The organism is Gordonia sp. BP-119, assembly GCF_016924115.1.
Classification (GTDB): domain Bacteria; phylum Actinomycetota; class Actinomycetes; order Mycobacteriales; family Mycobacteriaceae; genus Gordonia; species Gordonia hongkongensis.
This window is the reverse complement of sequence record NZ_JAFFZF010000005.1, coordinates 1-172,683: the sequence shown is the minus strand read 5'-3', so window position 1 is coordinate 172,683 and position 172,683 is coordinate 1. Positions and strand designations below refer to the sequence as shown.

Annotated in this window: 163 protein-coding genes, 2 tRNA genes and 1 pseudogene; 59 read left to right on the top strand and 107 right to left on the bottom strand. The window is 68.6% G+C overall.

What is annotated here, in order from left to right:
- Positions 1-397 precede the first annotated feature (397 nt).
- Positions 398-598 (bottom strand): hypothetical protein, encoded by a 201-nt coding sequence (locus JW364_RS05445; protein ID WP_055475487.1) that lies wholly within the window; start codon positions 596-598, stop codon positions 398-400.
- A gap of 151 nt (positions 599-749) precedes the next feature.
- On the opposite strand from JW364_RS05445, the gene JW364_RS05440 reads away from it, so the two are divergent.
- Positions 750-2,750 carry a glycoside hydrolase family 15 protein gene (locus JW364_RS05440; RefSeq protein WP_055475526.1) on the top strand — a complete coding sequence of 667 codons (2,001 nt, stop codon included), beginning with the start codon at positions 750-752 and terminating at the stop codon, positions 2,748-2,750.
- Between the two features lie 21 nt (positions 2,751-2,771).
- Here JW364_RS05440 and JW364_RS05435 read toward each other — a convergent pair whose 3' ends face one another.
- Genes JW364_RS05435 through lepA form a run of 3 tightly spaced genes read right to left on the bottom strand, consistent with a single transcriptional unit; the run spans position 2,772 to position 7,633 of the window.
- Positions 2,772-3,683: a cation diffusion facilitator family transporter gene (locus JW364_RS05435; protein ID WP_055475488.1), complete on the bottom strand. Its 912-nt coding sequence runs from the start codon at positions 3,681-3,683 to the stop codon at positions 2,772-2,774.
- Between the two features lie 13 nt (positions 3,684-3,696).
- Entirely contained in the window at positions 3,697-5,745 is a 2,049-nt protein-coding gene (locus JW364_RS05430) for a M3 family metallopeptidase (protein ID WP_205333496.1), read from the bottom strand.
- 31 nt (positions 5,746-5,776) lie between these two features.
- Entirely contained in the window at positions 5,777-7,633 is a 1,857-nt protein-coding gene (gene lepA, locus JW364_RS05425; protein ID WP_078112904.1) for a translation elongation factor 4, read from the bottom strand.
- A 183-nt stretch (positions 7,634-7,816) separates the two neighbouring features.
- Here lepA and JW364_RS05420 point away from each other — a divergent pair, with 183 nt between their 5' ends.
- The gene (locus JW364_RS05420; RefSeq protein ID WP_205333495.1) at positions 7,817-8,497 is read left to right on the top strand and encodes an alpha/beta fold hydrolase; all 681 of its coding nucleotides are present in this window, start codon (positions 7,817-7,819) and stop codon (positions 8,495-8,497) included.
- 2 nt (positions 8,498-8,499) lie between these two features.
- Complete coding sequence (locus JW364_RS05415) at positions 8,500-8,925, top strand: type II toxin-antitoxin system PemK/MazF family toxin (protein ID WP_205333494.1); 426 nt, start codon at positions 8,500-8,502, stop codon at positions 8,923-8,925.
- A 16-nt stretch (positions 8,926-8,941) separates the two neighbouring features.
- Here the strand turns inward: JW364_RS05415 and JW364_RS05410 are convergent, their stop codons facing one another.
- From JW364_RS05410 to JW364_RS05395, 4 genes are all read right to left on the bottom strand, one after another.
- Positions 8,942-9,790: a transglutaminase family protein gene (locus tag JW364_RS05410; protein ID WP_058252095.1), complete on the bottom strand. Its 849-nt coding sequence runs from the start codon at positions 9,788-9,790 to the stop codon at positions 8,942-8,944.
- Positions 9,787-10,764 (bottom strand): alpha-E domain-containing protein, encoded by a 978-nt coding sequence (locus tag JW364_RS05405; protein ID WP_205333493.1) that lies wholly within the window; start codon positions 10,762-10,764, stop codon positions 9,787-9,789. Before JW364_RS05405 ends, JW364_RS05410 begins: the two co-directional genes overlap by 4 nt.
- On the bottom strand, positions 10,761-12,644 hold the full coding sequence (locus JW364_RS05400) for a circularly permuted type 2 ATP-grasp protein (RefSeq protein WP_205333492.1): 1,884 nt from the start codon (positions 12,642-12,644) through the stop codon (positions 10,761-10,763). The genes JW364_RS05405 and JW364_RS05400 overlap by 4 nt, the downstream gene beginning before the upstream one ends.
- Positions 12,645-12,736: 92 nt before the next feature.
- Positions 12,737-13,909 (bottom strand): hypothetical protein, encoded by a 1,173-nt coding sequence (locus JW364_RS05395; RefSeq protein WP_068970225.1) that lies wholly within the window; start codon positions 13,907-13,909, stop codon positions 12,737-12,739.
- 238 nt (positions 13,910-14,147) lie between these two features.
- Between JW364_RS05395 and rpsT the strand changes: the two genes are divergently transcribed.
- On the top strand, positions 14,148-14,408 hold the full coding sequence (gene rpsT / locus JW364_RS05390) for a 30S ribosomal protein S20 (RefSeq protein WP_004023072.1): 261 nt from the start codon (positions 14,148-14,150) through the stop codon (positions 14,406-14,408).
- Between the two features lie 206 nt (positions 14,409-14,614).
- Here the strand turns inward: rpsT and holA are convergent, their stop codons facing one another.
- From holA to JW364_RS05330, 12 genes are all read right to left on the bottom strand, one after another.
- Complete coding sequence (gene holA / locus JW364_RS05385) at positions 14,615-15,583, bottom strand: DNA polymerase III subunit delta (protein WP_068970238.1); 969 nt, start codon at positions 15,581-15,583, stop codon at positions 14,615-14,617.
- A gap of 87 nt (positions 15,584-15,670) precedes the next feature.
- Positions 15,671-17,068 carry a ComEC/Rec2 family competence protein gene (locus tag JW364_RS05380; protein WP_205333491.1) on the bottom strand — a complete coding sequence of 466 codons (1,398 nt, stop codon included), beginning with the start codon at positions 17,066-17,068 and terminating at the stop codon, positions 15,671-15,673.
- A gap of 3 nt (positions 17,069-17,071) precedes the next feature.
- A complete protein-coding gene (locus JW364_RS05375) occupies positions 17,072-18,073 on the bottom strand; it encodes a ComEA family DNA-binding protein (RefSeq protein ID WP_205333490.1) in 1,002 nt (333 codons plus the stop codon).
- A 116-nt stretch (positions 18,074-18,189) separates the two neighbouring features.
- Positions 18,190-19,050 carry a DegV family protein gene (locus JW364_RS05370; RefSeq protein ID WP_205333489.1) on the bottom strand — a complete coding sequence of 287 codons (861 nt, stop codon included), beginning with the start codon at positions 19,048-19,050 and terminating at the stop codon, positions 18,190-18,192.
- Positions 19,051-19,054: 4 nt separating this feature from the next.
- On the bottom strand, positions 19,055-19,879 hold the full coding sequence (gene octT, locus JW364_RS05365) for a diglucosylglycerate octanoyltransferase (RefSeq protein WP_205333488.1): 825 nt from the start codon (positions 19,877-19,879) through the stop codon (positions 19,055-19,057).
- Between the two features lie 13 nt (positions 19,880-19,892).
- A complete protein-coding gene (locus JW364_RS05360) occupies positions 19,893-20,606 on the bottom strand; it encodes a histidine phosphatase family protein (protein WP_205333487.1) in 714 nt (237 codons plus the stop codon).
- Positions 20,603-20,965, bottom strand: a complete 363-nt coding sequence (rsfS, locus tag JW364_RS05355) for a ribosome silencing factor (protein WP_004023080.1) — start codon at positions 20,963-20,965, stop codon at positions 20,603-20,605. Before rsfS ends, JW364_RS05360 begins: the two co-directional genes overlap by 4 nt.
- 10 nt (positions 20,966-20,975) lie before the next feature.
- Positions 20,976-21,755: a nicotinate-nucleotide adenylyltransferase gene (gene nadD / locus JW364_RS05350; protein WP_058252105.1), complete on the bottom strand. Its 780-nt coding sequence runs from the start codon at positions 21,753-21,755 to the stop codon at positions 20,976-20,978.
- Between the two features lie 48 nt (positions 21,756-21,803).
- A complete protein-coding gene (locus JW364_RS05345) occupies positions 21,804-23,198 on the bottom strand; it encodes a VWA domain-containing protein (RefSeq protein WP_065632726.1) in 1,395 nt (464 codons plus the stop codon).
- Positions 23,198-24,142 (bottom strand): MoxR family ATPase, encoded by a 945-nt coding sequence (locus tag JW364_RS05340; protein WP_171011550.1) that lies wholly within the window; start codon positions 24,140-24,142, stop codon positions 23,198-23,200. Before JW364_RS05340 ends, JW364_RS05345 begins: the two co-directional genes overlap by 1 nt.
- The gene (locus JW364_RS05335; RefSeq protein ID WP_137808986.1) at positions 24,142-25,437 is read right to left on the bottom strand and encodes a glutamate-5-semialdehyde dehydrogenase; all 1,296 of its coding nucleotides are present in this window, start codon (positions 25,435-25,437) and stop codon (positions 24,142-24,144) included. The genes JW364_RS05340 and JW364_RS05335 overlap by 1 nt, the downstream gene beginning before the upstream one ends.
- Before the next feature lie 105 nt (positions 25,438-25,542).
- On the bottom strand, positions 25,543-25,809 hold the full coding sequence (locus JW364_RS05330; protein WP_137808987.1) for a metal-sensitive transcriptional regulator: 267 nt from the start codon (positions 25,807-25,809) through the stop codon (positions 25,543-25,545).
- A gap of 193 nt (positions 25,810-26,002) precedes the next feature.
- Between JW364_RS05330 and JW364_RS05325 the strand changes: the two genes are divergently transcribed.
- Together JW364_RS05325 and JW364_RS05320 are read left to right on the top strand one after the other, a co-directional pair.
- Entirely contained in the window at positions 26,003-26,407 is a 405-nt protein-coding gene (locus JW364_RS05325) for a DUF302 domain-containing protein (protein ID WP_137808988.1), read from the top strand.
- A gap of 37 nt (positions 26,408-26,444) precedes the next feature.
- Entirely contained in the window at positions 26,445-27,050 is a 606-nt protein-coding gene (locus JW364_RS05320) for a DsbA family protein (protein ID WP_137808989.1), read from the top strand.
- 51 nt (positions 27,051-27,101) lie between these two features.
- Here JW364_RS05320 and JW364_RS05315 read toward each other — a convergent pair whose 3' ends face one another.
- The 3 genes from JW364_RS05315 to JW364_RS05305 all read right to left on the bottom strand — a co-directional run bounded on the left by JW364_RS05315 (position 27,102) and on the right by JW364_RS05305 (position 31,882).
- Complete coding sequence (locus JW364_RS05315; RefSeq protein ID WP_374100790.1) at positions 27,102-27,866, bottom strand: HNH endonuclease family protein; 765 nt, start codon at positions 27,864-27,866, stop codon at positions 27,102-27,104.
- A 123-nt stretch (positions 27,867-27,989) separates the two neighbouring features.
- Positions 27,990-30,236 carry an ATP-dependent DNA helicase RecG gene (gene recG / locus JW364_RS05310; RefSeq protein WP_205333486.1) on the bottom strand — a complete coding sequence of 749 codons (2,247 nt, stop codon included), beginning with the start codon at positions 30,234-30,236 and terminating at the stop codon, positions 27,990-27,992.
- Entirely contained in the window at positions 30,233-31,882 is a 1,650-nt protein-coding gene (locus JW364_RS05305) for a DAK2 domain-containing protein (RefSeq protein ID WP_065632722.1), read from the bottom strand. Before JW364_RS05305 ends, recG begins: the two co-directional genes overlap by 4 nt.
- 281 nt (positions 31,883-32,163) lie before the next feature.
- Here JW364_RS05305 and rpmB point away from each other — a divergent pair, with 281 nt between their 5' ends.
- Positions 32,164-32,355 carry a 50S ribosomal protein L28 gene (gene rpmB, locus JW364_RS05300; RefSeq protein ID WP_004023092.1) on the top strand — a complete coding sequence of 64 codons (192 nt, stop codon included), beginning with the start codon at positions 32,164-32,166 and terminating at the stop codon, positions 32,353-32,355.
- Between the two features lie 107 nt (positions 32,356-32,462).
- Positions 32,463-33,302, top strand: a complete 840-nt coding sequence (locus JW364_RS05295) for an enoyl-CoA hydratase/isomerase family protein (protein WP_205333485.1) — start codon at positions 32,463-32,465, stop codon at positions 33,300-33,302.
- 229 nt (positions 33,303-33,531) lie between these two features.
- On the opposite strand, the gene JW364_RS05290 is transcribed toward JW364_RS05295, so the two are convergent.
- The 3 genes from JW364_RS05290 to JW364_RS05280 are packed head-to-tail and all read right to left on the bottom strand — an operon-like array spanning position 33,532 to position 35,838.
- Entirely contained in the window at positions 33,532-34,215 is a 684-nt protein-coding gene (locus tag JW364_RS05290; RefSeq protein ID WP_065632720.1) for a uracil-DNA glycosylase, read from the bottom strand.
- A gap of 26 nt (positions 34,216-34,241) precedes the next feature.
- Complete coding sequence (locus JW364_RS05285; RefSeq protein ID WP_058252116.1) at positions 34,242-34,763, bottom strand: gamma carbonic anhydrase family protein; 522 nt, start codon at positions 34,761-34,763, stop codon at positions 34,242-34,244.
- Between the two features lie 31 nt (positions 34,764-34,794).
- Entirely contained in the window at positions 34,795-35,838 is a 1,044-nt protein-coding gene (locus JW364_RS05280; RefSeq protein WP_205333484.1) for a thiamine-phosphate kinase, read from the bottom strand.
- A 225-nt stretch (positions 35,839-36,063) separates the two neighbouring features.
- Here JW364_RS05280 and JW364_RS05275 point away from each other — a divergent pair, with 225 nt between their 5' ends.
- Both JW364_RS05275 and JW364_RS05270 read left to right on the top strand, forming a co-directional pair.
- The gene (locus JW364_RS05275) at positions 36,064-36,309 is read left to right on the top strand and encodes an Lrp/AsnC ligand binding domain-containing protein (RefSeq protein ID WP_058252118.1); all 246 of its coding nucleotides are present in this window, start codon (positions 36,064-36,066) and stop codon (positions 36,307-36,309) included.
- A gap of 84 nt (positions 36,310-36,393) precedes the next feature.
- A complete protein-coding gene (locus tag JW364_RS05270) occupies positions 36,394-36,987 on the top strand; it encodes a DUF3515 domain-containing protein (RefSeq protein WP_068970242.1) in 594 nt (197 codons plus the stop codon).
- Positions 36,988-37,001: 14 nt separating this feature from the next.
- Here the strand turns inward: JW364_RS05270 and JW364_RS05265 are convergent, their stop codons facing one another.
- Entirely contained in the window at positions 37,002-38,009 is a 1,008-nt protein-coding gene (locus tag JW364_RS05265; protein WP_058252120.1) for an NAD(P)H-dependent glycerol-3-phosphate dehydrogenase, read from the bottom strand.
- 144 nt (positions 38,010-38,153) lie between these two features.
- On the opposite strand from JW364_RS05265, the gene cofC reads away from it, so the two are divergent.
- The 3 genes from cofC (at position 38,154) to JW364_RS05250 (ending at position 42,141) form a co-directional block, all read left to right on the top strand.
- Positions 38,154-38,891, top strand: a complete 738-nt coding sequence (gene cofC, locus JW364_RS05260) for a 2-phospho-L-lactate guanylyltransferase (protein WP_240198668.1) — start codon at positions 38,154-38,156, stop codon at positions 38,889-38,891.
- Positions 38,892-38,965: 74 nt separating this feature from the next.
- Entirely contained in the window at positions 38,966-41,164 is a 2,199-nt protein-coding gene (locus tag JW364_RS05255; RefSeq protein ID WP_205333482.1) for an RNA degradosome polyphosphate kinase, read from the top strand.
- Positions 41,165-41,208: 44 nt separating this feature from the next.
- Positions 41,209-42,141 carry an NUDIX hydrolase gene (locus JW364_RS05250; RefSeq protein WP_065632716.1) on the top strand — a complete coding sequence of 311 codons (933 nt, stop codon included), beginning with the start codon at positions 41,209-41,211 and terminating at the stop codon, positions 42,139-42,141.
- Between the two features lie 102 nt (positions 42,142-42,243).
- On the opposite strand, the gene JW364_RS05245 is transcribed toward JW364_RS05250, so the two are convergent.
- The 3 genes from JW364_RS05245 to leuC all read right to left on the bottom strand — a co-directional run bounded on the left by JW364_RS05245 (position 42,244) and on the right by leuC (position 45,149).
- Entirely contained in the window at positions 42,244-42,867 is a 624-nt protein-coding gene (locus JW364_RS05245; RefSeq protein ID WP_137808993.1) for an HU family DNA-binding protein, read from the bottom strand.
- Between the two features lie 173 nt (positions 42,868-43,040).
- Entirely contained in the window at positions 43,041-43,634 is a 594-nt protein-coding gene (gene leuD / locus JW364_RS05240; protein WP_065632714.1) for a 3-isopropylmalate dehydratase small subunit, read from the bottom strand.
- A gap of 51 nt (positions 43,635-43,685) precedes the next feature.
- Complete coding sequence (gene leuC, locus JW364_RS05235; RefSeq protein ID WP_065632713.1) at positions 43,686-45,149, bottom strand: 3-isopropylmalate dehydratase large subunit; 1,464 nt, start codon at positions 45,147-45,149, stop codon at positions 43,686-43,688.
- A 107-nt stretch (positions 45,150-45,256) separates the two neighbouring features.
- On the opposite strand from leuC, the gene JW364_RS05230 reads away from it, so the two are divergent.
- Positions 45,257-45,991 carry an IclR family transcriptional regulator gene (locus JW364_RS05230; RefSeq protein WP_058252125.1) on the top strand — a complete coding sequence of 245 codons (735 nt, stop codon included), beginning with the start codon at positions 45,257-45,259 and terminating at the stop codon, positions 45,989-45,991.
- Positions 45,992-46,051: 60 nt separating this feature from the next.
- Positions 46,052-46,549: a PPOX class F420-dependent oxidoreductase gene (locus JW364_RS05225; protein ID WP_058252126.1), complete on the top strand. Its 498-nt coding sequence runs from the start codon at positions 46,052-46,054 to the stop codon at positions 46,547-46,549.
- 130 nt (positions 46,550-46,679) lie between these two features.
- Here the strand turns inward: JW364_RS05225 and JW364_RS05220 are convergent.
- The 5 genes from JW364_RS05220 to JW364_RS05200 form a co-directional block, all read right to left on the bottom strand.
- Positions 46,680-46,752, bottom strand: a tRNA-Glu gene (locus JW364_RS05220).
- Positions 46,753-46,806: 54 nt separating this feature from the next.
- Positions 46,807-46,878: transfer RNA gene (locus JW364_RS05215), tRNA-Gln, on the bottom strand.
- A gap of 86 nt (positions 46,879-46,964) precedes the next feature.
- A complete protein-coding gene (gltX, locus tag JW364_RS05210; RefSeq protein WP_068970241.1) occupies positions 46,965-48,443 on the bottom strand; it encodes a glutamate--tRNA ligase in 1,479 nt (492 codons plus the stop codon).
- 46 nt (positions 48,444-48,489) lie between these two features.
- The gene (locus tag JW364_RS05205; RefSeq protein ID WP_058252128.1) at positions 48,490-49,314 is read right to left on the bottom strand and encodes an alpha/beta fold hydrolase; all 825 of its coding nucleotides are present in this window, start codon (positions 49,312-49,314) and stop codon (positions 48,490-48,492) included.
- Entirely contained in the window at positions 49,311-50,081 is a 771-nt protein-coding gene (locus JW364_RS05200; protein WP_058252129.1) for a fumarylacetoacetate hydrolase family protein, read from the bottom strand. The genes JW364_RS05205 and JW364_RS05200 overlap by 4 nt, the downstream gene beginning before the upstream one ends.
- Before the next feature lie 151 nt (positions 50,082-50,232).
- Here JW364_RS05200 and JW364_RS05195 point away from each other — a divergent pair, with 151 nt between their 5' ends.
- Entirely contained in the window at positions 50,233-51,462 is a 1,230-nt protein-coding gene (locus JW364_RS05195; RefSeq protein WP_058252130.1) for an MFS transporter, read from the top strand.
- 74 nt (positions 51,463-51,536) lie between these two features.
- Here the strand turns inward: JW364_RS05195 and JW364_RS05190 are convergent, their stop codons facing one another.
- Both JW364_RS05190 and serA read right to left on the bottom strand, forming a co-directional pair.
- A complete protein-coding gene (locus JW364_RS05190) occupies positions 51,537-52,544 on the bottom strand; it encodes a 3-isopropylmalate dehydrogenase (RefSeq protein WP_058252131.1) in 1,008 nt (335 codons plus the stop codon).
- A complete protein-coding gene (gene serA, locus JW364_RS05185) occupies positions 52,541-54,136 on the bottom strand; it encodes a phosphoglycerate dehydrogenase (protein ID WP_058252194.1) in 1,596 nt (531 codons plus the stop codon). Before serA ends, JW364_RS05190 begins: the two co-directional genes overlap by 4 nt.
- Before the next feature lie 340 nt (positions 54,137-54,476).
- Here serA and JW364_RS05180 point away from each other — a divergent pair, with 340 nt between their 5' ends.
- A complete protein-coding gene (locus JW364_RS05180) occupies positions 54,477-55,142 on the top strand; it encodes a trypsin-like peptidase domain-containing protein (protein WP_058252132.1) in 666 nt (221 codons plus the stop codon).
- Between the two features lie 137 nt (positions 55,143-55,279).
- Here the strand turns inward: JW364_RS05180 and JW364_RS05175 are convergent, their stop codons facing one another.
- From JW364_RS05175 to JW364_RS05160, 4 genes are all read right to left on the bottom strand, one after another.
- On the bottom strand, positions 55,280-56,131 hold the full coding sequence (locus JW364_RS05175) for an alpha/beta fold hydrolase (protein ID WP_205333481.1): 852 nt from the start codon (positions 56,129-56,131) through the stop codon (positions 55,280-55,282).
- A gap of 171 nt (positions 56,132-56,302) precedes the next feature.
- Positions 56,303-57,316 (bottom strand): ketol-acid reductoisomerase, encoded by a 1,014-nt coding sequence (gene ilvC, locus JW364_RS05170; RefSeq protein ID WP_058252140.1) that lies wholly within the window; start codon positions 57,314-57,316, stop codon positions 56,303-56,305.
- Positions 57,317-57,435: 119 nt separating this feature from the next.
- Positions 57,436-57,939 (bottom strand): acetolactate synthase small subunit, encoded by a 504-nt coding sequence (gene ilvN / locus JW364_RS05165; RefSeq protein ID WP_058252141.1) that lies wholly within the window; start codon positions 57,937-57,939, stop codon positions 57,436-57,438.
- Positions 57,936-59,900: an acetolactate synthase large subunit gene (locus tag JW364_RS05160; RefSeq protein ID WP_165629829.1), complete on the bottom strand. Its 1,965-nt coding sequence runs from the start codon at positions 59,898-59,900 to the stop codon at positions 57,936-57,938. The genes ilvN and JW364_RS05160 overlap by 4 nt, the downstream gene beginning before the upstream one ends.
- 347 nt (positions 59,901-60,247) lie before the next feature.
- On the opposite strand from JW364_RS05160, the gene JW364_RS05155 reads away from it, so the two are divergent.
- From JW364_RS05155 to ilvD, 3 genes are all read left to right on the top strand, one after another.
- Positions 60,248-60,706 (top strand): PH domain-containing protein, encoded by a 459-nt coding sequence (locus JW364_RS05155; RefSeq protein WP_165629828.1) that lies wholly within the window; start codon positions 60,248-60,250, stop codon positions 60,704-60,706.
- A gap of 80 nt (positions 60,707-60,786) precedes the next feature.
- Complete coding sequence (gene mgtE / locus JW364_RS05150; RefSeq protein WP_165629827.1) at positions 60,787-62,133, top strand: magnesium transporter; 1,347 nt, start codon at positions 60,787-60,789, stop codon at positions 62,131-62,133.
- A gap of 268 nt (positions 62,134-62,401) precedes the next feature.
- Positions 62,402-64,246 carry a dihydroxy-acid dehydratase gene (gene ilvD, locus JW364_RS05145; protein ID WP_165629826.1) on the top strand — a complete coding sequence of 615 codons (1,845 nt, stop codon included), beginning with the start codon at positions 62,402-62,404 and terminating at the stop codon, positions 64,244-64,246.
- Between the two features lie 68 nt (positions 64,247-64,314).
- Here the strand turns inward: ilvD and JW364_RS05140 are convergent, their stop codons facing one another.
- Complete coding sequence (locus tag JW364_RS05140) at positions 64,315-65,529, bottom strand: DoxX family protein (protein WP_165629825.1); 1,215 nt, start codon at positions 65,527-65,529, stop codon at positions 64,315-64,317.
- Between the two features lie 108 nt (positions 65,530-65,637).
- On the opposite strand from JW364_RS05140, the gene JW364_RS05135 reads away from it, so the two are divergent.
- The gene (locus JW364_RS05135; RefSeq protein WP_240198664.1) at positions 65,638-66,831 is read left to right on the top strand and encodes a PQQ-dependent sugar dehydrogenase; all 1,194 of its coding nucleotides are present in this window, start codon (positions 65,638-65,640) and stop codon (positions 66,829-66,831) included.
- A 295-nt stretch (positions 66,832-67,126) separates the two neighbouring features.
- On the opposite strand, the gene gatB is transcribed toward JW364_RS05135, so the two are convergent.
- Positions 67,127-68,632 carry an Asp-tRNA(Asn)/Glu-tRNA(Gln) amidotransferase subunit GatB gene (gene gatB, locus JW364_RS05130; protein WP_078112932.1) on the bottom strand — a complete coding sequence of 502 codons (1,506 nt, stop codon included), beginning with the start codon at positions 68,630-68,632 and terminating at the stop codon, positions 67,127-67,129.
- Between the two features lie 131 nt (positions 68,633-68,763).
- Here gatB and JW364_RS05125 point away from each other — a divergent pair, with 131 nt between their 5' ends.
- Positions 68,764-68,997, top strand: coding sequence for a PspC domain-containing protein (locus JW364_RS05125; protein WP_058252197.1), 234 nt, complete (start codon positions 68,764-68,766; stop codon positions 68,995-68,997).
- A gap of 14 nt (positions 68,998-69,011) precedes the next feature.
- Here JW364_RS05125 and JW364_RS05120 read toward each other — a convergent pair whose 3' ends face one another.
- The 3 genes from JW364_RS05120 to JW364_RS05110 all read right to left on the bottom strand — a co-directional run bounded on the left by JW364_RS05120 (position 69,012) and on the right by JW364_RS05110 (position 72,088).
- Positions 69,012-70,046, bottom strand: a complete 1,035-nt coding sequence (locus tag JW364_RS05120; protein ID WP_058252148.1) for a 6-phosphofructokinase — start codon at positions 70,044-70,046, stop codon at positions 69,012-69,014.
- A gap of 89 nt (positions 70,047-70,135) precedes the next feature.
- The gene (locus JW364_RS05115) at positions 70,136-70,786 is read right to left on the bottom strand and encodes a response regulator transcription factor (RefSeq protein WP_165629824.1); all 651 of its coding nucleotides are present in this window, start codon (positions 70,784-70,786) and stop codon (positions 70,136-70,138) included.
- A gap of 9 nt (positions 70,787-70,795) precedes the next feature.
- A complete protein-coding gene (locus tag JW364_RS05110; RefSeq protein WP_205333480.1) occupies positions 70,796-72,088 on the bottom strand; it encodes a sensor histidine kinase in 1,293 nt (430 codons plus the stop codon).
- A 165-nt stretch (positions 72,089-72,253) separates the two neighbouring features.
- On the opposite strand from JW364_RS05110, the gene JW364_RS05105 reads away from it, so the two are divergent.
- Complete coding sequence (locus JW364_RS05105; RefSeq protein WP_240198662.1) at positions 72,254-72,955, top strand: hypothetical protein; 702 nt, start codon at positions 72,254-72,256, stop codon at positions 72,953-72,955.
- Positions 72,952-74,199, top strand: a complete 1,248-nt coding sequence (locus tag JW364_RS05100; protein ID WP_205333478.1) for an alpha/beta-hydrolase family protein — start codon at positions 72,952-72,954, stop codon at positions 74,197-74,199. Before JW364_RS05105 ends, JW364_RS05100 begins: the two co-directional genes overlap by 4 nt.
- Positions 74,200-74,245: 46 nt before the next feature.
- Here JW364_RS05100 and gatA read toward each other — a convergent pair whose 3' ends face one another.
- Positions 74,246-75,751 (bottom strand): Asp-tRNA(Asn)/Glu-tRNA(Gln) amidotransferase subunit GatA, encoded by a 1,506-nt coding sequence (gatA, locus tag JW364_RS05095; protein WP_205333477.1) that lies wholly within the window; start codon positions 75,749-75,751, stop codon positions 74,246-74,248.
- On the bottom strand, positions 75,748-76,059 hold the full coding sequence (gatC, locus tag JW364_RS05090) for an Asp-tRNA(Asn)/Glu-tRNA(Gln) amidotransferase subunit GatC (protein WP_065632687.1): 312 nt from the start codon (positions 76,057-76,059) through the stop codon (positions 75,748-75,750). Before gatC ends, gatA begins: the two co-directional genes overlap by 4 nt.
- Positions 76,060-76,239: 180 nt before the next feature.
- Here gatC and JW364_RS05085 point away from each other — a divergent pair, with 180 nt between their 5' ends.
- On the top strand, positions 76,240-76,908 hold the full coding sequence (locus JW364_RS05085) for an amino acid-binding protein (RefSeq protein WP_065632686.1): 669 nt from the start codon (positions 76,240-76,242) through the stop codon (positions 76,906-76,908).
- 34 nt (positions 76,909-76,942) lie between these two features.
- Positions 76,943-77,458, top strand: a complete 516-nt coding sequence (locus tag JW364_RS05080) for an O-acetyl-ADP-ribose deacetylase (protein ID WP_165629819.1) — start codon at positions 76,943-76,945, stop codon at positions 77,456-77,458.
- Positions 77,459-77,465: 7 nt separating this feature from the next.
- Here the strand turns inward: JW364_RS05080 and ligA are convergent, their stop codons facing one another.
- The 10 genes from ligA to JW364_RS05030 all read right to left on the bottom strand — a co-directional run bounded on the left by ligA (position 77,466) and on the right by JW364_RS05030 (position 87,909).
- Positions 77,466-79,556 carry an NAD-dependent DNA ligase LigA gene (gene ligA / locus JW364_RS05075; RefSeq protein ID WP_165629818.1) on the bottom strand — a complete coding sequence of 697 codons (2,091 nt, stop codon included), beginning with the start codon at positions 79,554-79,556 and terminating at the stop codon, positions 77,466-77,468.
- Positions 79,557-79,693: 137 nt separating this feature from the next.
- The gene (locus tag JW364_RS05070) at positions 79,694-80,080 is read right to left on the bottom strand and encodes an MmcQ/YjbR family DNA-binding protein (RefSeq protein ID WP_165629817.1); all 387 of its coding nucleotides are present in this window, start codon (positions 80,078-80,080) and stop codon (positions 79,694-79,696) included.
- 42 nt (positions 80,081-80,122) lie between these two features.
- Positions 80,123-81,139: a vitamin-B12 independent methionine synthase gene (locus JW364_RS05065; protein ID WP_165629816.1), complete on the bottom strand. Its 1,017-nt coding sequence runs from the start codon at positions 81,137-81,139 to the stop codon at positions 80,123-80,125.
- The gene (gene mnmA, locus JW364_RS05060) at positions 81,136-82,254 is read right to left on the bottom strand and encodes a tRNA 2-thiouridine(34) synthase MnmA (protein WP_058252159.1); all 1,119 of its coding nucleotides are present in this window, start codon (positions 82,252-82,254) and stop codon (positions 81,136-81,138) included. Before mnmA ends, JW364_RS05065 begins: the two co-directional genes overlap by 4 nt.
- The gene (locus JW364_RS05055) at positions 82,254-83,474 is read right to left on the bottom strand and encodes a cysteine desulfurase family protein (RefSeq protein WP_175401208.1); all 1,221 of its coding nucleotides are present in this window, start codon (positions 83,472-83,474) and stop codon (positions 82,254-82,256) included. Before JW364_RS05055 ends, mnmA begins: the two co-directional genes overlap by 1 nt.
- Positions 83,475-83,543: 69 nt before the next feature.
- Positions 83,544-84,023: a DUF4334 domain-containing protein gene (locus JW364_RS05050; RefSeq protein WP_159371154.1), complete on the bottom strand. Its 480-nt coding sequence runs from the start codon at positions 84,021-84,023 to the stop codon at positions 83,544-83,546.
- A gap of 62 nt (positions 84,024-84,085) precedes the next feature.
- Positions 84,086-85,030 (bottom strand): 1-acyl-sn-glycerol-3-phosphate acyltransferase, encoded by a 945-nt coding sequence (locus tag JW364_RS05045; RefSeq protein ID WP_165629815.1) that lies wholly within the window; start codon positions 85,028-85,030, stop codon positions 84,086-84,088.
- The gene (locus JW364_RS05040; protein ID WP_165630808.1) at positions 85,027-86,013 is read right to left on the bottom strand and encodes a GNAT family N-acetyltransferase; all 987 of its coding nucleotides are present in this window, start codon (positions 86,011-86,013) and stop codon (positions 85,027-85,029) included. Before JW364_RS05040 ends, JW364_RS05045 begins: the two co-directional genes overlap by 4 nt.
- 100 nt (positions 86,014-86,113) lie before the next feature.
- Positions 86,114-87,070 (bottom strand): electron transfer flavoprotein subunit alpha/FixB family protein, encoded by a 957-nt coding sequence (locus tag JW364_RS05035; RefSeq protein WP_068970697.1) that lies wholly within the window; start codon positions 87,068-87,070, stop codon positions 86,114-86,116.
- A 53-nt stretch (positions 87,071-87,123) separates the two neighbouring features.
- Positions 87,124-87,909, bottom strand: a complete 786-nt coding sequence (locus JW364_RS05030; RefSeq protein ID WP_004019278.1) for an electron transfer flavoprotein subunit beta/FixA family protein — start codon at positions 87,907-87,909, stop codon at positions 87,124-87,126.
- 186 nt (positions 87,910-88,095) lie between these two features.
- Here JW364_RS05030 and JW364_RS05025 point away from each other — a divergent pair, with 186 nt between their 5' ends.
- Genes JW364_RS05025 through JW364_RS05015 form a run of 3 tightly spaced genes read left to right on the top strand, consistent with a single transcriptional unit; the run spans position 88,096 to position 91,783 of the window.
- The gene (locus tag JW364_RS05025; protein ID WP_068970698.1) at positions 88,096-88,914 is read left to right on the top strand and encodes a bifunctional 2-polyprenyl-6-hydroxyphenol methylase/3-demethylubiquinol 3-O-methyltransferase UbiG; all 819 of its coding nucleotides are present in this window, start codon (positions 88,096-88,098) and stop codon (positions 88,912-88,914) included.
- A gap of 2 nt (positions 88,915-88,916) precedes the next feature.
- Entirely contained in the window at positions 88,917-90,479 is a 1,563-nt protein-coding gene (locus JW364_RS05020) for a glycoside hydrolase family 57 protein (protein WP_068970699.1), read from the top strand.
- Complete coding sequence (locus JW364_RS05015) at positions 90,476-91,783, top strand: glycosyltransferase family 4 protein (RefSeq protein ID WP_068970700.1); 1,308 nt, start codon at positions 90,476-90,478, stop codon at positions 91,781-91,783. Before JW364_RS05020 ends, JW364_RS05015 begins: the two co-directional genes overlap by 4 nt.
- A 39-nt stretch (positions 91,784-91,822) precedes the next feature.
- Here JW364_RS05015 and JW364_RS05010 read toward each other — a convergent pair whose 3' ends face one another.
- Positions 91,823-92,575 carry an acyltransferase gene (locus JW364_RS05010; protein WP_065632672.1) on the bottom strand — a complete coding sequence of 251 codons (753 nt, stop codon included), beginning with the start codon at positions 92,573-92,575 and terminating at the stop codon, positions 91,823-91,825.
- A 125-nt stretch (positions 92,576-92,700) separates the two neighbouring features.
- Here JW364_RS05010 and JW364_RS05005 point away from each other — a divergent pair, with 125 nt between their 5' ends.
- Positions 92,701-94,038, top strand: a complete 1,338-nt coding sequence (locus tag JW364_RS05005; protein WP_165629814.1) for a PQQ-binding-like beta-propeller repeat protein — start codon at positions 92,701-92,703, stop codon at positions 94,036-94,038.
- A 70-nt stretch (positions 94,039-94,108) separates the two neighbouring features.
- Here JW364_RS05005 and JW364_RS05000 read toward each other — a convergent pair whose 3' ends face one another.
- From JW364_RS05000 to JW364_RS04990, 3 genes are all read right to left on the bottom strand, one after another.
- Positions 94,109-95,308 (bottom strand): class I SAM-dependent methyltransferase, encoded by a 1,200-nt coding sequence (locus JW364_RS05000; RefSeq protein WP_205333476.1) that lies wholly within the window; start codon positions 95,306-95,308, stop codon positions 94,109-94,111.
- A 19-nt stretch (positions 95,309-95,327) separates the two neighbouring features.
- Positions 95,328-96,302, bottom strand: a complete 975-nt coding sequence (locus tag JW364_RS04995; protein WP_205333475.1) for a class I SAM-dependent methyltransferase — start codon at positions 96,300-96,302, stop codon at positions 95,328-95,330.
- 62 nt (positions 96,303-96,364) lie between these two features.
- Positions 96,365-97,153 carry an enoyl-CoA hydratase/isomerase family protein gene (locus tag JW364_RS04990; protein ID WP_058252172.1) on the bottom strand — a complete coding sequence of 263 codons (789 nt, stop codon included), beginning with the start codon at positions 97,151-97,153 and terminating at the stop codon, positions 96,365-96,367.
- A gap of 127 nt (positions 97,154-97,280) precedes the next feature.
- Here JW364_RS04990 and ligD point away from each other — a divergent pair, with 127 nt between their 5' ends.
- Positions 97,281-98,261 carry a non-homologous end-joining DNA ligase gene (ligD, locus tag JW364_RS04985; RefSeq protein ID WP_205333474.1) on the top strand — a complete coding sequence of 327 codons (981 nt, stop codon included), beginning with the start codon at positions 97,281-97,283 and terminating at the stop codon, positions 98,259-98,261.
- On the opposite strand, the gene JW364_RS04980 is transcribed toward ligD, so the two are convergent.
- Entirely contained in the window at positions 98,242-98,646 is a 405-nt protein-coding gene (locus JW364_RS04980) for a MarR family transcriptional regulator (protein WP_240198691.1), read from the bottom strand. The two genes, ligD and JW364_RS04980, sit on opposite strands and share 20 nt — an antisense overlap.
- 101 nt (positions 98,647-98,747) lie before the next feature.
- Between JW364_RS04980 and JW364_RS04975 the strand changes: the two genes are divergently transcribed.
- Positions 98,748-99,347, top strand: a complete 600-nt coding sequence (locus JW364_RS04975) for a maleylpyruvate isomerase family mycothiol-dependent enzyme (protein ID WP_068970705.1) — start codon at positions 98,748-98,750, stop codon at positions 99,345-99,347.
- Between the two features lie 12 nt (positions 99,348-99,359).
- Here JW364_RS04975 and JW364_RS04970 read toward each other — a convergent pair whose 3' ends face one another.
- Both JW364_RS04970 and JW364_RS04965 read right to left on the bottom strand, forming a co-directional pair.
- Entirely contained in the window at positions 99,360-100,187 is an 828-nt protein-coding gene (locus JW364_RS04970; protein ID WP_058252175.1) for an NUDIX domain-containing protein, read from the bottom strand.
- Positions 100,188-101,024, bottom strand: coding sequence for an ABC transporter ATP-binding protein (locus tag JW364_RS04965; RefSeq protein WP_058252176.1), 837 nt, complete (start codon positions 101,022-101,024; stop codon positions 100,188-100,190).
- A 99-nt stretch (positions 101,025-101,123) separates the two neighbouring features.
- Here JW364_RS04965 and JW364_RS04960 point away from each other — a divergent pair, with 99 nt between their 5' ends.
- Positions 101,124-102,125 (top strand): LLM class flavin-dependent oxidoreductase, encoded by a 1,002-nt coding sequence (locus JW364_RS04960; protein WP_058252200.1) that lies wholly within the window; start codon positions 101,124-101,126, stop codon positions 102,123-102,125.
- Positions 102,126-102,146: 21 nt separating this feature from the next.
- Here JW364_RS04960 and JW364_RS04955 read toward each other — a convergent pair whose 3' ends face one another.
- From JW364_RS04955 to ctaD, 4 genes are read right to left on the bottom strand one after another with little or no spacing between them, the layout of a single operon-like run.
- Entirely contained in the window at positions 102,147-102,596 is a 450-nt protein-coding gene (locus JW364_RS04955) for a cupin domain-containing protein (protein ID WP_205333472.1), read from the bottom strand.
- Positions 102,593-103,369 (bottom strand): peptidyl-tRNA hydrolase, encoded by a 777-nt coding sequence (locus JW364_RS04950; protein ID WP_205333471.1) that lies wholly within the window; start codon positions 103,367-103,369, stop codon positions 102,593-102,595. Before JW364_RS04950 ends, JW364_RS04955 begins: the two co-directional genes overlap by 4 nt.
- 14 nt (positions 103,370-103,383) lie before the next feature.
- The gene (serB, locus tag JW364_RS04945) at positions 103,384-104,625 is read right to left on the bottom strand and encodes a phosphoserine phosphatase SerB (protein ID WP_068970709.1); all 1,242 of its coding nucleotides are present in this window, start codon (positions 104,623-104,625) and stop codon (positions 103,384-103,386) included.
- Between the two features lie 4 nt (positions 104,626-104,629).
- The gene (gene ctaD, locus JW364_RS04940) at positions 104,630-106,414 is read right to left on the bottom strand and encodes a cytochrome c oxidase subunit I (RefSeq protein ID WP_065632663.1); all 1,785 of its coding nucleotides are present in this window, start codon (positions 106,412-106,414) and stop codon (positions 104,630-104,632) included.
- A 291-nt stretch (positions 106,415-106,705) separates the two neighbouring features.
- Here ctaD and JW364_RS04935 point away from each other — a divergent pair, with 291 nt between their 5' ends.
- Together JW364_RS04935 and JW364_RS04930 are read left to right on the top strand one after the other, a co-directional pair.
- Positions 106,706-107,755 (top strand): ABC transporter substrate-binding protein, encoded by a 1,050-nt coding sequence (locus JW364_RS04935; RefSeq protein ID WP_205333470.1) that lies wholly within the window; start codon positions 106,706-106,708, stop codon positions 107,753-107,755.
- A gap of 138 nt (positions 107,756-107,893) precedes the next feature.
- Positions 107,894-108,382 (top strand): carbonic anhydrase, encoded by a 489-nt coding sequence (locus JW364_RS04930; RefSeq protein WP_205333469.1) that lies wholly within the window; start codon positions 107,894-107,896, stop codon positions 108,380-108,382.
- A 19-nt stretch (positions 108,383-108,401) separates the two neighbouring features.
- On the opposite strand, the gene JW364_RS04925 is transcribed toward JW364_RS04930, so the two are convergent.
- Positions 108,402-108,563 carry a hypothetical protein gene (locus tag JW364_RS04925; RefSeq protein WP_165629809.1) on the bottom strand — a complete coding sequence of 54 codons (162 nt, stop codon included), beginning with the start codon at positions 108,561-108,563 and terminating at the stop codon, positions 108,402-108,404.
- A 139-nt stretch (positions 108,564-108,702) separates the two neighbouring features.
- On the opposite strand from JW364_RS04925, the gene JW364_RS04920 reads away from it, so the two are divergent.
- The gene (locus JW364_RS04920; RefSeq protein ID WP_205333468.1) at positions 108,703-111,705 is read left to right on the top strand and encodes a DEAD/DEAH box helicase; all 3,003 of its coding nucleotides are present in this window, start codon (positions 108,703-108,705) and stop codon (positions 111,703-111,705) included.
- The gene (locus JW364_RS04915; protein WP_205333467.1) at positions 111,702-112,511 is read left to right on the top strand and encodes a hypothetical protein; all 810 of its coding nucleotides are present in this window, start codon (positions 111,702-111,704) and stop codon (positions 112,509-112,511) included. The genes JW364_RS04920 and JW364_RS04915 overlap by 4 nt, the downstream gene beginning before the upstream one ends.
- Before the next feature lie 49 nt (positions 112,512-112,560).
- Here JW364_RS04915 and nrdF read toward each other — a convergent pair whose 3' ends face one another.
- From nrdF to JW364_RS04885, 6 genes are all read right to left on the bottom strand, one after another.
- The gene (gene nrdF, locus JW364_RS04910) at positions 112,561-113,565 is read right to left on the bottom strand and encodes a class 1b ribonucleoside-diphosphate reductase subunit beta (RefSeq protein ID WP_068970712.1); all 1,005 of its coding nucleotides are present in this window, start codon (positions 113,563-113,565) and stop codon (positions 112,561-112,563) included.
- 131 nt (positions 113,566-113,696) lie between these two features.
- On the bottom strand, positions 113,697-113,972 hold the full coding sequence (locus JW364_RS04905; RefSeq protein WP_078112943.1) for a DUF3892 domain-containing protein: 276 nt from the start codon (positions 113,970-113,972) through the stop codon (positions 113,697-113,699).
- 189 nt (positions 113,973-114,161) lie between these two features.
- Entirely contained in the window at positions 114,162-116,354 is a 2,193-nt protein-coding gene (nrdE, locus tag JW364_RS04900; RefSeq protein ID WP_068970713.1) for a class 1b ribonucleoside-diphosphate reductase subunit alpha, read from the bottom strand.
- A gap of 100 nt (positions 116,355-116,454) precedes the next feature.
- Positions 116,455-116,919, bottom strand: a complete 465-nt coding sequence (gene nrdI / locus JW364_RS04895) for a class Ib ribonucleoside-diphosphate reductase assembly flavoprotein NrdI (RefSeq protein WP_055475910.1) — start codon at positions 116,917-116,919, stop codon at positions 116,455-116,457.
- A gap of 190 nt (positions 116,920-117,109) precedes the next feature.
- A complete protein-coding gene (locus tag JW364_RS04890) occupies positions 117,110-117,343 on the bottom strand; it encodes a redoxin NrdH (protein ID WP_004019249.1) in 234 nt (77 codons plus the stop codon).
- 420 nt (positions 117,344-117,763) lie between these two features.
- Positions 117,764-118,321, bottom strand: a complete 558-nt coding sequence (locus JW364_RS04885) for an NAD(P)H-dependent oxidoreductase (protein WP_078112944.1) — start codon at positions 118,319-118,321, stop codon at positions 117,764-117,766.
- A gap of 118 nt (positions 118,322-118,439) precedes the next feature.
- Here JW364_RS04885 and JW364_RS04880 point away from each other — a divergent pair, with 118 nt between their 5' ends.
- A complete protein-coding gene (locus tag JW364_RS04880; RefSeq protein WP_065632656.1) occupies positions 118,440-119,066 on the top strand; it encodes a TetR/AcrR family transcriptional regulator in 627 nt (208 codons plus the stop codon).
- A gap of 109 nt (positions 119,067-119,175) precedes the next feature.
- A complete protein-coding gene (hpxO, locus tag JW364_RS04875; RefSeq protein WP_205333466.1) occupies positions 119,176-120,333 on the top strand; it encodes an FAD-dependent urate hydroxylase HpxO in 1,158 nt (385 codons plus the stop codon).
- A 23-nt stretch (positions 120,334-120,356) separates the two neighbouring features.
- Here the strand turns inward: hpxO and eccB are convergent, their stop codons facing one another.
- Positions 120,357-121,853, bottom strand: a complete 1,497-nt coding sequence (eccB, locus tag JW364_RS04870; protein ID WP_205333465.1) for a type VII secretion protein EccB — start codon at positions 121,851-121,853, stop codon at positions 120,357-120,359.
- Between the two features lie 224 nt (positions 121,854-122,077).
- Here eccB and eccE point away from each other — a divergent pair, with 224 nt between their 5' ends.
- Positions 122,078-123,793 carry a type VII secretion protein EccE gene (gene eccE, locus JW364_RS04865; protein ID WP_240198660.1) on the top strand — a complete coding sequence of 572 codons (1,716 nt, stop codon included), beginning with the start codon at positions 122,078-122,080 and terminating at the stop codon, positions 123,791-123,793.
- Between the two features lie 10 nt (positions 123,794-123,803).
- On the opposite strand, the gene manA is transcribed toward eccE, so the two are convergent.
- From manA to JW364_RS04850, 3 genes are all read right to left on the bottom strand, one after another.
- Positions 123,804-125,090: a mannose-6-phosphate isomerase, class I gene (gene manA, locus JW364_RS04860; RefSeq protein WP_055475904.1), complete on the bottom strand. Its 1,287-nt coding sequence runs from the start codon at positions 125,088-125,090 to the stop codon at positions 123,804-123,806.
- Positions 125,087-126,244 carry a hypothetical protein gene (locus JW364_RS04855; protein ID WP_058252542.1) on the bottom strand — a complete coding sequence of 386 codons (1,158 nt, stop codon included), beginning with the start codon at positions 126,242-126,244 and terminating at the stop codon, positions 125,087-125,089. Before JW364_RS04855 ends, manA begins: the two co-directional genes overlap by 4 nt.
- A gap of 89 nt (positions 126,245-126,333) precedes the next feature.
- Positions 126,334-126,843, bottom strand: coding sequence for a DUF3499 domain-containing protein (locus tag JW364_RS04850; protein ID WP_171011554.1), 510 nt, complete (start codon positions 126,841-126,843; stop codon positions 126,334-126,336).
- Between the two features lie 142 nt (positions 126,844-126,985).
- On the opposite strand from JW364_RS04850, the gene JW364_RS04845 reads away from it, so the two are divergent.
- A complete protein-coding gene (locus JW364_RS04845; RefSeq protein WP_058252540.1) occupies positions 126,986-127,507 on the top strand; it encodes a metallopeptidase family protein in 522 nt (173 codons plus the stop codon).
- Positions 127,508-127,571: 64 nt separating this feature from the next.
- Here JW364_RS04845 and JW364_RS04840 read toward each other — a convergent pair whose 3' ends face one another.
- The gene (locus JW364_RS04840; RefSeq protein ID WP_171011557.1) at positions 127,572-127,829 is read right to left on the bottom strand and encodes a WhiB family transcriptional regulator; all 258 of its coding nucleotides are present in this window, start codon (positions 127,827-127,829) and stop codon (positions 127,572-127,574) included.
- 689 nt (positions 127,830-128,518) lie between these two features.
- Here JW364_RS04840 and cofD point away from each other — a divergent pair.
- From cofD to JW364_RS04825, 3 genes are read left to right on the top strand one after another with little or no spacing between them, the layout of a single operon-like run.
- Entirely contained in the window at positions 128,519-129,556 is a 1,038-nt protein-coding gene (cofD, locus tag JW364_RS04835) for a 2-phospho-L-lactate transferase (protein ID WP_068972064.1), read from the top strand.
- On the top strand, positions 129,553-130,902 hold the full coding sequence (locus JW364_RS04830; protein WP_058252537.1) for a coenzyme F420-0:L-glutamate ligase: 1,350 nt from the start codon (positions 129,553-129,555) through the stop codon (positions 130,900-130,902). Before cofD ends, JW364_RS04830 begins: the two co-directional genes overlap by 4 nt.
- Positions 130,899-131,501 (top strand): NUDIX hydrolase, encoded by a 603-nt coding sequence (locus JW364_RS04825; RefSeq protein WP_068972063.1) that lies wholly within the window; start codon positions 130,899-130,901, stop codon positions 131,499-131,501. Before JW364_RS04830 ends, JW364_RS04825 begins: the two co-directional genes overlap by 4 nt.
- Positions 131,502-131,534: 33 nt before the next feature.
- On the opposite strand, the gene glgC is transcribed toward JW364_RS04825, so the two are convergent.
- Positions 131,535-132,749, bottom strand: coding sequence for a glucose-1-phosphate adenylyltransferase (glgC, locus tag JW364_RS04820; protein ID WP_165629808.1), 1,215 nt, complete (start codon positions 132,747-132,749; stop codon positions 131,535-131,537).
- A 129-nt stretch (positions 132,750-132,878) separates the two neighbouring features.
- Between glgC and glgA the strand changes: the two genes are divergently transcribed.
- On the top strand, positions 132,879-134,045 hold the full coding sequence (glgA, locus tag JW364_RS04815) for a glycogen synthase (RefSeq protein ID WP_197282777.1): 1,167 nt from the start codon (positions 132,879-132,881) through the stop codon (positions 134,043-134,045).
- Here glgA and JW364_RS04810 read toward each other — a convergent pair.
- The 10 genes from JW364_RS04810 to JW364_RS04765 all read right to left on the bottom strand — a co-directional run bounded on the left by JW364_RS04810 (position 134,024) and on the right by JW364_RS04765 (position 142,634).
- On the bottom strand, positions 134,024-134,995 hold the full coding sequence (locus JW364_RS04810) for a putative RNA methyltransferase (RefSeq protein WP_083229464.1): 972 nt from the start codon (positions 134,993-134,995) through the stop codon (positions 134,024-134,026). The genes glgA and JW364_RS04810 overlap by 22 nt on opposite strands.
- Before the next feature lie 2 nt (positions 134,996-134,997).
- On the bottom strand, positions 134,998-135,165 hold the full coding sequence (locus tag JW364_RS04805) for a DUF3117 domain-containing protein (protein ID WP_004019232.1): 168 nt from the start codon (positions 135,163-135,165) through the stop codon (positions 134,998-135,000).
- 105 nt (positions 135,166-135,270) lie between these two features.
- Positions 135,271-135,669 (bottom strand): DivIVA domain-containing protein, encoded by a 399-nt coding sequence (locus JW364_RS04800; protein ID WP_055475940.1) that lies wholly within the window; start codon positions 135,667-135,669, stop codon positions 135,271-135,273.
- 138 nt (positions 135,670-135,807) lie between these two features.
- Complete coding sequence (locus JW364_RS04795) at positions 135,808-136,836, bottom strand: glucosyl-3-phosphoglycerate synthase (protein WP_055475896.1); 1,029 nt, start codon at positions 136,834-136,836, stop codon at positions 135,808-135,810.
- The gene (gene folP, locus JW364_RS04790; protein ID WP_091344402.1) at positions 136,833-137,657 is read right to left on the bottom strand and encodes a dihydropteroate synthase; all 825 of its coding nucleotides are present in this window, start codon (positions 137,655-137,657) and stop codon (positions 136,833-136,835) included. Before folP ends, JW364_RS04795 begins: the two co-directional genes overlap by 4 nt.
- 71 nt (positions 137,658-137,728) lie before the next feature.
- Positions 137,729-139,534, bottom strand: coding sequence for a long-chain-acyl-CoA synthetase (locus tag JW364_RS04785; RefSeq protein ID WP_205334086.1), 1,806 nt, complete (start codon positions 139,532-139,534; stop codon positions 137,729-137,731).
- A 55-nt stretch (positions 139,535-139,589) separates the two neighbouring features.
- Positions 139,590-140,147, bottom strand: a complete 558-nt coding sequence (locus tag JW364_RS04780) for a TIGR00730 family Rossman fold protein (RefSeq protein WP_137809034.1) — start codon at positions 140,145-140,147, stop codon at positions 139,590-139,592.
- Between the two features lie 43 nt (positions 140,148-140,190).
- On the bottom strand, positions 140,191-140,970 hold the full coding sequence (locus JW364_RS04775) for a TIGR00730 family Rossman fold protein (RefSeq protein WP_058252572.1): 780 nt from the start codon (positions 140,968-140,970) through the stop codon (positions 140,191-140,193).
- Between the two features lie 46 nt (positions 140,971-141,016).
- Positions 141,017-142,114, bottom strand: a complete 1,098-nt coding sequence (dapE, locus tag JW364_RS04770) for a succinyl-diaminopimelate desuccinylase (protein ID WP_205334085.1) — start codon at positions 142,112-142,114, stop codon at positions 141,017-141,019.
- Positions 142,115-142,118: 4 nt separating this feature from the next.
- Positions 142,119-142,634 (bottom strand): DM13 domain-containing protein, encoded by a 516-nt coding sequence (locus tag JW364_RS04765; RefSeq protein ID WP_205334089.1) that lies wholly within the window; start codon positions 142,632-142,634, stop codon positions 142,119-142,121.
- A gap of 178 nt (positions 142,635-142,812) precedes the next feature.
- Between JW364_RS04765 and dapD the strand changes: the two genes are divergently transcribed.
- Both dapD and JW364_RS04755 read left to right on the top strand, forming a co-directional pair.
- On the top strand, positions 142,813-143,778 hold the full coding sequence (dapD, locus tag JW364_RS04760; protein ID WP_205334084.1) for a 2,3,4,5-tetrahydropyridine-2,6-dicarboxylate N-succinyltransferase: 966 nt from the start codon (positions 142,813-142,815) through the stop codon (positions 143,776-143,778).
- Between the two features lie 48 nt (positions 143,779-143,826).
- Positions 143,827-144,069: a DUF3072 domain-containing protein gene (locus tag JW364_RS04755; protein WP_058252529.1), complete on the top strand. Its 243-nt coding sequence runs from the start codon at positions 143,827-143,829 to the stop codon at positions 144,067-144,069.
- 12 nt (positions 144,070-144,081) lie between these two features.
- Here JW364_RS04755 and dapC read toward each other — a convergent pair whose 3' ends face one another.
- Positions 144,082-145,224: a succinyldiaminopimelate transaminase gene (dapC, locus tag JW364_RS04750; protein ID WP_068972058.1), complete on the bottom strand. Its 1,143-nt coding sequence runs from the start codon at positions 145,222-145,224 to the stop codon at positions 144,082-144,084.
- A gap of 10 nt (positions 145,225-145,234) precedes the next feature.
- Positions 145,235-145,564, bottom strand: a complete 330-nt coding sequence (gene fdxA / locus JW364_RS04745; protein WP_058252527.1) for a ferredoxin — start codon at positions 145,562-145,564, stop codon at positions 145,235-145,237.
- A 441-nt stretch (positions 145,565-146,005) separates the two neighbouring features.
- Between fdxA and JW364_RS04740 the strand changes: the two genes are divergently transcribed.
- Both JW364_RS04740 and JW364_RS04735 read left to right on the top strand, forming a co-directional pair.
- Positions 146,006-146,659, top strand: coding sequence for a cysteine dioxygenase family protein (locus JW364_RS04740; protein WP_068972065.1), 654 nt, complete (start codon positions 146,006-146,008; stop codon positions 146,657-146,659).
- Positions 146,656-147,030: a rhodanese-like domain-containing protein gene (locus tag JW364_RS04735; RefSeq protein ID WP_068972057.1), complete on the top strand. Its 375-nt coding sequence runs from the start codon at positions 146,656-146,658 to the stop codon at positions 147,028-147,030. Before JW364_RS04740 ends, JW364_RS04735 begins: the two co-directional genes overlap by 4 nt.
- A 246-nt stretch (positions 147,031-147,276) precedes the next feature.
- On the opposite strand, the gene cofG is transcribed toward JW364_RS04735, so the two are convergent.
- The 7 genes from cofG to typA form a co-directional block, all read right to left on the bottom strand.
- A complete protein-coding gene (gene cofG / locus JW364_RS04730) occupies positions 147,277-148,524 on the bottom strand; it encodes a 7,8-didemethyl-8-hydroxy-5-deazariboflavin synthase CofG (RefSeq protein ID WP_068970765.1) in 1,248 nt (415 codons plus the stop codon).
- Positions 148,521-150,023: an NAD(P)/FAD-dependent oxidoreductase gene (locus tag JW364_RS04725; protein WP_139115481.1), complete on the bottom strand. Its 1,503-nt coding sequence runs from the start codon at positions 150,021-150,023 to the stop codon at positions 148,521-148,523. The genes cofG and JW364_RS04725 overlap by 4 nt, the downstream gene beginning before the upstream one ends.
- A gap of 53 nt (positions 150,024-150,076) precedes the next feature.
- Positions 150,077-151,216 (bottom strand): FO synthase, encoded by a 1,140-nt coding sequence (locus tag JW364_RS04720; RefSeq protein ID WP_068970766.1) that lies wholly within the window; start codon positions 151,214-151,216, stop codon positions 150,077-150,079.
- 60 nt (positions 151,217-151,276) lie between these two features.
- Positions 151,277-151,675, bottom strand: coding sequence for a facilitated glucose transporter (locus JW364_RS04715; RefSeq protein WP_068970767.1), 399 nt, complete (start codon positions 151,673-151,675; stop codon positions 151,277-151,279).
- A 4-nt stretch (positions 151,676-151,679) separates the two neighbouring features.
- Positions 151,680-152,570, bottom strand: coding sequence for an N-acetyl-1-D-myo-inositol-2-amino-2-deoxy-alpha-D-glucopyranoside deacetylase (gene mshB / locus JW364_RS04710; protein ID WP_068970768.1), 891 nt, complete (start codon positions 152,568-152,570; stop codon positions 151,680-151,682).
- Positions 152,567-154,540: an ABC transporter family substrate-binding protein gene (locus tag JW364_RS04705; protein WP_068970772.1), complete on the bottom strand. Its 1,974-nt coding sequence runs from the start codon at positions 154,538-154,540 to the stop codon at positions 152,567-152,569. Before JW364_RS04705 ends, mshB begins: the two co-directional genes overlap by 4 nt.
- Positions 154,541-154,609: 69 nt before the next feature.
- Positions 154,610-156,520 carry a translational GTPase TypA gene (gene typA / locus JW364_RS04700; RefSeq protein WP_058252521.1) on the bottom strand — a complete coding sequence of 637 codons (1,911 nt, stop codon included), beginning with the start codon at positions 156,518-156,520 and terminating at the stop codon, positions 154,610-154,612.
- A gap of 209 nt (positions 156,521-156,729) precedes the next feature.
- Between typA and JW364_RS04695 the strand changes: the two genes are divergently transcribed.
- Entirely contained in the window at positions 156,730-156,906 is a 177-nt protein-coding gene (locus tag JW364_RS04695; protein ID WP_091344396.1) for a hypothetical protein, read from the top strand.
- Between the two features lie 7 nt (positions 156,907-156,913).
- Here the strand turns inward: JW364_RS04695 and JW364_RS04690 are convergent, their stop codons facing one another.
- From JW364_RS04690 to JW364_RS04675, 4 genes are all read right to left on the bottom strand, one after another.
- A complete protein-coding gene (locus JW364_RS04690; protein WP_068970773.1) occupies positions 156,914-157,762 on the bottom strand; it encodes a DMT family transporter in 849 nt (282 codons plus the stop codon).
- 70 nt (positions 157,763-157,832) lie between these two features.
- Positions 157,833-158,876: an ABC transporter ATP-binding protein gene (locus JW364_RS04685; RefSeq protein ID WP_068970769.1), complete on the bottom strand. Its 1,044-nt coding sequence runs from the start codon at positions 158,874-158,876 to the stop codon at positions 157,833-157,835.
- A complete protein-coding gene (locus JW364_RS04680) occupies positions 158,873-160,528 on the bottom strand; it encodes an iron ABC transporter permease (RefSeq protein ID WP_205334088.1) in 1,656 nt (551 codons plus the stop codon). The genes JW364_RS04685 and JW364_RS04680 overlap by 4 nt, the downstream gene beginning before the upstream one ends.
- 7 nt (positions 160,529-160,535) lie before the next feature.
- A complete protein-coding gene (locus JW364_RS04675; RefSeq protein ID WP_068970770.1) occupies positions 160,536-161,603 on the bottom strand; it encodes a thiamine ABC transporter substrate binding subunit in 1,068 nt (355 codons plus the stop codon).
- Between the two features lie 299 nt (positions 161,604-161,902).
- On the opposite strand from JW364_RS04675, the gene JW364_RS04670 reads away from it, so the two are divergent.
- From JW364_RS04670 to JW364_RS04650, 5 genes are all read left to right on the top strand, one after another.
- A complete protein-coding gene (locus JW364_RS04670) occupies positions 161,903-162,733 on the top strand; it encodes a hypothetical protein (protein ID WP_058252518.1) in 831 nt (276 codons plus the stop codon).
- 243 nt (positions 162,734-162,976) lie between these two features.
- Complete coding sequence (locus JW364_RS04665; protein ID WP_068971193.1) at positions 162,977-163,633, top strand: GAP family protein; 657 nt, start codon at positions 162,977-162,979, stop codon at positions 163,631-163,633.
- Positions 163,634-163,867: 234 nt separating this feature from the next.
- Positions 163,868-164,770 carry a hypothetical protein gene (locus tag JW364_RS04660; RefSeq protein ID WP_068971190.1) on the top strand — a complete coding sequence of 301 codons (903 nt, stop codon included), beginning with the start codon at positions 163,868-163,870 and terminating at the stop codon, positions 164,768-164,770.
- 52 nt (positions 164,771-164,822) lie between these two features.
- Positions 164,823-166,106, top strand: coding sequence for a lipase family protein (locus JW364_RS04655; protein WP_068971191.1), 1,284 nt, complete (start codon positions 164,823-164,825; stop codon positions 166,104-166,106).
- Positions 166,103-166,765, top strand: coding sequence for a lysoplasmalogenase family protein (locus tag JW364_RS04650; RefSeq protein WP_065632625.1), 663 nt, complete (start codon positions 166,103-166,105; stop codon positions 166,763-166,765). Before JW364_RS04655 ends, JW364_RS04650 begins: the two co-directional genes overlap by 4 nt.
- 1 nt (position 166,766) lies before the next feature.
- On the opposite strand, the gene JW364_RS04645 is transcribed toward JW364_RS04650, so the two are convergent.
- A complete protein-coding gene (locus JW364_RS04645) occupies positions 166,767-167,312 on the bottom strand; it encodes a hypothetical protein (protein WP_083207512.1) in 546 nt (181 codons plus the stop codon).
- A 49-nt stretch (positions 167,313-167,361) separates the two neighbouring features.
- Between JW364_RS04645 and JW364_RS04640 the strand changes: the two genes are divergently transcribed.
- Both JW364_RS04640 and JW364_RS04635 read left to right on the top strand, forming a co-directional pair.
- Positions 167,362-167,949 carry an HhH-GPD-type base excision DNA repair protein gene (locus JW364_RS04640; protein WP_065632624.1) on the top strand — a complete coding sequence of 196 codons (588 nt, stop codon included), beginning with the start codon at positions 167,362-167,364 and terminating at the stop codon, positions 167,947-167,949.
- Positions 167,950-168,018: 69 nt separating this feature from the next.
- Positions 168,019-168,972 carry a hypothetical protein gene (locus JW364_RS04635; RefSeq protein ID WP_068971192.1) on the top strand — a complete coding sequence of 318 codons (954 nt, stop codon included), beginning with the start codon at positions 168,019-168,021 and terminating at the stop codon, positions 168,970-168,972.
- Positions 168,973-168,999: 27 nt separating this feature from the next.
- Here JW364_RS04635 and JW364_RS04630 read toward each other — a convergent pair whose 3' ends face one another.
- Positions 169,000-170,817 carry an HNH endonuclease signature motif containing protein gene (locus JW364_RS04630; protein ID WP_137809048.1) on the bottom strand — a complete coding sequence of 606 codons (1,818 nt, stop codon included), beginning with the start codon at positions 170,815-170,817 and terminating at the stop codon, positions 169,000-169,002.
- Between the two features lie 435 nt (positions 170,818-171,252).
- On the opposite strand from JW364_RS04630, the gene JW364_RS04625 reads away from it, so the two are divergent.
- Positions 171,253-172,547, top strand: a protein-coding gene (locus JW364_RS04625) for an IS3 family transposase (RefSeq protein WP_137809049.1) whose coding sequence is annotated in 2 segments (ribosomal slippage) — positions 171,253-171,526 and positions 171,526-172,547 — 1,296 coding nt in all. Because the reading frame shifts where the segments join, the coding sequence is not laid out codon by codon here.
- A 3-nt stretch (positions 172,548-172,550) separates the two neighbouring features.
- Positions 172,551-172,683 (top strand): annotated as a pseudogene (locus tag JW364_RS04620) (DDE-type integrase/transposase/recombinase); the annotation flags it as partial.

Sequence of the window (172,683 nt, the reverse complement as noted above, 5' to 3'; positions counted from 1 at the left end):
TGACCTCACCGGGGCGGGTGGACAGGACAGTGAAGAGTCACGGCCTACCAGCCAGACAGGGTCCTAATCAGGTCACACCCGCCCCGGTCCTCACAGGTCACTTGGTGCAGGTGATCGACCGGAGTTCCGGGCCGACACATCTCGCCCATGACAGCACCGTCAGCCACGAAGTAAGTCAGACCCAAACCCGGTCAACCACCCACACCCATTCTCACTGCCACGAAGGGCGGGCGAGGCACGTCACCACCCCCTTCGTGGCTCGCTTCGCTCGCACCTCAGGGAGCATGAGAAACAAGCCGCGAAGCGGATGACGCTCAGCCCGTGACAAGCCAGGCGATGATGACCAGGACCAGCAGCGCCAGCAGCGCGAAGGTGACCGGCGAGCGCAGTATCTTCTTCACAATCCGGTCCCGTCGTCGTCAGCGAAGCGGCGTCGGTCGACCAGCGTGGCAGCGGCGTCGACCAGCAAACTGAGCACGTAGGCGATGAGGATCGCCACCGGGATCACGACGGCGACGGTCACCAGCAACTGGGGCACGAAGGACAGGCCCGTGAGCCACTCCTCCACGCTGTCCCACCAGTCGAAGAACGCCGACACCTCATCACCCCGTCATCTGTGCATCCGTTCCCGCGGGCAGCCGTATATCCGTCCGCGGCGTCTGCGTCGCTCCGAGTCCGTGATCACCGCCACTGTCTCCCTCACGGGAGCCGAGTGGCGTCGGCGAGAACCCGTCGCGATGATGGAACTCATGTCTGTCGCAGATGACTCCACCGTAACGTCCCTGCCGACCGTGCCGCCGCGGGCATCCGGGACCGCGGCCGACGTCTCCCCGGCGGCTCCTCCGGCTCCGTCGCACACGAGCGCCTTCCCGCCGATCGGCGACTACGCGTTCCTGTCCGACACCGAGACCAACTGTCTCATCGCGCGCAACGGCTCCGTCGAGTGGATGTGCATACCCCGGCCCGATTCACCGAGCGTCTTCGGCGCCATCCTCGACCGTAGTGCCGGCCACTTCCGACTGGCGCCCTACGGCGTGAACGTCCCGGTGGATCGGCGCTACCTGCCCGGCAGCCTGATGGTCGAGACCACCTGGCAGACCGACACCGGTTGGATCATCGTCCGTGACGCACTGGTCATGGGTCCGTGGCACGACAACGAACGTCGTTCGAAGACGCACCGCCGGACGCCCACCGACTGGGACGCCGAGCACATCCTGCTGCGCACCGTGCGCTGCGTGTCCGGCACCGTCGAACTGCACATGAGTTGCGAACCCGCCTTCGACTACCACCGCGGGACGACGAAGTGGGAGTACTCGGGCCCGGCCTACGGCGAGGCGATCGCGACCGCCAAGGACACCGATGCCGACACGCCCACCTTGAAACTCACCACGGACCTCCGGCTGGGTCTGGAGGGTCGCGAAGCGCGGGCACGTACCCGGCTCGTCGAAGGCGACAACCGCTTCGTCGCACTCAGCTGGTCCCGGCAGCCGGCGCCGCAGAACTTCGAGGAAGCCGCCCAGAAGATGTGGGCGACAAGCGAGTCGTGGCGGCAGTGGATCAACATCGGCAGCTTCCCCGATCATCCGTGGCGCTCACATCTGCAGCGTTCGGCCCTCACGCTGAAGGGACTCACCTACTCCCCGACCGGCGCGCTGCTCGCCGCCGCGACCACGTCGCTGCCGGAAACGCCTCAGGGCGAGCGCAACTGGGACTACCGCTATGCGTGGGTGCGGGACTCGACCTTCGCCCTGTGGGGTCTGTACACGCTCGGTCTCGACCGCGAGGCCGACGACTTCTTCTCCTTCATCGCCGATGTCTCGGGCATCACCAACGGGGAACGTCATCCGCTGCAGGTGATGTACGGCGTCGGCGGCGAACGCACCCTGGAAGAGGAAGAGCTGACCCATCTCTCGGGCTACGACGGCGCCCGGCCGGTCCGTATCGGCAACGGCGCGTACAACCAGGCACAGCACGACATCTGGGGCACGATGCTCGACTCGGTGTACCTCAACATCAAGTCGCACGAAGCGGTGCCGGAGACGTTGTGGCCCGTGCTGAAGGCCCAGGTCGAAGAAGCGATCAAGCACTGGAAGGATCCCGACCGCGGCATCTGGGAGGTGCGCGGGGAGCCGCAGCATTTCACGTCCTCGAAGGTCATGTGCTGGGTCGCCCTCGACCGCGGGTCACGCCTCGCGACGATGCACGGCGAGCAGGCCCACGCGCGCGAGTGGGCCGCGATCGCGGAGGAGATCAAGGCCGACGTCCTGGCGCACGGGGTCAACGAGCGCGGGGTGTTCACCCAGCGTTACGGCGACGACGCGCTCGATGCCTCGTTACTACTCGTCCCGCTGCTGCGATTCCTGCCGCCGGACGACCCCCGGGTGCGCGCAACGGTTCTCGCGATCGCCGACGAACTCACCGAGAACGAACTGGTGCTCCGCTACCGGGTCGAGGAGACCGACGACGGCCTCAGCGGCGAAGAGGGTACGTTCACCATCTGCTCGTTCTGGCTGGTGTCGGCCCTCGTCGAGATCGGCGAACTGCCACGGGCGAAGACGCTGTGTGAACGACTGCTGTCCTACTCGAGCCCGCTCAAGCTGTACGCCGAGGAGATCGACGCCAAGACCGGACAGCACCTCGGCAACTTCCCGCAGGCGTTCACCCACCTCGCCCTCATCAACGCGGTGATGCATGTGATCCGCGCCGAGGAAGCCGCCCACCAGGCCACCTTCCAGCCGGCGAATCACTGAGCGCGACGAGCCGAAACGCGCTCAGTCCAACCGCCAGTCCTCGTAGGCGCGTGGGTCGTTGATCGGTTCGACATGCAGGGTCACGGTGAGATCGTCGACCGCGGCGCGGAGTTCGTCCTCGATCGTCTCGGCCAGATCGTGCGCGCGCTGCACCGACCAGTCACCGGGGACGAGCATGTGCAACTGGACGAACCGTTCGTGGCCGGCCTCCCGCGTGCGGACGTCGTGGAAGTCGATCCGGTCGGCGCGGTGACGCGCGAGGACGGCGTCGATCGCGGCGCGCAGGTCGTCGGGCAGCGCCGAGTCCATCAGTCCCGCACCGGATCGCCAGACCAACCGTCCGCCCACGACGAGGATGTTGGCAGCCACCGCGATGGCGATCAGCGGGTCGAGCGGCAGCCAGCCGGTCACGGCGACCAGGAACACACCGACCACCACGCCGGCCGTCGTCCACACGTCGGTCATGAGATGCCGGCCGTCGGCTTCGAGGGTCAGCGACCGATGACGTCGACCGGCGCGGATGAGCACCCAGCCGACGACCGCGTTGACCACCGTCGCGCCCACCGAGATCGCCAGTCCCATGCCGACTTCGTCCAGTTCCTCCGGGTGGAGCAGGCGGTCGACGGCCGTCGCGACGATGACGACCGCCGCGACGACGATCATCACCCCCTCGAACACCGCCGAGAGGTATTCCGCCTTGGTGTGCCCGAAGTTGTGGCTCCGGTCCGGTGGCTTCGCCGCCACCCGCAGCGCGACGAACGCACCGATCGCCGCAACGAGGTTGACGGTGGACTCCAGCGCGTCGGAGAGCAGACCGACCGAGCCGGTGACCCGCCAGGCGATTAGTTTGAGACCGATCACGACGATCGCGGTCACGATGCTCAGCACCGCGAACGCCGACAGGTCCCGGCGCGGGGTGCGCGTCGTCGTCATGACCGGGACCCGATCAGGCCGCGAGCCCCCGGCGCCGCAGCAGCGGTTCGATACGCGGCCGGCGACCGATCAGGCCCTCATGTGCGACAAGCGGATCCACGCTGTCGCCGCGGGAGAGAGTGGCGTCGGCGAACCGGCGGCCGTTCTCGCGACGCAGCCCGCCCTCGGCAAGGAACCACTGCTCGGTCTCGGCGTCGAGTACCTCCGACCAGATGTAGCTGTAGTAGCCGGCGGAGTAGCCGCCACCGAAGATGTGGTTGAAGTACGAGCTCCGGTAGCGCGGCGGGATCAGTTCGGTGTGCAGGCCCGCGTCGGTGAGCGCCCGCGCCTCGAAGGCCTCGACATCGGCCACCGCCTCGGCCTCCGCCACCGACAACCGGTGCCAGGCCAGGTCCAGCGAGGATGCGGCGAGGTATTCGATGGTGCCGTGCGCGGACTCGGCTCCCGCCGACTCCCGCGCCGCATCGGCGAGCTCGGCCGGGATCGGCTCTCCGGTCTCGTGATGCCGGGCATAGTTCGCCAGCACGTCCGGGTGCAGCGCCCACATCTCGTTCACCTGCGACGGGAACTCGACGAAGTCCCGCGGTACCGACGTCCCGGATTGCGACGGGTAGTCGACCGACGACAGCAACCCGTGCAGGGCGTGCCCGAACTCGTGGAAGAGCGTGGTGAGCTGATCCATCGTGAGCAGACACGGTTGTCCGGCATCGGGTTTGGTCAGGTTCAGCACGTTCACGATGATCGGCTGGGTGTGCAGGACCGACGACTGGTCGACGATGTTGTTCATCCACGCCCCGCCGCGTTTCGACGGTCGGGCGAAGAAGTCGCCGAGGAAGAGCCCGATACCGACGCCCGCGTCGTCGCGTACCTCCCAGGCGCGCACATCCGGGTGGTACAGCGGGAGATCGGTGATCTCCCGAAAGCTGAGGCCGTACAGCTTGTTCGCGGCGAAGAAGACACCCCTGGTCAGCACCGCGTCCAGTTCGCAATAGTTCGCGAAGTCGTCGAGCGGCACCGCCGAGTGCGACCGCTTCTCCCGATCGAGCCAGAAGGTGAGATCGGCGGGGCCGATCGGCGCGTCACCCGCGAACTCGGTGAGCCGGGTGAGTTCGCGGCCACCGGCACGCATGGCCGAGGAGTTGAGCTCGCGCAGCATGTCGTCGACGGCCCCCGGGTCCGGCGCCGTCTGCTCGGCGATCACGTATTCGGCGTGGTCCCGGTAGCCGAGCATCTCTGCTCGGCGTGCCCGCAGGCGGACGATCTCGAGGACCAGTTCCCGGGTGTCGTGTTCGTTGCCTCGGGCGCACCGCCCCACCGACGCGTCGAACACCCGCCGGCGCACATCGGCATTCGTCACTTCGGTGAGCACCGACTGACTCGTCGGCAGTTCGAGCGTGAGGAGGTATCCGCTGTCGTGCCCGGCCTCGCCGGCGGCACGGCTGGCGGCGGCGATCTGTCCGGCCGACAGACCGTCCAGTTCGGCGGCATCGTCGACGAGCACCGCCGAGTCGTTGGTGTCGTCGAGGATCTTCTGGGAGAACGTCGTCGTGAGATAGGCCAGGCGGGAAGCGATCTCCCGCATCTCACCCTGTGCGTCGGGGTCGAGTCCGGCTCCGGCGCGGACCGATTCCCGGTACCGCTTGTCGAGCAGCCGGCGCTGGGCTTCGGTGAGATCGAGTTCGTCGGCGCGCGAGTGGAGGTCGGAGATCCGTTCGAAGAGAACCGGATTCATTGCGATCGTGTTCGAGTGATCGGTCAGGAGCGTCGACAGCTCCTGGGAGATCGCGTTGCGTCTGGGGTTCGTGTCGGGTCCGACGAGGTTGAAGAAGATCCCCGACGCGCAGGCCAGGTCGCGCCCCGACAACTCCAGGGCTTCGATCGTGTTGGTGAAGGTGGGCGCCGCGGGATCGGCCGCGATCGCCTGCACCTCGGCCACATGCGACGCCATGGCCTCGGTGAACGCCGGCAGGAAGTCGTCGTCGGAGATCGACGCGAAGTCGGGGAGGTCGTAGGGCAGGCCGCTTTGCGCCAGTACCGGATTGGCGCCCTGTGCTGCGGTCATCGTCTCCCGCTCCCGGTCTGCCCGTCGCCCATCACTTCCCCTTCGGCTTGTCACCCACCGCGTCGGTGGAGAGCGCGGCCACGAAGGCCTCCTGCGGGACCTCGACGCGGCCGATGGTCTTCATCCGCTTCTTGCCCTCTTTCTGCTTCTCGAGCAGTTTGCGCTTACGGCTGATGTCGCCGCCGTAGCACTTCGCGAGCACATCCTTGCGGATGGCTCGGATGTTCTCGCGCGCAATGATCTTCGAGCCGACGGCGGCCTGCACCGGAACCTCGAACTGCTGGCGCGGGATGAGCTCCTTGAGCTTGATCGCCATCCGGTTGCCGTAGGCATAGGCGGCGTCCTTGTGGACGATCGCACTGAACGCGTCGACGGCCTCGCCCTGGAGCAGGATGTCGACCTTCACCAGATCGGCTTCCTGCTCGCCCGCCTCCTCGTAGTCGAGGCTGGCATAGCCACGCGTCCGCGACTTCAAGGCGTCGAAGAAGTCGAAGATGATCTCGGCCATGGGCAGCGTGTACCGCAGTTCCACGCGCGTCTCCGACAGGTAGTCCATCCCGCCGAGCTCACCTCGACGCGACTGACACAGCTCCATGATCGCGCCGATGAACTCGCTCGGCGCGATCACGGTGGTCTTGACGATGGGTTCGTAGATGTGCCGGGTCTTGCCTTCCGGCCAGTCCGACGGGTTGGTCACCACATGCTCCGAACCGTCTTCCATGACCACCCGGTAGACGACGTTTGGGGCCGTCGAGATCAGGTCGAGGTTGAATTCGCGCTCGAGACGCTCGCGGGTGATCTCCATGTGCAGCAGACCGAGGAAGCCGCAGCGGAAGCCGAACCCAAGCGCGACCGAGGTCTCCGGCTCGAAGGTCAGTGCGGCGTCGTTGAGCTGCAACTTCTCGAGCGCCTCGCGCAACACCGGGTAGTCGGACCCGTCGAGCGGGTACAGCCCCGAATAGACCATCGGTCGCGGCTCGCGGTACCCCGTCAGCGCCTGCTCGGCACCCCGGCGGGCGGTGGTGACGGTGTCACCGACCTTCGACTGGCGAACGTCCTTCACACCCGTGATCAGGTAACCGACCTCGCCGACACCCAGCCCCGTGGTCGGCTTCGGTTCCGGGGACACGATGCCCACCTCCAGCAGTTCATGCGTGGTGCCGGTCGACATCATCAGGATCTTCTCCCGCGGCACGATCTTGCCGTCGACGACACGGACGTAGGTGACCACGCCGCGATAGGTGTCGTACACCGAGTCGAAGATCATCGCCCGCGCCGGGGCGTCGGAATCGCCCACCGGAGCCGGCACCTTCCGGATGACCTCGTCGAGCAGCTCGGTGACCCCGACGCCGGTCTTGCCCGACACACGCAGCACGTCTTCCGGCTCGCAACCCACGATGTGCGCGAGTTCGGCCGCGTAGCGCTCGGGGTCGGCCGCGGGCAGGTCGATCTTGTTGAGCACCGGGATGATGGTGAGGTCGTTCTCCATCGCCAGATACAGGTTGGCGAGGGTCTGGGCCTCGATGCCCTGCGCGGCGTCGACGAGCAGGACAGCTCCCTCGCACGCCTCCAGAGCGCGGGACACCTCGTAGGTGAAGTCGACGTGCCCGGGGGTGTCGATGAGGTGCAGGACGTAGTCCTCGTCGCCCTCCGCCGACTTCACCGTCCAGGGCAGACGGACGTTCTGCGCCTTGATGGTGATGCCGCGCTCGCGCTCGATGTCCATTCGATCGAGGTACTGCGCCCGCATCTGCCGCTCTTCGACGACGCCGGTGAGCTGCAGCATCCGGTCTGCCAGCGTCGACTTGCCGTGGTCGATGTGGGCGATGATGCAGAAGTTCCGGATACGTGCCGGATCGGTGAAGGTGGTGTCGGCGAAGGTGGGAATGGAACTACTCCTCGAACGAGAACTTCGGTAGAGAACGGGTACGGATACGGGTTGTCCTCCAGTTTCTCATGAGCACCCCGCGTGGCGCGTCCGGCCACGTCGCACCCTTCGAGACGGCCCTCCGCAGGCTCCGGGCCTCCTCAGGGATCGGAGAAGTCCGCGAGCACCTCCGAAGGCGCTACGGTGGCAGCCGTGTCCGCGTCCACCGTCACCACCATCGAGTCCGACGACGTCGCCGCCGAGGTACACCGGCCGGGGATCCCGGCACGTGCCACGCTCGTCCTCGCCCACGGCGCAGGCGGCAACCGCGACGCCGTGATCCTGCGCGCCCTGGCCGAGGAACTGTGCGACCGCGGGTTCGTCGTCGCCCGGATCGACCTGCCGTATCGACGGCGCCGACCCAAGGGCCCGCCCAGCCCGTCCGCCGCCGCCGCCGACCGGGACGGCATCCGTGCCGCATGCGCAACGTTGCGCGCCGAGTCCGACGGGCCGCTGATCGTCGGTGGGCACTCCTATGGCGGGCGACAGTCCTCGATGGCCGTCGCCGAGGACGGAACAGCTCTGGCCGACGGCCTGCTGCTGACGTCGTATCCGCTGCATCCGCCGGGCAAGCCCGACCGGCTGCGCACCGAACACCTGCCGTCGATCACCGTCCCGACCCTCGTGGTCCACGGGAGCACCGACCCGTTCGGCACCACCGACGAGATGACCCGCGCGATCGGCCTCATCGATGCGCCGACACACATCGTCGAACTCGAGAAGGTCGGACACGACCTCAACCCGAAGAGAAAACCCACCGCAGCCCTCACCGCGGACGCGGTCGAGGACTTCCTGCTACCCCACATCTCCGGAGAGGACTCCTGACGATGACCAGTCGCGACGCCCGGCCCGCACTTCGGCCGACAACCGATCTCGCCCGCACCATCAGCTATTCCCCCGACCTCGACGGCGACGCCGACCCCGGCGAGATCGTGTGGACCTGGGTCGCCTACGAGGACGACCCGAACCAGGGAAAGGACCGGCCGGTCCTGGTCGTGGGCCGGGACGCCCGCGCCGACCGATCCGACACCGTGCTCGGGCTCATGCTGTCGAGCAAGGACCACCGGGACGACGGCAACTGGCTCCCCGTCGGGTCGGGCGGATGGGATTCCCAGGGCCGGCCGAGCTTCGTGCGCCTCGACCGTGTACTCGTCGTCGACGACGACGGCATCCGCCGGGAAGGCGCGATCCTCGACCGCACGACGTTCGACGCCGTCGCGCAGGAACTCCGCGGGCACTACGGCTGGCGGTGACCCGGAGGACGAAACCCTAGGCGAGCCGGGTGATCTCGACGATGACGTCGAGGTCGGTCGCGCCGCCGCCGGTGTAGATACCCTTCAGCGGCGACACATCGGCGTAGTCACGACCAACGCCCACCGACACATGCTGCTCGGTGATCGGGGTGTCGTTGGTCGGGTCGTAGCCCCACCAGCCGCCCGTCCACGCCTCGATCCAGGCGTGACTCTGACCCTGCACCGTCTTGTCGATCTCGGCGTCGGGTTCGGGATGGAGATACCCCGACACGTACCGGGCGGGGATGCCCAGCCCGCGGAGCATCAGCAGGGTGAGGTGCGCGTAGTCCTGACACACGCCCTTGCGGTCGGTCCACGCGTCGACCGCGGTGGTGTGCACGCCCGTCGTGCCGGGGACGTACTCCATCTCGGTGTGGATGAAGCGACACACCGCCTCCACCGCCTCCTCGGGGGTGAGCCCCTTGGTCACCTTCTTCGCGGTCGACAACAGTGACCGGTTGCGGGCGACATACGGTGTGTAAGACAGCATCTCGTCATATCGGTCGATGACGTGATCGCTGTTCACGTCGTCCCACGAGACCTGATCCTCCTCGTCGGGGCGTTGTCCGGCCTCGGTTTCGACGACCGACAGCCCCGAGACCTCGAGTTCGTTGTGCGGCGCGTGCAGATCGAAGGCGGTGACCGCGGTACCCCAATAGTCGGTGTACCGGTAGGACCTCGTCGCCGGGACGGTCTCGACCCGGTTGACGATCACGTTCTGGCGGGCGTCGCTGCGCGGGGTGAGCCGGGCCTCGTTGTACGACGAGGTGACCGGACTGTGGTAGGCGAAGCCCGTGGAATGGACAACACGCAGACGCCAGCTCACAGCTCACTCTCCTCGATGACATGCCCGTCGCTGACGCGGGCGTCGGCCCACGAGACATAGGGCGACACATGGAAATACTGCTTCGTGACCGCCTCGTTGACCGCGCGGCAGGTGTCCTGCAGGTCGACGAGCCGGTCCTGCAGATCGTCGAGCAACTTCCCGGGCTCGAGGAACTCGAGCGAGCTGCGCGCGCGGCCCAGCAACAACTGCGCCTCGGCCTGGGCCCCGACCCGGCTCGGCCCACTCTCGAGCTGGCCCAGATTGCGCTCGGCGACGCTGAGGGCGTGGAAGATGGACCGCGGGAACAACCGGTCGAGAAGCATGAACTCGACGATGTTCTCCGCGTCCAGCACACCGCGGTAGGTCCGCAGGAAGGTGTCGTGCCCGCCGGCGGACACGAGGACGTTCACCCAGGCCGGCGACGTCGTCCGATCTCCGGCGCGGGACAGCAACATCCGGATGGTCATGTCGACCCGCTCCACCGACCGGCCCAGCAGCAGGTACCGGTAGCCGTCGTCGTGGCTGAGGGTGGCGTCCGCGAGGCCCGCGAACATCGCCGCCCGGTTCTTCACGTACGACAGGAACTCGTGGGGACCGAGGCGACGCGAGCGCCGTTCGGCGCCGTCGAGTCCGTTGTAGGTGGTGTTGAGGCATTCCCACAACTCGCTGGACGTGACTTCGCGTGCGCCCCGGGCGTTTTCCCGCGCCGCCCGGATCAGGTCGACGATCGACCCCACCGCGTCGGCGTCGTAGGCGACGCGTTCGGTCAGCGACCAGACATCGAGCTCGTCGTCGTCCTCCGGCGTGGTGAGCCCGAGCACCTGGATGATCAGGCGTGCCTGCCGGTCGACGTCGACCGTGGTGTCCTCGAGGATCTGGTGGATCGCGACATCGAGGATGCGCGCCATGTCGTCGGCGCGCTCGACGTATCTGCCGATCCAGTAGAGCGATTCGGCGTTCCGCGCCAGCATCATCGGACGTCACCGCCCTGCTGCTGTGTCATGTCGCCGGACGTGGCCGTCGGACTCGGTTGCGGCGTCATGCCATCCATCTGCTGCGTCCCACCCAACTGCTGCATCATGGAGCCCATCTGCTGCATCATCGAACCCTGCTGTTGCTGTTGAGTCTGCGTGTGCACCGGGTCGGGGGCGCTCTCCGCCGGCCGGGCGGCGGCGACACCGCTCGTCGTCACGACCTTCGCGCCCGACAACTCCCGGTCCCCCTCGGAGGCGCGCGAGGCCAGCACCCAGGTGTCCTTGGAACCGCCGCCCTGGCTCGAGTTGACGACGAGCGATCCCTCCGGCAGCGCCACCCGGGTCAGGCCACCGGGCAGGACCCACACGGACTCACCGTCGTTGACCGCGAACGGACGCAGGTCGACGTGGCGTGGTCGGATGTCGTCACCGATCTTCGTCGGTACCGTCGACAGCTGCACGACCGGCTGTGCGATCCACCCGCGCGGATCGTTGCGGACCTTGCGTGCCAGTGCGTCCAACTCGGCGCCGGTCGCGTCGGGGCCGAAGACGATGCCGTAACCACCCGATCCCTCAACGGGTTTCACGACGAGTTCGTCGATGCGGTCGAGCACCTCCTCGCACTCGTCGGGGAGCCAGCAGCGCAGGGTGTCGACGTTCTGGAGACTCGGCTTCTCGCCGAGGTAGTACTGGATGATCTCCGGCACGTAAGTGTAGATCAGCTTGTCGTCGCCGACGCCGTTGCCGACCGCACTGGAGATCACCACGTTGCCCGCGCGTGCGGCGTTCAGCAGCCCCGCCACGCCGAGCATCGAATCCGGCCGGAACTGCATGGGATCCAGGAAGTCGTCGTCGATGCGGCGATAGATGACGTCGACCCGCTGCTCCCCCTCGGTCGTGCGCATGTACACGACATTGTCGCGGCAGAACAGGTCACGACCCTCGACCAGCTCGACGCCCATCAGGCGTGCGAGGAGCGAGTGCTCGAAGTAGGCCGAGTTGGCCACGCCCGGGGTCAGCACGACGATGTTCGGGTCGGCCTCGTTGAACGCCGCCGACGCGCGCAGCGCGCGCAGGAGGTGGCTCGGATAGTCGGCGACCGCACGCACCTTGTGTTTGGAGAACAGGTCCGGGAAGACGCGGGCCATCGCGCGCCGGTTCTCGAGCACATAGGAGACGCCCGACGGCGACCGCAGATTGTCCTCGAGGACCCGGAAGTCGCCGTTCTCGTCGCGGATCAGATCGATACCCGCGACGTGGATGCGAACACCGTTGGGCGGCCGAATGTTTGCCGCCTGTCGATGGAAGTGCTCACAGGAGTGGACGAGTCGCTTGGGCAACACCCCGTCGCGCAGGATCTCCTGCTCGCCGTAGATGTCGTCGAGGAAGAGTTCCAGCGCCTGTACGCGCTGGGTGATACCCGCCTCGAGCTTGTTCCACTCCGCGGCCGAGATCACCCGTGGTACAACATCCAACGGGAAGGGGCGTTCCTTGCCGGACAGCGAGAACGTCACACCCTGGTCGAGATAGGCACGCCCGAGGGCCTCCACACGGGCCTCCACGAGGTCGGACTGATCCTCGTCAGCCATGGCCTTGTAGATACCGCGGTACGGTGTCCGCACCTCACCGGCGGCATCGAACATCTCGTCATATGCCTTGCCGTACGGGCCTTTTGCGTACCCGCCGAAATTGCCGGTGAAGTTCTCCCCGGTGGTCGCGTCGCCCGCGCCCTTCGCCGACCGGCTGCCGGAACCGGAACCCTTGGTCGAACCGGACTTGGCGGAGGCCGTCCGTCCCGACGAGGTGGACGACGCCGCTTTCGCGGCTGCGGACTTACGCGCCGCCTTCTTGGCTGGCGCACTTGTCGATGCGGGGGTCATAAACTGCCATGGTGCTACAGAATGCCGAAATCGGCAGGACGTCGACCGGCCGTGTCATCGACGAAGCCGCACCGCCGATCCGGGGCCACCGATCAGGATGATCGGCGCGCGGCGATCACCCGCCGCTTGACCCGGCGCACCACATTCGCCGCCCGCGTCCGCGCACGGGGTCCGACCTTGGGCAAGGGCGCCGCGAGCACCATCGCCGCGATCGTGTCGAGCGCGACGTCGAGCACCTCGCCGTCCGACGGCGGCGGTACGTCGCCTGCGTCGTGTTCGGGCGACACCACCAGATCGTCGAGGTCACCGACGACGTCGTAGCCGGCGTCGCGGACCGCCGCGACCATCCGCCGGGACTCCCCCGCCGCCCACTCCCGGCTCTTGTCCGAGAGTCCCTGCGGTGGGCCGGACGGTGCCTCGAACAGGATCTCCCCGATCACCTGCCCCTTGATGATCCGCTCGTATCGGCGCCACTCGATGACGTCCGGCTGCAGGCGGCGGTTGAGGCCGCGCAGGAACTCGGCCTGCGGCGCGGACAGCGAGCTGTTCAGGCTGGGGACCGGGATCCGCAGCGGGACCGGATCGATGTTCATCACGCGCAGGAACCGATCCCAGAGCGTGTCGCCCGGCGCTGCCCCGCGGGGCGGCACCGTGACGATGTGGACACGCTCGGGTCCGACGGCACGCGACCAGCGTTCCAGGATGCCGACGTAGTCCTGGAACTCCCAGAACGGCTCCTCGTCGACCTCGTCGGCCGGGGAATCGTCAGCGGGGGTGCTGACGATGACGGGACCGCCGGTCCGGCGCCCCTCGGAAGCGAAGGCCACCGAATCCACGAACTCGTCGAACGACGCCCGCCGCTGGTTCTTCACGTTCTCCTGCCACACGGACGGGAGCTGGCGGCCGAGGTCGCGGACGGTCGCGATCACGTGGACCTCGTCGGCGAAGGACAGGTCGGCCATCAGCCGTTCGATCTGGTCGACGGTCGCGGTGCTGTACAGCTCGTGCGACAGCAACGAGATCTGCGGCCAGGCCCGGATCTGACCGAGGAGCGTCGGCCATGTCCCGGCGAAGGCGGGATCGACCCAGTCGAGGTATCGCTCCGGCTGCAGGTGCACCGCGGCATGGAAGTGATCGGAGATCACGTTGCCCGGGTACAGCAGCCCGGAGGACTGCAAGGCCAGGTCGCGGTTTCGCCAGAGGCGATCCTGGAGGTGTGTGGTCCCGGTCTTGGGAAGGCCGATGTGTACGTAAACGACGGACATGATGGGTCCACCGTAGACATAAGTTCACGATGATTCTTATTGGCCGACGCGGCGGCCCGCCGTTCCCGACGCACGGATTTTGGCGGGCTGACCCCGGCTGGTAATGTTGTGCGCTGTTGCGGTGACGCCGTGAAGATGCTTCACGTGCCGACACCGCCCGGTGCGAGTTCAGCCCCAGGGCCGACCGTCCGACCCGAACAGACAGACATATCCACCAGCAACGACAGAGGTAACACGCGTGGCAAACATCAAGTCTCAGATCAAGCGCAATCGCACCAATGAAGCGAACCGCCAGCGCAACCAGTCGGTGAAGTCGGCCCTTCGTACCGCGATCCGCAGCTTCCGTGAGGCTGTCGAGTCCGGCGACAAGGCGAAGGCCGCCGAGCTCGGCCAGACCGCCAGCCGCAAGCTCGACAAGGCTGCCAGCAAGGGCGTCATCCACGCCAACCAGGCCGCCAACAAGAAGTCGGCCATCGCCCTCGCGGTCAACAAGCTCTGATCTGACGCCGACCCCGGTCGGCCCGACGGTTGATCCGTCGCCACATCTCCATACCTCGATCACCCCGGCAGCATCCACGCGGTTGCCGGGGTGATCGACGTTTCTGTCTGGCGCCCTACCGCTGGTTGAGCCGGCCCCGAGCGGAGCGAGGCGCCGAGTCGAAGCCACTCCCGTCCGACGGCCGACTCAAGACCGGCCGCGTGGCGTCAGCTCCGCCGACGCCCGTCCGGCCGGAGGTCGGCGACCGTGGCGACGGCGTGGGTCAGGCTGTAATCGGGGTCGGCGGCCTGCCCCTTCACATCCGCGTTGAGCGCCGCGACCACGCCGACCGCCCGCGCGATCGACTCCGCGTCCCACGCCTTGGCCTTCGCCTGCACGTTCTTGACCCGGTTGGGCGGCATGCCGAGTTCGCGGGCCGCATCGAAGTGGTTGATCGACCCCATGGGCCGGATGCGAGCGATGGCGTGGACGGCCTCGGCGAGGGCGTCGGCCAGCAGCACCCGCGGTACGCCGTGGTGCAGTGCCCAGGCCAGGGATTCCAGCGCGCCGGCACGGTCGCCCGTCACAGCCCGGTCGGCCACCTCGAATCCGGTCACCTCGGGGCGGCCCTGGTAGTACAGGCGCACGGTGTCGCGATCGACCTTGCCGCCGGTGTCGGCCACGAGTTGCGCGCACGCGGCGGCCAGCTCGCGCAGTTCCGATCCGACGCCCTCGACCACCTGCTCGACGACATCGGCGCCGACCTTCACGCCCAGCGAACGAAACTCGTTGCGCACGAACGTCATTCGCTCCGACGGCCACTTCGGGGCGGTCGTCTCGTGTTCGACGGCGCCGGCCTTCTTCAACGCGGGGACCATCGACTTCGCGCGGCCTCCGCCGTGATGGATCACCATCAGCGTGATGCCCTCGGGCAGCGACGACGCGGTCGCGGCGATGAGCGCGGCCGGCTCCTTGCCCGCGTCGGCAGCGGCCTCGACGACGACGATCCGCTCTTCGGCGAACAGCGACGGACTGAGCAGCTCTGCGAGTTCGTGTTCGCTCACGTCGCCGGCACGTACCCGGGTCACCGGCACCGGGGTACCCGCCGCTTTCGACGCGGCGTCGACCACGGCCGAGATCACCCGGCCGGTGAGGAAGTCGTCATCTCCGAGCAGCAGGTGCAGGCGATCGGTCACGGCGACAATGGTGCCAGACGGCGCCGACACGGTCGCAGCGCCCGACGCCGGCGGTCGGCCACGCGACACGACGGAGCGTCGCAGGCCTCATCCGAACGGGGACCACACCTCCACACTCGCCCAGCCCACGCCACCAAGGGTGCGCGCGCACACGACCATCCACCACAGTTCGGGGGCGAGGGCGCGCACCAGCAGTTCACCCACGAGCGCGCCGACGCCGTCGGGCGGCCCGATCGCGCCGATGAGTGCGGCGAGGGTGCCGACGACGCTGATCACCGCGACCACCGGGGCGACCAGGAGATTCGCGACGATCCCCACCACCGAGAACGTACCGGTCACCACGACCACGATCGGCGCCGTCACCACCTGCGCGGTGACCGCCATCGCAAACACCTCGGCGACACCCGGCGGACAACGCCACTCGCGCAACCGGTCACGGAGTCGTGGAGCCCACAGCACGATGGCGGCGGTGGCGGCCACCGACAAGGCGAACCCCGGTTGCAGCGCCAGCTCGGGCCACCACAGGAGTCCGCCGACGACCGCCGCACCGAGCGCCGGGAACGCCTGCGCCCGACGAGAGGCGAAGAGCGCCAACACACCCACCGCTCCCATCAACGCGGCACGCACGACACTAGGCGACGGCCGGACGAGCACCACGAATGCCAGGATCACCACCAGCCCGACGACCGCGGCCGCCCGCGGTGGCACACCCGCACTGCGAACCACGAGAAGCGCTGCCCCGCAGACGATCGCGAAATTGCTGCCGCTCACCGCGGTCAGATGGCTCAGGCCGGCGTCGCGGAAATCGTCCCGCAGGCCGTCGTCGAGGGAGCTCTCGTCGCCGAGCACGAGGCCGGGCAGGAGTCCGGCCGCGTCCTCGTCGAGCGCCCGCGCGGCCAACACCTGCAACCGTTCCCGGATCGCACCGGCCACCTGCTGGTGGGCGGGCGGCGAGCCGACGACCCGGGGCTGCTGCGCAGTCAGGGTCGCCACCAGCAGCGAGTGCTCGGGCGGCGGCCGCACCCGCGCGACCGTGAGCACCCGTTGCCCGGGCAACAGTCCCGACCACTCCCCGAGATCCCCCATCAGGTCGGCGGAAGCCGTCGGAACACGATGCGAACCAACCTGTTCCACGTCGACGCGCAGACGGACGCGTCCGGCCGACGAGGGCCCGACAACCACCGGGTCCCCACGCACGGTAAGTACGACCGTCGACTTCCCGGTCGACGCGGCCAGCGGGTGATCGGAGCGGACCTCCTGCCGGATCGCCAAGGAAGTCGCGCACACCGCGGCGAGTCCGGCCACGACGATGATTAAACCGACCGCGTCCCATCCGAACCGGCCGCCGGCACAGACCAGCGTGCCGACCGAGGCCACCGCGCCCGAACAGATCGCCAGCCCGAGCGTGTACCCGGGCGGCATCACCAGCCCGAACGCCGTCACCGACCACACCGCCACCGCCGGTACCAGCAGGCGGTAGTCCACCCGTCAGACCGTCACGAGATCGCGCAGTCTGGCCAGGCGTGCCGGACCGATCCCGTCGACCTCGGCGAGCTGGTCCACGGAGCTGAAGCGCCCGTTGCGATCCCTCCACGACAGGATGGCCTTCGCGGTCACCGGCCCCACCCCGGGCAACTCGTCGAGGTCGGCCTCGGTGGCGGTGTTGAGGTTCACGAGTCCGCCGGTGGCCGGCGGACCACCCGAACCGCCGGCGGGCGCCCCTGCATCTGCCGGGGGTGCACCCGCGGGTGCGGGCGGCGCGCCGGAAGCCCCGACGACGGCGCTGCGCAGCGACATCTCGCCCTGCCCGCCCGCGTAGCCGACGAGGATCTGATCGCCGTCCCGGAGGACCTGCGCGAGGTTCAGCGACAGCAGATCCGCGTTCTTGCGCGCACCTCCCGCCCGGTCGATCGCGTCGGCGACCCGCGCCCCGGGCGTGAGTTGCACCAGACCCGGCGTGTGCACCAAACCGACGACACTGACCACCATCTGCGCCGGGATCGATTCGGTCGGCACGGCCGGCGGCGTCGACGGGTCCGACATCGACGAGGTGCCGGCCACCGCACCGAAATCCACGACCGGCGCCGACCCCGACCCGCGGAACAGTCCGAAGGCCGCGACGGCACAGACGACGACACCGACCGCGATCAGCGCGAGAGCTGCCGGTGGCGCGACCGCGAAGCGCCGCCGAGGGATGGGATCGTCGTCGAAGTCATCGTCATCCTCGGCACCGTCGCCGCCGACACTGTCGCCGCCGTCGGCGTCCGACCGTCGCCGCTGGGTTCGCGCCGGCGTGTCAAGCCACGTCGGCATCCCGCCGATCCCCCACCCGGGATGCTCGGGTTCCTCGACGGGGCCGAGCCGGTCGTCGATGTCCGGCGCGAGCGGCGGCGACACGGGGTCGATGCCTGCCGTACCGTCCCGTCGGTCCGGCAGATCGGCCACCGGCGCCAGCCGGTCCAGCGGGTTCCGCCGTCCTGATGCGCTCATGACGCCACACGCTAGGTCGCACAGCCGCCGCTGCTCCGCACGCGAACCGCAGAACCCGCGATCTGTGGACGGTCAGCGCGAGCTGTGGATGGCGCCGAGCCCGGCGCGCCGGACCGCTAGGACTCGCCGAGACCCTCGATCGGTTCGAGGTGCGCGGCGATCACGACGCCCACCGCGCCGGGGCCGACGTGGGCGCCGAGGATGGGACCGAGATCAACGGTCAGCTCGGAGGTCACCACCCGCAGCTTGGCGTGGACGGCCGCGCGCAGTTCCTCGGCGACGTCCGGGCTCTGACAGTGCTGGATGCCGACCGTGACCGCGCGCCCGCCCGCGGAGTCGGCGGCGGCGTCGACCATCTTGTCCAGCGCCTTGGAGAACGTGCGATGACGTTCCTTCAGCGTCAGGGTCCCGTCGACCATGTGCAGGATCGGTTTGATGGACAGCGCCGATCCGAAGAGCTTGCCCGCGGCGCTGATCCGGCCACTGTTGCGCAGATTGTCGAGCTGCTGCACACACAACAGCGAGTCGACGGTCGCTGCCTGTCGGATGGCGGACTCGTACACGCGGTCCCGGTCGGCTCCCCCGGCGGCGGCCTGGGCGGCCGCGACGGCGGTGAAACCGACTGCGAGACCGACAGATCGGGAATCGACGACCCGAACCTGCCCGGAGAACTTCTCCGCAGCCATCCGCGCCGAACTCCAGGTCCCCGACAACCGGCGCGACATGTGGACGGCGACGACGCCGGCACCCTGACTCGCCTCGAGCGCGGACTCGAAATGTTCGGAGAGATCGTTGGGGTTGGCGCCGGAGGTGGTCACGCCCGGCGTCGTCACGATGTCGGCCGGGATGTCGTCGACACCTTCGCGGTAGTCCTCGTCGCCGACGGCGAGGTGCAATGGGACCTGCCGTATCCCGTAGTGCTCGGTCACCGACCGCGGCAGTCGGGACGAGGAGTCTGTGACGACGACGACAGGCACGCGTCTACGTTAACGGGTTCACGCGCCGGGCCTCCACGGGCGTCGGGGTCGGGCCCCCGGCGTCGCGGTTCGCGCGCCGCCGGACGGCGTCGACGACCGGGGCGACAACGTCGGCGATGCCCCGATGGCACGAGAAACCCCAGTGGATTCCGTCGGGATTCATCTCGGCGGTGTCGTCGTCGAAGGCGTCCCGGGTGACCGGGTAGAAGTCGACACTCGGTAGGCCGTGGCTCGACGCCCATCGCGACATCGCCGCGGTCGTCGGGATCCGCCCGGCATGGACGTTGCCGTAATACGGGCTGCGGTGGGTGGGCGGCAGGCACACGACGATCGGGAGGTCCGGACGCAACTGGGCGAGCGCCGCGCGGATCTTCTCCAGGTACTCGATCGTGACGTGCGGCGGCAGCGCGAGCGGCCATCCGAGGTGCGACCCCCGCGGTTGTATCCACGCATAGGCCGCGCGTATTCGCTGCCGCAACCCGTTCGGCCTGATGTAGCGGATCTGCTCCCGGAAAGCCGTCGGAAGCGGCGAGGGCAGAGTGTCCATCCCTCCGAATGCGAGCACGACGACGTCGGCGCGGGGCACGGTGGCCCAGATGTTCGGGTCCTGGGTGAGGGCCCACCAGACGTCCCGGCTCGTCCACCCGATCCGGCCGAACAGCCGCACCTCCGAACGCGTCGCAGCGCCCACGAGCATCGGCCAGATCCGAGGGTCATCCGCGGGCAGACCGCCCTGCGGACCGTAGTACGCGAGCGAGTCGGACAACACCAGCACACATCGCTCCCGCGCATCGGCAGCGGATGGACCGGGTCCGGCGGCCTCGGTCATCGGCGGACGTCGCTCACTGCACCGCCGGGTCGGAGTCCTCGGCGGACGCGTTCCACACGTCCAGGCGCCACCGCGGCAGTTCGCCGGGCATGCCGTGCCCCGACAGCTGCACCCAACTCGTGTTCGCGAGCCCCCCGAAGACGGGCCAGTTCTCGACCGGCAGCCCGAGCAGCGCCGCGGTCATCGCCGCGATCACTCCCCCGTGGGCCACCAGCACCACCGGCGCCTCCGGGTTGTCGCCGACGCCCCACTCCGGCAACAGCTCGATCAACTCGTCGACCAGGGGGGTGGAGCGGCGGGCAACGTCGACGCGGCTCTCCCCACCCGGCGGCGTCCAGGTCGCGTCATCGCGCCAGACGGCGCGCGCGCCCGGCATCGCGGCATCGACGTCTAGGTGCGTCAGACCCTGCCACTCACCGAGGTGTGTCTCCCGTAGGCGTACGTCGGTGGTCACCGGCAGACCGGTTCGTTGTGCGAGCGCCTCGGCGGTGTCGCGGGCCCGCCGCAGATCCGACGATAAGATGACCACCGGTTGCCGCTTGGCGAGCTCGACCGCCGCCGAACCAGCTTGCCGGACACCGAGTTCGGACAAGTCGGTGTCGATCTGGCCTTGCATCCGACTCGCCGCGTTGTACTCGGTCTGCCCGTGCCGCAACAGGATCAGGCGCCGCACCACCGGGGTGAGACGTTCGACGGCGGTGTCGTGTGAGTCGGGACCGCCACTCACGACAGCCCGTCCACCTCGACCACCGGGCAGTCCTTCCACAGACTCTCCAGCGCGTAGAAGCGTCGTTCGTCGGTGTGCTGGATGTGCACCACGATGTCGGCGTAATCGAGCAGTGCCCAACGACCTTCGCGCGTGCCCTCGCGCCGCAGCGGCTTGTGGCCGGCCTCCCGCAGCTTCTCCTCGACCTCGTCGACGATCGAGTTCACCTGACGCTCGTTGTCGGCGGAGGCGATCACGAAGGCGTCGGTGATCACCAACTGCTCCGACACGTCGATCACCGTCACCTCATGGGCGAGCTTCTCGGCCGCGGCCAGGGCGGCCACCTTGGCCATCTCCAGCGCTTCAGCTGACGCAGTCACACTTGTCCTCTCATTCGGTCACGGCCTGTTCGCCCAGGGCGCGGCCCGACCCGTCGGTATCGCCCTGCAACTCCCCGGGAGGAATTTCCTCGGGCGGGAGCCGCTCGGGGCGGTTGGCCCCCGGAAGCGCCGGGGCGGAGACACCGGGCGACGACGCCCGGGGCGCACGATACAGCTTCCGCTTGGCGATGTACTGCACGACGCCGTCGGGCACCAGGTACCAGACGGGCCGACCCTGCAACGCGCGCGTCCGGCACTCGGTGGACGAGATCGCCAGCGCCGGGATCTCCAGCAGATGCAGGGTGTCGGCGGGCATGGCCTCGAGATGGTGGGCCAGGTGCGTGGCGTCGAGCTCGTACCCCGGGCGGCTCACGCCGACGAATCGGGCGAGGCCGAACAGCTCCTCCCAGTCCTGCCACGACAGGATGGATTCCAGCGCGTCGGCACCGGTGATGAAGTACAGCTGGGCTTCCGGAAGCAGCGCTCGCAGGTCGCGGAGCGTGTCCACGGTGTAGGTGTCGCCGTCGCGGTCGATGTCGACACGACTGACGCTGAACTGCGGATTCGACGCGGTCGCGATGACCGTCATGAGGTAGCGGTCCTCCGGCGGGCTCACCGTCGTCGCCTCGCCGATCTTCTGCCAGGGACGGCCGGTCGGGACGAAGATCACCTCGTCCAGCGAGAACCGGTGGGCGACCTCGCTGGCCGCGACGAGGTGCCCGTTGTGGATCGGGTCGAACGTGCCGCCCATCACGCCGATACGGCGCGCACGCGGGCGGTCGGGTGACATGGACGGTCAGTCTACGCGTCGAGCACTGATGCGAATCGGCAGCGCTGGTCAGATCGGCAGGAGGTCGGCGATGACCGTGCCCAGTTGTGTGGCGTTCCGGCATTCGAACATGTCGATCACGTCCGCGTAATCGGTCGCGACCGAGTCACCCGTGCCCCAGTGCTGCTTGGCCTCCGGGTTGAGCCAGTAGGCGTGCCGGGCCCGTTCCACCAGTTCGGCCAGCGCGTCGGCGTGCGGATCGTGATAGTTGTTCCGCCCGTCCCCCAGGATCAGCAACGCACCCCGGTGGGTCAGCGTATCGCCGTAGTCGGCGACGAACCCGGCCAGCATGTTGCCGTAGTCCGAGTGACCGTCGCGGGTGGAGATCCGCGCGGTGGAGATCATGTGGTGCATCGCCGCACCGAAATCCTCTTCGCCGTGGTCGAAGTAATCGGTCACCTCGTCGACGGTGTCGACGAAGGCGAACACCCGCACCTTCGAGAACTGTTGCCGCAGTGCATACACCAAGCGCAACGTGAACTGACTGAACCCGGCCACCGACCCCGAGACGTCGCAGATGATGATGAGTTCGGGCCGCCCCGGTCGGGGCTTGCGGTGACTGAGTTCGATGGGCACCCCACCCGTGGACATCGAGGCGCGCAGCGTCTTCCGGACGTCGACCGCGCCGCGGTGAGCGCGCCGTCGCCTCGTCTCGAGCTTCGCGGCCAGCAATCTTGCCAGCGGCTCGATGGTCTTGCGGATCTCCACCTGTTCTTTGGCACCCGCCGACAGGAAGTTGACGTTCTCGGGTAGCGGGGGCACCGCGTAGGCGCCGACCTTCTCGCGGCCATTGCGGTCGGCCATGCGCCGCTGGGTCTCTCGCTCGATCGCCGCACGCAGATCATTGGCCTTCTGGCGCGCCGCCTGCCGGTAGAGCGGTTCCGTACCGGCCCGCCCGCCGTCCCCGTCGCCATCACCGGCCATGGCCGCCGCGATCTTCGCGATCAGTGTCTGCGGACTCACCGCGGTGATGGCCTGATAGGCCGAGAACGCCTCGCCCCGAGTCGATCCGTAACGCCCCAACTCGTCGACGATCATCGCGATGGCCTGGTCGAGCCGGCCGTCGTTCGCCGACGCGTCGTCGGCGAGCATCTCCGCCAGCGCGTCCCGGACCGCCTCGACATCGAGCTCGCCGTCGGGGGTGCGCGGAAGATCCTCGGTCACGGTGCGCATTCCGGCGCCGACCGGGAACCACAGGTCGAAGACCCGGTCGAACACACCGCGATGGGCGTGATCGACGAGCAGTGTCGTCGCGAGCCCCTCGCGTAGACGGGGGCGTTCGAGGAGGTCGAGGACCTCCATGGCACTCGCCGCATCGATCAGCGCCGACGGCCCGACCACGATCCCGCGACGACGCAACTCGTCGACGAAATCGGTGAGGTGCGCGACGAGCGGAGCCGTCATCAGCCCAGCTTGAGTTCTTTGAGAGCCGTCTTGAGGTCCGGCCGGTGCTTCAGCACGACACCGAGGGTCCGTGCGATGAGTCCGTCGTCGAATCCGCCACCGCTCTTGGCCGTGGCCTTCTCCCCGGCTCCCAGCGCCAACAGGGTGTTCGCCCAGTCGATCGTCTCGGCCACCGACGGCTTCTTGCGGATGTCGAGTGTGCGTAGGACACCGACGATCCGCACCAGCTCGGCGCTGAGCGAATCCGACAGGTTCGGCACCCGCGACGCGAGGATCTCCTTCTCGCGCTCGGCATCCGGGAAGTCGATGTAGAGGTACAGACAACGACGCTTGAGTGCCTCGGACAGCTCGCGGGTCGCGTTCGATGTCAGCAAGACGATCGGACGACGCTGAGCGGCAACGGTTCCCATCTCCGGGATGGTGATCGCGAAATCGCTGAGCACTTCCAGCAGCAGCCCCTCCATGTCGACGTCGGCCTTGTCGACCTCGTCGATGAGGAGCACGGTGGCACCCTCGCGCGAGATCGCCTTGAGCAGCGGCCGCGGCAGGAGGAACTCGTCGGAGAAGATGTCGGCCTTGGCCTCATCCCACACGCGGTCCCCCGTCGCCTGGATGTGCAGGATCTGCTTGGCGTGATTCCACTCGTACAGCGCGCGGGCCTCGTCGATGCCCTCGTAGCACTGCAGGCGGATGAGTTCGGCATCCGTGGCCGCCGCGATGGACCGGGCGAGTTCGGTCTTGCCGACACCCGCCGGCCCCTCGACCAGCAACGGCTTGCCGAGACGGTCGGCCAGGAAGGTCGAGGTCGCGGTCGCGTCGTCGGCGAGGTAACCCGTCGCGCGAAGGCGACCGACGACGTCGTCGACACCCTCGAACGACGGCACGACGGCCGGGCCCGAGCCGGTGTATCCCGCGGTCCCCGCGTCCGGGGTCGTCGCGCTCATCAGGCGGGCCGCACGTGGCCGTTGCCCCAGACCACCCATTTGGTCGAGGTCAGTTCCGGCAGACCCATCGGGCCGCGGGCATGGAGCTTCTGGGTGGAGATGCCGATCTCGGCGCCGAAGCCGAACTGCTCGCCGTCGGTGAAGGCGGTCGATGCGTTGACCATGACGGCGGCGGCATCCACGCGCCGGGTGAACTCGTCGGCGGCCGCCAGGTCGGTGGTGATGATCGCCTCGGTGTGGCCGGTTCCGTAGGTGTCGATGTGGGCGACCGCGGCGTCGAGCCCGTCGACCACCTTCATCGCGATGTCCATCGACAGGTATTCCATGGACCAGTCGTCCTCGGTGGCCGGCTCCATACCCGGCTCGTCGCCGTGGATGACCACGCCCTGGGTCTGCAGCACCGAGGTGATCCGCGGCAGCGCGTCGGCCGCGACGGCCTTGTCGATGAGCACGGTCTCCGCGGTGTTGCAGACACTCGGCCGGCGGGTCTTGGAGTTGAGGATGACACGCGCCGCGACATCGAGGTCGGCGAGTGCGTGGACGTAGACGTGGCAGTTGCCGACGCCGGTCTCGATCGTCGGGACCGTCGCATTCGACACCACGGCCTCGATGAGGCCCGCGCCGCCACGGGGGATGACCACGTCCACGAGTCCGCGCGCCCGGATGAGCGCGGTCACGCTGGACCGATCGTCGCTGGGCAGCAGCGACACCGCATCCGCGCTGACCCCCTTGGCCGACAGGGTCTCCCGCAGCACGCGCACGAGTTCGGCGTTCGACGACGCGGCCGACGACGAGCCACGCAGCAGCACCGCGTTCCCGGACTTGAAGGAGATCCCGAACGCATCGACGGTGACGTTGGGGCGCGCTTCGTACACGATGCCCACGACCCCCAGGGGCACGCGCAGCTGACGCAGCTGCAGCCCGTTGGGGAGGGTCTTCCCCGCAACCACCTCACCGATCGGGTCGGGGAGCACGGCGACCTGCCGCAGACCGTTGGCGATACCGGCCACGCGCGAGGCGTCGAGCCGCAGCCGGTCGAGCAGGCTCACCTCGATGTCGGCCGCCTCGGCACGTGCGATGTCCTCCGCGTTCGCGGCGAGGATGGTGTCGGTGGCCGCCTCGATGGCGTCGGCCGCGGCGAGCAGGACCTCGTTCTTGCCCGCGGTCGTCAGACCGCTCAGCGAGCGGGACGCCGACTTGGCGGCACGGGCAAGCCCGAGAACGACCTTCTCCGTGTCGGACTTCTCGGTGTCGGACTTCTCGGTGTCGGACTGCTCTGCGGTGGGTGCGCTCATCAACATCCTCGACTTCGGTGGTTCCGGGCGCGACCGCCCGGAAGGTGCCGTTCTCAGAGTAACGCCGCAGGTTCGGAGTCCCCAACGAGATCCACGGTCGGCGCCTCAGGCGAGTGTGAGGAAGAGTTTCTCCAGCTCTGCCTCGGTCAACGGCGGTTGCTCACCGTCAACGGTCTCGATGCACTGCCGCATTCCCGAGGCCACGATCTTGAAGCCGGCGCGGTCGAGCGCGCGGGACACCGCGGCGAGCTGGGTGACGACGTCCTTGCAGTCGCGCCCCGCCTCGATCATCGCGATCACACCGGCGAGTTGCCCCTGAGCTCGGCGTAACCGGTTGAGGACCGCGGCCGTCGTCTCGTCGTCACCGGTCATCACTTCTCCTCCAGTTCGCGGGTGGCGGCACCACGTACGGGCGACCCGAGCGGGTCGGCCGTGGTTTGGCCGGCCACGTAGATCGGTACCCGACATCGGTGTCGGCGACCACGATACCCCCCGGGGTATGGTGGTCCCCGGGTGCAATACCCCAGGGGGTATCTACCGTGCCATCGAACAGAAAGGAATCGCGATGTCTCTCGCTCTGGCCACCACGCTGCCGGTCCCGTTCGCGGAGGCCGTCGAACGAACCCGCACCGCACTCGCCGACCAGGGATTCGGCGTTCTCACCGAGATCGACGTCCAGGCGACGCTCAAGACGAAACTCGACGAGGACATGGAGCCGTACTTGATACTCGGCGCGTGCAATCCGCCGCTGGCGCATCGGGCGCTCGGCGTCCAGCGGCAGATCGGGTTGCTGTTGCCGTGCAACGTCGTCGTCCGCTCCGACCCGGGGAACCCCGACCACACGCTCGTCGAGGCGATGAACCCCGATCTCATGGTCCAGGTCTCGGGCGAACCGGACCTCGAACCGGTCGCACGTGATGCCGCGGTGAAGTTGCGCGCCGCGATCGATTCCCTGACCGCACAGTCCTGAACCCCTTGCACATTCGTCCGAGACCAACGGAGTTCTCATGACCCACTTCGATTTCCACTTCGACCCCGTGTGCCCCTTCGCGTGGGCGGCCTCGCGGTGGCTCATCGACCAGGCGCAGGCACACGATGCCTCCGTCGACTGGCACGTGATGAGTCTGGCCATCCTGAACGAGGACCAGGAGCCGGATTCCGACGAGCAGCGGCAGCAACTCGACACCTCGCGGAGGCTCGGACGTGTGTTGATGGCGGCCGTCGACGAGTCCGGGACCGACTCCCTCGAACCGCTCTACTCGGCGATCGGCCGACGGCTGCACCACGCGGGCGACGAGATGACTCCCGCGACGGTGTCGGAAATCCTCGTCGACACCGGCCTCCCCGCCGGCCTGGCCGAGGCCATGGACGACGAATCGTTCGACGACGCCCTGCGCGCGTCGCATCAACGCGGCCAGGATGCTCTGGGCGAGGCCGGCGGCAGCCCCATCACCGGGATCGACAGCAACCATTTCTTCGGTCCCGTCCTCTCCGACATCCCGACCGGGGACGACGCGGAGGCGCTCTTCTCCGCACTCGTGACCCTCGCCGGCACCGAGGCCTTCGCGCAAATCAAGCGTCCCGCCGACGGTCCGCCGTCCTTCTCGCCGTGATCCCCGGGGCCCGGCCGGAGTCCGCTCCACCCTGTCATCGGCGCCGCGGCGTCACTCACACCGCAGCGCCTCCGACAGGACGCGTCGGGAGGGTTCGTCGATCGCCAATCCGTATGTAGCCGTGACGATCACGAACTGAATCGCGTACTGGCACCAGAATCCACGGGCCGGTGGCATCCAGCGCGCGGGTTCGGAGTCGCTCTTGTCCTGGTTCGAACGCCCGTCGACGGCAACGAGATTGGCGGGGTCGTTCGCGAAGTCCAACCGCCGGTCGGGCGGCCACGCCCACGCTCCCATGTCCCAGGCATACGACAGCGGGACGATGTGGTCGATCTGCACCGCCGACGCGCTCCGATCGCGCCGGAAGACGACGAAGTCGCCGGTGTACGGGCTCCGCAGTTCGCCCGCCAGTACGGCACGCGGACAACTCGACGTCGGGCCGGCTCGGATGTCGTGGAGATCCCGAGCCAGCACGTCGTTACGGGTGTCGCACCCGTTGCCGCCTCCGGGAACGGACCCGGCGTCCGACCAGGCGCTGCCGAACGCGGCCCGGTCGTAATCCTGTCGGTCGGTACGCCCCGCACTGATCGGGATCGAGGCGAGCGACGACGCCGCCTGCCCCGCCATCGCCCGAATCTTCGGGTCGGTGTCGGGACCGGCCCGAAAGGCGTCGACCCCGACGGCGACCACCACCGCCGTGACGACGGCGGCGACGAGCACCGCCCACTGCCGTGGCGACCAGGACGGCGAGTCCCGCGGCGTCCAGCGCATCCATCGGATTCGCATGCGGAGTCGTCGCAGCGTCGGCGAACGCATCACCATGCATTCTCAGACGCACACGGCGACCTTCTGGTTCCGTGTGTCGATCGGCCCGGCACCGGTGTCGCAGAACGTGGCGCCTGGCGCACGACACACGACAACTGGCGCTCGGGGCGTCGGTCAGGACTTGTCGAGGTACGCGATCTTGTTCGGCACGAGGATTCCGTCGACGAGGTCGGCGAGCGGCCGGTGTTCGAGCAGCGTGATGTCCTCGCTCACCACGTCTTCCGCGAGTTCGCGGGCGTCCTCGATGACCTCGACGTCCTCGAGCAGGGACAGGAACCGCAACGACGTGTTGACGCCCGACTGTAGGGACCCGAGCAGATCACCCTCCCGGCGTTGCTCGAGATCGACTCGCGCGAGCTCGAATCCGTCGTTCGAACCGGCCACGGCGCGGAGGCGGTCCATCGACGGCGAGCCGTCCCGGGCATTCGTCATCAGCAGGCACAGGCCCGCATGCCGCCCGCGTCCCACACGACCGCGCAACTGATGCAGCTGGCTCACGCCGAACCGATCGGCGTCGACGATGACCATCGTGGTCGCATTGGGCACGTCGACACCCACCTCGATGACGGTGGTGGACACCAGCACGTCCACCTCGCCCCGACCGAAGGCATCCATGACGGCGTTCTTCTCGTCGGCGGGTAGGCGGCCGTGCAGGAGCTCCACGCGTCGGTGCGCGAACGGGCCGGCGACGAGGGCCTCGTACTGCTCGAGGACCGAGGTCGTCCGCGGGCCCTTCTCCTCGTTGTCGTCGGGCTCGGGTTCGGGCCCGTCGCCGATACGCGAGCACACGACATAGACCTGACGGCCGGCGTCGATCTCCTCGTTTGCGCGCGACCACACCCGTTCGACCCATGAGGATTTCCCGGTGGGCACCACCGACGTGGTGATCGGCTGCCGACCGCGCGGCAGCTCCCGGAGGACCGAGGTCTCGAGGTCACCGAAGGCGGTCATGGCGACGGTCCGCGGGATCGGCGTCGCGGTCATCACGAGGAAATGCGGTATCCGTCCGTCGCGGCCCTTGCCGCGCAACACATCTCGCTGCTCCACGCCGAAGCGGTGCTGTTCGTCGATCACGACGAGTCCGAGGTCGAAGAACTCGACCTTGTCCTCGAGGAGCGCGTGGGTCCCGATCACGATCCCGGCCTGGCCCGTCACCACGTCGAGGAGCGTCTCGCGCCGGCCCTTGGTCTTCATCGAACCCGTCAGCAGCGCGAGGCGCGTCGCGCCGTCGGCCGCGGTCAGTTCGCCCGCCTCGGCGAGGTCGCCCAGCATCGTCTTCATCGTCCGGTAGTGCTGTGCGGCAAGCACTTCCGTCGGGGCCAGGATGGCGCACTGGTACCCGTTGTCGACGACCCGCAGCATTGCCAGCAACGACACGAGTGTCTTCCCGGACCCGACCTCGCCCTGCAACAGCCGCGACATCGGCTGCGCGCGGGCCAGATCCTCGGCGAGCTCCTCCCCCACCTCGACCTGACCGGCGGTCAGGGTGAACGGGAGTCGGTCACGCAACTTGTCCTCGAGACCGCCGGGCACGCGTGGACACGGTGGCGCCGACTCGCTCCGCCCCGCCAACCGGCGCTGCGCCAGCACGGTCTGGATGGCCAGCGCCTCATCGAACTTCAGCCGATGGGCGGCGACCTTCACGTCGTCCTCGGCATCGGGCAGGTGGATCTTGCGGATCGCCTCGTCGGTGCTGACGAGACCCCGCGCGCGGCGTTCGGCTTCGGTGAGTGCGTCGGGAATCGGCGCGCTCTCACTCAGGACCCGGCGGACCGCGCCGAGGATGTCCCAGGTCTGAATGTTCTTGTTGGCCGGGTACATCGGCAGGATGTCGCGGTCGAACATGGTGACCAGGGGGTGATCGCCGCGCTCTCCGGTGATCTGCTCCTCGATCGCGTACATCTCGGTCAGCATCTTGGAACCGACGACGTCCTCGATCTCCGGATCGCCGTCGGGAAGGATCATCCATTCCGGATGCGACAACTGGATCTGGTCGCGGAAGTACTTGACCGCGCCGGCCATCATCACCCGTGCACCGGGTCGGAACAGCCCCTTGAGGCGGTGGGCGTTGAAGAAGCTGGCCTCGTAGACGTCGTTGTCGTCGGTGACCTTCACCTTGAGGAACGACCCTTTGCGGCTCCTCATCTTGATGAGATCGGACTTGGTGATCCGTCCGACGATCGTCAGCCACTCACCCGGTTCGGGCCGCTCCTGGTCGACCACGTGGCCGCGTCGGATGTACCGGCGGGGCGTGTACCGCAACAGCTCCCCGACCGTGTGCACGCCGACGGTGGCGAGCTGTTCGGCGGGCTTGGTCCCCAGGACGTCGGACAGCGAATCCGACAGTGCCAGTTCGGTCACTCCACACCCACCTGGACGAGATCGGTGCGCTGTCCGGTGCGGTACACCGCCAATTCGATGCCGGGGTAGCTGCGCCGCATCTGCTCCGCGACGGCCTCGAGGGCGGCCTCGTCGACCTCGACCCCGGCGAGCACCGTGACGAGCTCGCCTCCGGTGGAGAGCATGAGGTCGACGAGGGCGGTGCACGCCGACGTCTGATCCGGCGCCACGACGAGCACGTCGTCGCCGATCAGCCCCAGCACGTCACCGACCTCGCTCATCCCCGCCAGCGTCATCATCCTCGTGGTCGCCGACTGCAGCGATCCCCAGCGTGCCCCGGCGGCGGCCTCGGCCATCGCGTAGGCGTCGACGTCGGGGACCTCGCTCGGATCGTGCACGGCGAGAGCGGCGAGGCACTGGGTCATCGACGACGTCGGCAGCATCAGGACCGAGCGCTGGGTGGACCGCACCTCGGTGGCGACCGTGACGAGATCCTGCGATGTCAATGCGCCGTTGGCCATGACGACGACGTGCGCGCTGTCGGTGTCGCGGATCGCGCGGCCCAGCTCGTGGGCGGAGAGTCCGTCGTCGGCGCGCAGCACGACCGCACCGGCCTCGCCGAACAGTTCGGCCGCGCCGTCACCGGACACGACGACCACCACCGCCCGTTTGTGCCGGGGCGGCGGCTCAGCCGAATCCGCCTGTGCCCGAATGGCATCGAGAGCGAAGCAAGTGATCCGGACATCCGAGAGCTGCCCGAGGCCCGCGCCGGCCTCGACCGCCGCACCCGGGTGGCAGGTGTGGACGTGTACCGAGAAGCGTTCGCCCTCACCGCTGGAACTGTCGCCGACGATCACCACCGCGTCGCCGAGTTCGTCCAGACGTTCGCGCAGTTCGGCGATCTGCTCGCCGGCCGCACCGTCGAGGAGGTACATGACCTCGAAGTCCTGGTCGCTCCCGTCGAGGCAGCTGTCGTCCGGTCCGTGACCCAGCGTGGTGCTGTCGGTGAGGATGCCCCGGTAACGCCGGCGGCGGTGCGAGACGCCGGTGATGACCTTGACCATGGCGTCCACGATCGCGAGGAAGCCACGCCCGCCCGCGTCCACCACGCCCGCGTTCGCGAGCACCGACAGCTGTTCCGGGGTGCGTTCGAGCGCTTCGGCACAGTCGTCGGCGACGGCGCGCACCTGGTCGGCCGGGGACTCGTGCTCGTGCGCCGCGGCCGATTCGGCGGCGACCCGCACCAGCGTGAGGACCGTACCCTCGCGCGGTTCGCTCACCGCACGGGTCGCCGCGAGCGAACCGAGACGCAGACCCAGCGTCGAGAACTCGGCGAAGGTCAGGGCGTCGGTGTCGCCCAGGATCTCCGCACCGTCCGCGAGTCCGACCAGCACCTGCGAGAGGATGATCCCCGAGTTGCCCCGCGCCTGCGCCACCGCGCCGTCGGCCATCGCGCGGGCGACCTCGGGCAGCGACGCGTCGGGCGGCGTCTTCTCGACCGCCTCGGCCGCGGCCCGCATCGTGAAGAGCATGTTGCTCCCGGTGTCCGAATCGGGGATCGGGAACACGTTGAGGTCGTTGATCTCGCCGCGCAGCGACTCGAGCTGTTCGACCGAGACTCGGGCCCAATCGCGCAGCAACTGCGGGTTGACGGTGCGGGCGATCACACGGTGGCTCTTTCTCGCAGACGCGGCGCGCGACGTACTGTGCTCTCGCGCGCAACGTGACCGGCTGGTGAGGTTGTGGGCAAGGTTACTCGGGGTGTCCGACCGTGCGGCGCGCCCGAGCGGGACCGGGTGGCGGATCGGCTCGGATTTGGTCACGCCACCACGACCTGGTTATCCTTGCAGGGTTGCCTTTCGCCTCGAGCGCGCACACCCACCGGTGGTGCCGATCGATCCGAGCGGCTGAACACCAGACCATGATCATCTACCAAGGGAGTTCGACGATGGCTGCCGTCTGCGATATTTGCGGCAAGGGCCCGGGCTTCGGCAAGTCGGTGTCTCACTCGCACCGCCGTACCAACCGCCGCTGGAACCCGAACATCCAGTCCGTTCGCGTGGAGGTCGCCCCCGGCAACCGCAAGCGCAAGAACGTCTGCACCTCCTGCCTGAAGGCCGGCAAGACCGCAGCTGTCTGACCTCCTCGCCCGTCCGCGGGTGGGAGTTCGAGAGCACGAGACCCGATGCCATGAGCGCAAGCTCCCCGGCATCGGGTCTTTGGCGTGTGCGCGATAGGGTTTCGCGCATGGCCTCATCGAACCCCACCGCCCCCGCTGCCGTAGACGACACCGACGCTCTGGTGCACGAGCGCAACGGCGTCCTCACCCTCGCGGTCTCGACGGCGGGCGCGGGCAACTCGCTCGACGACGCCGCCCTCGCCGCGGGAACCCAGGCACTGCGCGAGGTCGCGCGTGGACAGCGTGACGTGGGGGCGGTCCTGCTCGTCGGGCTGGGCAAGAACTTCTGCGCCGGCGGCAACGTCCGCGCCTTCGCCGGTGCGGACGACCGCCCGACCTACCTGCGCGAGATCGCCGACAACTTCCATCAGCTCGTCGGCGCCCTGTACGAGGCGAACCGCCCCGTCGTCGTCGCCGCGAAGGGCTGGGCCGCCGGCGCGGGCATGTCGCTGGTGTTGCACGCCGACGTCGCCGTCGGTGGTCCGTCGACCCGGCTGCGGCCCGCCTACCGCGGTATCGGTCTCACTCCCGACGGGGGTCTCACCTGGACCCTCCCCCGCGCCGTCGGCGCTGCCCGGGCACGCCAGATCATCCTGACCGACCGCGTCATCAGCGCCGACGAGGCCCAGCAGTGGGGGCTGCTGTCGGAGATCGTCGCCGACGACGAGGTCGAGTCCGCCGCGCGCACGGCCGCCGAGGCCATCGCGTCGGGTCCCCGCGACGCCGACGCGATGACCAAGCATCTGTTGGCCGTCTCCGCCGACACCACGTTGGTCGAGCACCTCGCCCTCGAAGCCCGCTCCATCTCCGAACGGTCCGGACTGCCCGAGGGCATCGAGGGAGTTGACGCCTTCGTCGGCAAGCGCGCGCCGGACTTCACCCGGGGCCGTGCCACCACCGCCCCCTGATCCGAAAGAACTACATAACCATTGCTCCCTGAGGTGCGAGGAGCGCCAGCGACGAGCCACGAAGGGCCTGGTGAGACAGGTTGCGGAGCCCTTCGTGGCTCGCTTCGCTCGCACCTCAGGGAGCAGAGATGTGGACGCTCAAACAGTGTTCTTTCGTAGTCCACGACGGCCGCCAGGCCGCAGGTACTGAGGTGCGAGGAGCGCGTCGAGGTCGACGAGCCTCGAAGGGTCACGGCAGACGCCACTCCACCGGTTCGGCCCCGAGGTCCATCAGTTCCTCGTTGGCCCGGCTGAAGGGTCGGGACCCGAAGAACCCGCGCGAGGCCGACAACGGTGATGGATGCGCCGACACGATGGTCGGGACGTCGGGCAGCCACTTCTCCAGTCCCGCGGCGTCCCGGCCCCACAGGATCGCGACGAGCGGCTCGTCGCGGGCGGCAAGCGCCTTGATCGCGCACTCGGTCACCTCTTCCCAGCCCTTCCCCCGGTGAGAGGCCGGCTCGCCGGGGGCCACCGTGAGCACGCGGTTCAACAGAAGCACACCGTTGTCCGCCCAGGGCGTGAGATCCCCGGTGGTCGGCATGGGGTAGCCGAGATCGGCGCAGTATTCGGTGTAGATGTTCGTCAGGGAACGCGGGATCGGGCGCACGTCGGGCGCCACCGAGAAGCTCAGTCCGACGGCGTGTCCCGGCGTCGGATATGGATCCTGCCCGACGATCAGCACGCGCACGTCGTCGAGGGGGCGCGTGAAGGCCCGCAGGACATGTTGTCCCGCAGGCAGATAGCGCCGCCCCTCGGCGATCTCGGTGCGCAGGAACCGGCCCATCTCGGTGATGAGCGGCTCGACCGGGGCGAGCGCCTGCGCCCAGCCCGGGTCGATCAGTTCGGCAAGGGGTTTGGGTGGTGCGGTCACTCGATTGCCTCCGTCGTGGGCGGTCGCTAGTCCAGTCGTTTCAGGGCGGTGCGATAGTGCTGCGCGTTCTGGAAGTACATCTCGCAGTTGAGTTCGGTGTGCCCCTCCGGTACCTCGTAGCCGTCGCGGAGCCGGGCCGGTACACCGAGCGCCATCCGTCGCGAGGGAACGTCGAACTTGAACGGGACCACCGCGCCGGCTCCGACGATCGCGCCGTCGCCGACCGTGGACCCGTTCAGGACCACCGATCCCGAGGCGATGAGGCAGTCGTTTCCGATCGTCGCGCCCTCTATGTGCGCGTTGTGTCCGACGACGCACCGTTCGCCGATCACGGTCGGGTCGAGAACCGTGCAGTGGATGACGGTGCCGTCCTGGATGTTGCTGCGGGCGCCGACGGTGATGGTCCCGTAGTCGCCGCGGAGTACCGCGCCCGGCCACACCGAGACACCGTCGCCCAGGGTGACCGCGCCGATCACCACCGCGTCCGGGTGCACGTAGGTGTCCTGTCCCAGGACCGGTTCTCGGTCGTCGAGTGCGTAGATCGCCATGAGGCGACTCTAATGGTGCGCCCCGGGGACCTCAGTCACCAGTCGGGTCGGCGAAGGACTGCCACCCGTGCAGTTCGAGACCGTCGGGCCCACCGACCCGGCGGTCGTCGACCCAGACCTCGGGCGCCGACGAGGACTTCTCCCCCACCGAGCCGATGACGGTCCACCCTGGCGGCACCACCGCGGGCCCGCCGAACGCCGCGAGCAGGTGATGGTCCTCGCCGCCGGCCAGTACCCAGCGGTCGACGTCCGCCCCGAGTTCGCTTGCCGCGGCAGCCAGATCCGGGCGCCGCGGTACGGCGTCGCCATGCACGGTCATGGCGACCTGCGCAGCCCTCGACATCGTGAGCAGTTCCTCGACCAGACCGTCGGAGATGTCGGTCATGGCGTGCGCACCTGCCGCCGCGGCGACCGGCCCCTGGGTGAGGTCGGGGTTCGGAACTCGGTGCAGTGCAACCAGTTCCGACCAATCGCTGACCACCGGACGCGGATCGGACAGCACCGCGAGTCCCGCGGCGCTGGCCCCCAGCGGACCGCTCACCGCGAGGACGTCACCAGGCCGGGCACCGCCCAGCGAGACGGGGGGCCGACCCTCGAGCGCGCCGACCGCGGTGATACTCACCACCACCTGACCGGCCGCGACGAGGTCGCCGCCCAGCACCCGGGCCCCCTGTCCGTGTGCCGCGCGGACCACGCCGTCGTTGAGGTCGAGGACGACGCCGACCGGCGTGTCCGACGGACACGCGATGGACACGACGAGACCCGTTGTGCGGCCGCCCATCGCGGCGACGTCGGCGGCACTCTGCACCACCGCGCGGGCGCCGACCTGCTCCGGCGTCGACCAGTCGAATCGGAAGTGGCGCCCCTCGACGACGGTGTCGGTACTGATCACCGCCGATCCCCCGATGTCGAGAACGGCTGCGTCGTCACCGGATCCGATCACGATGTCGTCGGCGGGCTCACCGGAGGTCGCGGACGCGGTCAACGCGGCGATCACGGCACGCTCACCGATGGCCCCGACCGTGTCGGTCCGGTCGATCGCGCGGTCCTGCCGACCTGTCTCGTCGAAGGTCACTCGTCGGGGCCTTTCCTCTTCCGGTCGCGCGCGCACGGGGTTGTCGGTGACAATGTGTGCCACAGTGTATGGGGCCGCCGGGCGAGAGCGATCCGCAACAGTCCGGCCGCCCGCGGCAGTCGTGCACTGCCCGGCGACCGCGCATGCGCCGAGCCGCCGGTACGACAGCCCGTGTCGACGATGTGCCCCATACGATGTGGCCCGGGTACGACACAGACGGAGAGGATGTCCGTGGTTCAGGCATACATACTGATCCAGACCGAGGTCGGCAGGGCCGCCCTCGCAGCTGCGACCATCGCCGAGATCGCCGGGGTCGCCTCGTCGGAAGAGGTCAGTGGGCCGTACGACGTGATCGTCCGGGTCGACGCGTCCGATGCCACCCACCTGACCGAGAACGTGGTTCCGCAGATCCAGAAGGTGGACGGGATCACCCGCACCCTGACCTGCCCGGTGGTCCCCACGACGCGCTGAGGGGCGTCGGCCGGCCGCCGACGACGGGTGATCGTGACGGGTCCCCGTGCGCGGGTTCGGCAGACCGACTCCTACTGTTGTGGGGTGACGTCAGCAGGTTCGGATGACACCCAGCAGGATCCCGTCGACGGCGAATCCGCCGAGGACTCCGCGCGGTATGGCGGCGGCGGACGTCTCAGCCCCGCACTCGTCGCGACCCTGGTAGCCATTCCGGTGATGGTGCTCGCCGGCTTCATCGTGTTCGCCGCGATGCGCCCCGATCCGGTGACCCCGATCGAGTCCTACGACTCCGTCGGCCCGGTCGCCGCGGAGTGCACCCGCTTGCTCACCGAAGCACCGGACACCTTCGAGGGTTTCGGTACCAAAGAGGTCTCCGGCGACCGCGCGACGTGGCCGTCGACCGGCCCGGGCGACGACATGACACTTCGGTGCGGGGTGACCCGACCTGCCGAGCTGTCTCCCACCAGCAATCTCCAGGAGATCCACGCCGCCGGCCAGGCCGGGGTCCAGTGGTTCATCACGGACACGGTCGACGGCTCGGGCCAGGCCTATGTGTGCGTCGACCACCGGCCCTATGTCGCGATGTGGATTCCGACGAACGCCGGCAACGGACCCATCACCGACATCTCGGGACTGATCGACCGCACCCTCGAACGGGGACCGCTCGACTTCGGCTGATCGGCGGCGGGCGCTCAGTCCCGGTAGATCTCCGGCTTGGTGCTGCGGCCCAGCAGCGAATTGACCGCGTCGGCCACCGACATGCCGTCGTGACAGACCTGGTGGACCGCGTCGGTGAGCGGCATCGGCACCTGGTGTCGCTCGGCCAGTGCACGCACCGACGAGCACGACTTGACGCCCTCGGCGACCTGCCCGTTGGTGGCCTCCTGAGCCTGCGCCATGGTGGCACCCTCCCCCAGCCGCGCGCCGAACGTGCGGTTGCGCGACAACGGCGACGAACACGTCGCGACGAGATCCCCGATCCCGGCGAGACCCGCCAGCGTCTCGATCTGCGCGCCCACCGCGACGCCCAACCGGATCGTCTCGGCGAGCCCACGAGTGATGATCGTCGCCAGGGTGTTCTGACCGAACCCGATGCCGCTGGCCATCCCGCAGGCCAGCGCGATGACGTTCTTCGCAGAGCCGCCGATCTCACATCCGACGACGTCGGTGTTGGTGTACGGCCGGAAGTATCGCGTACTGAACGCGCTCTGCAGCGTCACCGCCCGCGCCTCGTCGGCACAGGCGATCACGGTCGCCGCCGGTTGACCCTCCGCGATCTCGCGTGCCAGGTTCGGCCCGGTCAGCACCGCGATCCGGTCGTCGGCGACACCGGTCACCTCGGCGATGACCTCACTCATCCGCAGCAGGGTGTTGGATTCGATGCCCTTGGCGAGCGACACCAACGACGCATCCGACCCGATGTAGGGCGTCCACTGCGTCAGGTTGGGGCGCAACGACTGCGACGGGACACCGCAGACGACGACGTCGGCGCCGAGCAGGGCATCGACCGCCGAACTCGTCGCGGTGAGCGCGGCGGGCAGCGCGATGCCGGGTAGATAGTCGGCGTTGACGTGCTCGGTGTTGATCGCCTCGGCGAGTTCGGGTCGCCGCGCCCAGATCACGGTGTCGGTACCGGCATCGACCAGCACCTTCGCCACCGAGGTTCCCCAGGAACCCGCACCCATCACCGCTGCGCGCACCGCAACCTCCCACCGGGCAAGCCCAATTCCGTATTCCCACCGCCGGCGCCGGCCGGACGGCCGACCCTGCTCACCCTAGTGCCTGCCGGGTATGGCCGACCCGGAATGTCACCGACCAGAGGTCGGTGCATCATGATGGTCGGCATGGAACACAGCACCGTCGGCGCGGGCGCCGACTCGACGGTCGTCGACGCGGGGGGCAACGAGCCCGTCGCGACGTCGGTCGCGGCCGTGCTGGCGGTCAAGAATCTGCACCGCGCGAAGTCACGACTGGCGGCGACGCTGTCCACCGCATTCGAGGGTGACGACCCCGTCGCCCGGGGTTCCCTCGTCCTGGCGATGTTCCTCGACACCGTCGACGCCTTGCGCAGCGCCGGGATCTCTCGGCTCGTCGTCGTCAGCCCCGACGACGAGGTGCTCGCCGCGGCGCGGCGCTCGGGCATGCGCGGCCTGAGCGAGTCGCCGCACCGGGCACCCGCGGACGCCGGTCTCAACTCCGCGTTCGTCGAGGGTGCGCGCTGGGCGCGCGAGGCGTGGCCCGAGTCGACGGGCCTGATGTACGTGCAGGCCGATCTGCCGGCGGCGACGAGCACGTCCGTCGCCGCCGTGTTGCGCGCCGCCGGTGAACACCGCTCGAGCTTCGTCACCGACCGGGACGGATCCGGGACGGTGCTGCTGCACGGCACCGGTACCGGCGTCCCCGCTCCCCGTTTCGGTCCCGGTTCGGCGGCCGCCCACCGGGCCGCCGGCGCCGTCGAACTCGACCCGGCCGGCCGGGAGTGGGCCGACCTGCGCACCGACGTCGACACCGCGGCGGACCTGGGCGTCGCCCGCGAGCTCGGCCTCGGACCGCACACCGTCGCTGCGCTGCGTCATCTCTGACCCCGACCCGCAATCGACAAGCGTCCGACCGGCGGGCGTGTACGCCGGGGACGGCGATGGGTCATCATTGGGGGGTGAGCCCCGCCGACGATGACGTATCGCAGACCGCCACGGTCACCACGACACCGATCCCGCATGCCCCGCCGGCCGCCACCCTGGTGCCCGACGAATCCGCCGACCTGCCCGAGGACCGTTACCTCAACCGGGAATTGAGCTGGCTGGACTTCAACTCCCGGGTGCTCGCGCTCGCCGAGGACATCTCCCTGCCGCTCCTCGATCGTGCGAAGTTCCTCGCCATCTTCGCCTCGAACCTCGACGAGTTCTTCATGGTGCGGGTGGCCGGACTCAAGCGGCGCGACGAGACCGGCCTGTCGGTCCGGTCCGCCGACGGCCTGTCGCCGCGAGAACAACTCATGCGCATCGCCGGACGCGCGCAGACCGTCGCCGACCGGCACGCGCGCGTCTTCCTCGATTCGGTCCGACCGGCGTTGGCCGACAACGACATCTACGTGGTGTCCTGGTCGCAGCTCACCGCCGAGCAGCAGGCGCGGATGACCGATTATTTCCAGGACGAGGTATTTCCGGTCCTGACGCCCCTGGCGGTCGACCCCGCTCATCCGTTCCCGTACATCAGCGGGTTGTCGCTGAACCTCGCGGTCACGGTCCGCGACGTCAACGAGAGCGGCGAGCACTTCGCGCGGGTCAAGGTACCGGACAACGTGAACCGCTTCATCCGCGTCGACCGGCTGTCGCCCGCTCGGGCGTCCGACGACGACAAGGCCGCCAGGAGCGCGGTGTTCCTACCGTTGGAGAGTCTGATCGCGGCCAACCTCGGGACGTTGTTCCCGGGTATGGAAATCGTTGAGCACCACGTCTTCCGGATCACCCGCAACGCCGACTTCGAGGTCGAAGAGGACCGCGACGAGGACCTCCTCCAGGCGCTCGAGCGAGAACTCGCGCGCCGTCGGTTCGGCTCGCCGGTGCGGCTCGAGGTCGCCGACGACATGAGCGAGCACATGCTCGAGTTGTTGCTGCGCGAGCTCGAGGTGGACCCCGCCGACGTCATCCAGGTGCCCGGACTCCTCGATCTGTCATCACTTTTCGAGATCTACGCGCTCGACCGCCCGCATCTCAAGGACCGTCCGTTCGTCCCCGCCACCCACCCCGCGTTCGGCGAGCGAGAGACACCCAAGAGCGTGTTCTCTACTCTTCGCGACGGTGACGTACTCGTCCACCATCCGTACGACTCGTTCTCGACGAGCGTGCAGCGGTTCATCGAGCAGGCCGCGGCCGACCCGCAGGTCCTGGCCATCAAGCAGACGCTGTACCGCACCTCCGGCGACTCCCCGATCGTCAACGCGCTCATCGACGCCGCCGAGGCCGGGAAGCAGGTCGTCGCGCTGGTGGAGATCAAGGCCCGCTTCGACGAGCAGGCGAACATCAAGTGGGCCCGCAAACTGGAACAGGCCGGCGTCCACGTCGTCTACGGCCTCGTCGGTTTGAAGACCCACTGCAAGACCTGCCTGGTGGTGCGTCGCGAGGGCTCGACGATCAAGCGGTACTGCCACATCGGGACCGGCAACTACAACCCGAAGACCGCGCGGCTCTACGAGGACGTGGGCCTGCTGACCGCCGCCCCCGACATCGGCGCCGACCTGACCGACCTGTTCAACACCTTGACCGGCTACTCCCGCAAGCAGGAGTACCGCAACATCCTCGTTGCGCCGCACGGCATCCGGGCGGGCATCATCAAACGGATCCATCGCGAGATCGAGCTGTTCCGCGACGGCGACACGCGCGCGAGAATCCAGCTCAAGGCGAATGCACTGGTCGACGAGCAGGTGATCGATGCGCTGTACCGGGCCTCGCAGAGCGGGGTACCCGTCGACGTCGTCGTCCGTGGCATCAGCGCGCTGCGGCCCGGGGTCGAGGGTTACAGCGACAACATCCACGTGCGGTCGATCCTGGGGCAGTTCCTCGAGCACTCCCGAATCCTGTATTTCGGTGCGCAGAACGAGTACTGGTTCGGCAGCGCGGACATGATGCACCGCAATCTCGATCGGCGCGTGGAGGTCATGGTGAACGTCCGTGACGAGCGTCTGGCCGGTGAACTCGGTGACATCTTCGCCTCCGCCCTCGATCCGCGGACCCGCTGCTGGGTCCTGCAGTCCGACGGGAGCTGGGTGGCCTCACCCGCCGAGGGCGAAGAGGTGCGCGACCATCAGCGACAGATGATGCGGCGCAATCGTCGTCGGCCGGAGACCAGTTCGTGACCGGCACCGACGCGTAACCTTCGACCTCTACGATCACCATCGACATGGCGAAGAAGACGAATGAGGTATGGGCCGCCGGCGGTGTGGTCTGGCGACCGGTTGTCCCCGGTCCGACCGGGAACGATGCCGCCGAGATCGACGATGTCGAGATCGCGGTCGTCCACCGCCCCAAGTACGACGACTGGACGCTGCCCAAGGGAAAGGCCGAGCCGGGCGAGACTCTCATCGACACGGCGGTGCGCGAGATCGCCGAGGAGACGGGCCAACACGTCGTCCTCGGCCGGCACCTGGACGACGTCCACTACGACCTCGGCAGTACCCGCAAGCATGTGCGCTACTGGTCGGCGCGAGCGTCCGACGGAGAGTTCGTCGCCGGGCACGAGGTCGACGAGCTGCGGTGGCTCTCCGTCGACGAGGCCCGGGAGATGTTGAGCTATCCGCTCGATCGCACGATCCTCGAGGAGTTCGTGCGGCTACCCGCGGACCTGCACACGTTCCTGTTGGTACGGCACGCCAAGGCCGGTCGGCGCTCGACCTACAAGGGCGACGACCGGTTGCGGCCCCTCGACAAACTCGGCCGGGCGCAAGCCGCCGCCCTCGCCCCATTGCTGATCGCGTTCGGGGCGAGCCGGGTGCACTCGGCCGATCGCGTCCGCTGTGAGCAGACCCTGGAACCGCTACGCGACCGGCTGGGGGTCGAGTTGCACAGCGAGCCGGATCTGTCGGAGGAGACGTATCGGACCAATCCGGCAGCGGCGCAACGCCGGATCCTCGAACTCGCCGCCGACACGACGTCGACCCTGGCGGTCTGCAGTCAGGGCAAGGTGATCCCGCCCCTCATGGACTGGTGGTCCGAGCGCGACTCGATCCCGCTTCCCAAGGCCTCCAACCGCAAGGGCAGTGTGTGGGTTCTGTCCCTGTTCGACGGCCGGCTGGTGGCGGCCGATCACATCGCCGGGCCGCTCCCGACAGCCTGAGTCCCGCGCCCCCTCAGGTTGACCCCGAACACGATTCAGCCCCCGGCGGGGGAAGTACGCCGGGGGCTGAATTGTGGTCGTCGACCGCGGTTGTCCCGCAGGTCAGCGACGGGTGGTCTTCTTCGCCGCGGTCTTCTTCGCGGCAGCCTTCTTGGCCGGAGCCTTCTTCGCCGCGGTGGCCTTCTTGGCCGGCGCCGCCTTCTTGGCCGGAGCCTTCTTCGCCGCGGTGGTCTTCTTGGCCGCCGTGGTCTTCGCCGGAGCCTTCTTCGCCGCGGTGGTCTTCTTGGCCGCCGTGGTCTTCGCCGGAGCCTTCTTGGCCGCCGTGGTCTTCTTGGCGGCGGCGGTCGTCTTCTTGGCGGCGGTCTTCTTCGCCGGCGCAGCCTTCTTGGCTGCCGTGGTGGTGGCTCCGCTTCCGCGCTTCACAGCCGGACCGGTCGCGGACAGCTTCTGCTTGCCCGCCACAACGGCTTTGAACTGAGCGCCCGGACGGAACGCCGGCACCGAGGTCGCGCGGACCTTGACGGTCTCGCCGGTGCGCGGGTTACGGGCGACGCGCGGTGCGCGCTTCCGCTTCTCGAATACGCCGAAGCCGGTGATCGTCACGCTCTCGCCCTTGTTGACCGCGCGCACGATCGTGTCGACGACGAGCTCGACGGCTTCAGTCGCAGTCTTGCGATCCGCGTCGAGCTTCTTGGTCAGCTCATCAATGAGCTCCGCCTTGTTCATGAGTACCTCCGCAAGCTGATCTGACCGAGTTTCGGCCAGCTACCAACACACGGTAAACGTCGGATGTGAAAACGTCCATCTTCCACGCCAATTAGGACGCCGTGTTGCGAAATGGCATGGCAGCTCACGATGGTGCCGCCGCGGCGAGATGACCCCGCCGCGGCGGTGCGAAATCAGTCCGCGAGGGTGCGCGGCTTGAATGCCGGACGCGCCGACTCGTACTCGGAAATCGCCTCTACCTGGCGCAACGTGAGTCCGATGTCATCGAGACCCTCCATCAGGCGCCACCGCGTGTAGTCATCAATTGCCAACGGCACCACGAGGTCTCCGGCGGTGACCGTCTTATCGACAAGACTCACCGTCACTTCGAGGCCCGGAGTCTCCTCGAGGCGCTTCCACAGCAGTTCGACGTCGGACTGCTCGACCTGCGCGGCCACCAGACCCGCCTTGCCCGAGTTGCCGCGGAAGATGTCGGCGAAACGCGACGAGATCACCACGCGGAAGCCGAAATCGGACAGCGCCCAGACCGCGTGCTCACGCGACGACCCGGTGCCGAAGTCGGGACCGGCAACCAGGACCGACCCGCGGCTCCAGGGCTCGTTGTTGAGGATGAAATCGGGATCGGTCCGCCAACCGGCGAACAGACCGTCCTCAAAGCCGGTGCGCGTCACCCGCTTCAGATAGACGGCCGGGATGATCTGGTCGGTGTCGACGTTGCTGCGACGCAGCGGGACACCGATTCCGGTGTGTTCGGTGAACGGTTCCATGAGAAAGCCCCTGTTCGAATGATGTGGCAGGAATGTGGGTCGGACCGTGACTCAACCGAGATCGGCGGGCGCCGGCTGCGAGTCCAGATCGGCGGGCGCGGACAAGGTGCCGCGCAGCGCGGTGGCCGCTGCCACTCCCGGAGACACGAGGTGCGTTCGGCCACCCTTGCCCTGGCGCCCTTCGAAATTGCGGTTGGAGGTCGACGCACACCGCTCCCCCGGGGCGAGCTGGTCCGGGTTCATGCCCAGGCACATCGAGCACCCGGCCTGCCGCCACTCGGCGCCGGCCGCGAGGAAGATCTCTCCGAGTCCCTCGTCCTCGGCCTGTGCACGCACCCGCATCGAACCGGGCACGATGAGCATCCGCATCCCGTCCGCGACCTTGCGCCCCTTGAGGATGCCGGCGACCTCGCGCAGGTCCTCGATCCGGCCGTTCGTGCAGGAGCCGACGAAGACCGTGTCGACCTTGATGTCGCGCAGCGGCGTTCCGGGCTCGAGGCCCATGTACTCGAGCGCCTTGGCCGCGGCACTCGCCTTGACCTCGTCGCCGTACTCCGCCGGGTCGGGTACCGCCGCGCCGAGCGGGGCACCCTGTCCCGGATTGGTCCCCCACGTGACGAACGGGGTCAGCGAGGCGGCGTCGATGTGCACCTCGGCGTCGAAGGTGGCGCCGGGATCGGTGCGCAGACTGTCCCAATAGTCAACGGCAGCATCCCAATCGGCACCCGAGGGGGCATGCGGGCGGCCCTTGAGGAACTCGTAGGTGACCTCGTCGGGTGCGATCATCCCCGCCCGGGCGCCTGCCTCGATCGACATGTTGCACACCGTCATCCGCGCTTCCATGGAGAGCTTGCGGATCGCCTCCCCGCGGTACTCCAGCACGTAACCCTGCCCGCCGCCGGTGCCGATCTTCGCGATGATCGCGAGGATCAGGTCCTTGCTCGTCACGCCGGGCGGGAGCTCGCCGTCGACGTTGATCGCCATCGTCTTGAACGGGCGCAGCGAGAGGGTCTGCGTCGCCAGGACGTGCTCGACCTCACTGGTACCGATACCCATCGCGATCGCTCCGAAGGCACCGTGTGTGGAGGTGTGGCTGTCACCGCACACGACGGTCATGCCGGGTTGGGTCAGGCCCAGCTGCGGCCCGACCACGTGGACGATGCCCTGCTCGGCGTCACCCATGGGGTGAAGGCGGACGCCGAATTCCTCGCAGTTGCTGCGCAGCGTGTCGACCTGGGTCCGCGACACGGGATCGGCGATGGGCTTGTCGATGTCCACCGTCGGGACGTTGTGGTCCTCGGTCGCGATGGTCAGATCCGGTCGGCGGACCGGACGACCGGCGAGGCGCAGGCCCTCGAAGGCCTGGGGACTGGTGACCTCGTGGACGAGGTGGAGGTCGATGTAGATCAAGTCGGGATTGGTGTTGCCGGACGCATCGACGTCACCGGGGACGACGACATGGTCGCGCCACACCTTCTCGGCGAGAGTCAGCGGCTGGGCTGGGCTGTTGCTCATGGCTTCACTCGTTATCTGCTCGGGTTCTTCGGACTCTGCACGCGGTGTTGACGTTCTGGCTGTGTTTCGAACGTGCATCTCACTATTTGGACAGCTAGTATCGTCCTATGGGAAAGGATACCGCATCCGCGGTCAGCAGCGGAATCGGAGTGCTCGACAAGTCCGTGGCGGTGCTGCACGCGATCGCCGAGGCGCCGTGCAATCTCTCCGAGCTCTGCGAGCGCACCGGTCTGCCCCGGGCGACGGCACATCGACTCGCCGTCGGACTCGAGACGCACCGCTTTCTGACCAGGGATGTCACCGGCCGCTGGCAGCCCGGCCCCGTCCTCGGCGAACTCGCCTCCTCGGCACACGATCCCGTCACCGAGTCCGCTCTCATGGTCCTCCCCCGGCTCCGCGACATCACCGGCGAATCGGTTCAGGTCTATCGCCGCGAAGGGGCCGAACGCGTCTGCGTCGCCGCGATGGAACCACCGACCGGCCTGCGTGACACCGTGCCGGTGGGCACCCGCTTCCCCATGAGCGCAGGGTCCGCGGCGAAAGTCCTCCTCGCCTGGGCCGACCCTGCCACCCAGCGCGCGCTCGTGCCGGACAGCGTCTTCAGCGAGCGCGCACTGCACGAGATCCGCCGGCGCGGGTGGGCCCAGAGTGCCGGTGAACGCGCCGCCGGAGTCGCGAGTGTGTCGGCTCCCGTGCGCGACGGCAACGGTGACGTGGTCGCCGCGATCTCGGTGTCCGGGCCGATCGACCGGATGGGCCGACGACCCGGTGCACGCTGGGCCGCCGATCTGCTCGCCGCCGCCGACGCCATCCACAAACGCCTCCAGGCCGCACGTCCCTGACCCAGAGCCGTTGCACCCGGAGCGGTTCCGATGGACCCGCCGGTGGGCTAGCGTCGGGGAATGGGAGTCAACCAACGCAATCAGATCGTCATGTCCGAGGCCGAGATCGCGGAGTTCGTGGCGCGCAGCCGGACCGCGACCCTCGCCACCACCGGAGCGGACGGGAGCATCCACCTCGTGGCGATGTGGTACGGGATCATCGACGGCGAAATCTGGTTCGAGACCAAATCCAAGTCGCAGAAGGCGGTCAACATCCGTCGCAACAACCGGTGCTCGGTGATGATCGAGGACGGTGACACCTACGACACGCTGCGCGGCGTCACCTTCGAGGGCACTGCCGAGATCCTCGACGACCCGGACTCGTGCCTGAAGGTCGGCATCAGCGTCTGGGAACGCTACACAGCGCCCTACACCGAAGAATCGCGACCATTCGTCGAGCAGATGATGAACAAGCGCGTCGCCGTCCGGATCCGTCCGTCCCGCACCCGTTCCTGGGACCACCGCAAGCTCGGCATCCCCGAGATGCCGGCCTCGGGCACCACCGCCGAATTCCTCTGACCGCAGTCCCGGCGCGACACCTTCCGACCCTCGTCCGTGTTTCGGTGTGATCATCGCAACACGGACGAGATGGTCTGTCGCGCAATGAAAAACACCCTCCCCCTGCATCGCAGAGGAAGGGTGTTTCTCGTAGCCCCGACGGGATTCGAACCCGCGCTACCGCCTTGAGAGGGCGGCGTCCTAGGCCGCTAGACGACGGGGCCATGGGAACTTCCGGCGATCAAGACCTTAGCACGGTCTCGATCTCTTTCTGTCCGCTGGGGTACCAGGACTCGAACCTAGAATGGCGGTACCAGAAACCGCTGTGTTGCCAATTACACCATACCCCATTGGCTTGGTTCTCCTTGCGGAAAACTGCCGAGAAAGAGAGTATCAAAGGGTTACCGTAAGTCCACAAACGTGCAGCTCAGCGGCACTATTTGGCTGCGATCTCCCGTGCCGAGGCCAGCCGCGCGAGCGTCTTGTCGCGACCCAGGATCTCCATCGATTCGAAGAGCGGCGGACTGACCTGGGAGCCGGTCACCGCCACGCGTACGGGACCGAACGCCTTGCGCGGTTTGAGCCCCAGATCGTCCACCAGCGCAGCATTCAGTGCGTCCTGCAGTGCGGCGGTGGTGAAGGAGTCCAGCGACTCGACCGCGGCGATGGTGGCGTCCAGGACCGGCACCGCGTCGGCGCCCAGGTTCTTGCTCGCCGCCTTCTCGTCGATCGTGAACTCGTCGTCGGAGACGTAGGCGAAGGAGATGAGGTCCCACGCGTCGCCGAGGACCTGGATACGCGTCTGCACGAGTTCGGCCAGAGCCGCGAAGGTCTCGTCGTCGGCGCTCTCGGGGAGCTTGCCCTGCGCGACGAGATACGACCGCAGCCGCGCCGTGAAGTCGGCGACCTCGAGCATCCGGATGTGCTCGGCGTTGATGGCGTCGGCCTTCTTCTGATCGAACCGTGCGGGGTTCGAGTTGACCTGTCGCACATCGAAAGCCGCGATCATCTCGGCCAGGCTGAAGACGTCGACATCACTCTTGTAACCCCAGCCGAGCAGCGCGAGGTAGTTGAGCAGACCCTCGGGGATGAAACCGCGGTCGCGATGGTGGAAGAGGTTCGACTGGGGGTCGCGCTTGGAGAGCTTCTTGTTGCCCTCACCCATCACGAAGGGCAGGTGCCCGAAGGCCGGCACGGCGTCGGCGACGCCGATTCGGATCAGCGCGTCGTACAGCGCGAGCTGCCGCGGAGTCGACGACAGGAGATCCTCGCCGCGCAGCACATGGGTGATCTTCATCATCGCGTCGTCGACCGGGTTGACCAGCGTGTAGAGCGGATCGCCGGTCGCACGGGTCAGCGCGAAGTCGGGAACGGTACCCGCCTTGATCGTCGTCGTGCCGCGCACGAGGTCGTCCCAGGTGAGGTCGGTGTCCGGCATCCGCAGGCGGACAACGGGTTTACGTCCTTCGGCGAGGTAGGCCGCACGTTGCTCGGGCGTCAGGTCACGATCGAAGTTGTCGTACCCGAGCTTCGGGTCGCGTCCGGCGGCGCGGTGCCGGGCCTCCACCTCTTCCGGGGTCGAGAACGCCTCGTAGGCCTCGCCGGCCTCGAGAAGGCGGGCGACGACGTCGGCATGGAGTTCCCGCCGCTCGGACTGCCGGTAGGGACCGTAGGGTCCGCCCACCTCCGGCCCCTCGTCCCAGTCGAGACCGAGCCAGCGCAAGGCGTCGAGGATGGCCTCGTAGGATTCTTCGCTGTCTCGCGACGAGTCGGTGTCCTCGATGCGGAAGACGAAGGTGCCACCGTCGTGCCGGGCCTGCGCGAAATTGAACAGCGCGGTCCGCACGAGTCCCACGTGGGGAGTGCCGGTCGGGGATGGACAGAATCGGACGCGAACGGCCTCACTACTGGTCATGAGGCTCAGCGTATCGAAGCCGACCGCCGCCCCCGCACGCCCGCCGTCAGGCCCGGTGGCGCTCGCAGAACTCCACCAGGACCCGGTTCACCTCGGCCGGCTGTTCGAGATAACCGAAATGACCGGCCCGCTCGATCTCGACGTACCCCGCGCCTGGAATGGCCTCGGCGACTTCGCGCGCCAGCTTCGCCGGCAGGGTCCGGTCGTCGGCGAATCCGACGACCAGCGCGGGCCGGGTGATGCCGCGGTACGCCGCGAGACGGTTGGACTCCTTGTTGTGGAGTTCGAGCTGTGCGCGGACGCCCGGGGTGATCGTCTGCGGGGAGAACCCGATGATGTCGAGCCAGTCTCGCGCGGTGCGGTCGTCGTCGAGCGTGTGCGGCGACAGGTTGAGATGCGCGGTGATGGCGGCCTCGTACTCCGGTGGCAGCTTGATCTTGTTGTCGTAGAGGGCCCGCTCACCGGCCGAGATCGCTTCCTGCAGTGGGGTGTTGCGGCCGTACGTCGCAACCATCACCGCCGCCTTGACCACGTCGGGGCGGGCCAGCGCCAGCTCCTGGGTGATCCGGGCACCCAACGAGGTGCCGATCACGATCGCCGGACCGCGGCCGAGGTGCTCGATCAGAGCCGCGGTGTCGGCGACCATGTCGTCGAGCGTGAAACCCTCGGCGCACTCCGACGACGGTGCGACTCCGCGGTTGTCGAACGTCACGACGGTGAAGCCGGCTTTCACCAGCGCGGGTTCCTGATGCGCCTTCCAGACGCGGCCGGGACTTCCGGTTCCCATGACCATGACCACGAGCGGGCCCGACCCGGCGAGGCTGTAGGAGATGTCGATCCCGTTGACACGGGCCGTGCTGGGAGCTGTCACTTGTCCACCACCGGGTTGGAGAGCGTACCGATACCGTCGACGGTCACCGAGATACGTTGACCGGCGACCATGGGCCCGACCCCTTCCGGGGTGCCCGTGAGGATCACGTCGCCGGGCAGCAGGGTCATCACGCGCGAGATCCACTCGACGATCTCACCGACGTCGTGGAGCATCAGCGATGTCCGGGTCCGCTGCTTGACCTCGCCGTCGAGCTCCGTCACGAGTTCGACGTCCGACGGATCGAGCGAGGTGTCGATCCACGGGCCGAGCGGACAGAAGGTGTCGTACCCCTTGCCGCGGGTCCACTGACCGTCGGCCTGCTGGTGGTCGCGGGCGGTCACGTCGTTGGCGACCGTGTATCCGAGGATCACGTCCTTGGCCTGCGCGGCCTTCACGTCCTTGCACGGGCGTCCGATGACGGCCGCGAGCTCCCCCTCGTAGTCGACCCGTTGCGACGACGGCGGACGCACGATGGGCACCTCGGGGCCGATGATCGAAGTGTTGGGCTTGAGGAAGATCACCGGGTCGGCCGGCGCCTCGCCGCCCATCTCCGCCGCGTGTGCGGCGTAGTTCTTGCCGATGCAGATCACCTTGCTGGCGAGGATCGGCGCCAACACCCGGACATCCGCCAGCTTCCACGACCGGCCGGTGAACGTCGGCGTACCGAAGGGATGTTCGGCGATCTCCTTGACGACGGCGTCGTCTCCGTCGCCCTCGACGGACACGAAGGCCACGCCGTCAGGACTCGCAATTCGACCTAAGCGCATGTCCAGACCCTATCGCACCGCCGATCCCACCCGTTGGGAGACGAATTGGCGGACGTCGGTGCCGGTTTTACAATGTGGTCACACTGTTTCATATATTGAGATATCCAACCCCGGTTCACCGGGTCCGTACAGACAGCGAGGTGAGTAGACCATGACCGATGTCGACGACATCACCACTGCCCGAAGGTGGATCATCCTCGGGTGCTCGCTGCTCGCCGCGCTCACCACGACTTGTGTGGTCAGCGGAGTCGCCTACCTGATCCCCACGCTGCACACCGACGCCGGACTCACCCTCACCCAGGCCTCGGCGCTTGCCGCGATCCCGACGGTCGGACTGATGGCGGCGACGATCCCGTGGGGAATCCTGTTGGACCGCTACGGCGAACGACGGATCCTGTTGCTGTCGCTGTCGATCTCGCTCGCCGGCGCGACCGGGGCGGCCGTCGCCGCGTCAGCCGATGCGTCCTATGCCGTCGTGGGTGCCGCGCTCTTCGTGGGTGGTCTCGGCTCGGGTGCGGCGAACGGGGCCAGCGGCCGCATCGTCGTCGGCTGGTTTCCCGCACACCAGCGTGGGACTGCGATGGGCATCCGGCAGATGGCACAACCGCTGGGGATCGGCGTCTGCGCTCTCACCATGCCGGTTGTCGCGGCAAGTTCGGGACCCGCTGCGGCACTGGCGATCCCAGCCGTGGTGACTGCTGCAGGACTCGTCGCGGTGGTCGTCGGCATCACCGATCCGCCGCGTCGGCCGGCTCCCGCGTCGACGGTCGGCAACCCTCCCCCGCGCACGAATCCCTACCGCGACAACTCTTTCCTCGCACGCATCCACATCGTCAGCATGCTGCTGGTCATCCCCCAGTCCATGCTGTGGACCTTCGTACCGACCTGGCTGATCGTCGCGCACGGGTGGTCACCGGCCGGCGCCGGAACCCTGATCACCGTGACCCAGATCATCGGTGCACTGGGCCGGATCGTCGCCGGACGGTGGTCGGACGCCTGGATGTCGCGGATGCGACCGGTCCGCGTGATCGCGGTGGCCGGTGTCGCCGCCATGTCCGCGCTCGCGATCGCCGACTGGTTCGACAGCCCACTCGCGCCCGCACTCATGGCGGTGGCGAGCGTCATCTCGGTGGCCGACAACGGCTTGGCGTTCACCGCCATCGCCGAGTACGTCGGACCGGAATGGAGCGGCCGCGGACTCGCCGTACAGAACACCGGACAGTATCTGGTGACCGCGGCGACCACACCGCTTCTCGGAGCACTCATCGCGACCGTCGGTTTCCCGATCGCCTTCGCCGCGACCGCCCTGGCACCGCTCGTCTCGACGCCCCTGGTCCCGCGCGACCGGATGCGAGAACCCGATGAGCTGGTCGACGCCTGAACCCACCACCAACGGACGAACCCGCCACCGAATTGGTGGCGGGTTCGTCCCTTGCTGGTGAATATGCCTGCGAACTACAGCCGTTCGCGGATACGCGCACCGATCTCTGAGGTGCTGAACGTACCGCTGCGCTCGGCGAGGTCGTCGGCGACGGCCTTCTCGATCCGGGCCGCGGCGTCGTCGTCGCCGAGATGCTGGAGCAGGAGCGCGACCGACAGGATCGCGGCCGTCGGATCGGCCTTGCCCTGCCCGGCGATGTCGGGTGCCGAGCCGTGCACCGGCTCGAACATCGACGGGTTCACGCCGGTGGCGTCGATGTTGCCCGACGCAGCCAGCCCGATACCACCGCTCACCGCGGCGGCGATGTCGGTGATGATGTCGCCGAACAGGTTGTCGGTGACGATCACGTCGAAGCGGCCGGGGTCGGTGACCAGGTAGATGGTCGCCGCGTCCACGTGGCAGTAGTCGGTGGTGACGTCGGGGAACTCGGCACCCACCTCCTCGACCGCGCGACTCCACATCGACCCGGCGAAGGTCAACACGTTGGTCTTGTGGACCAGCGTCAGCTTCTTGCGACGCTGCTGGGCACGCTGAAATGCGTTGCGCACGACGCGTTCCACACCGAATCGGGTGTTGACGCTGACCTCGGTGGCGACCTCGTTCGGGGTTCCGACACGGATGGCGCCACCGTTGCCGGTGTAGGGCCCCTCGGTCCCCTCCCGCACGACCACGAAGTCGATGTCGGGGTCGCCCGCGAGGGGCGAGGAGACACCGGGGAAGCGGCGCGACGGCCGCAGGTTGACGTGGTGGTCGAGTGCGAATCGCATCGTCAGGAGCAGACCGCGCTCCAGCACGCCCGAAGGCACGGACGGATCGCCGATGGCGCCCAACAGGATCGCGTCGTGACGACGAAGCGACTCGAGGTCGTCCTCGGTGAGCAGCTCGCCGTTGCGGTGGTAGCGGCGTGCGCCGAGGTCGAACTCGGTGGTGCTGACCGACGGTACGACCGAGTCGAGGACGCCCAGCGCCTCGCCGATGACCTCGGGACCGATGCCGTCGCCGGCGATGACTGCGAGTTTCATGCGAGGTCGACCTGTTCGATGAGGGTTGCGCTGACCGCGTCACCGATCGCGGCGACGACCTCGTCGTCGAGGACGCTGCTGACGCGCAGCATCATGGTCGCGCCGCCACCCTCGGCGTCCTGCGACAAACCGGCCGCCAGGATGTCGATGCCGGCGTTCCCGAGCAGCGTTCCGATCTTGCCGAGGGAACCCGGCTGGTCGGCGTAGCTGACGATGAGGTTGTGCCCTTCGGCACGCAGGTCGAAGTTGCGGCCGTTGATGTTGACGATCTTCTCCACCAGGCGCGGACCCGACAGGGTGCCCGAGACATTGTGGGTCGAGCCGTCGGCGAACACGGCCTTCACGTCGACCACGCTGCGGTGGTTGGGACTCTCCGGCGCGGTGGTGACCTCGCTGGTCACGCCGCGTCCCTCGGCGACCGCGGGGGCGTTGACGAAGGTGACCGGCTCGTCGAGCACTGCGGAGAACAGGCCGCGCAGCGCGGACAGGCCGAGCACGTCGACGTTGTTCGCGGCGAGTTCACCCCGTACGTCGACGACGATGGAGGTCGGCGGCTCCTTGCTGATGGCCCCGACGAGCACGCCCGCCTTGCGAGCGACCTCGAGCCACGGTGCGACCTCTTCGTCGACGGCGCCCCCGGTGATGTTGACGGCGTCGGGGACGAAGTGACCGGCCAGCGCCAGCCGGACGCTCTTGGCGACGTCGGTGCCCGCGCGATCCTGCGCCTCGCTGGTCGATGCGCCGAGGTGGGGCGTCACGACGACCTGCGGCAGCTCGAAGAGCGGCGAGTCGGTGCAGGGCTCGGTGGCGAAGACGTCCAGGCCGGCCGCGCGGACCTGACCGGAGTTGATCGCGTCGGCCAGTGCCTGCTCGTCGATGAGACCACCGCGGGCGGCGTTGACGATGACGACGCCCTTCTTGGTCCGGGCGAGCTGCTCGGCGCCGATGAGGCCCAGGGTCTCCGGGGTCTTCGGCAGGTGGACGGTGATGAAGTCGGCGCGCTCGAGGAGTTCGTCGAGGCTGACGAGCTCGATCCCGAGCTGGGCCGCACGAGCCGGCGACACGTAGGGGTCGTAGGCGATGATGTGGGTTTCGAAAGCGGCCAGCCGCGCGGCCACCAGCTGGCCGATGCGGCCGAGTCCGACGACACCGACCGTCTTGTCGAAGATCTCGACGCCGTTGAACGACGAACGCTTCCAGGTCTTCTCGCGCAAGGTGGCGTCCGCGGCCGGGATCTGGCGCGACGCGGCCATCAGCAGCGCGACGGCGTGTTCGGCCGCGGTGTGGATGTTCGAGGTCGGGGCGTTGACGACCATGACGCCGCGCTCGGTCGCGGCAGGCACGTCGACGTTGTCCAGACCGACACCCGCCCGGGCGATGATCTTCAGCTTCTTGCCCGCGTCGAGGACCTCGGCGTCCACGGTCGTCGCGGAGCGGACCAGGATGGCGTCGGCGTCGACGACCGCCTCGAGCAGCTTGGGACGATCCGGGCCGTCGACCCATCGCACCTCGACACCGTCACCGAGTGCTTCCACGGTGGACGGCGCCAGCTTGTCGGCGATGAGTACAACCGGGCGGCCAGCAGAGCTCACAGTCATTTCTCCAGGTTCGGGGAGTGCGGTTTCACGAACGTCGGTATGGAGTGTCGGTGACGACTCCGTACGACAGCTTAAAGGTGTGGTAGGTGCCGTCGAGCATGCGGTCTACCCCGAAACGAGAGCCCTGTCCCCCGGCACGAGTAGAGTGTGACGCGCATTACGGCAAACTCGCGCGGCGCATCACAGAACTGTTGCAAACCGACCGCGGCTCGATCCCACGCCGCCGTGCGCGCGTGGGGCGCCCGGTACGGTGTGCTTGCCGCCCATCGCGAAGTTCCCGACGGGCGGCAATGCCCGTGATCGAGAACTGGTTGACCCGAGAAGTGGAGTGCGGATGACGAAGAAGCTGACAGTACTGTTGGCGGTTTTGGCTGCGACGGTGCTGGCCGGCTGGGGAGGGGGCGTCGCGGTCGCCGCACCGGCGAAGATCTTCATGGGAGGCGGGTCCGGGATCCTGGTGCTCAAGGGCGGCAACTCGGCCGCGGCCTGCACCCTGACCACCATCGGCCGCTCGAAGACCAACAAGCTCATCGGCGTCACCGCGGGACACTGTGGCACTCCCGGCCAGAAGGTCTACTCCGAGACGTTCCAGGACCGCGGCCAGGCAGGCACCATCACCTACACTGCGCCGGATCTCGACATGGCGATCATCGAACTCGACGCCTCGCGAGTCGTGCCGCTGCGCACGGTCCGCGGCGTGACGATCCGCTCGGTCGACCAGGCGCCGCTCGCCTTCCCGACCATCGCCTGCAAAGAAGGCCGGACCACCGGCAACACCTGCGGCATCGCCTGGTTCTCCGACGGCGACGTGCACGTCAGCCAGATGTGCGTCATCGAAGGTGACTCCGGTAGCCCCGTGGTCGTCGGCGACCGGCTGGTGGGCATGGTGAACGCCTACTACTTCCTCGGTTGCCTCGGCCCCGAGACCGGCACCAACATCCAGCCGATCCTGAAGCGGATCGCTTCGCTCGACGCGTACAAGGGATTCCGGGTCGCCTGACGACTCTGGGTCCCACCCCCACCGACGCCCCGGATGGTTTCCCTCCGGGGCGTCGTCGTGTGCGGGGTGACGTGCGCAGTGAGGCGCCGGGACGACTGCTCGGGCCGAGCACGACCCGGGTGGTCAGCCGGCTTCGGTCACCGGGTGACCCCGAGCCAGTCCTCGATCGCCCGGGTGACCGCTGCCGTCGCTTCCAGAGGTGCGAGATGTCCGACACCGTCGAGGATCACGGGGTCGCGGCGGTCGGGCAGGAGGTCTCGTAGCTGCGTGGCCTGCTCGACGGGAATCCACGGATCGTCGGCGCCCCAGCCGATTCGCGTCGGGCACCGGACCTCCGACAGGCGTTCCGCGACAGGTCTCGTGTGCTCCGGCCGCAAGGCCGCGATCTGACGATAGAACCCGGCTTTGCCGGCCCCGCCGAGCCACGGACGGGTCAGCGCGTCGAGGTCAAAGTCCGTCAGGCGATGCCGCGCGGCACCGGCGATGTACTCGCGCACCAACGCCGCGTGCAAGGGGTCGGGAAGTTGCTCGAAGACCTCGGTGTTGTCGGCGACCAGTCGGAAGAAGGGCGACCCCCACGGATCGAGAGTCACGATGTCCCAGAGGAACAACGACGCGTACTCGCGACCGTGGAGCAGATGCGCGCCCAGTGCCACCGCGCCCCCGATGTCATGTGCGATCACGTGCGGCCGCGTCAGACCCCACTGTGACTGCAGCACAGCGAATCTCGACATCTGGGTCGCCAGATCCACCGGTGCGTCCGTGACCATCGACTGCCCGTATCCAGGCATGTCCCACAGGAAGACCCGGCGACCGAGGCCGATCTGTTGCGCCACGCCGGCCCACACGTACGCCGACCACGGGGTCCCGTGGCACATCACCACATCGATGTCGGTGTGCCCCGCCGGCTCGAGAACATATGTCGCAACACGCTCCCCGTCGACGTCGACATAGACCGGCGGCGGCAGAACGATCCCTTGGCTGTCCACCAGGTCGACACTAAACCCGTCGAGCCGAACCCACCCTTTTTCGGTATTTCCTCACCCCGCGACCCCGGTGGGTTTACCGAAAAGGGGTGGGTGTGCGGCGACGCAAGCGGGTCCGCACCACATCGGTGCGGACCCGCTGTCGGCGCTGCGTTCAGCGCAAACCGCTGCGACTCAGGCGGTCTCGGTGATCGGACGATCAACCCAGCTCATCAGGTCGCGCAGCTTCTTGCCGGTGACCTCGATCGGGTGCTCGGCGTTCTCCTTGCGCAGGCCCTCGAGCTCCTTGTTGCCGCCCTCGACGTTGGCGACGAGGCGCTTGACGAAGGTGCCGTCCTGGATGTCGGTGAGGATGCCGCGCATGCGCTCCTTGGTGTCGGCGTCGATGACCCGCGGGCCCGACACGTAACCGCCGAACTCGGCGGTGTCCGAGACCGAGTAGTTCATGCGCGCGATGCCGCCCTCGTACATGAGGTCGACGATCAGCTTGAGCTCGTGCAGCACCTCGAAGTAGGCCATCTCGGGGGCGTAACCCGCCTCGACCATCACCTCGAAGCCGGTCTTGACCAATTCCTCGGTGCCGCCGCACAGCACCGCCTGCTCGCCGAAGAGGTCGGTCTCGGTCTCTTCCTTGAACGTGGTCTTGATGATTCCGGCACGACCACCGCCGATGGCGCTGGCGTAGCTCAGCGCAAGCGCCTGGCCCTCGCCCTTGGGGTCCTGGTGGACGGCGATGAGCGCGGGAACGCCCTTGCCGTCGACGAACTGGCGGCGCACGAGGTGGCCGGGGCCCTTCGGGGCCACCATCGCGACGGTCACGTTCTCCGGCGCCTTGATGAGGCCGAAGTGGATGTTGAGACCGTGGCCGAAGAACAGCGCGTTGCCGTCCTGCAGGTTCGGCTCGATGTCCTCGGTGAAGATCTTCGCCTGCGAGGTGTCGGGCGCCAGCACCATGATGACGTCGGCCCAGGCGGCGGCCTCGGATGCGGTGAGCACCTTGAGGCCCTGCTCCTCGGCCTTGGCCTTCGACTTGGAGCCCTCACGCAGACCGATCACGACGTCGACGCCGGAATCGCGCAGCGACAGCGAATGCGCATGGCCCTGGCTGCCGTAGCCGATCACCGCGACCTTGCGACCCTGGATGATCGACAGATCCGCGTCGTCGTCGTAGAACAGTTCGATGGCCACTATGTTTCCCTTCGATATGTGGTGTCCCTGGCGGATTCTGAAGAATCCGTCGGGATTCGTAATTCCCTTGTCGCTCCTCGCCGATGCTCAGATGAGCGCGACGACAGCGGGATTCTCTGTCAGCGGTTGGCCGACATGCTCTTCGGTCCCCGACCGAGGGTCACCGCGCCCGATTGCGCGATCTCCCGGATTCCATACGGATCGAGCATCCGCAGAAGTGCTTCGAGTTTTTCCGACGTGCCGGTGGCCTCGATCGTCAGCGACTCGGGCGAGACGTCGATCACCTTGGCGCGGAACAGGTTCACCACCTCGATGACCTCGGTGCGCACCGTCGAATCCGACCGCACCTTGACCATCATCAGCTCGCGCGAGACCGAGCTCGCCGGGTCCTGCTCGACGATCTTGATCACGTTGATCAACTTGTTGAGCTGCTTGGTGACCTGCTCGAGGGGGAAGTCCTCCACCGAGACCATGATGGTCATCCGCGAGATGCCCTTGAGCTCGGTGGGGCCCACGGCGAGTGACTCGATGTTGAATCCGCGCCTCGAGAACAGCGCCGAGATCCGCGCGAGGACGCCGGGTCGGTCTTCGACCAGGACACTGAGGGTATGGGTGGTGCTCACTGCTCGTCCTTCTGGTTTGCGCGATCGGCCGGCGCGTTGTCGACCGTTTGATGGCCATCCATCGCCTGGTGGATCTCCACCGGACCCGACGCCGACTCGTCGTCGTCGAACAGCGGCCGGATGTCGCGGGCGGCCATGATCTCGTCGTTGCCGGTGCCGGCGGCGACCATCGGCCACACCTGGGCGTCCTTGCCGACGATGAAGTCGATGACCACCGGGCGGTCGTTGATCTCCCGCGCCTTCGCGATCACCTCGTCGACGTCCTCCTCGCGCTCGACGCGGAAGGCCACGCAGCCCAGCGCCTCCGAGAGCTTGACGAAGTCCGGGATCATCCGCGAGTGCGTCGACAGATCGGTGTTCGAGTAACGCTCGTCGTAGAACAGCGTCTGCCACTGACGGACCATGCCCAGGTTGCCGTTGTTGATCAGCGCCACCTTGATCGGGATGCCCTCGATCGCGCAGGTGGCTAGTTCCTGGTTGGTCATCTGAAAACAGCCGTCACCGTCGATCGCCCAGACCTCGGCGTCGGGGTCGGCGGCCTTGGCGCCCATGGCGGCGGGCACCGCGTAGCCCATCGTGCCCAGACCACCGGAGTTGAGCCAGGTGCGCGGCTTCTCGTAGGAGATGAACTGTGCGGCCCACATCTGGTGCTGGCCGACACCTGCGCAGTACACCGCGTCCGGACCGGCGGCCTTGCCGAGGGCCTGGATGACGAACTCCGGCGACATCGAGCCGTCGGTCTGACGGTCGTAGCTCAGCGGATAGGTCCGACGCAGTTTGTCGAGGTAGGACCACCACTGCGAGATGTCGGGAGTCGAGCCGCTGGTCGCCCGCTCCTCGCGCAGCGCCTCGGTGAGCTCGGCGATGACCGCCTTGCAGTCACCGACGATCGGCACGTCGACGGGCCGGTTCTTGCCGATCTCGGCGGGGTCGATGTCGGCATGGATGACCTTGGCGTTCGGCGCGAACGATGACAACTGTCCGGTGACCCGGTCGTCGAAGCGTGCTCCGAGGGTGATCAGCAGGTCGCTGCGCTGCAGGCCCGCGACCGCCGCCACCGTGCCGTGCATGCCGGGCATGCCCAGGTGCAGCTGGTGGCTGTCGGGGAACGCGCCGCGTGCCATCAGCGTGGTGACCACCGGGATGCCGGTCAGCTCGGCCAGTTCCAGCAGCTCGGCCGACGCGTTCGCCTTGATGACACCGCCGCCGACGTAGAGCACCGGCGACTTCGCGGCGTTGATCATGCGCGCCGCCTCGCGAACCTGCTTGCCGTGCGGCTTGGTCACCGGGCGGTAACCGGGCAGGTCGATCTGCGGCGGCCAGGAGAACGTGGTCTGCGCCTGCAAGATGTCTTTGGGGATGTCGACCAGGACCGCGCCGGGACGACCGCTCTCGGCGATGTGGAACGCCTCGGCGATGGTCTTCGGGATGTCGATCGCCCGGCTGACCAGGAAGTTGTGCTTGGTGACGGGCATCGTGATACCCGAGATGTCGGCTTCCTGGAACGCATCGGTGCCGATGAGCGCGCGACCGACCTGGCCGGTGATCGCGACGACCGGCACCGAGTCCATCTGGGCGTCGGCCAGCGGGGTCACCAGGTTGGTGGCACCGGGACCGGAGGTGGCCATCATGACGCCGGCGCGTCCGGCGACCTGGGCGTACCCGGTCGCGGCGTGACCTGCGCCCTGCTCGTGACGGACGAGGACGTGGCGGACCTTCTGCGAGTCCAGCAGTGGGTCGTAGACCGGCAGCACCGCGCCACCCGGAATGCCGAAGACGACCTCGACACCGAGCTCCTCGAGGGAACGAACCACAGACTGGGCGCCGCTGACACGCTCGGGAGCAACGGTGTGCTGGGTTACCGCACGGAGGTTGCCCGCCGCCGGAGACTGCTGCCGCAGTCCTGCGTTGCGCGTCGGCTCGTTGCGGCCGGCGTCGGTGCGTGCTGTTGGTGCGCTCACTGCACGATCCTCATCTTGGTTGTGGAATCCGATATCCGTGATGGAAGTACCTGGCATGAAAAAACCCCCGACAGCTTCCGCTGTTCGAGGGTGGCGCGTCGATGCCGGTTTGGGGTCTGCGAGGTGACCGGTCAGGCGAAGACGCGCCAGCCGATTACTACGAGGATCCCGTTCTGCATCACGCGTTCACGGTAGGACTGTGTTCGGTTCCGAGTCAAACTCCGGACCACGCCGTCTCACCATCTGGGAAAACACTGGTCGAGTCGGTTGTCTGCGCACCTCGATTTCGGTCCGGCGCGACGAACCCGTCGGCGAGGGACCTCGGGGCCGGTTGGCACAATGGAACGGTGCCGACTGATTCCACCGACCCCGTAGACCCGAAGACCAGCGCGACCCCTGCCGACGACGACGTCGCATTCGACTATCCGGTGACGTTCCGTATCAACCGGACCGCGTACTTCACGGTCCCGATGGCCGCTCTGGTGGTCGTGCTCCTGGTCGGCGCCTCCCCGTGGTTTGCCTTCGCCCTGATCGTCCCGGTCCTGGTCTGGCTGTGGATTCGCCGGTTGCGGACCGTGGTCACCGAGAACGGACTCACCTCGGTGCGGATGTTCTCGACCACCGAGATCGCCTGGTCCGACATCGCCGGACTGCAGTTCCCGAAGTGGAGTTCGGTGCGTGCGGTCCTCACAGATGGCAGTCGAGTTCGTCTGCCGGCCATCGGTTTCCGCGATCTTCCCGCGTTGTCGCTCGTCAGTGGTGGCCGCATTCCGGACCCCTTCGAGGCGGCCCGCTCTGCCGAGTAGTCACGGTCTCCTCGTTTCTGGCACGGATCCGACTCCGCTCGGTCTCAGAGGCCTCCACCTGCCGGCAATAGAGTGCGGCCGTGGAGCACACCCGAACATTCGACGCCGGTGAACTCGACGAACTGATCTCGGCAGGTCGCCTCGCAGACGTCGGGACGACGCTGTCCGCGATGCCCGCGGGCGACATCGCCGCCCTGCTCGACCGGCTCCCCCACAAGTCCCGTGGCGTCGCGTTCCGTCTGCTGGCCAAGGACCTCGCGGTGGAGGTGTTCGACGATCTGTCGGCCGGCTCGCAGCGCCGCCTCATCGACGATCTGGGCACCGCGGACGTGGCCGCCGCCTTCGACCACCTCGACCCCGACGATCGCGCCGAGTTGCTGGACGAGTTGCCCGCGGGAGTCGCCAAGTCGCTGATCCAGCAGCTCACCCCGGCCGAACGCGACATGACCGCGGTGGTTCTCGGCTACCCGCGCGGTTCGGTGGGGCGTCGGATGAGTCCCGAGTTCGTCCACGCCCGAGAGGACGAACCGGCCGGCGACGCGTTGGCCCGCGTGCGAGAACGCGGACACGCCGCGGAGACGATCTACACGGTGCCCGTCCTCGACGGCGCTCGCTCGCTGTGCGGTGTGGTCAGCCTGCGCGACCTCCTCCTGGCCGACCCGGCCCAACCCGTCCACGACCTGATGAACAAGCCGATGTTCGCTCATGCCGAGGATGACGCCGAGGCCACCGCGCAGAGGTGTGTGGACCGGGGAATCCTCGCCATGCCCGTCGTCGACAGCGACAGCCGCCTGGTCGGCGTCCTGACCATCGACGATGCCGTCGACGTCGTCGAGCAGGCCCGGGACACCGACGAGGCCCGTGCGGGCGCGCGTGAACCCCTCCGCGACCCGTACCTGTTCTCGTCCATCCTGTCGATCACGCGCGCCCGGATCGTGTGGCTGTTCGTGCTCGCGGTGTCGGCGATCCTCACCGTCAACGTGCTGGAGATCTTCGAGGGCACCCTCGAGCAGCGGGTCGCGCTGGCACTGTTCATCCCGCTGCTCACCGGGATCGGCGGGAACACCGGTTCGCAGGCGGCGACGACCGTGACCCGCGCACTCGCCACCGACGAGGTCGCCCCGCGCGACGTCGCCCGCGTCGCCGCCAAGGAGGTCCGCGTCGGACTGACCATGGGCGCGCTACTCGGACTCGCCGGGTTCACCGTCGCCGCACTCGTCTACGGCCTCGAGATCGGTGTGGTGATCGGCCTGACGATCCTGTCGGTGTGCACCCTGGCCGCGACCGTGGGCGGCGTGATGCCGCTGATCGCGAAGTCGATCCGCGTCGACCCCGCGGTGTTCTCCACGCCGTTCATCTCGACGTTCTGCGACGCCACCGGCCTTCTCCTCTACTTCTCGATCGCCAAGACGGTGCTGGGGATCTGACCCCGACCGAGGACTGCACCGGCGCGGCCCGGCCCGCACGCCCGAATGGTTTTGTTACCCATCGTCGCAGCGGAGTAGCCTGCTTCTCGGTGCTCCCTCACGCCCACCCTCAGCGAGGCGGCGCCCGTCAACACAGTTCGCCCGGGCCACAGCCCGTGGGAACACACCCGGGGTCGCGGTGTTGAGCCGAAGAGTCCGGCGCCGGTCCGTCACCGCACGTCCGATCGCGCCGGGCCCGCCTGAGCCACACGATCGATTCGAGGAACCCATGCCTGCTCTGAGGTCACGTACCACCACCGTCGGCCGCGAAGCCGCCGGCGCCCGCTCCCTGTGGCGCGCCACCGGGATGACCGACGACGACTTCGGCAAGCCGATCGTGGCCATCGCCAACTCCTACACCCAGTTCGTGCCGGGGCATGTGCATCTGAAGGACGTCGGCGACATCGTGGCCGAGGCCGTGCGGGCCGCCGGTGGCGTGCCGCGGGAGTTCCACACCATCGCCGTCGACGACGGCATCGCGATGGGTCACGGCGGCATGCTCTACTCGCTGCCCAGTCGCGAGATCATCGCCGACTCGGTCGAATACATGGTCAACGCCCACACCGCGGACGCGCTGGTGTGTATCTCCAACTGCGACAAGATCACTCCCGGGATGCTCAACGCCGCGATGCGCCTGAACATCCCGACGGTGTTCGTCTCCGGCGGGCCGATGGAAGCCGGCAAGGCAGTCGTCGTCGGCGATGTCGCACATCCGTCGTCGGACCTGATCACCACGATCTCGGCGTCGGCGAACAGTGCTGTCGACGACGCCGGACTCGACGAGGTCGAGCGGTCGGCGTGCCCCACGTGCGGTTCGTGCTCGGGCATGTTCACGGCCAACTCGATGAACTGTCTGACCGAGGCGCTGGGACTCGCGCTGCCCGGCAACGGCTCGACGCTGGCCACCCACGAGGCCCGCCGCGCCCTGTTCGCGCGCGCGGGCACGGTCGTCGTCGATGCGGCGACACGTTGGTATCGCGACGACGACGCATCGGTGCTGCCGCGGAACATCGCCACGCCGACCGCGTTTCGCAACGCAATGGCCCTCGACGTCGCGATGGGCGGTTCGACCAACACCGTGCTGCACATCCTCGCCGCCGCGCAGGAGGGGGAGGTCGTCGATTTCGACCTCGGGGTCATCGACGAGATCAGCCGCAACGTGCCGTGTCTGTCGAAGGTCTCGCCGAATTCGGACTACCACATGGAGGACGTCCACCGGGCCGGCGGAATCCCGGCGATCCTCGGGGAACTGCGCCGCGCGGGCCTGCTCGACGACACCGCGTCGACCGTGCACACCCCGACCATGGCCCAGGCGCTCGACGACTGGGACATCCGCGGCGGCAAGGCGATCGCCGAGGCCGTCGAACTCTTCCACGCCGCACCGGGCGGCGTCCGCACCACCACTCCGTTCTCGACGTCGAACCGGTGGAGTTCGCTCGACACCGATGCCTCGGGCGGTTGCATCCGCGACCTCGAGCACGCCTACACCGTCGAGGGCGGTCTGTGCGTGCTGCGCGGCAACCTCGCCCCCGACGGCGCTGTCCTGAAGACGGCGGGCATCGACGAGGACCTGTGGCACTTCGAGGGTCCGGCCCGTGTCGTCGAGAGCCAGGAAGACGCCGTCCAGGTCATCCTCTCCAAGACCATCCAGGCCGGCGAGGTCCTCGTCGTGCGGTACGAGGGTCCCGCGGGCGGCCCCGGCATGCAGGAGATGCTGCATCCGACAGCCTTCATGAAGGGCACCGGGATGGGCAAGAAGTGCGCGCTCATCACCGACGGCCGGTTCTCCGGCGGATCGTCGGGCCTGTCGGTCGGTCACATGTCCCCCGAAGCCGCGTCGGGTGGTGCCATCGGACTCGTCGAGGACGGCGACCCGATCGTCATCGACGTCAAGACCCGCCGCCTCGAGGTCCTGGTCGACGACGAGGTGCTCGCCGAGCGGCGCGCCAAGATGGAGGCCTCCGAACGGCCATGGCAGCCGAAGGATCGTCAGCGCACGGTGACCACCGCACTGCGCGCGTACGCCAAGCTCGCGACGTCTGCCGACCGCGGCGCGGTGCGTCAGGTCGACTGACTACTCAGCACAGAGTGCGGGGACGTATCGGATTCCGATACGTCCCCGCGTTCTGTGTCGGTGCCGACTCAGATGAGCGGGTTGCTCCCGTTGGCCAGGACCCAGACGGCGACAGCTGCCGCCACGCCGACGATGAGCCAGAGGAACGAGCCGACGAACGGCCGTCGCGCCCAACCCCGTGGATAGTCGAGTGAGTACAGACCCGGGCCGGTCAGGATGACGACCGCCGCGGCCACCGCGAGGAAGAGCTCGAACTCGACCCCGCCGGCGGCGGCGAAGAACGAGAAGCCATCGGCCATCGACATCTTGTAGGCCGCGGCGACGAGCATGGTGCCGAGGATCGCCGACGCCCCGATCGGGGTCAGCAGCCCGAGGATCACCATCAGTCCACCGATCGTCTCCGACAGCGCACCGACGATGGCGAGGATCTGGGCGTAGTCGGCGGTGAAGCCGGCGTCGACGAGCATGGACTCGAAGCCGCTCAACCGCGGACCGTTCCACAACCCGAAGAGCTTCTGCAGGCCGTGCGCACCGACCAGGCCGCCGAGCGCAACACGCAACAGCAGCAAACCCAGGTCGATGGTGCCGCGCCGCGATTTCGCGAGCGCGTCCTCGAGGTCGTCGTCGGCCCCGGCACCGCGCCGATCATCGGTGTCGTCGTCGGTTCGGCGCCGCCCGAACCGACGACGACCGCGCGGCTCGTCGTCAAGTACTTCGGTGTCGGACGCGGCGTCGTGCGCTCGGGCGCGGGAGATCAGATCGTCGTCGTCATCGACGAAGTCGTAGCGCGCGGTGCCGACCGGCGGCAGGGCGGGCTCCGGGGTGGTGACCGCGTCGTCGGCGGTCTGCACGCGCGCGGGGCCGGGCTGTTTGGCGAACTGTACGGTCTCGAAGTCGTCATCGGCCGGTACACCCGTTCCGGCGCCGGGCCCCGCGGTCGTCGCGGCCGGTCGCGTCGGCGCCGGACCGGACCGAGGAGCCGCGGCCGGACCAGCGGCGACCGAACGGGTCTCGACGTCGCCGGGATCGAGGTCGTCGAGATCGTCCACCCGGGAGTAGGGGGCCGGCGACCGCCGGGCGTGCCGGTTGTAGAAGTCGTCGCGGTCGGTCACCGCGGGTGGCGTCGGCGGGCCGGCGTCGGGACGCGAACTGCCCGCCCCGGGTCCCGTGCCGGGTGCGCCGGTCGCGCCGCCCGGGACCGGGATCTGTCCGGTCGGTTCGTCGTAGGGGCTCGTCGCCGGTGTGTCGCGCTCGCTGGTGCCCGACGTGTCGCGTTCGCTCACACGCCCGACTCTAGAGGCTCGCGGACTGCGGTCACCGGACCCCGACGGGGTGAGTCGGGGCACCACGCTCGGGGCACCGTCACCCGGAGCACCATTACTGTGGACGCCATGTGGAAGGGGCGCCCGACGGGCACGCGCGACGATGCCCGGACGAGTTCAGCCGCGACGGCGGACCGCCGGGTGTGGGCCCGGTGGCGAGTGCTGGTGACGGTGCTGACGGCGGTCGTGGTGCTGGTCGGCGGCTGCGCGGACTTCAGCGCCCAGGACAATCAACGCGAGGCGGGTGCGTTCAGCCCGAACAACCGGCCGAGCGGCCAGCCCAAGCCGACGCCACCGCCGGAGACCCCGCGCGAGACGCAACCGCCACCGACCGGCCCGTGCGTCGACCCCGACCCCGCGGTGATCGCGACGTGCCTCGCGTCCACCGGCGGTGTGATGCCCGGCGACGAGCAGGGCGAGGTCACCGTCGTCGCCGAACGCACGACCGGCAAGATCATCACGACCAAACGCTACGGTCCTGCCCGGACCCTGGGAGAGACGCCGGTCGATGCGTCCGGTGACGGCGGTCTGATCGATTTCGCCTACTCCCCCACCTATTCTCAGGACCGGTTGATCTACGCCTACATCACGACCCCGTCGGACAACCGCATCGTCCGCCTGGCACCGGGAGACGTGCCCAAGCCGATCCTGACCGGCATCCCCAAGGGCGCCACCGGGAACATGGGCGCGATGTACTTCCGGTCCCCGACCGAACTCGTCGTCGCCACCGGCAATGCCGGGAATCCCGCGGCCGCGGACGATCCGTCGTCCCTCGCGGGCAAGGTACTGCTGGTGACCTCGTTCACCTCTGGCGACGGCCCGCGGCCGGCGATCCTCGCATCCGGCTTCGGGTCGTCGGTGGCGTTGTGTCCCAACGCTTCCACCGGGACGGTCTACGTCGCCGACCAGACGGCCACCGAGGATCGCGTGCAGGTGCTCGAAGAAGGCGGACCCAAGGTGCTGTGGACGTGGCCGGACCGGCCGCAGATCGCGGGTTGCGGGGTCGCCGGGGGCAGCATCTTCGTCTCGACGACACGCACCCAGCGCATCGAGGCCATCAACGAGCCCACTCGCGAGGAGCCGACGATCACCGCTCCGGCCGTCGTGCTCGACCGGCGGTACGGTGCCCTCGGCCGGATGGCCGCGCTCCCCAACGGGCTGCTGCAGGTGGCGACCGTCAACAAGGAGGTGGGTTCAGCGAAGCCCACCGACGATCGCGTGTTCCGCTTCCTGCCCTCCGGCGGTGGCAACGACCGGACGTGACCGGGACGCGCCCTTCAAGGCTCGTCGACCTCGACGCGCTCCTTCGTCGCTTGCTCGGCCCGGCGGCGTGCGCTCCCCGCACCTCAGTAACTGCGGCCGGGCGGCCGTCGTGGATCGTGAAAGAACACTCTTGAGCGTCCACATCTCTGCTCCCTGAGGTGCGAGTTAAGCGAGCCACGAAGGGCTCCGCAACCTGTCTCACCAGGCCCTTCGTGGCTCGTCGCTGGCGCTCCTCGCACCTCAGGGAGCAATGGTTATGTCGTCTTTCGGATCAGGGAGCAGAGGGGCTGCGCCCTCAGGAACAGGCCGCGATGACGAGTTCTTTGACGCGGGCCGGGTCTGCTTGTCCGCGAGTCGCTTTCATGACGTCTCCGACGATCTTGCCGGCGGCCTGGACCTTCCCGCCGCGGATCTTGTCGGCGATGTCGGGGTTGGCGGCGAGCGCGTCGTCGACCGCCTTCTGGAGCGCGGAATCGTCCCGAACCACCTCGAGGCCGCGGTCGGCAACGATCTGAGCGGGCTCACCCTCACCGTCGAGGACGGCGGTCGCGACCTGCTGCGCCAGCTTGGTCGTGAGTCTGCCCTCGTCGACCAGCCCGATGATCTCGGCGACCTGCGCCGGCGTGATGGACAGGTCGGCGAGTTCGACTCCGCGAGAATTGGCCTGCTGCGCAAGGAAGGACACCCACCAGCCGCGCGCCGCCTCGGGTGCTGCCCCGGCGTCGACGGTGGCGATGATGAGATCGACCGCGCCGACGTTGACGAGGTCACGCATGACCTCGTCGGAGACTCCCCAGTCCTCCTGGATGCGGGCGCGACGTAGCCACGGCAGCTCGGGCAGGTTCGCCCGCAACTCCTCGATCCACGCCGAATCCGGCTGCACCGGAGGCAGATCCGGCTCCGGGAAGTAGCGGTAGTCCTCGGCGGTCTCCTTGCGGCGCCCGGCCGACGTGGTGCCGTCGGTCTCGTGGAAGTGCCGCGTCTCCTGGACGATCTCGCCGCCGGCCTCCAGGATGGCGGCCTGACGGCGCATCTCGTAGCGAACCGCCACCTCGACGCTCTTGAGCGAGTTGACGTTCTTGGTCTCGGTGCGCGTACCGAATTCGGTGGCGTCCTTCGTCTTCAGCGACAGGTTCACATCGCAGCGCATCGACCCCTGGTCCATACGCACGTCCGACACGTCCAGCGACTTGAGCAGGTCGCGCAGCGCCGACACGTAGGCCCGGGCGACCTCGGGCGCGCGTTCCCCCGCGCCCTCGATGGGCCGCGTCACGATCTCGACGAGCGGCACGCCCGCGCGGTTGTAGTCGAGCAGCGAATGACTCGCGCCGTGGATTCGACCCGTCGAGCCGCCGATGTGCAGCGACTTGCCGGTGTCCTCCTCCATGTGGGCGCGCTCGATCTCGACCCGCCAGGTGGTGCCGTCGCCGAGCACGACGTCGAGGAAACCGTCGTAGGCGATCGGCTCGTCGTACTGCGAGATCTGGTAGTTCTTCGGCTGATCCGGGTAGAAGTAGTTCTTCCGCGCGAAGACGCTCGACGGCCGGATGGAGCAGTTCAGCGCGAGGCCGATGCGGATCGCGGACTCGATGGCCTTGGCGTTGGCGACCGGGAGCGAACCCGGCAGTCCGATACACACCGGGCACACCTGGGTGTTCGGGTCGGCGCCGAACTCGGTGGGGCACCCGCAGAACATCTTGGTCGCGGTGCCCAGCTCGACGTGCACCTCGAGACCCATCACCGGATCGAATGCGGCAAGCACCTCGTCGTAGTCCAACAGGTCGACGGCTGCGGAAGTCATAGCGGCCAGTTTATGCGGCGATATCCCAGGGGCACGTTCAGGGTGATCACCGATGCCGGGAGCCGGACCCGCTCGTAGCGTGGATGTCACCGGCGAACGACGCCGGACCACAATCCACACAGGAGGACGAGATGACCACCCCGCAACCCGCCTACAGCGGCCCCCGCCTGATGCGTTCGCGCAGCAACTCGTGGCTGGGCGGTGTCTGCGGTGGTATCGCGCAACGTTGGGGCTGGGATCCGACGCTCATCCGCGTGCTGTTCATCCTGTCGATGCTGCTGCCCGGACCCCAGGTCCTGATCTACCTGGCGCTCTGGATCATCATCCCGCGCGAGCCGGCCGCGACGGTCACCCCGGTGGCCTGACGGCCCGGAGTCGCTCAGCCGAAGATGACCCGAATCTCCTTGTACTGATCCAACGGCACCGTCTTCAGTTCACCGAGTGCCTCGTCGAAGGTGATCCGGGCGATGTCGGTGCCGTGAAGCGCGACCATCTGCCCCCAGCCCTTCTCGGCGACGAGGTCGGCGGTCGCCATCCCCATGCGGGTCGCGAGCACCCGGTCGTAGGCCGACGGCACGCCGCCGCGCTGGATGTGGCCGAGGATGGTGGCCCGGGTCTCGATCCCGGTCCGCTCCTCGATGAGCGGGGCGAGCACCTCGGCCACACCACCGAGTCGGGGGCGGTTGAAACCGTCGAGGCCTTTGGTGGAGTACGCCTCCTTCATCTCCGGGAGCTTGAACCCCTCGGCGACGACGACCATCGGCGAACGCCCGCGCGACTTGACGCTGGTGACCCAGGCACAGATCTGGTCGAGACTCTCGGGGTTCTCCGGGATCAGGATGACGTGGGCGCCGCCGGCGATCCCGGAGTGCAGGGCGATCCAGCCGGCATGGCGACCCATGACCTCGAGGACCATGCACCGTTTGTGCGAGTTGCCGGTGGTGCGGAGGCGGTCGATGGCCTCGGTCGCGATCTCCACCGCGGTGTTGAACCCGAAGGTGTAGTCGGTGGCGGCGATGTCGTTGTCGATGGTCTTGGGAACCCCGACGATGTTGATGCCGTCGTCGAACAACCGCTTCGACGCCGCCGCCGTGCCCTCGCCGCCGATCGCGATCACGCCGTCGATCTCGAGGTTCTTCAACACCTTCTTGATGTTCTCGGGACCGCCGTCGGGTTCGGAGTAGGGACCGAACCGGCTCGTGCCGAGAATGGTGCCGCCCTGGTTCGACAGGCCGCGGACCGTCGACCGGTTCAATTCGACGATGTCGCCGTAGACCAGTCCGGCCCAGCCGTCCCGGAAGCCGACGAACTCGTGGCCGTACACGGTCTCACCCTTGAGCACTGCGCCGCGGATGACCGCGTTCAGTCCGGGGCAGTCTCCCCCGGACGTCAGAATGCCGAACCTCTTGGCCACTGGTGAGACCACCCTCCCTGTCGTCATCGGTCAACCTGCCCGAGCAACCCCAATCTAGTGCCCCGGCGAGCCCGGCGCTGGTCGCGAAATCACTTGATGCCGTTCTCGTAGGCGAACACGACGGCCTGAGCTCGATCCCGGAGCCGGAGCTTGTTCAGGAGACTGCTCACATGGGTCTTCACCGTCTGCTCGGTCACGAACAGGTCCGCGCCGATCTCGGCGTTGGACTTGCCGTCGGACACCAGTTCGAGCACCTCGCGCTCCCGCGGGGTGAGCGTGTCGAGCTTCTGATCCCGCGCCGGCCGCCGGCGCCTGGCGGTGACCTCGGTGATCAGCCGCCGTGTGATCGACGGTGCCAGCAACGCCTCACCCGCGGCCACGACGCGGACCGCTCGCACCAGCTCATCGGCGGGCGCATCCTTCAGCAAGAATCCCGATGCCCCTATGCGCAGCGCCTCGTACACGTAGTCGTCGATGTCGAAGGTCGTCAGCATCAACACGCGCGTGGGCGGTTCGGCAGACGACGCGAGGATCTGCTCCGCGGCCCACAGTCCGTCCTTGCGCGGCATCCGCACATCCATCAGCACGACGTCGGGACGCACCCGACGACACACCTCGACGGCCTCGACCCCGTCGGCGGCATCGCCGAGGACCGAGAGGTCGGGTTGCGCGGCGAGCAGCGCCGAAAAGCCCTGACGCACCATGGCCTGGTCATCTGCGATGACTACGGTGATCGGCACGCCGTCACGCTACCGTCGTCGCGACGACGGCTCACCGGAACCCGTGGCGGTCACGATCGGCTCGGGCACGACGACGTCCCGGCGCGGCGTCGCCGGGATGCGAGCCCGCACCGAAAATCCGCCGGTCGGGGTCGGCGCGGCGACCAGCGAACCACCCACCGCCTGAGCGCGATCGATCATCCCGGGGATACCCACCCCGCTCCCGCCGATCTGCAGCGGTTCAGCGGTCGCGGCCGTGTTGACCACGGCGACGTCGACGAGATCATCGTCCCCGCGCCTCACCTCGACGTCCACGCGCCCGCCGGGGGCGTGCCGGGTGGCATTGGCCAGCGACTCCTGCACGATCCGATAGATCACCAGGGCGGCCGATTCACCGACCTCGTCGGCGTCGATGGCCAGGTTCAGCACGACCTCGGCACCCGCGCGGCGTGTCTCGGTGACCAGCGAATCGAGTTCGGCCAGGCCGGGATTGGGTGCCGCCGAAGCATCCGCACCCTCGACGCGCAGGACCCCGAGCAACTGTCGGACCTCGTCGAGGGACGTACGTGCCGCCTCGGCGATGGCGTCGAATTCCGCTGCGGCAGAAGGGCTCACATCCGGCAGGCGATATCTGGCGGTCTGTGACATCACCACCACCATCGACATCCGGTGAGCGACCACATCGTGCAGGTCCCGGGCGATGCGCGCCCGCTCCTGGAGTACGGCCGCCTCGGCTTCGGCGGCCTCGGTCTGCTCGGTGCGCACCGCCAACTGCCGGCGCGAAGCCATCAGTCCGCGCAGCAACGCGACCACGACCGCGAGCACCGAGATCCCGAAGACCCACCCGACGCGCGCGGTCGGTTGCACGGCGAAGGCGATGACGATCGACGTCGAGACCCAGACCACCGGAATCCATCGCAGCGGGCACTTGAGGAAAGCCATGAACGTGAGGACCAGCAGTTCGATCAGGTGGGTGACCTGGATCGTCAGCTCCCACCCGCCCCGGGTCGGGACGATGATGCCGATGAGTTGGGCGGAGACCACCGAGATCGCCCACCCCAGCAACGGGGCCGACCACGCGAGGGCGATCGGCAGGGCCGCGAAGGCAGCGACCACGGGTAGCACGAACACCGGCATCGAGTGGGTGATCGGGAGCGTCGGCCACGCAACCGAGTACATGACCAGCGCCACGAACAGGAAGAACCAGTTGAGGCGCGACGAGAAGTAGTGCCGCACCGCGGGGTCCTGGGCAACCGGTGCGGTCGACGCCCATTCCAGTGAGGACGCCCCCACCGCGCGGAGCTTCTTGCGGTATCCGAACATGCCCTCACCCTAGGCTCGCCGACCGCTCGAAGACCTCATACTTCCGAGGGAGACGACCCGCTACCGTCGTAGCGTTTCGGCGCCGACGAACCGGCCTGGGGACGACCGCGGCCGGTCCCGCGGAGCGATGTGCCGGCCGAATCCGGACTCATAGCGTCGATGCTCATGACCGGATCAGAGAACATCCGAAAGCTTCCGTCGGACAACGTCTTACACCAGCACCGCGATCTCTCCGCAACCACTCGCCGACGACGGTCGCGGTGGTGGGCGGCGATGCTCACCCTGGCCGTACTCGTCACCGGCCAGTGGGCCTCGACCGCACACGCCGTCGCAGGCCCGCTCCTCGCAGCACCGAGCCCGGCGGTGGCGGCGCCGGCGGCCGATGCGACCAATCCCTACGCGGCCGTGGTCGTCGCCCTCGTGGGACCGCACCCGGCCACCGCACTGGCGTCCCTTCCGCCGTCCTTCGTCGTGGCGCAGGGGTACTCCCCGCGGATCGTCGACGGATACCCGATCGACCCGGATGGGGACTGCTCGTCGCCGGTTCCGTTGCCACCGCACTTCACCCCGCTGTGCCGCACCCACGATCTCGGCTACGACCTGTTGCGGGCGGCGCAGCGAAACGGCAAACCGCTCGGCGCCTGGGCCCGGATCGCGCTGGACCGCATGCTGATCGACCGGATGTACGCCTCCTGCCGGACAGCTGCCTGCACGACTGCCACGCATGGCGCTCGGATCGGGTTGGCGTGGAACACGTGGCGGCAGTACGGCGGTCCCCCGGCCCGGGGCGAGTCGTTGTCGGCCTTGGTCCGCACGACCGTCGAGCGCGCCCTGGTCGATCCCGACGAGCGCGAGGTGCGGCGATGACGAAGTACCGAGACGCCCGTTGGCTGCGTGACGGCCCGTTCCGATCGTGGCCGCATCCCGCGATCAGTGTCGCGGTGACCCTCGGTTACCTCATGGCGGTCTATCCGGGCACGCTGCCCCGGGACGCGACGACGACCGCGATCGTGACAGCGGCATTCGGCGCCCTGGGTGCGATCATCGGGATGATCGTCGCCCGGCGCAGCCGGCGACAGCCGGACGACCAGGCACGGCGCGTCGTGTTCTGCTCTTGCCTGGTGATCCTCGGATGCGCGGTCGGCGTGGCGGTCTGGTGGCAGAACCTCATCCGTGCGGCGGTCGACGTCGCCCCCGTCGGGCTCGGGTGGGGCGCGGCGGCCACGATCCCGCCGGCCGTCATCGTCCTGGCGATCGTCGCCGTCCCGCGCAGCTGCGCTCTGCTCGCGGCCGGCGCAGTCGCCCTCACGGCGGGACTGCTGGCACCCGCCGACGCCGGCGCCGACGAACAGCCGGTGCCGGCGTCGTCGACGACGGTGGCGACGCATTCGGACGTCCTGGCCCGCGGGGAGCTGAGCACCGATGGATTCGACCGCGCCGCTGCACAACTCGTGCGGACGTGGGCGCGTTCGGGCGGACTGTCGACGCGGGCGGTTGTCGTTGCCGTGCCGACCGGATCGGGATGGGTCGACCCGGCAGCGGTCGACGGTTTCGAGAGCCGGTTCGCCGGCGACGTCCGGGTTCTCGCACTCCCCTACGACGACGTGCCGTCGTGGCAGGCCTTCGTGTCCGACCGCTCCCGATCGGCGGACTCCGCGATCGCGGTGGTGTCGGCACTGGCGGCCGTCCTCGACGGTGTTCCCGACCGCGAACGTCCGCGGGTGATCCTCTACGGGCAGAGTCTCGGTGCCGTGGGCGCCGACGCCGCCCGGGTATGGCTGGAGAACGAGCGCCCCGCTCTGCTCGACGAGACCGTGCTGGTCGCGCCGCCGGCGGGCACCGTCGCTCCGGATTCCCGCACCTCGCGAACGGTTCTCGCCAATTCCAGCGACCCCGTCGTGCGCTGGTCACCCGCCGGACTGTGGAGGCCGCACCGCGCGACCGAGGACACCCACATCCGCGGTCCGCGGGTCCCGTCGGCGCCGTGGCTACCCGTGGTCAGTTTCGTACAGACAAGCATCGACCTTCTCGGCGCACTCGACGGTGCGGCCGGGGTCGGCCACCGGTACGGGTCCGAACAGTCCGGACCGCCGCAGCCGATGCGGAATTGACAGCCCCGCGACGGCGTGCACCGAGGACGGCACGCCGCCCCGGTCGTCAGACGATCGGCCCCCGAGCCGCTTCGTACGACGCTCCCACGCGGTACAGCCGGTCGTCGGCCAGGGCGGGCGCCATGATCTGCAGCCCGACGGGCATGCCGTCGTCGACCGACAGCCCCGACGGCACCGACATCGACCCGATGCCGGCGAGGTTCACCGGCAGCGTGCACAGGTCGAACAGGTACATCGCGAGCGGGTCGTCGACCTTCTCCCCGATCGGGAACGCGGTGGTCGGCGTGGTCGGCGAGATGAGCACGTCGACCTTCTCGAAGGCGGTGGCGAAGTCACGCGCGATCAGGGTGCGCACCTTCTGCGCCTGACCGTAGTAGGCGTCGTAGTAGCCCGAGGACAACGCGTAGGTCCCGATCATGATGCGGCGCTTGACCTCTGGACCGAATCCCTGCTCCCGGGACAGAGCCATGACCTCATCGGCCGAATGCGAGCCGTCGTCGCCGACCCGCAGTCCGTAGCGCATCGCGTCGAACCGCGCGAGGTTCGACGACACCTCCGACGGGAGGATGAGGTAATAGGCGCCCAGCGCGTAGGTGAAGTGCGGGCAGCTGACCTCGACCACCTCGGCGCCGCGCTCCTCGAGGAGCTTGACGGCCTGGTGGAAGGAGTCGAGCACGCCGGACTGGTAACCCTCGCCCTGCAGTTCGGTGACGACACCGATCCGGACGCCGGCGAGATCCCGCTCGGCCCCTTCGCGGGCCGCCGAGACGACGTCGGGCACCGGCACATCGATCGAGGTCGAGTCCCGCGGGTCGTGCCCGGCGATGATCTCGTGCAGCATCGCGGTGTCGAGGACGGTACGGCCACACGGGCCGCCCTGGTCGAGCGACGAGGCGCACGCCACGAGCCCGTAGCGCGAGACCGTGCCGTACGTGGGCTTGACGCCGACCGTCGCGGTGACCGCGGCCGGCTGCCGGATCGAGCCCCCGGTGTCGGTACCGATCGCCAGCGGGGCCTGGTACGAGGCCAGCGCGGCGGCGCTGCCACCCCCCGAACCACCCGGGATCTTGCTGGGATCCCACGGGTTCCGGGTGAGCTGGTAGGCGGAGTTCTCGGTCGAGCTGCCCATCGCGAACTCGTCCATGTTGGTCTTGCCCAGGATCGGGATGCCCGCGGCGCGCAGGCGTGCGGTGACCGTGGCGTCGTAGGGCGGAACCCAACCCTCGAGAATCTTGGAGCCGCACGTGGTGGGTGCGTCGGTGGTGGTGAAGACGTCCTTGAGGGCGATCGGTACACCCGCGAGGGCCGACGGGGCGTCCCCGGCGGCGATCGCGTCGTCGGCGGCCTTCGCGGCGACCAGCGCTTCGGCGCTACTGACGTGGAGGAACGCGCCGAGTTGGTCGTCGATCTCGGCGATGCGGTCGAGGTGGGCCTGGGTGACCTCCACCGAGCTGACCTCGCGGGCACCGATCCGGGTGGCGAGTTCGGCGGCGGACAATCCGGTCAGATCGCCGTCGGGACGCGGCGCGGCGGCGCTGGAATCGGGACTCACTGCTCTTCTCCCAGGATCTGCGGAACCGCGAAACGGTCCTGCTCGACGGCCGGTGCACCGGACAGCGCGGCGTCGGTCGTCAGCCCCGGGACGACGACATCGGGGCGCAGCACATTCGCCAGTTCGGCCGGGTGGGCCGTGCCGGGCACGTCGTCGGCGGCCACTTCCGACACCGACGCGACGTGGGTCAGGATCGAGTCCAGCTGCTCGGCGTAGACATCGAGTTCGTCCTCGCTCAACGCCAGGCGCGACAGACGCGCCAGATGCGCGACTTCGTTGCGCGATATGGACTTCGGTTCGCCAGCCACCGCAGCGTCCTTCCTTCCATCACTCTTCGTTCGGGTCTCGCCGTCCCCCGCCGTGTCGTCGACCGATGTCGTGTCGGCGTCTGGGCGACGTCTCCAGACTATGGGAACCCGCGACGACCGCTTCCCCCAGCCACCGGTTGGCAGCCGTGCACTGCGCGCCGCCGGCGCGTGGGTGCGAGAATGTCGCACGTGTCCTACCTGTTGCGGGTCTATCTCGAAGACCGGCCGGGCAGCCTCGGCGTGCTCGCCGTGCAGCTCGGCTCGGTCGGCGCAGACATCCTGTCCCTCGAGGTCGTCGAGCGCGGCAACGGTTACGCCGTGGACGACCTCGTCGTCGAGGTGGCGCCCGGGGCGCTGCCCGACAGCCTGATCACCGCGGCCGAGAAGGTCAACGGCGTCCGTGTCGACTCGATCCGCCCCTACTCGGGCGTGCTGGACACCCATCGTGAACTCGAGTTGGTCGATCAGGTGGCCACTGCCGGACGTGACCGGTTGCAGATCCTGGTGGACAACGCGCCCCGCGTCCTGCGCGTCTCCTGGGCGATGGTGGTCACACCCGCCAGCGGCGGCGTGCTGCAGCTCTTCGGCTCGTCCGGCGCCCCGGAGACCCCGCTGACCAGGGCGGATTGGCTACCGCTCGAGAGAGCCGTCGAGCTGGACGCCGACGGCGACTGGGTGCCCGGCGCCTGGCAGGACATGGACACCCGTCTCGCGGCGGCTCCCCTGGGCTCGGAGTCGAAGGCGATCCTGCTCGGACGCATCGGCGGACCGGACTTCCGGCCGTCGGAGGTCGCCCGACTCGGTTATCTCGCCGGGATCGTCAGTACCGTGCTGCGCGCCGAGAGTTAGCCACAGCCGGTCGATCCGGAGGCATCATGGTCTGATGACGTCCATCACGTTGATACAGGGCGACATCACGACACAGTCGGTCGACGCGATCGTGAATGCCGCGAACTCCACACTGCTGGGCGGCGGCGGTGTCGACGGCGCGATCCACCGGCGGGGCGGCCCGGCGATCCTCGCCGAGTGCAAGGAGCTGCGGGCGGGCACCTACGAACGTGGACTACCCGTCGGCGAGGCCGTGGCCACCACCGCGGGAGACCTCGACGCACGTTGGGTCATCCACACGGTCGGACCGGTGCACTCCTACGACGAGGACCGTTCATCCCTGCTCGTCTCCTGCTACCGCGAGTCCCTGCGCCTCGCAACCGAACTCGGTGCCACCACCATCGCCTTCCCGGCGATCTCGACCGGCGTGTACGGCTGGCCGATGGACGACGGCGCCCGCAAGGCGGTCGACACGGTGCGTGCCACGCTGCCGGAGACCTCGATCGAGGAGGTCCGTTTCGTCCTTTTCGACCAGCGTGCCTTCCGCGCGTTCGAGTCCGCTCTGGGCTGATCGACGGTCACTCGGGGCTGCCGGTCTCCAGCAACTTCTTGAACGCGTCCTCGTCGAGCACCGGCACGCCGAGCTGTTCGGCCTTGTCGGCCTTGGTGCCCGGCGAATCCCCCACCACCACGTAGTCGGTCTTCTTCGACACCGAACCCGACGCCTTGCCGCCGCGTTGCAGGATCGCCTCCTTGGCCCCGTCACGGGAGAAGTCCACCAGCGAACCCGTCACGACGATCGTCTTGCCCTCGAGGGTCCGCGGGATCGACTCGTCGCGCTCGTCTTCCATGGAAACGCCTGCGGCGCGCCACTTCTCGACGATGTCTCGATGCCAGTCGACGGTGAACCAGTCGTGGATCGACTGGGCGAGGGTCATTCCCAACCCCTCTACGCCGGCGAGCTGGTCGATGTCGGCGGCCTCGATGGCCTCGAGGGAACCGAATTCGGTGGCGAGGGCGCGGGCGGCGGTGGGCCCGACATGGCGGATCGACAGCCCGACCAGCACGCGCCACAGCGCCACGTCCTTGGCTTTGTCGAGGTTCGCCAGCAACCGCTTGCCGTTGGCCGAGAGCGCCCCCGCCTTGGTGGTGAACAGATCCGTGCGGATCAGGTCCTCGGCCGTCAGCGAGAAGAGGTCACCCTCGTTGGTGAGCACCCCCGCCGACAGCAGGGCCGACGCGGCCTCGTAGCCGAGCGCCTCGATGTCGAAGGAACCCCGACCGGCCAGGTGGAAGAGCCGCTCGCGCAACTGGGCCGGACAACTCTCCTGGTTCGGACAGCGGAGGTCGGCGTCGCTCTCCTTTTCGGGACGCAGCGGCGTCTCGCAGGCCGGGCACAGTTCGGGCATCTCGAACTCCACCTCGGTGCCGTCGCGGAGATCGACGACGGGCCCGAGGACCTCGGGGATCACGTCCCCCGCCTTGCGGATGGTGACGGTGTCGCCGATCAGCACACCCTTGCGCTTGACCTCCGAACCGTTGTGCAGGGTCGCGCGCGAGACCGTGGACCCGGCGACGAGCACGGGATCGAGGACCGCGAAGGGAGTGACGCGGCCGGTCCGCCCGACGTTGACCTGGATGTCGGAGAGCTTGGTGGTGGCCTCCTCGGGCGGGTACTTGTAGGCGATCGCCCACCGCGGCGCCCGCGAGGTGGAACCGAGGCGGCGCTGCACCGTGACGTCGTCGACCTTGACCACGATGCCGTCGATCTCGTGCTCGACGTCGTGACGGTGCTCGCCCCAGTAGGCGATCTTGTCGATGATCTCGTCGGCGCCGGACACCTTGGTGGTGTGGGTCGACACCGGCAGACCCCAGGCCCCGAGCGCCAGGTAGGCGTCGTGCAACGACTCCGGTCGCCAACCCTCGGTGTGCCCGATCCCGTGACAGATCATCCGCAGCTTGCGACGGGCCGTGACCTGCGGATTCTTCTGCCGCAGCGAGCCGGCGGCCGAGTTGCGCGGGTTCGCGAACGGCGGCTTGCCCTCCGCCACGAGCGAGGCGTTGAGCGCCTCGAAGTCCTCCACCCGGAAGAAGACCTCGCCACGCACCTCGAGGACCTCGGGAATCGGGTACTCCGGGGACTCGGTCAGGCGCATCGGGATGTCGTCGATGGTGCGCGCGTTCAGTGAGACGTCCTCACCGGTGCGTCCGTCGCCACGGGTGACACCTCGCTCGAGAACCCCGTTCCGGTAGACCAGCGCCAGGGCCACGCCGTCGATCTTGAGCTCGCAGAGGAAGTCGGCCCGGGCGCCGGCGTCGGCGACCACGCGGTCGACCCAGGCGCGCATCTCGTCGTGGTCGAAGACGTTGTCCAGCGACATCATTCGCTCGAGGTGGTCCACTGCGGAGAACGCCGTGGAGAAGCCACCCCCGACGAGCTTGGTGGGTGAGTCGGCGGTCGCGAGTTCGGGATGCGCGTCCTCGAGCGCCTGCAGGCGTCGGAGAAGCTGATCGAACTCGCCGTCGGTGATGACCGGCGCGTCCTTCACGTAGTAGCGGAACTGGTGCTCGCGGATCTCCTCGGCGAGCGCGGTCCACTCCTCACGCAGGTCCGCCTCCGGCCCCGACTGCTCGGTGACCGGCTGGCCCGACTCCGTTGTATCTGCCACGTTCCGAGGGTATCGGAGTGGTGGGACAGACCCAGCTCGTCAACCGATGCCTCATTCGCGCGGTACTGCTTCCCTCCCGCTGATCGGATCCGATCAGCGGGAGGGAGACGGGACCGCGGGAGTTTCCGCGCCGACCATCACAACGGACCGAGCTTCGCCACCGACCGTTTGGGTGCGATCTGGCGGTAACTCGTGTCGAGGAGTTCGGCGACCTCGTCCCAGTCGGTCCCGTCGTCGAGGATCAGCCCCACCCAGCCGGCCGGCCCGAGGTAGGCGGGCAGGAAGAACCGCGGATCGTCCAGCAGCGCGGGCCGCTCGGAGTCGTCGGCGAGGACCAGGATCGACTGATCGTGACGCACCTTGCTGCCCTTGACGCCACCGCCGTAGTTGCCGAACATCTTGCCGCAGCGAAAGGTCGGACGACCGTGCGCGACGACCTCGGTCGCGTCGGGCAGCGCGAGCGCGATCTCCCGTATGCGGCCCAGATAGGGATCCGCGTCGTCGAACATGATCGGGTGCGGCATACCGACGAGAATAGGTCCGCGACGCCGGGCCCGCAGGGGTTTTCAGAGCGCGGAGGGATCGCTGCCGAGCAGCTGACCGGCCTCCGCGGTGATCGCCAAGGCCGTCTTGGCCCACTTCGTCGACGCCCCGGCCAGACCACAGGTCGGCGTCACGATCACGTTGTCCGACAACACTTTGCGGTCCAGCCCGATGCGGTCGGTCAGCGCGGCGAGTTCGGTCGCCACGTGTTCGGCGGCCAGCGGACGATCGGGCGCTGTCGACGTCACACGGCCCGCGAGGAGGACGCCGCCGCGGTCGACGAGCATCCCGATGCCGTCGAGATCGGTCGCGGACGGTGTGGTGATGTCGATCGAATATGCAACCCCGGGAAGATGTTCGAGGAGGTCCCACCGCGGTGTGCCGCAATCGTGCAAGACCACCGGGACGCCGACGTGGTCGACGAGTTCGGTGAGTGCGCGAGCCACCTCGACCGCCGGTATCGCCCGGATGGGGTCGAAGCGGGTCAGCGGCTTCACCGTGCCGTCGATGACCTGGCCGACCATCGGCTCGTCGAGCTGGACCACCACGCGCGCACCGAGCCGGCGTTCCACCTCGGCGACGTGCTCGCGCACACCCTCCGCCGTCGACTCGACGATGTCGCGGACGGCTCCGTGGTCTTTCAGGACTCGTTGCCCGTTCGTCAGCTCGACAGATGCCGAGGTGGTGAACGGACCGGCCACCTGCACCTTGAAGGTGCGGCCGGTACCGATGAAACCCGCTGTCTCCCAGAGTTCCTCGACGACGTCGAGGTCCTCGGCAAGCAGGTCCGCGGCGCGTCGGGCCAGGCGGGAGTGGCGTTGCGCCAGCCGGTAACCCCATGTCGCGGTGTCCATCGGCAGGTCGACGAGGATCGCCGCCATCCGGCCGATCAGATCCGCACCGATACCTCGCGCGGGCAGTTCGACGAGGTGGGCGAGATCGAGTTCCCCGTTCACCACCGCGGCGGCCGCACGTGCGTCGGTGCCGGGCATCGACCCCACGCCGGTGCCCACTCCGGTGGGCAGTGCCGCTCCGGTCACCGAGACGCGACGACAGTCGGCTGCGACGAGGTGGTGGCGATGCGTCCGCACCCGACGACCTGGTCGCCGCGTCGGGCATCGGGCAGGTACAGCACCGCGGCCTGACCGCGGGCGACGCCGGTGAGCGGCTCCTGCAGCGCTATGTCGATACCGGGTTCACCGTCGATCGTGGTGGCGGTCGCGCGCACCGGCGCGAGCCCGCCGTGGGCTCGGACCTGCACCATCGCGTCGAAGGGTTCGTCCGGAGTGACGCCGGAGGTCCACACCGCGCGCGTCGCGGTGATGCCCCAGACCTGCAGGTCGGCAGCCGTCCCGACCGTCACCGTCCCCGAATCCGGGTCGATCTCGGTGACATAGCGGGGCTTGCCATCGGCGGCCGGCGCCTCGACCCCCAGGCCCTTGCGCTGCCCGATGGTGAAACCGTGGACCCCGTCGTGCTCGGCGAGGCGCTCGCCCGACGTCGCGTCCACGATCGCGCCCGGCCGGACGCCGATGCGGGCGCCGAGGAACGCGCGGGTATCGCCGCTCGGGATGAAGCAGATGTCGTGGGAGTCCGGCTTGTCCGCGACGGCCAGGCCGCGCCGGGCCGCCTCGGCCCGGATCTCGGACTTCGGGGTGTCACCGATCGGGAACATCGCCCGCGACAGCTGATCACGCGTCAGCACGGCCAGCACATACGACTGGTCCTTGTCGGCGTCGACCGCTCGTCGTAACTCGCCGTCGGTCAGTTGCGCGTAGTGACCGGTGGCCAGCGCGTCGAAGCCGAGCGCCATCGCCTTGTCGGCGAGGGCCGCGAACTTGATCTTCTCGTTGCACGTCAGACACGGGTTCGGGGTGCGTCCGGCCGCGTAGGCCTCGACGAACTCGTCGATCACATCGTCCTTGAACCGGTCGGCGAAATCCCACACGTAGAACGGGATTCCGAGGACATCGGCGGCGCGGCGGGCGTCGGAGGCGTCCTCGCGCGAGCAGCATCCGCGCGAACCGGTGCGCAGCGCACCCGGAGCCGTCGACAACGCCAGATGAACTCCGACCACCTCGTGACCGGCCTCGACCGCCCGGGCCGCGGCAACCGCCGAGTCGACGCCGCCGCTCATCGCTGCCAATACGCGCATCAGGAGATCCTTCCGCCGGGGACCGAGACCAGTCCGGCCGCCCGCGCCCGGTCGACGACCTCGTCGATGACCGCGGCGACCGCGTCGATGTCGGCCTCGGTGGTGGTGTGGCCGAGGGAGAACCGCAGCGACGACCGCGCGTCGGCCATGTCCAGACCCATCGCCAGGAGGACATGGCTGGCCTGGGCGACCCCGGCGGTGCAGGCCGATCCGGTGGAACACTCGACGCCCTTGGCGTCGAGAAGCATGAGCAGCGAGTCACCCTCACAACCGGCGAACGACACGTGCACGTTCCCCGGGAGGCGACGATCGCCGTCGGCACCGTTCCGCACCGTTCCGTCGACGCCGAGGAGAATGTCGGTCAGCCGGGTCTGCAGGGCGCGGACGTGCGCGGTGTTCTCGTCGAGGTGCTCGACGCACCACGACAGTGCGGCGGCCATGCCGGCCGCACCGGCGACGTCCTGGGTTCCCGAGCGCACGTCGCGTTCGTGGCCGCCGCCGTGCAGCAGCGGCACACACCCGACATCGCGACCCAGCAGCAGGGCGCCGACACCCTGCGGCCCGCCGAACTTGTGGGCGGTCAGGCTGAGCGCCGAGAGGCCGCTCGCGGCGAAGTCGACCGGCAGATGGCCGACGGCCTGGATCGCGTCGGAATGCACCGGGACGCCGAATTCGGACCCGACCGCGGCGAGCTCGGCGATCGGTTGGATCGTGCCGACCTCGTTGTTGGCCCACATCAGCGAGATGAGAGCGGTCTCGGCGGCGTGCTCCTCGAGCTCCGCGCGCAGGTCGGCGGGCGAGACGACACCGTCGGCGTCGACCGGGAGCAGGACGAGCTCGGCTCCGGCCTGCTCGGCCAGCCACTGCGCGGGGTCGAGGACGGCGTGATGTTCGATCGCCGAGGTGATGATCCGGCGACGGCGAGGATCGGCGTTCCGCTGTGCCCAGTAGATCCCCTTGACCGCCAGGTTGTCGGCCTCGGTGCCGCCGCCGGTGAAGACGACCTCGGAGGGCCGGGCACCGACCGCCGCGGCGATGGCCTCGCGCGCCTCCTCGAGCCGACGACGTGCGGTGCGACCGGATCCGTGCAGCGACGAGGCGTTACCCGGCTGCGCGAAGACGGCCGTCATCGCCTCGACGGCTTCGGGCAGCATCTGCGTCGAAGCGGCGTGGTCGAGGTAGACAGGCGCCTTCACGGGCGGTCGGCTTGGCACGGGCATCGCTAGCAAGGATAAACGCGCGTAGGTCGCCGACAAATTCCGCGATCGGACGCGGAACGACAGCCCGCCTCAGACCCGCTCGAGGTAGAAGTACAAGTGACGGCCGTCGATGACTCCGCCTTTGCCGTTCATGATCCCCATCACCGTGGTGTCGTCGACGCGCTTGAAGTGGTCGATGACCGGCTGACCGTCGTAGACCATCGATGCGGTGATCTCGCCGCGGAACTCGATCGCCCACAGGCTGGCCTCGCCCTTGCCGAGTGTGGTGTTGGAGTAGAGGTTGCCGTTCTCGTCGCGGCACACCAGCGGTTGGACGTCGCTGCGTGAGGTGAATGTCTTACCGAACCAGTTGGCCTTGGCGAGCGCACCGTTGATGGCGTGCCCGGTGGTGAACTCGCCGCCCTTCCATGCGCCGAGCATCTCCTCGGGCCGTAGCGGCGACAGTCCCGCCCACACGGTGTCGAGGTCGGCGTCGTCAACTCGGCCGTCGACGTCCCGGAGTTCGAAGAACTTGGCGCGCGCGGCTTCTCGGGTCTGAGTGGACGTCATCGTCGGCCTCCTGGGGGTACGCGGTTGATCGTCCGCAGAGCTGCGGACGGCTACCGGAAAACCTATATCAGAGAACGGGTGATGTCACTTTCCGCGGCCGGGAACCGCCCCGCCACGACGCGCTCACACCGACGCGCCAGCTCGCGACGATCTGCGCCGGGTTCCTCGGGCGGGTGGATGACCATCGTGACGACGAGACCACGCGCCCGCAGGACCCGCCGCAGCGTGTCGGCGGGGGTGTCGGCGCCGATGAAACTCGGTGCCGTCGCGGTGGTCCCGTCGCTGCCGACGAAACGCAACCTCACCGGCACGACCGGCACGTCCGCATCGATCGCGGCCTGGAAGAACGCGGGTCGGAATGCACCGGCCGAGCGGCCGCAGTACGTGGTGCCCTCGGGGAACACGATCACCGACGAGTCGCGGTGCAGCCGCCCGGCCACGTCGCCGACCGTCCCCGGCAGACCGCGGAGTGTGCCGCGGTCGACGGCGATGACGCCGAACCGGCGCGCGAGGGACGACACCACCGGCATCCCGACGACATCGGATTTGGCCACCACGTCAGCAGGGCTGATCAGCGCGAGCGCCAAGACATCGAGGAACGAGATGTGGTTGGCGACCACGAGTCCGGCGCGGGTCGGGCCACAGCGCCGGTCCTCGACGCGGACGGCGATGCCCAGGGCCGCCAGCAGTGCACCCGACGCGGATCGACGCAGGGGACGCGGCGGACGACGACGCAGCCGCGCCACCGCCCCGGTGGTCAGCGCCGCCCAGACGATCCACACCACGACCACGACGAGTCGGCACAGACGCCACGCGACGATCGTCGCGCCGAAGACCGCGTCGAACCGCCCGGCCCGCGGTGCACCGATGCAACCGTCGCCACAGGTGCTGATCGGGAACCACGGGTGCGCGAGCGCGCCGGCCGGGCGGGCAGGCGGACACGCGGCGTGTTCGCGTCGGGGACGCTCGGAGCGAGGTCCGACCGGACCGACCAGCAGGGCGGTCATCGTGCCGCGCCACCGGGCTCCGGCGTGGCATCCGCGCGGGCCGAACCCAGCCGTCGGGCACTCGATCGCAGCCGGTCGAGGTATCGCTTGTTGGCCCCTTCGCGGTCGAGCAGGGTCAGGAAGTCCGCGACGTCGAAGACGTCGTCGACCGCCGGCTCGCCACAGATGCGGGCGCCGAGGCGGAGGTATCCACGCATCAGCGCCGGCATCGCGACAGTGTCGGACGGCACGATGTCGTCGAGCAGGCGTCCGCCGATGCGCGCCGGTGCCAGCGGGTGGGCACGTCGCTCGGGGTCCCGGTGGTCGTCCCGCAGACGATCGCGCAGGGCGCGCAGCGACGACCCCGGCAGCCATTCACCCGGCGTGTGCAGGGGCACCGACACACAGCCCATCAGGTATCGCAGGTCGGCGTCGTCCATGTACTGCAGCAGCGCCGCCCACATCAGCGCGGTGACCGACCCGTCGCGGTACTCGGAGTGGACACACGCCCGACCCAATTCGACGGTGGCGGAGACGATGTCGTTCATCTCGCGGAGGTCGAACTCGGTGGCCGAGTACCAGCCGCCGGCGGCGATCGCCCGCGCCGGGGAGAGCAGGCGCGCACACCCGACGACCCCGTCGTCGGCGTGGCGGACGATGAGGTGCTCGCAGAAGGCGTCGAACCGGTCGGCGTCCCGTCCGGTGACCGCGTCACCGATGCAGTTGGAGAAGCCGGGTTCGTCGGCGAAGACGCGATACCGCAGTTCCTGGGCGGCGACGATGTCGGCGGGATCGTCGGACACGAGGACCCGGATGGGCCCCGCGGTGAGCAGGGTCGTCGGCACGGCCCGCGAGAACCGAGCGCGCGCGACATGGCTGGTGCGGACTGGCGACTGCATGGCGTTCATGACTCGAATGAAAACGAGACCGGGCATCGGCGGGACCACCGCAGCGTGTCGTGTCGGTGCGGGTTCGATGAACTCGGGCCGCCACCGGATGAACAGGCCTCGCCACGGCCACCTGCGGGTGAACGACCCCCGAACGCACGGTGACCCCCGACGGGGAGTCGGGGGTCACCGGGTTCTGCAGTTGATCAGTTCATGATCACTTGCGCTTCTTGACCTCTTCGGTCAGCTGCGGCGCAACGTTGAACAGGTCGCCGACAACGCCGTAGTCGGCGATCTCGAAGATCGGGGCCTCTTCGTCCTTGTTGACGGCCACGATCGTCTTCGAGGTCTGCATGCCGGCGCGGTGCTGGATGGCGCCCGAGATGCCCAGGGCGACGTACAGCTGCGGCGACACGGTCTTACCGGTCTGACCGACCTGGAACTGACCGGGGTAGTAACCGGAGTCGACGGCCGCGCGCGACGCGCCCACGGCGGCACCGAGCACGTCGGCGAGTTCTTCGACGACGGAGAACTTCTCGGCGCTGCCGACACCGCGACCACCCGAGACGACGATCGACGCCTCGGTCAGTTCGGGACGATCGCCGCCGACGTTCGGCTCGACCTTGGTGATCTTGACCGCGCCCTCTTCCTGAGCCGGGACCTCGACGTCGACACGCTCGCCGGCGCCGGCCTGCGGCGCGGCCTCGACGCCACCGGGGCGGATCGAGAAGACCGGGACCTCGCCCTTGGCCTGGGCGTCGACGGTGTAGGCGCCACCGAAGATGGAGTGGATGCCCACGCCGCCTTCCTTGACGTCGACGATGTCGGCGAGGACGCCAGAGCCGAGGCGCACGGCCAAGCGGCCGGCGATCTCCTTGCCGTCGGCGGTGGCCGCGACGAGGATGCCGGCCGGCGAGGCGGTCTCGGCGATCGAGGCCAGCACGTCGACCTGCGGGGTGATGAGGTAGCTACCCGCATCGTCGGACTCGGCGACGTAGATCTTCTCCGCGCCGGCCTCCTTGAGTCCGTCGAGGATGCCGTCGGCCGAGCCGGGCTTGCCGACGACGACCGCCGACGGGGTGCCGAGTGCGCGGGCGGCGGTGATGAGCTCGCTGGTGACCTTCTTCAGGGCGCCTTCGGCGTCCTGTTCCACGAGAACGAGTACTTCTGCCATGGTGGTTTTCTCCTGAATGTCTGGGGGTTCGCCGGTGGTCTGCGTGGAGAAGGTCAGATGATCTTCTGGCCGACCAGGTACTCGGCGACCTTGGTGCCGCCGTCGCCTTCGTCGGTGACGCGCTCGCCCGCGGTCTTCGGCGGCTTCGGGGTGTTCGCCGTCACGACCGAGCCGGCGTTCTCCAGGCCCACATCGCTTGCCTCGACGTCGATCTCGGCGAGGGTCAGGACGGTGACCTCCTTCTTCTTGGCGGCCATGATGCCCTTGAAGGAGGGGAAGCGCGGTTCGTTGATCTTCTCGTTCACGCTGACGATGGCCGGCAGGCTGGCCTCGACGTGGAAGATGCCGTCGTCGGTCTCCCGCTCGCCCTTGAGGGTCTCGCCCTCCAGGGTCAGCTTGCGCAGGTGGGTCAGGTGCGGGAGCTCGAGGTACTCGGCGATCATGGCCGGGATGGCGCCGACGCGACCGTCGGTGGCCTCGTTGCCGGCGATGACCAGCTCGACACCCTCGACCGTGCCGAGCGCCCGGGCCAGCACATAGGCGGTCTGGACCGCGTCCGAGCCGTGCATGAGGTCGTCCTTGATGTGGATCGCCTTGTCGGCGCCCATGGACAGGGCCTTGCGGATGGCGTCGGTGGCGCGCTCGGGACCCGCCGTCAGGATGGTGACCTCACCGCCGTCGGCCTCCTTGATCTTCAGCGCTTCCTCGACGGCGCGCTCGTTGATCTCGTCCAGGACGGCGTCGGCGGCCTCACGGTCCAGGGTGTAGTCGTCGTCGGACAACTTGCGCTCGGACCATGTGTCGGGAACCTGCTTGATCAGTACGACAATGTTTGTCATGGGTCTACGTCGACCTCCTGCATCGGGTTCGGCAACTTACCGGCGGGTAAGGCCATGGGTCCCCACCACTTTAGCGTCTCCTATGTTTCCACTAAACATCGACTACCTCACACAATGCACGCTACCGTTCGCTCGCTCGCTACGACGGCCCCGGCGGTCCCCGGGGCATGCCCTACTCTCTGTCAGATGACTGACGCAGACCTCGGATCGTCGCGCGGGACGGCAACCACTGGTCTCGAGGCGCTCGACACCGACCAGCAATTGGCGCTGACCGGCGAGCGGACGGTCCCGGGGATTCCCGCCGAGAACTACTGGTTCCGGCGCCACGAGATCGCCTACCGCCACATCGCCGACCGGTGCGCGGGCCACGACGTCCTCGAAGCCGGCTCCGGCGAGGGGTACGGCGCCGCGATGATCGCCGACGCCGGGGCGTCGTCGGTGGTCTGCGTCGATTACGACGCCGCCGCGGTCGAACACACCCGACGCCGCTATCCCCAGCTCGTCGTCCACCAGGGCAACCTCGTCGACCTCCCCCTCGCCGACGCCTCGGTCGACATCGTGGTCAACTTCCAAGTCATCGAACACCTCTGGGATCAGCCGCGATTCGTCGCCGAATGCCACCGCGTGCTGCGTCCGGGCGGGGTCCTGCTCATGTCGACGCCCAACCGCATCACCTTCTCCCCCGGTCGCGACACACCGCTCAACCCGTTCCACACCCGTGAGCTCGACGCGGCCGAACTCACCGAACTGCTTCTCGACGGCGGCTTCGTGATCGACGCGATGTGGGGAGTCGTCCACGGACCGCGCCTTCGCGCCCTGGACACCAAATGGGGCGGTTCGCTCATCGACGCCCAGATCGAGCGTGCGCTCGCCGGCGAGCCCTGGCCGGACGAGCTGGCCGCGGATGTCGCCGGCGTGGTCGCCGCGGACTTCGATGTCGTCGATTCCGGCGTGTACGACATCGACGACTCGCTCGACCTGTTCGCCGTCGCGTTGCGGGGCTGAGGGTGACCACCCGCACCGAACCCGTCCCGGGCCAGTTCACGCTGGTCCTGCACTCGCATCTGCCGTGGCTGGCCAATCACGGACGTTGGCCGGTCGGCGAGGAGTGGCTGTATCAGTCGTGGGCCGCGTCGTACCTGCCGCTGTTCGACATGCTCGAGCGGCTGGCCGCCGACGGTTTCAGCGACCAGCTCTCCCTCGGGATCACGCCGGTGCTGGCCGCGCAGCTCGACGATCCGCACTGTGCGTCGTCGATGTACGAGTGGCTCGCCGACTGGCAGCTCCGGGCCACGCAAGCGGCGATGTCCCGCGACGCCGACCGAGCCGCGGCGGGCCGCCGTGAGTACCTCGACGCCCAACGCGCGCTGGACACCTTTGCGTCCCGATGGCGTCACGGCGCGTCGCCACTGATCCGCGGACTGGCATCGAGCGGCGTCGTCGAGATCCTGGGCGGCCCCCTGGCCCACCCGTTCGCACCGCTGCTCGACCCGCGACTGCGCCGATTCTCGCTGACCGAGGGGCTCGCGGACGCCCATGCGCGGTGGGGTGTCGACCCGACCGGGATCTGGGCACCCGAGTGCGCCTTCGCGCCGGGGATGGAAACGGAGTACGACCGAGCGGGCGTGCGCCACTTCATGGTCGACGGGCCCGCCTTGCACGGCGACACCGCGCTGGGACGCCCCGTCGGCGACAGCGTCGTCGTCGCCTACGGACGTGACCTGACGGTGAGCTATCGCGTCTGGTCGCCGAAGTCGGGCTATCCGGGTCATGGCGCCTATCGGGATTTCCACACCTATGACCATGAGACCGGGCTCAAGCGGTTCCGGGTCACCGGCCGGACCGTGTCCGGGCAGGACAAGAAGCCCTACGACCCGGCTCGCGTCGACGCGGTTGTCGACCGGCACGTCGAGGACTTCGTCGCGCATGTGCGGCAGCGTCTGGTCGACGAGTCCGCGCGGATCGGCCGGCCCGCGCTGGTGGTCGCCGCGTTCGACACCGAATTGTTCGGGCACTGGTGGCATGAGGGCCCGGTCTGGCTGGAACGGGTGCTGCGACGTCTGCCCGAGGTCGGGGTCACCGTCGGGACACTCGCGGGCGCAACGCAGGCCGGGCTCGTCGGCGCGCCCATCGACCTCCCTAGGTCGTCGTGGGGGTCGGGTAAGGACTGGCGGGTGTGGAACGGCCCGGCCGTGCAGCACCTGGTCGACCTGAACGCCGAGGTCACCGAGACGGCGCTCGACGCGGTCGCCAAGCTGCGGCAACGAGTGAATGCACGCAGCCGGGTCGCCGATCAGATCGTGCGCGAGGCGCTGCTGACCGTGTCCTCGGACTGGCCGTTCATGGTGTCGAAGGACACCGCGGCGCAGTACGCTGTGTCGCGAGCTCACACGCATGCGCATGCCACCCGCGAAATCAGCGACGCGGCGATGCGGGGCCGCGACGACGCAGCCGAGACGCTCGCCGCCGCCTGGGCGCGTGCCGACAATCTCTTTCCCGCACTCGATGCGCGCCGGCTGCACACGGCTCTGACCGCCGACCGGGTCGGTGTCGAGGGGGGAATCCGATGAAGGTGTTGTTCGTGTCGTGGGAGTACCCGCCGGTGGTGGTGGGCGGACTCGGCCGGCATGTCCATCACCTCGCCACCGAGATGGCCGCCGCCGGGCACGACGTGGTCGTGCTGACCCGGCGTCCGTCGGGGACCGATGCGGTGAGTCATCCGACGACGGACACCGTCGTCGAGGGTGTTCGGGTTCTGGCCGTCGCCGAGGACCCGCCGGAGTTCGAGTTCGGGCAGGACATGATGGCCTGGACGCTGGCGATGGGGCATGCCTTCGTGCGGGCGGGACTTCGGATTCTGCACGGCGCCGGAAGCGGAGCGAGCGGGCCGGATCCGCACGGCGCCGGGAGCGGAGCGATCGGGTCGCGATGGGTACCGGAGGTCGTGCACGCGCATGATTGGCTGGTCGCCCACCCGGCCATCGCGCTGGCCGAGTTCTTCGATGTGCCATTGGTTTCCACGATCCACGCGACGGAGGCCGGGCGGCACAGCGGCTGGGTGAGCGGCCGGACGAACCGGCAGGTGCATTCGGTCGAGTGGTGGCTGGTGTCCGAATCCGATGCTCTCATCACGTGTTCGGCGTCGATGCGCGACGAGGTGAACCGACTGTTCGGCTACGACGCCACCGACATCACGGTGATCCACAACGGCATCGACATCCGTACGTGGCCGTTCGCCGAACGTGCTCGGACGAGCGGTCCGGCCGAGCTGCTGTTCGCGGGTCGGCTCGAATACGAGAAGGGCGTGCAGGATCTGCTCGCGGCTCTCCCCCGGATCCGGCGCAGCCATCCGGGTACGACGCTGACGATCGCCGGTGACGGCACCCAGCGAGACTGGCTGATGGAGCAGGCGCGCAAGCATCGGGTCGGCAAGGCGGTGCGGTTCGTCGGCCCGGTCGACCACACCGAGCTGGTGACGCTGATGCACCGCTGCGACGCCATCGTGCTACCGAGTCGCTACGAGCCGTTCGGGATCGTGGCGCTGGAGGCGGCGGCGACCGGCGTGCCCTTGATCGTGACCACGGCCGGGGGTCTGGGTGAGGCGGTTCGCGAGCCGGACACCGGGCTGACGTTCGAGCCCGCGGATGTCGCCGGTCTGGCCGCGGCGGTCCGGGCCACGCTGTCCGATCCGGGCGCGGCCGCGCAGCGGGCACTGCGGGCCCGGGCGCGGCTCACCGCGGAGTTCTCCTGGGCCGAGGTCGCCGAGCGCACCGCGAGCGTGCACCTCGCCGCGAAGCGTCGGGTCCGGCACGCGATCGGACGGCCCGACATCCCGGAACGTCCGCTGCCAGAACGGGACTCGGGCCAGCCATAGCCCCCTGCTCCCTGAGGAGCCCGGAGCCTGCGGAGGGCGTCACGAAGGGTCCCGCTCGGCCGCGGCCTTCTTCCGTTCGATGTCGGCGAGGGCGCGTTCGAGTTCGGCGCGTTCGGCGGCGTTCGAGGCCCAGTCGTCCATCCGGTTCTTGACCACCCGGGCGGGGGCGCCGACCGCGATGGCGTAGTCGGGGATGACGCCCTTGACCACCGCGTGCGAGCCCAGCACGCATCCTCGCCCGACGATGGTGTTGCGCAGCACCGACACCTTGGCCGCGACCCACGTGTCCGGCCCGATGCGCACCGGGCCCTTCACGATGCCCTGGTCTTTGATCGGCAGCGTGATGTCGTCCATCTTGTGGTCGAAGTCGCAGATGTAACACCAGTCGGCGATGAGGGTGGAACCGCCGATCTCGAGGTCGAGGTAGGAGTTCACCACGTTGTTGCAGCCGAAGACGGTCTTGTCGCCGATGCGGAGGCTGCCCTCGTGGCAGCGGATGGAGTTGCCGTCGCCGATGTGGACCCAGCGACCGATCTCCATGCGCGCGAGTTCCGGCGTCGCGTGGATCTCGACGTTGCGCCCGAGGAACACCATGCCCCGCAGCACGATGTGCGGATTGGCGAGGCGGAACCGCGCCAGGCGGTAGTAGCGCACGAGGTACCACGGTGTGTACGCCCGGTTGCGTCTGATCCAGCGCAGCGAGTCCAGCGTGAGAAAACGCGCCTGGTCGGGGTCGCGGCGTCGGCCTGCGCGCCGGCGGGACCGGTACGACGCATTCCACATGGTGGTCATGACCAGAAACCCTAATCGACGCGATTTTCGCGCACGATAGGCTCACTGCTGGCGCGGAGTGCCGTTCGATGGCATGCCCGGCGCCTGGACCCGACGCTGAACAGGGCACGACGACGAGGAGCAGGATGGCTTTGGCACGACCGCAGGTGTCTCGACGCCGCCGATCCGCGCTGACCCGCCTGCTCGTCGCGCTGACGGCCGTGTGCTCGATGGCGCTCGCCGCCTGCTCGGACGGCCACATCGACGTCCGCTCCGTGCCGAGCGTCGGCTGGCCCAGCTACGGGGGCGTCCCGGGCAACGCCAACTTCGCGTATGCCGATGTGCCGGAGGACCTCACGCTGAGCTGGACACGGCCGACCGGCGGCCCGGTCACCGCGCCGGTGACGATCTCCGGCAAGGGGAACGTGGGCGTGACGTCGAATGCGGCGCAGGGATGCAACGTGCTCGTGCTCGACAGCCGCTCCGGACGCAAGAACTTCTGCAAGGACATGCGGGCCGGTGTCGAGATCAACGCGATGCTCGTCGATCAGTACGACCAGCCCTATCTCGGCGAGGAGACGACCTTCCTCGCCTTCAATGCCGGCGGCGCCATCCGCTGGCGGGCCGGCGTGATCGGGGTACCGCTGTCGGCGAAGTTCGCGGCCCCGAACGAGGTGCTGGTCGCCACCACACAGGGTCAGATCCTGCTGATCGACACCCAGCGCAACGAACTCCTCGCGCCTGAGGTGAGACTGCGCGACGACGCCGACCCCGCGCAACCGCTCCGCGGCTTCGGCGATTGCGTGAGCAACGGGCCGCAGTGCGCGATCCCCGCCCCCGCTGCCGTCGACACCGAACGAGAACGCTTCTTCCTCAACTTCTTTCCCCAGGGCGCAGCGACGTCGCAGATCCGCGCGATGAAGTACGGCGCCGTTGCCGGGAACCGCGAAGTCCGGACTGCGTGGCAGGCCGACGTCCCCAGCGGCGTCATCGGGACCCCGACGCTCTCGGCCGACGGCGCGACCGTCTATGCGTTCTCGCGCGACGGCAAGATCGTCGCCCTGAACGCCGAGGACGGATCGACGCGGTGGACCTACGACATCGGCGGCCACGGATTCGCGACGATGACCGTCTCCCCGGACGGTCTGATCATCCCGACCGGTTCGCTCGGCGCCCCGCTGACCCTGCTGCGTGATCGGGGCGATGGTGCCGAACAGGTCTGGCAGCGCACCGATCTGGCGACGGTGAGCCTGTCCGCCTTGACCCAGCAGCAGACCGCGTGGACGGTCGCCCGCGATCCCGGCAAGGACTCCCTGTCCCTGGTCGAGGTGTCCACGACCGACGGCGCGACGAAACGGATTCTGCCGCTGCCGAATTCGCGCGGTTTCGCGACCGGCGTCTCGGTGTCCTACTCCGGACAGATCGCGACCGCGACCAATCTCGGCGAGGTGTACTTCTTCGACAGCAAGGCCGATCTCGAGTAGGTGTTCGTAGAGTGCGGGATTCGTACCGGAAACCGATACCGATCCCGCACTCTGCGTGATCGGGTTCGTTTCAGAACCGGACGCCCGGCTCACAGATGAACGCGGCACCCTTCCGCCCGATCCGGGTCAGCACCACCGACAACGGCCGGGAGCCCCTGAGCTTGAGCTTCTTCCGCAATCGGTCGGGGTCGACGTCGAGTCCGCGGACGAGGATCTCGAGGGGGCCGCAGTCGAGCGCCGCGAGCGCCTTCCGGAGCGCCTTCTCGGTCACGCCCGTCTGCTCGATCACCCGGAATCCGCGGGCGCCGTCGGGGACGGAATCACCCGTGAGATAGGCGATCTGCGGATCGAGTTGCCAGAGCCCGGACCGGTGGGCGTAGTGCTTGACCAGCCCGGCGCGCACGATCGCCCCGTCCGGGTCGACGATCCACTCGCCCGCCTCACCGGCCGGCACGTCGTCGTCTTCGCGGTCGGTGACCTCGACCTCGGCGATGGTTCCGTCGGCGCGGGTGCGGAGCACGGTGGCCCGCCGGCCGGGCTCCACACCCGGGCCCGTCCACAGGCACGCCTCGCGCACGCCGCCGTCGAGTGAGGTGACCTGGACCTCGCCGTCGAAGCCATAGCGGTTTCGCAGCATCTGATGGTCCAGTCCGGGAGCGCATTTCACGATGAGCGTGCGACCGGGATAGGTCGTCAGCAGCTCGAAGAGCGGTGGGGTCAGCTGATCGAGCCGGAAGATGCGGCCCGCATCCGATCGCCGCGCGGGATCGGCGAGGAGCACGTCTGCGGTCGAGGTCGGGGTGAGCGCGTCCGCGACCAGCAGCGTCGCCTCCGGCACGTTGGAACGCGCCATCGCGAGCCGGACCCGGTCGATGTCGCTGCCGATGACACCCGAGATACCGTTGGCGCGCACCAGCTCCCGTAGCTCCGCCCCGATCGAACAGGTCAGGTCGTGCACCACCGATTCCGGAAACCGCGCCGCGATTTCGGCCGCACGGTGCGCGGCGACCACCGACGCGGTCGCCTGCTGCAGGGCGTCGTCGGTGAGCAGGAGCGCCTCGGCATCGCGCAGCTTCGAGCGGGCGCGCCTACGACACTGCACCGTCTCGATCAGCGCGGCGTCGTGGGGCGCGTATCGGCTGCGTACCTCGGTGATGTCGGCCAGCATCGTCGACGGGGTGAGCTCGAGGCCGGACACCGTGTCGAGCGCCTTCTCGCCGTGCCGCGACCGCAGGAACGCGACGTCGTCGAGATCGAAGGAGTAGCCCATGGCCTGACGGCGGAACCGCCTACTGCGGCTTCGTCCCCGTCACCACGACGTTGTAGAAGAACTTCGGCGGCACGACCTTCCGCAGCACGTTCTCGTCGAGCCAGCTGAGGCGCTTCCATCCGCCGAAGGCGAATCGTGCCCAGCCCCAGCCGAGCTTCTCCGGCGGCACAGCGGCCTCGAAGGTGCGGACCGGCCAGCCGAGCATCGCGGCGGCCAGTTCCTCGGTGGCGGTGGCCACCTTCTGCGCGCCGGCGGCGCGGGCGATGCCGGCGAGCTCGTCGGGATCGAAGGTGTGGATGTCGACCACGGCCTCGAGCGCGGCCGCACGCGAGGACTCGTCGAGTTCCTCCTGCGGGCGCCGCCACCCCTGCAGCGGACCGAACTTCGTGACATTGGTCGTGGCGAACCACGTCGCCCGACTCATCCAGCGCGCGTAGAAGTCACCGATCGTCGACGGCTCACCCGCGAAGATGAAGCGTCCGCCCGGCTTGAGTACCCGCAACACCTCGCGCAGCGCCTGCTCGACATCGGGAATGTGGTGCAGCACAGCATGTCCGACGACGAGGTCGAAGGTGTCGTCGTCGTACGGGATCTTCTCCGCGTCGGCGACCCGGCCGTCGACATCGAGACCGAGGTTCTCCGCGTTGCGCAGGGCGACCTTGACCATGCCCGGCGAGAGGTCGGTCACCGACCCCTTCGACGCGACACCCGACTGCATCAGGTTCAGCAGGAAGAAGCCGGTGCCACAACCGAGTTCCATCGCGCGGCCGTACGGCAGGGGCTCGTCGGTGGCCACGGCGTCGAAACGGCCACGCGCGTAGTCGATGCAGCGTTCGTCGAAGCTGATCGACCACTTCTCGTCGTAGGTCTCGGCCTCCCAGTCGTGGTAGAGCACCTGGGCGAGTTTGGTGTCGGTGAGGGCAGCCTTGACCTGTTCCTCGGTGGCGTGCGGATTGGGAGCGGGATCGGTGCCCGGTGTGGCGTCGGTGGTCATGATCGCTTCCTGTGTGCGTGGTGATGGGGTGCTGTGGTCGAGGGGTACGCGGCGACGACGGCTCAGCGGCCGACGAATTCCGCCTTCCCGGGGCCGTTCTCGAGGAACGAAGTCAGACCGATGGCGCGGTCCTCGGTCGCGAACAGCGGGGCGAATAGCTGCTCCTCGATCTTGAGCCCGGTGTCGAGGTCGACGCCGAGGCCCTGGTCGACGGCCTTCTTGATCGCGGCGAGCGCCACCGAGGCGGCGCCGTCGAACTGTCCGGCCCAGGCGAGCGCAGCGTTGTAGACCTCGTCCGGCGCGACGACCTCGTCGACGAGTCCGATCGCCAGCGCCTCCGCGGCGTCGACGAAGCGGCCGGTGAACATCAGGTCCTTGGCCTTCGACGGCCCGATGAGGCGTGCCAGCCGCTGCGTGCCGCCGCCGCCGGGGATGAGACCGAGCAGGACCTCGGGCAGCCCGAGCTTCGCGTTGTCGCCCGCGATCCGTCGGTCGGCACCCAACGCGACTTCGAGGCCACCGCCGAGCGCGTACCCGGTGATGGCCGCGACGGTCGGCTTCGGGATGGCGGCGATCGCGCCGAGATCGCTCTGCAGGCGACCCGCCACCCGGCTCATCTCGGCGTAGCCGACGTCCCGCATCTCCTTGACGTCCGCGCCGGCCGCCAGGATCTTCGGGCCGCCGTAGACGACGACGGCCTTGATGTCGGCGCGCACCGTGGCCTCCTCGGCCGCGGCGGCCAGTTCGGCCTGCACCTGCCGGCTCAACGCGTTCATCGGCGGCCGGTGCAGCAGGATGGTGCCGACCCCCGGATGAGCGTCGGAGCACTCGAGGGTCACGAACTCAGGCATGGTCGAAGGCTACCGGTAGGTAAGTCCGGTCGGTGCCCCAGCCCGACGACCCAGGCCGACGACCCGGCACGCACGACGCGGCCGGGAGTCCGCCGCCCACCGGCATCGGAGCCATACAGTGGCGGTCATGGCGAAAACGTCGGGTTCCGCAGGTGATCCCATCGAGCTCGAGGTCGGCGACCGCACCGTCCGGCTGTCGAGTCCCGACCGCGTCTACTTTCCCGAGCGCGGTGAGACCAAGCGCGATCTCGCCGAGTACTACCTGTCCGTCGGCGACGGGATCGTCCGTGCGCTGCGCGACCGTCCGTGCATGCTGCACCGGTTCCCCAAGGGCGTCAGCGGCAACAAGGTCCACCAGAAGCGCGTCCCCGCCGGCGCGCCGGACTGGCTGGAGACCACCGAGATCTACTTCCCGCGGTACGGCCGCACCGCCGACGAACTGTGTGTCACCGAATTGGCGTCGGTGATCTGGGCGGTGCAGATGTCGACCGTCGAGTTCCACCCCTGGAACTCACGGCGCGACGACCCCGAGTCGCCCGACGAGTGGCGTATCGACCTCGACCCGATGCCCGACTGCACATTCCCCCGGATCCGGCGGGTGGCGCACGTCGTCGAAGAGGTTCTCGACGAACTGGGTATGCGCGGGTTCCCCAAGACCTCGGGCGGTCGCGGGCTGCACATCTACGTCCGCATCGCGCCGGAGTGGGGCTTCCCGCAGGTCCGGCGTGCGGCGCTCGCCTTCGCTCGGGAGGTCGAACGTCGGGCGTCCGACGACGTGACGACGACCTGGTGGCGCAAGGACCGCGACCCGGCGGCGGTCTTCGTCGACTACAACCAGAACACCCGCGACCACACCATGGCGTCGGCCTACTCGGTGCGTGGCAACGAGCGGGCCACCGTGTCGACGCCGATCACGTGGGCCGAGATCGACGACATCGAACCCGACGATTTCACCATCGCCACCGTGCCGGCCCGGTTCGCCGAACTCGGCGACCTGCACGCGGAGATCGACGACGTCGCGCACCGACTCGACACCCTCATCGACTGGGCCGACCGCGACGACATCGGCACCGACGAGGACGCCGAGATCATCGATATGGATCGGTGACGTCGCGTAACGATCGCAATGCCTTTTCCAGGGCGGCGAACTGGGCGTCGCCGAGATGCTCGCGCCACTCTTGCTGCTGCGCCGCGACCTCCCGCGCGGCGACCTCGCACAGGTGAACGCCCCGCTCACTCAGCGTCACCAGCCGGGCGCGACGGTCGGACGGGTCCGGCACCCGGGTCAGGTAGCCCGCCGCCTCGAGCTGGTCGACGATGCCACCCGCGGTCTGCTTGGTGACACCCGCCTGCTCGGCGAGATCGGTCAGCCGCATGGGTTCGGGGGCCAGCCGCTGTAGCACCCGGGACTGCGCCGGAGTGATGTCGTCGGCCCCTTCCTCGGCGATCCGCGCCAACACCCGGCGCTCGGTCGCGCGGTGGGCGATGAACATCAGGACGGCGATCTGCGGGTCGGACACGACGTTGACTTTAGTACGAAAACCTGACTAATATCAGTCAGGGAACCTGACTATCTGTGCGGCGGGAGCGACCGATGGACACCGACCTCATCTGGCAGCGCATCGACGAGCAACGACTCGAACTCGCCGCGCTGATCGAGACCCTCACGCCCGAGCAACTCGCCACCCCGTCGCTGTGCGACGCGTGGACGGTGCGCGACGTCGCGGTCCACCTCACCCACTCCCACACCTCGCCGGCACGAGCGATGATCGCCGCGTGCCGGTACGGATTCCGGTTCAACACGATGATCCGCGAACTCGCGCTGCGCGACGACACCACGGCGGGCGAGGCCGCGTCGAAGTTGCGCGCCATGGTCGGTTCGCGTCGGCATCCGATCGGGACGACTCCCATGGCGCCGCTGCTGGATTCGCTCCTCCACGGGCAGGACATCGCGGTACCGCTCGGACTCGACCGGCCGATGCCGACCGACGCCGCGACGGCGTGCGCCGACTACCTGTGGTCGACGGGTTTCCCGTTCCACGCACGTCGCCGAAACGAGGGACGACGCTACGTGGCCACCGACTGCGACTTCGCGGCCGGGACGGGTGAGGTCGTCGAGGCGCCGATCCGCGACATCGTCATGCTGTTCGGCGGACGGACGAACGCCGCCGGGGCACTGGCGCCCTCAACCTGACAGCGCGTCCGGTCAGAGCGTGATCTCGGGCGGCTGCTGGTCGCCGAGGGTCCGGAAGTACTCGTCGGAGCCGGGGAAACCGAGGCCGGCCAACCCGGCGCCGGGTGTCACGTTCGGCAGGATCGGTTCGATGACACGCTCGGCGTCGAGCAGTTCGTCGATGGTCGAGAACTGCGAGACGTAGTTGAGCTGCGACCATGTGGGCGGCATGAGGAAGTGCTGGCCCGCGGCCCAGGAATCGATCGCGACCCGGGCGTTCACCCACCGGGCGACCTCGGCTTCGGTGGTCTCGGCGTCGGCGTGCTGTCCGTCGGGCATCGCCGCCAGGAAGAACCGGGTGTCGTAGCGCCGCTTCTCGTTCACCGGGGTGATCCAATGCGCGAGCGGACGCAACAGATCGGCACGCAGCGTCAGTCCGCGCGCGGTGAGGAACTGCGCGAACGACAACGACTTCTCGACGAGGCGTTGCCGATCCTCGGCCAGTCCCTCCGGGTCGGCGAATGCGCCGTCGGCATCGGTCGCGAGCAGGACGCCGCACTCTTCGAACGTCTCGCGGACGGCCGCGCACACCAGGGCCTGGGCGATCTCGGCGTCGCTGCCGAATTGCCCGGCCCACCAGGTGGCCTCGGGACCCGTCCACGCCAGGTCGGCGTCGGCGTCCCGCTTGTCGACGCCGCCACCCGGGAACACCGTCATTCCCCCCGCGAAGGCCATCTGCTTGACGCGGCGTTGCAAGAAGACCTCGATGCCGTCCGCGGCGTCGCGGACGAGCACGACGGTTGCCGCATCCCGCAACGGTGCGGACACGATGTCCGGGCCCTGTTCCTGTGTCGACGTCATTCAGTTACCTCCTGCTGCTCGACGGTGGCCACCCGCGCGGCGCCGGCGCCGCGCGAAGTACCGGCCGTCGACCTTGTCCAGAACGATCTGCTGGCGGAAGGCGGCGGTGAGGTTCTCACTCGTGAGTACCTCCTCGAGCAGCCCCTGGGCCACCACGCCACCCTCGGACAGGATCATCGCATGTGTGAAACCTTCGGGGATCTCCTCGACGTGGTGGGTGATCAGCACGATGGCCGGGGCGTCGGGGTCGGCGGCCAGACGCGCGAGACGATCGACGAGTTCTTCGCGGCCACCCAGGTCGAGCCCGGCGGCCGGTTCGTCGAGCAAGAGCAGTTCGGGGTCGGTCATCAGCGCGCGCGAGATCACGACACGCTTGCGCTCGCCCTCGGACAGCGTGCCGAAGCGACGGTCCGCGAGGTGCTCGGCGCCCATCGATTCCAGCGATTCGACGGCCTGCGCACGGTCCATGGCGTCGTAGCTCTCGCGCCACCGCCCCAGGACCGCATATCCCGCCGAGATGACGACGTCGCTGACGATCTCCTCCGGCGGCACTCGATCGACCAGCGACGGGCTCGAGACCCCGATCCGGGTCGACAGCTCGCGGATCTCGACCCGGCCGAGCTTCTCGTTGAGCACGAAGGCGGTGCCCGACGTCGGGTGGATCTCCGCCCCGGCCAGTCGGATCAGTGTCGTCTTGCCCGCGCCGTTGGGTCCGATGATCACCCAGCGTTCGTCCAGTTCCACCTGCCACGACAGCGGGCCGACGAGAGTCTTGCCGCCTCGAACGACGGCGACGTCGCGAAAATCGATCAAGAGGTCGGGATCGGATTCGGTCACTCCCCCATCCTGCACCACGAGGGAATGGTCGACCCGTTCGACTCACGGCAGACCGGACGGCGGGAATAGTCCGGGGCGTCGGCCGCATTGAACATCGTCGTGACCCCTTCGAACCTCCCCTTGTCGATCCTGGATCTCGCGCAGATCGGTCGTGACGAGACTGCCGCGCAAAGCCTGTCCGCCAGTGTCGATCTCGCACAGAACGCGGAGAAGTGGGGCTACCGCCGGATCTGGTACGCCGAGCACCACAACATGTCGGCCATCGCGTCGTCGGCGCCGGCGGTGCTCATCGCACACATCGCCGCGCACACCTCGACCATCCGTCTCGGCGCCGGCGGCGTGATGCTGCCGAATCATTCCCCGCTGACCATCGCCGAGCAGTTCGGCACCCTCGCCGAACTCCATCCCGGGCGCATCGACCTCGGGCTCGGGCGCGCGCCCGGCAGCGATCAGCAGACCTTCGCGGCCCTGCGCCGCACCCACGCCTCCGCGGAGCGGTTCCCGCACGACGTCCTGGAGCTGCAGGCCTTCCTCGGCGACGAGTCGCGTGTCGAAGGCGTTCGCGCGACCCCGGGCGCGGGCACCCACGTGCCGCTCTACATCCTCGGCTCGTCGCTGTTCGGCGCGCAGCTCGCCGCGGCCCTCGGACTTCCGTACGCCTTCGCCTCCCACTTCGCGCCGCAGGCGCTCACCGAGGCCGTGGCGTTGTACCGCCGCGAGTTCCGGCCGTCGGAGGTCCTCGCCGAGCCCTACGTCATCGCGGGTGTCGGAGCGATCGCCGACGAGGACGCCGACCGTGCGCAGGCGCAGCTGCAGATCGCGAAACGTCAACGCGTGTCGCTGCTCTACGGCCGCGGCCGGACCTTCACCGACGAGGAAGCCGACGCCATCCTCTCGATGCCGCAGGGACGCCAGATCGACGAGATGCTGACGTACTCGGGTGTCGGGACGCCGGGCGAGGTGCGCGACTACCTCTCGTGGTTCGCCGGGCACGCCGACGCCGACGAGCTGATCGTCGCGTCGCTGGCGCCCGATCGTGACGTGTGGCTGGGCACCTTCGGCCACCTCGCGCCGGTGAACTCACCGGTCGCCGCCGGCTGACCGAGATCCGAGGGCAGACCGTCAGGCCAGCCGGAAGTCCTCGAAGTCGAACCCGGGCACGACGATGCAGCTGACGAGTGACGGCTCGTCCCCGGCGGGCCGGGCACGCTGCCACACGCCCGGCGGCACGAGCGCTTGCGGGTGCTCACCGGATTCGATGTCGGGCCCGACCAGAATCGTGGTGGGGTCACCGGGGACATCGGCGTCCCCGCCGAGATCGAGTTCGACCGGCGCTCCTCGATGGTGCAGCCACAGTTCGGCGCCGCGTACCGTGTGCCACGCCGACTCGTCGCCCGGCATGAGGACGAAGTAGATCGCCGTGCCGGCGGCACGGTCGCCGGTATAGCCGTCGACAAGCGACGCCGACGGCACGACGACGTCGCTCCGCCACGTCTCCCGGAACCAGCCGCCTTCCGGATGGGGTTGCAGATCAAGAGCTTTCACCCATTCCGGCGGTACCGCAGCGCTCACGTGTCCTCCTGGGCCCGGATGACCTCGGCGATGACGGTCACCGAACCGGGCGCGATCTCGGTGAACCCGGCGTCTCGAACGGCCACCGCCCTCCCGGCGGCATCGGCGGAGAGCAGTTCTCGCCACCGCCCGGGCGTGGCCTGACGGACCGCGAGCGGGCAGTCGTCCCGACGCCACTCGATCGCGTCGTCCGCGGCGAGGAGCTTGGCCGCCAGCATCGACGCGTGACCGACCTGCGCGGCCAGTTTGCCGACAGTCATCGGCAGGTCGGGATTGGTCCACAGCACGACGCCCGAGACCGGCGGCTGATCGGGCAGCTCTCCCTCGACCTCGGTCCCACCGATCTGCAGCTTCGCCACACGCCGGTCGAGGTCACCGACGCGGCCGGGCACGAACGCCCGCGCCGACGCCCCGCCCTCGGTCGCGGTCACACCCCAGACCTCCTGCGCGGCAGCCCATTGCGCGCCACGCGCGCGCCGGGCGATCTTCCGGATCCGTGCGTCGCACCAGGCGTCCATCGCCGCCGCCCACGGACCGTCGCCCGCACTTCGTTCGTCGAGGCACAATAACGCCACCGCTCGCGCCGCCGCGGTCAGCAGTTCGGTGCGGTCGGGCGGATCGTTCTTCTCGATGCGGAGCACCATCGCCATCGCCAGGACGTCGGCGGGGTCCGACGGGTCGTCGCCGCCTCCGACGTAGGCGACCAGCCGCCGATGAGCGGCCGCGATCGCTTCCGGATCGACCTGCGAAGAGCCCGTGCGCTCAGATTCCATGGAGCGGTGCGAGGTCAGCCCAGGGGTACCCGGCGATAGACGCCGTCGGCGGCGTCGGCCGCCTCGATCTCGTCGCGGGAGACGCCCAGGATGAACAGGACCCCGTCGAGAAACGGGTGATTCAGCGTGGCGTCGGCGACCTCGCGTAGTGCAGGCTTCGCGTTGAAGGCGATTCCCAGCCCGGCGACGCTGAGCATGTCGATGTCGTTGGCGCCGTCGCCCACCGCGATCGTCTGCTCCATCGGCACCCCGACCTGATCGGCGAACGACCGCAGCGCGTGCGCCTTGCCCATCCGGTCGACGACCTCGCCGACGACCCGGCCGGTCAGCTTCCCGTCGACGATCTCCAGGGTGTTGGCCCGGACGAAGTCGAGTTCGAGTTCGTGCGCGAGTCCGTCGATGACCTGACGGAAACCGCCGGACACGAGACCGCAGTGGAATCCGAGACGGTGCAGCGTACGGATCGTCGTCCGGGCACCGGGGGTCAGTTCGAGTGACTTGGCGACATCGTCGAGAACACTCGCGTCGAGTCCGGCCAGGGCCTTGACGCGTTCGTGAAGGGACTGCGCGAAATCGAGTTCACCTCGCATCGCCGCCTCGGTCACCGCGGCGACCTCGGCTTCGCGGCCGGCGTGCGCGGCGAGCATCTCGATCACCTCGCCCTGGATGAGGGTCGAGTCGACGTCGAAGACGATCAGGCGCTTGGCGCGCCGAGCGAGTCCGCCGCGCTCCACGGCGATATCGACCGAATGCTTCGCAGCAACCTCGGCGAGGCCTTTGCGGAGGGCGGCGTCGGCGGCGACACCACCCCGGCCGGCAACGCTGACCATGAGTTCGAGGCCGGTGAGCGGGTAGTCGGCGATTCCGCGGATCGAGTCGATGTTGCCGCCCTGGCTCGCCAGTTTCGCCGCGACGGCGCTGAACGCGGTGGCGGTGACCGGGCTGCCGAGGATCACGACGGCATGCGAGGACGGCGAGCGGCTACCGGGATCGACCCCGATCTCCACCCGGACGTCGAAACCGATGGACGCCATCGCCTGTTCGACGACTTCCTGCAGCGCCTCGGGGTCGCCGGTGGAGGACACCAGCACGCCGAGGGTCAGCTGCCCGCGGATGACCACCTGCTCGACGTCGAGCAGTGCAACGGCCTGACCGGCCAGGGCACCCATGAGAACAGAGGTGACACCTGGCCGGTCGGGACCGGTGACAGTGACCAGGACGGTCGTACCGGAACTGGCTGTCGAGTCCTTGCTCACCGGGTCAGCGCGGGTCGGGATCCGGGGATCCCTCGTGCGTTCCCACGGTGAACGGCTCGCGACGAGCCTCTTCCATCTGACGGTCCTTGCCCGCGGCGTGGCCCGGTCCGACGTGCGCCTCGGCACGCATGCGGTCGATCATGTGCGGGTAGTGCAGCTCGAACGCCGGGCGCTCCGACCGGATGCGGGGCAGCTCGGTGAAGTTGTGGCGCGGCGGCGGGCAGGAGGTGGCCCACTCGAGCGAGTTGCCGAAGCCCCACGGATCGTCGACGGTCACGACCTCGCCGTAGCGGTAGCTGCGGAAGACGTTCCACAGGAACGGCAGGGTCGACAGGCCGAGGATGAACGCGCCCACGGTCGAGATCATGTTCAGCGTCGTGAAGCCGTCCGACGGGAGGTAGTCGGCGTAGCGACGCGGCATGCCTTCGTTGCCCAGCCAGTGCTGCACCAGGAAGGTCATGTGGAAGCCGATGAACGTCAGCCAGAAGTGGATCTTGCCGAGTCGCTCGTCGAGCATGCGTCCGGTCATCTTCGGGAACCAGAAGTAGATGCCGGCGTAGGTGGCGAACACGATGGTGCCGAAGAGCACGTAGTGGAAGTGCGCGACGACGAAGTAGCTGTCGGACAGGTGGAAGTCCAGCGGCGGGCTCGCGAGCAGCACACCGGTCAGACCACCGAAGAGGAACGTCACGATGAAGCCGACCGAGAACAGCATCGGGGATTCGAACGTGATGTGACCGCGCCACATCGTTCCGATCCAGTTGAAGAACTTCACGCCGGTGGGCACCGCGATCAGGAACGTCATGAAGGCGAAGAACGGCAGCAGCACGGCGCCGGTGACGTACATGTGGTGGGCCCACACCGCGGCCGACAGGGCGGCGATGGCGAGCGTGGCGTAGATCAGACCGGAGTAGCCGAAGATCGGCTTCCGCGAGAAGACCGGGAAGACCTCGGACACGATGCCGAAGAACGGCAGGGCGATGACGTACACCTCGGGATGCCCGAAGAACCAGAACAGGTGCTGCCACAGGATGACTCCGCCGTTGGCCGGGTCGTAGATGTGGGCACCGAACTGGCGGTCGACCTCGAGACCCATCAGCGCCGCGGTCAGCAGCGGGAAGATGAGGAGGATCAGCACGCTGGTCACCAGGATGTTCCAGGTGAAGATCGGCATGCGGAACATCGTCATGCCGGGTGCGCGGAGACAGATCACGGTGGTGACCATGTTGACGCCACCGAGGATGGTGCCGAGACCCGAGACGGCCAGACCCATGATCCACAGGTCGGCGCCGATGCCGGGGCTGTGCACGGCGTCGGTCAGCGGCGTGTACGCGGTCCACCCGAAGTCGGCGGCGCCACCGGGCGTGATGAAGCCGGCGACGGCGATGGTCGAACCGAAGACGAACAGCCAGAAGCCGAGTGCGTTGAGTCGCGGGAAGGCGACGTCGGGCGAACCGATCTGCAGCGGCAACACGAAGTTGGCGAAGCCGATCACGATCGGCGTCGCGTACATCAGCAGCATCACGGTGCCGTGCATCGTGAAGAGCTGGTTGAACTGCTCGGTGGACAGGAACTGCATGCCCGGCATCGCGAGCTCGCCACGCATCAGCAGGGCCATGAGGCCGCCGATGAGGAAGAACGCGAAGCAGGCGGTGATGTACATCATGCCGATCAACTTGTGATCGGTCGTCGTCAGCAGCTTGTAGATGAACGAACCCTTGGGCTGATAGCGCTCCGGGAACGGACGCACTGGAGCCACTTGCGTGGTGGGTTGGTCTACCGCGGTCACAGATCCTCCTCTTGCCCGAACCCGACGCCGAACCCCTTCGGCCGTCGGTCGGCACATGAACAAACCGAGCGCTGGTTACTGATCCTAAACCCTCACCGGTGCCCGGGCCGAGCGGGTCCTACGATCTGTCGTATTCGATGTCGGAGCCACCGGATCGGCAGTGCTCATCGGCGGTTTCTTCGACGACGCGCCAGGCTCTCGGAGCACCCTTCCGATCGCCGGCGTCCGGCGTCCGGGAGTGCGCATCCGAGCCTACGCCGGGCGCCTCGGGACCGGTGCTAGGTTGGGCGGGTGCAACGGAGGGTCACGGTCGCGAACGAGGCCGCCAGAAGTGTCGGCGCCGCCACCGGCGAGACCCGACGCTCACTCGTCCGACGCGTGGGCCTGGCGACCACGATCGGGTTGACAGTGGTCGCGCTGGCCTCCTGTTCGGGCGAGGAACCGCTGACGACTCCGGACGGCTCCCCCATCTCCACCGTGACGACACGGGTGGCGGAGGTGAACATCGTCTCGGCCGACCGTGATTACGCGAAGACCTGCCTCGCACCCTCCGCGCCGGATCCGGGTGAGGCCGACGTCGACCGCATCGTCGTGACCGACCCCGCCGTCCTCGACGCGCTGTGCGCCCTCGGGCTCGGCCCCGAGGTCGTCGCGGTGGCTGCCGAACCCGGTTCCGTGCCCGGGTATCTCGGTCCCCAACTGACCTCGGTCCCGGCCATCGGACCGACGCCCGACGCCGCGGCGGTCGCCGACGCCGACGCCGGACTCGTCCTCACCACCGCCGACACCGCGGACTCCGCCCGCGCGTTCCCCGGTGTCCGCACCGTCACCATCCCGGCCGACGGCACCTGGCAACAGCAGTTCCAGGCCGTCGCCGACGCCGTGAACCGCGGCGGGTCGGGTCGGACGCGTCTCGCCGAGTACACGACCGAGGCGACCAAGACCGGCCGGCGGATGGACGCCTCGCACACCCAGGTGTCGCTGGTGCGCTTCGGCGACGACTCCGAGACCATCGCCGGGATGAACACCTTCGCCGGCCAGGTGCTCGGGGACATCGGCGTCCAGCGGCCCGGGCCGCAGCGCGTGCCCGACTCCTTCGCCCTCACCGACGAGAACTTCCGCGACGCCGACGCCGACCTCATCTATGTGAGCTTCGAAGGCGAGGAAGGCCTCACCCACGGGGAAGAGGTCCTGCTCAGCGACGAATGGCTCAGCCTGGGCGCACCCGTGTGGAAACGTGTGCTCGCCGTCGACGACGACGTCTGGTACGAGTCCTCGGGACTCGCCGCCGCCTGGCTGGTCCTCAACGACGTCAAGGGCTCACTCGACGGCAACTCCTGACGGTCTCCGATCGGCAGGTGTCGCACATCGTTGCCCCAGGCGCAACGAAGCGCTACATCTGCGTGGCCGTTTCGACCACTTCCGATCACCCACGTCCAAACCCTCGCCGGGGCGACGTCGACACATCAGGATCGGCGCATGAGTGTCACCGACGAATACCTCGCGAACAACGCCGAATACGCCAAGACCTTCACCGGGCCGTTGCCCCTGCCGCCGGCCAAGCACGTCGCGGTGGTGGCCTGTATGGACGCCCGGCTCGACGTCTACCGCATCCTCGGATTGAACGAGGGCGAGGCCCACGTGATCCGCAACGCCGGCGGGGTGGTGACCGACGACGAGATCCGCTCCCTGGCCATCAGTCAGCAACTGCTCGGCACCACCGAGATCATCCTCATCCACCACACCGACTGCGGCATGCTGACGTTCACCGACGACGACTTCAAGCGCCAGATCCAGGACGAGATCGGGCAGAAGCCCGCGTGGTCGGCGGAGGCGTTCGCCGATCTCGACGAGGACGTCCGCCAATCGATCACCCGGATCCAGAACAGCCCGTTCGTCACCAAGACCACGTCGTTGCGCGGGTTCGTCTTCGACGTCGCGACCGGACTCCTGCGCGAGGTGTCCTGACCCGGGTTACCCGACCCTCCTACGAGTCGCCGCCCTCGGAGCGCTGGACCGCTTCGGGGGCGTTCTCGCGCGTGGCCATCCCGCCCTCGCGTCCGTGGTCCTGCGGGCCGGGCGGATCCTTCTCCACTTCCTTCTCGGGAGCGTCTGTCCCGGACGTCTTGTGGTTGTCGGACTGTCCCATCGATACCTCCGTGCTCGTGCCGGCTGCGACGATCGTCGATACCCGGGGAGTCGGGCGGACAAACCACCTCGCTGCCCGGCCGGCCGCGCGACGCCCGGGCGGTGTCGGAGGCCACGGCTAAACTGGCCGACGATCCTCGATGCCACATGATTCGCCGTCCAGCGGTCAGACTCCCCCGGACTCTGCCCCGAAGCCTCATCTCGCCGAGCCCCTGCACGCCCTCTGGCGGCCGGGCGTCGGCATGGCGGTGTGGATCGACGGCGATGTGTCCGATCTCCCGCCACCCCTACGCGACCTCCTCGACGGTCGACGATTCCGCAGCGAGATCCCCGTCGTCGACGCCGGCGATCGACGGCAGTTCGTGCGCGCCGCGACTCTCGGTCTGACGTCGGCGGTCACTTTGCTCGACGCATCGCGGTCGGTCCCGGTGGCGGGTGACGTCCGGTGGTACCGGTACCTGCTCGACGGCGTGCGGTCGTTCGTGCGGTCCGGCACCGTGGCGCCGTCGGTTCTGCAGGTGGCCGGCGAGTGGATGGTGCGCTGGGTCGTCGTCGCGACGCCGACGTGGCGCAGCTGGCATGCCGTCGTCGTGGGAAGCGCGCCGGATGCGCTGCTGCACAACGGGTCCGCACCCGCCCTGGACGACTTCCTCGCCGAACTCGTCGACCACGAATGCCGTTCTGCCATCGCTCGTTCCGCCGTCCGCCTCGGTGAACCACGGCCCGCGTCACCCGTCGTGCGGGCACTGCTCCCCGACGCCGATCCCCGCCCGCCCAGCTCACCGGAACGTCTCGCCGCCGCCGCGGGTGGCTGGTCGCGGTGGAACGCCGGCGCTCCGCGCGACGATCGTTCGCTCATCTTCCGGCTGCACGAACCCGAGTACGACGACCTCGCCGACGCTCAGTGGGCCGACGCATGGGACGACGACACCGTCGACCCGCCGAGCCGCGCCGAGGTGGCCGAGACCTCGCGGTGGCGACTGCAGGTCTGTCGTCGGAGCATCGACGGACAGGTCGAACCCGTCGCGCCGCACCGCCTCGACGCCCACGAACTCGACGAACTGACGACCGAGTTGGCCACGGCAGTCCGTGAATTTCCCGAACTGGGCCGCGCCGACCCCGATCGGGGCTCCCTCGACTTCCTGCTGCCGACCGCGATCACGGAAGAACTATTCGCCACGGGCGCGGCGGCGCTCGGCGCCGTCGGCATCCCGGTTCTGCTGCCGAGGACGATCGCCGAGGTCCGTCCGAGTCTGACCCTGCGCGCGCTCGCGCCGCCCGGCGGCGGGGCACCGGCGGCGATGGTCGGCCTTCGGGAGATCCGGGAGTTCGAGTGGCGTCTCGCCCTCGGCGACACCCCAGATGCGATCACGCTCACCGATGCCGACCTCGACGAATTGTCCGGCCAGAAAGGCGATCTGGTCCGCGTGCGCGGAGTGTGGATGCGCGCCGAGGGCGCCGCGCTGACCCGGGCAGCCACGTTCGTCGCCACCCAGCGCGCACTGGCCGCGGTCGAACCGCCGAGCGACTTCGGCGAGCTGTTCAACCTCGTCACCGGCGAGTCGGACCGTCTACCTGTACCTGTGTCACGAGTCGAAGGCCTCTCCTGGCTCGACGACGTCGCCGACACCGGCGTCCTTCGACCCGAATCCGTCGCGCCACCGACGGGGTTGACCGCCACCCTGCGTCCCTACCAGCAGCGCGGCCTGGACTGGCTCGCCCATCTGTCGACCCTCGGCGTGGGCGGCGTGCTGGCCGACGACATGGGCCTGGGCAAGACCCTGCAGGTCATCGCACTCGAATGCCACGAGCGTAGCGGTCCGTCCGCGACGCCTGCCGATGATCCTCGAAAGCCGACGCTCGTCGTCTGCCCGATGTCCCTGGTGGGCAACTGGGCGCGGGAATTCGCCCGGTTCGCGCCCGCGCTCCGCGTGGCGATCCACCACGGGCCCTCTCGCGAGTCAGGGGCGGCGTTCGCGGGCATCCGCGAGTCCGTCGACATCGTGGTCACCACCTTCGCGATCGCGGCGCGCGACCACGAGTTGCTGTCCTCGCAACCCTGGCATCGGATCGTGGTCGACGAGGCCCAGCACCTCAAGAACGTGAACACCATTGCGGCCAAGGCGGTTCGGACGGTCCCCGCCGGCCATCGCCTCGCTCTCACCGGCACCCCGGTCGAGAACCGCCTGGAGGATCTCCGCGCCGTCATCGACCTGGTCAACCCTGGACTACTCGGCTCCGCGTCGGTCTTCCGTGCACGCTACGCCGAACCGATCGAACGGGATCGTGACCCGGCCGCCCTCCGACGGTTGTCCGCGATCACCCGGCCGTTCATCCTGCGCCGCGAGAAGACCGATCCGGCGATCGCCGCCGACCTCCCGGAGAAGGCGGACTTCGCCGTCCGGGCCAACCTCACCGTCGAGCAGGCGGCGCTGTACCGCGCGGTGATCGACGAACTGATGACGGCACTGCGCGACAAGCAGCAGCGCACACTACGACGCCGCAACGTACTGGCCGCACTGACCCGCCTCAAGCAGGTGTGCAATCACCCCGCGCACTATCTCGCCGACGGCACCGACCTCGTCCGCGACGGCGAACACCGCTCAGGCAAGGTCGAGCTGCTGGCCGACATCGTCTCCACCGTCGCCGAGGAGGGCGACCGCGCATTGGTCTTCACCCAGTTCGCCGCCTTCGGTGACATGCTGTCGTCGTGGTTGTCCGCGGAGTTCGGCAGTGAGATCCCGCTTCTGCACGGCGGTCTGGGTCGCACCGAGCGCGACCGCCTCGTCGCCGACTTCCAGTCCGACGACGGGCCGCCGGTCCTGCTGGCGACGCTGAAGGCCGGCGGCACCGGGCTCAACCTGACCGCGGCCAACAACGTCATCCATGTCGATCGGTGGTGGAACCCGGCTGTCGAGGACCAGGCCACCGACCGCGCCTACCGGATCGGCCAGGACCAGAAGGTGTCGGTGCATCGGTTCGTCTGTGTCGGCACCATCGAGGAGCGCATTGACGACATGATCGCCAAGAAACGTGAGCTGTCCCGGCTGACGGTCGCGGCCGGCGAGAACTGGGTGTCCGACCTCGCCGACGACGAACTCTTCGAACTCATCCGGCTGCGCGACGAGGCGGTCAGCGAATGACGGTGCGCAAGAAGGGCACGCAACGACGCGGTGAGCGTGGCACGATTGCGGTCCGCGGCTATGGCCTCACCTCATGGTCACGCGCCTTCGTCGATGTCGTCGAGGGACGCGGCGCCGACGGCGAATCGGTCGCCGATAGCCGTCGTATCACCAAGGCGCGCAGGTATTTCCGCGATCGGCATCTGCGCGGCCTGCGGATCGACGCCGGCCGGGTAACCGCCTCGGTGGAGGGCACCCAGCTCGAGCCGTTCGACGTCATCCTGACCACCCGCACCGTCGACACACCGACACTTGCGAACCTTCTCCGCGAGCGCAACGCTGTCGATGAACTCATGCTGCTCACCCGCGGCGAACAGCCGCCGGCGCTGGGTGAGCTGCTGGTGCCCACGGAGTCCGCCGACGTCATGACCGACTGCACGTGCCCCGACGAGGCGCCGCGGTGCATCCATGCTCTCGTCACCTGTTACGAGGTGGCCGCCGAGATCGACCGCACCCCGTTGACCCTGCTGACCGTGATGGGCACCGACCTGCGAGCGCTGCTGGCCGAGATCGACTCTCGCCCACCGGATTCACGGACCTCCGACGACGGCGGGTCAGCAACCTCACTGCAGGTCGACGACTACTACGGCACCGCCTCGACGTTGCCTCCGCTGCCGTCGCCGTCGCGGATGAACCCGCTGACCGCGCTCGACGGCGGCGAACTACGGGCGGCGTTGCGCGCCACCGGCGTCGCGCCCGCCGACATCGCCGAGGCGATCGACGAGCTCGGCGATCTCTACGACCGCCTCACCGCCGGCGATTCGTAGCGCCAATGCGCATATAGCACGCGTCGACGCTACGAAATCCTCGGTGGGACTAGAAGTCCCAGTCCTCGTCCTCGGTGTTGACGGCCTTGCCGATGACATAGGAACTGCCCGACCCGGAGAAGAAGTCGTGGTTCTCGTCGGCGTTGGGCGACAGCGCCGACAGGATCGCCGGGTTCACGTCGGTCTCGTCGCGCGGGAACATCGCCTCGTAGCCCAGGTTCATCAGGGCCTTGTTCGCGTTGTAGCGCAGGAACTTCTTGACGTCCTCGCTCAGCCCGACCTCGTCGTACAGAGCCTCGGTGTAGTCACTCTCGTTGTCGTAGAGCTCGAACAGCAACTCGAAGGTGTAGTCCTTGAGCTCCTGACGACGCTCCGGGGTCTCGACCTCGAGTCCGCGCTGATACTTGTAGCCGATGTAGTACCCGTGCACCGCCTCGTCGCGGATGATCAGGCGGATCAGGTCGGCGGTGTTGGTGAGCTTCGCGCGGCTCGACCAGTACATCGGCAGGTAGAAGCCGGAATAGAACAGGAACGACTCGAGCAGCGTCGAGGCGACCTTGCGCTTCAGCGGGTCGTCGCCACGGTAGTAGTCCATGACGATCTGCGCCTTGCGCTGCAGCTGCTCGTTCTCCTCCGACCAGCGGAACGCCTCGTCGATCTCCTTGGTGGAGCACAGAGTGGAGAAGATCGAGCTGTAGCTCTTGGCGTGCACGGACTCCATGAAGGCGATGTTGGTGAGCACCGCCTCCTCGTGCGGGGTGGTGGCGTCCGGGATCAGCGACACCGCACCGACCGTGCCCTGGATGGTGTCGAGCAGGGTGAGACCGGTGAACACCCGCATGGTGAGCTGCTTCTCGTATTCGGTGAGCGTGCCCCACGACGGGATGTCGTTGGACACCGGCACCTTCTCGGGCAGCCAGAAGTTGCCGGTGAGGCGGTCCCACACCTCGGCATCCTTCTCGTCGGGCACGCGGTTCCAGTTGATCGCCGAGACCCGGCTGACCAGCTTGATGGGCGCTCCGTCGGCGGGGCTGTGGCGTTCGGTGGAGGTCATTGGTCCTCACAAACCGCTAAGTACATTGGTGCAACACACATCTCACACATTCCTTTCGTCCTCTGGAGCAGTGGACACCAAGACACTAGCCCGGTGCGGGTGGACGCTATGTCCACCCGCACCGAGCCTGACTAACGTCGCGGCAGGGACAACAGGTTGTTGGTCCATACCCCGTCGGCATATGTCCGCAGATACTTGGACCCACTTGAGGGTTTCACGACACCGACATTCACTCGATGCCCGTCTTCCTCAACGTATGCCTTGCCGTCATTCTCGATCCAGTCCACGAGCGTTGCCTTGGAGCTGGAGCCCGACTCCCCGGTACTGGGATTCGTCCACCACAAATGAGTGATGTGCTGGTGCTCATACCCACCGGCGAGCCGAACTGCTGTCAATCGAATAGCCATGATCTGTACTTCCTCGTCTTGTAATTCACACCGCGAATGGTTTCGCGGTCGTACTCCGAGGCCGTACACTCGATGCTGCAACGCGGTTGAGTGTATCGGCCGTCCGAGGGTGGGTGAGTTGGTAGCTCACCCACCCTCAATCTTTACGTCATGCCTCCTCCTGCGGTGAGTGGTTCGCGGATGCGCAGGTCACAACATGCAGCTGACGCAATTTTCCACCTCGGTCCCCTCGAGCGCGATCTGGCGCAGGCGGATGTAGTAGAGCGTCTTGATGCCCTTGCGCCATGCGTAGATCTGCGCCTTGTTGACGTCGCGCGTGGTGGCGGTGTCCTTGAAGAAGAGAGTCAGGCTGAGGCCCTGGTCGACATGCTGCGTGGCCGCGGCATAAGTGTCGATGATCTTCTCGTACCCGATCTCGTACGCGTCCTGGTAGTACTCCAGGTTGTCGTTCGTCATGTACGGCGCCGGGTAGTAGACGCGGCCGATCTTGCCTTCCTTGCGGATCTCGATCTTGGCGGCGACCGGGTGGATCGAACTGGTCGAGTGGTTGATGTAGCTGATCGAGCCGGTCGGCGGGACGGCCTGCAGGTTCTGGTTGTAGATGCCGTCACGCTGGACGGCGGCCTTCAGCTCACGCCAGTCGTCCTGGGTCGGGATGGCGATCCCGGCCTGCCCGAACAGGTCTCGCACCTTCTGGGTCGCCGGCTCCCACACCTTCTCGGTGTACTTGTCGAAGAACTCACCGCTCGCGTACTTCGACTTCTCGAAGCCGGTGAACGCCCGGCCGCGCTCGGCGGCGATCCGGTTCGACGCGCGCAGCGCGTGATAGAGCACCGTGTAGAAGTAGATGTTCGTGAAGTCGATGCCTTCTTCGCTGCCGTAGAAGACCCGCTCACGCGCCAGGTATCCGTGCAGGTTCATCTGCCCCAGGCCGATGGCGTGAGACTGGTTGTTGCCGTGCTCGATCGAGGGCACCGACGTGATCGTGGTCTGGTCGCTCACCGCGGTGAGGCCGCGGATCGCGGTCTCGATGGTCTGGCCGATGTCGGGCGAATCCATCGTCTTGGCGATGTTCAGCGAACCCAGGTTGCACGAGATGTCCTTGCCCACTTCGGCATAGGACAGGTCGTCGTTGAAGGTCGACGGCGTCGACACCTGCAGGATCTCCGAGCACAGGTTGGAATGCGTGATCTTGCCGTCGATCGGGTTGGCCCGGTTCACCGTGTCCTCGAACATGATGTACGGGTATCCCGACTCGAACTGCAGCTCGGCGAGGGTCTGGAAGAACTCGCGCGCCTTGATCTTGGTCTTGCGGATGCGGCGGTCCTCGACCATCTCGTGGTACTTGTCCGTCACGTTGACGTCCGCGAACGGTACGCCGTAGACACGTTCGACGTCGTACGGACTGAACAGGTACATGTCGTCGTTGGCCTTGGCCAGCTCGAACGTGATGTCCGGGATGACCACACCGAGTGACAGGGTCTTGATACGGATCTTCTCGTCCGCGTTCTCGCGCTTGGTGTCGAGGAAGCGGTAGATGTCGGGGTGGTGCGCGTGCAGGTACACCGCGCCCGCGCCCTGCCGGGCACCGAGCTGGTTGGCGTAGGAGAAGGAGTCCTCGAGCAGCTTCATGATGGGGATGACACCCGAACTCTGGTTCTCGATCTTCTTGATCGGCGCACCGTGCTCGCGGATATTGCTGAGCAGCAAGGCAACTCCGCCGCCGCGCTTGGAGAGCTGCAAGGCCGAGTTGATCGACCGGCCGATCGACTCCATGTTGTCCTCGATACGCAGCAGGAAGCACGAGACGGGTTCGCCGCGCTGCTTCTTGCCGGAATTGAGGAAGGTCGGCGTCGCCGGCTGGAACCGGCCGTCGATGATCTCGTCGGTGAGGTTGCGCGCGAGGACCGTGTCGCCGTCGGCCAGGGTCAGCGCCACCATGCACACGCGATCCTCGAAACGCTCCAGGTACCGCTTGCCGTCGAAGGTCTTGAGCGTGTAGCTCGTGTAGTACTTGAACGCCCCGAGGAAGGTCGGGAAACGGAACTTCTTGCTGTAGGCGTGCCCGAAGAGGCTCTTGACGAACTCGCGGTCGTACTTCGCGAGAACCTCGGGCTCGTAGTAGTTCTCTTCGACGAGGTAGTCGAGCTTCTCGTCGAGATCGTGGAAGAAGACCGTGTTCTGGTTGACGTGCTGCAGGAAGTACTGGTTCGCGGCTTCGCGATCCTTGTCGAACTGGATCTTGCCGTCGGCGTCGTACAGGTTGAGCATCGCATTGAGAGCGTGGTAGTCGAGCTCGCCCGGGTCGTGTCCCGAGGGCCCGGGGTGCACACCCGACTTGCTGGCTGAAGTGGTGTCCGAGACGGCGGCGGTGGGCGACACGACAGATGACTCCTGCGGGTAGTGGTGGCTGTTACCGAGGGCCGGTGCGGCCAGAGTATGGGAGGGGTACGACAAAGCCTGATCGAGCGGAATTCGCAGGTCAGGCGGGCGAGGCGCTGAGCGACACGCTCGCCGCGAACGCCGGACTCTGGGCGAATTCGGCGAGTCCCGCGCGGACGCGGTCGACATCGTCGGAGGTGCCCATCAATTCGAACCGGTAGAGGTAGGGGACGTGGCACTTCCGTGCGATGACATCGCCGGCGTAACAGAACTCCTCGCCGAAGTTCGTGTTACCCGCCGCGATCACCCCCCTGATCGATGACCGATTGTGTTCGTCGTTGAGGAAGCGGATGACCTGCTTGGGAACGTAGCCGCCGGGTTGCCCCGTCGCCTTGCCCCCGCCGTAGGTCGGGCAGACCAGGACATACGGCTCATCGACACGGAAAACACCGGTCCGATCGAGGACCGGGATGCGCACAGCGCGCATGTCCAGTTTCTCGACGAACCGGTGGGTGTTCTCCGAAACCGAGGAGAAGTACACGATCAACGGCGATTCTGCCGCCATGTCTCCTCCAGCCTGGACGTTCTCGTCGATCTCGCCGGCCGTGTCCGGCCCGGCACTGTCGGTGTCAACGCCGTGAGCGGCGTGACCATTTCCTCGATGACCCCGCGGTGCGGCGTGATCCGGCTTCCCCGTCGGATCGCCTCCGAACCGTCGGTCGGGCGGGCGATGTCACCGTCATGGTGACGACAGATCAGGCAGCGGCGGTGGCGAGTGCCTTGATGCGGTCGGGACGGAAGCCCGACCAGTGCGCGTCGCCGGCGACCACGACGGGTGCCTGCAGGTAGCCGAGCGCCATCACGTAGTCACGCGCCTCGGCATCTTCGCTGATGTCGACGATCTCGTAGGACAGACCCTGCTTGTCGAGGGCCTTGTAGGTGGCATTGCACTGGACGCAGGCCGGCTTCGTGTAGACGGTGATAGACATTCGGAGGTACTCCTCGGGTCGTAGGAATCGCCAGTGACGTGCGGTTTCCCAGCGTGAAGATGGTGACCTGGATCACCATCGTGGTGGCTTTCTCCGAGGAGTCGAACTGCTTCTCGTCGTCTGCCTGACTGGTAGCTCAAACACTACACCTAGTGGCTGACATTTCTGGTCACCACAAGGGCTTGTGAATAACATTGATGGAAGACATGCAGGTCGGAGCGGTGCACGATCACAAATCCCCCGCGTGTCCTCCGCGTGTCCGGCGTGTCGTTCACAGGCTGTCCCGAGGCGGTCCACAACATGTCCACCGACCATCCACATCCGGTCTCGGTTGCCCACCGGCCCGACGCCGGCACCCCCGGACACGACGACGCCGCGCCGGGCAAGGGCCGGGCGCGGCGTCGCTACGTCGGTGAGGGGTCAGGCGCTGACAGCGACCTCGTCGACGAGCCGGGTTACGGACGCGACGACCTTCTCGACGACCTCCGGAGAATCCAGGCCGGCCTCGGGCAGTGCCGCGAGCTGCAGACCGAGGTCGGCCTCCGCGATCGCGCGACCGCCGGCGATGCCGACCGACTTACGGGTGTCCTCACGGGTCCACGCGCCGCCGTACTGGCCGAGGGCCGCGCTCAGCACCGCGACGGGCTTGCCCGTGAGCGCGCCGGTGCCGTAGGGCCGCGACAACCAGTCGATGGCGTTCTTGAGTGCGGCGGGGATGGTGCCGTTGTACTCGGGGGTTGCGATCAGCACGCCGTCGGCGGCGCCGACGACCTGGCGCAGGTTCGCCACGGCTGGGTCGAGCTGCTCCTCGATGTCGATGTCCTCGCTGTAGAACGGCAGCGAGCCGAGATTGTCGACGACCGTGATGGAGACTCCCGACGGCGCATTGTCCGCGGCCAGGTGGGCGAGCTGACGGTTGACCGAGGCCGTACGCAAGCTTCCGACCAGCGCGACCAGTTCGACGACTCGTTCCGACATGTGATTCCTCTCGATGGCACAGGGGTCCGTGGAAGTCCACGCGACCTTGTCTACGACATGCTCTAACCGGACCAGGGTCCGATTCATTCCGCATCTGGTCAAGAGTTACGCTCATCACGTGCCAAACGGGCCCGACCACTCCCCACTCCACATCTCTCTCAATTCTTCGGGGACCGAACGTGCCGACGCCGCACGTAACCGGCGTCTGCTGCTGGCTGCCGCCAAGAACCTCATCGATCACCACGGTGCGGCCGCGGTGACGATGGAGGCGGTTGCCCGCGAAGCGGGTGTGGGCAAGGGCACAGTGTTCCGTCGCTTCGGCAGCCGGACCGGGCTCATGCTCGCTCTCCTCGACCACAGCGAGTCCGAGATCCAGCAGGCGTATCTGTCCGGTCCGGAGCCGCTGGGTCCCGGCGCTCCCCCGCTCGACCGACTCCTCGCCTACGGTCGCGCTCGCCTCAAGCTCACCGCCGACCACCTCGACATCCTGCTGGAGGCCGGCGCCGGCGCCGAGGACTTCATGAGTCACCCGGTGGCCCGAACGTCCACCCAGCATGTGCAGATCCTGTTGCGCCAGTTGGGTTTCGACGGCGCGCTGGATTTCCTGGCCCTCACTGTCCAGGCGCCGCTCTCGGCGAGTTCGGTCCGCTACCTGTTGGTGGACGTCGGGCTCGACCTCGAGACGATCACCCATCAGTGGCAGGACATGGTCACCGCGCTCGTCACCGGACACGACCGGTCCTGACCCGTCGGGTCCATCCCGGTCACGACGTCCTCGCGGCGGCGGTCAGGCGGCGAGGTGTCCGGCGTACTCGCCGCGCGCCGCGGCTCGCGGACACCTAGCCTGGGTTCCTGTGAAAGCTGTGATCATCGGCGCCGGTATGGGCGGGACCTCGGCGGGCATCGCGTTGCGACAGCTCGGGCACGAGGTCGAGATATACGAGCAGGTCACCGAGAACCGCCCCGTCGGCGCGGCGATCTCGGTGTGGTCCAACGGGGTCAAGTGCCTGAACCACCTCGGCCTCGAAGCCGAGACCGCCGCGCTGGGCGGCATCGTCGATTCGATGAGCTACATCGACGCATTCACCGGAGAGACGATGTGCCGCTTCAGCATGGCACCGCTCATCGACGAGGTCGGGCAACGTCCGTACCCGATCGCACGCGCCGAACTACAGCTCATGCTCATGAACGCCTTCGGCCACGACGAGATCCGGTTCGGCAAGAAGATGGTCGCCGTCCACGACGGTCCGGACGGCGCCACTGTCGAATTCGCCGACGGCACCACTGCCCAGGGTGATGTCGTCATCGCCGCCGACGGTGCGAGATCGCTTGCCCGCGACCAGGTGCTCGGTCACGCGGTCGAGCGTCGTTACGCGGGGTACGTGAACTTCAACGGACTCGTCCCGATCGACGAGGAGATCGGACCGGCCACCGAATGGACCACCTACGTGGGCGATTCGCGTCGGGTGTCGGTGATGCCGGTGGCGGAAAGCCGATTCTACTTCTTCTTCGACGTGACCATGCCCGAAGGGGTTCCGTTCGAACGTGGAACCGCACGCGAGGTGCTCGCCGAGGAGTTCGCCGGATGGGCGCCCGGCGTCCAGAAGCTCATCGAGACACTGGATCCCGCGACCACCAACCGCGTCGAGATCCTCGACATCGATCCGTTCCACACCTGGGTCCGGGGACGTGTCGCACTACTCGGCGACGCCGCACACAACACGACCCCCGACATCGGGCAGGGTGGTTGTTCGGCGATGGAAGATGCGATCGCCCTGCAGTTCGCCTTCCGTGATCACCCCGACGACCTGCACGCGGCCCTCGCGACCTATGAGGCGTCACGCACCGAACGGGCCGCCGACCTCGTGCTCCGCGCACGCAAGCGCTGCGACGTCACGCACGGCAAGGACCCGGAGGCGACCGCGGCCTGGTACGAGGAACTGCGATCCGAGGACGGCACCAACGTCATCCGGGGGATCGTCGGCAACATCGTCGGCGGCCCGCTCACGTAGGGCCGCGGCGGGAGCGCCGTCGATCATCCGCCGGTCGAGGGTCCTTCGGTGTGCTCCGCGCCGGCGTCGAGTCGTGCGGTCTCCAGGCCGTCGTGCGCGACGAGGGCGTTCTCACGCGAGAGGGTCGGCCCGGGCGCCAGCAGCGACACCACCGACCACGGCGCGCGGGACGGTGAATCCCCGAGCCCGAGGATGCCGCCGGTCTCGAAGTCCGGTACGCCGAACCGCACACCCGAATCGTTGACGTAGAACAGCGATTCGGTACGCGAGCTGTCCGCCTCGTTGCCGGTCACCTGCAGATACTCACCCGAGCCCGGCGGCATGTAGACCGCGTCGAGGTTCGGTCCGGCACCATCGGACGACGTCAGCCGGACCGGCACCGCATCCGACGCGAGCGGCAGTTCGCGCCCCGCGAGCAACGTCGTCTGTGCGCGGGGCTCCCCCGTCCCGCGGGTCCAGGTGCGGCACAGCGTCGGATCGCCGCTCACGTCCAGCAGCGTCGGCGCGACTTCGGGAAAGTCCGAGACGGGTTCCGACTCCAGGGTTCTCAGCGCGGCGAGCTGCCCCGGGGCGACGGTCGTCACCGGAGCTGCGTCGGAGTCGGCCAGCCGCATGAGTTCGGCGGTCGGGGCGCTGATCTCCTGCACTCCGTCGCGCAGGACCAGGTGATAGGACGTCGTGTCGTCGACACCGACCGACTTGACGACACTGCCGACGCTCGCGCCGTCGACTGCCCCGGGCTGGCCGGCGCCCGAGATCGCCGGCACGGCAAGCGGATCGACCAGTGGGAAGGTGTTGAGCAGGCCGGTGGACATCTGCCGGGGCGTGGCCCCCTCGAGGCCGAGGGCCCGCATGACGGGCGCGCTCTCGGTGTCGACAGCGGCACGGACCGGACTCCAGACACCGTCCCGGAACAGCTGATACACCAGGAAGGTCTCGTCGCCGCCGTCGACGAGCACGGCGTCGGCGGGGCGCGCCGTCCCGATCGCGTCACCCAGACGCGGCGTCTCGGCGATGACGGTCTGCTCGATCGACTCGGCCGGCGCCTCCGACACGGTCGACGAATCGCAGACCGTCCAGGTGGAGGAGTCCGGGTGCGCCGACTTCGGCAGTGCCGCCGGCGCACCCGGGATGCCCAACAGGGGTCCGCGCGGGTACGGCTTGAGCTTGTTGTCCCCGACCGAGGTCGGCGACTCCGAGCTGCCCGTCACCAGCCGTGCCGAGGCCAGGTTGAGGACGGGATGCAGGGTGTCCTCGATCAGGACGTAGGTGCTGCCGCTGTTCTTGCTGACGATGATCGTGGCGTCGCCGACGGACCCCTGCGGCCGGATCAGGCCCCAGATTCCACACCCGCCGAGGACCAGCAGACCGAGGACGGTCCCGACCACGAGCGCCTGCAACTGTGAACGCATGGGATCGTGCAACATCCGGACGTCGCGTCGTACCAGCGCGTGCTCGAGCCTCTTGATCAGGAAACGGTAGCCGTTGACCTGGGCTTTGGTCGTCAGCTGACGTGCCACGGCTCCCCCTGTCCGCACCCGGGCCGCGGCGTCGGACCTTCTCCGGCGGCGAGCGGGTTGTGATCTCCTGCGGCATACCCCCTGCCGCGCGGTAGTAGCCTAACCGACAAACATGCCCCTGCCGTGTGGGGCTCCACCGCTTGTGCACACTCTCGGTGGACGGCACACGCCAGTCGGCAGCGGTGATCGAGGGGGTCGCAACCGTGGAGCGGAACAGGCGTGGGATGGCACTGCCCACACTCGTCGTGATCGAGGCGGTGCTGGCACTCGGACTCGTCGTCTGGGTGGTGTCCGGCAGCGTCTGGGGTGCAACCGCACTCGGCGTGGCCGCGGTCGTCTCCGCAGGTCTGGTGCGGGTCGGCGGCCGGCCGTCGGTGTTCGGCCGAATCGTGGCGAATCTGTCGTTCTCCTGGTCGCGGATGCGCCGCGACCACGCCGATCTCGCCCCGGCCCCGTTCGACATCCCGCTGCCCGCCCCCAGCACCCACGCCACCGCACGGCGGACATCGGCTCCGACGACCATCGGCGCGAGGTGGGTCGGCGACACCCTGGTCACCGTCGTCCGGGTGGACCCGGGCAGCCCGGCCGTCACCTACCTGACCCCGGGCCACAGCGAACTCGGCGACGAATCGGGCCAGGTGGTGCCCCTCGGCGTCCTGGCCGAGTGCATCAGTCCCTACGACATCCGGCTCAGCTCCATCGAGGTCATCAGTCACGGTGTGCGCGTGTGGGGTTCGGGCATCGCTCCGGACACCTACGACCGCACCCTGGGCCCGCTGTCGGCGACGGCCCAACGGTCGGTGCTGGTCGTCCTCCGGCTCAATCCCCTCGACTGCGCCGACGCCGTCGCCCGCCGCGGGGGCGGCGCGACCGGTGCACTGCGCACCGCGACGGTGACCACCCGCCGCGTCGCCAAGAGGCTCGCCGAACACGGCTTGTCGACGACCATCCTGTCGGCGGCACAGATCACCGCCATCACGGCGCAGCTCATCGAGGGCGCAAGCCTCGACTCGCTCGCCGAGGAACGCGACTCGGTCGGCGTCGCCGGTCTGCGGATGCGCAGCGCCGCCGTCGAACCGGCCGCCCTGACCGACGTGCTGCGCGGCATCTGGGTCAACTCCGCGGTCTCGACGACCGTCACCGTGAAGTTGTGCCCACGAGTCACCGAGGGCAGGCGTCGCGGCGATCGCACGACGGTCGAGGTGTCCGGGATCGTCCGCGTCAACGAGTTCCCCGCCGCGAGGCGCGCACTCGGTGGATGGCCCGCGGGTCTGATCCCCCTCGACGGCCGCCAGTTCGACGCTCTCGCAGCGAGTCTCCCCATCTCGACGCCGACCCGGCTCGACCGGGCCGTACCCGCACTCACGGGTTCGGAGGCGGAGGCGTTCCTCGCCTCGGCGCGTATCCCGGCAGGCGGTTGCGGCCAGCTCATCGGCGCCGATCACGCCGGCCGCGCGGTCGCCACCCGGCTCGTCGGACCCGGTATCTCCACGGTCTCGGTCGCCGCGGGCATTCACGTCGTGGCCCAGATCGCTCTCCGCGCAGTCGCGGTCGGTGCCGCGGTGCGCGTGCACACCGACCGCCCGCACCGGTGGACCCCGGTGGTCACCGCCGTGGGCGATCCGAGCGCGCTGTCACTCTCGGGCGACCGCACCCCGGCGCGCCCCGGCCCCGGCCTGGTCATCGTCGACGGTGTGGCGCCACCTTCCCCACAACCCGACACCACGCGGATGATCGTCGTCGCACCGGGCCTCGGCGAACCCGCCGACGGCGCCACCGTCGCGCTGCGTCAGAATCCGCGTACGCCACAGGACATCGCACTCGACACCGGCGGGCGGCCGATCCTGGTCACCATGGTCGCGACCCCCGACGAATGGAACCTGATCGGCGGCTACCCCGAACCCGCGGGCACCGCTGCGGCTACTCCGGTCCGGCGCTGACGGACTGACATCATTCGGACGCGGACGCCACCGATGAGGTCGGGTCGGGTTGCGCCGAGACCGCGGCCGGCACCAGCGCGCGGTAGAAGACCGCACGAGCCGACGCCGCGCGGACGATGACGTCCGGGTCGTCGTCGGTGATCCACACCGCCCGTCCGGCCGTCACGGTGAGCGGGTTCCCACCCGCCGGTCGGACCTCCACCGCGCCGCTGAGCACGGCGAGGATCTGCGGGCCCGGCATGTCGAAGCAGATCGACGAGGCGTGGTGGAGGCCCGTCCCGTCGAGTTCGACACGCGACAGCCGGAATTCGGGAGCGGGGGTGAGGTACACGCGCTCGGCGCCGACGGTCCGGATCTGCGGGGTCAGGTCCGAGACATCGACCGGGGTGAAGTCGAGGACGCGCAACAACTCGGGAACGTCGATGTGTTTGGGCGTCAGTCCGCCCCGCAGCACGTTGTCGGAGTTCGCCATGATCTCCACGCCCGTACCGCGGAGGTAGGCGTGCAGGTTGCCCGCGGACAGATAGAGCCCCTGCCCGGGTTCAAGGTGAATGTTGTTGAGCAGCAACGATGCCAGGACACCGGGATCGTTCGGGTAGGCCTCCCCGAGTTCACACACCGTCCGCAGTTCGGCGACGAACTCCGTCTCACCCGCGCTCAGCACGGTGACCGCGCCGGCGAGTACCGCCGGGACCAGCTGACGGAGCAGCGACTCGGGCAGCGTCAGCCACGTCGTGAAGAGCGCCCGCAGCCCCTCCGAGTCCGGCTGCCCCGCGAGCATCCCCAGATAGGGGTCGAGCTCACTGACCTGCAGTGCGCGGAGCAACCGAATGGTGTCCTCCGGTCGACGGAAGCCGGCCAGGGCGTCGAACTGGGTCGTCGCGACGATCAGTTCGGGCTTGTGCCATGGATCGCGGTAGTTGCGGTCGCGGGCTTCGAGCGCGACACCGCGGGCGTTCTCGCGTTCGAATCCTGCCCGGGCCTGTTCGGCGGACGGATGTGCCTGCAGGGACAGCGGTTCCTCGGCGGCGAGCACCTTCAGGAGGAACGGCAGACGCTCGCCGAAGGCCGCCGTGCTTGCCGCGCCGAGCGTACCGATCGGATCCGCGTCGATCACGTCGACGAGATCCTGCTCGATCCCGGCGACATCGACGCACCGAGCCGACCCCGCGGGATGGGACCCGAACCACAGCTCCGCCTCCGGGTGCGCCGACGGCACGGACCTACCCTGCATGGACGCGATCGCGGTCCGCGACCCCCAGGCGTATGGCCGCACCACTCCGTCGATGATCCTCATTGCAACGCGTTCCCAACCAGGCGGAGGTACACCGCCGCCATCTCGACCCGTAGTGCCACGATCAGGAAATCCAGTACATCCCCCGGGCCGTCGGCCACCGGATCCTCACCCGGCGCCGGACGCCGGTCCTCCCACTCGCGGCCGTCCGCGCCCCCGGCGGCCGAAGTCTCTTGCGCACGATCGATTCCGACGAGGAGATCGACCTCGCCGAGACCGGTGATCCGCTGACGCGTGAACCATTCCCGCCGCCCCGTCGAGACGACCTGGACACGCGGCGCGGGAGCTGCCGGCGGTCCGTCGAAGTCGGGGTCGTAGAAGATCGAGTCCGCACTCGGTGCGACATCCGAGCGCGACCCGAGCAACTGCACCATTCGCGAGACGTCCGTGAGTTCGGCTGCGGCGCTGACGATCCCGGAGAGTCCGACGAGCCCGGCGACGGCATGCCGGGCGATGGCCGCGCCGGCCGGGCTGTCCGCCGTCCAGACGGTGGGGCGGCCCCGGACGCGCAGCGCCAGCGATTTGGCGCGATTGTGGAAGGCGTCGCGGGCCGGGTGTCCGGTCGAGGCCTCGTCGTCGAGTGCGTCGGCGAGGTCGTCGAGTGCGGGCACGCTCCCGGTGAACCGGACCTGGGTCAGCGCACCGAACACCGCGAGCAGCGCGGCGGCGAACCCCACGAAGCGGAAGCGGGGTTCGATGTCGAACCGCGGCGCAAGGTTGATCCCGTTGCCGCCCAGCGCATCTCGAAGAGGCCCGGCCACGGGGGCGACCACCACGACCTCGGCCCGCCGGCGTAACGCCCGCGCGGCGGCGTCGGCGAGCGCCATGTCCCCGGCATCGTCGCCGGCGACGATCACGACGTCGAGCGGGCCGATCCACCCGGGCAACACCGGACCACTGACCACCGGGACGTCCACCCGGGCCCCGAGCGTGGCCACCGCGAAGTCGGTCGCCCGATGGGAGACGCCGCTGGAACCGTGGACCACGATGACGCTACGGGGACGCAGGTCCGCGAGCGGGGCGAGCACGCCTTCGCGCACCGCTTCGGCGACGGCGCGCACCTGTGCGCCGGCGAGCGCGACCGCTCTCAGCAAACCGTCGACATCGGCCGAGATCAGCTCCTCGGCGTCGTCGAGGTCGGGGGAACCGGTTCGCATGTCACCAGGGTAGCCAGGTCGCGGAGTCGGCGCGCACGTACTCGGCACAGTGTCTGTGTGGTCCACGCCCCCCGCGCGGTGGTGACCGGTCAGTCGACCGGGTCCGGCAGTACCCGCAGGTGTCCGCGGCGCCCCGGGCGCGGCCGGGTCTGGTGTCGCGGGGCCCCGGCCGGCTGCGACGGTGCATCGACCGGGCCGGCGCGGTGCCGACCCGTCCGACGGTCGTCCACGGCATCGCGATGGGCCTCGACGAACGCGGTGTCCTCGAAGGCGTCGAGGGCGTCGATCGGACTGCGGTCGACGTACCGCGGGCGTCCACCGCCGGCGACGGCTCCGGCTTCCCGAACCGCCTCGGCGAGCGCGGTCAGCTCTTGATCCTCGGCCGGCGGCGCGGAGAATCCCCGCTCGCTGCGCAGCATCTCCCAGCCGCGCGGGACGGTGATCCGGCGGGCGTGATCGTCGCACAGGTCCCACGAGTGCGGCTCCTGCGACGTCGCGAGCGGACCGATCACCGCGGTCGACTCGGCGTAGACGAAGGTCAGGGTAGCCACCGCGGATCGGGCGCAGCCGGGTCGGCAGCACAGTCGGGGAAGCTTCACGTGACGAGATTAGCCCTCGTCGCTCGCAACCGCGTCGGCGACACGCTCACCGGGCGGGCGGCCGGCGAAGACCCGGACCGCCGGAGCAGACACGCAGTGACCGGAGGAGACACGGACTCGTCCGACCTCCTACACTCTCGCCATGCGTATCGACCCGAAGCCGACTCCACGTGGCTCCTCCGGCCTGCCGGAGGCGCGCCGCGGTCGTCGGCGGACGGGTCGTCACCGCGATCGTCGCGGACGGGGACTGCGCTCGCCGTTGCTGCCACAGGGCGTGCCCGCCCACAACAGCCGGTCCGATGAATTCGACGCGGTCGCCCTGGAGGCGTTCGCCGAGATCGACGCGCAGTGGCATGACCAGATCGCCGGACTCGACATCGCCGTCGACGAGATCCCCCGGCTCCTGCCACGTGACCCCGAGACGGTCGAGTGGCCCGACGAGGTGACCGCCGACGGTGCGGTGCCGCTCGCACGGCTGATCCCGGCCGGGATGGATGTGAACGGCGCACCGACGCGGGCGCAGATCATCCTGTTCCGCCGGCCACTGGAGTCCCGGGCCAAGAAGGGCACCGAGTTGCTGGATCTGATCCACGAGGTACTCGTGCAACAGGTGGCGACGCATCTGGGCGTCGACGAAGACACGATCGACCGCGGACCAGAGTGATCCGCGGTCGATGATCGGTGGGGACGACTCCGTCGCGAGCCGTCCGGTCAGATGGTGACGCCGGTCAGATGATGCCGCGCTTGAGACGCCGGCGCTCACGCTCCGACAGGCCGCCCCAGATGCCGAAGCGTTCGTCGTTGTGCAGGGCGTACTCGAGGCATTCGGACTTGACCTCGCAGCCCTGGCAGATCCGCTTGGCCTCACGCGTCGATCCGCCCTTTTCCGGGAAGAACGCCTCGGGGTCGGTCTGCGCACACAGGGCACGGTCCTGCCACTGCTCTTCGACGGCGTCGAAGAGATCGTCGAAGTCGTTGGGCACCAACGAAAGATGACGACGACCCGGCTCGGCCTCGTCGGCGACGGGCCCGTGCGGCGACCCGAAGTCGGTCCCGATACCGATGGCCGACGCGGCGGCGGTGCCGCCGATCATCGAATCATCAACGGGGCCAAGGGTGTTGAATTCGGCGGTGAATTGCGGGCGGTTCTGTGGTTCAAGCGGATTGCCGATCGGGTTTTCCAAAGCCATCGTCGGCGCCTCCTAGCTCGGGATGTTGGTAGTTTCTGCGTCCTCTGCGAACACGGCCTGTGTGCCGCACCCACCACTGTTGCCACACCACTTGTACTACGGATGTGGAAACACCCACATCAGACGTACACAGCGCCCGAGCGACGGCCCGCGAAGTGCCGGAACCGACCCTCACCCGAGTTCGAACATACGATCGAATCCGTTGAAGTCCAGCGGTTTTCGATCCGAAGGTTCTCGATCTCAAACTCGGAATGACACTGATGTGATTACACACGCCCAAGGCGGTCCGGGTCAAGTTGAAGTCAAAGATTCTCTGTTTACCACCAGGATCCGACAACCCTGTGACTCGACACGACATTGACCTCAACCCGACGTGAATGTCACACCGAACCCGGCACGGGTCGAAACCATCCGCACCGCACCGACAGCGCCTGACCGCCGACTCGCACCGCGCACTACAGTGGCGGTGTGAAGGAGTACCTGCTGTGAAGGTGACCGTACTCGTCGGGGGCGTCGGAGGGGCACGATTCCTCCTCGGTCTGCGCGAATTGTTCGGCCCGACGGCGTTCCCGGCCCCCCAGGACGACGCGTCCGGCGCCCCGGCGACCGAGCACGAGATCACCGCCATCGTGAACGTGGGCGACGACGCCTGGATGCACGGCGTCCGCATCTGCCCCGACCTCGACACCTGTATGTACACACTCGGGGGCGGGATCGATCCCGAACGCGGGTGGGGTCGGCGCGACGAATCCTGGCGCGCGAAAGAGGAACTCGCCGCCTACGGGGCCGACCCGGATTGGTTCGGCCTCGGCGATCGCGATCTCGCGACCCACCTCATCCGGACCCAGATGCTCGACGCCGGGTACCGGCTGTCCGACGTCACGGCCGCCCTGTGCCGGCGCTGGGTCCCCGGGGTGCGGCTCCTGCCCGTCACCGACGATCGTCACGAAACCCACGTCGTGGTCGCCAAACCCGACGGCGAGGACGGCGAACGGGTCGCGATCCACTTCCAGGAATGGTGGGTACGCCATCGCGCGCAGATCCCCACCTTCGGCTTCGCGCAGGTCGGTTCGGACGACACGGCGCCGGCACCCGGCGTCCTCGACGCGATCGCCGACGCCGATGTCATCCTCCTCGCGCCGTCGAACCCGGTCGTGAGCATCGGCGCCATCGTCAGTGTTCCCGGGATGCGCAGCGCGCTGCGCCAGACCAGGGCCCCGGTGGTCGGGATCTCACCGGTCATCGACAACCGTCCCCTGCGCGGCATGGCCGACGAATGCCTGTCCGTGATCGAGGTCGAGTCCTCGGCACAGGGGATCGCCGGACACTACGGCGCCCGCAGCGGCAACGGGATTCTCGACGGTTGGCTCATCGCCGACGGCGACCACGCCGCTGTCGACGGCATCGCCGTCGGTACCGCACCGCTGCTCATGACCGACCCCGCGGCCACCGCGCAGATGGTGCGTGCGGCCTGCGCGCTCGTCGACGTACCGCTGCCCGAGACCAACAAGGGCGTGCAGTGACCGCTCGCCCCGACCACCGCGCACCGGGACATCTCGAGATCCGGCCGGTGACCGGCCTGCCCGAGTTCACCGCCGACTCCGACGTCGCGGGCGAGATCCTCGGCGCCGCACCCTGGCTCGAGTCCGGCGACGTGCTGGTGGTCACCAGCAAGATCATCTCCAAGGCCGAAGGGCGGATGGTCGATGCGCCCAGCGATCCCGAGGAGCGGGACGCACTGCGTCGTCGCCTCGTCGACGCCGAATCGGTGCGCGTCCTGGCCCGTAAGAACCGAACCCTGATCACCGAGAACCGTCTCGGCCTGGTGCAGGCCGCGGCCGGGATCGACGGCTCGAATGTGCGCAGCGATCAGCTGGCACTCCTGCCGGAGAACCCCGACCGCAGTGCGGCGTCACTGCGGCGTGCCATCGCCGACGCCGCCGGCCTCGACGTCGCGGTGATCATCACCGACACGATGGGTCGGGCCTGGCGGACCGGACAGACCGACGTTGCCATCGGCGCGGCCGGCATCGCCGTGACCCACCCATACGAGGGCGGCGTCGACGACTACGGGAATCCGTTGATCGTCACCGAGATAGCGGTGGCCGACGAACTCGCCGCCGCGGCAGACCTCGTCAAGGGCAAGCTCGCCGCCGTCCCCGTCGCCGTCGTCCGCGGGTTCGCTCCGGCCGACGACGGCACCACCGCCGCCGACCTCATCCGTCCCTACGACGAGGACCTGTTCCGCCTCGGGACCGAAGAGGCGATCGCACAGGGCCGCCGAGAGGCCATCCGCACCCGGCGTTCGGTGCGCACCTTCGCCGACCGGCCCGTCGACCCGGCGGAGCTGCGCGACGCCCTCGCCGAGGCGCTCACCGCCCCGGCACCCCACCACACACATCCGGTCCGCTTCGTGTGGATGCGTTCCGCCTCGCGACGCCGCGAACTGCTCGACGCGATGACGCGCGACTGGCGCACCGACCTCGAATCGGACTCGAAGACAGCCGAATCCATCGAGAAGCGACTTCGACGCGGGCAGATCCTCTACGACGCCCCGGAACTGGTGATCCCGTTCCTCGTACCCGAGGGCGCCCACGACTACCCCGATGATCGTCGCAACGCCGCCGAGCACACGATGTTCACCGTGGCCGCGGGCGGGGCGGTCGCCACCCTGCTCACCGCGCTGGCGGTCCGCGACATCGGCAGCTGCTGGGTCGGGTCGACCATCTTCGCCGCGCCGACGGTGCGCCGCGTCCTCGATCTGGATTCGAGTTGGGAACCGCTGGGGGCCGTCGCCATCGGACATCCGCTCGAACCGGCCGGGTTGCGCGACCCCGCCCCCACCGCGGAGTGGGTCGTCGAACTGTGACCGCCGAGTCGCTGCACGCCTCCGCCGTCGAGGCCCTGACACGGTGGGAGACACCCGATCCCGCCCAGGACTCCCTGCGTCACGCATATCTCGCGTTCCTCGCCGCGTCCCCGGACGGGTGTCTTCGGGCCTGCGCACCAGGACATCTGACGGGTTCGGCGATCGTCTTCGACGCGACGCGCCGACACGTTCTGCTGACCCTGCACCCCCGCGTCGGGAAGTGGATACAGCTCGGCGGTCACTGCGAACCCTCCGACGATTCCCTCGCCGGCGCGGCGCTGCGCGAGGCGCGAGAAGAGTCGGGCATGCCCGAACTCGTGCTCGACACCGCCGACCCCACGCTCGCCGGTGACGGGATGGTCCACCTCCACACCCACCCGATCACCTGCTCCTTGGGAGTCCCCACCCGCCACCTCGACGTCCGCTACCGGGTGGTCGCCGCCCCGACGCCCGACGGCGAACTCCCCCGCGTCGTATGCAGTGACGAGTCCGTGGACCTCCGCTGGTGGCCGGTCGACGCGCTTCCGGACGACGCCGGAGACGACATCGCGACGCTCATCGACGCGGCCTTGCGGGACGGCGGCTCCCCCGCTCCCTGAGGTGCGAGCGAAGCGAGCCACGAAGGGCCGTCGTCAGACCCGGATGTTCTTCCCTACCGTCACGACACCACCGGCGCTGACGGAGAACCGCTCGCGGTCGGCGCTCACGTCGACACCGAGTTGCTCGCCGTCGCCCACCACGACGTTCTTGTCGAGGATCGCCTTGCGGACGACGGCACCCTTACCGACGCGGACGCCGGGCATCAGCACGCTGCCCTCGACCACCGCGCCGTCTTCGACGATGACGTTCGAGGACAGCACCGAGTTGCGGACCGTGCCCCCGGAGATGATGCAGCCGGATCCCACGACCGAGTCCTCGGCGACCCCGGACTGGACGAACTTGGCGGGCGGCAGGTTGTGGGTCTCGCCGCGGATGGGCCAGCGGCCGTTGTAGAGGTTGAAGATCGGGTGGACCGACACCAGGTCCATGTGCGCCTCGTAGAACGCATCCAGTGTTCCGACGTCGCGCCAGTAACCGGTGTCGCGTTCGGTGGCACCGGGTACCTGGTTGTCCTTGAAGTCGTAGACGAAGGCGGTGTTCCGGCGCACGAAGGCCGGGATGATGTCACCGCCCATGTCGTGGTCGGAGTCCGAGTCGGCGGCGTCGGCGCGCAGCGCGTCGACCAGCGCCTCGGTGGTGAACACGTAGTTGCCCATCGACGCGAACGTCACGTCGGGATCGTCCGGCGTGCCGGGCGGATCGGCCGGCTTCTCCAGGAAGCGGGTGATCTTCCCGCTCTCGTCGGAGTCGATGCAGCCGAAGGCCACCGCCTCCGCTCGGGGCACGCGGATCCCGGCCACCGTGACGTCGGCGCCGGATTCGATGTGCGCGGCCACCATCTGCGACGGATCCATCCGGTACACGTGATCGGCTCCGAAGACGACGATGTACTCGGGTCGTTCGTCGGTGATGAGGTTCATCGACTGGAAGATCGCATCGGCACTGCCGGTGTACCAGCGTGGTCCGAGTCGCTGCTGGGCCGGCACCGGGGTGATGTACTCGCCGTGGAATCCCGACGTCCACCAGGTCTGCGAGATGTGCCGGTCCAGCGAATGCGACTTGTACTGTGTCAGCACGCAAATGCGCTCGTAACCGGCATTGACCAGGTTGGACAGCACGAAGTCGATGAGTCGGTAGGCACCGCCGAAGGGCACCGCAGGTTTGGCGCGGTCCATCGTCAGCGGGTACAGACGCTTGCCTTCGCCGCCTGCGAGGACGATGCCGAGGACGTGCGGCTCAGATCTCACTCCCCCAACTTAACCGCGATCGAAGCCGTCGGCCAGATGACCGGGCGGTCAGTATGCGTGGCGTCGGCCGCGACCGGGGTTTGGCAGCACCGATGGCGATCTGCGCGCGTTGGCACTAGCGTCGAGATCATGCGGGTGGCGATGATGACACGGGAATATCCACCTGAGGTCTACGGTGGCGCCGGGGTCCACGTCACCGAATTGGTCCGGTATCTGCGCGATCTCATCACCGTCGACGTGCACTGCATGGGCGCCGAGCGGGAGACTGCCTCGGTGTACACCCCCGACCCGGGGTTGGCCGGGGCGAATGCGGCGATCACGACGCTGTCGGCCGATCTGCGGATGGTGGTGGGTGCGTCCGGTGCCGATGTCGTGCACTCCCACACCTGGTACACCGGCCTTGCCGGGCACCTGGCGGGACAGCTCTACGACGTGCCGCACGTGCTGACCGCCCACTCGCTCGAACCGTCGCGCCCGTGGAAGGCCGAGCAACTCGGCGGCGGGTACCGGGTGTCGAGCTGGGTGGAACGCAACGCGGTGGAGTACGCCGACGCGGTGATCGCGGTGAGCTCGGGGATGCGCACCGAGATCTGTGACACCTACCCGCGTCTGGACCCTGAGCGTGTCCATGTGGTGCGCAACGGGATCGACACATCTCAATGGTTCCCGGTCGACGATCCGTTCGGACCCGACTCGACGCCGACCGCACTCGGGCTCGACCCGGATCGCCCGATCGCGGCGTTCGTCGGCCGGATCACCCGGCAGAAGGGCGTCGCACATCTGGTGGCCGCGGCGCACCGGTTCGATCCGGACATCCAGCTCGTCCTCTGTGCTGGTGCCCCCGACACGCCGGAGATCGGCGCCGAGATCGAGAGCGCGGTGGGCGAACTCTCCGCCTCGCGTCCCGGCGTCCACTGGGTGCGCGAGATGCTCCCACTCCCCCGCATCCGCGAGATCCTGACCGCGGCAACGGTCTTCGTGTGCCCATCGGTGTACGAACCGCTGGGCATCGTCAACCTCGAGGCGATGGCCTGCGGTACCGCGGTGGTGGCCTCGGCGGTCGGCGGCATTCCCGAGGTGGTGCGCGACAACGTCACCGGCCGCCTCGTGCGGTACGACCCCGTCGATCCGGCGACCTTCGAACACGATCTCGCCGACACGGTGAACGCGGTGGCCTCGGATGCGGCGGCGGCGTCGGCGATGGGGGTGGCCGGCCGCGAACGCGCCGAAGCCGAGTTCTCCTGGGCGTCGATCGCCGAACAGACGCTGGGTGTCTACGAGTCCGTACGGCGTTGAGCGGGTGAGCGTCCGCGGACGGGCCGACACGTGGTCACCACGACCGACACCGTGACCGGCACCCGACCGTCCCCGGCGAAGGCCGCGGCCCGCGAGCGGATGTCGGCCTCGTCGGAGTGAAATGCCGACGGGCCCATGGCGACCAGATCCCCCACGGTCTGCGCGTCGACGTCTGCGGAGTACCGGACAGGTGACTCGTCGACCAATTCGAAGCCCGCGTCGAGCGAGGCACGGAGGCGCTCGGATTTGGCCTCGTCGACACGCAGCATCGCCATCGGCTCGATGAGTTCGCCGAGGTGGTCGGGCCCCGGACTCACGATGATCAGTGCGCCATCAGGGGCCAGTACGCGGGCGAACTCGCTCGCGTTGCGCGGCGCGAACACCGAGAGCACCACCGCGACAGCGTCATCGACGACGGGCAGGCCGCGCCAGACGTCGGCGACGACGGCAGCGAGGGGTCGGGGTCCCCGCGCCATGGCCCGCGCGCAGTACTTCGAGAGGTCCAGGCCGATTCCGGCGGCCGAGGACCGTCCGTCACCGCCGGGCACCCCACTCGCCTCGACCGCGGTGCGAAGATAGTGTCCGCCACCGGCCCCCGCGTCGAGGATCACCGGCCGGTCGTGTCCACCCGTGACCTCGGCCGCGCGGCCGGCGACGAAATCGACCACGGGGAGCAGGAAACCGGAGTCGTGCACGCGGGCTCGGGCGGCCACCATGGCTGCGGTGTCGGCGCGCAGCGCGCCGGACCGGCCGTCGAGCAGTGAGACATAGCCCTGACGGGCGAGGTCGAAAGAATGCGCCTGCGGACAGCGCAGCGACGCGCCGTCGGCCGACAGGCGCCCGGTACACACCGGGCAGCGCAGGATCTCGAGTACCGAAGTGAGGCCATGCGCCCGGTGCGGGGTCGGTGGGTCCGCCCGGGCCTCATGGGAACTACCCTCGTGGGGCATGTTCAGCCGGTTACCCCGCGGAGTTCCTCGCCCAGCGCGGCTGCTTCGTCGGCGGTCAGCTCGACGACCAGTCGACCTCCACCTTCGATCGGAATCCGGACAACGATTCCACGCCCTTCTTTGGCCGCTTCGAGGGGGCCGTCCCCAGTACGTGGCTTCATTGCCGCCATTCTCAAGCTCCCTTCAAGGTCCCTGCTCCGAACATGATACGTGCCCGGGTCGCACACGATTGTCAGTGCGCGACACGCGCGCCGCGCGGTCTCGACGTACAGCCCCTACTGGGGGGTGCTCGGCGGGCCGGACCGCCCGGCGTCCACGCCGCCGTTCCCGGTGATACCAGCGGCGGGATCGTCCGGAGCCGCGCCCGCTTCCGCCCCGGGCACCGACTCCCGTTCGCGCAGACGCGTGATCACCGACCGCAGGTCGTCGACCTCACGCGCGAGACGTGCCAGCGCCCAGTCGACTTCGGCCTGCTTGTAACCACGCGGGGTCTGGGCGAAGCGCAACGCACGCACGTCGTCACCGGTGATGCCCACCGACGGCAACCGGGTGAGCGTGGTGTCGGGCTCGACCGGCGGCAGATCTTCTCCGCGTCCGAACACGAACCAGACGACAGCGAACACGATCGCGACGACGAGTCCCATGATCAGCAGGTACAGCAGCAGCGTCTGCATGCGTTCCATCCTGGCAGAAGCGCCCGGACGACGGCCCGGCACAGCACCGACCCGGCGACGGCCACCCGCGTCAGGGCGGGCGGCGTCGCCGGGTCGGGGCCGGGTTCATCAGGTCCGGCCCATCAGGTCCGGAGCCGCCTAGGAGGCCATCTCCTCGGCCTTGGGGGTCAGGGCGCGCACGGTGTTCATCGGCGGACGATCCTCGAGATAGACCTCGGTGGTGTGCGGCGTGAAGGAGCCGTCGGGTTCGGCGGTGAACTGGGTGAGCCCGACGCCCGAGTCCTCGATGCCGCAGCGGCGCATCAGGGTTCCGACGATCTGGCGGCTCATGACCCCCAATTCCACCAGCGGGCGGTTGCGATGGGTTCGGACCCCGAGGTTGACCTGACCGATCCCGGCCAGGCCGTACCGGTCATAGGTGTCGATGAGAAGGCCGATCTCGACCCCGTAGCCCGGCGCGAACGGCACCGACGAGAGCAACTCGCGGGTGCCGGCGTACTCGCCGCCGAGTGGCTGGAGGACCGCGGTGAGATCCGGCTTCTGGGATGCCAGGAGGGGGCGTGCCACGAGCTCGGTCACGCGTCCGCCACCGTTCGCGTCGTGCGTACCGCCCGTGCGCAGCGGGCGCCGGTAGTAGCCCTTCACGAGCTGGATCTCGGGGTTCAGCAGGAGCGGACCGAGCATCTTGGGCACGAACATCGGGTCCGGGTCGATGAGGTCGGAATCGACGAATGCGATGATGTCGCCGGTCGCCACGGCGACCGAACGCCACAGCACCTCACCCTTGCCCTTGACCGGGTCCAGCTCGGGTACCGCCTCCTCGCGGGAGATCACCTGCGCGCCGGCGGCGAGCGCGCGCTCGGCGGTGGCATCGGTGGACCCGGAGTCCAGCACGATGATCTCGTCGACCAGGGTGCCGTACAGCGGCATGATCGTGGCGATGACGTCGGCGACGGTCTCTTCCTCGTTCAGCGCGGGCAGCACCACCGAGATGGTCCGGCCGTTCTTCGCGTCGACGAGGTCGTCGATCGTCCAGTCCGGCTGCTCCCAGGTGTGGGTTGCCGACCAGCGCTGCTCGGTCCCCGGGGTCTGGGCGACCGTCGGCCACATGGCGGCCTTGTCCCGGCTGACGGTGCTGGGCTTACGTCGCTTCTGCTGCTTGGTCATGCGAGTCCCCTGACTGTTCGGGCGGGTGGTTTCGCTCCCGCGATGGCAGCGACCATGTCGACCACGCGACGAGTGGCAGCGACTTCGTGGACGCGGAAGATCCGGGCGCCTTGGGCGGCGGCCAGACTTGTCGCGGCCAGAGTCCCTTCCAATCGGTGCGCTAGGTCTGTACCCAGAGTCTCCCCTACGAAATCCTTGTTGCTCAGCGCCATCAGGACCGGCCAGCCTGTGTTAACAAGATCTTTCACACCGCGTAACAGAGCCAGCCCGTGGTGAGTGTTCTTGCCGAAATCGTGCGTCGGATCGATAACGATCGAGTCTCGACGGACCCCGGCAGCGAGCGCCCGGTCGGCCGCGGAGGTCACCTCCCGGATCACGTCGGCCACGACCGCGTCGACCGAGTCCCCGTATGCGACGCGGTGCGGCCGGGTCCGCACCCGCGCGCCACCCGTGTGCGAGCAGACGATCCCGGCCCCGCGTTCGGCGGCGACGTCGACGACGTCGGGGTCGAATCCCGCCCAGGTGTCGTTGATGAGATCCGCGCCGGCGGCGCAGGCCTGGTCGGCGACCTCGCTGCGCCAGGTGTCGACGCTGATCAGCACGTCCGGATGCCGGTCGCGGATCCAGGCGATCATGCCGACGACCCGGGCGGCCTCGGTCGCGGCGTCGACCTCGCGTCCGGGTCCGGCCTTGACCCCACCGACGTCGATGATGTCGGCACCCTCGGCGACGACCCGGTCGACGTGCGCCTGGGCGGCGGCGTCGTCGAAGCTCGCACCTCGGTCGTAGAACGAATCAGGGGTGCGGTTGACGATCGCCATCACCAACGCGCGGTCGGTCGGCACCCGCCGCCCGCACAGCGTGTCCGATGCCGACGTTTCCGGGTCGGAACTCACCCCTTGGGCACCTTGGCGGCGGCGACGTCGTCGGGGTAGTCGTCGTAGAACTCGGTGTAGCCCTTCTCCTTGCCGAGCAACACGTAGAGCCGTTCGGCCTCGGCGTCGGTGTACCCCTCCTTGCGCAGCTCGACCTTGCGGTTCTTGAAGGTCGAGGTCTGCTCGAAATCGTCGACGATCCGAACGAACAGCGGCACCGCGTACGACGGCAGCGCGTCGTAGAGATGGCGGGCGAACGCGCCCGGGTCGAGGTCGGCGCCCTCGCGCAGCTTGATCGCGATCATCCCGGCGCGACCGTCGGTGCCGGGGACCTCGACGCCGTACGCCACCGACTGGGCGACGGCCTGATAGGAGTCGACCGCCCCCTCGACCTGGGTGGTGGCGACGTTCTCGCCCTTCCAGCGGAAGGTGTCGCCGAGCCGGTCGACGAAGGCGATGTGCGCGAACCCCTGATCGCGGACGAGGTCACCGGAGTTGAAGTAGGAGTCACCGTCCTTGAAGGCGTCGCGGATGATCTTCTTCTCGGTCTCCTCGGAGTCGGTGTAGCCGTCGACGGGCACCCGGTCACTGATCTGGGCGAGCAGCAGGCCGGTACCGCCCCGGCCGACCTTCACGAGCCGGCCGTCGTCGCCGCGCTTGGGGTTACCCTCCTCGTCGTATTCCACGATCTTGTACGGGAGCGGGCAGAAGCCGGCGGTCTTGTCGACGCTGAACGCGTTGACGAATGCGAGGTTGAGTTCGCTGGCCCCGTAGAACTCGACGACGCGGTCGACCCCGAAACGCTCGCGGAACTCGTCCCAGATGTCCGGGCGCATACCGTTGCCGACCACGGTGTGCACGGAATGTTGGCGATCCGTGGGCTTCTCGGGCTGGGCGAGGAGGTAGCGGCACAGCTCGCCGATGTAGCAGAAGGCCGTCGCACGGTTGAGAATCACGTCGTCCCAGAACTTCGACGCCGAGAACGAGCGTCCGATGGCGATGCACGCACCCGAGGCGAGGACCGAGGACAGTGACACCGACAGCGCGTTGTTGTGGTAGAGCGGCAGCGGGACGTACATGGTGTCGCTGTGGCGCAACCGCACCGCGAGACCGCCGATGCCGGACAGGCTCGCCAGCCACCGGTTGTGGCTCATCACGCTGGCCTTCGGCATCCCCGTGGTGCCGGAGGTGAAGATGTAGAACGCCTTGGTCGATGCGGGCAGCTGCTCGGTGACCTCGGGATCGGCTTCCGAGAGTCCCTCGGCCGCGGCGTCGAACGCGGCGAAATCGTAGACGTGTTCGGGCAGGACCGATTCCGGGATCGACTCGAAGGCCTCCGCGCACTCGGGATCGTGGATGAGGACCTTGGCCTCGAGGAGGCCGACGCTGTGCTCGAGCACCTCACCGCGCTGGTTGTAGTTCAGCATCCCGGCGATCGCGCCGAGTTTGACGGTGGCGAGCATCAGCAGCAGGTCGGTCGTGCAGTTCTTGGAGAGCAGCGCCACCACGTCGCCCTTGCCGACGCCGTCTGCGGAAAGTGCTGCGGCGTAACGGTTCACGCGGCGGTTGGCCTCGCCGTAGGTGGTCGTGCGGCCCTCGAACCGGACGAACGGCCGGTCGGGGTGCTCGGCCGCGTGCTTCTGGAAGACCGAACCGATGGTCCGCTTGGCCTCCGGTGGGCGTCGGATGAGCCCCGGCGCGTGCTTGATCATCCCGGTCGCATGTGGCGCCATCTTCACCACGCCGCGAAGGATGTCGGGGATACCGACGGTCTTCTTCACACTCTGCTGCCGACTGTCCTGCTGCTCGACCCCTTGGGACATCTGCCCTCCGCTCTCCCGCTGGCGTTTCGAGTGCCCCGCGCACTCAGGCGCTACCTTACCGGCCGGTAGCAAGGCCTTCCCGTGCCGTCGCCAACTCCACCGCGTCGGCGACCGACCGCGTGACGAGCAGCCGGTCGAGCGATCGTCGGGCGACGAACCCGGTTGTCGACAACTCTCGCAGCCAGTCGAGCAACGGCGCGTAGAAATCGACAGGATCGAGCAGGACGACCGGTTTGTCGTGCATCCCGAGGTAGCCCCCGGTCCAGGTCTCGAAGAGCTCCTCGAGCGTCCCGATCCCGCCCGGGAGGGTGATGAACCCGTCGGCACGCTCGTCCATGAGGCGTTTGCGTTCGCGCATGGTCTCGGTGACCACGAGTTCGCCCGATCCGAGGTCGGCGACCTCGTGCTTCATCAGTGCGCGCGGGATGATGCCGACCGTGTGGCCACCGGCCTCGCGAGCGGCGTTGACCAGCGCGCCCATCATGGAGATGTTCCCGCCACCGGAGACGACCACATGCCCCTGTTCGGCGAGCGTCCGACCCACTTCGGCGGCGAGATCGAGGTAGGGCTGGTCGACGGGACCGGAGGCGCAATAGACGCAGACAGCACTCACCGGGCAATCGTGCCATCGTCTGCCGGGAAGGTCATATCGACCCTCAGGGTGTCGCGGCCTCGATCGCGGCGACCACGTCGTCGGGATCGTCGACGACGGTGAGCAGGTCCAGATCCTCGGGCGAGATCATCCCGCGCGCGGCGAGGACGTCGCGCATCCAGTCCAGCAGGCCGCCCCAGAAGTCGCTGCCCACCAGCACGATCGGGAACCGGACCACCTTCTTGGTCTGCACCAGGGTCAGCGCCTCGAAGAGTTCGTCGAGGGTGCCCATCCCGCCGGGGAGACAGACGAACGCCTGCGCGTACTTCACGAACATCGTCTTGCGCACGAAGAAGTATCGAAAGTTCATGCCGAGATCGACCCAAGGGTTGAGACCCTGCTCGAAGGGCAGCTCGATGTTGAGTCCGATCGACTGCGCCCCGGCCTGATGGGCCCCCTGGTTGGCGGCTTCCATCGCACCGGGTCCGCCACCGGTGATGACCGCGTAACCGGCCTCGCCCAGCGCTCGGCCCACGCGGACACCGAGCGCGTATTCCGGCGACTCCGGATGCAGTCGCGCCGAGCCGAAGACGGTCACGGCCTCGGCGACCTCGCTCATCGCATCGAACCCGGCGACGAACTCGGACTGGATGCGCAGGACCCGCCAGGAGTCGCGCATGGTTCGTTCGGAACGACGCGTGGCGTCGCGCGGGTCGACCCATTCCAGCAGGCGGCGGTCCGTGGTCTTGCCGCGCTGGTCCCGCCGAATCCGGATCGGGCCGACGTAGCAGGTGTCGGGGTTCGTTCCGTCTTCGACGGGTTCCGGCTCGGGCGTGGTCGACATGGCGGTCACGCTAGCAGCGCCGTCCGGCTCCGCCGGTCTCGCGAGGTCAGGACAGGTAGGTGCGCAGTAGGTCGGTCACCGCGCGGATCTGCTCCACCGGCACCCGTTCGTCGACGCGATGCGCGAGATTGGGATCGCCGGGGCCCAGGTTCACTGCGGGGATGCCCAGCGCCGAGAACCGCGACACGTCGGTCCAGCCGTACTTCGCGCGGAAGCGTCCGCCTGCGGCCGCCACAAGGGCCGCGGCGGCCGGGTGCCCCAGTCCGGGCAGGGCGCCGGCCGCGGAATCGGTGACCTCCAGCCCGATGGTGCCGTCGGCCAGGTCGGCGGCGAACACCTCGCGGACGTGGTCCAGCGCCTGGTCGATCGAACGGTCCGGCGCGAAGCGGAAATTGACGTCGACATGCGCGGCGTCGGGGATCACGTTGCCGGCCACCCCGCCGCCGACCGCGACCGCCGACAGGCCCTCGCGGTACTCGCAGCCGTCGATGTCGACCCGACGGGCCTCGTACCCCGCCAGCGTGGTCAGGACACCGCCGAGCTTGTGAATGGCGTTGTCGCCCATCCAGGATCGGGCCGAGTGCGCTCGGGTTCCCGTCGTCGACAACCGAACCCGCAGCGTCCCCTGGCATCCGGCTTCGATGAGCCCCGCGGTCGGCTCGCCGAGGATCGCCACGTCACCGGCGAGCCACTCGGGGAGTTCGCGTTCGATGTCGTTCAGGCCGTTGAACTCCGCGGCGATCTCCTCGCAGTCGTAGAAGATCAGCGTGAGATCCGAGGCGGGTTCCGGCAGGGTCGCCGCGAGGTGGAGGAACACCGCGTCACCGGATTTCATGTCGACGGTGCCGCATCCGTGCAGGACGTCGCCCTCCTCCGAATCCGTCTCGCGGCGGTGTGGGAGGTTGCCGGCGACCGGCACGGTGTCGAGGTGCCCGGCGAGGATGACGCGCTGGGCGTGCCCCCGGTCGGTCCGTGCGAGGACCCGGTTGCCATGGCGGAGGATCTCGAATCCGCTCGTCTGCGCGCGCAGGGCGGCCTCGACCGCGTCGGCGATTGCCGACTCGTTGCGCGACTCGCTCTCGATGTCGACGAGCGCGGCGGTCAGTTCGACGGGGTCGGCGGTCAGGTCGAGGTCGGTGCTCACTCCCTCACCGTAGTGAGCCCATCTCCGCGGCGCCGAAGGAGACGCTGAACTTCACGCACCAGAGGAACACCGACGGATAGTCGGCCAGCTCGACGTCGGCGGGGATCTCGTAGACCTGGTTGCCCTTGTTCCCCTTGATCATGCCGAGGTCGACGTGCGGGACGCCCGCGGCCGTACGCCACCCGGCGAACCCCTCGACCACGTCCCCTTGCGACAGCCACACGTGGACGTCGGGCCCGGTCGTCGTGTCCAGGTCCTCGATCGCCAGCACGCGTGAGCCGTCGGGCTGTTCGATGATCGAGACCGTTCCGGATGTCGAGTGCTCGTGGCTGATCAGGCTGCCGCGCGAGATGACCACCGGCCCGGCGGGCGGCGGCTGCCCCGGCGCCGACGTCGTGGGGGTGACCGCGACCGGGATCGCGTCGTCGACCTCGGTGTCGACGAAGATCAGCCACGGCTGGAAGACGACGGCCCCGACCGCCAGCGCCGCCACGAGCACGACGCCGACCCCGCCCACCACCCACGGCCAGCGGCGTCGGCGGCGCCGGGGCGGTACAGATGGCTGGGGATGACCGGTCATGCTGGCGACCCTACGAGCGGCGCACAGCGCGTGACCAGGTCTTTGGGCCGAATGGATGACGCCGGGGCACCGGTGGCGGGGCGGGGGCGCCGGTGTCGATCACCTAGACTCACCTGTCGTGACATCTACTGGCGCACACGCAACTGGCATCGCGACCGTGATCGACGGGGGTTCGACTCCCGGCGTCGTCCTCGACGTCTGGTTCCCCGAACCCGAACTCGACGGGGTCGAGACCGCGGAGACCGTGATCCTCGACGACGAGTCGACACCGGCCCACCTCCGTGATCTGGTGGGCGTCGACGAGGCCCGCGGGGTCAAGACCGTCGCGGTCCGCACCGGGATCGCCGACATCACCGCCGCCCCCATCGACGCCTACGACGTCTACCTCCGACTCCATCTGCTGTCGCATCGCCTCATCACCCCGCACGGCGCCAACCTCGAGGGCATCTTCGGGATGCTCACCAACGTGGTCTGGACCAATCACGGCCCGTGTGCGGTCGACAACTTCGAGTCGGTACGGGCGAAGCTGCGCGCCCGCGGACCGGTCACCGTCTACTCGATCGACAAGTTCCCGCGCATGGTCGACTACGTGGTGCCGGGCGGCGTACGGATCGGCGACGCCGACCGCATCCGCCTCGGTGCACACCTCGCGGCCGGCACCACCGTGATGCACGAGGGCTTCGTCAACTTCAACGCCGGCACCCTCGGGTCGTCGATGGTGGAGGGTCGCATCTCCGCGGGCGTCGTCGTCGGCGACGGCTCCGACATCGGCGGCGGCGCCTCGACGATGGGCACCCTGTCGGGCGGCGGCAAGGAGATCATCGCGCTGGGCAAGCGCTGCCTCCTCGGCGCGAACTCCGGCTGCGGCATCCCGCTGGGTGACGACTGCGTCATCGAGGCCGGCCTCTATGTCACCGCCGGCACCAAGGTCACCGGACCCGACGGCACGCAGATCAAGGCGCGCGACCTGTCCGGCCAGTCCAACCTGCTGTTCCGTCGCAACAGCCTGACCGGCGCGGTCGAGGTCGTGCCGTGGAAGGGCGACGGCATCGCCCTCAACGAGGCGCTGCACAAGAACGACTGACACCGGGGCTCACTGGCCGGATTCGTGATCCCGACGTATGGTGGGCCCATGAGCACATCGAACAATCGTTCGACGAACGATATCGACGACGTCCTCGGCGCGGGCGCCGGAAACTCCACCGAGAAGGACCCGGACGACTGGGTGACCGGCGACGAGCCGATGACCGGCGCGCAGCGGAGCTATCTCGACACCCTCGCACGGGAGGCCGGCGAGACCCTCTCGGCCGACCTCACGAAAGCCGAGGCGTCCGAGGAGATCGACCGCCTGCAACAGAAGAGCGGTCGCGGCTGAGCAGGGCCGGTGTCAGGCCGTCAGACGAGCGACGGCCGCACCGATCCGCTCATCGGTGGCGGTGAGCGCCATCCGAACGTGGCGCTCACCCGCCGGACCGTAGAAATCGCCTGGAGCACAGAGGATTCCGCGGTCGGCGAGCCAGGCGACGGTCTCCCGGCACGGTTCGTCCCGGGTGGCCCAGAGATACAGGCCCGCCTCGGAGTGGTCGACCCGGAAGCCCGCACCCTCGACAGCCGCTTTCAGCAGCCGACGACGCGCGGCATAACGCTCGCGCTGCTCATGGACGTGTGCATCGTCTGCCAGTGCGGCGGTCATCGCTCCCTGGACGGGGAACGGCACGATGAGTCCGGCGTGCTTGCGGACCGCGAGCAATTCGGCGATCAGTTCGGTGTCGCCGGCGAAGAATCCGGCGCGATACGACGCCAGGTTCGAGATCTTGGACAGTGAGTGGACCGCGAGCAGTCCGGTGTGGTCGCCGTCGCAGACCCTCGGGTCGAGGATCGACAGCGGCTCGCCCTCCCAACTCAGACCGAGATAACACTCGTCGGACACGACGACGGTCCCCCGCTCGCGTGCCCATCCGACGACCTTGCGGAGATGATCGAGGCCGAGGACCTTGCCGGTCGGATTCGACGGCGAGTTGATGAACATCAGCGCCGGGTTCATCGGTCCCAGCGCGACGGTCGAATCAGCCCGCACCGCCCGCGCACCGGCGAGCAGGGCGCTCACCTCATAGGTCGGGTAGGCGACCTCGGGGATGACCACGTCGTCGCCGGGTCCGAGCCCGAAGGTCGAGGCCAAGCCGGCGATCGCCTCCTTGGTACCGATGACCGGCAGGATTCCCGTCTCGTCGAGCGACGTGACCCCGTGGCGTCGGATCAGCGACTCCGCGGCCGCCTCCCGCAACTCGCGGGTCCCGATCGTCGTCGGGTAGCCCGGGAACGCCGAGTTCTCGGCGAGTGCGTCGCGGATGAGTGCGGGCACCGGGTCGACGGGCGTCCCGACCGACAGGTCGACGATGCCGTCGGCGTGGGCCTGAGCCGTCGCCTTCGCATCGGCGATCGTGTCCCACGGGAAGTCGGGCAGACGCCCGCTGACGCGGGTCGAGGAGACGCGCAGGGGCGCAGCCGTACGGGAGACAGGACTGCTCATGCGGAGGCGGTCAGTCCTCTTCGTTCATCGGCGGGAGGCCCTTGATGAACGCCGGATCGGCCTCGGTCTTGCCGACCTTGCTGGCGCCGCCCGGGGAGCCGAGGTCGTCGAAGAAGTCGGCGTTCGCGCTGACGTAGGGCTCCCATTCGTCGGGAACATCATCCTCGTAGAAGATCGCCTCGACCGGGCACACCGGCTCACACGCACCACAGTCGACGCACTCATCCGGCTGGATGTAGAGCATGCGTCCACCCTCGTAGATGCAGTCGACGGGGCACTCCTCCACGCAAGCCTTGTCCAACACGTCGACGCAAGGCTCCGCGATGATGTAGGTCACCACTCACTCCTTCGCTAGGGAAGATCCGGGTCGGCGCGACGAGAAACGCAGTTCGGCGTCGAACGGCACTCCGGCGTCGGCGCCGGTGCGGCCCGAGGGCTGGTCGAACCGCACCCCACAGTATCCGCCCCGGGAGACGCTGCGACGAAATCGACCCCCGTCCAGAGGCGCCCGAATCCGGGTTTGAGTAACGAGGATCACATCGCCGACCGCGAGACGCCGCTCCGGGTTTCGTTCAGCGTGCCGCCAAACCTCGACGCCGCGACGATCCGCGTGCAGAGTCGGGCGCATGATCGTCGTCGACGAATCCGTCCTCACCGGACACCGACCCACGGGCGCGTGTGCCCGGGTGCCGCACCGACCCACCGCGCGGTCGATGTCGATGTGCTGTTGCTGAACCGATCGGCCTCACCACATCCTCTTCGACTCTCGCAAGGATTCGCCATGACCTCCACCCTCGCCCGCACCGAACGGGCGCCTCAGTCCGCCATATCGTCTCTTTCCTCCGCTCGGAATCGTGCTCGGACGTCTTCGCCGCTGCGCGAGCGTCCGGGTACCGCCGCCCCGCGCGCCCTTGGTCACCTGCCGACGCGGCTCCGGCCCGCCGACCTGCTCCGCATCACCGACCAGGGCGTCGCAGACGTCCTCGACGGTCGCCACGACGACCTGCTCCCGGAGGTCTGGGACGAACGGCATCGCTGGTCGACGCGCCTGCACGCCGACGACGACGTCGACGTGTGGCTGATCAGCTGGACGCCGGGCGAGGCCACCGAACTGCACGACCACGCCGGTTCGCTCGGAGCCCTGACGGTGTTGTCGGGCAGCTTGCGCGAGTACCACTGGACGGGAGACGATCTGGCGGTGCGCATCCTCGACGCCGGCGACCAGGCCGCCTTCCCTCTCGGGTGGGTGCACGACGTCGTGCGGAACCCGGTCGTCGCCGCACCGGAGATCGGTGCGGAGACCAGCCCGCTGGTGACCCCGACGCTCAGCGTGCACGCCTACTCACCGCCGCTGACCGCGATGTCCTACTACGACATCTCCGAGGGCGGCCACCTGCGCCGCAACCGGACCGTCCTCACCGACCAGCCCGAATGAGCACTCCCCGCACCATCGACGACGTACTCGCCGACGCAAGGTCGCGGATCGCGCGGGTCGAGGCTGCGGACGTCCCCGCCGAGCTGGCCGACGGGGCGGTTCTGGTCGACATCCGTCCCGCGGCGCAGCGCGCGGAGGAGGGCGAGGCCCCCGGAGCCCTCGTCATCGAACGGAATGTCCTCGAATGGCGATGCGACCCGGCGAGCGACGCCCGCATCGACCAGGCCGTCGACCATGACGTCCGCTGGATCATCCTGTGCTCCCAGGGTTATACGTCGAGCCTCGCCGCCGCGGCGCTGCAGGATCTCGGATTACATCGCGCCACCGACGTCGTCGGCGGATACGAAGCGCTCGCACCCGTTCTCGGCTGACCCTTCGATCGCACGTCGGTGTCTGCGGCCTGGCGGCCGTCGTGGACTACGAAAGAACTCGCCGTGCTCGGCGCGAGCCCAATCACTGCTCCTTGAGGAGGCCGGAGCTTGCGGAGGCCGTCACGAAGGGTCCTGGTGAGTCGGGTTGCGAAGACCCTTCGTGACGCGCCCTCCGCAAGCTCCGGGCGCTCCTCAGGGAGCAGGGGGCGGGACTCCGCACGCAACCTCGAGGGCGCAGAGTGATTCTCAAGCGACGGCGGGCCACGGACGCGGGGCCGGGCGGGTGTCGACGGCGAGGCCGGTCACCGGGTCGGCGAGCGCGGCGACGTGCTGGGTCAGTGCCGGGTCGATCCAGTCGGCACCGTTCAGCACATACGGCGGCTGCGCGGTGATGCGTTCGGTGAGAACGAAATCCGACTCCGCGGTGCGGGCGGCCAGGGCGTCGAGGTGAGGCCACGGGCGTTCCGGGTTGACGTGATCGGGAGTCAGCGGCGACACCCCACCCCAGTCGTCGACGCCGGAGGCGATCAGCGCGGCACATTCGGCGGGCGACACCAGGTTCGGGGGCGCCTGGATCCGCATGTGTGGGCCGAGGACGACCCGGGCGACCGCGACGGCGGCGAGGAACTCGGTCATCTCCGCGTCGGGGGTGGAGCGCATCGCGGTGTCCGGCTTCGCCCGGAAGTTCTGCACGATCACCTCCTGGATGTGCCCGCCTCGGGCGTGCACATCCGCGAGAGCCAGCAGCGATTCGGCCCGCTCGGTGAGTGATTCGCCGATCCCGACCAGAATCCCGGTGGTGAACGGGACACGAGCGGTGCCCGCGTCACGCAGCACCTGCATGCGGACCAGCGGGTCCTTGTCGGGACTTCCGTAGTGTGCCTGGCCTTTCTCGGTGAACAGGCGACGCGACGTCGTCTCCAGCATCATGCCCATCGACGGTGCGACCGGGCGCAGACGGAGCAGTTCCTCGAGGCTCATCACCCCGGGGTTGAGGTGCGGCAGCAGACCTGTCTCCGACAACACGGCGACCGCGGCGGCACGAACGTAGTCCAGCGTCGAGGAGTAACCCCGTTCGGCCAGCCATTCGCCGGCCTGCGGCCACCTGTCCTCGGGGCGGTCACCCAGCGTGAAAAGCGCCTCCTTGCAGCCGAGTTCGGCACCGCGGCGCGCGAGGTCGACGACCTCGTCGAGTTCCAGATAGAGCCCCTCCCCCGCGCGGGCGAGTTTTCCGGGGACCGTGACGAAGGTGCAGTAGTGGCACCGGTCGCGGCACAGGCGCGTCAGCGGGATGAACACCTTGCGGGAGTAGGTGATCTGCCGGGACCGGCCGACCGCGGCCAGCCCCTCGTCTCGGAGCGCCCCGGCGATCGATTGCAGTTCGACCAGGTCGTCTCCTGCGCAGGACAGGAGCGTCACGGCCTCGTCGAGACCGATCGGCGCCCGGTCGCGCGCGGCGTCCAGGGCCGCGCGGACGGTCAACTTCTCGGTCATTCCTCACCCTCCTCAGGTGTTCCGGTGCCGGCGTCGGGACGGGGTTCGTACGGTTCGGGGTCGAAGGTGCCGTTGCGTTCGCGGAACGACGCCGCGGTGCCCGGCCACAACAGGGTCAGGCGACCGCTGTCGGGGTCGACATACCAACTCTCACAACCGGTCAGCCACACCGTCGACTCGCTGCGAGCGTCGATCTCCCGCGTGTATTCGTCTTCGGCGGCAGGCGAGACCGCCAGCGTCGTGATCCCGTTGCCGGCCATGTACTCCAGCGCGCCCAGGACGTAGTCGAGTTGCGTCTCGATCATGTAGATCGCCGAGTTGTGGCCGAGCGCCGCGTTGGGCCCGTCGAGGACGAACATGTTCGGGAATCCGCTGACCACGGTCGAGGCATAGGACGTCATGCCCGCCGACCAGTGGTCGGACAGCCGCCGACCGGCACGACCGGTGATGCGCGATGCGGCGGGCGGGCGTGCGGATTCGAAACCGGTTGCCATCACCAGGACGTCGAGATCGTAGGTGTGACCACTGTGCGCGGTGGCCTTGGTCTCGGCGACCGACGTCAGAGCACTCGACTCGAACACCACGTTGGAGCGTTGTAGCGCCGGATAGAAGTCGTCGCTGAGCAGGATTCTCTTGCAACCGATCTCGTAGTCGGGGGTCAGCTGTTCACGGAGGTCGGCATCGGCCACCTGCCCGTGGAGGTGATCCCGTGCACGGGAACGGATCTCGTCGATGTCCGGATGCAACCCGAGCCGCTGCCGAAACGCCCCGTCGGCTTCGGTGAGCAGTCGGTCGCGCACCTCCGCCGCGACGACGGGGTCGAGCATGGCGGCCCGCTCGTCGTCGGTGTAGAGCCGGTCCGCGCGCGGCACGACATACGGTGGCGTGCGGCAGAACACGACGAGATCGTCCGCGGCGTCGGCGAGATGCGGGATGAGCTGCACCGCCGACGCACCGGTTCCGACGATCCCGACCCGCGCAGCCGCAACGTTGACGTCGTCGTGCCAGGCGGCCGTGTGGACGACCTGTCCCGGGAAGGTGTCGAGTCCGTCGATGTCGGGGATGCGCGCCTCCGACAACCGTCCGACCGCAAGCACCAGCGAGCGAGCGCGGAAGGTGACGGCCCGGCCGTCCGGCGCCGCCGCCGTGATCACCCAGTGCGCCCCCTGCTCGTCCCAGACCGCTTCGCGGAGTTCGCGATTGAGCTCGATGCGGTCGGCGAGTCGTTCGTCGACGACGATCTGTTCGAGATAGCTGCGGATCTCGGCGCCACGAGGGAACCGCGCCGACCAGTCGGCCGGCGGCCGGAACGAGAACGAGTACAGATGGGCGGGGATGTCGCAGGCGATGCCGGGATAGGTGTTGTCGCGCCACGTGCCCCCCACGCCGTCGGCGCGTTCGAGCACGACGAAGGACTCCCGCCCGCGGCGCGCGAGCTGCGTCGCCATCCCGAGCCCGGCGAAGCCCGCGCCGATGATGGCGACATCCACGTCGTCCATCGTCAGCGCGCGCTGCTGCGCTCCGGCCGCCCGCCCGGAAGACATGCTCCGGCTCACGCGGACACCTGTGGCAGCGGGAGTTGCCGGTCGGGCTCCGGCACCCCGTAGCGGGTGGTGCGCTGGCGCGGCCTCCGTCCGGCTCGCGCCGCGATGTCGACGACAGCCGCGGCGTCGAGGACACGACCTGACTCCGGTCCCGCGCCCGGCATCAGGGTGCCGTCGAGCAACAGCCCACCCAGATCATCTGCCCCGCCGCGCAACACCAGATCGACGGTGGCCGCGGGCAGTTTGGTCCACGCCACCTGCAGATGGTCGAGGAGGCCTGCGGTCATGAGGCGGGCGACGGCGTGCAACGCGCGGGTCTCCCGCTCCGACGCGGTCCGCGAGGCGGTGTCCGCCAGGTGGGGCGGCACGTTCTCGGGAAGCAGCGGCATCAGGATCAGTTCGCTGAAACCGCCCGTGCGACGCTGGATCTCGAGTAGCAGTCGAAGATGGGCGATCTGGTGTGCGGGCGTCTCGACGTGCCCGTAGAGCATCGTCGCGGTGGAGAAGAGACCCACGCGGTGGGCGGTCTCGATGACGTCGACCCAGCTGCCGACCGGCGGCGCCGTGCCGGTGGGTGAGAGTGTCGCGCGAACGGTGTCGTCGAGGATCTGGGCGGCGGTCCCCGGCACCGACCCCAGGCCCGCCGACCGCAGCCGCTCGAGGTGTTCGACGATCGTGATCCCGGCACGCTCGGCGCCGTCGACGATCTCCGGGGCCCGATAGGCGTGCAGGTGGAGCCCGTCGGCGGCACCCGTGATGTCCTCCACGAGCCGGACGTATCCGTCGGCCGGCAGTTCGGCGGGCAGGGGTCCCTGCATGCAGATCTCGGTCGCGCCGAGTGCGACCGCCTCGGCGACCAGTTCGTCGAGACCCGGGTCGTCGGGTCCGAGCCGGCTGACGACCCCGGTGTCGAAGTTGCGGTTGACCACGAAGGTCAACACCTCCGGGTCGGTCACCTGCCGACGGACGGTGTCGGCCAGATCGCACAATTCGTCGAGCTGCGCACCCGAGGCACCCAGGAGTGCGACCCAGCCGTCATCGTCGAGGGCGTCGGCCCCGAGAGTCGGGTCGTCACGGACACGGCTCAGTGCGGCCGTGACGCGCTCGATCGGGGCCATGATGTCTTCGGCCCACGCGCGCAGAAGCATGTCTCTCACTCTAACGCCGCCCGTCGCGGCACAACGCGGAGCGCCCCTGCGGAGCGGTGGTCAGTCGGGTTCGGGCAGCCGCCCCGTCCAGCCCAGCGCGGCGCACGGCCCGACACCGAGGACGACGAGCAACAAGGTCTGTACGAGGTAACCACTGCTGATCGAGAGCACGACGTCCCCGCCCGGGCCGGGGAGCCCACCGGCGATCACGACGACGAGCCCCCACGCGGCGAGGGGCCCGTACCGCCACGGGGTCGCGGTGAGGCCGGCCGCGAGCCAGAGCAGGACCGCATTGACCACGCCGGCGACGAGTGCCGCGACGGGCAGGGCGACGCCGCCGAAGCGCTGATAGGTGAACGCAACACTCAGGAGCCCGATCGCGAACCCGTCGACGACGAGGAACCCCAGGAGCAGTCGGTCGAGGACGGAACCCGATACGGGCCGAACAAAGCGGGCCATCGAGTCAGTCGATCCCGGCGAACAGGTCCGACTCGCGCGTGTCCGTGGCACCGAGGGACTCGTGACGCTCTGGTTCGGTGAGGATGAAATGCTCGGCGCGGGCGATCGGCTGCAGGATGTTGTTCGACAGCGCGTATTCGGTTCCGGACGCCGCAACGGTCACCTGTGTGGCGTGGGCGGCCAGGGCGGCCACCTTTTGTGGGAGGTACGCGCTGATGTCGATCTCGGTGGTGATGTCGGCGTCGGGATAGCTCGGCAGCTCACCGTCGCGGGGCATCCGCCAGCCGTCGGGTACCGCGGCCACGCCGGCGAGCCCGGAGTCCAGTGCGCTGCGTTCGGTCACCGATTCGTAGATCTTGGTCGGGCCCGGACCGGCTTCCCGGGCGCGGGCGACCGCGGCCGTCGTGACCTCGTGCACCAGTTTGTGGTCGGGATGGCCGTACGTACCAGAGGCGTCGTAGCTGACGACCACCTGGGGTGCGAAGTCGGTGAGCACGTCGACCAACGCTCCGACGGGCTCGTCGAACGGTGCCCGCACGAGTGCGCGCGGGTGGTTCGCGGACGGCGCGCCGGCCATCCCGGAGTCCCGCCATCGGCCCGCACCGCCGAGGAATCGCGGCCGCAACGCGGGTCGGCCGGCGGGACTGAGCTCGGCCAGTGCCCGCGTGAGTTCGAGGACCCGGAAACCGCCGAGCTGGTCGGCGCCGCCGTCGGCGACCAGCTGCGCCCACTCGTCGCCGATCACCTCGCCCTCCTCCCCGAGCGTGAAGGTCAGCACCCGCACGTCGACGCCCTCGGCGAGATACCGGGCGATGGTGCCGCCGGTCATGATCGTCTCGTCGTCGGGATGAGCGTGGACGAGCAGCAGCCGGCGATCCGCCGGAACACCGGTCACGTCAGCTCCCAATCGACCGCGGTCCCGAAGATCGAGACCTGGATGGGTCCGGTGAGCGGGACGTCGCGCACCGCGGACGTAGTTCCCACGACCATCGAGTCCTGGTACAGCGGCCGGTAGATCGCCTGCGCGGCGAGGAGCGGCTCGGCCTCGTTCAGCGTCGGGATCGGGTCGTCCTCGGAGAGTGCGGTGCGCGCGAGCTCGATGAGCCGCGGGTCACACAACCCGGACACGTTGCTGGCATAGCTGTCCCCGGGATCGCCACCGCTCGGCGCGATGCTGGTGGGCGTCGGCGGCGTCGCGGGCGACGGTTCGGTACCGGGCTTGGGCTGGTTGCAGTCGACCTGAGACGCGAGCGACGACGCCGGCGGCACGCCGAGCCCCGACCACCCGACGACCAGGTCGACGCGCTGGTTGGTGAGCGCCGACCCGTACAGCTCGCTGTTGGGCAGCGTCACGACCTGAGCGCGCACCCCTGCACCTCGGAGCTGGTCGACGATGCTCGACGCGGCCGACGTGGTCCGCGGATCGCCGGCGACCGCACCGACACGGACGATGAGGTCCTGCCCGTCGCGCTGGAACGGCAGGATTCCCTCGGGCAGTTCCGGTACCTCGACCAGACCCTCGATCGGGGTCTCGCTCATCCCGGGCGTCGCCGAGCCGCCGGCGGACGGCGCCTCGGACGCGGGCGTGGACCCGGACGGGGACGACGGCGACACCGAGGAGGGCTCCGACGACGACGCCGACGGCACCGGGGATGCCGAGCCGACGGGCTCGGGCGCGGCGCGGCGGTAACCGGCGGCGCCGAGCAGGGCGTCGACCTCGGCCGGTCCGAGGCGCGGGCGGTCGACCGGCGAATAGCCCGGATCCGACGGCGCGAAGACGGTGTTCGCGAACGGTTCGACGACCCAGTCGCCGGCACCGGCGAAGGTGGTCAGTCGCGGATCGACCAACCCGAGGATCGCGCGCCGGACCTCCACCGAGCTCATCGCGTCGGTGCGGGCGTTCACGCTGACACCGAGTGACCGCGACGTCAGGCTGCGGGCGGTCTCGAGACCGGGCAGCGCGGTCAGTTCCGCGTCGGTGGCCGGCGAGGCGCCGAGGGCCACGATGGCCGAGTCGCCGGATCGTACGGAGTCGAGCATCTGGGCCGACGTGCCGGCGCGGCGGAGGACGATCTGATCCAACCGGGGCGGGGTGACCCAGTACCGGTCGTTGCGGGCGAGGCGGACCTCGTCGCGGGTCTTGTCGATCCCCACGATCGCGTAGGGCCCGGCCGAGACCGGCTTGCCGGTGTCCATCCCGGTCTGGAAGCCCGCCGGCGCACCCTTGAGCACGTGACTGGGCAGCAATCCGGTGAACAGCTCTCGCCACGCGGGGTACGGCGACTCGAACCGCACCTCGACGACCTTGCCGCCCTCCCGGGACTGCACCGAGTCGATGAGCCGGTAGCCGGCCGGTGCCACGACGTTGGGCTGCCGGGACATCTGTTGCCACAGGAAGTTGAAGTCGTCGCCCGTCACCGGCAGGCCGTCGGACCACTGGGCGTCGGTGTGGATGCGGTAGGTCACGGTGAACGGCGCCCGCGACGTCACCTCCGCGGAGGTGACGAACGAGCGCTGCAGTTCCCACACCGTCCCGCCCGGGGTCTGGACCGGCGCGAACGCGCTGGGCAGCGTCATCGCCGCGACCGCCGTCGTCACCGGGTTCTGATCGGCGGCGATGTGCGGGTTGAAGCCCGATCCGACCGAGTCGGTGGCGATGTAGATCGTCTTCTCCACCGGGTACTCGGTCGGGGTCGGCGGTGGCCCGGTGTCGCGGACCGGGGGCGGCGGATCCGACATGCAGGCGGTGAGCACCACGAGCAGGGCGACGCTGCACGAGAGGATGCCGAGCAACCGCCCACGGACCCGGTTCGCGGCCTCGCGGCCCGGTCGTGGTCTCGCGCGATTCACCTCGGATACCCCCATGACGAAGAAGCTTCTCGGTCCGTCGGACGCGCCCGCCACCGTGATGCGGCGCCGGAGCGCCATCGACACTCAGCTGACGGCGGCATCCCGGGACTTGGCCCGCGAGCGCTCACGGGCGCGCGTCGTCGAGTCGAGGTGCACCTTACGCACTCGCACGACCTCCGGGGTGACCTCGACACACTCGTCCGCGGCGCAGAATTCCATGGCGCCCTCGAGGTCGAGTTGCATCGGCTTGGCGAGCGTCTCCATCACGTCGGCCGAGGACTGACGCATGTTGGTCAGCTTCTTCTCGCGGGTGACGTTGATGTCGAGATCCTCCTGGCGCGGGTTGATCCCCACGACGTGGCCCTCGTACGAGTCGTCGCCCGGGTTGACGAAGAACGTGCCGCGGTCGGCGAGCTGGATCATCGCGAACGGGGTGACCGTTCCCGACCGGTCGCTGACGAGCGAACCCGTGTGGCGGGCCCGGATCTCGCCCGCCCAGGCGTCGTAACCCTGGAACACCGCGTTGGCGATGCCGGTGCCGCGGGTCTCGGTGAGGAAGTCGGTACGGAACCCGATGAGGCCGCGCGAGGGCACGATGAACTCCATCCGGACCCAGCCGGTGCCGTGGTTGTTCATCTGCTCCATGCGGCCCTTGCGGGCGGCGAGCAACTGGGTGACCGCGCCGAGGTACTCCTCGGGCACGTCGACGGTCAGATGCTCGAACGGCTCCTGGACCTTGCCGTCCACCTTGCGGGTGACGACCTGCGGCTTGCCGACGGTCAGCTCGAAGCCCTCACGACGCATCTGCTCGACGAGGATGGCCAGGGCGAGCTCGCCGCGTCCCTGCACCTCCCAGGCGTCGGGCCGGCCGATGTCGAGCACGCGCAGCGACACGTTGCCGATCAGCTCGGTGTCCAGACGCTGCTTGACCATGCGGGCGGTCAGTTTGTGGCCCGAGACCCGGCCCGCCAGCGGCGACGAGTTGGTGCCGATGGTGACCGAGATCGCCGGCTCGTCGACGGTGATGCGCGGCAGCGGCTGCGGGTTCTCCAGGTCGGCGAGGGTGTCGCCGATCATGATCTCCGGCATACCGGCGACGGCCACGATGTCACCGGCCGATGCGGACTCGGCGGGCGCCCGGTCGACGCCGACGGTGGCGAGGAGCTCGGTGATCTTGGCGCGCTCGACGACGGCCTCACCGTCGACCTCGCGGCACCAGGACACCTGCTGACCCTTGCGGAGGGTCCCGTTGTGGATGCGGACGAGCGCCAGACGGCCGAGGAAGGCCGAGGCGTCGAGGTTGGTGACGTGTGCCTGCAGCGGGGCGTCCGGGTCACCCTTGGGCGCCGGGACGTGTTCGAGCAGGACGTCGAAGAAGGAGTCGAGGTTCTCCCCCGCCGGGATCTCGCCGTCGGCCGGCTGCTCGGTGCTGCAGACACCGGCGCGGCCCGAGGCGTAGAGCACCGGGAGCTCGAGGACGAGCTCGGCGGCCTTCGCGGCCTCCTCGTCCAGGTCGGAGGCGAGGTCGAGGAGCAGATCCTGCGTCTCGTCCACGACCTCCTGGATGCGGGCATCCGGACGATCGGTCTTGTTGACCACGACGATCACCGGCAGCTCGGCGGCCAGCGCCTTGCGGAGCACGAAGCGCGTCTGCGGCAGCGGGCCCTCGGAGGCGTCGACGAGCAGGACCACACCGTCGACCATCGACAGGCCGCGCTCGACCTCACCGCCGAAGTCGGCGTGGCCGGGGGTGTCGATGACGTTGATGACGACCTCGGTGCCGTCCGGCTGGCGCCGGTGGACCGCGGTGTTCTTGGCGAGGATGGTGATGCCCTTCTCACGTTCGAGGTCACCGGAGTCCATCACCCGGTCGACGACCTCGGCGCGCTCGCCGAAGACGCCGGACTGGCGCAGCATGGCGTCGACGAGTGTGGTCTTTCCGTGGTCGACGTGCGCGACGATCGCGACGTTGCGGAAGGTGGGGACAGCGCTCACTGGCTCTCTTTCGTGTGGTTGGGGACCGGCAGCGGCGGCCGGCGTCCGGGTCACTGCCGAACGTGGGGAACGTTCGCAGCCGAACGGCTCTGACCGGCGCGGGGAGCAGATCACCTAGGGATTCAACGTCACAGACTATCGGCTCGGGCGGTGAGACCGCGATCACAGCACCCACAAGAGTCGTAGTTAGGGTCTGCTAACCTCGCCGTATGGGCAAGGTCGACCCGACCAAGGTGGGCTCTCTGAAGCCCAAGAAGAAGTGTTGCAAGAGTTCGACGCGCTGTGTTCGCTGCCCGGTGGTCATCCACCGTATGCGCAAGCTCGACACCTCCGACATGTCGAAGAAAGAGCTGCACAAAGCACTGAAGAAGGCGCGCGCCGCCTGATTCCCGGTCACCCCGGCGGCATCTCCGCCGCACGATCGTCGGACCGGTTGTCGTCGTCGACCGATCGCACGGCGACGGCCACCGCGACGAGCGCGATCCCGACCGCTTCCAGGGGCCGCGGCACCTGCGCCAGCGCGAGCAACCCGATCGCCGACGCCGTCACCGGCAACAGCGCGAGCAGGATCGCGAACTTCGCCTGGCCGACCCGCCGCAGCACGATCTGGTCGAGTGCGTACGGCACCGCGGTCGAGGCGATGCCGAGTAGCAACCCCTGGGCCAGGACCACCGGCAACGCGGCCCCCGCGCGTACCGCGTCGGCCACCCACCACGCGAGCGGCGCGGTGAGCAACGCGGCCACCGCGAAACCGGTCGCCAGGTCCTCGACGCCCGTGCCTCGCGCCGCGACCCGTTTGCCCAGGACGATGTACCCCGCCCAGCAGGCGGCCGCGGTCAGCGCCAGGACGACGCCGATCGCCGTTCCCGACCATCGGACGTCCGCGATCAGGACCACGCCGACCGCCGCCAGGACGAGTGCGGCGACGTCGCGACGCGTCGCAGAACCCAACGCGGCCACCACGATCGGGCCCAGGAACTCCAGGGCGACGGTCGTGCCCAGGGGCAGGTGCGCGAGCGCCTCGTAGAAGGCGATGTTCATCCCGGCGGTGATCAGCCCGAAGCATCCGGCGAGGCGCAATCGCTCCCAGCGCCAGGCGCCGCGGGGTGGACGCACCCACAGGAGCAACACCAGCGCGGCCCCGGCGATCCGCAACCACGCGACGGCGGCCGGGGAGATGACGTCGAACAGGCCGACGGCGACGGCCGCGCCGAGATACATCGATGTCGCTCCGACGACCATCAGTCCCGGCGGGACCAGCACGTCTCGTCGTGTCACCGGCACGACGACCTCCTCGCCGGCCCACGCGGCGTCACGACCCGATCACCGCGACCCGTTCCGGCACCAGACGCATCCGCACCCGGTCGCCGATCGCGACGAAGGCATCGGTGACCGCATCGATCTCGCCGACCGGGGTGTCGATGCGCACGCGCGGGCCGGCCGGGAGTTCGGCGACGAGCACGACGGTCGCCGTCGTTCCCGGCCTCTCCGGCGCATCGGACGGCGTGGGTCCGATCGCCACCGACTCGGGCCGCAGGCCGAGCCGGCACGGACCGTCGGGACGATCCAGCGGCATCTCACCGAGGACGGTCTGCGCGACGCCCGACCGGACCTGGGCATCGACGACGGTCGTGGCGCCGAGGAAACGCGCGGTCCACTCGTCGACCGGGTGTCGCCACAGCGCCGCCGGAACGTCGGTCTGGATCATCACCCCGTCCCGCATGACCGCGATCTCGTCGGCCATGGTGGCCGCCTCGGCGTGGTCGTGGGTCACCACCATCGTCGGCACGCCGGCCGCTCGGACGATCTCCGAGATCTCCACGGCCAATTCGTCTCTCAACCGCCGGTCGAGCGCGGCGAGCGGCTCGTCGAGCAACAGCAGACGCGGACGCGGGGCCATGGCACGCGCGAGCGCGACCCGTTGGGCCTGGCCGCCCGACAGGGTCTCGACGAGACGCTTGTCGTAACCGGTGAGTCCGACGACGTCGAGCATCTCGGCGACGCGATCGGCGATGGCGCGGCGCGACCAGCGCCGCACCTTCAGCCCGTACGCGACGTTCGACGCGACACTGCGCCCGCCGAACAATTGCCCGTCCTGGAAGACGACCCCGAAGTCCCGCCGATGGACCTCGACGCCGGCGAGGTCGCCTCCGCCGAACCGCACCGTTCCACCGACCGGCGACTCGAGTCCGGCGATCGTCCGGATCAGGGTCGACTTGCCGCACCCCGACGGGCCCAGGATCGCGGTCACCAGCGACCCCTCTCCCCCGAGCCGCCACGACAGACCGTCGATGACGGTCTCGCCGCCGTACGCGACCGTGAGGTCGGAGATCTCCAATGAACTCTGCGTGGTCACAGCAGCGGCACCTCCGAGCGGGGCCGGAACGCCTCGACCACGACGACTGCGACGACCGTCGCGATGACGAGGACCACCGAGGCGGCCATGGCGGTGGCCAGGTTCTCGGCCCCCGGGCGGTTCAGAGCGGACCCGATGAGTACCGGAAGAGTGGTCGTGTCCGCGCGGGCGAGGAAGCTCGTCGCGCCGAACTCGCCCAGGGCCATGACGAAGGCGAACCCACCGGCAGCCCCCATCGACCTTCCGACGATCGGCAGGTCGACGGTCGCGAACACGCGAAACGGCGTGGCTCCCAACGTCGCCGCGGCATGCCGCAACCGGACCGGCACCGACTCGAGTGCGGGCATCATGATGCGGATGACCACCGGAATCGCGATGAGGGCCTGGACCAGTGGGATGACCGCGGGCGATGCGGCGATCTCGTACGGCAACGACGCCAGCACGATGAGGTAGCCGAATCCGAGTGTGACAGCACTGATCCCGAGTGGGATGAGCGAGACGGCCGAGCCGATCGCCCCGACGACTCCGTGCGCGCGATGCAGCGCGACGGCGGCGAGCGTACCGACCACCAGGGCGATGGCGGTCGCCGCAGTGGCGGTCACCAGCGAATAGCGCAGGCTCTCCAGGGGTGTCACCCCATTGACGGGTTCGGCCAGTGCGCGGTAGCCGGCGAGGGTCCAGTCGCCGTGGGCGACCGGTCGGACCGACCGCACCATCAGCACCAGGACCGGTCCGACGAGGAGGACTGCTGTCCACGCCCCCACCACCCAGACCGCCGGCCGCGTCCAGCGGCCGCCGGCGACCCTGCGGTTCCGTTCGGCCCGCCGGGCGCCGCCACCCGATCCGCGGCTCGCCGGATCGGCGAACACCCGCGTCAGCAGCAGCGCCGCCATGACCACCACGATCTGCAGCATCGACAGCGCGACCGCCTCGGGAATCCGGAAGTATCCGATGGCCTGCGTGTAGATCTCGGTCTCCAGGGTCCGCAGCTCCCCGGCGCCGAGAATGATCACGACGCCGAAACTGGTGGAACAAAACAGGAAGATCAGCGCGGCCGCCGACGCCGTGGCGGGCACCAGGCGCGGCACGACCACGGTCATGGTCGCCCGAATCCGGCCCGCCCCGAGCGACCGTGCCGCCTCGAGCAGCCGCGGGTCGAGGTTGCGCCAGGCCGCCCCGACGACGCGGACGACGACGGCGATGTTGATGAACATGTGTGCCGCGAGCACGGCCGGCAGCCCGGATTCGATGTGCAGGAACGCCAATGGGCCGGACAGCAGAGAACGGAAGGCGACACCGACGACGACCGTCGGCAGCACGAATGGCACGGTCACCACGACGGCGAGCACGACCGCGGTGGTCCCGCGGACCCGGGCGAACAACCACGCGATGGGTGCGGCGGCGACGAGCGCCAGGACCGTCGAGGCGGCCGCCTGGCCCAGGGTGACGCCCAGAAGCCCCAGGGCGTCGGTGCGGTCGAGCAGTTCGAACAGGCCCACCCCGGAGTCACGGGCGATCGTGACGGCGCGCCGGACGAGCGCGATCACCGGCCAGGCGAACAGCACCACGACGAACAGCGCCGGGACCACCCACAGCGCAACCGGTCCGGCGGCCCGGGCCACCCGGGTCACCACTGTCCCGGCCGGGGTCACCGAGTCGTCACCGGCCGACCGCGGCACGCCACTGATCGAGCCACATCTCGCGGTTCTCCGCGATCGTGGCGGGCGGCAACGACGACATCCAGGCGGGCACCTCCGCGCGCGCCGGCCATCCCGCGGGCAGCGGGGTGTCGCGCTGCACCGGGTAGACATACATCGAGTTCGGGAGTTCTTTCTGCACAGTGGGACTCAGCATGAAATCGACGAGCCTGCGGGCGCCGGTCGAGTTCCGGGTGCCCTTCAGGATGCCGATGTACTCCACCTGCGGGAAGCAGCTGTCGAGCAGCGCGCTCGTCCCGGGCGTCGCCGCCGGCGACGAGGCGTAGGACAGCACGATGGGTTTGTCGCCACGGCCCTCTCCGGCGGTGAAGAGCTGGTTGTAGGCGACCTCCCAGCCCGAGACGATGGTCGCGCCGCCGCCGACGACCTGCTTCCAGTAGTCCTGCCAGCCGTTTCCGAGCGCACCGACGGTGGTGAGCAGGAACGCCGTGCCCGGCGAGGAGGTCGCCGGGTCGGTCACCGCGGTGAGCGAGGCGAATTCCGGGCGGGTCAGGTCGCGGAAGCTCGCCGGTGGGGTCAGAGACCTGGATTCGAACCAACCGTCGTCGATGTTGAGGCACACATCCCCGCGGTCGACGGCCGTGAGCTGCCCCTCCGCGCCGGGCACCGCGAAATCGGCGGCACCGTCGGCCGCGGCGGGTGACTCATAGGACTCCAGGGCGCCGGCGTCGATCGGACGCGAGGCGAAGGTGTTGTCGATGCCGAAGACCGCGTCTCCCTTGGGCGCACCCGGGGTCAGTGACACCGTCGACGCCAATTGCCCGGCGTCCCCGGACTTCACGATCTTCAGGGTCAGTCCGGTCTCCTGGCGGAACCCGTCGATCACCGACTCCGGCAGTTCGAAGGAATCGTGGGTGAGCAGCGTGACCTCGGCGCCCGACGACGAGTCGTCGGCGCACGCACTCGCCGACGTCGCGGCGAGAATGACGGCGGCCGCACCGACCACCAGTCGCGTCAGTCGCGACCTCCCGCGTGGGCGACCCGACGCGTCAGCGCGCAGCTCTGTCACTTCAGACTCCTGTTCGACCGTCCCCGATCCCCGATTCTCCTCATCCAACCAGGTTGCCGCCTGTCCGTTCGATTCAACCGCCCCGACGTCACTTCGATAACAATTGCATCAATTACCACAACAACCCCACCCGTAACAGACCGGCGGTCTGGACAGTGGAACCCGCGGGGGGCTTAGAATGACCCGCGACGACCCGGGTGAGAGGATGGACTGTCCGCTACCCGACACCCGGGCGGATGACACGACCCGCGAGGCGCTGATCGACTGATCGTCGGCGCCACGACCGTTAGGACACACCAGTGCGTTTCTCCCGGCCACTGAGGTTGCGATCCGGCCATGCCCCGCGTCGACTCCGGACCCGTCGACTCCTCGTCGCCGTGTCGGCGCTCGCGGCGGCGACCTCACTCGCGATGCCGATGGCCGCGCAGGCCGCCCCGGCCCCGAAGGTCGACCAGCGCGTGCTGGACTCGCTCGGCGCGTTCGCTCCCGCGATCATCGGCTCCGTGGCGACGCCCGGACCCGACGGCAAGGTCTCGGTCGACCTGCTCCGCCAGGCCCAGTCGTTCGCCGACACCCCCGGTATGCCGGCTGAGGTCAGCAAGATCTGGCGCTCGATCGCCGACTTCCTCGGCGAACCCGGCCGCAAGCAGGCCGCGCGTCAGCTCGCCGCCGAGCCCAAGCCCGGCGATCCCGAGATCCCGCAGGGCCCGAATGCCCCGAAGATCCAGGAATTCCTCTACCCGACCTTCGGCCTCGGCTGCATCCCCGGCGGCGGTTCGCTCGGTCGCGCCCTGGTCACCGCCGGACCGCAGGAGGCACCTGCCCCCGGCCCCAAGCGCGGCGAGAGCGGTTACGTCTACACCTCGCTCGGCACGGGTCCGGCGATCGACAACAAGGCCGCGCCGCTCACGGTCAGCTGGTTCAACGTCGACACCGGTCGCACGGGTACCACGACGCTCAAGCGCAACCCGAAGATCAACGTAAAGGAAGGCCCCGGCACTTTCACCGGTATCTCGCGAACCGGCAAGGGCCGCGTCATCTCGGCGATCCACGGCAACGTCACCACGAAGACGAAGGGCAAGGTCGTCTCCTGCACCATCGTCCCGGTGATCGGGCTCGCGATCATCTGATCTCTTTCTCCTCTCACGACGAAGGCACCCCGGCTCGCAGACGGGGTGCCTTCGTCGTGAGAGGACCTGCGCTCAGGGCGCCACTATCGGAAGGCGCGGCAGATCACGTGAACATCGGCCGAACAGAACGCGAAATGGCATGCAAGACATATCAAGACCGTCCGTCACGCAAACAGTCCGACATTCGCCACTCTCATGGCGTACAAACGTCATCTGTCGGCACCATGTCGTGAGGAGTTCTCGATGGGACCCGTGCTCGGTGAGTTACTACCCCTTGCGGTGGGTGTCGCGGTGTCGCCGATCCCGATCATCGCGGCGATCCTCATGCTCCTGGGACGCCATGCGCGCACGACGAGTATCGGTTTCGCGATCGGCTGGCTTGTCGGCATCGTCGTCGCGGTGGCCGTCTTCGTGGCCCTCGGAAGCGCCGTCGACCTCGACGGATCGTCGTCGAGCACCGGTTGGATGAAGATCGCGCTCGGTGTCGTTCTGCTCGTCGTCGGGTTGCGTCAGTGGCGTTCCCGGCACGCGGAGTCCGCGACGCCGAAGTGGATGTCGGCCATCGACGAGATGCGTCCGGTGACCGCCACGGGTATCGCGTTCGCGCTGGCGGCGATCAATCCGAAGAATCTCGTTCTCTGCGCGGCGGCGGGTGTCTCGATCGCCTCGGGCGCGCTGTCGATGCCGCAGGACGTGATCGCGGTGGCGATCTTCGCACTCCTGGCCTCGACCTCGGTCGTGGTCCCGGTCGTGGGCTACCAGCTCGCCGCGGCCCGCCTGCGCGAACCACTCGACCGCCTCAAGTCGTGGCTGCAGGCGAACAACGCGACGGTGATGGCGGTGCTGATCCTGGTCATCGGAGTCGTGTTGATCGGCAAGGGAATCGGCGGCGCGAGCTGAGCGTGCCGGCGGTGGTCGGCCTCTGTGCGGCGGTCCGAGGCCGTGCTCAAGGGCACTGAACCCGCAGTTCGCCGCGGTTTCGGTCTCTCGCGGATCGCGCCCATGTCACAGGTCGGACTCGCGACTTGCCGGGTTCCGAGTCTTCGTGGTCTCTTGTAACTCGAGTCCCATCTGTCACACCCGCCACACGTGGCGGGTGCTCGGCCGTCACAGCCGGTTGCCCCAAGGAGAGCCATGTCCCTCACGTCTCGGTTCACGCGTTCCGACGCTCCGCGTCGCGTCACTCGCAGCCGCGCGATCCAGCGCTGCGGCGCCTGTCTCATGGGTGTGGCGATCGCGGCGGCCACCCTCACCGCCACCTCGGCACCGGCGGCGGCCGAGCCACTCATCCCCGCCAACCTGCTCGGCGCGCTGTCGATCCCGTTCGACGCCGAGCTGGCCGGGGCGGTCCGGCTGCTCAAGGCCGCGGGTGTCGACCAGATCGCCGTGCAGGCCGCCCAGACGATCATGGGGAGCGCCGGACAACTCTCGGTCGAGGACATCGCCGGGCGTGCGGGAGCTCTCCCGCTCCCCGCGGCCGCCGAAGGCGCACCCGCGTCGGCCGCCACTCCGGTCGCGGCCCCGACCGACCCCATCGCCCTGTTGCGCACGCTCGGCATCCAGACGCTCACCCCGTCGGTGTCGCCGTTCTGTACCGCCCCCACCGCCGACAACCCGCTCGGACTCGTCACCGCCGGAGCAGGCGCCGTGGCGGGTCCTTGGCCCATGAAGACCGACCCCCTGACCCAGCTCAAGCCGCTGCTCGACATGATCCCCGGCGTGAAGCTGCCCGAGAAGCTCAACCTCGTCGAGAAGGGCGAGACCGCATACGCTTTCGTGCCCGCCTCGCCGACGGCCGGTAGCGGCGGCACAATGCAGGTCGCCTGGTTCAACACCAGCACGCTCCAGGGCGGCTTCGCCGATCTCGACCCGATCACCGACCGCACCGCGCTGACGGCGCTGCCCCTGCTGTCCGGGGTCCGGCTGGCACCGGTGAAGACCGGCAGCGGCACCATCCTGTCGGCAGTCTTCGGCAACGCCAGCAACGGTACCCAGAACTGCTGGTTCCTACCTGCCGTCGGCATCGTCAATGCTTGACGCACAACGCTTTTCGCATCCGGTCACGCCTCACAGAACGAACTGACGACACATGAACCCCCACGGCAACACTTCGAAACCACGGAGTGCCCACCTCGCACGCGCCCTCGCGGCCGCAGTCGCGCTAACGATCGTCGTGGCCCCGGCCGCCGTCGGCATGACGGCGACGGCCGCGGCCGAACCTACTCCGGGAACATCGACGCCAGGCGTGGCCGAGCCGTCGGCAGAACCGTCGTCGACGGACAACAGCGCGCCCGCCGACGACAATGCGGGCACCGTCGACACGCGAGGTCCGGGACAGACGCCGGGCGCCGTCTACGCCAATCGCGAACTCCCCCGGGCACGTACGGTAGCGGGCGCCGGGTCCGGAAACGACTTCACGTACTGGAGCACCGGCGCCGACGGCAAGGCCCATCTGTCCTCGGGCGTGTTGATGGTGCCGGGCGGGCGGGCGCCGGCCGGCGGTTGGCCGATCGTCGCCTGGGCCCACGGTTCGCGCGGCATCGCCGACCGGTGCGCACCGTCGTCGCGGCCCACCGCCGAGGACACCGACGAGCTCAAGCGATGGCTCGGTCGTGGATATGCCGTCGTCAGTACCGATTACGCGGGCGTCGGGACCCCCGGCACGCCGCAGTACTACGATCTCGAGGCCACTGCCCGCAACATCGTCGACGCGGTGCGCGCCTCTCGGGACATCGCCGACAACCTGTCGCGCTCGTGGGCAGTGGTCGGCGAGGGCCAGGGAGCCGCGGCCGCGATCACGCTGGCCCGACTGGCCCCGACCATCCAGGGCGGCAAGCTCGACTTCAAGGGTGCCGCGGCGAGTTCGATTCCCGCCCAGTTCGGTTCGCTCGTGGCCAATCTCGGGCCGTCGTCCGCGGCGATGCCGTCCGGGCTGGCCGCCGACGCGCTGTACACGCTGAGCGCGATCCGCAACGCGCAGTCCGACCTCGATCTCGACGCCTACCTCACCGACACCGGCAAGAAATGGCTGACCAAGGCCGCCGCGTCGTGTGTCACCGAGTTCGCGCGTGAGGTGGACGGTCTCGCCATCGGCTCGCTGTTCACCAAACCGCTGTCAGGGAACACCGAACTCACCGCCCTGCTGACCAAGGCGACCGAGCTGCCCACTCGCGGCTTCGAGCGTCCGGTCCTGATGACGCAGACCCTGCAGGACACCTCCGTCGTCGTACCGCTCACCCTCAAGTACCTCAACGACGCCCGGGTCGGCGACAGAAAGGTGTCGGCGCGTACCTATCTGACGCTCGACGGTGCCCAGTCGAAGCGGTTCTCCGACAACGACATCCGCGCGTTCGTCGCCCGCGTCCTGCGGTGAACCGAACGTTCCGGATCGCCTATGCGGCCACTGCCGCGGCAGCGACGATCGCCGGGTCGGCCGGTGATCGACGCAGCGCCGCGATCACCAAACCGCTGCCGATCGCGCTTCTCGCGGCGCGGGTGGCCGCCGGAGCACGACGCCGCCCGGTCGCCGACACCGTCGCCCTGGCGTCCGTCGTCGGGTTCTCCGCGCTCGGCGACCGGTTCATGTTGCAGGAGGAATTCGAACACGACGACCCGGCCACGAAGGATCGTTTTCTCCGCAGGGGTGCAACGTCTTTCGCGGGCGCACAGTTGAGCTACGCGGTCGCGATGTGGCGTGCCGGCGCACGACCGACGGTTCGGTCCGTCGCGCCGCGGGTGGGCGTTCTCGCCGAGTCGGCGACGGTGCTGAGCCGACACCGCCCTGCCCTGCTGCCGGTTCTGGGGACGTACGGCAACACGCTCGCGACGATGTCGGCGCTGGCGGCGGACGTGCCGACGCCGCAACCGCGCTTGCGGGCGGGCGGGTGGTTCTTCCTGCTCTCCGACCTCGCGATCATCAATCGACGACACCTGGTCACCGACCCTCGACTCCGGGTGGCCGGCGAGGCCTGGGTGCTCGCAAGCTATTTCACCGCGCAGTACCTGCTGATCGGCGGACTCGCCGACCGGTGAGTCAGGCGACCGCGCGGCCCGAGCAGGTCGAGTACTTCGGATTGGTCATCGGTAAGAAGGCCAGCGCACCGATCTTCTGGCGGATCGTGAAGGCGACGGGACCGCTGCCCGGATGGATGTCGACCTGCCATTTGATGGTGTACCCGCGGCCCGGAACAGTGGTGACGCCGGTACGTCCGGTCCGCAGGTTCCGCCACGACACCGACACCTCGTAGGTGTATTCGAGGGCCACTGCTCGGGCACGGTCGGTGCCGATGAGCGCGATGACGGGTCCGGGTAGTCCGTCCGCGGGGTGCCGGATCTGGTTGAACACGTCCACGCGGACCTTGACCGTGCCTGCCGGCCACGGGTTGACGCTGTCGCACCGCAGGGTGGTGACGTAGTTCGCCCCGTCGTCTGCCGGTGCGGCCCCGGCGGCTCCAGTACCGAACAGCGACACGGCCAGCGCCAGCACGGCGCCGGCCACCGTCGCGACCGTTCCCACTCCGACGCGTCCCCGCCGACGTCTGCCGTTCTCGAAGCCGACCGTGTTCTCCCCGCTCATCATGGGGGCAGTCTAGAGCCGCACGCGGGTGCCGTCTGCCAGAATCGACCCCATGCCGAAGATCCAGATCGCGCAGGAACCCGCGGCCGACGAACTCCTGTCGAACGATTCGTTCGCCCTCCTCACGGGAATGCTCCTCGACCAGCAGTTCCCGATGGAACGGGCCTTCGCCGGGCCGGCCAAGATCCGTGACCGGTTCGGCACGATGGATCCGGTCGAGATCGCCGACGCCGACCCCGAGGCGTTCGCCGACCTGTGTGCCACTCCCCCGGCCATCCACCGCTACGGTCGGTCGATGGCCGGCCGGGTCCAGGCGCTCGCGAAAGTCGTCGCCGAGGAGTACGGCGGCGACGCCGCACGCATCTGGACCGAGGCCGCCGACGGCGCGGACCTGATGAAGCGATTGCGCGCCCTGCCCGGGTTCGGCGACCAGAAGGCAAAGATCTTCGTCGCGCTCGTCGCCAAGCAGCTCGACGTCAAGCCGTCGGGCTGGACCAAGGTCGCCGGCGACTACAGCAAGAAGGGGTTCCGGTCGGTGGCCGACGTGACCGGCCCGGATTCGCTGCAGAAGGTCCGCGACTTCAAGAAGGCGGCGAAGGCCGCCAAGGCGGCAGAGGCACCGGCGACCGGTGCGCGGTAGCGACACCGCCCTTCGAAATCACCGAACCCTCGCCCCGAACGCCGGTCGGTTGGCCTAGGGTCGGAAAGCATGGAGTCCCTTCCGGATCGGCCGCCACCCGACCGTCGCCGCGTCGACCGTAGACCGGTGGCCACGGCGGACGCGGGCCGTGCGCTCGTCGAGATGCCGTTCCGACTCGGTTTCGCGGTCACCGGGGTGGTGCTCAGTGCAGCCGAGTCCGCAGTCGCCATCGCCCGTATCACGGCTGGGAGCGTGCAGAACGAGATCGCACTGGCAGTGGGCGTCGACGCCGACGAGCTCGGATCACTCCGGACGCCGCTCGCTCTCCTCAACCAGCTGTCCGAACTACTCGGCCCCGAGCGGCCGTTCGGCAGGATCCTGGCCAACGGCGGTCCGCTGGAGCGACTGCTCGATCCCGGGGGTGTCGTCGACCGGCTCACCGCCCCGAACGGTCCGCTCGACAAGCTCACCGCCGAGGGCGGACTCCTCGACCAGGTCGCCGAGGAACGAGGCATCCTGGTGCGCCTCACCGCGAAGGGTGGACCGCTGGACCGGTTGACCCGGCCGGGTGGCGTGGTCGACCAGTTCACCGAGAACGAGGGCATCCTCGAGCGCCTCACCTCCGAGGGCGGCATCGTCGACAAGTTGACCGCGCCCGACGGTGTGCTCGAGAAGGTGACCGCCGCGGGAGGCATCCTGGACCGGCTCGCCGAGGACGACGGCCTGCTCGATCAGCTCCTGGGCGAGAACGGCGCGGTCGAGCGTGCGATCGCACCGGGCGGGCCGCTGGACCGGATCTCCGAGCTCACCGAGGTCATCGGGCAGCTCGGACCCAACCTGCTCGCCATGCAGGAAACGGTCCACGAGCTCGCCGAGACCGTCGACCTGCTCAACCAGACGGTCGCACCGCTCGGCGGTCTCGCCGAACGACTTCCCAAACGCCTCACCCGTCCGCCGAAGGGGTCGGGCGGCAATGGACACGAAGACGCTCCGGCGGACACGAACGGGTACCCGCGGAGTTAGCCGCCACAGGCCACGCCGAGCGCCGGGTCAGAATGGCGGGGGCTCGTCGTCGTGGGTTGTCGCTTGATGGTGGGCTGCCTCGTTCCGGGCGCGGCGGTTAGCTTCGCGCTGTTTGTTGTTGCGGGCACGTTCTTCTCGCCGCTTCGCGTGTTTGGCGGCGGTGCGTTCGGTGATCGTGCGCGGTGGTCGGCCTTGCTGTTGTCTGCCTTGCCGTTCGGGCACGATGATCCGCGGTGTCGGTGGGGCTTTCGCGGCTTGTTCGAACCGGATGCGACGCAGGTTGGGGAAGAGGTCTTCGAGGGTTTCGGCCTCGCCGGGGATCACAAAGCCCTCGGGCGTGACGTATTCGGTGACCAGGCGGCCCTCGTCGTCGCGGTACTGCACATCGGTCCAGTCACCGTGGGTCTTGTGGAGATGACCGGGACGGCATTTGGCGTTGAGGTTCTCACTCGAGGTCGCACCCCCGCGTGCCGGCCGGGCGTGGTCGTACTCGGCGACGTGATCGACATCGGCGGTGAATGCCGAACGCGTGCAACCCGGCTCGGTGCAGTAGCCGTCGCGCACCCGCACGAACTCCGCGCACGCACTTGTCGGACGATACGGGTCACCAGGCAGGGCAGCCGGGTAGACCACCACGACCTCCGACGACACCGGCTCCGCCGACGATGAGGCCGAAGTCGGGGGCGTCGACGCGTCACCCGCGCCGCCGGCGTCGGTGTTGGTGTTGGTGTCGGCGTCATCTGTAGCCTGCTGTGGCGCGGCGATGTTCGCCGTACGCGTGGTGTCGTCGTCGTATCCGCCCTCGCCGGTCGCGGCTGGGCCGCCGGCGACGACCTGCGACGGTGGTGTGCGGACCGGGGTGACCGGCCTGATCGTCGCGTCGGGCCGGGCGGCAAGGTCGCGCACATGCTCGTCGGAGATGACTCCGTGCCCGTCGACCCAGCCGGGTCCGGACCCCCCGGCCAGGGTGTCGGCGTCGGTGACCACGTGAATCACGATCTCGGTACTCGCCGCCGCACCGGCAGGATCGACTGGTGTTGTGGTGCAGTCGGACTGACCGCACGCACACGTGAACGCTGTTCGGGTGAGCAACGCGTACATGGCGTCGGACTTACGTTCCCCGAGGGTGCGGCCATCCCGGTCGCAGACGGATGCGGCCAACTCCCGTACCGAGGCGTTGGAAGCTCGGATGTTCTCGGCGGCCATGACCGCGGTGATCTCACCGGTGCCGTCACCGTGGTTCTCGGTCCACACCCCGCGTTTGTCGAGCGCTTCGCGGCGCCGTTCCCGGACGGCGTCGGCGTCGTGGCCGAAGACCAGGCGGTCGATCATGTCGCGCAAACCGGACGTCGACCACGACCCGGACCGGGAGCGCAGCAGGTCGGCGATCGATTCGTCGAGCACCTCGATGATCCGGCGGCTGGCGGGGTCGTCGGGGTCGAGAAGGTGATCATCGGACACCAAGTGCGTGCGTCCGATGATCTCCCGGATCTGGTGCGGCCCGATGACACCGTCGCGCAACGTCTCCAACACCCGCGGCAACCGGTCACGCAGACACAGCGCCTCGTCGACCAGCATCCCCGCCCGGTAGCGGGTGATCCCGGCCTCGCGCGAGACCCGGGCGACGATGTCACCGAAACCGTCGGAGACGTAACTGTTGCCGACAGTGGTCAACAGCCGATCGCAGAGCACCAGGATCGTCTGGTAGCGGCACCACGCCAGATATGACTCGCCCGCGCGGATCGACCCCAGGCGCTGCATATGGGTGGCGGTGTCGGCTTCGGCCGGGCGGGCAGGATCGACCCCGGCGAGGAACTCGCCCGGCAGATCCGTCCATGCCCCCACAGTGACTCCCCCAAAGTCGTTGCCGCCCGGCCTGGTTGACCGGTCCAACTGATACATCCAAGGTAGACCCGACCACCGACAAGAATTCGCACCCGACGATCAGCCCTCGACATCTGGCTATGGTCGGCGGCGCAGATCACGTCGAATTCGCTGGGAGCGGGGACATTGGTCGCCAGGCCCTTCGTGACGCGGCCCGGCCGCCGTCGTGGATCACGAAAGAACCGTTGTGCGCGGCGCGAGCCCTTCTACTGCTCCCTGAGCCTGGATCTTTCATGTGGGGTTGTGTTTGGTGGGGTTGTGGTGTGGGCGTGCGGGTTTTCCGGCGTTGTGTCGCCGGTTCTTCGTTGTCCTGGGTTGTCGGGTGGGGGCTGCGGTGACCGGGTGAATCACCCCTGGTTTGATGCCGCTTCCTTCTGAGTCAGGAAGGATGAGCTCATGCCTAAAAAGATCGATCCAGAGGTCCGTTCGAGGGCTCTGCGGTTGCTGGAGGCCCACGGCGGCGAGTACACGTCGTTGACTGCCGCTGCCGAAGCGATCGCTAAGCAGGTCGGTGTCGGCGGAGAGACGGTACGCGGGTGGGCAGTGCAGGCACAGGTCGATGCCGGCGCCCGCTCCGGGACCACCTCGAAGGAGTCCGCCGAGATCAAGCGTCTCAAGGCGGAGAACAAGCAGTTGCGAGAAGACGTTGCCATTCTGAAGGCGGCGACAACTTTCTTCGCGGGGGAACTCGACCCCCGCAACCGATGATCGTGGCGTTCATAGATCAGATGCGCAGCAACGGTTTTGCGGTCGAGTCGATCTGCCGGGTCCTGCGTGAGCAGGGCTGCATGGTTGCCGCACGAACCTACCGGGCATGGCGAACACGAATGCCTGCTGCTCGTACCGTCTCCGACGCTCACGTCGTCGATGCGGTGCGCAATGTCGTCTGGCGCACCGATGACGACGGCCGACGGAAGATGACTCCCGAGGGCCTCTACGGGCGGGTGAAGATGCGCGCCCATCTGCACCGCACAACACTGCCTGGGGTGTCCTACGGCGCTGTTGATCGAGCAATGAAAATGCTAGGCCACAACGGAATTCGAAGATCCAAAGGGGTCCGCACGACCGTCCGCTCCGCTGACGGTGTACGCGCGGAGGATCTGCTGAACCGACAGTTCAGTGCCGCCGAACCCAACCGGGTCTGGGTGACCGATTTCACCTACTGCCGGACATGGGCCGGGTGGGTGTACGTGGTGTTCATCATCGACGTGTTCTCCCGTCGAATCGTGGCGTGGCACGCATCGACATCGAAGACAGTCGAGCTGGTGACGGTCCCGCTTCGGATGGCGCTGTGGCAGCGCAAGCGGGAAGGGCATCCGGTGAAAGCCGCTGAGCTGATTCACCATTCAGATGCGGGAAGTCAGTACACATCGGTTACACTGACTGAACGTCTGCGACTCGAAGACATCGCGGCGTCGATCGGAACGGTCGGGGACGCCTACGACAACGCGCTGGCCGAGTCGGTGAACGGCTTGTACAAGACCGAATTCATCCGGACCACGATCTTCCACTCCGGTCCGTACAAGACAGTCTCCGACGTCGAGTTCGCGACCGCTGGTTGGGTCGACTGGTACAACAACAGCAGACTGCACTCGAGTATCGGCCAGATCCCCCCGACCGAGCTCGAAACGCTTCACTACGCTGGCCTCGGCCCCGAGGACCAGCCCAATTGGAGGCGGCACAGAACCTAGGGTGATTCAGGCTGGGTGTACGCGGCGTTCGTCCTGGACGTGTTCTCGCGGATGGTCGTCGGCTGGCAGGTCTCGACCACCATGCACACCGACCTCGCCCTCGACGCCCTGAACATGGGATTGTGGGCACGGTCGC

Bases quoted from the DNA above. Each gene is read 5' to 3' on its own strand.
- JW364_RS05440 (WP_055475526.1), top strand. From the start codon at position 750: ATGTCTGTCGCAGATGACTCCACCGTAACGTCCCTGCCGACCGTGCCG.
- JW364_RS05435 (WP_055475488.1), bottom strand. From the start codon at position 3,683: ATGACGACGACGCGCACCCCGCGCCGGGACCTGTCGGCGTTCGCGGTG.
- JW364_RS05430 (WP_205333496.1), bottom strand. From the start codon at position 5,745: ATGACCGCAGCACAGGGCGCCAATCCGGTACTGGCGCAAAGCGGCCTG.
- JW364_RS05415 (WP_205333494.1), top strand. From the start codon at position 8,500: ATGACCAGTCGCGACGCCCGGCCCGCACTTCGGCCGACAACCGATCTC.
- JW364_RS05405 (WP_205333493.1), bottom strand. From the start codon at position 10,764: ATGATGCTGGCGCGGAACGCCGAATCGCTCTACTGGATCGGCAGATAC.
- JW364_RS05400 (WP_205333492.1), bottom strand. From the start codon at position 12,644: ATGACCCCCGCATCGACAAGTGCGCCAGCCAAGAAGGCGGCGCGTAAG.
- JW364_RS05395 (WP_068970225.1), bottom strand. From the start codon at position 13,909: ATGTCCGTCGTTTACGTACACATCGGCCTTCCCAAGACCGGGACCACA.
- JW364_RS05375 (WP_205333490.1), bottom strand. From the start codon at position 18,073: ATGAGCGCATCAGGACGGCGGAACCCGCTGGACCGGCTGGCGCCGGTG.
- octT (WP_205333488.1), bottom strand. From the start codon at position 19,879: ATGACCGAGGCCGCCGGACCCGGTCCATCCGCTGCCGATGCGCGGGAG.
- nadD (WP_058252105.1), bottom strand. From the start codon at position 21,755: ATGTCACCCGACCGCCCGCGTGCGCGCCGTATCGGCGTGATGGGCGGC.
- JW364_RS05345 (WP_065632726.1), bottom strand. From the start codon at position 23,198: ATGACGGCTCCGCTCGTCGCGCACCTCACCGATTTCGTCGACGAGTTG.
- JW364_RS05340 (WP_171011550.1), bottom strand. From the start codon at position 24,142: ATGAGCGCGACGACCCCGGACGCGGGGACCGCGGGATACACCGGCTCG.
- JW364_RS05335 (WP_137808986.1), bottom strand. From the start codon at position 25,437: ATGAGCGCACCCACCGCAGAGCAGTCCGACACCGAGAAGTCCGACACC.
- JW364_RS05330 (WP_137808987.1), bottom strand. From the start codon at position 25,809: ATGACCGGTGACGACGAGACGACGGCCGCGGTCCTCAACCGGTTACGC.
- JW364_RS05325 (WP_137808988.1), top strand. From the start codon at position 26,003: ATGTCTCTCGCTCTGGCCACCACGCTGCCGGTCCCGTTCGCGGAGGCC.
- JW364_RS05320 (WP_137808989.1), top strand. From the start codon at position 26,445: ATGACCCACTTCGATTTCCACTTCGACCCCGTGTGCCCCTTCGCGTGG.
- JW364_RS05315 (WP_374100790.1), bottom strand. From the start codon at position 27,866: ATGCGTTCGCCGACGCTGCGACGACTCCGCATGCGAATCCGATGGATG.
- rpmB (WP_004023092.1), top strand. From the start codon at position 32,164: ATGGCTGCCGTCTGCGATATTTGCGGCAAGGGCCCGGGCTTCGGCAAG.
- JW364_RS05295 (WP_205333485.1), top strand. From the start codon at position 32,463: ATGGCCTCATCGAACCCCACCGCCCCCGCTGCCGTAGACGACACCGAC.
- JW364_RS05285 (WP_058252116.1), bottom strand. From the start codon at position 34,763: ATGGCGATCTACGCACTCGACGACCGAGAACCGGTCCTGGGACAGGAC.
- JW364_RS05275 (WP_058252118.1), top strand. From the start codon at position 36,064: ATGTCCGTGGTTCAGGCATACATACTGATCCAGACCGAGGTCGGCAGG.
- cofC (WP_240198668.1), top strand. From the start codon at position 38,154: ATGGAACACAGCACCGTCGGCGCGGGCGCCGACTCGACGGTCGTCGAC.
- JW364_RS05250 (WP_065632716.1), top strand. From the start codon at position 41,209: ATGGCGAAGAAGACGAATGAGGTATGGGCCGCCGGCGGTGTGGTCTGG.
- JW364_RS05245 (WP_137808993.1), bottom strand. From the start codon at position 42,867: ATGAACAAGGCGGAGCTCATTGATGAGCTGACCAAGAAGCTCGACGCG.
- leuD (WP_065632714.1), bottom strand. From the start codon at position 43,634: ATGGAACCGTTCACCGAACACACCGGAATCGGTGTCCCGCTGCGTCGC.
- leuC (WP_065632713.1), bottom strand. From the start codon at position 45,149: ATGAGCAACAGCCCAGCCCAGCCGCTGACTCTCGCCGAGAAGGTGTGG.
- JW364_RS05230 (WP_058252125.1), top strand. From the start codon at position 45,257: ATGGGAAAGGATACCGCATCCGCGGTCAGCAGCGGAATCGGAGTGCTC.
- JW364_RS05225 (WP_058252126.1), top strand. From the start codon at position 46,052: ATGGGAGTCAACCAACGCAATCAGATCGTCATGTCCGAGGCCGAGATC.
- gltX (WP_068970241.1), bottom strand. From the start codon at position 48,443: ATGACCAGTAGTGAGGCCGTTCGCGTCCGATTCTGTCCATCCCCGACC.
- JW364_RS05200 (WP_058252129.1), bottom strand. From the start codon at position 50,081: ATGCGCTTAGGTCGAATTGCGAGTCCTGACGGCGTGGCCTTCGTGTCC.
- JW364_RS05195 (WP_058252130.1), top strand. From the start codon at position 50,233: ATGACCGATGTCGACGACATCACCACTGCCCGAAGGTGGATCATCCTC.
- JW364_RS05190 (WP_058252131.1), bottom strand. From the start codon at position 52,544: ATGAAACTCGCAGTCATCGCCGGCGACGGCATCGGTCCCGAGGTCATC.
- JW364_RS05180 (WP_058252132.1), top strand. From the start codon at position 54,477: ATGACGAAGAAGCTGACAGTACTGTTGGCGGTTTTGGCTGCGACGGTG.
- ilvD (WP_165629826.1), top strand. From the start codon at position 62,402: ATGCCTGCTCTGAGGTCACGTACCACCACCGTCGGCCGCGAAGCCGCC.
- JW364_RS05135 (WP_240198664.1), top strand. From the start codon at position 65,638: ATGTGGAAGGGGCGCCCGACGGGCACGCGCGACGATGCCCGGACGAGT.
- gatB (WP_078112932.1), bottom strand. From the start codon at position 68,632: ATGACTTCCGCAGCCGTCGACCTGTTGGACTACGACGAGGTGCTTGCC.
- JW364_RS05125 (WP_058252197.1), top strand. From the start codon at position 68,764: ATGACCACCCCGCAACCCGCCTACAGCGGCCCCCGCCTGATGCGTTCG.
- JW364_RS05110 (WP_205333480.1), bottom strand. From the start codon at position 72,088: ATGTTCGGATACCGCAAGAAGCTCCGCGCGGTGGGGGCGTCCTCACTG.
- JW364_RS05105 (WP_240198662.1), top strand. From the start codon at position 72,254: ATGACCGGATCAGAGAACATCCGAAAGCTTCCGTCGGACAACGTCTTA.
- JW364_RS05100 (WP_205333478.1), top strand. From the start codon at position 72,952: ATGACGAAGTACCGAGACGCCCGTTGGCTGCGTGACGGCCCGTTCCGA.
- JW364_RS05085 (WP_065632686.1), top strand. From the start codon at position 76,240: ATGTCGCACGTGTCCTACCTGTTGCGGGTCTATCTCGAAGACCGGCCG.
- JW364_RS05080 (WP_165629819.1), top strand. From the start codon at position 76,943: ATGACGTCCATCACGTTGATACAGGGCGACATCACGACACAGTCGGTC.
- JW364_RS05070 (WP_165629817.1), bottom strand. From the start codon at position 80,080: ATGCCGCACCCGATCATGTTCGACGACGCGGATCCCTATCTGGGCCGC.
- mnmA (WP_058252159.1), bottom strand. From the start codon at position 82,254: ATGCGCGTATTGGCAGCGATGAGCGGCGGCGTCGACTCGGCGGTTGCC.
- JW364_RS05055 (WP_175401208.1), bottom strand. From the start codon at position 83,474: ATGCCCGTGCCAAGCCGACCGCCCGTGAAGGCGCCTGTCTACCTCGAC.
- JW364_RS05050 (WP_159371154.1), bottom strand. From the start codon at position 84,023: ATGACGTCCACTCAGACCCGAGAAGCCGCGCGCGCCAAGTTCTTCGAA.
- JW364_RS05045 (WP_165629815.1), bottom strand. From the start codon at position 85,030: ATGACCGCCCTGCTGGTCGGTCCGGTCGGACCTCGCTCCGAGCGTCCC.
- JW364_RS05035 (WP_068970697.1), bottom strand. From the start codon at position 87,070: ATGGCAGAAGTACTCGTTCTCGTGGAACAGGACGCCGAAGGCGCCCTG.
- JW364_RS05030 (WP_004019278.1), bottom strand. From the start codon at position 87,909: ATGACAAACATTGTCGTACTGATCAAGCAGGTTCCCGACACATGGTCC.
- JW364_RS05025 (WP_068970698.1), top strand. From the start codon at position 88,096: ATGACTGACGCAGACCTCGGATCGTCGCGCGGGACGGCAACCACTGGT.
- JW364_RS05015 (WP_068970700.1), top strand. From the start codon at position 90,476: ATGAAGGTGTTGTTCGTGTCGTGGGAGTACCCGCCGGTGGTGGTGGGC.
- JW364_RS05010 (WP_065632672.1), bottom strand. From the start codon at position 92,575: ATGACCACCATGTGGAATGCGTCGTACCGGTCCCGCCGGCGCGCAGGC.
- JW364_RS05005 (WP_165629814.1), top strand. From the start codon at position 92,701: ATGGCTTTGGCACGACCGCAGGTGTCTCGACGCCGCCGATCCGCGCTG.
- JW364_RS05000 (WP_205333476.1), bottom strand. From the start codon at position 95,308: ATGGGCTACTCCTTCGATCTCGACGACGTCGCGTTCCTGCGGTCGCGG.
- JW364_RS04995 (WP_205333475.1), bottom strand. From the start codon at position 96,302: ATGACCACCGACGCCACACCGGGCACCGATCCCGCTCCCAATCCGCAC.
- JW364_RS04990 (WP_058252172.1), bottom strand. From the start codon at position 97,153: ATGCCTGAGTTCGTGACCCTCGAGTGCTCCGACGCTCATCCGGGGGTC.
- ligD (WP_205333474.1), top strand. From the start codon at position 97,281: ATGGCGAAAACGTCGGGTTCCGCAGGTGATCCCATCGAGCTCGAGGTC.
- JW364_RS04980 (WP_240198691.1), bottom strand. From the start codon at position 98,646: ATGTTCATCGCCCACCGCGCGACCGAGCGCCGGGTGTTGGCGCGGATC.
- JW364_RS04975 (WP_068970705.1), top strand. From the start codon at position 98,748: ATGGACACCGACCTCATCTGGCAGCGCATCGACGAGCAACGACTCGAA.
- JW364_RS04970 (WP_058252175.1), bottom strand. From the start codon at position 100,187: ATGACGTCGACACAGGAACAGGGCCCGGACATCGTGTCCGCACCGTTG.
- JW364_RS04950 (WP_205333471.1), bottom strand. From the start codon at position 103,369: ATGGAATCTGAGCGCACGGGCTCTTCGCAGGTCGATCCGGAAGCGATC.
- JW364_RS04930 (WP_205333469.1), top strand. From the start codon at position 107,894: ATGAGTGTCACCGACGAATACCTCGCGAACAACGCCGAATACGCCAAG.
- JW364_RS04925 (WP_165629809.1), bottom strand. From the start codon at position 108,563: ATGGGACAGTCCGACAACCACAAGACGTCCGGGACAGACGCTCCCGAG.
- JW364_RS04920 (WP_205333468.1), top strand. From the start codon at position 108,703: ATGCCACATGATTCGCCGTCCAGCGGTCAGACTCCCCCGGACTCTGCC.
- JW364_RS04915 (WP_205333467.1), top strand. From the start codon at position 111,702: ATGACGGTGCGCAAGAAGGGCACGCAACGACGCGGTGAGCGTGGCACG.
- nrdF (WP_068970712.1), bottom strand. From the start codon at position 113,565: ATGACCTCCACCGAACGCCACAGCCCCGCCGACGGAGCGCCCATCAAG.
- JW364_RS04905 (WP_078112943.1), bottom strand. From the start codon at position 113,972: ATGGCTATTCGATTGACAGCAGTTCGGCTCGCCGGTGGGTATGAGCAC.
- nrdI (WP_055475910.1), bottom strand. From the start codon at position 116,919: ATGGCGGCAGAATCGCCGTTGATCGTGTACTTCTCCTCGGTTTCGGAG.
- JW364_RS04890 (WP_004019249.1), bottom strand. From the start codon at position 117,343: ATGTCTATCACCGTCTACACGAAGCCGGCCTGCGTCCAGTGCAATGCC.
- JW364_RS04885 (WP_078112944.1), bottom strand. From the start codon at position 118,321: ATGTCGGAACGAGTCGTCGAACTGGTCGCGCTGGTCGGAAGCTTGCGT.
- eccE (WP_240198660.1), top strand. From the start codon at position 122,078: ATGGCACTGCCCACACTCGTCGTGATCGAGGCGGTGCTGGCACTCGGA.
- manA (WP_055475904.1), bottom strand. From the start codon at position 125,090: ATGAGGATCATCGACGGAGTGGTGCGGCCATACGCCTGGGGGTCGCGG.
- JW364_RS04855 (WP_058252542.1), bottom strand. From the start codon at position 126,244: ATGCGAACCGGTTCCCCCGACCTCGACGACGCCGAGGAGCTGATCTCG.
- JW364_RS04845 (WP_058252540.1), top strand. From the start codon at position 126,986: ATGCGTATCGACCCGAAGCCGACTCCACGTGGCTCCTCCGGCCTGCCG.
- glgA (WP_197282777.1), top strand. From the start codon at position 132,879: ATGCGGGTGGCGATGATGACACGGGAATATCCACCTGAGGTCTACGGT.
- JW364_RS04810 (WP_083229464.1), bottom strand. From the start codon at position 134,995: ATGCCCCACGAGGGTAGTTCCCATGAGGCCCGGGCGGACCCACCGACC.
- JW364_RS04805 (WP_004019232.1), bottom strand. From the start codon at position 135,165: ATGGCGGCAATGAAGCCACGTACTGGGGACGGCCCCCTCGAAGCGGCC.
- JW364_RS04800 (WP_055475940.1), bottom strand. From the start codon at position 135,669: ATGCAGACGCTGCTGCTGTACCTGCTGATCATGGGACTCGTCGTCGCG.
- JW364_RS04795 (WP_055475896.1), bottom strand. From the start codon at position 136,836: ATGACCAAGCAGCAGAAGCGACGTAAGCCCAGCACCGTCAGCCGGGAC.
- folP (WP_091344402.1), bottom strand. From the start codon at position 137,657: ATGGCGATCGTCAACCGCACCCCTGATTCGTTCTACGACCGAGGTGCG.
- JW364_RS04785 (WP_205334086.1), bottom strand. From the start codon at position 139,534: ATGTCCCAAGGGGTCGAGCAGCAGGACAGTCGGCAGCAGAGTGTGAAG.
- JW364_RS04775 (WP_058252572.1), bottom strand. From the start codon at position 140,970: ATGTCGACCACGCCCGAGCCGGAACCCGTCGAAGACGGAACGAACCCC.
- JW364_RS04755 (WP_058252529.1), top strand. From the start codon at position 143,827: ATGAGCACATCGAACAATCGTTCGACGAACGATATCGACGACGTCCTC.
- dapC (WP_068972058.1), bottom strand. From the start codon at position 145,224: ATGAGCAGTCCTGTCTCCCGTACGGCTGCGCCCCTGCGCGTCTCCTCG.
- JW364_RS04740 (WP_068972065.1), top strand. From the start codon at position 146,006: ATGACCTCCACCCTCGCCCGCACCGAACGGGCGCCTCAGTCCGCCATA.
- JW364_RS04735 (WP_068972057.1), top strand. From the start codon at position 146,656: ATGAGCACTCCCCGCACCATCGACGACGTACTCGCCGACGCAAGGTCG.
- cofG (WP_068970765.1), bottom strand. From the start codon at position 148,524: ATGACCGAGAAGTTGACCGTCCGCGCGGCCCTGGACGCCGCGCGCGAC.
- JW364_RS04725 (WP_139115481.1), bottom strand. From the start codon at position 150,023: ATGGACGACGTGGATGTCGCCATCATCGGCGCGGGCTTCGCCGGGCTC.
- JW364_RS04720 (WP_068970766.1), bottom strand. From the start codon at position 151,216: ATGCTTCTGCGCGCGTGGGCCGAAGACATCATGGCCCCGATCGAGCGC.
- JW364_RS04715 (WP_068970767.1), bottom strand. From the start codon at position 151,675: ATGGCCCGCTTTGTTCGGCCCGTATCGGGTTCCGTCCTCGACCGACTG.
- JW364_RS04705 (WP_068970772.1), bottom strand. From the start codon at position 154,540: ATGGGGGTATCCGAGGTGAATCGCGCGAGACCACGACCGGGCCGCGAG.
- JW364_RS04695 (WP_091344396.1), top strand. From the start codon at position 156,730: ATGGGCAAGGTCGACCCGACCAAGGTGGGCTCTCTGAAGCCCAAGAAG.
- JW364_RS04690 (WP_068970773.1), bottom strand. From the start codon at position 157,762: ATGGTCGTCGGAGCGACATCGATGTATCTCGGCGCGGCCGTCGCCGTC.
- JW364_RS04665 (WP_068971193.1), top strand. From the start codon at position 162,977: ATGGGACCCGTGCTCGGTGAGTTACTACCCCTTGCGGTGGGTGTCGCG.
- JW364_RS04660 (WP_068971190.1), top strand. From the start codon at position 163,868: ATGTCCCTCACGTCTCGGTTCACGCGTTCCGACGCTCCGCGTCGCGTC.
- JW364_RS04655 (WP_068971191.1), top strand. From the start codon at position 164,823: ATGAACCCCCACGGCAACACTTCGAAACCACGGAGTGCCCACCTCGCA.
- JW364_RS04645 (WP_083207512.1), bottom strand. From the start codon at position 167,312: ATGATGAGCGGGGAGAACACGGTCGGCTTCGAGAACGGCAGACGTCGG.
- JW364_RS04640 (WP_065632624.1), top strand. From the start codon at position 167,362: ATGCCGAAGATCCAGATCGCGCAGGAACCCGCGGCCGACGAACTCCTG.
- JW364_RS04635 (WP_068971192.1), top strand. From the start codon at position 168,019: ATGGAGTCCCTTCCGGATCGGCCGCCACCCGACCGTCGCCGCGTCGAC.